210 protein-coding genes, 1 tRNA gene and 1 pseudogene (2 of these 212 cut by a window edge) are annotated in these 230,686 nt (G+C 57.0%); 101 read left to right on the top strand and 111 right to left on the bottom strand.

Features of this window, described 5'->3' with window-relative positions; translation table 11 throughout:
* The 4 genes in view from SHIM_RS17245 to SHIM_RS17230 are tightly spaced (at most 10 nt apart) and all read right to left on the bottom strand, a layout consistent with a single transcriptional unit that may run on beyond the window.
* Positions 1-164, bottom strand: the start of a protein-coding gene (locus SHIM_RS17245) for a metal ABC transporter permease (RefSeq protein WP_054003899.1). 763 nt of this gene lie to the left of the window's left edge; the window shows 164 of its 927 coding nt (coding positions 1-164); the start codon lies at positions 162-164; the stop codon falls past the left edge of the window.
* Positions 161-1,366, bottom strand: coding sequence for a metal ABC transporter permease (locus tag SHIM_RS17240; protein WP_054003898.1), 1,206 nt, complete (start codon positions 1,364-1,366; stop codon positions 161-163). The genes SHIM_RS17245 and SHIM_RS17240 overlap by 4 nt, the downstream gene beginning before the upstream one ends.
* A 3-nt stretch (positions 1,367-1,369) precedes the next feature.
* Positions 1,370-2,176, bottom strand: coding sequence for a metal ABC transporter ATP-binding protein (locus tag SHIM_RS17235; RefSeq protein WP_054003987.1), 807 nt, complete (start codon positions 2,174-2,176; stop codon positions 1,370-1,372).
* Between the two features lie 10 nt (positions 2,177-2,186).
* Entirely contained in the window at positions 2,187-3,122 is a 936-nt protein-coding gene (locus SHIM_RS17230) for a metal ABC transporter solute-binding protein, Zn/Mn family (protein WP_054003897.1), read from the bottom strand.
* 224 nt (positions 3,123-3,346) lie between these two features.
* Here SHIM_RS17230 and deoC point away from each other — a divergent pair, with 224 nt between their 5' ends.
* Together deoC and SHIM_RS17220 are read left to right on the top strand one after the other, a co-directional pair.
* Entirely contained in the window at positions 3,347-4,339 is a 993-nt protein-coding gene (gene deoC, locus SHIM_RS17225) for a deoxyribose-phosphate aldolase (protein WP_054003896.1), read from the top strand.
* A gap of 13 nt (positions 4,340-4,352) precedes the next feature.
* Positions 4,353-6,698, top strand: coding sequence for an aldehyde dehydrogenase family protein (locus SHIM_RS17220; protein ID WP_054003895.1), 2,346 nt, complete (start codon positions 4,353-4,355; stop codon positions 6,696-6,698).
* A 114-nt stretch (positions 6,699-6,812) separates the two neighbouring features.
* Here the strand turns inward: SHIM_RS17220 and SHIM_RS17215 are convergent, their stop codons facing one another.
* From SHIM_RS17215 to SHIM_RS17185, 7 genes are all read right to left on the bottom strand, one after another.
* Positions 6,813-8,111 carry a M16 family metallopeptidase gene (locus SHIM_RS17215; RefSeq protein ID WP_054003894.1) on the bottom strand — a complete coding sequence of 433 codons (1,299 nt, stop codon included), beginning with the start codon at positions 8,109-8,111 and terminating at the stop codon, positions 6,813-6,815.
* The gene (locus tag SHIM_RS17210) at positions 8,108-9,442 is read right to left on the bottom strand and encodes a M16 family metallopeptidase (protein ID WP_054003893.1); all 1,335 of its coding nucleotides are present in this window, start codon (positions 9,440-9,442) and stop codon (positions 8,108-8,110) included. The genes SHIM_RS17215 and SHIM_RS17210 overlap by 4 nt, the downstream gene beginning before the upstream one ends.
* Before the next feature lie 118 nt (positions 9,443-9,560).
* Entirely contained in the window at positions 9,561-10,076 is a 516-nt protein-coding gene (locus SHIM_RS17205) for a DUF3035 domain-containing protein (RefSeq protein ID WP_054003892.1), read from the bottom strand.
* 52 nt (positions 10,077-10,128) lie between these two features.
* A complete protein-coding gene (gene lspA / locus SHIM_RS17200) occupies positions 10,129-10,599 on the bottom strand; it encodes a signal peptidase II (protein ID WP_054003891.1) in 471 nt (156 codons plus the stop codon).
* A gap of 203 nt (positions 10,600-10,802) precedes the next feature.
* Positions 10,803-12,392, bottom strand: coding sequence for a bifunctional phosphoribosylaminoimidazolecarboxamide formyltransferase/IMP cyclohydrolase (gene purH, locus SHIM_RS17195; RefSeq protein ID WP_054003890.1), 1,590 nt, complete (start codon positions 12,390-12,392; stop codon positions 10,803-10,805).
* A gap of 26 nt (positions 12,393-12,418) precedes the next feature.
* Positions 12,419-14,113, bottom strand: a complete 1,695-nt coding sequence (locus tag SHIM_RS17190; RefSeq protein WP_152926585.1) for a heparinase II/III family protein — start codon at positions 14,111-14,113, stop codon at positions 12,419-12,421.
* Between the two features lie 197 nt (positions 14,114-14,310).
* On the bottom strand, positions 14,311-15,579 hold the full coding sequence (locus SHIM_RS17185; RefSeq protein WP_054003888.1) for an RsmB/NOP family class I SAM-dependent RNA methyltransferase: 1,269 nt from the start codon (positions 15,577-15,579) through the stop codon (positions 14,311-14,313).
* A 116-nt stretch (positions 15,580-15,695) separates the two neighbouring features.
* On the opposite strand from SHIM_RS17185, the gene SHIM_RS17180 reads away from it, so the two are divergent.
* The gene (locus SHIM_RS17180) at positions 15,696-15,875 is read left to right on the top strand and encodes a DUF1674 domain-containing protein (protein ID WP_082358457.1); all 180 of its coding nucleotides are present in this window, start codon (positions 15,696-15,698) and stop codon (positions 15,873-15,875) included.
* A 124-nt stretch (positions 15,876-15,999) separates the two neighbouring features.
* Here the strand turns inward: SHIM_RS17180 and SHIM_RS17175 are convergent, their stop codons facing one another.
* From SHIM_RS17175 to dapB, 4 genes are all read right to left on the bottom strand, one after another.
* Positions 16,000-18,066, bottom strand: coding sequence for an ABC transporter permease (locus SHIM_RS17175; RefSeq protein ID WP_054003887.1), 2,067 nt, complete (start codon positions 18,064-18,066; stop codon positions 16,000-16,002).
* Complete coding sequence (locus SHIM_RS17170) at positions 18,063-19,133, bottom strand: quaternary amine ABC transporter ATP-binding protein (RefSeq protein WP_054003886.1); 1,071 nt, start codon at positions 19,131-19,133, stop codon at positions 18,063-18,065. The genes SHIM_RS17175 and SHIM_RS17170 overlap by 4 nt, the downstream gene beginning before the upstream one ends.
* Positions 19,134-19,139: 6 nt before the next feature.
* Positions 19,140-20,102 carry an ABC transporter substrate-binding protein gene (locus tag SHIM_RS17165; protein WP_446740610.1) on the bottom strand — a complete coding sequence of 321 codons (963 nt, stop codon included), beginning with the start codon at positions 20,100-20,102 and terminating at the stop codon, positions 19,140-19,142.
* Positions 20,103-20,289: 187 nt separating this feature from the next.
* Positions 20,290-21,099 (bottom strand): 4-hydroxy-tetrahydrodipicolinate reductase, encoded by an 810-nt coding sequence (gene dapB, locus SHIM_RS17160; RefSeq protein WP_054003984.1) that lies wholly within the window; start codon positions 21,097-21,099, stop codon positions 20,290-20,292.
* An 83-nt stretch (positions 21,100-21,182) separates the two neighbouring features.
* Between dapB and rbfA the strand changes: the two genes are divergently transcribed.
* The 7 genes from rbfA (at position 21,183) to SHIM_RS17125 (ending at position 26,029) form a co-directional block, all read left to right on the top strand.
* A complete protein-coding gene (rbfA, locus tag SHIM_RS17155) occupies positions 21,183-21,605 on the top strand; it encodes a 30S ribosome-binding factor RbfA (RefSeq protein ID WP_054003885.1) in 423 nt (140 codons plus the stop codon).
* On the top strand, positions 21,605-22,327 hold the full coding sequence (locus tag SHIM_RS17150; RefSeq protein ID WP_054003884.1) for a phosphodiester glycosidase family protein: 723 nt from the start codon (positions 21,605-21,607) through the stop codon (positions 22,325-22,327). The genes rbfA and SHIM_RS17150 overlap by 1 nt, the downstream gene beginning before the upstream one ends.
* A gap of 76 nt (positions 22,328-22,403) precedes the next feature.
* Complete coding sequence (gene truB / locus SHIM_RS17145) at positions 22,404-23,318, top strand: tRNA pseudouridine(55) synthase TruB (RefSeq protein ID WP_054003883.1); 915 nt, start codon at positions 22,404-22,406, stop codon at positions 23,316-23,318.
* Positions 23,315-23,824, top strand: coding sequence for a DUF1643 domain-containing protein (locus SHIM_RS17140; protein ID WP_054003882.1), 510 nt, complete (start codon positions 23,315-23,317; stop codon positions 23,822-23,824). Before truB ends, SHIM_RS17140 begins: the two co-directional genes overlap by 4 nt.
* Positions 23,825-23,937: 113 nt before the next feature.
* On the top strand, positions 23,938-24,924 hold the full coding sequence (locus SHIM_RS17135) for a calcium-binding protein (protein WP_054003881.1): 987 nt from the start codon (positions 23,938-23,940) through the stop codon (positions 24,922-24,924).
* Between the two features lie 139 nt (positions 24,925-25,063).
* Positions 25,064-25,333, top strand: a complete 270-nt coding sequence (gene rpsO, locus SHIM_RS17130) for a 30S ribosomal protein S15 (protein WP_054003880.1) — start codon at positions 25,064-25,066, stop codon at positions 25,331-25,333.
* 105 nt (positions 25,334-25,438) lie between these two features.
* Positions 25,439-26,029: a LysE family translocator gene (locus tag SHIM_RS17125; protein ID WP_054003879.1), complete on the top strand. Its 591-nt coding sequence runs from the start codon at positions 25,439-25,441 to the stop codon at positions 26,027-26,029.
* A 19-nt stretch (positions 26,030-26,048) separates the two neighbouring features.
* On the opposite strand, the gene SHIM_RS17120 is transcribed toward SHIM_RS17125, so the two are convergent.
* Positions 26,049-26,846 carry an SGNH/GDSL hydrolase family protein gene (locus SHIM_RS17120; protein WP_241488914.1) on the bottom strand — a complete coding sequence of 266 codons (798 nt, stop codon included), beginning with the start codon at positions 26,844-26,846 and terminating at the stop codon, positions 26,049-26,051.
* A gap of 358 nt (positions 26,847-27,204) precedes the next feature.
* On the opposite strand from SHIM_RS17120, the gene pnp reads away from it, so the two are divergent.
* A complete protein-coding gene (gene pnp, locus SHIM_RS17115; RefSeq protein WP_054003878.1) occupies positions 27,205-29,337 on the top strand; it encodes a polyribonucleotide nucleotidyltransferase in 2,133 nt (710 codons plus the stop codon).
* A gap of 342 nt (positions 29,338-29,679) precedes the next feature.
* Here pnp and SHIM_RS17110 read toward each other — a convergent pair whose 3' ends face one another.
* The 4 genes from SHIM_RS17110 to SHIM_RS17095 form a co-directional block, all read right to left on the bottom strand.
* Complete coding sequence (locus tag SHIM_RS17110) at positions 29,680-32,025, bottom strand: PAS domain-containing hybrid sensor histidine kinase/response regulator (protein ID WP_082358444.1); 2,346 nt, start codon at positions 32,023-32,025, stop codon at positions 29,680-29,682.
* A 465-nt stretch (positions 32,026-32,490) separates the two neighbouring features.
* Positions 32,491-33,858: a methyl-accepting chemotaxis protein gene (locus tag SHIM_RS17105; protein ID WP_193749951.1), complete on the bottom strand. Its 1,368-nt coding sequence runs from the start codon at positions 33,856-33,858 to the stop codon at positions 32,491-32,493.
* A gap of 197 nt (positions 33,859-34,055) precedes the next feature.
* Positions 34,056-34,367: a hypothetical protein gene (locus SHIM_RS20230; RefSeq protein WP_054003875.1), complete on the bottom strand. Its 312-nt coding sequence runs from the start codon at positions 34,365-34,367 to the stop codon at positions 34,056-34,058.
* 139 nt (positions 34,368-34,506) lie between these two features.
* Positions 34,507-35,154, bottom strand: coding sequence for a peroxiredoxin (locus SHIM_RS17095; protein WP_054003982.1), 648 nt, complete (start codon positions 35,152-35,154; stop codon positions 34,507-34,509).
* Positions 35,155-35,409: 255 nt separating this feature from the next.
* Here SHIM_RS17095 and SHIM_RS17090 point away from each other — a divergent pair, with 255 nt between their 5' ends.
* A complete protein-coding gene (locus SHIM_RS17090; protein WP_054003874.1) occupies positions 35,410-36,837 on the top strand; it encodes an aldehyde dehydrogenase family protein in 1,428 nt (475 codons plus the stop codon).
* Positions 36,838-37,097: 260 nt separating this feature from the next.
* On the opposite strand, the gene SHIM_RS17085 is transcribed toward SHIM_RS17090, so the two are convergent.
* The 4 genes from SHIM_RS17085 to SHIM_RS17070 all read right to left on the bottom strand — a co-directional run bounded on the left by SHIM_RS17085 (position 37,098) and on the right by SHIM_RS17070 (position 40,905).
* A complete protein-coding gene (locus SHIM_RS17085) occupies positions 37,098-37,475 on the bottom strand; it encodes a hypothetical protein (protein WP_054003873.1) in 378 nt (125 codons plus the stop codon).
* A gap of 165 nt (positions 37,476-37,640) precedes the next feature.
* Positions 37,641-38,978, bottom strand: coding sequence for an ABC transporter permease (locus tag SHIM_RS17080; protein WP_082358442.1), 1,338 nt, complete (start codon positions 38,976-38,978; stop codon positions 37,641-37,643).
* A 1-nt stretch (position 38,979) separates the two neighbouring features.
* Entirely contained in the window at positions 38,980-39,786 is an 807-nt protein-coding gene (locus SHIM_RS17075) for a taurine ABC transporter ATP-binding protein (RefSeq protein ID WP_054003980.1), read from the bottom strand.
* 123 nt (positions 39,787-39,909) lie between these two features.
* Complete coding sequence (locus SHIM_RS17070) at positions 39,910-40,905, bottom strand: taurine ABC transporter substrate-binding protein (RefSeq protein ID WP_054003872.1); 996 nt, start codon at positions 40,903-40,905, stop codon at positions 39,910-39,912.
* A gap of 405 nt (positions 40,906-41,310) precedes the next feature.
* Between SHIM_RS17070 and SHIM_RS17060 the strand changes: the two genes are divergently transcribed.
* The 5 genes from SHIM_RS17060 to pta all read left to right on the top strand — a co-directional run bounded on the left by SHIM_RS17060 (position 41,311) and on the right by pta (position 47,856).
* Positions 41,311-42,711 (top strand): aminotransferase family protein, encoded by a 1,401-nt coding sequence (locus SHIM_RS17060; protein WP_054003870.1) that lies wholly within the window; start codon positions 41,311-41,313, stop codon positions 42,709-42,711.
* A gap of 98 nt (positions 42,712-42,809) precedes the next feature.
* Positions 42,810-43,382, top strand: a complete 573-nt coding sequence (locus tag SHIM_RS17055; RefSeq protein WP_054003869.1) for a GNAT family N-acetyltransferase — start codon at positions 42,810-42,812, stop codon at positions 43,380-43,382.
* 67 nt (positions 43,383-43,449) lie between these two features.
* Positions 43,450-44,910 carry a MocR-like pyridoxine biosynthesis transcription factor PdxR gene (gene pdxR / locus SHIM_RS17050; RefSeq protein ID WP_054003868.1) on the top strand — a complete coding sequence of 487 codons (1,461 nt, stop codon included), beginning with the start codon at positions 43,450-43,452 and terminating at the stop codon, positions 44,908-44,910.
* A 113-nt stretch (positions 44,911-45,023) separates the two neighbouring features.
* On the top strand, positions 45,024-46,805 hold the full coding sequence (gene xsc, locus SHIM_RS17045; protein WP_054003867.1) for a sulfoacetaldehyde acetyltransferase: 1,782 nt from the start codon (positions 45,024-45,026) through the stop codon (positions 46,803-46,805).
* Between the two features lie 4 nt (positions 46,806-46,809).
* The gene (pta, locus tag SHIM_RS17040) at positions 46,810-47,856 is read left to right on the top strand and encodes a phosphate acetyltransferase (protein ID WP_054003866.1); all 1,047 of its coding nucleotides are present in this window, start codon (positions 46,810-46,812) and stop codon (positions 47,854-47,856) included.
* A gap of 14 nt (positions 47,857-47,870) precedes the next feature.
* Here the strand turns inward: pta and SHIM_RS17035 are convergent, their stop codons facing one another.
* Positions 47,871-48,722 carry a phosphate acyltransferase gene (locus SHIM_RS17035; RefSeq protein WP_054003979.1) on the bottom strand — a complete coding sequence of 284 codons (852 nt, stop codon included), beginning with the start codon at positions 48,720-48,722 and terminating at the stop codon, positions 47,871-47,873.
* Positions 48,723-48,754: 32 nt separating this feature from the next.
* Between SHIM_RS17035 and SHIM_RS17030 the strand changes: the two genes are divergently transcribed.
* The 3 genes from SHIM_RS17030 (at position 48,755) to SHIM_RS17020 (ending at position 53,708) form a co-directional block, all read left to right on the top strand.
* Entirely contained in the window at positions 48,755-49,888 is a 1,134-nt protein-coding gene (locus SHIM_RS17030; RefSeq protein WP_054003865.1) for a citrate/2-methylcitrate synthase, read from the top strand.
* Positions 49,889-49,969: 81 nt separating this feature from the next.
* On the top strand, positions 49,970-52,795 hold the full coding sequence (locus SHIM_RS17025) for a molybdopterin oxidoreductase family protein (RefSeq protein ID WP_054003864.1): 2,826 nt from the start codon (positions 49,970-49,972) through the stop codon (positions 52,793-52,795).
* A 151-nt stretch (positions 52,796-52,946) separates the two neighbouring features.
* A complete protein-coding gene (locus tag SHIM_RS17020; protein ID WP_054003863.1) occupies positions 52,947-53,708 on the top strand; it encodes a 4Fe-4S dicluster domain-containing protein in 762 nt (253 codons plus the stop codon).
* Here the strand turns inward: SHIM_RS17020 and SHIM_RS20740 are convergent.
* Positions 53,659-53,925 carry a hypothetical protein gene (locus tag SHIM_RS20740; protein ID WP_446740609.1) on the bottom strand — a complete coding sequence of 89 codons (267 nt, stop codon included), beginning with the start codon at positions 53,923-53,925 and terminating at the stop codon, positions 53,659-53,661. The two genes, SHIM_RS17020 and SHIM_RS20740, sit on opposite strands and share 50 nt — an antisense overlap.
* On the opposite strand from SHIM_RS20740, the gene SHIM_RS17015 reads away from it, so the two are divergent.
* The gene (locus SHIM_RS17015; protein ID WP_446740608.1) at positions 53,807-54,580 is read left to right on the top strand and encodes a dimethyl sulfoxide reductase anchor subunit family protein; all 774 of its coding nucleotides are present in this window, start codon (positions 53,807-53,809) and stop codon (positions 54,578-54,580) included. The two genes, SHIM_RS20740 and SHIM_RS17015, sit on opposite strands and share 119 nt — an antisense overlap.
* Here SHIM_RS17015 and SHIM_RS17010 read toward each other — a convergent pair whose 3' ends face one another.
* The 9 genes from SHIM_RS17010 to SHIM_RS16960 all read right to left on the bottom strand — a co-directional run bounded on the left by SHIM_RS17010 (position 54,581) and on the right by SHIM_RS16960 (position 62,931).
* Entirely contained in the window at positions 54,581-55,231 is a 651-nt protein-coding gene (locus SHIM_RS17010) for a DUF1523 family protein (protein WP_054003861.1), read from the bottom strand.
* A 13-nt stretch (positions 55,232-55,244) separates the two neighbouring features.
* Positions 55,245-55,511 carry a hypothetical protein gene (locus SHIM_RS17005; RefSeq protein ID WP_054003860.1) on the bottom strand — a complete coding sequence of 89 codons (267 nt, stop codon included), beginning with the start codon at positions 55,509-55,511 and terminating at the stop codon, positions 55,245-55,247.
* A 2-nt stretch (positions 55,512-55,513) separates the two neighbouring features.
* Positions 55,514-56,863, bottom strand: coding sequence for a DUF6638 family protein (locus tag SHIM_RS17000; RefSeq protein WP_054003859.1), 1,350 nt, complete (start codon positions 56,861-56,863; stop codon positions 55,514-55,516).
* Positions 56,856-57,137 carry a hypothetical protein gene (locus tag SHIM_RS16995; protein WP_054003858.1) on the bottom strand — a complete coding sequence of 94 codons (282 nt, stop codon included), beginning with the start codon at positions 57,135-57,137 and terminating at the stop codon, positions 56,856-56,858. The genes SHIM_RS17000 and SHIM_RS16995 overlap by 8 nt, the downstream gene beginning before the upstream one ends.
* A 234-nt stretch (positions 57,138-57,371) precedes the next feature.
* Positions 57,372-57,746 (bottom strand): hypothetical protein, encoded by a 375-nt coding sequence (locus SHIM_RS16985; protein WP_152926582.1) that lies wholly within the window; start codon positions 57,744-57,746, stop codon positions 57,372-57,374.
* Between the two features lie 6 nt (positions 57,747-57,752).
* A complete protein-coding gene (locus tag SHIM_RS16980) occupies positions 57,753-59,690 on the bottom strand; it encodes an AAA family ATPase (protein ID WP_054003855.1) in 1,938 nt (645 codons plus the stop codon).
* A gap of 83 nt (positions 59,691-59,773) precedes the next feature.
* Positions 59,774-60,895, bottom strand: a complete 1,122-nt coding sequence (locus SHIM_RS16975; RefSeq protein ID WP_054003854.1) for a hypothetical protein — start codon at positions 60,893-60,895, stop codon at positions 59,774-59,776.
* A 358-nt stretch (positions 60,896-61,253) separates the two neighbouring features.
* Positions 61,254-62,330, bottom strand: coding sequence for a hypothetical protein (locus SHIM_RS16965; protein WP_054003852.1), 1,077 nt, complete (start codon positions 62,328-62,330; stop codon positions 61,254-61,256).
* A gap of 148 nt (positions 62,331-62,478) precedes the next feature.
* Positions 62,479-62,931 carry a MarR family winged helix-turn-helix transcriptional regulator gene (locus SHIM_RS16960; RefSeq protein ID WP_054003851.1) on the bottom strand — a complete coding sequence of 151 codons (453 nt, stop codon included), beginning with the start codon at positions 62,929-62,931 and terminating at the stop codon, positions 62,479-62,481.
* Positions 62,932-63,052: 121 nt separating this feature from the next.
* On the opposite strand from SHIM_RS16960, the gene SHIM_RS16955 reads away from it, so the two are divergent.
* Positions 63,053-63,478: an organic hydroperoxide resistance protein gene (locus SHIM_RS16955; RefSeq protein WP_054003978.1), complete on the top strand. Its 426-nt coding sequence runs from the start codon at positions 63,053-63,055 to the stop codon at positions 63,476-63,478.
* Positions 63,479-63,559: 81 nt separating this feature from the next.
* Entirely contained in the window at positions 63,560-64,531 is a 972-nt protein-coding gene (locus tag SHIM_RS16950; protein WP_054003850.1) for a P1 family peptidase, read from the top strand.
* Between the two features lie 12 nt (positions 64,532-64,543).
* Here the strand turns inward: SHIM_RS16950 and SHIM_RS16945 are convergent, their stop codons facing one another.
* Complete coding sequence (locus SHIM_RS16945; protein ID WP_054003849.1) at positions 64,544-65,326, bottom strand: alpha/beta hydrolase; 783 nt, start codon at positions 65,324-65,326, stop codon at positions 64,544-64,546.
* 187 nt (positions 65,327-65,513) lie between these two features.
* Between SHIM_RS16945 and SHIM_RS16940 the strand changes: the two genes are divergently transcribed.
* Positions 65,514-67,703 carry an esterase-like activity of phytase family protein gene (locus tag SHIM_RS16940; RefSeq protein ID WP_054003848.1) on the top strand — a complete coding sequence of 730 codons (2,190 nt, stop codon included), beginning with the start codon at positions 65,514-65,516 and terminating at the stop codon, positions 67,701-67,703.
* A gap of 51 nt (positions 67,704-67,754) precedes the next feature.
* On the opposite strand, the gene SHIM_RS16935 is transcribed toward SHIM_RS16940, so the two are convergent.
* From SHIM_RS16935 to SHIM_RS16905, 7 genes are all read right to left on the bottom strand, one after another.
* On the bottom strand, positions 67,755-68,966 hold the full coding sequence (locus tag SHIM_RS16935) for an MFS transporter (protein ID WP_193749950.1): 1,212 nt from the start codon (positions 68,964-68,966) through the stop codon (positions 67,755-67,757).
* Between the two features lie 141 nt (positions 68,967-69,107).
* Positions 69,108-69,581, bottom strand: a complete 474-nt coding sequence (locus SHIM_RS16930) for an Hsp20 family protein (RefSeq protein WP_054003846.1) — start codon at positions 69,579-69,581, stop codon at positions 69,108-69,110.
* Between the two features lie 120 nt (positions 69,582-69,701).
* Entirely contained in the window at positions 69,702-70,532 is an 831-nt protein-coding gene (locus tag SHIM_RS16925; protein WP_152926581.1) for a trypsin-like serine peptidase, read from the bottom strand.
* Positions 70,533-70,596: 64 nt separating this feature from the next.
* Complete coding sequence (glcF, locus tag SHIM_RS16920) at positions 70,597-71,919, bottom strand: glycolate oxidase subunit GlcF (RefSeq protein ID WP_054003845.1); 1,323 nt, start codon at positions 71,917-71,919, stop codon at positions 70,597-70,599.
* A gap of 2 nt (positions 71,920-71,921) precedes the next feature.
* On the bottom strand, positions 71,922-72,161 hold the full coding sequence (locus tag SHIM_RS20735; protein ID WP_054003844.1) for a CPCC family cysteine-rich protein: 240 nt from the start codon (positions 72,159-72,161) through the stop codon (positions 71,922-71,924).
* Complete coding sequence (gene glcE, locus SHIM_RS16910; RefSeq protein WP_054003976.1) at positions 72,158-73,264, bottom strand: glycolate oxidase subunit GlcE; 1,107 nt, start codon at positions 73,262-73,264, stop codon at positions 72,158-72,160. Before glcE ends, SHIM_RS20735 begins: the two co-directional genes overlap by 4 nt.
* An 81-nt stretch (positions 73,265-73,345) precedes the next feature.
* The gene (locus tag SHIM_RS16905) at positions 73,346-74,785 is read right to left on the bottom strand and encodes an FAD-linked oxidase C-terminal domain-containing protein (RefSeq protein WP_054003843.1); all 1,440 of its coding nucleotides are present in this window, start codon (positions 74,783-74,785) and stop codon (positions 73,346-73,348) included.
* Between the two features lie 85 nt (positions 74,786-74,870).
* Here SHIM_RS16905 and SHIM_RS16900 point away from each other — a divergent pair, with 85 nt between their 5' ends.
* Positions 74,871-75,569, top strand: coding sequence for a DUF599 domain-containing protein (locus SHIM_RS16900; protein WP_054003842.1), 699 nt, complete (start codon positions 74,871-74,873; stop codon positions 75,567-75,569).
* Between the two features lie 97 nt (positions 75,570-75,666).
* Here SHIM_RS16900 and rlmH read toward each other — a convergent pair whose 3' ends face one another.
* From rlmH to SHIM_RS16885, 3 genes are all read right to left on the bottom strand, one after another.
* Positions 75,667-76,143, bottom strand: coding sequence for a 23S rRNA (pseudouridine(1915)-N(3))-methyltransferase RlmH (rlmH, locus tag SHIM_RS16895; protein WP_054003841.1), 477 nt, complete (start codon positions 76,141-76,143; stop codon positions 75,667-75,669).
* Positions 76,144-76,188: 45 nt separating this feature from the next.
* Entirely contained in the window at positions 76,189-76,572 is a 384-nt protein-coding gene (rsfS, locus tag SHIM_RS16890) for a ribosome silencing factor (protein ID WP_241488913.1), read from the bottom strand.
* A 132-nt stretch (positions 76,573-76,704) separates the two neighbouring features.
* Positions 76,705-78,114: a mechanosensitive ion channel family protein gene (locus SHIM_RS16885; protein ID WP_446740607.1), complete on the bottom strand. Its 1,410-nt coding sequence runs from the start codon at positions 78,112-78,114 to the stop codon at positions 76,705-76,707.
* Positions 78,115-78,376: 262 nt separating this feature from the next.
* Between SHIM_RS16885 and leuC the strand changes: the two genes are divergently transcribed.
* From leuC to SHIM_RS16870, 3 genes are all read left to right on the top strand, one after another.
* On the top strand, positions 78,377-79,783 hold the full coding sequence (gene leuC, locus SHIM_RS16880) for a 3-isopropylmalate dehydratase large subunit (RefSeq protein ID WP_054003840.1): 1,407 nt from the start codon (positions 78,377-78,379) through the stop codon (positions 79,781-79,783).
* Entirely contained in the window at positions 79,783-80,388 is a 606-nt protein-coding gene (leuD, locus tag SHIM_RS16875) for a 3-isopropylmalate dehydratase small subunit (RefSeq protein ID WP_054003839.1), read from the top strand. Before leuC ends, leuD begins: the two co-directional genes overlap by 1 nt.
* A 106-nt stretch (positions 80,389-80,494) precedes the next feature.
* Positions 80,495-80,875 (top strand): GNAT family N-acetyltransferase, encoded by a 381-nt coding sequence (locus SHIM_RS16870; RefSeq protein ID WP_082358440.1) that lies wholly within the window; start codon positions 80,495-80,497, stop codon positions 80,873-80,875.
* Positions 80,876-81,033: 158 nt separating this feature from the next.
* Here SHIM_RS16870 and SHIM_RS16865 read toward each other — a convergent pair whose 3' ends face one another.
* Positions 81,034-82,245, bottom strand: coding sequence for a TsoY family (seleno)protein (locus tag SHIM_RS16865; protein WP_054003837.1), 1,212 nt, complete (start codon positions 82,243-82,245; stop codon positions 81,034-81,036).
* A 427-nt stretch (positions 82,246-82,672) separates the two neighbouring features.
* Between SHIM_RS16865 and SHIM_RS20585 the strand changes: the two genes are divergently transcribed.
* Positions 82,673-83,506 (top strand): hypothetical protein, encoded by an 834-nt coding sequence (locus SHIM_RS20585; RefSeq protein ID WP_054003836.1) that lies wholly within the window; start codon positions 82,673-82,675, stop codon positions 83,504-83,506.
* 80 nt (positions 83,507-83,586) lie between these two features.
* Positions 83,587-84,537: an endonuclease/exonuclease/phosphatase family protein gene (locus tag SHIM_RS16855; RefSeq protein WP_241488918.1), complete on the top strand. Its 951-nt coding sequence runs from the start codon at positions 83,587-83,589 to the stop codon at positions 84,535-84,537.
* On the opposite strand, the gene SHIM_RS16850 is transcribed toward SHIM_RS16855, so the two are convergent.
* Entirely contained in the window at positions 84,504-85,415 is a 912-nt protein-coding gene (locus tag SHIM_RS16850; RefSeq protein WP_054003835.1) for an epimerase, read from the bottom strand. The two genes, SHIM_RS16855 and SHIM_RS16850, sit on opposite strands and share 34 nt — an antisense overlap.
* An 88-nt stretch (positions 85,416-85,503) precedes the next feature.
* On the opposite strand from SHIM_RS16850, the gene SHIM_RS16845 reads away from it, so the two are divergent.
* From SHIM_RS16845 to SHIM_RS16835, 3 genes are all read left to right on the top strand, one after another.
* Positions 85,504-86,400 carry a LysR family transcriptional regulator gene (locus tag SHIM_RS16845; RefSeq protein ID WP_054003834.1) on the top strand — a complete coding sequence of 299 codons (897 nt, stop codon included), beginning with the start codon at positions 85,504-85,506 and terminating at the stop codon, positions 86,398-86,400.
* 58 nt (positions 86,401-86,458) lie between these two features.
* Positions 86,459-87,562, top strand: coding sequence for a 3-isopropylmalate dehydrogenase (gene leuB, locus SHIM_RS16840; RefSeq protein WP_054003833.1), 1,104 nt, complete (start codon positions 86,459-86,461; stop codon positions 87,560-87,562).
* A gap of 121 nt (positions 87,563-87,683) precedes the next feature.
* On the top strand, positions 87,684-88,628 hold the full coding sequence (locus SHIM_RS16835; RefSeq protein WP_054003832.1) for a DMT family transporter: 945 nt from the start codon (positions 87,684-87,686) through the stop codon (positions 88,626-88,628).
* Between the two features lie 52 nt (positions 88,629-88,680).
* Here SHIM_RS16835 and SHIM_RS16830 read toward each other — a convergent pair whose 3' ends face one another.
* The 7 genes from SHIM_RS16830 to SHIM_RS16800 all read right to left on the bottom strand — a co-directional run bounded on the left by SHIM_RS16830 (position 88,681) and on the right by SHIM_RS16800 (position 98,171).
* On the bottom strand, positions 88,681-89,343 hold the full coding sequence (locus SHIM_RS16830) for an ABC-type transport auxiliary lipoprotein family protein (RefSeq protein WP_054003831.1): 663 nt from the start codon (positions 89,341-89,343) through the stop codon (positions 88,681-88,683).
* Complete coding sequence (locus SHIM_RS16825) at positions 89,340-91,454, bottom strand: MCE family protein (RefSeq protein WP_054003830.1); 2,115 nt, start codon at positions 91,452-91,454, stop codon at positions 89,340-89,342. Before SHIM_RS16825 ends, SHIM_RS16830 begins: the two co-directional genes overlap by 4 nt.
* A gap of 3 nt (positions 91,455-91,457) precedes the next feature.
* Positions 91,458-92,267, bottom strand: coding sequence for an ABC transporter ATP-binding protein (locus tag SHIM_RS16820; protein WP_054003829.1), 810 nt, complete (start codon positions 92,265-92,267; stop codon positions 91,458-91,460).
* Between the two features lie 2 nt (positions 92,268-92,269).
* Complete coding sequence (locus tag SHIM_RS16815) at positions 92,270-93,403, bottom strand: MlaE family ABC transporter permease (RefSeq protein WP_446740612.1); 1,134 nt, start codon at positions 93,401-93,403, stop codon at positions 92,270-92,272.
* 177 nt (positions 93,404-93,580) lie between these two features.
* Positions 93,581-96,637 (bottom strand): efflux RND transporter permease subunit, encoded by a 3,057-nt coding sequence (locus SHIM_RS16810; protein ID WP_054003828.1) that lies wholly within the window; start codon positions 96,635-96,637, stop codon positions 93,581-93,583.
* Between the two features lie 11 nt (positions 96,638-96,648).
* Positions 96,649-97,689 carry an efflux RND transporter periplasmic adaptor subunit gene (locus SHIM_RS16805; RefSeq protein ID WP_054003827.1) on the bottom strand — a complete coding sequence of 347 codons (1,041 nt, stop codon included), beginning with the start codon at positions 97,687-97,689 and terminating at the stop codon, positions 96,649-96,651.
* A complete protein-coding gene (locus tag SHIM_RS16800) occupies positions 97,686-98,171 on the bottom strand; it encodes a MarR family winged helix-turn-helix transcriptional regulator (protein ID WP_054003826.1) in 486 nt (161 codons plus the stop codon). The genes SHIM_RS16805 and SHIM_RS16800 overlap by 4 nt, the downstream gene beginning before the upstream one ends.
* 267 nt (positions 98,172-98,438) lie before the next feature.
* On the opposite strand from SHIM_RS16800, the gene SHIM_RS16795 reads away from it, so the two are divergent.
* The 7 genes from SHIM_RS16795 (at position 98,439) to SHIM_RS16765 (ending at position 105,610) form a co-directional block, all read left to right on the top strand.
* On the top strand, positions 98,439-100,526 hold the full coding sequence (locus SHIM_RS16795) for a DEAD/DEAH box helicase (RefSeq protein ID WP_054003825.1): 2,088 nt from the start codon (positions 98,439-98,441) through the stop codon (positions 100,524-100,526).
* 393 nt (positions 100,527-100,919) lie between these two features.
* Positions 100,920-102,077, top strand: a complete 1,158-nt coding sequence (locus SHIM_RS16790; RefSeq protein ID WP_054003824.1) for a site-specific integrase — start codon at positions 100,920-100,922, stop codon at positions 102,075-102,077.
* A gap of 50 nt (positions 102,078-102,127) precedes the next feature.
* A complete protein-coding gene (locus SHIM_RS16785; RefSeq protein WP_054003823.1) occupies positions 102,128-102,847 on the top strand; it encodes a hypothetical protein in 720 nt (239 codons plus the stop codon).
* A gap of 92 nt (positions 102,848-102,939) precedes the next feature.
* A complete protein-coding gene (locus tag SHIM_RS16780; RefSeq protein ID WP_054003822.1) occupies positions 102,940-103,152 on the top strand; it encodes a helix-turn-helix transcriptional regulator in 213 nt (70 codons plus the stop codon).
* Between the two features lie 138 nt (positions 103,153-103,290).
* Positions 103,291-103,524 carry a hypothetical protein gene (locus SHIM_RS16775; RefSeq protein WP_054003821.1) on the top strand — a complete coding sequence of 78 codons (234 nt, stop codon included), beginning with the start codon at positions 103,291-103,293 and terminating at the stop codon, positions 103,522-103,524.
* A gap of 73 nt (positions 103,525-103,597) precedes the next feature.
* Positions 103,598-104,809 carry a hypothetical protein gene (locus SHIM_RS16770; protein WP_152926580.1) on the top strand — a complete coding sequence of 404 codons (1,212 nt, stop codon included), beginning with the start codon at positions 103,598-103,600 and terminating at the stop codon, positions 104,807-104,809.
* A gap of 279 nt (positions 104,810-105,088) precedes the next feature.
* Entirely contained in the window at positions 105,089-105,610 is a 522-nt protein-coding gene (locus SHIM_RS16765) for an HNH endonuclease (protein WP_054003819.1), read from the top strand.
* A 209-nt stretch (positions 105,611-105,819) separates the two neighbouring features.
* Here SHIM_RS16765 and rpsU (SHIM_RS16760) read toward each other — a convergent pair whose 3' ends face one another.
* Complete coding sequence (gene rpsU, locus SHIM_RS16760) at positions 105,820-106,026, bottom strand: 30S ribosomal protein S21 (RefSeq protein ID WP_054003771.1); 207 nt, start codon at positions 106,024-106,026, stop codon at positions 105,820-105,822.
* Positions 106,027-106,384: 358 nt separating this feature from the next.
* On the opposite strand from rpsU (SHIM_RS16760), the gene SHIM_RS20730 reads away from it, so the two are divergent.
* From SHIM_RS20730 to SHIM_RS20580, 3 genes and pseudogenes are all read left to right on the top strand, one after another.
* Complete coding sequence (locus SHIM_RS20730) at positions 106,385-106,915, top strand: SH3 domain-containing protein (protein WP_193749947.1); 531 nt, start codon at positions 106,385-106,387, stop codon at positions 106,913-106,915.
* A 473-nt stretch (positions 106,916-107,388) separates the two neighbouring features.
* A complete protein-coding gene (locus SHIM_RS16755; protein ID WP_152926579.1) occupies positions 107,389-107,793 on the top strand; it encodes a Rap1a/Tai family immunity protein in 405 nt (134 codons plus the stop codon).
* Positions 107,794-108,218: 425 nt separating this feature from the next.
* Positions 108,219-108,400: pseudogene (locus SHIM_RS20580) on the top strand (IS5/IS1182 family transposase); the annotation flags it as partial.
* Positions 108,401-108,598: 198 nt separating this feature from the next.
* Here the strand turns inward: SHIM_RS20580 and SHIM_RS16750 are convergent.
* Positions 108,599-108,802, bottom strand: coding sequence for a hypothetical protein (locus tag SHIM_RS16750; RefSeq protein ID WP_054003817.1), 204 nt, complete (start codon positions 108,800-108,802; stop codon positions 108,599-108,601).
* A 55-nt stretch (positions 108,803-108,857) separates the two neighbouring features.
* On the opposite strand from SHIM_RS16750, the gene SHIM_RS16745 reads away from it, so the two are divergent.
* Positions 108,858-109,304, top strand: a complete 447-nt coding sequence (locus SHIM_RS16745) for a hypothetical protein (protein ID WP_152926578.1) — start codon at positions 108,858-108,860, stop codon at positions 109,302-109,304.
* Positions 109,305-109,583: 279 nt separating this feature from the next.
* On the opposite strand, the gene SHIM_RS16740 is transcribed toward SHIM_RS16745, so the two are convergent.
* Positions 109,584-109,659: transfer RNA gene (locus SHIM_RS16740), tRNA-Lys, on the bottom strand.
* 99 nt (positions 109,660-109,758) lie between these two features.
* Between SHIM_RS16740 and dapF the strand changes: the two genes are divergently transcribed.
* The 5 genes from dapF to SHIM_RS16715 all read left to right on the top strand — a co-directional run bounded on the left by dapF (position 109,759) and on the right by SHIM_RS16715 (position 114,005).
* A complete protein-coding gene (gene dapF / locus SHIM_RS16735) occupies positions 109,759-110,604 on the top strand; it encodes a diaminopimelate epimerase (protein ID WP_054003815.1) in 846 nt (281 codons plus the stop codon).
* Complete coding sequence (gene mtaB / locus SHIM_RS16730; RefSeq protein WP_054003814.1) at positions 110,601-111,863, top strand: tRNA (N(6)-L-threonylcarbamoyladenosine(37)-C(2))-methylthiotransferase MtaB; 1,263 nt, start codon at positions 110,601-110,603, stop codon at positions 111,861-111,863. The genes dapF and mtaB overlap by 4 nt, the downstream gene beginning before the upstream one ends.
* A 107-nt stretch (positions 111,864-111,970) precedes the next feature.
* Entirely contained in the window at positions 111,971-112,630 is a 660-nt protein-coding gene (locus SHIM_RS16725; protein WP_054003813.1) for a glutathione S-transferase, read from the top strand.
* Between the two features lie 121 nt (positions 112,631-112,751).
* A complete protein-coding gene (locus tag SHIM_RS16720) occupies positions 112,752-113,387 on the top strand; it encodes an FMN-binding negative transcriptional regulator (RefSeq protein WP_054003812.1) in 636 nt (211 codons plus the stop codon).
* 12 nt (positions 113,388-113,399) lie between these two features.
* Positions 113,400-114,005, top strand: a complete 606-nt coding sequence (locus tag SHIM_RS16715) for a glutathione S-transferase (protein WP_054003971.1) — start codon at positions 113,400-113,402, stop codon at positions 114,003-114,005.
* A 204-nt stretch (positions 114,006-114,209) separates the two neighbouring features.
* Here SHIM_RS16715 and fdhF read toward each other — a convergent pair whose 3' ends face one another.
* The 3 genes from fdhF to SHIM_RS16700 all read right to left on the bottom strand — a co-directional run bounded on the left by fdhF (position 114,210) and on the right by SHIM_RS16700 (position 119,697).
* Positions 114,210-116,993 carry a formate dehydrogenase subunit alpha gene (gene fdhF / locus SHIM_RS16710; RefSeq protein WP_054003811.1) on the bottom strand — a complete coding sequence of 928 codons (2,784 nt, stop codon included), beginning with the start codon at positions 116,991-116,993 and terminating at the stop codon, positions 114,210-114,212.
* Between the two features lies 1 nt (position 116,994).
* Positions 116,995-118,686 (bottom strand): NAD(P)H-dependent oxidoreductase subunit E, encoded by a 1,692-nt coding sequence (locus tag SHIM_RS16705; protein WP_054003810.1) that lies wholly within the window; start codon positions 118,684-118,686, stop codon positions 116,995-116,997.
* A gap of 87 nt (positions 118,687-118,773) precedes the next feature.
* Complete coding sequence (locus tag SHIM_RS16700; protein WP_241488910.1) at positions 118,774-119,697, bottom strand: LysR family transcriptional regulator; 924 nt, start codon at positions 119,695-119,697, stop codon at positions 118,774-118,776.
* Positions 119,698-120,126: 429 nt separating this feature from the next.
* Between SHIM_RS16700 and petA the strand changes: the two genes are divergently transcribed.
* From petA to SHIM_RS16685, 3 genes are read left to right on the top strand one after another with little or no spacing between them, the layout of a single operon-like run.
* Positions 120,127-120,687, top strand: a complete 561-nt coding sequence (gene petA, locus SHIM_RS16695; protein WP_054003809.1) for a ubiquinol-cytochrome c reductase iron-sulfur subunit — start codon at positions 120,127-120,129, stop codon at positions 120,685-120,687.
* An 11-nt stretch (positions 120,688-120,698) separates the two neighbouring features.
* The gene (petB, locus tag SHIM_RS16690; protein ID WP_054003808.1) at positions 120,699-122,021 is read left to right on the top strand and encodes a cytochrome b; all 1,323 of its coding nucleotides are present in this window, start codon (positions 120,699-120,701) and stop codon (positions 122,019-122,021) included.
* 14 nt (positions 122,022-122,035) lie between these two features.
* The gene (locus SHIM_RS16685; protein WP_054003807.1) at positions 122,036-122,827 is read left to right on the top strand and encodes a cytochrome c1; all 792 of its coding nucleotides are present in this window, start codon (positions 122,036-122,038) and stop codon (positions 122,825-122,827) included.
* Between the two features lie 89 nt (positions 122,828-122,916).
* Here the strand turns inward: SHIM_RS16685 and SHIM_RS16680 are convergent, their stop codons facing one another.
* From SHIM_RS16680 to SHIM_RS16670, 3 genes are all read right to left on the bottom strand, one after another.
* On the bottom strand, positions 122,917-123,414 hold the full coding sequence (locus SHIM_RS16680) for a DinB family protein (protein WP_054003806.1): 498 nt from the start codon (positions 123,412-123,414) through the stop codon (positions 122,917-122,919).
* A gap of 190 nt (positions 123,415-123,604) precedes the next feature.
* A complete protein-coding gene (gene pbpC, locus SHIM_RS16675) occupies positions 123,605-125,647 on the bottom strand; it encodes a penicillin-binding protein 1C (protein WP_054003805.1) in 2,043 nt (680 codons plus the stop codon).
* Complete coding sequence (locus SHIM_RS16670) at positions 125,647-131,088, bottom strand: alpha-2-macroglobulin family protein (protein WP_054003804.1); 5,442 nt, start codon at positions 131,086-131,088, stop codon at positions 125,647-125,649. Before SHIM_RS16670 ends, pbpC begins: the two co-directional genes overlap by 1 nt.
* Before the next feature lie 146 nt (positions 131,089-131,234).
* Here SHIM_RS16670 and SHIM_RS16665 point away from each other — a divergent pair, with 146 nt between their 5' ends.
* Positions 131,235-133,430: a response regulator gene (locus SHIM_RS16665; protein ID WP_054003803.1), complete on the top strand. Its 2,196-nt coding sequence runs from the start codon at positions 131,235-131,237 to the stop codon at positions 133,428-133,430.
* On the opposite strand, the gene yaaA is transcribed toward SHIM_RS16665, so the two are convergent.
* From yaaA to SHIM_RS16650, 3 genes are all read right to left on the bottom strand, one after another.
* Positions 133,415-134,188 (bottom strand): peroxide stress protein YaaA, encoded by a 774-nt coding sequence (gene yaaA, locus SHIM_RS16660; protein ID WP_054003802.1) that lies wholly within the window; start codon positions 134,186-134,188, stop codon positions 133,415-133,417. The genes SHIM_RS16665 and yaaA overlap by 16 nt on opposite strands.
* Before the next feature lie 24 nt (positions 134,189-134,212).
* The gene (gene recQ, locus SHIM_RS16655; RefSeq protein WP_054003801.1) at positions 134,213-136,252 is read right to left on the bottom strand and encodes a DNA helicase RecQ; all 2,040 of its coding nucleotides are present in this window, start codon (positions 136,250-136,252) and stop codon (positions 134,213-134,215) included.
* A gap of 77 nt (positions 136,253-136,329) precedes the next feature.
* Positions 136,330-136,611 (bottom strand): YggT family protein, encoded by a 282-nt coding sequence (locus tag SHIM_RS16650; protein WP_054003800.1) that lies wholly within the window; start codon positions 136,609-136,611, stop codon positions 136,330-136,332.
* A 140-nt stretch (positions 136,612-136,751) separates the two neighbouring features.
* On the opposite strand from SHIM_RS16650, the gene SHIM_RS16645 reads away from it, so the two are divergent.
* The 8 genes from SHIM_RS16645 (at position 136,752) to SHIM_RS16610 (ending at position 144,220) form a co-directional block, all read left to right on the top strand.
* Positions 136,752-137,288: an acyl-CoA thioesterase gene (locus tag SHIM_RS16645; RefSeq protein WP_054003799.1), complete on the top strand. Its 537-nt coding sequence runs from the start codon at positions 136,752-136,754 to the stop codon at positions 137,286-137,288.
* A gap of 56 nt (positions 137,289-137,344) precedes the next feature.
* The gene (locus SHIM_RS16640; RefSeq protein WP_054003798.1) at positions 137,345-138,697 is read left to right on the top strand and encodes an MFS transporter; all 1,353 of its coding nucleotides are present in this window, start codon (positions 137,345-137,347) and stop codon (positions 138,695-138,697) included.
* 89 nt (positions 138,698-138,786) lie between these two features.
* The gene (mepA, locus tag SHIM_RS16635; RefSeq protein WP_446740611.1) at positions 138,787-139,593 is read left to right on the top strand and encodes a penicillin-insensitive murein endopeptidase; all 807 of its coding nucleotides are present in this window, start codon (positions 138,787-138,789) and stop codon (positions 139,591-139,593) included.
* On the top strand, positions 139,566-140,480 hold the full coding sequence (locus SHIM_RS16630; RefSeq protein ID WP_054003796.1) for an esterase-like activity of phytase family protein: 915 nt from the start codon (positions 139,566-139,568) through the stop codon (positions 140,478-140,480). The genes mepA and SHIM_RS16630 overlap by 28 nt, the downstream gene beginning before the upstream one ends.
* Positions 140,481-140,569: 89 nt before the next feature.
* Entirely contained in the window at positions 140,570-141,205 is a 636-nt protein-coding gene (locus SHIM_RS16625) for a queuosine precursor transporter (RefSeq protein WP_054003795.1), read from the top strand.
* Positions 141,206-141,516: 311 nt separating this feature from the next.
* Entirely contained in the window at positions 141,517-141,939 is a 423-nt protein-coding gene (arfB, locus tag SHIM_RS16620) for an alternative ribosome rescue aminoacyl-tRNA hydrolase ArfB (RefSeq protein ID WP_054003969.1), read from the top strand.
* A 62-nt stretch (positions 141,940-142,001) separates the two neighbouring features.
* Positions 142,002-143,267, top strand: a complete 1,266-nt coding sequence (locus SHIM_RS16615; RefSeq protein ID WP_241488909.1) for an aspartate aminotransferase family protein — start codon at positions 142,002-142,004, stop codon at positions 143,265-143,267.
* Positions 143,264-144,220 carry a phosphotransferase enzyme family protein gene (locus SHIM_RS16610; RefSeq protein WP_054003794.1) on the top strand — a complete coding sequence of 319 codons (957 nt, stop codon included), beginning with the start codon at positions 143,264-143,266 and terminating at the stop codon, positions 144,218-144,220. Before SHIM_RS16615 ends, SHIM_RS16610 begins: the two co-directional genes overlap by 4 nt.
* Here the strand turns inward: SHIM_RS16610 and SHIM_RS16605 are convergent.
* Positions 144,217-144,675 carry a winged helix-turn-helix transcriptional regulator gene (locus SHIM_RS16605; protein WP_241488908.1) on the bottom strand — a complete coding sequence of 153 codons (459 nt, stop codon included), beginning with the start codon at positions 144,673-144,675 and terminating at the stop codon, positions 144,217-144,219. The genes SHIM_RS16610 and SHIM_RS16605 overlap by 4 nt on opposite strands.
* Positions 144,676-144,746: 71 nt before the next feature.
* On the opposite strand from SHIM_RS16605, the gene SHIM_RS16600 reads away from it, so the two are divergent.
* A complete protein-coding gene (locus SHIM_RS16600) occupies positions 144,747-145,640 on the top strand; it encodes an alpha/beta hydrolase (RefSeq protein ID WP_054003792.1) in 894 nt (297 codons plus the stop codon).
* Between the two features lie 3 nt (positions 145,641-145,643).
* Here SHIM_RS16600 and pncB read toward each other — a convergent pair whose 3' ends face one another.
* From pncB to pncA, 3 genes are all read right to left on the bottom strand, one after another.
* Positions 145,644-146,936 (bottom strand): nicotinate phosphoribosyltransferase, encoded by a 1,293-nt coding sequence (gene pncB, locus SHIM_RS16595; RefSeq protein ID WP_054003791.1) that lies wholly within the window; start codon positions 146,934-146,936, stop codon positions 145,644-145,646.
* A 67-nt stretch (positions 146,937-147,003) separates the two neighbouring features.
* Positions 147,004-149,259 (bottom strand): PAS domain-containing hybrid sensor histidine kinase/response regulator, encoded by a 2,256-nt coding sequence (locus SHIM_RS16590; protein WP_054003790.1) that lies wholly within the window; start codon positions 149,257-149,259, stop codon positions 147,004-147,006.
* An 81-nt stretch (positions 149,260-149,340) separates the two neighbouring features.
* Positions 149,341-149,937 carry a bifunctional nicotinamidase/pyrazinamidase gene (gene pncA / locus SHIM_RS16585; RefSeq protein ID WP_082358453.1) on the bottom strand — a complete coding sequence of 199 codons (597 nt, stop codon included), beginning with the start codon at positions 149,935-149,937 and terminating at the stop codon, positions 149,341-149,343.
* Between the two features lie 155 nt (positions 149,938-150,092).
* On the opposite strand from pncA, the gene SHIM_RS16580 reads away from it, so the two are divergent.
* Complete coding sequence (locus tag SHIM_RS16580; protein WP_054003788.1) at positions 150,093-150,986, top strand: YegS/Rv2252/BmrU family lipid kinase; 894 nt, start codon at positions 150,093-150,095, stop codon at positions 150,984-150,986.
* Here the strand turns inward: SHIM_RS16580 and SHIM_RS16575 are convergent, their stop codons facing one another.
* The 5 genes from SHIM_RS16575 to SHIM_RS16555 form a co-directional block, all read right to left on the bottom strand.
* Complete coding sequence (locus SHIM_RS16575; RefSeq protein WP_054003787.1) at positions 150,987-153,080, bottom strand: molybdopterin oxidoreductase family protein; 2,094 nt, start codon at positions 153,078-153,080, stop codon at positions 150,987-150,989.
* A gap of 142 nt (positions 153,081-153,222) precedes the next feature.
* Positions 153,223-153,954: an amino acid ABC transporter ATP-binding protein gene (locus SHIM_RS16570; protein WP_054003786.1), complete on the bottom strand. Its 732-nt coding sequence runs from the start codon at positions 153,952-153,954 to the stop codon at positions 153,223-153,225.
* The gene (locus tag SHIM_RS16565) at positions 153,954-154,790 is read right to left on the bottom strand and encodes an amino acid ABC transporter permease (RefSeq protein ID WP_054003785.1); all 837 of its coding nucleotides are present in this window, start codon (positions 154,788-154,790) and stop codon (positions 153,954-153,956) included. The genes SHIM_RS16570 and SHIM_RS16565 overlap by 1 nt, the downstream gene beginning before the upstream one ends.
* A gap of 1 nt (position 154,791) precedes the next feature.
* Complete coding sequence (locus SHIM_RS16560; protein WP_054003784.1) at positions 154,792-155,607, bottom strand: ABC transporter substrate-binding protein; 816 nt, start codon at positions 155,605-155,607, stop codon at positions 154,792-154,794.
* A gap of 118 nt (positions 155,608-155,725) precedes the next feature.
* The gene (locus SHIM_RS16555) at positions 155,726-156,766 is read right to left on the bottom strand and encodes a LacI family DNA-binding transcriptional regulator (protein ID WP_054003783.1); all 1,041 of its coding nucleotides are present in this window, start codon (positions 156,764-156,766) and stop codon (positions 155,726-155,728) included.
* A gap of 169 nt (positions 156,767-156,935) precedes the next feature.
* Here SHIM_RS16555 and SHIM_RS16550 point away from each other — a divergent pair, with 169 nt between their 5' ends.
* The 8 genes from SHIM_RS16550 (at position 156,936) to SHIM_RS16515 (ending at position 165,319) form a co-directional block, all read left to right on the top strand.
* Positions 156,936-158,165 carry an ABC transporter substrate-binding protein gene (locus tag SHIM_RS16550; RefSeq protein ID WP_054003782.1) on the top strand — a complete coding sequence of 410 codons (1,230 nt, stop codon included), beginning with the start codon at positions 156,936-156,938 and terminating at the stop codon, positions 158,163-158,165.
* Positions 158,166-158,378: 213 nt separating this feature from the next.
* Entirely contained in the window at positions 158,379-159,209 is an 831-nt protein-coding gene (locus SHIM_RS16545) for a carbohydrate ABC transporter permease (RefSeq protein WP_241488907.1), read from the top strand.
* Positions 159,210-159,261: 52 nt separating this feature from the next.
* A complete protein-coding gene (locus SHIM_RS16540) occupies positions 159,262-160,143 on the top strand; it encodes a carbohydrate ABC transporter permease (protein WP_082358452.1) in 882 nt (293 codons plus the stop codon).
* A 3-nt stretch (positions 160,144-160,146) separates the two neighbouring features.
* Positions 160,147-161,232 (top strand): ABC transporter ATP-binding protein, encoded by a 1,086-nt coding sequence (locus SHIM_RS16535; protein ID WP_054003779.1) that lies wholly within the window; start codon positions 160,147-160,149, stop codon positions 161,230-161,232.
* Positions 161,233-161,256: 24 nt separating this feature from the next.
* Complete coding sequence (locus SHIM_RS16530; protein WP_054003778.1) at positions 161,257-162,003, top strand: sugar phosphate isomerase/epimerase family protein; 747 nt, start codon at positions 161,257-161,259, stop codon at positions 162,001-162,003.
* Between the two features lie 3 nt (positions 162,004-162,006).
* The gene (locus SHIM_RS16525; RefSeq protein WP_054003777.1) at positions 162,007-163,137 is read left to right on the top strand and encodes a Gfo/Idh/MocA family protein; all 1,131 of its coding nucleotides are present in this window, start codon (positions 162,007-162,009) and stop codon (positions 163,135-163,137) included.
* Positions 163,137-164,195, top strand: coding sequence for a sugar phosphate isomerase/epimerase family protein (locus tag SHIM_RS16520; protein ID WP_054003776.1), 1,059 nt, complete (start codon positions 163,137-163,139; stop codon positions 164,193-164,195). Before SHIM_RS16525 ends, SHIM_RS16520 begins: the two co-directional genes overlap by 1 nt.
* A complete protein-coding gene (locus SHIM_RS16515) occupies positions 164,195-165,319 on the top strand; it encodes a Gfo/Idh/MocA family protein (protein ID WP_054003775.1) in 1,125 nt (374 codons plus the stop codon). Before SHIM_RS16520 ends, SHIM_RS16515 begins: the two co-directional genes overlap by 1 nt.
* Positions 165,320-165,373: 54 nt before the next feature.
* Here the strand turns inward: SHIM_RS16515 and SHIM_RS16510 are convergent, their stop codons facing one another.
* On the bottom strand, positions 165,374-166,549 hold the full coding sequence (locus SHIM_RS16510; RefSeq protein ID WP_054003774.1) for an acetyl-CoA C-acyltransferase family protein: 1,176 nt from the start codon (positions 166,547-166,549) through the stop codon (positions 165,374-165,376).
* A gap of 135 nt (positions 166,550-166,684) precedes the next feature.
* On the opposite strand from SHIM_RS16510, the gene SHIM_RS16505 reads away from it, so the two are divergent.
* The 3 genes from SHIM_RS16505 to tdh all read left to right on the top strand — a co-directional run bounded on the left by SHIM_RS16505 (position 166,685) and on the right by tdh (position 169,661).
* Complete coding sequence (locus tag SHIM_RS16505; RefSeq protein WP_054003773.1) at positions 166,685-167,242, top strand: helix-turn-helix domain-containing protein; 558 nt, start codon at positions 166,685-166,687, stop codon at positions 167,240-167,242.
* Positions 167,243-167,424: 182 nt separating this feature from the next.
* Positions 167,425-168,612: a glycine C-acetyltransferase gene (locus tag SHIM_RS16500; protein ID WP_054003772.1), complete on the top strand. Its 1,188-nt coding sequence runs from the start codon at positions 167,425-167,427 to the stop codon at positions 168,610-168,612.
* A 14-nt stretch (positions 168,613-168,626) separates the two neighbouring features.
* Positions 168,627-169,661 (top strand): L-threonine 3-dehydrogenase, encoded by a 1,035-nt coding sequence (gene tdh, locus SHIM_RS16495; RefSeq protein WP_054003967.1) that lies wholly within the window; start codon positions 168,627-168,629, stop codon positions 169,659-169,661.
* Between the two features lie 330 nt (positions 169,662-169,991).
* Here the strand turns inward: tdh and rpsU (SHIM_RS16490) are convergent, their stop codons facing one another.
* The 4 genes from rpsU (SHIM_RS16490) to SHIM_RS16470 form a co-directional block, all read right to left on the bottom strand.
* Positions 169,992-170,198: a 30S ribosomal protein S21 gene (gene rpsU / locus SHIM_RS16490; RefSeq protein WP_054003771.1), complete on the bottom strand. Its 207-nt coding sequence runs from the start codon at positions 170,196-170,198 to the stop codon at positions 169,992-169,994.
* Positions 170,199-170,619: 421 nt separating this feature from the next.
* Positions 170,620-172,638 (bottom strand): P-loop NTPase fold protein, encoded by a 2,019-nt coding sequence (locus SHIM_RS16485; RefSeq protein ID WP_152926577.1) that lies wholly within the window; start codon positions 172,636-172,638, stop codon positions 170,620-170,622.
* A 78-nt stretch (positions 172,639-172,716) separates the two neighbouring features.
* A complete protein-coding gene (locus SHIM_RS16480; RefSeq protein ID WP_054003769.1) occupies positions 172,717-173,160 on the bottom strand; it encodes a hypothetical protein in 444 nt (147 codons plus the stop codon).
* A 597-nt stretch (positions 173,161-173,757) separates the two neighbouring features.
* Positions 173,758-174,990 (bottom strand): L-lactate MFS transporter, encoded by a 1,233-nt coding sequence (locus SHIM_RS16470; RefSeq protein WP_054003767.1) that lies wholly within the window; start codon positions 174,988-174,990, stop codon positions 173,758-173,760.
* Positions 174,991-175,299: 309 nt separating this feature from the next.
* Here SHIM_RS16470 and SHIM_RS16465 point away from each other — a divergent pair, with 309 nt between their 5' ends.
* On the top strand, positions 175,300-176,256 hold the full coding sequence (locus tag SHIM_RS16465; RefSeq protein WP_054003766.1) for a PLP-dependent cysteine synthase family protein: 957 nt from the start codon (positions 175,300-175,302) through the stop codon (positions 176,254-176,256).
* Between the two features lie 18 nt (positions 176,257-176,274).
* Here the strand turns inward: SHIM_RS16465 and SHIM_RS16460 are convergent, their stop codons facing one another.
* The gene (locus SHIM_RS16460; RefSeq protein ID WP_054003765.1) at positions 176,275-177,219 is read right to left on the bottom strand and encodes an SDR family oxidoreductase; all 945 of its coding nucleotides are present in this window, start codon (positions 177,217-177,219) and stop codon (positions 176,275-176,277) included.
* 161 nt (positions 177,220-177,380) lie between these two features.
* Here SHIM_RS16460 and SHIM_RS16455 point away from each other — a divergent pair, with 161 nt between their 5' ends.
* Together SHIM_RS16455 and SHIM_RS16450 are read left to right on the top strand one after the other, a co-directional pair.
* Positions 177,381-177,812 (top strand): helix-turn-helix domain-containing protein, encoded by a 432-nt coding sequence (locus SHIM_RS16455; RefSeq protein WP_082358438.1) that lies wholly within the window; start codon positions 177,381-177,383, stop codon positions 177,810-177,812.
* 123 nt (positions 177,813-177,935) lie between these two features.
* The gene (locus tag SHIM_RS16450; RefSeq protein ID WP_054003764.1) at positions 177,936-178,493 is read left to right on the top strand and encodes a TetR/AcrR family transcriptional regulator; all 558 of its coding nucleotides are present in this window, start codon (positions 177,936-177,938) and stop codon (positions 178,491-178,493) included.
* Here SHIM_RS16450 and SHIM_RS16445 read toward each other — a convergent pair.
* Positions 178,487-181,861: a translocation/assembly module TamB domain-containing protein gene (locus SHIM_RS16445; protein WP_193749946.1), complete on the bottom strand. Its 3,375-nt coding sequence runs from the start codon at positions 181,859-181,861 to the stop codon at positions 178,487-178,489. The two genes, SHIM_RS16450 and SHIM_RS16445, sit on opposite strands and share 7 nt — an antisense overlap.
* 32 nt (positions 181,862-181,893) lie before the next feature.
* Positions 181,894-183,672, bottom strand: a complete 1,779-nt coding sequence (locus tag SHIM_RS16440) for an autotransporter assembly complex protein TamA (RefSeq protein WP_193749945.1) — start codon at positions 183,670-183,672, stop codon at positions 181,894-181,896.
* Positions 183,673-183,916: 244 nt separating this feature from the next.
* Between SHIM_RS16440 and SHIM_RS16435 the strand changes: the two genes are divergently transcribed.
* The 6 genes from SHIM_RS16435 to SHIM_RS16410 all read left to right on the top strand — a co-directional run bounded on the left by SHIM_RS16435 (position 183,917) and on the right by SHIM_RS16410 (position 190,575).
* A complete protein-coding gene (locus tag SHIM_RS16435; protein WP_082358437.1) occupies positions 183,917-184,660 on the top strand; it encodes a lysophospholipid acyltransferase family protein in 744 nt (247 codons plus the stop codon).
* 84 nt (positions 184,661-184,744) lie between these two features.
* Complete coding sequence (locus SHIM_RS16430) at positions 184,745-185,563, top strand: flagellar motor protein MotB (RefSeq protein WP_054003760.1); 819 nt, start codon at positions 184,745-184,747, stop codon at positions 185,561-185,563.
* 93 nt (positions 185,564-185,656) lie between these two features.
* Positions 185,657-186,964: a flagellar hook protein FlgE gene (locus tag SHIM_RS16425; RefSeq protein WP_054003759.1), complete on the top strand. Its 1,308-nt coding sequence runs from the start codon at positions 185,657-185,659 to the stop codon at positions 186,962-186,964.
* A gap of 39 nt (positions 186,965-187,003) precedes the next feature.
* Positions 187,004-188,452, top strand: a complete 1,449-nt coding sequence (gene flgK, locus SHIM_RS16420; RefSeq protein WP_082358436.1) for a flagellar hook-associated protein FlgK — start codon at positions 187,004-187,006, stop codon at positions 188,450-188,452.
* A 3-nt stretch (positions 188,453-188,455) separates the two neighbouring features.
* Positions 188,456-189,463 (top strand): flagellin, encoded by a 1,008-nt coding sequence (locus SHIM_RS16415; RefSeq protein WP_054003757.1) that lies wholly within the window; start codon positions 188,456-188,458, stop codon positions 189,461-189,463.
* On the top strand, positions 189,463-190,575 hold the full coding sequence (locus SHIM_RS16410; protein WP_193749944.1) for a flagellar basal body P-ring protein FlgI: 1,113 nt from the start codon (positions 189,463-189,465) through the stop codon (positions 190,573-190,575). The genes SHIM_RS16415 and SHIM_RS16410 overlap by 1 nt, the downstream gene beginning before the upstream one ends.
* A gap of 275 nt (positions 190,576-190,850) precedes the next feature.
* Here the strand turns inward: SHIM_RS16410 and fliP are convergent, their stop codons facing one another.
* Genes fliP through fliF form a run of 4 tightly spaced genes read right to left on the bottom strand, consistent with a single transcriptional unit; the run spans position 190,851 to position 194,143 of the window.
* A complete protein-coding gene (fliP, locus tag SHIM_RS16400; RefSeq protein WP_054003755.1) occupies positions 190,851-191,588 on the bottom strand; it encodes a flagellar type III secretion system pore protein FliP in 738 nt (245 codons plus the stop codon).
* Positions 191,585-191,866 (bottom strand): FliM/FliN family flagellar motor switch protein, encoded by a 282-nt coding sequence (locus SHIM_RS16395; protein ID WP_054003754.1) that lies wholly within the window; start codon positions 191,864-191,866, stop codon positions 191,585-191,587. Before SHIM_RS16395 ends, fliP begins: the two co-directional genes overlap by 4 nt.
* A complete protein-coding gene (locus SHIM_RS16390; RefSeq protein ID WP_054003753.1) occupies positions 191,859-192,455 on the bottom strand; it encodes a hypothetical protein in 597 nt (198 codons plus the stop codon). The genes SHIM_RS16395 and SHIM_RS16390 overlap by 8 nt, the downstream gene beginning before the upstream one ends.
* The gene (gene fliF / locus SHIM_RS16385) at positions 192,452-194,143 is read right to left on the bottom strand and encodes a flagellar basal-body MS-ring/collar protein FliF (protein ID WP_152926576.1); all 1,692 of its coding nucleotides are present in this window, start codon (positions 194,141-194,143) and stop codon (positions 192,452-192,454) included. Before fliF ends, SHIM_RS16390 begins: the two co-directional genes overlap by 4 nt.
* Before the next feature lie 74 nt (positions 194,144-194,217).
* Here fliF and SHIM_RS16380 point away from each other — a divergent pair, with 74 nt between their 5' ends.
* The 10 genes from SHIM_RS16380 to SHIM_RS16335 all read left to right on the top strand — a co-directional run bounded on the left by SHIM_RS16380 (position 194,218) and on the right by SHIM_RS16335 (position 204,396).
* Positions 194,218-194,712 carry a flagellar basal body-associated FliL family protein gene (locus tag SHIM_RS16380; protein ID WP_054003752.1) on the top strand — a complete coding sequence of 165 codons (495 nt, stop codon included), beginning with the start codon at positions 194,218-194,220 and terminating at the stop codon, positions 194,710-194,712.
* A 14-nt stretch (positions 194,713-194,726) separates the two neighbouring features.
* Positions 194,727-195,278, top strand: a complete 552-nt coding sequence (locus SHIM_RS20725; protein WP_446740606.1) for a hypothetical protein — start codon at positions 194,727-194,729, stop codon at positions 195,276-195,278.
* Between the two features lie 29 nt (positions 195,279-195,307).
* Positions 195,308-195,952, top strand: coding sequence for a MotE family protein (locus SHIM_RS16370; protein ID WP_082358435.1), 645 nt, complete (start codon positions 195,308-195,310; stop codon positions 195,950-195,952).
* A gap of 56 nt (positions 195,953-196,008) precedes the next feature.
* Positions 196,009-196,878, top strand: a complete 870-nt coding sequence (gene motA / locus SHIM_RS16365; protein WP_054003751.1) for a flagellar motor stator protein MotA — start codon at positions 196,009-196,011, stop codon at positions 196,876-196,878.
* The gene (locus tag SHIM_RS16360; RefSeq protein ID WP_054003750.1) at positions 196,875-199,160 is read left to right on the top strand and encodes a hypothetical protein; all 2,286 of its coding nucleotides are present in this window, start codon (positions 196,875-196,877) and stop codon (positions 199,158-199,160) included. The genes motA and SHIM_RS16360 overlap by 4 nt, the downstream gene beginning before the upstream one ends.
* A gap of 292 nt (positions 199,161-199,452) precedes the next feature.
* Positions 199,453-200,031: a transglycosylase SLT domain-containing protein gene (locus tag SHIM_RS16355; RefSeq protein WP_241488906.1), complete on the top strand. Its 579-nt coding sequence runs from the start codon at positions 199,453-199,455 to the stop codon at positions 200,029-200,031.
* Positions 200,032-200,049: 18 nt separating this feature from the next.
* Positions 200,050-202,122, top strand: a complete 2,073-nt coding sequence (gene flhA, locus SHIM_RS16350; RefSeq protein ID WP_446271273.1) for a flagellar biosynthesis protein FlhA — start codon at positions 200,050-200,052, stop codon at positions 202,120-202,122.
* A complete protein-coding gene (locus tag SHIM_RS16345) occupies positions 202,119-202,892 on the top strand; it encodes a flagellar biosynthetic protein FliR (protein ID WP_054003748.1) in 774 nt (257 codons plus the stop codon). Before flhA ends, SHIM_RS16345 begins: the two co-directional genes overlap by 4 nt.
* Positions 202,889-203,977 (top strand): EscU/YscU/HrcU family type III secretion system export apparatus switch protein, encoded by a 1,089-nt coding sequence (locus SHIM_RS16340; protein ID WP_054003747.1) that lies wholly within the window; start codon positions 202,889-202,891, stop codon positions 203,975-203,977. Before SHIM_RS16345 ends, SHIM_RS16340 begins: the two co-directional genes overlap by 4 nt.
* Positions 203,974-204,396, top strand: coding sequence for a hypothetical protein (locus SHIM_RS16335; RefSeq protein WP_054003746.1), 423 nt, complete (start codon positions 203,974-203,976; stop codon positions 204,394-204,396). Before SHIM_RS16340 ends, SHIM_RS16335 begins: the two co-directional genes overlap by 4 nt.
* A 75-nt stretch (positions 204,397-204,471) precedes the next feature.
* On the opposite strand, the gene SHIM_RS16330 is transcribed toward SHIM_RS16335, so the two are convergent.
* From SHIM_RS16330 to SHIM_RS16290, 9 genes are read right to left on the bottom strand one after another with little or no spacing between them, the layout of a single operon-like run.
* A complete protein-coding gene (locus SHIM_RS16330; protein ID WP_054003745.1) occupies positions 204,472-204,981 on the bottom strand; it encodes a hypothetical protein in 510 nt (169 codons plus the stop codon).
* A 12-nt stretch (positions 204,982-204,993) separates the two neighbouring features.
* A complete protein-coding gene (gene flgH / locus SHIM_RS16325) occupies positions 204,994-205,701 on the bottom strand; it encodes a flagellar basal body L-ring protein FlgH (protein WP_193749943.1) in 708 nt (235 codons plus the stop codon).
* A gap of 36 nt (positions 205,702-205,737) precedes the next feature.
* Entirely contained in the window at positions 205,738-206,160 is a 423-nt protein-coding gene (gene flgA, locus SHIM_RS16320; RefSeq protein ID WP_054003743.1) for a flagellar basal body P-ring formation chaperone FlgA, read from the bottom strand.
* Positions 206,161-206,946: a flagellar basal-body rod protein FlgG gene (flgG, locus tag SHIM_RS16315; RefSeq protein WP_054003742.1), complete on the bottom strand. Its 786-nt coding sequence runs from the start codon at positions 206,944-206,946 to the stop codon at positions 206,161-206,163. It lies immediately after the preceding gene.
* A 12-nt stretch (positions 206,947-206,958) separates the two neighbouring features.
* A complete protein-coding gene (locus SHIM_RS16310) occupies positions 206,959-207,675 on the bottom strand; it encodes a flagellar hook-basal body complex protein (RefSeq protein ID WP_054003741.1) in 717 nt (238 codons plus the stop codon).
* A gap of 1 nt (position 207,676) precedes the next feature.
* A complete protein-coding gene (locus tag SHIM_RS16305) occupies positions 207,677-207,946 on the bottom strand; it encodes a flagellar biosynthetic protein FliQ (protein ID WP_054003740.1) in 270 nt (89 codons plus the stop codon).
* Positions 207,946-208,239, bottom strand: coding sequence for a flagellar hook-basal body complex protein FliE (fliE, locus tag SHIM_RS16300; protein ID WP_054003739.1), 294 nt, complete (start codon positions 208,237-208,239; stop codon positions 207,946-207,948). Before fliE ends, SHIM_RS16305 begins: the two co-directional genes overlap by 1 nt.
* Before the next feature lie 12 nt (positions 208,240-208,251).
* Positions 208,252-208,638, bottom strand: coding sequence for a flagellar basal body rod protein FlgC (flgC, locus tag SHIM_RS16295; RefSeq protein ID WP_054003738.1), 387 nt, complete (start codon positions 208,636-208,638; stop codon positions 208,252-208,254).
* 27 nt (positions 208,639-208,665) lie between these two features.
* Positions 208,666-209,049 carry a FlgB family protein gene (locus SHIM_RS16290; RefSeq protein ID WP_054003737.1) on the bottom strand — a complete coding sequence of 128 codons (384 nt, stop codon included), beginning with the start codon at positions 209,047-209,049 and terminating at the stop codon, positions 208,666-208,668.
* 86 nt (positions 209,050-209,135) lie between these two features.
* Between SHIM_RS16290 and SHIM_RS16285 the strand changes: the two genes are divergently transcribed.
* Complete coding sequence (locus SHIM_RS16285) at positions 209,136-210,470, top strand: FliI/YscN family ATPase (RefSeq protein ID WP_082358433.1); 1,335 nt, start codon at positions 209,136-209,138, stop codon at positions 210,468-210,470.
* A gap of 69 nt (positions 210,471-210,539) precedes the next feature.
* Here SHIM_RS16285 and SHIM_RS16280 read toward each other — a convergent pair whose 3' ends face one another.
* The 6 genes from SHIM_RS16280 to SHIM_RS16255 all read right to left on the bottom strand — a co-directional run bounded on the left by SHIM_RS16280 (position 210,540) and on the right by SHIM_RS16255 (position 214,269).
* Entirely contained in the window at positions 210,540-211,265 is a 726-nt protein-coding gene (locus tag SHIM_RS16280) for a DUF1217 domain-containing protein (protein ID WP_241488903.1), read from the bottom strand.
* A gap of 59 nt (positions 211,266-211,324) precedes the next feature.
* Positions 211,325-211,726 carry a flagellar biosynthesis repressor FlbT gene (flbT, locus tag SHIM_RS16275; protein ID WP_054003736.1) on the bottom strand — a complete coding sequence of 134 codons (402 nt, stop codon included), beginning with the start codon at positions 211,724-211,726 and terminating at the stop codon, positions 211,325-211,327.
* Positions 211,723-212,097 carry a flagellar biosynthesis regulator FlaF gene (flaF, locus tag SHIM_RS16270; protein WP_054003735.1) on the bottom strand — a complete coding sequence of 125 codons (375 nt, stop codon included), beginning with the start codon at positions 212,095-212,097 and terminating at the stop codon, positions 211,723-211,725. Before flaF ends, flbT begins: the two co-directional genes overlap by 4 nt.
* A gap of 102 nt (positions 212,098-212,199) precedes the next feature.
* Positions 212,200-213,408: a flagellin gene (locus tag SHIM_RS16265; RefSeq protein ID WP_054003734.1), complete on the bottom strand. Its 1,209-nt coding sequence runs from the start codon at positions 213,406-213,408 to the stop codon at positions 212,200-212,202.
* A gap of 209 nt (positions 213,409-213,617) precedes the next feature.
* The gene (gene flgN / locus SHIM_RS16260) at positions 213,618-213,977 is read right to left on the bottom strand and encodes a flagellar export chaperone FlgN (protein WP_054003733.1); all 360 of its coding nucleotides are present in this window, start codon (positions 213,975-213,977) and stop codon (positions 213,618-213,620) included.
* Complete coding sequence (locus tag SHIM_RS16255; protein ID WP_082358432.1) at positions 213,964-214,269, bottom strand: rod-binding protein; 306 nt, start codon at positions 214,267-214,269, stop codon at positions 213,964-213,966. Before SHIM_RS16255 ends, flgN begins: the two co-directional genes overlap by 14 nt.
* A 113-nt stretch (positions 214,270-214,382) precedes the next feature.
* Here SHIM_RS16255 and SHIM_RS16250 point away from each other — a divergent pair, with 113 nt between their 5' ends.
* From SHIM_RS16250 to SHIM_RS16240, 3 genes are all read left to right on the top strand, one after another.
* Positions 214,383-215,765 carry a flagellar hook-length control protein FliK gene (locus SHIM_RS16250; RefSeq protein ID WP_054003732.1) on the top strand — a complete coding sequence of 461 codons (1,383 nt, stop codon included), beginning with the start codon at positions 214,383-214,385 and terminating at the stop codon, positions 215,763-215,765.
* Between the two features lie 8 nt (positions 215,766-215,773).
* On the top strand, positions 215,774-216,466 hold the full coding sequence (locus SHIM_RS16245; RefSeq protein WP_054003731.1) for a flagellar hook capping FlgD N-terminal domain-containing protein: 693 nt from the start codon (positions 215,774-215,776) through the stop codon (positions 216,464-216,466).
* A 131-nt stretch (positions 216,467-216,597) separates the two neighbouring features.
* Entirely contained in the window at positions 216,598-217,401 is an 804-nt protein-coding gene (locus tag SHIM_RS16240) for a phosphotransferase (protein ID WP_193749942.1), read from the top strand.
* Here SHIM_RS16240 and SHIM_RS16235 read toward each other — a convergent pair.
* The 5 genes from SHIM_RS16235 to SHIM_RS16215 form a co-directional block, all read right to left on the bottom strand.
* On the bottom strand, positions 217,371-218,696 hold the full coding sequence (locus SHIM_RS16235) for an NAD(P)/FAD-dependent oxidoreductase (RefSeq protein ID WP_054003730.1): 1,326 nt from the start codon (positions 218,694-218,696) through the stop codon (positions 217,371-217,373). The two genes, SHIM_RS16240 and SHIM_RS16235, sit on opposite strands and share 31 nt — an antisense overlap.
* Positions 218,693-219,511 (bottom strand): ABC transporter permease, encoded by an 819-nt coding sequence (locus SHIM_RS16230; RefSeq protein WP_054003729.1) that lies wholly within the window; start codon positions 219,509-219,511, stop codon positions 218,693-218,695. Before SHIM_RS16230 ends, SHIM_RS16235 begins: the two co-directional genes overlap by 4 nt.
* Positions 219,508-220,398, bottom strand: a complete 891-nt coding sequence (locus tag SHIM_RS16225; RefSeq protein WP_054003728.1) for an ABC transporter permease subunit — start codon at positions 220,396-220,398, stop codon at positions 219,508-219,510. Before SHIM_RS16225 ends, SHIM_RS16230 begins: the two co-directional genes overlap by 4 nt.
* Positions 220,399-220,401: 3 nt before the next feature.
* Positions 220,402-221,526 carry an ABC transporter ATP-binding protein gene (locus SHIM_RS16220; RefSeq protein ID WP_054003727.1) on the bottom strand — a complete coding sequence of 375 codons (1,125 nt, stop codon included), beginning with the start codon at positions 221,524-221,526 and terminating at the stop codon, positions 220,402-220,404.
* A gap of 83 nt (positions 221,527-221,609) precedes the next feature.
* Positions 221,610-222,695 (bottom strand): polyamine ABC transporter substrate-binding protein, encoded by a 1,086-nt coding sequence (locus SHIM_RS16215; RefSeq protein WP_054003958.1) that lies wholly within the window; start codon positions 222,693-222,695, stop codon positions 221,610-221,612.
* Positions 222,696-222,796: 101 nt separating this feature from the next.
* Here SHIM_RS16215 and SHIM_RS16210 point away from each other — a divergent pair, with 101 nt between their 5' ends.
* The 3 genes from SHIM_RS16210 (at position 222,797) to SHIM_RS16200 (ending at position 225,786) form a co-directional block, all read left to right on the top strand.
* Entirely contained in the window at positions 222,797-223,558 is a 762-nt protein-coding gene (locus tag SHIM_RS16210) for a GntR family transcriptional regulator (protein WP_241488902.1), read from the top strand.
* A gap of 77 nt (positions 223,559-223,635) precedes the next feature.
* Entirely contained in the window at positions 223,636-225,024 is a 1,389-nt protein-coding gene (locus SHIM_RS16205; RefSeq protein WP_054003726.1) for an aspartate aminotransferase family protein, read from the top strand.
* Between the two features lie 180 nt (positions 225,025-225,204).
* On the top strand, positions 225,205-225,786 hold the full coding sequence (locus SHIM_RS16200) for a L,D-transpeptidase (protein ID WP_054003725.1): 582 nt from the start codon (positions 225,205-225,207) through the stop codon (positions 225,784-225,786).
* On the opposite strand, the gene SHIM_RS16195 is transcribed toward SHIM_RS16200, so the two are convergent.
* Positions 225,787-227,124: a lytic murein transglycosylase gene (locus tag SHIM_RS16195; RefSeq protein WP_054003724.1), complete on the bottom strand. Its 1,338-nt coding sequence runs from the start codon at positions 227,122-227,124 to the stop codon at positions 225,787-225,789.
* A gap of 89 nt (positions 227,125-227,213) precedes the next feature.
* Positions 227,214-227,918, bottom strand: a complete 705-nt coding sequence (locus SHIM_RS16190; protein ID WP_054003723.1) for a helix-turn-helix transcriptional regulator — start codon at positions 227,916-227,918, stop codon at positions 227,214-227,216.
* Positions 227,919-228,001: 83 nt separating this feature from the next.
* Between SHIM_RS16190 and SHIM_RS16185 the strand changes: the two genes are divergently transcribed.
* The gene (locus SHIM_RS16185; RefSeq protein WP_054003722.1) at positions 228,002-228,742 is read left to right on the top strand and encodes a glutathione S-transferase family protein; all 741 of its coding nucleotides are present in this window, start codon (positions 228,002-228,004) and stop codon (positions 228,740-228,742) included.
* A gap of 35 nt (positions 228,743-228,777) precedes the next feature.
* Here the strand turns inward: SHIM_RS16185 and rnr are convergent, their stop codons facing one another.
* On the bottom strand, positions 228,778-230,686 hold the 3' portion of the coding sequence (gene rnr, locus SHIM_RS16180) for a ribonuclease R (protein ID WP_054003721.1). 356 nt of this gene lie beyond the right edge of the window; 1,909 of the gene's 2,265 nt are visible here — the last part of the coding sequence; its start codon lies off the right edge, out of view — the gene reads right to left on this strand; the stop codon is at positions 228,778-228,780.

The following is a 230,686-nucleotide window of genomic DNA, read 5'->3' as shown; positions in this document are numbered from 1 at the left end:
AAGGCGACAACGATGCCCGGAAGAACCACATGACTTATGGCGTCACCAATCAGCGCTTGCCGTCGCAGCACCAGAAAATTTCCGGGCAACGCACAGGCAACAGCCGAGAAAATGCCAATTAGCAAAGGCGTCAACGACAGCGGAACAAACTCGGTACCACTCATGTTGCGACGCCCTTTGGGTTGCCGATACGCCGGTCAATTTCATCGATCTGGTCATTGGTCAACACGGTCTCGATGTCGCGCAAGCCATCATATAGCGCCGCCGCGCTTTCAAACGCCTGATCCGCGCGCACAACCTGCCAACGCGTCTCGTCACGCAACGCCTTTGCAGCCCGCGCTTTGCCATCTTCGGTTGCCACACCATCCGCATGCGCCAATCCGGCGCGACGCAACAATGTCAGTGTGAATCGTTCAAAAATGGGCTGGCCTTGAGCGAGCGCCAGCAACCCCTGCCGCATATGGACCCGTCGCTGAAACCGCCGATGGCGCATTCCAACCGCCAACAGACCTCGGTTGGGCGCCAGCAACAGCGACAGAAGAAACAGCGCGAAGCTGGTCAAAACAATAATTGGGCCTGTCGGCAAGGAAGGCGCCGTGGCGGATATCGCCGCCCCGATCCAAGCAGCAGCGCCGCCGCAAGCCCCTGAAATAACGGCCATCTTGTCGGTGCGATCGGTCCAAAACCGCGCAGTCACCGGCGGAATGATCAACATCGCCACGATCAGCACCAGCCCCACAACCTTGAGGCCCACAACGGTGACCGCCAAAGCCAGCCCCATGATCGCCAAATCAATACGGCGCACATTGACGCCGCTCGCCGCCGCAAATTCTGGATCAAATGCCACCAAGCCCATCGGCCTGCGCAGCGCCACAACAAGTGCCAGTGTTACCGCGCCGCCAACAGCGATCACCACCGCATCATTGAACAACATCCCTGCAGTGGACCCCAGCAAGAACCCTTCAAGCCCCGCCGCGCGCCCTGCAGTCATAGTCTGAATGACCGTCAAAAGCACGATGCCAAAGCCGAAGAAAACCGAAAGAACAGCACCGATTGCTGCGTCCTCCGCCAGTCGCGTACGTGCCGTAAGCCAATTGACACACAGCAACCCAATCCAGCTCGACACCGCAGCACCCAAAAGCAAGCCGGGCAAGCTGCGGCCGTCCGCGCCCAACGCCACCATGACGATGAACGCCAACGCCACCCCAGGCAGGGTTGCATGGCTGATCGCGTCGCTTACCAGCGCGCGTTTTCGAAGATAGAGAAAGGTGCCTGTCACGCCGGCCGATACACCCAACAGAGCGGCACCGATGGTGACCAAAGTCGCATTATATCCCAACTGGAGCGTCAGCGCGTCCCAAAGCATGGCTTAGACCGCAACCAGATCCAGCTGATCGATCTGCCCTGTCGCCAGACGCCCGCCGTAGGTCCGGTCAAGGTTTTCCGGCGTAAAGGCCTCCGCCACAGTGCCCTCGGCAATTTTGCGGGTGTTGATCAGGAACACGCGGTCAAAATAGTCGGCGACAGTGGCCAGATCGTGATGCACAGCGACAATGGTTTTACCGTCTTGTTTCAACGATTTGAGCACATCGATAATGGCTTTTTCCGTGGCTGCATCAACACCGGCAAACGGCTCATCCAGAAGATACAAATCCGCCTCCTGAGCCAACGCGCGTGCAAGGAAAACCCGTTGTTGCTGACCACCCGAAAGCTGCCCGATCTGGCGATCTGCAAAATCCACCATGCCAACGCGTTCCAAGCAGGCCATCGCCTTGGCGCGATGTTGGCCGCGAATACGGCGCAACAAGCCCAACTCGCGGTAAAGCCCCATTAGGACAACATCGATCACCCTTGTCGGAAAATCCCAGTCCACGCTGGCGCGCTGCGGCACATAGGCAATCCGGTGACGTTCCGACGCCAACGGTCTACCAAACACCGAAACCTGCCCCGCCAGCGGCGTCACAATGCCCAGCGCGGCCTTCAACAATGTAGATTTACCCGCGCCGTTCGGCCCGATGATCGCTGTCATCGCGCCTTCGGTCACGGTCATATCGACGGAAAATACCACAGGCGTCTGCCCATAGCTTACGGTCATGCCGCGCAGGGCCAGCGGGCTTTGCGCAAGCGCGTGTTCTGTCGGGATCACGCCGTCATTTGCTGCAAGTTCCAAGCTCATTGCTTCTTCCTCAAGACCCTGCCGACAAGCGGCCATTCAACCCACGCGCCGGTGCTTCACCGCCAAGCGCGCTCGCGATCACAGTCACATTGTGATCCAACATACCCACATAGGTGCCTTCATAAGTGCCTTCCGCGCCCATCGCGTCGGAAAACAACTCCCCGCCGATTTTTACGTCATGGCCTTTGGCTGCCGCGCCTTCGATAACGGCGCGCATCGATCGATCCGACACCGAGCTTTCGACAAACACAGCACCGATTTTGCGCGTCACCAACATGTCCACCAACACACTGATCCGGTTCAAACCCGCCTCGGAATTCGTAGAAATGCCCTGAATGCCCAGAACTTCGAAGTCATAGGCGCTGCCGAAATAGCCAAATGCGTCGTGCGCTGTCAGCAGCACACGGGACTCAGCGTTAACCGTTGCCAAAGTGCGATCGGCATAGGCTGCCAAAAGGCGCAGATCTTTTACAAACTCGGCTGCATTGGCCTCAAACATTTCACGGCCTTCGGGACGCTTTGCGATCAACGCATCGCGCACCCGATCAGCAATCAAAACCCACAGATTAGGGTCCATCCACACATGCGGATCAAATTTGTCGTCATAATCGTCATGACCGCGCAACAGTTCGTGCGGCAATTGATCGGTAACCGCGACAACCGATCCGCGCTTTCCCAGCTTGTGAAAGAAATCTTCCATCTGCGCTTCAAGATAAAGGCCATGCCAGAACACAATGTCGGCACGGGTCATCGCCACGATATCCGTGCGCGTTTGACGATAGCCATGCGGGTCCACGCCGGGGCCCATCAGGCCAAGCACCTCAACCGCATCGCCACCAATCCGACGCACGGTATCTGCAATCATTCCGGTTGTTGTCACAACATTCAGCTTATCAGCGGCAAAGGCGCTTTGTGGCACCAATGCAGGCGCCGCCAAACCGGCCAATGTACCTAAAACGAACTGTCTGCGAGAGAATCGCACGTATCACCTTTGAGTTGCTTGAGATTGAATATGAGAACCATTCTCAAGAGTGTCAACGCAATTGCGACTTATTCTCATCTTTTTTCTGACCATTGGGTAAAAAATCCGCAATTCATCTCTTCTGTTGCCTTGCAATGTCTACGTAACATGAGGCATTTTAGACCTGTTTCCCGCAACAGGATGAACCGATGCAGACGCCCACCATATCCGCCGAAGGGCACCAATTGCCGACGGCGATTGAACCGCGTAACCCCGGCATGGCACTGGACCTTGATTGGGTCCGGACCGCACAGGCCAATACCTCGGCCATCGAACGCCGCGCCAAAACCCTTCCTGGCCGCCGCTCGGTCAAGAAAGACTATCAGGCCGCGTGGCTGTGCAAGGCGATCTCGCTGATCGACCTGACAACCTTGTCCGGTGACGACAGCGAAGGCCGCGTTGAACGTCTCTGCGCCAAGGCCGCTCAGCCGGTGCGCGCTGACATCTTGGACGCGCTCGACATGACCGGCCTGACCACCGGCGCTGTCTGTGTTTATCACGACATGATCGAAACGGCCGTTTCCGCTCTCAAAGGCACAGGCATTCCCGTGGCCGCCGTCTCCACTGGGTTTCCAGCGGGCCTCTCGCCCTACCACCTGCGCATCGCCGAAATTGGCGAGAGCGTCAAAGCAGGCGCCGAGGAAATCGACATCGTCATCACCCGCCGTCACGTGCTGCAAGGCAACTGGCAGGCGCTTTATGACGAGATGGCCGAGATGCGCGCCGCCTGTGGTGACGCCCACATCAAAGCCATTCTCGCCACGGGCGAACTTGGCACGCTGCGCAACGTCGCGCGCGCCTCTCTGGTGTGCATGATGGCTGGCGCTGATTTCATCAAGACATCGACCGGCAAGGAAAGCGTCAACGCCACCCTGCCCGTGTCCCTCGTGATGATCCGCGCCATCCGCGATTACTATGACCGCACCGGATACCGCGTCGGCTACAAACCCGCGGGCGGTATTTCCAAAGCCAAGGACTCGTTGGTCTATTTGTCTCTAATCAAAGACGAACTGGGCGACCGCTGGTTGCAGCCCGACCTCTTCCGCTTTGGCGCTTCGTCCCTTTTGGGCGACATCGAACGCCAACTTGAGCACCACGTCACCGGCCACTACTCGGCCAGCTACCGCCACGCGATGGCGTAAGGGGACTATCACAATGACCGTAAAAGAGATTTTCGAGACCATGAACTACGGCCCCGCCCCCGAAAGCGCTGGCGATGCACTGGCATGGATCGTCGACCAAGGCGCCGCGTTTGGCCAGTTCATCGACGGTGACTGGACAGAACCGCGCAAAGACTTTCAATCCAAGAACCCCGCCAACGGCGAAACCTTGGCCGATCTGACCCAAGCCTCACAGGATGAGATCAACGCTGCAGTTGCTGCAGCCCGCAAGGCGCAGTCTAAATGGGAAGGCCTCGGCGGTCACGGTCGTGCCAAATACCTCTACGCCATCGCGCGCCTGCTGCAAAAACACAGCCGCTTGTTTGCTGTGCTGGAAACGCTCGACAACGGCAAGCCGATCCGTGAAAGCCGCGACATCGACATCCCACTTGTTCAGCGCCACTTCTATTATCACGCTGGCATGGCCCAGTTGATGGAGTCTGAGCTGCCCGACGCGCAAGCGCTGGGTGTCTGCGGCCAGATCATCCCATGGAACTTTCCACTTCTGATGCTTGCGTGGAAAGTCGCGCCAGCGCTGGCAATGGGCAACACGGTGGTACTGAAACCGGCCGAATACACGTCGTTGACCGCGCTGCTCTTTGCCGACATCTGTCAACAAGCTGGCCTGCCTGCGGGTGTGGTAAACATCGTCACCGGCGACGGCGCCGTGGGCGAAATGATCACCGCGCATGAAGACGTCAACAAGGTCGCCTTCACCGGTTCCACAGACGTCGGCAAACGCATCCGCCATTCCACCGCTGGCTCCGGTAAATCGCTAACGCTCGAATTGGGGGGCAAATCGCCCTACATCGTGTTTGACGACGCCGACATCGACAGCGCCATCGAAGGTCTGGTTGACGCGATCTGGTTCAACCAAGGACAGGTCTGCTGCGCAGGCTCGCGCCTCTTGGTGCAAGAAGGCATTGCTGACACGTTCCACCGCAAGCTCAAGGCACGCATGGACGGCCTGCGCATCGGCAACCCGCTTGATAAATGCATCGACGTCGGCGCAATTGTCGATCCGGTTCAGCTGAAAACAATCTCCGATTTGGTGGATGGCAATAGCGAAGGTGAAACTTATCAACCTGCCCTCGATATGCCGACCGAAGGTTGCTTCTATCCACCCACTCTGATCACCGGCCTCGCACCATCTTCTAAGCTGATGCAGGAAGAAATCTTTGGCCCAGTGTTGGTGTCGACAACGTTCCGCACCCCTTCCGAGGTCGTCGCACTCGCCAACAACACGCGTTACGGCCTAGCTGCCACGCTCTGGACCGAAAACGTGAACCTCGCGCTTGATATCGCACCCAAGTTGGTTGCGGGTGTGGTCTGGATCAACGCGACCAATCTGTTTGACGCCGCTGCCGGTTTTGGCGGCGTGCGCGAAAGCGGTTATGGCCGCGAGGGCGGTTGGGAAGGCCTGTCGGCCTACACCAAACCCAAAGGCAGCGCCAAGGCGATCAAGCCTGTCGAGGCCTTCAGCGGCGACAAAGGTCCGCTTGATCCGCTGGATCGGACGCCCAAGCTGTATATCGGCGGCAAACAGGCGCGGCCTGACAGCGGTTACAGCCAAAGCATCTTTGGTAAGAACGGCGCACTCTTGGGTCAGGTCCCGATTGCCAACCGCAAAGATGTGCGCAACGCGGTTGAGGCTGCGCACGCGGCCAAAGGCTGGTCCGGCACCACCGGCCACCTGCGCGCGCAAATCCTTTACTTCATCGCAGAAAACCTCTCTGCCCGCCGTGAGGAATTTGCAAACCGCATCAACACGCTTAAGGGCGGCAAAACGGGCGACAAAGAGGTCGACACCTCAATTCGCCGCCTGTTCACCTACGCAGCGTGGGCCGACAAATACGACGGTCAGGCACATGGCGTGCCGATCCGCGGCGTGGCGCTGGCGATGAAGGAACCGGTCGGCGTGATCGGCGCCCTTTGCCCCGACGACCTACCACTTCTGGGGCTGATCTCGGCGATGGCGCCTGCGATTGCCATGGGCAACCGCGTTGTTCTCGCGGCCTCGCAAACCTTTCCGCTGGCCGCGACCGATTTCTATCAGGTGCTCGAAACCTCTGACCTGCCCGGCGGCGTGGTGAACATTCTCACCGGCAGCCATGCCGAGCTTGCCAAGCCGCTCGCGGGTCACATGGACGTTGACGCGGTTTGGTCATTCTCTGGCGCCGACGTCTCCGCTGAGATTGAGCGCGAAAGCGCCGGCAACCTGAAACGCACGTGGGTCAACAACGGCATGGCCCGCGACTGGATGGGGGCCGAAGGCGAAGGCCGGACCTTCTTGCAAGCCGCCACCGAAGTCAAAAACATCTGGGTGCCCTACGGCGAATAAGCCACAGGTGCCAAGCAGACATCAGAAAGGGCGGCCCCAATCGGACCGCCCTTTCTCTTTCTATCCAAAAAACCCTGAGGTGACGCCAGTTTGCTGGCGCAGGGGGGGCGCCCTTCAGACGCCGTCCGGTTTCCCGACAACAACAAAAGTCAGCAGCTCGGGATCCAGAAGCTCTTTCGCCACCCGGTTAACATCCTCAACGGTCACTGCATTCACAAGATCGTTGCGGTTCACGATGTAATCAATTGGCATACCGTCCATCTGCATGCCCACCATAATTCTGGCAATCGACCCGTTGCCGTCAAACCGCAGCGGATACGCGCCGGTCAACAAGGCTTTGGCTTTCTCAACCTCATCCGATGTGGCGCCAGTATCGGCCATCTTCGCCCATTCCTCGCGGATCACGTCTATGGCCTCCGCCACCCGATCATTCGCGCTGGACACAGAGCCCATGTACACGTTCGCCTGATCGCGCAGGACCAGATAGGAATAGACGCCGTAGGTCAGGCCGCGTTTCTGGCGCACCTCGGTCATCAAACGGCTTTCAAAGCCGCCACCACCAAGCACCACGTTCAACACATAAGCCGGGAAAAAGTCTTCGTCGTTGCGGTGAATTCCGGGCTGCGCAAACACCGCCACTGATTGCGGCGTGTCAAAATCCACCACGTCGATGCCTCCGGCAAACACCACATCAGCTTCACCCGGCAAAGTCGCCCCCGTTTCCGGCAATGCACCCAACAGCTGATCCAACATCGGGCCCAATTCTTCGGCGGTGATGTCGCCCACCACGCCTACATACAGGCGGTCTTTGGTCAAAGCACCTTGGTGCGCGGCCACGATGTCATCGCGCGTCAACGCCGTTACGCTGTCAATCGTGCCTTCTCCAGCTGTGGCATAGGGATGCGCCCCATATGTTAGCTCGCTCATCCGTTTTCCGGCGATTTTGTCGGGGTCTTTCAGACTGCTGCGCAATCCCGACAACACCTGTCCCCGCACACGCTCAACCGCGACTTCGGAAAAAGATGGCTCCACCAGAGACCGGCGCAACAACGCCAACGCCTCGTCACGGTTCTCTGTCAAAAACCGTGCCGAAATCGACACCGCATCCGCATGACTGTCATAGCCGAACTGCGCCGCCAACTCTTCGCTTTCCCGCGCAAATCCTTGCGCATCCAGATCACCTGCGCCTTCCTCAAGCAGCCCCACCATCAAGTTGGTGGCCCCGCGTTTGCCTTGCGCATCCAACGACGTGCCGCCGCGAAACCGCAGTTCCACAGCAACAAAGGGAATGGAGGGCTCTTCCACCAACCATGCCTTGATGCCTCCGGGCGAAGTGACCTCCTTGACGTTGATTTCAGCCCAGGCCGGAAAGGCCAAAACCACGGAAACAAATGCAATCACATACCGGATCATTGCGTGACCTCCTCTTGACCCATCAGCCAGCCGGTCACCGACCGGCGATCGTCAAAAACCTGTTTAGCCGCGGCGATAATGTCGTCTTCGGTGACGGCCTGCAAAATATCGGACCAAGCCTGAATGTCGGCAATCGTGAGACCAGCGGTCAGCGAGCGGCCATAGCGATTGGCCAGACTGCTGACGTTGTCCCGTTCGTAGATTTCGGACGCGCGAAGCTGCATCTTGATGCGGGCCAACTGCTCCGCATCAACACCGGTTTCGATGAACTCGACCACCACCGCATCCATAGCGTCCTCAGCCTCTTGCAAAGACACACCGGGCACCGGCACCACCACAAAGTCAAACGTGGTCGCGTCCAGCGATGTGCCATTGTACCAGCTTGCGGCATAGACCACTTTTTTCTGCTCAAACTGCAACTTCTGGCTCAGCACAGAGGTCTGACCACCGCCAAGGATTTCCGCCAGCAAGGTCAACGCCGCCGCTGTTTCCTGATCCCCCGGATTGCGCTCAGGCGCGAGATAAGACCGGGTCACATAAGGCTGTGCCACACGCGGATCCTTATACGTCATTCGGCGCGGGCTGATCTGTGGCGGCTCCTGCGGTCGTACACGCTCTGGTAAGTCCGGATTGGCAGGCAACACCCCGTAATACTGTTCGGCCAATGCCTTTACGGCCAGTGGATCTACATCACCGGCCACCAACAAAATCGCGTTGTTCGGCGCGTAAAACGTGTCGTAGAACGACCGCGCATCTTGCAGCGACAGCGCTTCCATTTCATGACGCCAACCGATGACAGGCACGCCATAGCGGTGGTTCTGATACTGCGCTGCGCTTAACTGTTCGCGAAACAGCGCACCGGGGTTGTTTTCAACACGTTGGTTGCGCTCTTCAATGATCACTTCACGCTCGGTGGCCACCTCATGCTCCTGCAATCGCAGGTTCACCATCCGGTCGCTTTCCATGCGCATCATGAGCTCTAGCCGGTCGGCTGCCACACGTTGGTGATAAGCGGTCATATCGTAGCTGGTGAACGCATTATCGCGCCCGCCATTGGCGGCTACGGTGGCGGAAAACTCTCCCGACTCCATGTTGTCCGTGCTTTTGAACAACAGATGTTCCAGAAAATGCGCCACACCGGACACCCCCGGCTGCTCATCGGCAGATCCGGCTTTGTACCACACCATATGCATGACCACTGGTGCGCGATGATCTTCCACCACCACGACCTGCATGCCATTGTCCAAAGTGTAGTCAGTGACAAGATCGTTGGCCCGCACCGGAAGGGCAAAAGATGCCACGCCGAGAGCCAATACTAAGAGTCGCACCATGTGAGAAAACTCCGTTTAAAAAACGCTTGGGTAAATAGATACGCGCCACTGCTGCAGCTTCAAGAGATCAAACGTGATTGTGACAGGCTTTCAGTGCGAAATGCGCACCGCGATGCTGTTAGGGAGTCTTCGGAGCCGCCGGTGTTCGTGCGCCGGCCCGCCGCCAGCGCCACCATTCGTCGAATTCTTCAAGGTCCTGCGAGTCATAGACCTTTTCATAGATGTCGTGTTTCACAAGACGAATGCGCGTCAGGCGGCCACGTTTCTTGCGAAATGCTTCATCTTCGACCCGTGCGGTTTGGCGAATGTCGGCACTACGGCCATTGCGCGACGCATAATTTACAAGCGCCCCATCGCTCGACCCAATTGTCGGCGTGTTCGTCAGCGGTTCCGGACGGCCACCCAGCGCGGCAACCGCATCGCCGATAGGGTTAAGATCCGTACGGTTCACGCCATTTGGCACCGGAGCAGGCAAGGAGGAATACTCGGTCGGTTGGGTCAATTCCTTGCCCGGCAGTATGCTGAATTCGTCAGGCCCGTTGGAGTCCGTACCCATAGTGCGCAACGGCTTATTGCTGCCGCAAGCCGCAAGGCTGACAACCAAACCCAAAATGATCAGACGCGACACGTGCATCGCATACCTCCAACAATAATGCGCCAAGGTTTAGCGCATTCATTCTCCAACGTCACGCCTCTCTTTTGGCGCCGCCGAAAATCACCAAACCGATCGCGCCTGCGAATATCCAGACATCCGCGAGATTAAATGCAAACGGGTTGTCTATGCCGCAACAAGACATGTTCAAAAAGTCCGCCACAGCGCCATAAATAAGGCGGTCGACCACATTGCCAATCGCGCCGCCGATCAACAAGCCAGCGCTTATCAGGCCCCACTTCCCAGGCGGCTCCCGCCTGACCCAGACCAGAACGAAGATGGAAATCGCCGCCGCCACAGCGATCAAAATCCAGCGGGCGGCTTCGGGGCTGCCGGAAAAAAGGCCAAAATTGATGCCGTCGTTCCAAGCCATGTGAAACCGCAACAGTGGCGGAAGAACGTCAATGGCCATCACTTCTCGCAGGTTCAGCATATGCACAACGGCATATTTGCTCGCCTGATCGGTGATAAAGGCCCAAAAGCCTGCCCAAAATACCAGACGCATGCCGCGTCTCCTTCGTCTGCCTGTCTGCCTCAGTGCCGCGCTTCTTCGTGTTCGTGTTTATCGCGGTCATTGTTGGCGCCATCGTACGCCTATCTGCGCTTTACAACAAGGAAATTGGCCATTCCGGCCGGCTCTCCCTATCTGCGGCAGATTTCGATCCCGGCCACTCGCGGTGCGCGGACGGAACCATATTTCTTTTGGCGTCAGTGGCGGAAGTGGCGCATGCCTGTAAAGACCATAGCCAAACCAGCGTCATCCGCTGCCTTGATGACCTCTTCGTCGCGCATCGAACCACCAGGCTGGATCACACATGTGCCACCCGCCGCCGCTGCTTCCAAAAGGCCGTCCGCGAAGGGGAAGAACGCGTCAGACGCCACAGCCGACCCTTTTGCTGGGCTTTCGTCCAGTTCCAGTGCATCCGCCATGCGTTGCGACTTGGACGCGGCCACATTGGCACTGTCCAAACGGCTCATCTGGCCCGCTCCGACGCCCACAGTCGCGCCGCCTTTTACATAAACAATCGCGTTGGACTTCACGTGCTTCGCAACCTTCCAGGCAAACAACAGATCGGCCATCTGCGCGTCTGTCGGCGCAACTTTGGTCACAACCTTAAGCTCATCCATCGCCACGGAGCCAACGTCTTTGTCCTGCACCAGCAAACCACCGGCCACCTGCTTATAGGCCGTGATCGGCGCGCGGGGATCTGGCAAACCATCGGTCAACAGAAGGCGTAGGTTTTTCTTGCCAGAAAAGATTTCCTTGGCGTCCTCAGACGCACCCGGCGCAATGACAACCTCGGTGAAGATCTCGACGATCTTGCTGGCGGTTTCCGCGTCCAGTGGTTGGTTCAGCGCCACAATACCGCCAAAGGCAGAGGTGCGGTCGCAATCAAATGCTTTCTGATACGCCTCCACCAACGTCGCGCCCACAGCCACACCGCAAGGGTTGGCGTGTTTGATGATCGCCACGGCAGGGCCGTTGGCAGGATCAAATTCGCTGACCAGTTCAAACGCCGCATCTGTGTCGTTGATGTTGTTGTAAGACAGCTCTTTGCCTTGAAGTTGCGTCGCCGTGGCCACACCCGCGCGGCCGGAACCATCGGTGTAGAACGCCGCTTTCTGGTGGCTGTTTTCGCCGTACCGCAATGTCTGCTTCAACCCGCCGGCAAAGGCACGACGCTTGGGCGCCTCCAGTTCAAGCTGCTCAGCCATCCATGTGGATACAGCCGCGTCATAAGCCGCTGTACGGGCATAGGCCTTTTGGCTCAGCTTGCGGCGAAATTTCGGACAAGTCGCGCCGTCGTGCTGCTCCATGTCGGCCAACAGTGTGTCGTAATCTTCCACGTCGACGACTACATTCACGAACGCCGCGTTCTTGGACGCCGCTCGGATCATCGCAGGACCGCCAATGTCGATGTTCTCGATGCAAGTGTCATAATCGGCGCCCGCCGCCACTGTCGCCTCAAACGGATACAGGTTCACCACCAGCAAATCGATGCCAGCAATGTCATGTTCATTCATCGCCGCCACGTGGTCCGCATTGTCGCGCAGCGCCAGCAAACCACCGTGCACCTTGGGGTGAAGCGTCTTGACGCGGCCGTCCATCATTTCCGGAAAGCCGGTGACTTCAGAGACGTCTTTGACCTCAAGACCCGCGTCGCGCATCGCTTTTGCACTCCCCCCGGTCGACAGAAGTTCGACGCCACGCGCGCTCAACGCTTTGGCAAGGTCGATCAATCCAGTCTTGTCAGATACAGAAATCAGGGCGCGGCGAATGGGGTGCAGATCGGTCATGGGGCGCAGGAGTCCTCGGGCTTAGGTTACAAATCCATCTCATCCCGGTTCAGGTCCCTGATCGCCACACCAGTCTCATGCGCTTTGCTCAAAGACCACCGGATGCGCGTCCCATACTGCATTGCGACGCCAGATAGAACGATCTGTTTTGTCGCGCGCGGCTTTATGCGACCTTTTTCCAGAAAAACACTGGCTACAAGCTCCATTTTAGCGGCGCCATCGTGCCGGAACACCCAGACTTCACCACTTTTGAGCGCGATCGACACAGCCGCGCCGCCCATATCAAGCGACGCATCCGCCTCCGGATGCAGATGAAAGGCGATGTCATAGGGTATTCCCTGCAGCGCCTTCTGATCCATCATCTTGTCAAACTTGCGCTTGTCGCTGTCCTCCAGCGCGACCACCAGGTCCTCACCTGCCATGCCGCGCCCGTCAAACGTCAACTCAAGAGTGCGCGCATGCGTCAATCCATGTGTCTCACGATACCCGTCGTGGCCGCCCTGAAACTTGATCCCGTCAGGCACTTGCGTCACCTCGATGGGAACATCTTTGGGGCCTTCGACCAATTGCTCTTCTCGCCAGCCTTTGCCCAGCTTGCCCAAACGCGAACTCGACAATTCGTCCAACGTCAGGGCCGAATGAGACGGTGTCGCGCGGCCAAACCGTCGCCAATCTTCGCCAAGGCTGGACCCCGATCCGCAATTCACAACGACCGGCCGCCGCCCGCTGGTTAACTCAAACGCCAATGTGGACGCGTGGGCATTGATTGAACTTTCTCCAGCGGGTGGCAAACTGGCATCCACCACAACGCTGGTACGCCCGGCGCTCAGCCGTGCATATCCCATGGCCAATCCGTCCGCCTGACGTGTCTTTACCCGACTTTCGGCCAACGCGTGATCCAATCGCCCGTCGATACCGCGACCCCCGCCGTGAAACCGTGCCAATCCGCCGTCAGCATGACGCAATGTGCGCAAAGTGGGTGCAACGCGTTCAATCGCCCCGACATGCGCATCCGAAGGCGCGTGGCCGGCCTCGGTCAACGCAGTTGCCGCCCATGTGAGCAGGGTAAAAACTTCCAACAATTCTTCAGGGTTGCGCGTGGAAATGCCGCCCTGCGTGTCCACTTGGTTGCGGCATTCCTTGTCCAATGCTTTGACTGCTGGCGCCACGTGCTGTGACATCCCTTCCAGAGCCAGCCCCGCATAGATCAGACCGGTCAGGGCCTCAAACCGCTCCAACCCCGGCAGGCTTTTGCGCCAACGGCGACTGAGGAAAATGGTCTGTTGTGCCAACGACTGAAAGAACGCTTCGGACTGCGCAGCGTCCCGCGCGCGCAAAAGAAACAACGCGTGACTGATCCACCTGATCAACCTGCGCCCGGTCAGGTCCGGCGTCCAACCAGGACCTCGTCCGCGGCCGGACTGTTCGATCCACCCCCAAACCCAATCCTGTGCCTCGTCCCGTGCCACCCCGTCACCAACAGCAGCCAGATCATCCAACCAGGCAAAGCCGTGCAACTCTTGCGCAAACACGTCGTCAGGGGGACGCAGATCCCACATCGATGTATTGGGCGCCGTTAACAAATGCCCAGCAAACAAAAAATTGCCAGCCACAAGCTGTTTGCCACGGGCATATTGCCCAATGGTGCGGGGTTCCGGCATAGATGTGAAACCGGTGGCCGGACTGGCCATCGTACTGATCCGCGCATGAACGCGGTGCATCAGCCGCGTATAACGCGCCGGTATTCCATTAGGGTTGGACATCCACTCTCTGCCTCTACGCTCTTTGGCGTTTGCGCAGAGTGTAACGGGGTTATCCGCGCGAGTCACCGATTCAAATAGGGTGACCCGAGTGTACCCTAGTTTGGGTTAATGGAACGGTCTGATCCGGAAACATGCAAGCCGCACATTGCGCGGCTTTATGCCTTGCGCAACAGCGCCATATAAAACCCGTCCATACCGCCGCGATCTGCCCAAAAATCTGGCCGCAGCCGCAAGCCGCCTTCTTCAGTCACCCAAGCCGGATCAACGCCGTCAACCAAGACGGCCTCCCGATCCACGTGTACACCAGCCCAGCGCGTCACAGCCTCTTCCACTTGCACTTCGCCCTCATCAGGCAACAACGAGCAGGTGCAAAAAACCAACCGCCCGCCGGGTTTCAAAAGCCCCAAGGCGTGATCCAGAAACACCTCCTGCAACCCGATCAAATCGCCAAACTCGCTGCCGTCTTTGGCAAACGGCAAATCGGGATGACGCCGCATCGTACCAGTCGCAGAACACGGTGCATCCAGCAAAATGGCGTCATATTCGCCTTCCTGCGCCATTGCATCGCCGACCACCAACGTCGCGCTAAGGCCGGTCCTCTTGAGATTCTCTTCAACCCGCGCCATCCGCGACGGGTTGTCATCCACTGCCGTCACGTTCGCGCCAGCCGCCGCCATCTGCATGGTCTTGCCGCCGGGTGCCGCGCACAGATCCAGCACTTTTTCTCCTGGCTGCACGTCGAGGATTTTCGCAGGTAAGGCCGCCGCCGCATCCTGCACCCACCAATCGCCCGCCGCATACCCCGGCAACGCTGACACTTGCTGACCGGATGGCACACGTACCGACCCGGTTGGCAAAAGCGCGCCATCGACCGCCGTCGCCAAAGCCGCAGCATCCGCCTTTGGGGTCAAATCCAACGGTGCTCCGGCATAATGTGCAGCCTCGATTCCCAGCATAACCTCGCTGTCATAGGCTTGCGTCAAAGGCTTGCGCAGCCACTTTGGCAAACGCGGAATGCGCAACTTGTCCCACTCGGCTTGCCCGCTGGCATCCACCTTGCGCAACACCGCGTTCACAAGCCCCTTCATGCCCGCCGTGTGTTTGTTTTTCGCAACGATCTCAACCGCGTCGTTCACAACACCATGCGCCGCGCCGCCCTGACACAACTCAATCGTTCCCACGCGCAGCACGTTGTGCACCGTAAGGGCGGGTGTTTTCTTCAGGTGCTTTTGCAAGACCCGGTCGGCCCGCTCCAGCCCGCGCAATGTGTCCACCGCCAGCCGCTGCGCCCGCGCGCGATCTGCCGGCTCCAGCCGCTCCAGCGCTCCGGACCCGATCACTTCGGACAACAGCCGCCCCTCGCCCAACACTTGGTCAAGCAGGTAAACGGCGCTGCGGCGAGTCTGCATTCCGGACTTGGACATAAAGCACCTTTCCTGTGGAGTTCAGGCTATGCGAGAGCGCGACACCTTGTCGTTCCCGAAGCCGGGCGTATAACAAGGCCATATCGCAAATGAAAGCCCACGCAGCAGGAGCCGCCATGAGCAGCGAAGAGATCAAAGAAATTCCCGAGGCCGCGAAACGCGCGTTGGCCGAGGCCGAAGAACGCCGCGCCAAAGCAAAGGCAGCAGACCTCCCCACGGAACTTGGCGGCCGGGATGGCCCCGAACCGGTGCGCTACGGCGATTGGGAGAAAAAAGGCATTGCGATCGATTTTTGACAAAAGATGGTCTCCCGTCCCTTTGAGGCCCGCTAACGCGGGCCACAAAGCGTTGGGCCACGCCCAAAATCTGCAGGTCTTCTGCAAGAAGTTCGAAGATGGCGGGAGCCCCAACGCCTGTCTTTTACAAACCAAGCGCCTTACGCCGCTTATCAGCAAAACCTTGCACAAGCCGGTCAGCGACCAGTGCCAGTATCGCCATAGCGGCCCCAGCGGTGACCCCAAGGCCCACATCCGCCTGGCCAAGCGCCAGATAAATCGACTGACCCAATCCCGTTGTTCCGATCAAAGCCGCGATCACCAACATCGCGAACGCATAAAGAATCGTCTGGTTCAGACCCAACAGGATTGTCGGCGCCGCATAAGGCGCGCGTACTTCAATCATCGTCTGCCACTTGCCAGCGCCGCTCGCTGTCGCTGCCTCGATCATATCTTCCGGCGTCGAAATCAGCCCCTGTCGCGTGTAGCGGATCATCGGCACCACGGCATACATGCAGATCGCCAGAAAGGCCGAGAATTCCCCGATTTGAAAGAACATCAGAACCGGAATCAGAAAGACGAACATCGGAATTGTCTGCAACATGTCGCAGAACGGGCGCACAACCGCCCAGACCCGTGTGCTCGTCGCGCTGAGGAACCCAAGGGCGCCGCCCACTACGGCACAGGCTGCCACTGAGGCACCGCTAAGGTAAAGCGACAACAAGGCGCGCTCCCACAAACCGGACAAGAGGATCAGCCCCAACAGGATCACCACCAGCCGCACCAAAGACCAACCCCGTGACACCCAACCCAACGCGGCCGCGCCGATCACCACCAGCGGCCAGGGAGCTTGGGCCACGCCGATCTCCAAAAACAACGCCGCAATCGCGACAACTGCTCCGGCAGTCACCTGCCCGCGCAGCGCCAAAACGCCGCTGATAACGGCAACGATTGCAAAGAAACCCATGCTGTGTGCGGCGGTCCACTTGAAACCCCAGGTGAACGGCAACACCGCGTCCGCCAACCCGATCCGCAGCGGCAGTAACCCGTAAAACATCGAGGTGTTTTTGACCGCGTCAAGCGCCGCACCATTGTTGGCCGTAAACGTTCCGACACCGGTGTCGACGGTTTCCGCCAGACCATCCAACATGGCAACGCCACTCGGATTCCAATTCGCAAGCACTGACCACAAGGCCACAGCAGCGCCAACGGCAAATATCGCAAGCGCCACGCGTTTGCTCTGTGCCACCCTCTGTTCGGCCAAAGCTGCCGACAGACGGTCGATCACCACAGCAAAGACCACGATTACGGATCCTGCCAAAAATGCCGGACCAAACTGCGCCTTGCGCATGGTCAACAGCACTTCCCAGCCGATGTCTTCAAATCCGCCAATCACGGCAGCAATGATCACCATCGACAAAGCCGCCATCAGGCATTGGTTGAAACCCACCATGATCTGTTGGCTGGCCGCAGGAATCTCTATCAAAAACAACTGCTGGCGGCGTGTGCCACCCGACATCACCGCCGCCTCGCGGATTTCTTCGTCCACCCGCTCCAGCCCCAACAGGACGTTGCGCGCCATTGGTGGCGCGGCATAAATCGCGGATGCGATCAAACCCACCACTGGGCCAAATCCAAAGAGCACGATCAACGGCGTCAAATACGCAAAGGCCGGCACCGTTTGCATGACGTCCAAAAGGCCGTTTACCGCCCCCTTCAGGCGCGGCACCTCAAAGGCCAGAATACCGATGGCCATACCCAGAAAAACAGCCAAAGGAACAGACACTGTGACCAGCGCCAAGGTGTTCATGCCTTCGATCCAATAGCCAGATATGACCACAAATCCGAGGCCAATAAACCCCAGTGCCGCAAGCCGAAACCCGCCGATAAGCCAACCAATCGCCGTCACGGCGCCCACCACCAATGGCCAGGGTGCACTCCGCAACGCGGCGCCCACCCATTCCATCGGGTAACTCAGCAACTGAGAAAACGCCCGCGCCATCGGCTTGAAAACACTCAAGAACCAGCCCACAGCAGCGCCAACCCAGTCGGTCATCGGCACGGTCAGCGCATCGGGCCACCCCACCAGCCAGTCAAACTGCGCGCCCAACAGGCGACAAGTGATGCCCACGGCCAGAACCAGTAACGCGGCCTTGGCGCCACGGCTAAACGCACGCGCCGGCCCGGTCTCTTCATGCTGCAAAGCCGTCATTCGCCGTCCGTTCCGGTACCATCGTCCACGTGTAACGCCGCTGCCAGCTCGGCCGGATGCACCGCACCCACCATATTGCCCGCCGCGTCCCAAACCGGCACCGGCTCATAAAGGTCCATGCATTTCTCAAGCGCCGTGCTCAGCGTCATACCAACGCGCAACTTGGGATCATCCGGCATCGCCTCCGGCACCTGATCCAGCATCACGGATTCCACACAGGCATGGCGCCCTTTGGGCACATCGCGGGTAAATTCACGCACGTAGTCGTCTACCGGACGCAAAACGATATCTTCAGGTGTACCGATCTGCACAACCTCGCCATCGCGCATAATCGCAATGCGGTCCGCCAGCTTCAGCGCCTCTTGGATGTCGTGCGTAATGAACACGATCGATTTTTTCAAAGTTGCCTGAATGTTTAGGAATTCATCCTGCAACTGGCGACGGATTAGCGGATCAAGCGCCGAAAACGGCTCGTCCAAAAACCAAATATCGGGGTTAACAGCAAGCGAACGGGCGATCCCGACCCGTTGACGCTGACCGCCAGACAGGTTGCGGGGATAGGCGTCTTCACGCCCTGTCAGTCCGACAAGGTCCAAGACCTCAAACGCGCGCTTGCGCCGTTCCGCCTTGCCAGCGCCTTGCATTTTCAAGGGAAAGCCAACGTTGTCGGCCACAGTCATATGCGGGAACAGGCCAAAGTGCTGAAACACCATGCCCAATTTGTTGCGGCGCAGGTCAATCAGGCGCTTTTCGCTCGCCTTCAGAATATCTTCGCCATCAATATGCACCGACCCGGCCGTCGGCTCAATCAGCCGCGAAATGCAGCGGATCAAAGTCGATTTACCTGATCCCGAAAGACCCATGATCACAAAGAGCTCACCGGATTTCACCTCAAAATTCGCGGCCCTTACGGCAGGAATGAGGTTCTTTCCTTTGAGTGTCTCTGCGACGGCGTGATCGTCTCCGGCCTCGCGTGCGTCACGCAAGACAGAGGCGGCGTTTTCGCCGAAGACCTGCCAGAGGTCTTCGACGGCTATCGCCGGAGCGGTGCTATTTTTCTTGGTCATGCAGACTTACTTGGTTGCGGCGTCGACAACCGACTTCCACTTGGCCTCATTGGCGCCCATCCATGCGGACACAACGTCTTCAACCGCTTCGCCGCTTACATCCACGGCACCCATCATTGGCTGCTGGTCTTCGACCGCCAAAGTGTAGTTCACAAGGATTTCGTGCGCGGCTGGCCATTTGTCTTTCAGACCGGGCCAACCTGCTTTGAAAATGCGGCTCGCAGCAAAGTCACAGTCGTTGATCGCATTTGGGTTCGGGCCCCAAGCCGGATCGGTGAAACACGCATCTTCGCCCGCAGGCAGATCGACAAATTTCACGTCATAGGCTGACATTGCCCAATGCGGCTGCCAGAACGTGATCAACAGCGGCGATTTCTTTTCGGTAGACGCGCGCAATTCGGCGATCAAAGCGCCCTCAGAACCCGCCGGAACGGCTTTGAATGGCAAATCCAAACCGGTCATACGGTCGGCACCCGGTGTGCCCCAATCCGCAGGGTAATCCACAAGACGACCCATTGGTAGGGTTTCAGCGGTCGCAAAGTTCATCGCACACTCTTGCAGCGCTTCCCAAGCAGGCAGGCCTGGGCACAGATCTGCGACGTGCGCAGGATAGGCAATGCCTTCACGCGCGTTCAGACCCAGATCAGACAGCTCTTCCAGCTGGCCTGCATCCTTCAACACGGCGTATTGGTCGGACACGTTAGAAGACCAGATTTCCAGCGTCGCGTGGATGTCGCCATCCGCGATCGCCTGAAATTGGTTCATCATGCCTGCGGTGACGTATTCCACTTCATAGCCGGCAGCCTTCAGCATTTCGCCTGCGACACGGGTGGTCACATGCTGTCCAGTCCATTCGTTCAGCGCCAACTTGATCGGCTCGTCTGTCGCGCCCAGATCCGCCGCAAATGCGCCGCTTGCCATTGCTGTCAGCGCCAGCGCCGACAGACCGGATTTCATCAAAGTTTTCATTGTCATCTCCCTGTTTATGTTTTTGATCTATTCATTTTCTTGAATGATCATTTCATTTTTTGACTGGCCGCATAAAACCACAAGTCCGGCGACCTGCCAACAAAAACGTTTCTCAACGCAAAGAACCCCTGACGCAGCAGGCCTAAACGCCTATTTTCAAACCATTTCCCGTCAGGTCAGGCTGTTTTCACAACCCCAATACATCCAGCATATCGTATTCGCCCGGCTTCTGATCCTGCCCCCAAAGTGCCGCCTTCAAGGCGCCTTTGGCAAACAGGCTGCGGTCCGTGGCCTTGTGGCGCAGAACAATCTGCTCGCCATCCGCCGCAAACATAACGTCGTGCTCACCGATAATATCGCCGCCGCGAATGGCGGTGAAACCAATGTCACCACGTTTACGCGCGCCAGTGATGCCGTCACGCCCACGATCTGACACTTCCGCCAAGGACACACCGCGCCCCTCGGCCGCCGCTTCGCCCAACATCAGCGCGGTGCCGCTTGGCGCGTCCACCTTATGGTGGTGGTGCGCCTCAATGATTTCGATGTCAAAATCCGCGTCCAACGCTGCGGCGACCTTCCTGGTCAGAACCGTCAACAGATTGACTCCAAGGCTCATGTTTCCCGCCCTCACGATCACTGCGTGGCGTGCACAAGGGCCCAGCCGCGCGATGTCTTCTTCCGTCATTCCGGTTGTGCCAATCACATGCACTGCACGGGCTTGTGCCGCCAGTTTGGCAAACTGCACAGTTGCCGCAGGAGCCGTGAAATCAATCACCGCCTGCGCCTTGGCAAAAGCGTCCAGCGGCTGATCCGTCACGGTCACGCCCAACGCAACACCGCCCATCGCCTCACCAACATCTCGGCCGACCCAGTCATGACCTTCGCGCTCTACGACACCAACCAAACGGGCTTTGTCGCTGCCGATCACGGTTTTGATCAACATCTGCCCCATCCGGCCAGAGGCCCCAGTGATCACGATTCCCGGCAAGTCTTGCATATTGGTCTCCATAGGTTTGCGCCTCTGCATAACGAACGCCTGCCCGCTTGGCAAAGCCCTGCAAAGCGCCTAAGTGGGGAGACATGGCAAAACACAGAGATTCCGAGGGCCGTGGCCCCTCCCAGCGGATGCTGCGCGTCGGCGAACTTATTCGCCGCACCCTGTCCGAAGTCCTGATGAAGGGCGACATTCATGATCCGGACCTGAACCGTCTGTCGATCACCGTGGGCGAGGTGCGCGTTAGCCCTGATTTAACCATCGCGACCGCCTATGTGCTGCCGCTTGGTGGCGGCCAACAAGAAGAGGCCATCGCCTATCTTGCCCGCAACAAAGGTGAGCTGCGCCGTGTGATTGGTAGAAAAGCCGGGTTGAAACACGCGCCCGACCTGCGGTTCCGTATCGACAAAACCTATGACCAGATGGAAGCCACCCGCGCCATGCTTGATGACGAGCGGGTGCGCCACGACATCGAAAAACCAGACAGCACAGAGACCGACAACACGTGATGCGCGTCCTCCTAACCCTGGTACTGCTTGCGCTGCCCGGGCTGGCGACGGCAGTCACCTGTGAGGACACCTCGTATGAGGCCAACCGCTATACCGTATGCACCGTTGATGTCGCCACCGAAGACTTGCGCCTCTTTTTGCGCGACGATCAGGGTGCCATTCTGGGTCAATTCCGCGATGTGGAAAGCACTTTGAGCGACGGCAAAGCCCTGACCTTCGCCATGAACGCAGGCATGTATCATTCAGACCGCAGCCCCGTCGGCCACTATGTTGAAAACGGCGTCGAGGAAATGCGCCTCCTGACCGGCGCGTCCAACGGCAACTTTGGCCTGCTGCCCAACGGCGTCTTTTGCATCAACGACGCCCGCGCGGACGTGATCGAAACGCTGGCATTTGCCCGCACCAGCCCAAGCTGTAACCACGCCACGCAATCCGGCCCGATGCTGGTAATCGACGGCGCATTGCACCCACGCTTTCTAGTGGACAGCACATCCAGATTTCGCCGCAACGGCGTTGGTACCTCAACCGATGGTCAAACAGCCTATTTCGTCATTTCGCGCAACGCGGTGTCGTTTCATGAATTTGGCCGCTATTTCCGTGACGTGCTGCAAACGCCAAACGCGCTCTATTTTGACGGCAAGATCAGCCGGCTCTATGCGCCGCAAATCAACCGCAATGACCCCGGATTTCTGTTAGGCCCGATTGTCGGCGTGGTTCAATGATCCCGCCGAGTCAAATTGACAGCCCGTAATCAATCCGCTACCCCGCCGCCCTTACCTGAATTCAAAGGCACTGATCATGGCACGCAAACGCAAAGGCCGCGACATTTCCGGGTGGCTCGTCGTCGACAAGCCCGCCGGCATGACCTCGACCTCGGTCGTCAACAAAGTTCGCTGGGCGTTTGACGCCAAAAAGGCGGGCCATGCGGGCACACTGGACCCCGACGCAACCGGCGTTCTGGCCATTGCCTTGGGCGAAGCCACCAAGACCGTGCCCTTCATCACCGACGCGCTCAAAGCCTACACATTCACCGTGCGCCTTGGTCAGGCCACCAACACCGACGACGCCGAAGGCGAGGTCATCGCCCAATCGGACCAGCGCCCAGACGACGACTCTATCAAAGACGCGCTGGGTCAGTTTGTTGGTGACATCATGCAGGTGCCGCCCAAATTCTCGGCTGTGAAAATCGACGGCCAACGCGCCTACAAACTGGCGCGTGACGGCGAAGACGTCGAAATTGCCGCCCGTCCGCTTTGGGTCGAAGAACTGCTGATGACCGACCGCGAAGACGCCGATCACGTGACGCTGGAAATGACCTGCGGCAAGGGCGGTTATGTTCGCTCCATCGCCCGTGATCTCGGGGCAGCCCTAGGTTGCTACGGCCATGTGCGCGAATTGCGCCGCATCTGGTCTGGCCCGTTTGATGCCAGCGACGGCCTGACGCTCGCGCAAATCGAAGACATGGCCAAACAGCCCGAACTTGACCAATATTTGCGCCCACTCGAAGAAGGCCTCGCCGACTTGCCCGAGGTCAAAGCCACATCCGAAGGCACCACCCGCTTGCGCAACGGCAATCCCGGCATGGTGATCGCCTCTGATGTCGAATACGGCGAAGAGTGCTGGGCCAGCTTTGACGGCGAAGCCGTCGCTGTGGGTATCTTCAAAGCAGGTGAGTTGCACCCCAGTCGGGTCTTTGTGCGCCCGCAAACATGATCACCCGCGACTTTCAGAAGGACGACGCGGCCTCCTCCGCAATCTATTCTGACTGCGAAACCTATCGCTATGCCCTCACCCGTGTCTGGGACGATGACCGCAAGCGGGTTCTGTTCATCATGCTTAACCCGTCCAAGGCCACCGAGCGGCAAAATGACCCGACAATCGAGCGCTGCGAACGGCGCGCGCGTACGCTCGGTTTTGGTGGCTTTCGTGCGGTGAACATTTTTGGCTTGCGCGAAACCGACCCTAAACTGCTGCGCAAACACCCCGAACCGGCCGGCCCAGACAACGACGCCGTTGTCGCACAAAGCTGTGATTGGGCGGATGTGATCATCGCCGCATGGGGCGCGCATGGCGACCATCTGGACCGGGGATTTCAAATGCGCGACGTGCTAAGCGAGACCGCCCGTCCGATCCACCACTTGGGTCTGACCAAACACGGCCACCCGCGCCACCCTCTGTATATAGCCTATGCCTGCCAGCCTGAACGTTGGGATATCTGACGAGAACGGCATGCCAAACTGGCAAAAACCACAGATTAACCACCTCTCCAATCCGCGTTTTGAAAACCGCCCGATGTATGGCCTAATGGCTACGGGGTGAGTGGAGTTGTGTGATGCTCATGTTTGCGAGTTTGCTGGCTGCAATAGCCGGCGCTGCTGTGTTTGTTGGAATTGACGACAGTGACGACGCCAGTCTCGACACCGAAGCAGATGATCTGGAAGAAGAAACGCCTGTCACTTCGGATATACCGGGGGACGATTCAACGGACACGCCGGAACCGCCCGATGTGTCCGAACCAAACGTCATCATTGGCAGCGGTGATTATGACATTCTGTCGGGCACGCCTGGTCAGGACATCATCACCGGGGGCGGTGGCGACGATCAGATCAACGGCTATGCAGGCGATGACACTCTCTCAGGTGGCGAAGGCGCCGATATACTGCATGGTGCCGACGGTGATGATGCGCTGTCAGGCGGCGCGGATAATGACATCTTGCATGGTGAACATGGCGACGACAGCCTGACCGGAGGGGACGGCAACGACACGCTGTTTGGCCACGGTGACAACGACCATTTATCCGGCGACGATGGATCAGATTCCTTGGTGGGTGGCTTTGGCGATGACACGCTGCTTGGTGGCGCGGGCGACGATGCGCTGCATGGCGGCTATGAAGACGATCAGCTTGACGGCGGTGCTGGTGCGGACACGCTGCTTGGTGGCGCGGGCGATGACTTGGTGGTTGGCAACACCAGCCCCGCTGATCCCGACGTCGACTACCTCAACGGCGGCGGCGGGGACGACACGCTGATCGGTGGCAAAGGCGATATTCTGACCGGCGGAGCGGATGCCGACACTTTCATGCTGGACGGCACCGCCGAGGCTCCAATCACGGTCATGGATTTCGATCAGGCCGAGGACAATCTCGTTCTGCTCTATCCCAATCAAGCCGATACACCGGACGTGGAAATTCGCCCCATCGCCAGCGATCCTGATATGATCGAGGTCATCGTCGACGGAGAAGCGCTCGCGATCGTGCACGGCGGCGCCTCGTTGGAGGTCAGCGACATCACCCTGATTGCACAAACGGCCACTGGCTAAACGACACAAACCCCTTTTCTTTCTGACAAAACCGGCCTATATCGCCTGTCTGCACAGGGAATCTCTGTGTGGACCTCCATGGACCTTGCTGGACGACATCCCGGCTTGCGCCCTCAACCCTTTAGATTAGGAGACCCCGATGTCGATCACAGTTGAAGAAAAAAACCGCTTGATGAAAGAATTCGCAACCAAAGAAGGCGACACTGGTTCGCCCGAAGTACAGGTTGCTATCCTCACCTCGCGTATCAACACCCTGACCGAGCACTTCAAGACCCACAAAAAAGACAACCACGGTCGCCGTGGCCTTTTGAAAATGGTTGCTCAGCGTCGTAAGCTGCTGGACTACACCAAGGTCAAAGACGAAGCACGCTATCAGGACCTGATCAAACGTCTCGGCATCCGCCGCTAAGACGCTCCGATCATTCAGATTACGGAAAACGCCTGCTCCCTGGAGCGGGCGTTTTTTATTGTCGGATTGCCTTTACCAGATCCAGAACGCATCTAAACTGCACACATGCTAACCTTTGCTGCCGCCGTCTTTTTCCTGATCATCACGCCCGGTCCCGGAGTTTTATCGACGGCTGGCGTTGGTGCCGCGTTTGGCAGGCAAGCAGGCTTGCGTTACGTGACAGGCCTCTTCATTGGCACCAATCTGGTACTTGCCGCAGTGATCACCGGCCTAACCGCGGCTTTGCTGGCTGACGAGCGGTTCAGAGTGATCCTTTTCGGCGCGTCCGTCTGTTATCTCGGATATCTCGCGCTGCGGATTGCTTTTGCCGGAAGCAAAGTCGCGTTTATCGAACGACAGGCACCACCGGGAATTTTAGGTGGCGTTGCTCTTCAGGCAATTAATCCCAAAGCATATGCCGTAAACACGGCGCTCATGTCCGGCTTCGGGTTCATGCCCCAAAATCTGCCAGTGGAAATAGCTCTGAAGCTGGTGATCATGAACGCCATATGGATCCCGATTCACCTCGCATGGTTGTGGCTCGGCATCACGCTTAAACGCATGAATTTGCCCCAACGTACCCAACGCGCGATCAATATCGCGATGGCAACCTCAATGATGATCGTGGTCGCCCTCGCGGCATTTTCGCAGTCCTGAAGCGTGCCCAACGCAAGCCTTATTGCGTCCAAATCACATCGTTCGCCTTAATCACCGCCGCAACCCGCTGACCAATCTCGCGACTTGCTTTCAGCGACGGGTGGATCATGTCCGCGCCGTGATAGCTGCGGTCGCCATACGGCACCAGATCGTCAAGCGACACAAAATGCATCTCGGGCATGATCTCTGCCAGCTTGGCAATACGTGCCTCCAAGCGATCTCCGGCGGGTTTGCACCCCTCGACCGGCGACCACGCGCCCGGGCTGCGCAAATAACCAACGTAGACGATCTTGGCACCTGTGCCGCGCAGGTTATCGACCATATGCGGGATCGCACCCTTGCGGCCATCCTCGGAAATCATCTTGTTCATGCGGTTCTCACAAGCGCCACAGCCGCAGCCCATCCACAGATCGTTGCCACCACCGTTCAGCACCACCCAATCCCAATCGCCTTTGCGATATTGGTTGGAAATACGCATGCCCATCGCTCCGGTCATTGGCAGCTTATAGATGATGCGCGCACCGCTGATGGAATGGTTCGCCACCGGTTCATTCAATGTCTTGCCAACGTGATGCGCAATCGAGCGGCCAGACACGTTGTGCCACGCCATCAGGCTGTCGCCCATCGCAAGAATACGCGGTGATGCATTGCGGCTCACCTCCGGCTCAACGACTGGCTTTGAGACCGCGTTCGCCACAGGAATGTCTTCAATTGTGTTGCGTGTCACAGGCTCAGAACACCCTGCGATAAACAAAAATGCGCCCATCAAAAGCGCAAGAATCAATGTGCCGGGAATACGGACAGCGGGAACTTTCATAATAAAACTCGCAGCATAGCGCCATTTTGGCGCACTAAAATCTCCGTGTAGCCAGCCCCCACCGCCACACGATCACCGCCACACATTCGCCTCTTTTGCGCCCCAAATCTACCTCTGATTGGGAAACAATGTGTTCCCCAGCAGGAATCAGCCGCCAAAATTCGCCACTGCTCCCGTCATTCGTCAAGAAATTTGGTTTCCAAACGCCTTGTTTTCCGGTATGGGCGCTCCATCTGAGACGTTGCGTCCTGACCCCGGCGCTGCAAATCAAGGATAGAGGGGTCGGCGGCAATGGGGCCGCCATTTCAAACGGGAGACCCGGGATACGCCTGGGAGTGCTCCCAGCTAGGAATCGTAAATGTTCGACGTATCGACCAAATCCATGCAGTGGGGCGAAGAAACGCTCACACTGGAAACGGGCAAAATTGCCCGTCAGGCTGACGGCTGTGTCATCGCCACTCTGGGCGAAACATCCGTCATGGCTGCTGTGACCTTTGCAAAGGCACCAAAACCCGGTCAGGACTTCTTTCCTCTGACCGTTCACTACCAAGAAAAATACTATGCCGCCGGTAAAGTACCTGGTGGCTTCTTCAAACGCGAAGCACGTCCCACTGAAAAAGAGACGCTGACAGCACGTTTGATTGACCGCCCAATTCGCCCCTTGTTCGTCCCCGGCTTCAAACACGAAGTCCTGGTGATGTGCACCGTGCTGAGCCACGATCTGGTTAACGACCCCGACATGGTTGCGATGATCGCAGCTTCTGCGGCTCTGACCATTTCCGGCGCTCCATTCATGGGCCCAGTGGCTGCAGCACGTGTTGGCTTTGAAGATGGCGAATACATCTTGAACCCAACCGTTGACGACATGCAGGACCTGCGCAACAACCCAGACCAGCGTCTGGACCTCGTTGTCGCCGGCACCAAAGACGCTGTCATGATGGTTGAATCCGAAGCATACGAACTGGACGAAGCAGAAATGCTCGGTGCGGTTAAGTTTGCTCACGACGCCATCCAGCCTGTCATCGACCTGATCATTGATCTGGCCGAAGACGCAGCCAAAGAGCCGTTTAACTTCCAGGCGCCTGACTATGCCGACCTCTACGAGGCCGTCAAAGCTGCCGGTGAAGAGCAGATGCGCGCTGCATTTGCGCTAACAGACAAGCAAGAGCGCACCGCAGCTGTTTCCGCAGCCCGCGACGCGATCAAAGCAGCCCTCACCGAAGAGCAGCTTGCAGATGCGAACCTTGGTTCGGCTCTCAAGAAACTCGAAGGCGGCATCCTGCGCGGTGACGTTGTCAAAACCGGTAAGCGTATCGACGGTCGTAAGACTGACGAGATCCGTGACATCGTATGCCAGACTGGCCTGCTGCCACGGACCCACGGTTCGGCTCTGTTCACCCGCGGTGAAACACAGGGTCTGGTTGTCACCACTTTGGGCACCGGCGATGATGAGCAATTCATCGACGCGCTGCACGGCAACTTCAAATCCAACTTCCTGCTGCACTACAACTTCCCTCCCTACTCGGTTGGCGAAGCTGGTCGCGTGGGCCCTCCCGGCCGTCGCGAAATCGGTCACGGTAAACTCGCATGGCGCGCCCTTCAGGCCGTTCTGCCAGCTGCCACCGATTTCCCTTACACAGTGCGCATCGTTTCCGAGATCACCGAATCCAACGGCTCGTCCTCCATGGCGTCCGTATGTGGTGGCTCTCTGTCGATGATGGACGCAGGTGTGCCTCTGAAGAACGCCGTAGCCGGTGTTGCCATGGGCTTGATCCTCGAAGACGACGGCTCCTACGCGATCCTGTCCGACATCTTGGGTGACGAAGACCACCTCGGCGATATGGACTTCAAAGTGGCAGGTACCGAAAACGGCATCACGTCGCTGCAGATGGACATCAAAGTCGCAGGTATCACACCTGAAATCATGGAAAAGGCGCTTGCACAGGCCAAAGACGGCCGCATGCACATCCTTGGTGAGATGAACAAATCGATCACTGGTGCGGCTGAATTCTCGGTTCACGCACCACGCATCGAGACCATGAACATCCCAACCGACAAAATCCGTGAAGTCATCGGTTCCGGCGGCAAGGTCATCCGTGAAATCGTTGAAGTGTCCGGCGCCAAAGTCGACATCAACGACGAAGGCGTGATCAAGATTGCATCGCCAAACGGCGAAGCCATCAAAAAGGCTTACGACATGATCCACTCGATCGTGGCAGAGCCTGAAGAAGGCGCAGTTTACACCGGTAAAGTTGTCAAAATCGTCGACTTCGGTGCCTTCGTGAACTTCTTCGGCAAACGCGACGGTCTGGTGCACGTCTCCCAGATCGAGAACCGCCGCCTGAACCATCCTTCGGACGTTCTGAAAGAAGGCCAGGAAGTGAAAGTCAAACTCTTGGGCTTTGACGATCGCGGCAAGGTGCGCCTGTCGATGAAAGTTGTTGATCAGGAAACCGGCGAAGAAGTCGTTGCTGAGAAAAAAGAAGACTAAACTCTTCTGACATCGAATTCAGAAAGCCCCGGTGGAAACGCCGGGGCTTTTTGCTGTCCGGGGTTGGTGCGCGCATAAAGCCACCTCACATGCCACATGTTTATGGACTGTCAGGTTCGGGGGAACGGAACGGGCGTTACTTATTTAGGTACTGATGACCGCTGTCAGCCCTTCCAAGTCATTCGTGCAGAGCGCAGCATTGGCTCAACTTTGTCTAGGCCGGTGGAAACCGGACTTTCTTCGCGGGTGCGAAACAGTTACGCTGCAACAATCAAATCCGCCAAGGGAATTTGGATGCTCTCGCATGGGCGGCACCACTTTTTTGCTTCGAATAGGTCCGACTTAGCACAGGTCTAGAATTTTTGGCAGTAGAGTATTGCCTCGTACAGGCTTTGCCACATGACCATCGCATCCAGCTGACAACGCCTGATCAACGTGTTCTCGCATCGCGTTTGCGGTAAGCATGACAATCGGAGTTCGGGGAAGCCCACCCTCTTCCTCAAGTCGCCGTATCTCTTTTGTGGCTTCAATCCCGTCCAGCACCGGCATCATCATATCCATAAGAACAACATCAGGTTTGTATGTCGCAACCGCATCAATGGCGACTTGACCATTTTCCGCGAACTGAATGTCGCACCGAGTCTTCCGCAAAAGCAAGGAAACAACTTTTTGGTTGGTTAAGTTGTCTTCAACAACCAAAATCTTTCTTCCGGCCAAGCATCCATTTAAGTCTACCTGATCTACGCTTGCGCCGACTTCTCCGCCTCCTTCATTGGCCCCTGTCCGCGCCTTTGGCAGGATCAGTTCCAAAGTAAACTTTGAGCCACGCCCAGGTTCAGATTCAGCGCGGAGCCGCCCACCCATTTGTTTTGCTATGGATGAGCTGATCGCAAGTCCAAGGCCTGTGCCGGAGAACTCGGTTGATGCATCACGTCCTTGTTGATCAAAACGCCCAAAACTCTCGGTTTGGATCGATGTTGGGTACCCGACGCCAGTGTCTTCAATTGTGAACCGAAGACAAACATCCTCCTCTTCGGCGAAGCACTCGATCTCTGCCGTGATTTTTCCATTGTTGGTGAACTTGACGGCATTCGAAGCCAAATTTGAGATGATTTGCCGAACGCGCATGCTATCGCCCACGACCTGACAGGCGGAGACTTCTTTAAAGTTTGTCAAGAATTCCAAACCTTTTTCACGGGCCGCCGTCGAATGCGCATCCAACGCACTTTTGATGGCTTCGACCGCCGAAAATGGCTCGTTTTGGAACGATAGTTTTCCAGTCTCCAACTTGGAGAAGTCCAAAATGTCTGTGAGCTGATGCTCGAGCGAATGCCCTGCATCAAGGATCAGTTTCAGAAGGTTCAAGTTTGCTGGAGAAAGCGAGGCGTCGCCCGTCATGACATCTGCGACACCAATAATTGCGTTTAAAGGTGTACGAATTTCATGGCTCATATTGGCAAGAAACGCTGACTTGGAATTGCTCGCCTCATCCGCAGCCAATTTCGCACTCTTCAAGGCGTCGCGTCGTTCAACTTCTATCGTGATGTCGTGCCCCGAAACAAACATAAGGGAATCAACGAGCTTGGTCATCCATTCCATGTGCCGAAGATCGCCTGAACGCGTGACAATTCTGAAACGGAACGGAAATGTCGTGCGGCACCTCAAACTGGTTTCCCATTGTTTTTGTGCCTTCGCAAAATCTTCAGGGGCAACGAACTCAGAGGCATGTGTTCCTAAAAGGTCTTCCTCTTTACCTCCAACAAGGTCACAAAACGCTTTGTTGGCCCTCTGCAATCTCCCTCGATGGTCCAATAGACAGTGCGGCGCGAGGGACAAATCAAAGAAGTTTGTCACAAGGTTAGAAGCTTCAATACGTTCTGTGATGTCGAATCGAATGGACAAATAGTGTTGCGGCACCCCTCGCTCATCCAAGACCGGGTAAATTAAGGTGTCGACCCAGTAAAGTTCGCCACTTTTCTTCCTATTACAGATTTCGCCGCGCCAAACTTCACCACGCGATATCGTCGCCCAGAGTTTCTCAAAGAAGCTAGTGTCATGATACCCAGAATTCAAAATACGATGGTTCTGGCCGATGAGTTCTTCTCGGCTGTATCCGGATATAGAAACCAATTGGTCGTTAACTTCCGTGATCAGACCTTTGCGATCCGCTCGGGTAACGATTGCCGCTTCGTCCAATGCATCGGTGACTTGACTAAGCTGGGTGATCGCGCGTTCCTTTTGGAGAAGTAGCTTTTTGGTAGCAGCTTCTCGCGACTTTGCTTCGGTGATGTCTCGAAACGATCCGGCAAGGCCAACAATTTGGCTCTCGGACAAGACAGGTTCGCCAATTGCCCGTACCCACTTACGGACACCATGAGACGTGATAATCTGCAATTCCGCGTCCCAACCTTTGCCGGATTGCACCGCTTCGCCGACCCAGCCAGAGACAAGATCGCGGTCTTCGGGCGCATAGAAATTGATTGCAGTGTCTAGGTCCGGGATGAAATCATCTGGAACTTCGTGGATTTCCTTGGTTTTGGGGCTCCACTCGAGATGCTCATTCACCAGATCCAGATTCCAAAATCCGGCCCCTGTCGCCCTTTCCAACGCTTCCATTTGCACCGCTTGGGTATTGAACCCTACGGGCACTGAAGAAGTGTTAGGTCGTTCCTTGTCAGTAAACTTCATTATTGACCCATTCGCGCGAAATCAAATCGATCCACAATGCTGCCAACAAGGTTAAATTAGCGTAAATCGCGCTTGAAGGCTTATGAAGGCAATGCCCGCTTTGTTCGCACAGCCGCCTCCAATGGCTCGACGTTCCGTTCAAGCGAGTCAGTCGGCTGCTTTGACGGGTGCTGCGCAATCTATCGATGCCCGCTTTAGGGAAATTGGAACGCGGCGTCAGATCAGTTTGTGAACGACAGCGATGCACCGATCCCGAAACTTTGCAATGCCTCCTTCCTGCGCATTGCCGCCGTTTGAACGTGCTGCTGCGCCTGTCACCTGGGGCTCAAAGGAGCCAAGCAACAGCACTCTTCTACCAAAAAAACGCCGCCGAAGTTTCCTCCGGCAGCGCCAATTTCTCAATTTCGGAACGCGAGATCACGTCACGCCGCGATCACTAATTCCAGCAACAACCACCGAAACCGTTCACGCAGCGCGTGTTGTCCGGAAACCGGATTTTGCTGGCTGCGCACCGCCTTTTTCAACGACAAACCCGCGCAAACTGTCCACCAGCTTCTCAACTGAGGCATCCAAGCTGGCCGTAGACGCCGAGGCCTCTTCAGACCGCGCTGCATTGCCTTGGGTTTCTAAACCGAGGGTCTGCATCGAACCGCGGATGTCCTGAACCGAGTCGGCCTGCTGTCCCGATACCTCGGCAATCTCATTGATATAGGCGTTGACCTCGTTCACTTCGCTCAGGATGGTCTCCAGCGTGGTGCCAACCTCGCGCACCAGCGAAACGCCAACGCCCACATGTTCGTTGCTCTTGGAGATCAACAGGTTGATGTTCTGCGCGGCCTCAGCAGACCGGTGCGCTAGCGCACGCACCTCGGAAGCGACAATGGCAAACCCAGCTCCCGCTTCACCTGCACGCGCCGCTTCAACACCGGCGTTCAACGCCAACAAGTTCGTTTGGAAGGCGATGTCTTCGATCAATGCAACAACGTGGTCGATCTGGCTGGACGATTGCTCGATCTCATCCATCGTTTCCACCGCGCGCCGGACCACATCCGTGCCGGTCTCAGTCACACCGCGGGTGCTGTCAAAGCGGACTTGCATTTGCTCCGCTTTGCCGACGGCCACCTGCATACCATCGGCAATCTGCTCTACCGACTCAGTTACCCTGCTCAGGGCATCCGCCTGTTTTTCGGTACTGGTGGCTACGCTTGCCGACACTTCTGCCAATTCTGTGGAATCGATCCCGATCTGGTTAGACACAGTGGTCACCGAACTGATGATGCCGCTCAGCGATTGGATGGCCGCATTAAAGCTCACCCGCAAATCTTCGTATTCGTCGGCAAATGGCTCATCGATATTCGCAACCAAATTGCCTTTCGCAACCTTAGACAGGCCAACATGCAGCCGCTCCACCACCTCGTTTGCAGCTTTTTCTTTGGACTCAATGATCACCTTTTCGTCGGACAATGTTGCCATGACTTCCGAAAGTCGCTCTTGCTCTTTGCTGAGGTCTTCCATCCGCATCACATTGCGTTTGACCCCGATATAAAGCGCGCCAGTTTCCGCGATCACTACGACCCCGTGAAACAACGATCGCAGTATGTTCTCAACCAAATCCAGTGAAGGATACACCATGACGGGCATAAAGAACGTCAGCCCGAGGTGATGGACCAACGCGACCACCGCAGCCGTAAAGATCGAAATCGGGCACAACATTGCCGCAGTAATCGGGATATAGGCAAAAAAGATCATGTGCGCATCAATCTGCCAAGGATGGCCGGCAAATGCAGCCACGATCAACGTCACTTGCCCCGCGCCGGCCACAGTTGCCGTCATTCTGTGGTGCAACCCAGATCCATCTCTGTTCGCCCAAAACCCCAGAGCCAAAAAGACAACCGAAAGGGCTGCAAAAGGCATCACACTTTTTGCAAGGAGGGCTGCCACCGATACGGCTACGAGTCCCAAAATTAGATTCGCCACCAACAAAAGGGTCACGCCCTTTTTGCGAATACTGGTGAGGTCGTTCTTTTCGTTCATGTCTTTACTCCACAGAGCTCTGCGATTGTGCGGCCATCCCATACAGCCCACGCTCCGTTTGCTCTCAGGTTTTCGGCAAACTTGGGGTCATCCGAATACCCCAAAGCTCCCAAGGGTGCGTTTTCCAATCCGATGACCGCGCCACCGGACTTCTCTATTATCTGAATAAGGTCCACTCCCGGACCCGCCACGACGACGACCGGTTCCGACACATCGACTGGGCCGGTTGCGACGGCAAGAACCGGCGCCAAAACAATGCAAAGCGCCAGTGCCAAAACAGTCGGGAGATATGCCAATACTCGTTTCATTGATCCGACACATGGCAGAGAGTCCTTGCCAGCAGATTAACGCCTTCTCTTCCCAAAAACCGCGCTGCAGGCATAAAAAAACGCGCCAAATTTGACGCGTTCTCTAGATTTCACCTGATCGAGTCAGACTGATCGTAGTCTACAGCTTTGTGGTGCGCAGATACGGGAAATGTGTGGTGAAGCTGCCGTATTTCGCCGTCGCATCCGCGTCGCTGACGGCCACAGGAATCACCACATCGCCGCCGGGTGTCCAGTTGGCTGGCGTGGCCACGTTTTCTTTGGTGGCGGTCTGCAACCCGTCCAGCGCGCGCATCACTTCTGCAAAGTTGCGACCCACATTCATCGGATAAGTCATCGACAACTTGAGCTTTTTGTCTGGCCCGATGATGAACACCGCCCGCACAGTGGCGCTATCGGCTGGGGTGCGTCCATCCGGCATATAAGCCTCTGCAGGCAACATGTCGAAAGCTTTGGACACAGCCAGACCTTCATCCGCGATGATCGGGAACCCTGCTTCGGTGCCAGCAAAGCTTTCGATGTCCTTTTTCCAACCTTTGTGCTCCTCGACGCCGTCTACAGACACGCCGATCACCTTGGTGTTGCGCGCAGCCCATTCGTCAGTCAGCTGTGCCACAGCGCCAAATTCAGTGGTGCAGACCGGCGTGAAATCCTTGGGGTGCGAAAACAGGATAGCCCAGCTGTCGCCAATCCAATCATGAAAGCTGATTGTCCCCTGATCGGTTTCCGCGGTGAAATTCGGCACTGTGTCATTGATTCGAAGACCCATATCTCGCTCTCTTTTTGATCGGGGAACCCGCCCTGCATGGTAAAAGGCGAAATTTTCAAACAAGCGGATTCCGGAAAAAACAAATCTTTTGGCCGCCATGCGACCTATCACAGACTACATTCGTCGTTTTTGAATGCCAGCCCCCTTAGCGCGACAAATACGGCAAATATTCACGTGTGACCGCGCGTCTCTTTCCCTTGCGGGCCTCGATAAGCGCGGGCAAGGTGCCTGCAAAGATCGATAAGGAGAGACCCCATGATCGAGAAACGCGAATTCTATATCAACGGCCAATGGGTCGCCCCGGCGACCGCTAACGACATGACCGTCATCGACCCTGCCACCGAAGACGCCTGTGCGGTGATTTCTATCGGTGATCAGGCCGACACTGACGCCGCGGTCGCCGCAGCGCGCGCTGCCTTCCCTGCTTGGGCCGCAACCCCGCTGGACGACCGCGTCGCGCTTGTCAAGAAACTGCGCGAGGTCTACATGGCCCGCCGTGCTGATATGGCCGAAGCCATGCGCGCCGAAATGGGTGCGCCGATTGATCTGGCAATGTCTGGCCAATGGGGCTCTGGCACCTGGCACCTGGATGGCTTCCTTGAGGCGCTGGAAGGTTTTGAGTTTGAATACGCAATGGGCGCGGACCGTATGCGCAAAGAACCCATTGGTGTTTGTGCGATGATCACCCCTTGGAACTGGCCGATGAATCAGGTCTTCCTCAAGGCGATCCCGGCGCTTTTGGTGGGCTGCACCATGGTGCTCAAGCCCTCCGAAATCGCGCCGCTGTCCTCCATCGTCTTCACCGAAATGATGGACGAAGCAGGCTTCCCCGCTGGCGTCTTCAACATGGTCAACGGCGATGGTGTTGGCGTGGGTTCGCAGCTGTCAGCGCATCCTGACGTGGACATGGTGTCCTTCACCGGTTCCACTCGCGCAGGCATCGCAATTTCCAAAGCGGCGGCCGACTCGCTCAAACGTGTCAGCCTCGAACTTGGCGGCAAAGGCGCGAACCTGATCTTTGCTGATGCGGACGAAAAGGCCGTAAAACGCGGCGTGATCCACTGCATGCAGAACTCCGGCCAATCCTGCAACGCCCCTACCCGTATGATGGTCGAAAGCGACCGCTATGCCGACGCCGTGGATCAAGCCAAAGCCACTGCTGAGGCCACTCAGGTCGGCGCGACAACCGAATCCGGCCGCCACATCGGCCCTGTAGTCAGCGAACTGCAATTCAACAAAATTCAGGGCCTTATCGAAACCGGCATCAAAGAAGGCGCCACGCTTGTCGCCGGTGGACTCGGCCGCCCAGAAGGCATGAACAAAGGCTTCTACGTGCGCCCGACTGTGTTTGCGGATGTGACGCCCGACATGACCATCTACCGCGAAGAAATCTTCGGCCCCGTGCTGGCGATCACCCCGTTTGAAACCGAAGATCAGGCCGTCGAGATGGCCAACGATACCGTCTACGGCCTGACCAACTATGTGCAAACGCAAGACGACGAGAAACGCCTGCGCGTCGCCCGTCAGCTGCGCTCCGGCATGGTGGAAACCAACGGCGTCAGCCGCGTGAACGGCTCGCCGTTTGGCGGCTACGGCCAATCCGGCAACGGCCGCGAAGGCGGCACTTGGGGTCTGGACGAATTCTGCGAAGTCAAATCGATCTCCGGCGTGCCGATGGGCTGACGCCACAGGCTTTGAAACCCGAACAACATCGGGGGAATATCCCCAATCGTCCCCTAAATTTGTGCCTCCGATAGTTGTTCGGAGGCACTTTCTCGTTGCGGCAATTAGCAGCTACAAAAACTTGACGACGCTGCAACGAAATGCACTTCCTGGGACCGCATTAAGCGGCGAAACAACTGTCCGCGATGCGGACGGAAAAGCCCGCTTCACAGGCAGCTTGGCGGACTTTGTTGCCATTCAAATTTGAGCGAAAATTCGAACTAGTCCTCGTCAAAGCTTTCCAAGCCAAATGCCGATAAGTCTGTCCAAGACAATTTTTTCCGCGCCATTTCATCAATCTCTCGGAATTGCTTTTCTGTAATCAAAAGCGACGATTTGGCAAAGAATTCATAGGTCAGATCACCGTCTTCTCTCAGCGAGACATGGAGGAGTGGCCCTAAACCGCTTTCGGTCACCTCAAGAACAGAAGTGCTCCCTTCAGGCGGATACAGCACCTGAAATCGAAGCTCTCCAACTATGTGATCTACGTTTCTCAGGGTTTCGACTCTTCGGAATGATCTAGTCTGACAATCGACCTGATCATTGCGCTCAAAGTTCGCGATGGTCAATAAGGGCTCAAAGCGGACTTTCGCCGCCATGCCAACAAAACCCTCGCTATAAAAACAAACAGTGTCAGACAGATACCTGCCTGACACTGCTTAGAAATCTGGCGCATGTTCGCCGGCGGTTTACCGCTTTGTCACACGTAAAGTGAATGGCTGCGGCAATCCCCCGGCGTTTTTTTCCCCGATACCCATGCGGCCTTAGCTTTTGCCTTTCCAAGGCACCAGATACTTCTCGACCCAGCGCATCAGCATGTCGATGCCAAAGCCGATGATGCCGATCAGGATGATCCCCATCAAAACAATATCCGTGTCCTGAAACTTGGATGCGGCCACGATCATCTTACCGACACCCTTTTCAGCGGCCACAAGTTCGGCGGCCACAACGGTGCCCCAACAGACGCCCATCGCCACCCGCGCAGCAGTGAATATCTCAGGCAACGAGTTCGGAATAATCACATGGCGCAGGATCTGCCGCTTGCTGGCGCCCAAGGAATAGGCCGCATGCACCTTGGTGATGTTCACGCCCGACACACCGGATCGCGCGCCAATCGCCATAATCCACAAGGCCGCAAGGAACAGCAGGATGATCTTACCCTGCTCGCCGATGCCGGCCCAGATAATCACCAGCGGGATCAACGCCAAAGGTGGTACAGGCCGCATGAACTCAACGATCGGATCAAACCAACCGCGGGCCCAATCGCTCAGCCCCATGGCATAGCCCAAAGGAATGCCCACCATCGCACCCAGCGCGAAACCGATGATCACCCGAAACAGAGAAAAGCTCAGGTGCTCGGACAGCTTCACATTCTGATAGCCTTCGCGGCTTACAGAAATCAGGCGTCGCCACACGCTTTCCGGTGCCGGCAGCCAGATATCTTCCATCTGCATTCCGGTCGCTGGCGCAAAGTTCAATGTGCCTTTGTCGGTCAGCGCAACAGAACCAAAGCCAACGTCAACTTTTGCCTCTCGGGTAAGCGGCTTCCCTTCCACAGCAATAACTTTGGCCCCTTCGCTACGGGTCGCCTCGTCATTGCTGTCCCACCGCAACAACTTGCTGCGATAGGCCTGCACAACGATCACGTCGTCTTTGGCCAAACCCTCTCCGGGCGCAATTTCCGGCGTGTCCGGCTTTTGCCCGGCCTCATGCACAACAACGCTGACAGTTGCATCGTCCGTCGCGCCGTCCTCGGTTTCCAGCGTATAGGTAAAGCTTGCCTCGCCGACAAACGGCCCTGGCGCATGCAGAAAACGCGGCAACCATTCCGATCCGGTAAAACTGCCCCAGAACACAAAGATAAGCACAATAGAAATCACCGAAGCGGCCTTGTTGGAAACAACGGCGCTCTCATCACCAAACGTCACCGTCTTGAGCGATGTGTAGTCATGCACCGGCGTCAACCGGCGTTTGATCAGATGAAAAATGAAAAAGGCACCCAGAATGACGCCGATATAGATCGCCAGAAACGGCAAAGCCGAAATCACCGCGATCACCAGAGTGAGCAACTCACCCCCAAGATCTGCAAAAGTCTGTCCCATCTTATGCGGTCTCCTCGGTGCGGCCCATGATCTCTTCTTCCATGTTCCAGATCATATTGAGGATCTCTTCGCGGGTCGGCGCATAATCGGGGTGTTTCTTCACCTCCCGCAAATCCGCGCCCACGCCCAGATCGGCAAATGGCAAACGGTATTCCTTGTGGATACGCCCCGGACGTGGCGCCATCACGATCAACCGCTCACCCAGCAACAACGCTTCTTCGACCGAGTGCGTGATCAGAATGATCGTCTTGCCGGTCTCTTTCCAAAGCTTCAGAACAAGGCTCTGCATCTTTTCCCGCGTCAACGCATCCAGCGCCCCCAGCGGCTCATCCATCAAAATCACGTCAGGATCATTTGCCAAACAGCGGGCCAAAGCCACGCGCTGTTGCATCCCGCCTGACAGTTCGTAAACCATCTTTTCTTTGAAGTCCTGCAAACCCACCACATCCAGCAGGTGATCCACGATCTCTGCACTCTCGGACTTGGGCATGCCCTTCATATCGGGACCGAAACTCACGTTCTCTCGCACGCTCATCCATTCAAACAGCGCCCCTTGCTGGAACACCATGCCGCGTTCGGCATCCGGTCCCTGCACCGTATGACCGTTCATTTCAATCTGGCCTTCGGTGGGCGCAAGAAATCCCGCAACAATATTAAGCAGCGTCGTCTTACCGCAGCCCGATGGCCCCAGCACACTTAGCAACTCACCCTGTTTCAAATCGAGGCTCACATCCTTGAGCGCTTGAACATGCCCGCCACCGGGCAAATCAAATCGCATGGACAGGCTTTCTATGGTTAATCCGGTCATGGTCCCTATCGGTCTTTCCGCCCAATTCTGCGGGCGCGACGGTTTGCCCGCCTGTTCTTCTGGATTGATTTCAAAAAAGGCCGGGCACGTCGAACGCGCCCGGCCCAACTCTCATCGCAGCACTTACATGCCTTTTGCAGATTCCAGCGGACCTGTGTTCACAGCACCGTCATAGCTGTCCAGCGCGCTCGGGATCGAACCCGCGCCTACAAATACGCCAGCTACACCGCCCATGAACTCTTGTGCTGTGCCGCCAAACCAGGCGCCGCTCAGCTGTTCGTCAATGGTCGGGAACTTAAAGGTCGCCAGCGTTGCAGCTGTGCCTTCTTCGTCCATGCCTGCGTCCTTGGCGATCACTGGCAGCATTTTCGCGTGGTTGGCTTCATCTGCCCACATCGCGTTGGCATCCGCAGTCACCTTCAGGAACTTCGCCAGCATGTCGCCTTCTTCAGCGATGAACGACGCAGGGGCGGTTGTGGCGTCAAACACCAGAATGCCCAACTCTTCTTTTTCCGCACCGGTCAAAAGGATGTTGCCGTGCTCCGTCATGCGACGCAGCGCGCCACCCCAGCCACAAGCCATGTCCAGCGAACCCTGTGCCAGCGCTGCTGCGCCTTCTGCCGGGGCCATGTCCACAACTTCCATGCTCGCGACGTCCACACCAAAGTGGTTCATCTGGCTCAGAAAACCATAGTGCGCCGCAGTGCCCAGCGGCACAGCAACTTTCTTACCGGCCAACTCGCCAGCACTCATTTTGTCGATCTCAAGACCGGATGCGACAACACAGTTGTCGTTGTCGGAGTAGCTCACAGCCACGTCGACGATCTGGATGTCCTGGCCTGCGGACGCTGCAACCACGAACGGTGGCACACCTTGGCTCACTGAAATGTGTACGTCACCCGACGCCATTGCCGCGCTCATTGCGGTTCCAGTGTCAAAGCTGACCCAGTTGATCTTGGTGCCGAGGGCTTCTTCATATGTGCCCATCTGCTTGGCGTATTGGAATGGCATTGGCCACTCGAGGAAATAGGCCACTGTGATATCCGCATGCGCCGCTTGAGCGCCGGCCATCATTGCCGCTGCTGCAACAGCACCAGTCAGAGTCTGTTTCAAAGTCATGTTTCAATTCTCCCGTTGTCATTTTGGTGTCGTCTGGAACTGGCTGTCTGGGTCGTTTTGCCCAGTTCAATCAGTCCGTCCCAACGCGCCGCCTTTAATCCGAGCGGAAATCGCACCACCGATCAATGTTTTTTTGTAGCTTTGTCACAGTTATTTTACTGCCCAAAGTCGCAGCAACCTTGCCCTATGCTAACATTTTTTATTTTTTAATCAATTGGTTAGAAACAATTGTGATGGGCATCCTGACATCGAAACCTCTTTTTTGGACTTACACTGCCAAAACAACTGGCCCTATAAACCTGCGCGAAAATCTCGCGAGGATAAACGGCAACTAATGTTCGGACTTCGCTTGCGCTGTCCGATACTTCCAACGTCTCCGCAAATAAGAATAAAGGGAGGTCCGCCATGGACGGCACATTGAAAGAAAACGACCTGAGCCACGTGGTGAGCGCCGACAAGGCCCACGTTTGGCACCACCTGGTGCAGCACAAATCCTTCGAATCTAGTGATCCCCGCATCATTATCGAAGGCAAAGGCATGCGTGTCTGGGATCAAAACGGCAAAGAATACATCGACGCGGTGTCTGGCGCAGTCTGGACCGTAAACGTCGGCTATGGCCGCGAACGTATCGCCAACGCCGTGCGTGACCAACTGATCCAGATGCCTTATTTCGCACAGGCTGCTGGCTCTATTCCCGGTGCGCTTTATGCCGAAAAACTGATCGAAAAGATGCCCGGCATGAGCCGTGTATATTACACGAATTCGGGATCTGAGGCGAACGAGAAGGCCTTCAAAATGGTGCGCCAGATCGCGCACAAAAAATATGACGGCAAGAAAACCAAGATCCTTTACCGCGACCGCGATTATCACGGCTCAACTCTTGCCGCGATGTCTGCGGGCGGTCAGGACGAGCGCAACATGCAATACGGCCCCTTCGCGCCGGACTTTGTTCGCGTGCCGCATTGTATGGAATACCGCAAAGACGAGCTTGGCCTTGGGCACCTGTCCGGCCGCGACTTCGGCATTGCGGCCGCCAACCAGATCGAAGACGTGATTCTGCGCGAAGGCCCCGAGACCGTTGGCAGCCTGTGCCTTGAACCGGTCACCGCCGGCGGCGGCGTTATCACCCCGCCCGAAGGCTATTGGGAACGCGTTCAGGAAATCTGCACCCAATATAACATTCTGCTGCACATCGACGAAGTCGTCTGCGGCGTTGGCCGTACCGGCACTGAATGGTTTGGCTACCAACACTACGGCATCAAACCCGACTTTGTGACCATGGCCAAAGGTGTGGCCTCTGGTTACGCCGCGATTGCCTGCATGGTCACCACCGAAGAGGTCTTTGACCTGTTCAAAGCCAATGCGTCAGACAAGCTCGACCATTTCCGCGACATCTCCACGTTCGGCGGCTGCACCGCAGGTCCGACAGCAGCGCTGGAAAACATGGCGATCATCGAAGAAGAAGGGTTGCTTGAAAACTGCACCGCCATGGGCGCGCGCATGATGGACAATCTCAATGCCCTTATGGAAAAACATGACGTCATCGGCGACGTGCGCGGCAAAGGTCTGTTTATTGGCTGCGAACTGGTCAAAGATCGCACCACCAAAGAACCGGTGGACGAAGCCGACATTGGCGCCGTGGTTGCAGATTGTGGCGCTCAGGGTGTGATCATCGGCGCGGCCAACCGCTCCGTTCCCGGTCGCAACAACGTGATTGCCTTTTCTCCCGCATTGATTGTCACCGCAGCCGATATCGACGCTATCACCACTGCGGTCGACAATGCCTTGACCAAAGTCTTCGGGTAACACCGGCAGAAGCGGACGGAGATGGGCGAAGCCCCTCTCCCGAAGCGCCCGCCCCCTCCGCGGGGGCGGGCGCTTCGCGCGGTTTGAAAGGAAATTTCATGTGGCCAGAACCCACAACCCTGACAGGCCCCCACGCCAGCCTTGTTCCGCTCTCGCAGGATCACGCGACTGACCTTTCCGAGGCCTCTGACGACGGCAATCTACAGGCACTTTGGTACACGATGGTGCCCCGCCCCGAAGACATCGTGGCCAACATTGACGCGCGCAACGCAACCCTTGGCATGACTCCTTTTGCCGTGCTGGATCCAACAGGCAAAGCCGTGGGTATGACCACGTTTATGAACGCCGACCAAACAAACCGACGCGTCGAAATCGGCTCCACCTGGTATCGAAAATCCGTGCAACGCGGCCCACTTAACACGCAATGTAAACTGCTGATGCTGGCCCACGCGTTCGAAACACTGGACTGCATCGCCGTTGAATTTCGCACTCACTTCATGAACCACAAATCCCGCGCCGCCATTGAACGGCTGGGCGCAAAATTCGACGGTGTTCTGCGCAATCATATGATCATGGCAAACGGCACCTTGCGTGACACCGCCGTCTATTCGATCTGCCAGCACGAATGGCCCGCCGTGCGCGCGAACCTGACACACAAGCTGACGTCATAAGGCCCTAAACGAGGACTCTCAAAAGTCCAGTTTGCGCTCGCGATAAGTCCAGTATACGGTTTTGATCATGGCGATTTCAGTTCAAACCTTCTTTCTGTCTCCGGACTCTCAGGGCACCCTGCAAGCCCAAATTCAACAACTCATTGCCGAAGGCATTCTTTCCGGTCGCTTCAGACGTGGCGAGAAACTGCCCTCCTCACGCAAGCTCGCAACCCACCTCAACGTCAGCCGCATTACCGTGACGCTCGCCTACACAGAACTCCTTGCGAACGATTACCTCACTTCGCGCGGCCGCTCCGGCTACTACGTCTCTGACAATGCTCCTGTACCGCCCCGATTCTCCCCGCCCAAACACCGCGAGGACAGCATCGACTGGACCCGTGCACTTGGCCGCCGTTTCACTGGCGGCGACACACCGGAAAAGCCTCAAGATTGGGCGTCCTATCGCTTCCCTTTTGTTTACGGCCAAACTGACCCATCGCTGTTTGACCACGCCAACTGGCGCTTGTGCGCGCTTCAGGCATTGGGACAAAAAGATTTCACCGCTCTGACCTCGGACTACTACGACCAGGACGACCCGCGTCTGGTGGAATTCATCGCGCGCAATACGTTGCCCCGCCGTGGCATAATCGCCCGCCCCGAAGAAATCCTGATCACGCTAGGCGCTCAGAACGCGCTCTGGATAGCCGCCCAGATCCTGCTGACTCAGCGGCGCACCGCCACTATTGAAAACCCCTGCTACCACGCTCTACGCGACATTCTGAACCAGTCCCGGTGTCACGTAGAACCCGTAAACGTTGATGACGGCGGCCTTGATCCGGCAAACATACCGGCTGAAACCGACGTGATTTTTACCACCCCCAGCCACCAGTGTCCGACCACTTCCACTATGCCGATTGCGCGTCGCAAGTTGTTACTCGCGCGCGCCCGTGACATTGACGCGCTCATTGTCGAGGACGACTACGAGTTCGAGATGTCCTTCGCCGACTCCCCCTCTCCAGCCCTCAAATCCCTCGACACCGAAGGCCGCGTGATCTACGTCGGCAGCTTTTCCAAGTCCCTCTTTCCGGGCCTGCGGCTCGGCTATCTGGTCGGATCAGAAGCCTTCATCCGCGAAGCCCGCGCCCTGCGCGCCTCCGTGCTGCGCCACCCCCCGGGTCACATCCAACGCACCGCCGCCTATTTTCTGTCACTTGGCCACTACGACGCTTTGATCCGGCGGCTTCGCAAAACTCTCAAACACCGGCGTTCGGTGATGAAACAAGCCATTCAGGATCACGGCCTGACCATCGCAGGCGCCGACGCTTTCGGCGGCTCGTCTTTCTGGATGCAATCAAATCGGAACCTAGACTCACACGAGCTCGCCTCAAGATTGCAAAACGAAAGCGTATTGATCGAACCTGGTCAGTCATTCTTCGCCACGGCCAACCCACCGCGGAATTTCTACCGCCTTGGGTATTCCTCCATTCCGGCCGAGCGCATCCCCGAAGGCATCGCTCGTATAGCCAAAATTGAAAAATCCCTCTGAACTGGCATTAAGCGGCCGGAATATTTGGCCCTAACGCCTTTAACGTATGACCCGTAATTTCGCGTCAACCCCGCGCGCGCGACGTGCGCTTTTGGCGACTCAGGAGATTCCCGATGAAAATGACCACCGAAGAGGCGTTCGTAAAAGTACTGCAACGCCAAGGCATCGAACACGCCTTTGGCATTATTGGCTCCGCCATGATGCCTATCTCTGACCTCTTCCCCAAAGCGGGCGTCATGTTCTGGGACTGCGCCCACGAGGGGTCTGCCGGCATGATGAGCGACGGCTACACCCGCGCCACCGGCAAAATGTCGATGATGATCGCGCAAAACGGCCCCGGCATCACAAACTTTGTGACCGCCGTCAAAACAGCCTACTGGAACCACACACCGCTTTTGCTGGTGACACCGCAAGCTGCCAACAAAACCATCGGTCAGGGCGGCTTTCAGGAAGTCGAACAGATGGCCCTGTTTCAAGACATGGTTGCCTATCAGGAAGAGGTCCGCGACCCCTCCCGCGTCGCCGAAGTCCTCACTCGCGTGATCTCCCAAGCCAAGCGCCTCTGCGGCCCGGCCCAAATCAACATCCCACGCGATTTCTGGACTCAAGTCGTCGACATCGAGATCCCCGACCCCATCGAATTTGAGGCTTCCTCCGGTGGCACCTCCTCTGTGGCCGACGCTGCGGCGCTTTTGTCAGCGGCCAAAAACCCTGTCATCCTGAACGGCGCGGGCACGGTCTTGTCCGAGGGCGGCATTCCCGCCTCCATCGCACTTGCAGAACGCCTCGATGCGCCTGTGTGCGTTGGCTATCAGCACAACGATGCGTTCCCCGGAAACCACCCGCTATTTGCCGGACCTTTGGGTTACAACGGCTCCAAAGCAGGCATGGAATTGATCAAAAATGCCGACGTCGTTTTGGCACTTGGCACGCGCCTCAACCCATTCTCCACCCTGCCGGGCTATGGCATGGACTACTGGCCCGCGGATGCGAAAATCATTCAAGTCGACATCAACCCGAACCGCATCGGCCTGACCAAGAAGGTAGAAGTTGGCATCGTTGGTGACGCCGCCAAAGTTGCCACTGGCATCCTTGACCAACTCAGTGACGACGCGGGTGACGCCGGGCGCGCCGACCGCAAAGCCAACATCTCGAAAACCAAATCTGCATGGGCACAGCAACTGTCGTCAATGGACCACGAAGACGACGATCCCGGCACCAGCTGGAACGAACGCGCCCGCTCTGACAAACCCGATTGGATGAGCCCCCGCATGGCGTGGCGCGCCATTCAATCCGCCCTGCCGCGCGATGCAATCATCAGCTCCGACATCGGCAACAACTGCGCCATCGGCAACGCCTACCCGTCGTTCGAAGAGGGCCGCAAGTACCTCGCACCGGGCCTATTTGGCCCCTGCGGATATGGCTTGCCTGCCATCGTCGGCGCCAAGATCGGCCAACCGGACGTGCCGGTCTGCGGCTTTGCAGGCGACGGTGCGTTCGGCATCGCGGTGAACGAGCTGACCGCCATTGGTCGCGGCGAATGGCCAGCGGTCACGCAGATCGTCTTCCGCAATTACCAATGGGGCGCCGAAAAACGGAACTCCACGCTCTGGTTTGACGACAACTTCGTTGGCACGGAACTGGACACCTCTGTGTCTTACGCTGGCATCGCCCAAGCCTGTGGTCTGCAAGGCATAGTCGCGCGCACCATGGAAGAGTTGACCGCGGCGCTGAACAAAGCGATCGACGATCAGATGAACCACGGCAAAACCACCTTGATTGAGGCGATGATCAATCAGGAACTGGGCGAGCCGTTCCGCCGTGACGCGATGAAAAAACCGGTGGCTGTCGCGGGTATCGATCCTGCCGACATGGTCCCGCAGACCGGAAGCTGACGGATTGCAGCCGCTCCGCCAAATACTTGGTGCCGCCAGCGGCTCTGACAAAATCATCGCCCTCGCCGAGGGCGATGATCCCCGCAATGTCGAGGCCGCGCTGATGATCCGCGACGAATCTGTGGCCCGTGTCATACTTGTGGGGAATCCGGAGATCATCACAACGCATATGGCCGCGCACGGCACCTCCCCCATTGACCTCACCGGACAAATCGACATTCACGACCCCGCCAACAGCCCTCTGTTGGACGAATTTCGCGACACACTTGTCGACTTACGCGCCCACAAAGGCATGACGCCGGAACAGGCCACCACTCAGGTGCGCCAACGGCTGACATTTGCTGCGCTGCTTGTGCAGACCGGCCGCGCCGACGGCACTGTGGGCGGCTCGGTTGAAACCACATCCGACACCGTGCGAACCGCCCTTCAGATTATCGGCAAGGCGCCTGGCGCAGCGATGGTTTCGTCTTTCTTTTTCATGCTCTATTGCAAGGAGCACCACACCGTAAAAGGTGCGCATATTTTTGCGGATTGCGGCCTTGTGGTGGACCCTGACGCCCGCGAATTGGCCGAAATCGCCCGCGCCTCCGCCGCCTCCTACAGCGCCCTGACCGGCGACACCGCCCGCGTTGCCATGCTGTCTTTTTCCACCGCCGGAAGTGCCGACCATCCGAAAGTGTCCAAAGTGGTCGAAGCTACGCAACGCGCCAAAGCGGCCGATCCGGACTTGATTATCGATGGCGAATTGCAATTTGACGCGGCCTTCGTGCCAGAAGTCGCTGCCTCCAAGGCCAGCGAGTCATCTCTCGGCGGCGCAGCCAATGTCTTTGTCTTTCCAAGTCTGAACGCTGGAAATCTAGGTTACAAAATCGCGCAACGCGTCGGTGGTGCAACCGCCATCGGTCCCGTTCTGCAAGGTCTCGCGAAACCGGCCAATGACCTGTCTCGCGGTTGCACCGCCGAGGATATCTTGCACATGGCTGCCGTCACTGTGGCCCAATCCGACGCGCTTGATCGAACCCGCATGGCGGGTTTAGGGGTCACGACATGACCCCTGTGCCGACGTCAATCCAACGCCAGTGTAACCACCGTGGCCGCGACAATATCCTGTGCGCTGGCCCCGCGACTCAAATCGCATACCGGCCTGCGAAACCCCTGCAAAATCGGCCCCAACGCCTGTGCGCCGCCCAAAGCGACTGCCAACTTGTAGGCGATGTTGCCCGCGTCCAGATTAGGAAAGATCAACACATTGGCATTCCCCGCACCCGCGTCCTTGCGGGCCGCGACCTCAGGGATCAGCGCCGCGTCACCCTGTATCGGACCGGCAAAGCCACTGATTTCGGCGGCTTCACGCACCTTGTCCACGCTCGCTCCCGCGCCGCTGGTGCCAGTAGAAAACGACAGCAACGCCACCCGCGCATCCCCCAGCAAAGCGTCTCCGCTGCGCGCCGATGCCCGCGCAATCGCCGCCAGCGTTTCGGCGTCCGGATCAACAGTCAATCCGCAGTCGGCAAAGATCAGAGACCGGTCATCGGCAAAATTCATCAGGAAAAAACTCGACGGAATACTGACACCCTCTGCCAGACCAATCGCCATGGACGCCGCCTCAATGACCCGTCGCGTGGGCGCCACTGCTCCGGCCACCATCGCGTCCGCTTCACCCGCAGCAACCATCGCCGCAGCCCGGTAAAGTGGCTTGCCAATCAACCTGCGGGCAATACCTTCTTTCATGCCGCGCGTTTCAATCAGCGCCTGCACATATCTGTCGGTGCTATCCCCAAGGGTCATCGGCCGACACAAACCGTCCCGATCCAGCGCCCGCATGGCCTCCGCCGTGCGCGGTTCCTTGTGCTCGGGAAACACAACACGTGCGTTCTTCGTCGCCACCTTGGCCGACAGCGCATTCATAAACTTCATGTATACCTCCGTATACGCAACAGGAGCCATCCGTGACCGAAAACGTCAAGATCAACCGCGGCCTTAAGGGCATTTATTTCGAACGTTCCGGCGTCAGCCACATCGACGGAGCCAAAGGTGAGCTGTCCTACCGTGGCTATTCGATCCACGATCTCGCAACCAAATCGACCTTCGAAGAGGTCTGTTTTCTGCTTATCCACGGCGACTTGCCAACAGAAGACGAACTCGCCGCTTTTGACGCAACGCTCAAAGCCGCACGTGAATTGCCCGATCAGGTCTATGACATCATCAGCGCCACCAAAGACGGCCACCCGATGGACGTGCTGCGCACCGCGGTCTCCGCCCTCGCAGCGCTTGAGACCGACAGCCAGAACACCGGCCAAGACGCTTTCCTCGCCAACGGTCTGCGTCTGACCTCACAAGTGCCGATGATCATCGCGGCGCATGAACACATCCGCAATGGCCGCGATCCGGTACTTGCCGACAAAACGCTCAGCCACGCCGCCAACTGGCTCTGGATGCTCAAAGGCGAAAAACCCTCCGAAGACGCCGCGCGCCTTGCCGACGTCGATTTCATCCTGCACGCCGAACACGGCGCCAACGCATCCTCTTTTGCCGCCCGCGTCACCATCGGAACCGACACCAACCTGCACGGCGGCATTGTGACGGCCCTGTCGACACTCGCAGGTCCGGCGCATGGCGGCGCCGCCGAGGACGTCATGAAAATGGTTACCGAAATCGGCACGCCCGACAACGCAGCCGCTTATGTCAAAGCCAAGCGTAAGAACCGCGAGGCGGTGACCGGCTTTGGCCACCGCGTCTACCGCGCCGAAGATCCCCGCGCCCGCCACATGCGCGACGGCGTCAAGAAACTCGGCGACGAAATGGGTGCGCCGGAGTGGTACGAAATCCTGCAAGGCGTCGTCGCAGCGATGCAGCCCTACGCCCGTCATGGCCTGAACGTGAACGTCGATTTCTATTCCGGCGTGATCTATCAACTCCACGGCATTCCGATGGATCTCTATGTGCCGATCTTTGCCATTGGCCGCATGCCCGGCTGGATCATCCAATGCATGGACCAACAAGACAGTAACATCCTGATCCGCCCGCTGACCCTCTACAACGGCCCCGACATGCGCCCCTACACAGCGCTGCACGACCGATAACATCCCGCGAATTTCCTTTGCTCTGGAACACAATTCCCGCAAAGGTATCAGTTCCGGAACACTCTGACCGAAAGACCCCGCATGACCTTTCAGCAGCCCAAGCTCGACACCTCGCCCAAAGTCTCTGACGAGGTGCGCCAGACCACCTGCTATATGTGCGCCTGCCGATGCGGCATCAACGTGCACATGAAGGACGGTCCCGACGGCAAGAAAGAGGTCGCCTATATCGAGGGCAACCGAGATCATCCGGTCAACAAAGGTGTGCTTTGCGCCAAAGGCTCAGCAGGCATCATGCAGGTCAACGCGCCCTCTCGCCTGAAAAAGCCTCTCAAACGCGTCGGCCCGCGCGGCTCTGGCGAGTATGTGGAAATCGAGTGGGAGGAAGCCCTGTCAACGGCCGTTGGCTGGCTGACAGAACTGCACGAAACCGCACCGCATAAACTCGCCTTCTTCACCGGACGCGACCAGTCGCAGTCCTTCACATCTTTCTGGGCGCAACACTTTGGCACCCCTAACTACGCAGCCCACGGCGGCTTTTGCTCGGTGAACATGGCGGCGGCGGGCATATATACTATGGGCGGCGCATTCTGGGAGTTTGGTCAGCCCGACTGGGATCACACCAAACTCTTTATGATTTTTGGCGTCGCCGAGGATCACGACAGCAACCCCATCAAAGCGGGCATCGGCAAGATCAAAGCGCGCGGTGCCAAGGTCATTGGTGTGAACCCCGTACGATCTGGCTACAACGCCGTGGCGGATGAATGGGTCGGCATCACACCGGGCACCGATGGGTTGTTTGTGCTCGCGCTGGTGCATGAATTGATGAAGGCCGGCAAAATCGACCTGCACTATCTCGCACAATACACCAACGCGCCCGTGCTAATAGACGGCGAAACCGGCTTGCTGATGCGCGACGACGACGGCAAACAACTGGTCATCGACCGCACCACCGGCAAGCTCACACCGTTTGACCAGAAAGGCGTGCAGCCCGACCTCTCCGCGCAATATCGCCACGCAGGCGTGACCCACAAAACCGTCATGCACCTGATGGCCGAGAAATACCTCGACCCGCAATATGCACCCGAAAACGTCGCCGAGCGCACTGGCATCTCCGCCCAGAAAATCAAAACCATCGCAGCTGAACTTGCGCGCGTCGCCTTTGACGAAGCCTTCGAGCTTGATCAGGAATGGACCGATTTCCGCGGCGAGACCCACAAAACCATGACCGGCCGCCCCGTCAGCTTTCACGCCATGCGTGGCATCTCGGCCCACTCCAACGGCTTTCAGACCTGCCGCGCACTGCATGTGCTGCAAATCCTGCTGGGCACCGTCGAGGTCCCCGGCGGCTTCCGCTTCAAACCGCCTTATCCCAAACCGGTAGAGGCCCACCCAACCCCGCATGGCGTTGGCCGCCCCGGCAAACCGCTGGCCGGTCCCCACCTCGGCTTCCCGCGTGGTCCCGAAGACCTGCAAATCAATGACGACGGCACAGCGTGCCGCATCGACAAGGCCTTCACCTGGGAAAACCCCATGTCCGTGCACGGCCTCATGCATATGGTGATCTCCAACGCCCACGCCGGTGATCCTTATCCGATCGACACCCTATTCATGTACATGGCCAACATGTCGTGGAACTCGTCCATGAACACCTCGGGCGTGATCAAGATGTTGACCGACCGCAACGAGGATGGCCGCTACAAGATCCCGCGCATCATCTATTCGGATGCCTATAGCTCCGAGATGGTCGCCTACGCCGACCTGATCCTGCCAGACACCACCTATCTGGAACGCCACGATTGTATCTCGCTGCTAGACCGCCCCATCTGCGAGGCCGACGGTGCCGCCGATGCAATCCGCTGGCCCGTGGTGGAACCCGACCGCGACGTGCGCGGCTTCCAATCTGTGCTGGTTGAATTGGGCGCGCGCATCGGCCTGCCGGGTTTCCTCAATGAGGACGGCACGCCCAAATGGAAAGACTACGCCGACTACATCGTGAACCACGAACGCCGCCCTGGTGTGGGCCCTCTGGCCGGTTTCCGCGGCGAGGACGGTGACCAGTTCGGACGTGGCGAGGTCAACCCGGGTCAGTTGGACCGCTACATCGAAAATGGCGGTTTCGCGATCCAACATGTGCCAGACGCCGCCCGCTACATGAAACCGTGGAACATGGACTATCAGGACTGGGCAGTAAAAATCGGCCTGTTTGATGCGCCGCAACCCTTCCTGTTCCAACTCTACGTGGAACCAATGCGCAAATTTCAACGGGCCGCCGAAGGCCACGGGGATCGCCAACCACCCGAACACCTGCGCGATCGCCTCAAGGAGGTCATGGACCCCTTGCCGATCTGGTATCCGCCACTAGAGGACGCCAGCATCGACCCCGAAGAATTCGACGTGCACGCCTTAACGCAACGCCCGATGGCGATGTATCACAGCTGGGGCACCCAAAACGCATGGCTGCGTCAGTTGCACGGCGAAAACCCCCTCTATCTGCCCACCAAGCTCTGGCAGAAACACGGCTTTGCCGAAGGCGACTGGGCCCGCGTGACCTCCGTGCATGGTGAAATCACCGTGCCGGTCGCGCATCAGGCGGCTCTCAACGAAAACACCGTCTGGACATGGAACGCCATCGGCAAACGCAAAGGCACCTGGGCCCTCTCCGAGGACGCACCAGAATCCAACAAAGGCTTTCTGCTCAATCACCTGATCCACGAGCTGCTGCCTCCCAAAGGCGACGGACTACGTTGGGCCAACTCCGATCCCATAACGGGCCAAGCCGCATGGTTCGACCTGCGCGTGAAACTCGAAAAAGTGGTCGCGCCTTCCGAAAGCCAACCGACCTTTGACCCGATCCAATCTCCGGTCGCCCAAGGACCGTCAGATCTCAAATGGAAGGTGGGCAAATGACACACACTTTCCTCTTGCCCAAAATATCCCGGGGAGGCCGCAGCTGTGCTGCGGCAAGGGGCAGCGCCCCCATGCCAGGACCCAAAAACCGCGCAGTCGCGATACCGACGCGATACCAACGCGATACAGCCCCCCATCTGGAGGCCCACTCATGACCACGCTTCCCACCTCCACCGACCGCAAACTCGGCCTTGTGATCGACCTTGATACCTGTGTCGGCTGCCACGCCTGCGTGATCTCCTGCAAAGGCTGGAACACCGAAAACTACGGCGCGCCCCTGTCGGACCAACGCCCCTATGGCACCGAACCCATGGGCACCTTCCTCAACCGCGTGCACAGCTACGAAGTGCAACCCGAAGCAGGCTCCGCCCAAACCGTGCACTTCCCCAAATCCTGCCTGCACTGCGAGGACGCCCCTTGCGTCACCGTCTGCCCCACCGGCGCCAGCTACAAGCGGGTCGAGGATGGCATTGTCTTGGTCAATGAGGACAGCTGCATCGGCTGCGGCCTCTGCGCATGGGCCTGTCCCTACGGTGCGCGTGAGATGGATCAAGCCGAAGGCGTGATGAAGAAATGCACCCTTTGCGTCGATCGCATCTACAACGAAAACCTGCCCGAAGAAGATCAGATCCCCTCTTGCGTACGCACCTGTCCCGCAGGTGCCCGGCACTTTGGCGACCTGGGTGATCCCAACTCAGACGTCAGCCAACTGGTTGAATCCAGAGGCGGTTTTGACCTGATGCCGGAAATGGGCACCAAGCCGGTGAACAAATACCTTCCGCCGCGCCTCAAGGATTCATGGGATGATCAATCCCTTCTGGCGCCGATGCTGGCCCCCGTCGCCGACGAACCGCGCGGCTTCCTCAGCTGGCTCGACAAAACGCTGGACAAAATTCCCGGAGGGTCCGCCTGATGCATCCCGCCCCGTCAGTTATCATCTTTTCGACCCTCTCAGGCCTCGGCTTTGGGCTGCTCTTTTGGCTCGGCATTGACCCAACGCCGCCAACAGGCATGACCGGATTCATCTTCTTTGCCATTGCCTTTGCCCTCGCGGTCGGGGGCCTCTTGTCTTCCACATTCCACCTTGGCCATCCCGAACGCGCCTGGCGCGCCTTCAGCCAATGGCGCACAAGTTGGCTATCGCGCGAAGGTGTCTGCGCCGTCGGCGCGCTTTGCATCCTTGGCCTCTACGCCGCCGCCCTCATCTTTTTGAACATCCACATCGCCATTCTGGGCTGGATCGGCGCGGCGTTATCGGTGGCAACTGTCTTCACCACATCGATGATCTATGGCCAACTCGCCACTGTGCCGCGCTGGAAAACCCCTTTGACTCCAGCACTTTACCTAACATTTTCCATCGCTGGTGGTGCCCTTTTGTCAGGTCGCACGACAATTGCAATCGCGCTCCTGTTCTTTGCCGCCGCCGTACAACTGGCGTGGTGGCAACGCGGAGACAAGGCGTTCGCAAACAGCGGAACAGACCTTGGAACAGCCACGGGTTTGGGCGAGAGAGGCACGGTCCGGTCCATGGCGCATCCACACACATCGCCCAACTATCTGATGAAAGAATTCGTCTATGTGATCGGCCGCAAACACGCGATGAAATTGCGCGTTATTGCCTTTGGCCTAACCTTCGCGCTGCCGCTGATCCTGCTGCTTCTGCCCTTTAGCCACATCTTCGCGGCCTTGGCGGTGCTCAGCCATATCGCAGGCGTCGCAACCTCGCGCTGGCTGTTTTTCGCAGAGGCCGAACACGTGGTCGGCCTCTACTACGGCATGCGCTGATTACCGCGCCTGGCCTCTGAACGTATCAAGCCAAGCGCGGAACCGTCCGCGCTTTTCGGCGATGTTGTCACCGGCCGCCTCAAAACTGTCGCCCATGTCCTCAAGAACCGGATCAATACGGGCTTCGCGGAACCGCCTCCATCGCACCCAAATGGCCCAGACAAATGCAAAAAACACAATCAGGATGGCGATATTGAGCCACGGTATGAACGTCACATCCGGGCTGTCCACAGCTTTAACGCCAACCGCATTGGGATAAATCGACAAGAACTCGTTGCGCCAGCCATAATGCTTGATGGCGACCCATTGCGGTGCATCGGCGCTGGATTTCAGATCCGCGGCCTCGGCCTGCAGGTTCGACGTATCGAACTTAAAATAGGGCGGCCAACCCGCCGACGTGTCTTCATTGCGATAGACCATTACCTTGTCGTTCGGAAACTTGGTCTGAATGAAAAATATGTCGCGGTTCACAGTCGTTTCCGCATTACCTGCATCCGACTTGGCCCAAAAAATCGAGTTCTCGCCAAAATCGATCCGCTTTTCATAGGTATCCGTGACACGCACAATGTCATTCTGCGGCAATGTATAGTGAAAGAACGCCGCCACCAGCAGCCAGAACAGCCCCCAGAAACCCCATTTTACATAGACCATCTCTCGGGTCCCCCTAGTGGAAATTCATAAAGTAGATCAGCGTGATAACCGCTGTCACCGGAATGATATAGACACCCCAGATCAACTTGCGACGCAAGCTGCCGTCATAATCGCGCAAACCTTCGTCGACAAAGGCTTCACGATCTCCCGTCATGCCTTCTTCGTCCCACTCAGCTTCCAGCTTGTCACGCCGCACACCGCGCGAATACCACGACAAACAAAAGTAGATGATGGTCAGAACCACAAAGCCGACAACGGCCAATCTTCCCAGTGCAAACATCGCTATCTCCTCACCGCGCCCCAAGGTCCCACGCGGTCGATCATATCGTCACTTGCCCTCCGGCGCACCCGTGGCATTTCCAAAGGTGCATCATGGCCGAACAACGCCGCCCGCGCTCCCGCCTTATCCACTTGGTATTCCCGCTCAAGGAAATCCGCAACAAAGCTCTTTTTGGTGTCAGTCCAGCCCTGATAGAGGCGGTAAAACACCTCCTTGTGGCAAATGAACAACTGCCGGATGTCTTTGGGCGCCAGTTCCGCCAACAGCATATTCACCAAATCCGCCTGATCCGTGTCTGTGGCGCGCAGCGTATAGAAATATGCCGGATGGTCGCTGGAAATCCGAGGCCATTTGCCTTCGTTTTCCGCCCAATCCACCATCTCGCGCAGCCCGTGATATTCCGGTGGCAAATGATCCGCGTGATTTCGCGCCAACCGGCGGATATCCCGCCGAGTTGCCCCCGTCAGGTCAACACCCGCATTCTGCGCTGCATCGACCACAATGAAATCCATCTTCTGCCGCAGGATCGCACTCGCATCGATGCCCCGTGCCTTCACAATCGGCTCCACCAGATCGTTGTAGTCAAAGAACTTCGCAATCTGGTTTCTGTCTTTAAAATCAAACGTGTATTTGATCGGCAGCTTGCCCAAATCGCCCTTGATCCCACTGGTGATCGCCGCCGGATGCCCAACGCCGCGAAAGAAATAAACCCCACCAAAATGCGCCGTCCAGAAATCCTCCTGATCAAACGCCATATGGCGCAAAGTCACCGGATTACGCGTCACATCCCCCGTGCGTTTCGCCAGCGTGATCATGTCGGCAATCAGCACGTCGTCAAACCATCCATCCTCATCCTGTTTGAACCGTTCCGCCAGTGCCCCCAACTTCTCCGCATCGCGCAGCGTGCCCTCAGTCGTGTCGGCCTCAACCGTGACCTTGCGAATATCAAATAACCGCACTGGATCGCTCACGGAAAACACCGAATTCACCAACTCACCGGCCACAGAATCACGCGCGGTTAAGGCAAATAGCTGCGGCTCGTTCTCTTCAATGAAATGGCGCAAAATATCGCGGCTGTTAGAGAACTTCGCATTCAGCAGCGGCGCGGTTTTCTGATCCGTGGTCAACAAGATGAACTGCCGGTTACAGCCCCCTTGGTTGAGGTACAGATGATCCCCCAGCGCATCGCCCACCTCGGGGGAATAGCCCGAAACATCGATGTGAAAATCGGTGAGGTCGGTGGTTTTGCCCGTCAGGTGTTTCAGCGCACGATTATAGCGCTCGACCAGAATGGGCGAGGCCACCTCGATCAGGTTGCCAAACATCAGGCCACGTTGGATCAGTCTATGCATCCGCCCCTCCCTGAGATGTCGTCAAGGCTACGACAAGCATCCCGATCAAATACACGAAAGGCCAGAGGTATAAGCCAAACACCTCAACCCATTGCGCGAGCGGCTCCGTATTCGGTGCCGCCGCACCTGCGAAAATCAGAAAGGCCACGACAAGCAAGTTATAAACAATATAGAGCGCGAACAGCACCGCGAGCGGAATCAATAATTTGGGCCATGAAAATGGCCGCAGCATTCGCACACTGAGATAAACTCCGGCAACAGCGGCAACGGCCATTAGGCCCCCAACCGCCAAGGTCGCGTACTCAAAGTATGAAAGCGCCATGTTGATCTCCAAGACTTCCAGTTTTCTTCCGCCCGGACTTTAGCCGGGCCGCGCCCGACCTCCCCCCGGAGGGCGCGTTTGCACCGTCAATCACACACACCAACACCTGCGCTCCTTGCACCAAATCGCCAATTCCAAAGCAATCCAAAGCGCCCACCAGGTCGGGCGCGACCCTCATCGCTGTCATCACTGCCCCTCCTGCGCCATTTCCTGCCCGCGCCGCGCTTCCACGCCCTGCGCTTGGCCAAACCAGACCAATCCCAAGATCGGCGCCCAGACAATCGCCGCCATCAAAGACAGCCGTGAATGCATCCAAAGTGCTGTTCCAAGCTCCGGCCTCGACCCAAGCGTCATAGCGTGCACACCGCGTGCGTTGGTCAAAACCACGGAGATCCCGTAGCCGACGCCAAACAGGATCACCGCCGACACAGCAATCCCCAGCATCACTTTGTGATGGGACCGCGTCTCGTGATCCACCACAAAACGCGGGATCAGCATCGCAAGCACGCCAAGCACAATCAACGGTAACCCCGTGTTCACAAACCCAATGCTGTCGAGCACAAACACTTACGCCTTCCCCTCCAGATACCGCCGCTTCGCCGCCTCGCTCCGCTGCATATCGCGGACCATATTCTCAATCGCCACCTCATCCGACTTATCGGCATAGCGGAACTCAGAATCCGCATAACGGTTGATCTCCTGCACCACCATCTCGGTGGTGATCGGCACCCGAAGCTCACCAATCATGTCTTTTTTGGTGTCGTAATCCTTCGTCAAAAACAGCTCTGGCTGCGCCATCCATGCGTCCGGCAATTCAAAGTCCATCGCCCGCACCTTCACGGCATCCGTGATGTTCTTGATCGCCCGCCCCGTGAACCGGGGATCAGCCTCCTGAATGGCCTTCAGGTACGTACCCATCTTGGCAATGGTGTCCAGATCCCCGACCTGTCCATGCACGCGATCAAACACGTTGAGCAACCCCTCCTCATGCGGCTTGTTGTGGCTTTCAAACGAGGCCGCCACGGCCTTCTGGATCATCTGCGCTTCAAACAGCTCATGCGCCCCCAGCGCGATGTCGTGGTTCTTGCCCATCAACAGCGCAAGGATGTCGATATAATCCTCCCGCGTCTGCGGCCCATCCACCAAGAACCGCGCCCCGGCCCGCTGGCGCAGCGCGTCGTCCACGTTCTCGGGATAGTTGGAAAACATCCCGAACGTACAGTTGCCGCGCACCACCGTGTTGGCGCCCGCAAAAGCCTCCATAAAGACCGCCGTAACCTCCTGTTGACCCGCGCTCGATTGCCGATCCCCGCGCTTGCCTGCGATCTGGTCGATGTCATCAATTGTGCCAAAACCGATCACCTGCGGATCCAGAACATTCTGCACAAAAGCCTTGGCATTCTGCCCTGATTTACCTTGATAGCTGTCGATATTGTCGACGCCAAAGTTCTGATACCGGAACGGATAACCCGCCACCTGACAGTAGTCATTCACCAAGCCCGCCATCATCTGAATAAGCGTGGTTTTCCCCGTCCCCGGCGCGCCATCCCCCATGAAGGTAAAGATGAACCCACCCAACTCGGCAAACGGGTTGAGCCGCCGATCAAAGTCATAGGCCATCAGCATCTTGGCGAGCTTCATCGCCTGATATTTGGCGATGTGATTGCCCACAACCTCGTTGGGTTTCTTGAAGGTCATCGTCAGCTTGCTGCCCTTCGCCGCCCGCGCCGGCGTAAAACCATTGATCGTCAGATCATCCGCCTGAACCTTCCAACTCGCGCCCACAAATGCCGCCAACTGCGGCGCATTCTGCGCCCGCAAAGCCACCTTCTCCATCAACTGCTCGGCAAAGGCACAAACGCAAGCCACAAGCCGATCCTCGTCCGTCACCAACGCGGCGATGTCCTGATCCAACTCCCAAAGCGCGCCATGCAACGCAAGCTGCGCATTGTCCGTCAAGACTTCCTCGACTTCGCCAACCTCAACCTGTGTCTCGCCCAACAAAGGCGCCAACAGAAACGACGTGGCATTGGCAAAGACATAGCTCACAGCCAAAGCCTCAGCCGCCAACAGCTCGGAAAACGCCGCCTTTTTATCCGCGCCCAGCGCGCCCGCCAGATTGTCCCGCTTCAACGCGGCCAATCCCGACGCCTCGGCGAAATTCTCACCCACCGCCAGCGCAATCGCCAGCGACCGCCGCAACCCATGCTGCACGTTGGCCTGCGTGGGCGACACCAAGGGATCTTCTCCGCCCGCGCCCTCAATGCGCTCCACCAGATGCACGCCTTCAGGCCGCGCAGTCGAGCGTGTCACCAAACCCGGCGTGGTAGACCGAAACCGCCTCCGCGTGCCAATCCCGCTGGACCGTCCCGGCGCCGCGGCGACCTCTCGCCCTTTCGCAATCCGAGGCGTATGATCAAAGCCGTCGAGCATCCCAACAGCCGCCTCATAATGCTTGCGAATATCCTCTTCGCGCAGCTCCATCAAATCACCGGTCACGCTCATCTATTCCACACCCTCAATTTTCCTCTTGCCTCAGATATCCGCGCCGCAGGCTTGGCCCAGGGGGCCGATCACTTGCAGCCGACTTAATACCTCAACACCCGCCCCTGCGGGCTCACCACATATTTCGTCACGCTGCCAAACCCCGGCGGGTTCAATTCTTCCAACGCCTGAAACGGTCGCTGCGGCAGGATCAGGGATCGCTCCATGCTGGTTGCCCCCAAATCCGCGCCCCGCCCCGAGAATGGATCAAGCGCAAACACCTGCCGCTCCACGGTACCAAACCAGCCGGACCGCTCGTCCTTAACCTGCTCGGAGTGCAAATCCTCGGTGGTCCAGGCCAGCGCCCAGTCTTCACCTTCAGGCGACCGCGCGGCCTCCAACACCTCGCGGATCGGCCCCGTCTGACGAGTGAAAGCGCTTGAATACATCGGCCCTACATGAATTCGCCGCAGCCGCTTGGGATGCAGATCGTCAAAACTCTCGTCAAATCCCTTGGCAATGGTCACAAGCTTCAGCCCGCCTACTGCCTGTGCCATGAGGTGCGCCTGCACCTCAGGCCAGCGTCGCTCATCCTTGGGCAAGGCCCGCCGTCCGGTGTCCTCCACATCCATCAGATAGATCGTCGGCAGGTTGTTCTGGCTGTCATAAACCGCCCAATGGATCAAATATTGCCGCCGCCGCTCTGACAGACTGCCCTGCCATTGCACCTCAGGATGGTTCTGCGCCCAGAACAAATGCCCCTTCAGCAATTCTTCGTAATAAAGCCGCTGGCTAAGCGCGAATTGCAGCCTTGTAGGGATCTCCTGTTCGCCCACGATCACCCGCAGCATCTCATCTTTGAGCGTTTCTGTGTCCGGCATATTGCGCAAATGGCTCTCGGCCTGCTGCGCGTCATTCGCCATGACCAGCAACTCATTGAACACTGGAAAGCCGCTCTCCACCGCATCCATCGCCAGACTGCCGAAAAAATGCCCCGTCTCGCGGCCCACCAGCAGGTACTTCATGCTCAGGGCTTTGAAGGTATAGCCAATCGCCAACAGATAGCGGGTCAGAACCTTAACCTCAGCCTCCCCGATCGCACCCTCGGCCGCCCGCGCCGCCGCGACCTGCGTCAGATGCTCGGTGATGCGCTCAAACTTCTGGAAATACCGCCGCGACGCGCGGGTCTCCATCAAAGCGGTGTGGTCTTTGGTTGACGTCGTCATACTGAGCTACTCCGATCAACAGGATTGGGCTCGAATTGACGGGCAAAAAACACAGAATCAAAGTCACTGATTTCCACTATGTGAATAAAGTTATTCCGCAGCCACTTCGTGCAAACGGTGTATGGTCGCCCCTCAAACAGAGATTCCTTCGGAAGATCGCTACGCCCGTAGCCCCACGGACGACCGTCCACACCAAAAAAACTAATTACTCCTGAGGTTTCCTTTCCGATGGCTTGGGCATAGCTCAACACGCCCGCCCGTCTGTCAGGTTCCTGAAACCGCAAAATGGCTCCCCTCGCCAGATAGGCCGGGGGTGCCCTGAACAACGGCAGCCAGTCCTTTCTGAGGTGTTCCAAAGCTACGCCCCATACAAGTTCTTATCGTGCTTCTCGACGATCTTGGCAAAACGCCGTGCAAAACGCTCATCCGCCTTGGCCTTCGCCTCCAGTACATCGCGCGCAAACACCATGTGCTCCTCATGGGCTTCCATCATGTCCGCCATCTTCTGGTTCGTCGCCGTGCCAATCGCCGCCATCGACGCTTGCGCTTCCTTATCCGTCTCCACACCAATCTCGTTGATCCGGTGCGCGATGTCCTGTTGCTGCGCGGTTTTCAAAGATTTCGTCAGCGCATCATAAAGCACCACACGCTGTTTGGTGTCTGTCTGCAGCTTGTTGATCAGCACCATCTGCGTCGCCGCCTGGTTCTGCAGTGAATCGACCCAGGTCTTACCCTTCTCGATATAGCGCTCCAGCGTTTGCGACTTCGCCAGTTTGACCTGCTCCTGCTGCACCAACTCATTGTAGGCCTTGTTCAGGTCCGCCAACTCGGTCTCAAGCTTGGTACGCGCTGCTGCGTCCTGTTCTACCGCAATCTTGTTCTCGACCGCTATAATATTGGGGTCCATAGCCAAAATCTCAGCCCGCAAGGTTTCCAGTTCCCCCACCGTAAATTCCCGCTCATCCAGCGTCTCAGTCAGGTTGGTCTCAACCTTGACTTTCTGCTCTTCCAATACCGAAAGTTGACCCTGCAAGAGCTGGGTGATCACGTCCGACTTCGCAATCAGATCCTGTAATTTGTCGTCGATATTGGCGGTCTTAATGCGCTCCGCCCGAAGGCTTTCTGATTTGCCACGGCTAAAGATGCCGACAAAGCTTTCCCAGCCCGTCTTGTCCCGCATCTGATCAAAATCTTTTGAAAACGCAGCCGTCACATCATCAAGCCCCATAATCAGCTCGGCAATATTGGCGTTCATCACCTCTGTATGCGCGTGCACATCGTCCAAAGTCGCGTTTTCAATGTCGATGGCGACATCTTCGCCCGTCTTCATCTTACTGCGCGCCGCATCGATCCGGCCTGTCAGTTCGGCAATCTTTGCCTGTGTTTCCTCAACCTGTGCCTGAGATTCCCGCACCTGCGCGTCAAAATTCGCCATGAAACACTCCCTCTTTTCAAATCCTTGAGGCTGATATGGGTAATGTTACGCACATTTACATCACGCCTCGCTTCTATTTGGGCGAAGTGTTGCAAATGCGCACGGCAAATGAAAGTCCGCAGGCGAATTCATCGCAAAGATGAGTGGATTATTCGGCTGCCAAATTGTGCGTCGCCAATCCGTTGCGCAGCTTGCGCAACTCCAACAACAACGCTTTCAATTCAGCTCCAGGCATACCGGTCGCGTCCGCGACGCAGGTGCCGATGCCCTTGGCTTCATGACGCAACGCGTCGCCTGTCTCGGTTAAAGACACCCGCACGCGGCGTTCATCCTCGGCGTCGCGCTGCCGCCGAACAAATCCGGACTTTTCCATCCGCTTCAAGAGTGGCGTCAATGTGCTGCTCTCCAGCCCCAACTGCCCTCCAATGCCATTCACCGTCTGATCGTCATTTTCCCACAACAGGATCATCACCAGAAACTGCGGATAGGTCAGCCCCAAGGGCGCCAGCAGTGTTTTGTACAACCGCGAAAAAGCGTGTTCGGTGCTGTAGACCTCGAAACACAGCATCTGGTCGAGGATAGACTTTGACATCTCAGACATGGGCGACTCCTTCCGGTCAAATTAAATCGCCCGCGATTAAATCGCAAGCCCTTGACGAATCGCGGCGCATCAATTTATATCGCTCTCAATTAAATCGTACACGATACAAATGGAGACAGCCATGCTCAAATCCACACTTTACACCACATCCGCCACCGCAACCGGGGGCCGCGAAGGCCGCGCTATCAGCGACGATGGTAACCTCGAAGTCTCCCTCGCTACACCCACGGCTCTTGGCGGCGCAGGCGGCGACGGCACCAACCCCGAACAACTGTTTGCCGCCGGCTATGCTGCCTGTTTCCTGTCGGCAATGAAATTCATCGCCATGCAGCAAAAGGTCGCCCTGCCCCAAGACGCAGCCGTCACCGCGACCGTCGGGATTGGACCGCGCGAAGACATCGGGTTTGGCCTTGAGGTTGGCTTGAAAATCGACTTGCCCGGCGTCGAGACCGCCGTGGCACAAAAGTTGATGGAAACTGCCCATCTGACTTGCCCCTACAGCCATGCTACCAAAGGTACACTGAGCATCACACCAGAGCTGGCATAAACCAATCAAGGCCGCCTCAAACGGGCGGCCTTGTTCCTTTGGATCAAGGCGTTACTCTGGACCCAACCAAAGGAGATCCCCATGCAGACCGGCCCCAAGAACCTGATCACCGATGTTGCGGGCCTGCGGGTCGGAAATGCGCAAGACAGCCACATCAAAACCGGCTCCACCGTGTTGGTCGCGGACAAGCCCTTTACTTGCGGCGTTTCGGTCATGGGCGGCGCGCCCGGCACACGCGAAACCGATCTCCTGGCGCCGGACAAATCGGTGCAACAGGTCGACGCGCTGACGCTGTCGGGCGGTTCGGCCTTTGGCCTTGATGCGTCTTCCGGCGTGGCGGACCTTCTGCGCCAAATGGGGCGTGGTTTTGCGGTTGGCGACCAGAATGTGCCAATTGTTCCCGGCGCGATCCTGTTTGATCTGCTCAATGGCGGCGACAAAGCCTGGAGTGAAAACCCATACAAAGCCTTAGGCGCCGCCGCACTGCAATCGGCCGCCGAGAATTTCACCCTAGGTTCTGTGGGCGCTGGCACCGGAGCCACGCTCGCCAGCCACAAAGGCGGGCTGGGCTCAGCCTCTGTTGTGCTGCCTTCCGGTCACACGGTTGGCGCTCTCGTTGCTGTAAACGCCTTAGGTGACGCCAGCCCGGACGGCACCCATTTCTGGGCCGCCCCTTGGGAAATCGACTCCGAATTCGGCGATCGCGGTCTTATGACCCACGCGCCCAGAGGATGGCCAAAAACCAAACTCAGCAGCCACAACACCACCATTGCAATCGTTGCGACCGACGCAGATGTCCCGCAAGCCGTTTGCACACGCATTGCCACCGCAGCGCACGACGGTATGGCCCGCGCTCTGGTGCCGTCTCACACGCCGATGGACGGTGATCTGATCTTCGCGGCATCAACCAATGCAAAACCGCTGACAGATCCCGCAACCGACGCCTTGATGCTCGGGCACGCCGCCGCAACCTGTCTGGCCCGCGCAATTGCTCGGGGCGTCTGGGCCGCCACTCCGGCCGACGGCGACACACTCCCCTGCTTCAACGCCTAACCGCGCTCTTGCTTAGCCAGCGAACAGCATTCGGCACAGATCGCTGTCGGCATCCGCCAACGCATCAATCACATCAAAGTGGTGTTTGTCGCCCACAACAATCCGGTCACAGCCCCAAGCTTCGCTTAGCCACTGGGCCTGATCGAGAAAAACAGGCCGCTCAGCCGACCCAACCACAACCGTGACCTCCACATCATCGCGCGGCGACAATAGCGCCGGACTCTCGGCAAGACATTCTGCCTCGTCCAACTGTAGGTCGGTATTCATCGAAGTCTTCAATAACGGGCGTAGATCAGACACAGGGGAAATGGGCACAGATCGCACCACCCGCGCCGCCACATTCTCCGGCAAGACACCCGAACAAACAGCCCGCGCAACAAGATGCCCGCCTGCAGAATGCCCCGCCAGAACGATCGGTCCCGCAACCTCGCCCGCCGCATGTGTGATGGCCCCGGCAATTTGCTGCGTGATCTCTGAAATCCGCACGTCTGGTGCCAGATCATATGATGGCATCGCCACCGCCCAGCCACGCGCGCGTGCGCCCTTTGCGAACGCGCTCCAGAAAGACTTGTCAAACCGCAGCCAATAGCCGCCATGCACAAAAACCAGCAGACCCTTTGGTGTGCCTTCGGGCAGCATCAGATCATAGACTTCCCGCGCACCGGTGCCATAGGCCACATCAACCCGCGCCGCCGACTCGTTGCGATAGGTTGCGGCCTCTTTGGCCCAACGATCCGGATAGGCATCTGCGCCTTCAATATAGGCCGCGTTGGCATAGGCGTCGTCCCAATCCATTTGTCTCTCCCCATCTCTCATTTGTTGCGCAGAATGCTGCACTGGGACGGAGATAACAAACCCTTCTTTGGCCCTCTCCGGCCGGACAATCCGGACGCGATTTTCACAAATTTGTCACCGACGCGATACCGACGTTTTGCAGACGCGATGTAGCACCGTCAAAGACAATCCCAAAAGGAGAACTTTGATGTCGCTTCGTACCCTTTGCCTGACTTCGGTCGTGGCGTTGGTTGCCTCTCAGGCCGCCGCCGAGATGACCTTCAACCGCATCGCGTCTTTTCCCGTGGTCAAAAACATGGCCGCTGGCGAAGACACCAACCGCGAAACTTCGCCCGAAATCATCGCCGCCACCGCAGACGGCATGACGCTGGTCTACACAGATAGCCCGCTGGGTGCCTTGGGTCGTATCGACATCACCGATCCCGCCAACCCAAAGCCGTTGGGCAACATTGCCCTAACTGGTGAGCCGACATCCGTGGGCATCGTGGGTGACCTCGCCATCGTCGGCGTCAACACCTCCGAAAGCTATACCGCGCCGTCTGGCATGTTGCAGTCGATCAACATCGCCGACGGCACCGTCACCAACAGCTGTGATCTTGGCGGCCAACCGGATTCGGTTGCCGTGGCACCCGACGCCAGCTTTGTGTCTGTAGCGATCGAAAACGAACGTGACGAAGACCTTAACGACGGGATTATTCCACAAGGCCCCGCCGGCTTTCTGGCGATGATCGAGCTGACCAAAGACGGGCAGTTGGACTGCGATACATTGGCCAAAGTTGATCTTACCGGCCTCGCTGACATCGCTCCATCTGATCCCGAGCCCGAATTTGTGTCGATCAACACGTTGGGTGAAACTATTGTTACCATTCAGGAAAACAACCACCTTGTGGTTGTTGCCACAGACGGCACTGTGCAAAATCACTTCTCGGCCGGTGCGGTTGATCTGGAAGGCATTGACGCGACTGATGAGCGCGGCGCGTTGCTCTTCACCGAAAGCCAAGAGGGCCGCAAACGCGAACCTGATGCGGTGACTTGGATCGACGATGCCCACTTCGCCACGGCAAACGAAGGCGACTACGAAGGTGGTTCGCGCGGCTGGACGATCTTTAACAAGGACGGCTCCGTTGTGTACGAAAACGGCACCGAGTTTGAAAAAGCCATCATCGAAATCGGCCACTACCCTGACAAACGCTCCGACAGCAAAGGCGTTGAGCCTGAAAGCGTGACATTCGCCAAATTCGGCGACACACCTTACCTTTTTGTCGGTGCTGAACGTGCCTCGATTGTGGGTGTTTATGACGTCACTGACCCCGCTGCTCCGGTGCTGAAACAGCTGCTGCCGTCGGGTGTCGGCCCTGAGGGCTACGTCGCAATCCCCGAGCGCAATCTCTTGATTTCCGCGAACGAAAAAGACCTGATCGAAGACAACGGCGCGCGTGCGCACGTCATGTTGTTTGAATATCAGACCGCGCCGGCCTCTTACCCGCACCTCACATCCGCAGGCGCAGACGAACTGATCGGCTGGGGCGCATTGTCTGGTCTTGTGGCTGACAAGGACGGCATCCTCTGGGCGGTCAACGACAGCTTTTACGGCTTCCAGCCATCTATCTTCAAGATCGACACCAACCACACTCCTGCGCGCATCGTGGACGTAATCCGCATTCATCGTCAGGACGGCCACCCAGCGCAGAAACTGGATCTCGAAGGCATCACGCTTGACGGCCAGGGGGGCTTTTACGTCTCTTCCGAAGGCCGCACCGACCGGGTGATCCCACATGCGATCTATCACGTGTCTGCCAAAGGTATGATCAAGGACCGCAAGGGCGAGATCGGCCTGCCAGCAGAATTGATGGCGGTCGAGAAACGCTTTGGATTCGAAGGCATCACCAAGATCGGCGACACCCTTTGGATGGCCGTTCAACGGGAATGGAAAGACGATCCAAGGCACCACGTCAAACTGGTGTCCTACAACCTTGAAACCAAAGAATGGGGTGCGGTGCATTATCCCAAAGCGGAACCAGCCACGGGTTGGGTTGGCCTCTCGGAAATCGTCGCACACGGTGATTGGGTCTATATCGTTGAGCGTGACAACCAGCACGATTTCCGCGCAGTGACCAAGAAAATCTACCGCGTGCCGGCTTCCGAGATGGTGCCTGCACCTTTGGGTGGTGACTTGCCAGTTGTCAGCAAATCTCTGGTACGTGATCTGTTGCCTGACCTGACCTCTACCGGCGGCTATGTCTTGGACAAAGTCGAAGGTTTGGCCATCTCCGAAGACGGGACCGCCTTCATGGTCACCGACAACGACGGTGTGGACGATCACTCTGGCGAGACGATCTTCCTCAACCTTGGCAACATCGAACCCGCTGCCAACTAATAGTTGGGTTGTACTCGCAAGATGGCCCCGACGTTCACGCGTCGGGGCTTTTTACTGGGCAATCCGCCGAATGTGCATGAACATTAGATAGCCGCCCACAAGTGTCGTGGAGGACGCGCCAGTGATGATCAGCGCCGACTGAAGCCCAATCGCATCTGCCAAAACCCCCATCATTCCCGCACCCAACGCCGACCCGCCTGCCGCAATCACAGCCCACAGGCTCATGACCCGACCACGCATGTCATCCTCAAGATCAAGCTGAATGGCAGTCTGCGTCGAGATCGCAGTGACGGTTGTGACAAACGACATCGCCGCCGCCACCACCAACGCGCTTTCCCAAGTTGGGGCGAACCCAAGACAGACGACCAACGCAAGCCCCAAAACGATTGCCAATCGCGTCGACAAAGGCAGGCGTCCGGGCTCTTGCGGAGGCAACAACGCTTGCGAAAACCCGCCCAGGATGGCCCCGACACCCGTGACGCTCATTAGAATACCAAGGCCGCTGGCGCCTTTGTTAAAGACTCCGTCCGCCAAAGGTGGCAAGACCTCCAGCGCGCCACGCGCCACAAGCGCCAGAATTCCGGCAACAAACATCGCCTCGCGCACCGAAATCGTGCGCCAGACATACCGCAAACCCGCTGCCAAAGCCTGAAAAAACGGCTCCTGTGCGCTGCCTGTGTCGCGCCGGGGGCGCAGGGAAAGGCGTGTTAGAACAAAGATATAAGGAAGAAACAAAAGCCACTGAACAAGCAGCGTATGCGCGACGCCTATAAGCGCAATCAAGACGCCACCTACGGCGGGGCCAATCATACGTGCTATGTTGAAATTGATCGCCACAATGGTGACCACGGACCCGACATATTCCCGCCGAACCAGTCGCGGCGTCAATGACATCCGCACCGGATGATTGGCCGCCATCACCACCCCGAACAAAAGCGAAAACAGCACCAAAAGATACGGGGACACGGTGCCCGATGCCACTGTGGCCCAAAGCGCCGCAGACAGACCCGCGTTCAGGATTTGAACCGCCAAGACCGCGCGTTTAACGTTCATCCGGTCGACCCAGACACCAAAGAGCGGCGACAACACAATCGACGGCGCAAACAGGAAAAAAGCCACCGCGCCCACCAGTGTGGCTGACTCCGTCATCTCCCACGCCAGCCAGCCCACCGTGATCCGCTGCATCCAGATAGCCATCAGACCAAAGGCCGAGCCAAACACATAAGCGCGGAAATTATTGGATTTCAAAGCGCCGAGGTTCACGCGCGGCTCCTGTTTCAAGTGAGGCGCGACAGTGGCCCGTGATCGCGCGAACCGCAACACCACAAACCAAAAACGCGCGCCCCAATGTTGGGACACGCGCCTGACTGCAAGGGGAGGTTTGCTATGTCAGTTTCCTTTTGACTAGTTGACGGCCTTAGTCTCAACCACGTCTTGCTCGACGGCTGTCGACGCGCCATTGGCGATCTCGATCCGCCGTGGTTTCAGCGCTTCGGGAATTTCGCGTTGAAGGTCGATGTGCAGCATGCCGTCGGTGTGGCTTGCGCCCGTTACACGTACGTGGTCGGCCAGATGGAAGCGACGCTCAAACGCGCGGGTGGCGATGCCACGGTGGAGAAAAGTCTTGTCAGTGCCTTCCGCGCCTTTGCTCGCGGTCACCAACAGAGCGTTTTCCTTGACCTCGATGCTCAGGTCGTCAGACGAAAAACCGGCGACAGCCAACGAGATCCGATAGGCGTCATCAGCGGTTTTTTCGATGTTGTAGGGGGGGTAGCTTGGCTGTGAAACGTCGTTGGTCAGAACCCGATCCATCAGGTTTGCAATTTGGTCAAAGCCAACTGACGAACGGTACAGCGGTGCAAAATCATACGTGCGCATAGGGTTATCCTTTACATAAGCGACAACAGATATGTGCCTTCCAAAACGGACAGGCAATTCGTTACGGGACCCATCATTGGCGTCCCGATACAGTGTCATTTGGGAAAGGATTTCCGGGTTTCAACCCCCGTTGGGCCGCACAAATTTCGCGCCGGTGCTATTTCGATGCTCATGCGAGGTCTTGGACCGTTCAACCACAACGGGCTCTTGCGCCATAACCGCTTGCAACTCAGACAGAGCGAAATCCAACGCCGTACCCAAGGCAACCTTTTCACCGTTGAACTCTGCTTTGGCTGCCACAACCGACGCGATACGGGTTTGCCCGTTTTCGGTCACAAAAACCGGAGCGCCGCTGCTGCCGAAATCAATGTCACACGACAAAACATAGACACCCTGATGGCGCCCTAGCACGCGACAGGTTTCCTGAAACGATGGCGCGGCGTCACGACCCACAGCATAAGAAACCACGCCGATTTTGGAACCTTTTCGCAACCGGCCAGCGGTCTCAAATGGCATAATCTGGGTGTTGCGGATGGGGTGGTACAATTCCAGCAAGGCAATGTCGCTTTGTGCTCGGGTCAACAGCTCGTCCTGACCAAAAACATAGTCTGGATGCACAGCAGCACGCCGCACTTTGCGATAGGCCTCCGCGCGTCCGTTGCGCCAACCAGCGCGGAATTCCACCGCACTCAGATCACGTGCCTCGCCGGTGTCGCGATCAAACAGGCAATGCGCTGCAGTCAACACCTTGTCCGGTGCAATCAAAGCGCCTGTGCAAAAGCCGCGCCCGTCAAATTCCAACCGACCAACCGCGCCCCAGCCTTTGCTGGCTTCGCCTGTGTCCAGACGGCGCAGACCCGAGTCTTCTGCCAAAACAGAAGACGCCAAAAACAAGATCAGTAAAGATGCAAAAAGCCGGGCCACCGCGCGCTCCTGTTTGAACTGTCCCATGGGACTACCGCCACCTCTTGGCCGAAATGAGGCAGCACCTTGTCGCGCATGGCACTTTGTCAAACTAGCGCAGTATCGGGATATCCGGCACTCTTTTCCCCGGTTCCGTAAGTGCTCTTGGTTGCGGCCCACCTGTTGCCCAATCCAAAAGCTCAACAGTGTGCACTATTGGCACGTCCGTCCCCGATCCGATCTGCATCATACAACCTATGTTGCCAGCAGCGATGATGTTCGGGTTTTTCGCCTCCAGTGTTTGCACTTTGCGATCTTTGAGCTGACCTGAAATCTCCGGCTGCATCAGGTTATATGTCCCCGCTGAGCCGCAACAAAGATGGCTGTCGGCGGGCTCCACCACCGTGAACCCCGCACGTTTCAGCAAATCCTTGGGAAACGTCTTGATCTGTTGTCCATGCTGCAGCGAACAAGCCGCATGATAGGCCACCACCGTGTCCTTGCTTGCGCCTTCTGGCAGATCAAGCTGCATCAACACCTCCGACACATCCATCGCGATCTCACTGACTCGCGCGGCATCTGCTGCCAGCGCCTCATTGCGGAACATATGCCCATAATCCTTGACCGTTGTGCCGCAGCCCGAGGTGTTTATGACAATCGCATCCAGCCCATCGCCATCAATTTCTGCACACCAGGCGGCAATGTTTTTTGCCGCCGCTGCGTGGCTTTCGTTCACCTTACCCATATGATGGGTCAATGCTCCGCAGCACCCCGCACCTTCGGCCACCACGACCTCGCACCCCAGCCGTGTCAGAAGCCGAATGGTGGCGTCATTGATGTCGGTGTTTAGCGCCTTTTGCGCACACCCCGTCATCAAAGCGACCCTCTTTTTGCGCACGCCGTCGGGGGCAAAGCTTTGCGGATCATCGTTGCGACTGACGGGTGGAATGGATTTTGGCGCCATGTCCAACATCGCGCGCAACCGCGCGTCCGGCATCAAAAACCGGAAAGGCCGCCCGATTTTGGCGCCAATCAACGCCCAGCGAAACCGCATCGGATACGGCAAAATTCGCGCCAACAACCAGCGTAACATCCGATCAGTAAACGGCCGCTTGTATGTGGCTTCTATGTACTCCCGCGCGTGATCCACCAGATGCATGTAATGCACCCCACTCGGGCAGGTCGTCATACAGGCCAAACAACTGAGGCAACGGTCTATGTGCATAACCGTTTTGGCATCCGGCACACGCTCGTTCTCAAGCATATCCTTGATCTGATAGATCCGCCCGCGCGGGCTATCAAGCTCATCACCCAACACCTGATACGTCGGACAGGTCGCCGTGCAAAATCCGCAATGTACGCAGGCGCGCAAGATCTCGTTGGCGCGTTGAATGCCGGGATCTTCAAGCTGCTTTTCCGTGAATGTCGTCTGCATATCTATGGCAACCTTCTTGGGTCCAGGGGGCGAGAAGTGGGATCACTTGCTCCAAGCACAATGTAGGTCTGACGCGCCTGGTTCAGAGAAAGCCCGTTGGCGCCACCTTTCATGCCGGGATCGCGCAACTGGACAGGATCATTTTGCCAGTTGCACATTTCGCAAATTTCAAAACAGCCGGGCTCTTTGAATTCGTCAATCTCACCGCAACACGGACAATCGAACCGGTCTTGTGCACTCATCCCATCTTTCCCGGATTAAGAATGCCGCGCGGGTCAAACTTTGCCCGCAGTCCTCTGGAAATCGCGGCCAATGCTGCCGGTTCCGGAGGAAACACCGGCACATGTCTGCGCACATCCTCAGAGGCTTTGACCAACGTGGCATGCCCTCCAACCGCTGACAAAATCGCGCGTAAATCCAGGTCTTCAGGCACAGCCACCCAGATCAACCCGCCACCCCAGTCGCAAACCGCGTCCGGTTCGCCCAGTTTCTCCAACACCGCGGGCGCATCCGTGGGTTTGACCGACAGCCGCCAGATTGCGCCAACTGCGTCAGCCAAAGCACGCACATCGCGCACATCATGCCACAGGCTGGCACTTTTTACGCCTTCGGCAATGGACCATCCAGCACAAGCCCCATCCTGCAATTGCTTTACCCGGTATTGCACGGAACTGTGCAACCCCTCCAGGCGAACCAACGCCTTGCCTTCTTTGCTGACATAGGCCGCACCGCTTACGTCATACGGTGACCCCAACGCAGCGGACAAGGCTGCGATGGCCTCCGCCGAAGTCAGGCCCTCGGCCACAAGTGTCGCCTCCGCCTCAGGTATCGCCTGCACTTTCAGGCTCACTTCGGTCAGAACTCCCAAAGTGCCCCAACTGCCCGCCATCAGTTTGACAAGATCATAACCGGTGACATTTTTCATCACCCGCCCGCCGTTCTTCAGAACGCGCCCGGCGCCATCCACAAAACGCACCCCCAAAAGGCTGTCACGACAGGCTCCGACTTGAATGCGCCGGGGTCCGCTGACATTTGCGGCCACCACGCCACCAATCGTCGATGTCCCATTAGTTCCCAGTAGCCCGCGATGATCCATCGGTTCAAACGCCAACCGCTGACCCTCCGCAGCCAACGCAGCCTCAACGTCCCGCAATGGCGTCCCAGCCTGCGCCACCAAGGTCAGAGCCCCCGGCTCATAAAGTGTCACACCACCAAGATCGGAAGTCCGCAAAACGTCACCCTCGACCGGCGCGCCGATGTCCCGCGTGCCGCCGCCCTGAATGCGCAAAGCGCCTTTGGCGCCAGCCACTAAACCGGCCAGCTCAGCCTCATTTGTCGGAGTCATCATCTTGTTCTTGGTCCTAAATTCATCAGCAGGCTCGCGGCAGTTCTTGGGGATCAAAACAGGTCCCGGCCCACATATCCATTACTCGGCCGCCATCCGTCGGGCCTCACTACTGCGCAGCGGAAACACCTTTGCAGGGTTCAAAAGCCATTTCGGATCAAACACATCCTTGACGGCCATCTGAATTTCCAGATCTTCCGGCGCGTATTGATCCACCATCAAATCGCGTTTCTCGATGCCGACACCATGTTCACCTGTCAAACAGCCGCCAACCTCAACGCAGAGTCGCAAAATATCAGCGCCAAAGGCTTCACATTTTTCCAAATCCCCCGGCTTGTTGGCATCAAACAGAATAAGCGGATGCATGTTGCCGTCTCCTGCATGAAACACGTTGCCTACGTCCAGCCCATACTCTTTGGACAGTTCGCCAATCCGGCGTAGAACGTGCGGCAGCTGGCTAACAGGAATGGTGCCGTCCAGACACATGTAGTCGTTGATCTGCCCCATGGCTCCAAAGGCGGACTTACGTCCCAACCAGATCCGTGCACTTTCCTCGGCGCTTGTGCTTTCCCGCAACTCCACCGGATTGTGCCGTCGCGCAATTGCCAAAATCCGCTCCAGTTGCGCGTCGATTTCGGCATCTGATCCTTCAACTTCTACAATCAGCAAGGCTTCACAATCCGGATATCCAGCGCCGGCAAAGGCTTCAGTTGCACGAATGCAGGGACGATCCATGAACTCGATTGCCACCGGCAGGATGCCGGATTTAATGATGTCGCTGACGCATTGGCCTGCCACCTCATTGCTGTCAAAACCCATCAACACAGGACGCGCGCCCTCAGGCTTGTGCAAAATACGCAAAGTCGCTTCGGTCACGACACCCAATTGCCCTTCGGAGCCGCAGATCACGCCGAGCAGATCAAGCCCGCCCGCGTCCAGATGCGCCCCGCCGATTTCGACAATTTCCCCATCCATCATGACCATCGTAACGCCCATCAGATTGTTGGTGGTCACCCCGTACTTCAGACAATGCGCACCGCCGGAATTCATCGCGATGTTGCCCGCGATGGCGCAGGCCAGTTGGCTTGAAGGATCCGGCGCGTAAAAGAAACCGTCTTCCTCAACAGCCCCCGACACGCTCAGATTTGTGCGCCCTGTCTGCACCCGAATGAAGCGGTTGTCATAGTCGGTTTCCAGCACGTCGTTCATCCGCGCCACGCCAAGAATGACTGAATCGGCTGTTGGCATTGCTCCGCCGGCCAGTGATGTTCCGGCACCGCGCGGCACAACGGGCACACCTTCGGCGTGACAAACCTTAAGTATTTCCGACACTTCCTGAGTTGTGGTGGGCAGGGCAACCGCCAAAGGTGGACATCTATACGCCGTCAGCGCATCGCACTCATAAGCACGAGTCTCAACTTCGTCGGAAATGACCGCATGCTCAGGCAACACCTGACGCAGCCGAGCAACAATCCTATCCTTGCGCGCCAGAATGGCGCGATCCGGGTCTGGCATCTGCATGACGGAACCTCCCAATAATTGGTAAATAAATATAACCAATTTTCCCGACTGGCAAGACCTTTGCGTTGCCGCTACTGTGCCATTCATGTTGTGGACGCACTTGAATTCCCATTTTGACACGCTGGATACTCTGGCTCTGGCGATGCTCGTGTTCGGCTGGCTCGGCGTTGGGTACATCATTGAAAACCCACCTAAAAACCGCCCTTCTGTGTCCAAGATGATGTCGTTTTACCGGCGGGAATGGATGCTGCACTTGGTGGACCGCAACACGCGCGTTTTTGACGCGCAGATCGTGTCCAACTTACGTCAAAGCACAGCGTTTTTCTCGTCCACATCGATGATCGCCATTGGTGGTTTGCTGGCCCTGATGGGCAACCCCGAACGCGTGGCGGGCATTGCGCGGGACCTCGCCCAAACACCAGAATCACAGGTGGAGATCGAGATTAAGCTGGCGGTAATCCTGATTTTTCTGGCCAACGCTTTCCTGAAATTTGTCTGGTCACACAGGCTGTTTGGCTATTGCGCAATCCTGATGGCGGCCGTGCCAAATGATGCGTCAAATCCCACAGCTCTGCCACGTGCCGAAAAGGCGGCGACGGTCAATATCACCGCTTCGCGCAGCTTCAACCGCGGGCTTAGGGCCGTCTATTTTGCGATGGCCTGCCTGACTTGGCTGTTTGGCGCACAGGCGCTCATTGTTGCCTCTGTGGTCACGGTTATTGTGCTCGCACGCCGGGAATTTGCCTCTCAAAGCCGCGCCGCTTTGCTGCAAGAACCACGTTAAAAATTGCAGTCTGTATCGCGTCGGTATCACGTCGGTATTGCGACAGTGTCATTTTCAGCTGTGATTCCGACGGCCTGCGCGGCACAGCCCCCTGTCGTTACACCCGATGATACGGCGCGCCCGCCAGAATGCTGGCGGCACGATAAAGCTGTTCGCCCAGCATCACCCGGGCCAACATGTGTGGCCAAACCATTTTACCGAAACTCAGCTTGGCATCCGCCTGCGCGCGCAGGCTTGGGTCGATCCCATCCGCGCCGCCAATCACAAATGCCACGTCCCCACGCCCGTCATCACGCCATCCGCCCAGCATATTTGCGAACTCGGGAGAACTCATCAACTTGCCGCGCTCATCTAGGGCGCAGATCACCGCACCGCGCGGGATCACTCCCTCCAACAAGGGAGCTTCCATCGACATGCCGCCGCCTTTGCGATCTTCCACTTCATGCACCGCCACCGGACCGAGGCCCAGCGCACGGCCCGTGCGGTCAAATCGAGTCAGATAATCGTCAAGAAGGTCACGCTCGGCACCAGACCGCAGCCGACCTACGGCGCAGATATGCACCTTGAGTGCCATTCACGTTCTCCTCGGCCGCCTCGCGGCGGCCAGCCAGTCAGTCGATCACGCGGCGCCAGCAGGCAGCCACATTTTCTCAAGCTGATAGAACTCTCGAACTTCGGGACGGAAGACATGCACGATCACATCGCCGGTGTCGATCAACACCCAGTCGCCGGTTTCTTTGCCTTCGACCTTGGCAAAGCGGCCAAACTCGGATTTCAGGCGTTCCACCAGTTTCTCGGCAAGCGCGATCACCTGACGCGATGAGCGCCCGGAACAGATCACCATGTAATCACCGATCGACGTTTTACCGCGCAGATCAATCTGCACGATCTCTTCGGCTTTGTCTTCGTCGAGAGAGGAGAGGATGCGGGTCAGCAGTGCATCGCTGGTCGCACCCGTATGGTCCAAAGCAGGTGTTGGACGGGGTTCAGCGGCCTTGGCCACGTCTGTGTTCAAAGACAGAATTCTGCCCTCCTGGTTTGCGCACCGCAGTGCCCCGGTGCCGGGCGTAAATTCAGAATAGCACCCCCTGACCGCATTCTCAACGAAAGGCAAGGGGAGTCGGCAAGAAATTGATCACATTTCAGCCGATGGTGCATCATCCGTGAGCAGACGCACCTCGCGCTGCGGGAACGGCACCGAAATGCCGTGTGCCTTGAAAGCATCCCAAAGCGCCAAATAGACATTGCCGCGAATATTGGTCAGCCCACCGGTCGGATCCTCGATCCAGAATCGCAAGATATAGTCCACGCTGCTGTCGCCAAAGCCGGTGATGTGACAGACGGGGGTTTTGGGGTAGGACAGCACCCGGCCCACAGATTGCGCGGCCTCAACCGCAATTTTGCGCACCAGATGCGGGTCGTCGCCGTATGCCGTGCCAAAAAAGATGTCGAGTCGCACGTATTTGTCGGAGTGCGACCAGTTCACCACCTGATTGGTGATCAGGTCTTCGTTCGGGATCAGAAACTCCTTGCCGTCACGCGTGACCACACTGACGTACCGCGCGCCCAGCGCGTTGATCCAGCCAAAGGTTTCGCCCAGTGAAATCACGTCGCCGGGCTTGATGGATTTGTCCATCAGGATGATCACGCCGGAGACAAGGTTGGACACGACTTTTTGCAAACCAAAGCCAAGGCCCACACCGATAAAGCCGGACATAAAGGCCAACCCCGTAAGGTCAAAGCCGATGATGCGCAGGCCAATGAAAAAGGCCGCGCCGTAAAGCACCACTTGGAGAACCTTGATGAACAGGACTTGCATCGATGGCGAGATATCCTCGCTGCGTCGGATGCGGCGGGAGGATTGGCTTGAGAAGAAACGGGCGAACGCAAAGGTCAGGCCGAGCATCACCAACGCTTGTAATATCATCCAAAGCGAGATGCGGGTTTCGCCGAATTCCAGCGCGAGGCTGTCCATCAACTGCACTGCTTCTTCGTTCAGACCGGTCAACACCAGAGTGATCCAAATCCACGCACCAATACGCAGGACCGCGCGCAGGGTTTGGTTGTGCACAAGCCGCAGCACAATCACCACCACCAACCATGCCAGAGAGATATTGGCTATGATCACCAACAGATAAGATCGGCTTGGCCATGTGACCTCGCGCAGGATCCAGACGGTGATCCAGATCAACGCAACAAACACAATCAGGCTCATGCGGCGGTGCACCGTCATAGCATAGCGATAGCGCCATTTTGGCCAGCCCTCGCGGGTCTTGAGCCAGTCGTAAACCCGCGGTTTCAAAAGATGTGCAATGCCAAAGGCCAACAACAGAAGAAGCAGCGCTGTGGCGACCTGATAAGCCGCCCATGGGCGCATCAGGCCTTCGAGAAACCGCTGCACTTGATCCCAGATCGTCAGAGCAATCTCTGTCGTTTCCCCGACTGTCTCTTGGGACTGTACGTGCGGCTCGGCGCCCGCTATGCGGTCCAGCTCCGAGGTCTGAACGCCGTCGGTTTCTATTGCGTCTTCTTCCATTGGTGTCATCTTGGCACGCCAAAGGTGTTTTCGGCAACTTACCTCCAATTCAAAATGCAGAAATGCGGGATGCGCTTGAAGGAATCTGCGCAGCCGTGTAGGGGAGAAGCATGAAACGCATCTACGATATTGCTGACCACGCCTTTTTGCCTTGGCGATTCTTTGGTCAATCCAAGTCAATAATCGCCGCGCTATGAGCTTGGGGCGCAGCAAAGCTGTGCCTTTCTGAAAGCCATACTTTCTAGCTACCCCAACAGAATGGAGAGGACCTATGTCCCCCAAGACGCTCTATGACAAAATCTGGGATGCCCATGTCGCCCACGAAGCCGACGATGGCACCTGCCTGCTTTATATCGACCGCCACTTGGTGCACGAAGTGACCAGCCCGCAAGCCTTTGAAGGTTTGCGTATGGCAGGTCGCAAGGTGCGCGCGCCGGAAAAAACCATCGCCGTGCCGGACCATAACGTGCCGACCACGGCAGGTCGCGATGATCCCAGTCAGATGACCGAAGAGAGCCGCATTCAGGTTGAAGCCCTCGACAAAAATGCCCGCGAATTTGGCGTGCATTACTATCCCGTCTCTGACGTGCGTCAGGGCATCGTGCACATCGTTGGCCCCGAACAGGGCTGGACCCTGCCCGGCATGACCGTTGTGTGCGGCGACAGCCACACTGCGACGCACGGTGCTTTTGGTGCGCTGGCGCATGGCATCGGCACATCCGAGGTTGAACATGTTCTGGCGACGCAAACGCTGATCCAGAAGAAATCCAAAAACATGAAGGTCGAGATCACCGGCAAGCTGATGCCCGGTGTGACCGCCAAAGACATCACGCTGGCCGTGATTGGTGAGACCGGAACAGCCGGCGGCACCGGCTATGTCATCGAGTATTGCGGCGAAGCAATCCGCGATCTGTCGATGGAAGGCCGTATGACTGTATGCAACATGGCCATCGAGGGCGGCGCACGCGCTGGCCTGATCGCGCCGGACGAGACCACTTTCAACTATGTCAAAGGCCGTCCTCATGCGCCCAAAGCTGGCGCGTTTGAGCAGGCTCTGGAATACTGGAAAACGCTTTTCACCGACGAAGGCGCGCATTTCGACAAGGTTGTGACGCTCAAGGGTGAAGACATCCAGCCGGTTGTGACTTGGGGCACGTCGCCCGAAGACGTTCTGCCAATCACCGGCGTTGTGCCGCACCCCGAAGATTTCGAAGGCGGCAAAGTCGACGCGGCGCGTCGGTCGATTGACTACATGGGTCTCACACCCGGTCAGAAACTGACCGACATTGAAATCGACACCGTGTTCATCGGCTCTTGCACCAATGGCCGTATCGAAGATTTCCGCGCTGTGGCCGACGTGGTCAAAGGCAAGAAGATCAAAGACGGCATGCGGGCCATGATCGTTCCGGGCTCTGGCCTTGTGCGGGCACAAGCCGAAGAAGAAGGTCTGGCGGACATCTTCCGCGAGGCGGGCTTTGAATGGCGTCTGGCAGGTTGCTCGATGTGTCTGGCGATGAACCCGGATCAGCTGAGCGAAGGCGAGCGTTGCGCGGCAACGTCAAACCGGAACTTCGAAGGGCGTCAGGGCTACAAAGGCCGCACCCACCTTGTGTCGCCTGCGATGGCTGCCGCTGCTGCACTGACTGGCAAGCTGACTGACATTCGGGAGATGATGTAATGGAAAAATTCGAAACCCTCTCCGGCATTGCGGCGCCTATGCCACTGGTGAATATCGACACCGACATGATCATCCCCAAGGTGTTCTTGAAGTCGATCAAGCGCACCGGCTTTGGTGCGAACCTGTTTGACGAGATGCGGTTCAACCGCGACGGCACCGAGATCGCAGACTTTGTGCTGAACAAACCGCAGTATCGCGAGGCGCAAATCCTTGTGGCGGGTGATAACTTTGGCTGTGGCTCTTCGCGCGAGCACGCGCCTTGGGCGATTGCGGATTTCGGCATCAAATGCGTGATCTCCACGTCATTCGCCGACATCTTCTTCAACAACTGCTTCAAGAACGGCATCCTGCCGATTGTCTTGCCGCAGGAACAGGTCGACCTGTTGATGAAAGACGCTGAAAAAGGCGCCAACGCGCGGATGACCGTTGATCTGGAAGCGCAGGAAATCACGTCATCGGATGGCGATGTGATCCCGTTTGAAGTTGATGCTTTCAAAAAGCAGTGCTTGATCAATGGTCTGGATGACATCGGCCTAACCATGGAAAAGGTCACCTCCATCGACGCGTTTGAAGCCAAAGCAGGCGCCGCGCGCCCTTGGGTTTAAAAGCCTTCTAAATCGAATCACATGGCCCCTTTTTTGGGGCCGTGCCGCAACTGTTCAGGAGATGCAGATGGATCAATAAGCGGCATCTTTTGAAACTAAGCGTCTTTTGATCAGATGTTGTCAGCGTGGTGACGCCGAAGCCTTGACTTCGCTCATGACGCCCGAGATCAGCGCTTGGGTTGCCGTTTGGCCAACCCCCCTGACCCTGCAAGACACGCAACAGATACTGTCTGACGCCATCGCGGCGACCCAGGCCGGCACTGCGTTTGCCGCCACGGTCATTGGGCGCGACTGCGGCGATGTGATCGGATGGTGCAAGCTGAACATCGACGGCACGGAAGCGGAACTGGGCTATTGGATCGGCGAAAACCACCAACGCAAAGGTTATGCTTTGAGCTGTCTCTCGGGGCGATTGCATTTGCTTTTGAAACCCTGGACCTACGTACCGTCAAAGCCGGAGCACAGGTTACAAATACGGCATCGCTAGGACTCATCAGAAAGCTGGGAATGTCGCGAGGTGGTGTCGAGCCTGTGTGGGCGCCCGCCCGACAACAGTTCGAAGATTGCGAGTTCTGGAGACTGGATCGAGAGGACTAGTCGCAGGTGTGGGCCAGCGTGATGCAGATGCACGCTGACCCGAATTGTTTACTCCGCAGGCACCGCAACATGGGAGTCGTCGCGGCCCATATGCTTGGCGTTGAGCTTCAGCACCAGCCAGATCATCGCGACCTGCAACCCAATCGCCACCGCAGAAATCGCCAGATAAGTCAGCGAGAACTTGTCGACCAGACCGGACGCAACCAGACCTTTGTTGAGCCAGAAGTGCAGCATCACCGAGAGTGCCACACCGGGGCAGACCAGCGCGTATGATCCGGCAGATTTGGCGTCACCCGTGATGTAGGTGCCGACATAGCCGAAGCCGCGCAGAACGGTCAGACCCAAAGCCAGCACCGCAAGCTGTACCATCAGCAGGGTTGTCAGCATCGAGAAGGTCGCGCCCGCGCCGCCGTGCACGTCAAAATGCACGTGCATGCCGTGGCTCTGCCGCAGCCAGGCGATGGTGATCACGGTGATCAGTGGCACAATCACCAGAAGCGTTGGCGCGCTTTCGGCTGTGGCACCGTGCTCCATCATCGAGCGTAGACCAAGGATCACGTTGGCAAAGGCCAACAGGATCGCGACAACGATAAAGAAGCTCGACAGGATAAAGGACAGGCCGACAACCACAGGCAGGCTGCTCATTGCGGCGGGGGCGGCAAGACCCACGCCCACCATGGCAAAGGCAAAAGCCGGAAGCACCTGTGCAAAGCTGTTGTTTTTGGCGCAATCAAACCCGCCTTTGACCATCACGCGGCCGAAAAAGTCGCGCATAATCATGAGGCCATAAGCGCCGATGGCGATGAATGCGATCATTGCGAGCGGGAACAGCAATTCAACGACACCCCAAAGGCCGGGTACAAACACCAAACCAATAATGAAACCACCGTTCACCACCATTGCCAGCGCCAGCGGAATGGCCATCAGCTGTGTTTCCGCGTTGGATGTGCGCAGGGCTGTGTAGGCGTCGGTCCTGCGGAACTGCGACAAGCGCGACAGGTTCCAGATCAGGCTGCGGATCATCAGAAACGCCAAACCCGCAATGCCTGTGACCGCAACAATGATGGCGGCCTTTAGCGGGATACCTCCGGTTTGAAAGGCCGCAAGAATGTCTTCAAAAATCGGAACCGGCTGGCCCGGGTGGGGCACCCAGAACATCAGATACATGAAAAACGTGACCATCAGGCCACCGGCGCCGAGCGTGGCAAGAAAGTAGAGCGGCGAATAAGGCGCGCGCGGTGTGTTGGGGTGATGTGACATGGCAAAGCTCCTATACATATTCTAAATACAGAATATGTTTTTCGGCTTTTGAGAACCTTGATTCACATCAAATAAAGCGACGGCTCTGAATTAAGGCAAGAATATGGCAACGCTAAAGCAAGCCCTTGCCACGACGCGCGTCATACTTGTGGAGCTCACGCCTTTGGCCACCAGATTTAGTATCCTTCTGAGAAATCACCGTTTTTTGGGGCGATGAATTGATGCAAACGCGCACCAGTCCCGAATCCGTCAGCAAAAAATTTACCAACTCGGAAACAAATCCTTGAGCAGCAACACGAACGAATGCCACAATAAGGCGAGAATGAGGCACCCCGCCGCAATGTTGGCGGGATCAAGTTGGAAAAAGATCGTGGGCCATAAACCAAGGCCATAGAATCGCGGCGTCCAGTTTGAAGGGAAACGAGCAGTGTTTGGCAAATTTATCAGCGCGTTGACGCGGGCACTCTTGGTGGCATTGCTGTTTGCATTGCCGGCCATTCTGATGCCGACAATCAGCGCGGATGCGGTTCACATCATGTTGCTGTTCGCGCTGTTCGCCGGGATGCTGGTGTTCATCGAGTATGTCTCTACGTATCCTTCGATCATCGAATTCCGCTACGCGCCACCGTTCAACCGGTTGCGCTTTTTGGCGGTGTTCTTGACCGTGTTTACCCTGTCAGTCATTGCGCGCGGCGACGCAGCGCCCAACGCGTTCACCTCCTTCTTGCACGCTTTGGGCTACATCGTCGGTGACGCGATCGACTTCCCTTATTCACCCGTGCGTCTGATGGTGATCATGTTGCCCAACAACGTCTCGGCCGAGCTTTTGTCCGAAGTGCGCACGGCGTCCGGCATGGCTTATTTGATTTCGCTTTGTACGCTGGCGATCTTCTACTTCTTTGTACGTATTCTGGGCTGGCCCGCCCGCAACGGCGCGTTCAATGTCTGGGTCAACCTGCCGCTGTTTGACCCCACCGCAGGTGGCGATGTGCTGCCGCGCCTGCAACGGGACGGACGTCTTAACATTGCGTTAGGATTTCTGATGCCATTCTTAATCCCGGCGGTTGTGCAGATGATGTCTGACCTGATTGATCCTATTCATTTGGATGATCCGCTGACATTGATTTGGACAATTACGGCATGGGCCTTTATTCCGGCCAGCATGATCATGCGAGGCATGTCGATGCTGCGCGTCGCAACAATGATCAACGAAAACCGCCGCCGCGCCTATGCGGCAGCGCGGGGCGTGCAGCCAGCGTAATCTGCGCAGCGCTTGTCGCGCTGTGCTTTGCCTCCATCACCTTTGCTGACACCATTCGGATTGCCACTTATGACGTTGAGATGTCCCGCCGAGGGCCGGGCACGTTGTTGCGCGATCTTTTGCGCGGCGATGATCAGGCGCGCGCCGTCGCGCAAATAGTGGCCCACGTTGCGCCGGACATTCTGGTATTACAGGGCGTTGACTACGATGCGGACCTGCGCGCTCTGAGCGTCCTGCGGGACGTGATGTCCGAGGCGGGTCAGAGGTACGATCACGTCCTTGCTTTGGCACCCAACACTGGGATGCAGACAGGATTGGACCTGAATGGCGACGAGCGATTGGGTGGGCCAGAAGATGCGCAAGGCTATGGCCGGTTTCGCGGGGCTGATGGCATGGCCGTTCTGTCGCGCTGGCCAATCCTGACAGAGAACGTACAAGATTTTTCGCATCTTTTGTGGCGTGATCTGCCTGGGGCAAAGATGCCGAAAGTCGATGGCGCTCCCTTTCCCAGTGATGCGGCGCAATCCGTTCAACGCTTGTCCAGTGTCGGGCATTGGGCCGTGCCTATAGCGCATCCTTTGCGCCAAATGACCATACTGACGTTTGCAGCGGGGCCACCAGTGTTTGACGGACCTGAGGATCGCAACGGATTGCGCAATGCCGACGAGATCCGCTTCTGGCGTCTGTTCCTTGACGGCGCAATTGGTGAGGCACCAACAAGTCGATATGTAATCGCGGCCAATGCCAACTTGGACCCAACCGCAGGCGAGGGACGGCGCGAGGCCATTGCTGATCTGATTTCGGACCCGCGCCTGCAAGACCCCTTGCGCCAAACGGGCCCCACAGTGGACTGGACAGACCCAAAACCCGGAGATCTGCGGGTGAGCTATGTGCTGCCTTCGATCGACTGGGCGGTTTTGGACGCGGACGTGTTTTGGCCCGACGCAGGTGCACCGGACCATGGCTTGCTTGCGATAAAAGACGTCGCCGCCAGCCGTCACAGGCTGGTTTGGGTCGACATCAGTTTTTGATCCAACGGGTGCATCAAAGCGGCAGATGGCACCGAGCGGGCAAGTGCGGCCTCAACTGGCGTGTGCACAAAATTCGGCAACAATGCCTCAAGGCGTGCACCGCTGAGCCGATGTGGCATATTCCAGAGATAGCGCATCTCAAGAATATATGGCGCGGGTTTCCAGAACGGGCGGGCGATACGGATAGGCAGCCAGTTCATCATTTTCAGCGTCACACTCCGCCCAGTGGCGGCCTCAAGCCGATCCGCCATTTGCGCGCCGGTCAGCGTGTAGCCAGGAAACGGCACATCCTCAAACCGGTTCAATGTGTCGCGCTTCTCCGCCAGCATCACAGCCGCGCGGCATAGGTCCGGCAAAAACGCCCATGCGTGGTCAACATCGGTTGCACCGGGATAAACAAACCTGCCCTTGGCCATCTTCGGCGCCATGATCATGTCAAACCAGTTGCCCGACGCCTCGGTATCTAAGAAATCTCCGGCCCGCAGAATGATCGTCTGCACTCCGCTATCGCGGTAGGCGGCCTCCATGTTGCGGCGGACTTGGCCCAGCTTGTTCGTTGCGCGATGTGGCGTGGTAACGTCCCACGTGCCACCGTGCCCCTCGCCATAAACATAGACATTGCCGGGTACGATGACGGTGGCATCCACGGTCTTGGCGGCGGCGATAACTTCGGCATGCAAGCCCGGTACTTGCTGTTCCCAGTCATAATACTCGGGGTTCCATGCGTTCACGATGACCTGCACGCCATGCACCGCCTGACGGAGGGTATCTGATTTGCGATCAAAATTGCGCACAACCCAGCCCGCACGGTCAAATTGCTCTGCAGCGTTGCGGCCAAATCGGCCAGACGCGCCAAGGATCAAAACTGTCTTGCTCATATTCGTTCTCCTATCTCTGCACCCAAGATAAGACATTCGTTTTCAATTGATCATTGGCAAAAATCAAAGCTGTGATATTCATTTGTGAATGGACACACCCCTCTCAAACCTCGACTGGTCGTTGGTTCAGTCTTTCGTTGCCGTAGCCGAAACCGGTTCTTTGTCCGCTGCTGCGCGACATCTAAACGCGTCGCAGCCGACTCTAGGGCGCCATATTCGAACACTTGAAGATCAATTGGGGCTCGAGTTGTTTCACCGTCAGGCGCGCGGGTTTGAATTGACCGACAAAGGACAGGAACTGCTGTCCCCTGCCCGAGCCGTGGCGCGGGCAATGGCGGACTTGTCGCTTCAGGCGGCGGGGCACGAAAACAAGCTCGAAGGTGACGTGCGTATCGCGTGTTCAGTGTTTATGGCGCATCACGTGATGCCCGACATCATCGCCAAAATCCGCCAGACAGAACCCAACATCAGGATCGACCTTTTGCCGTCCGACCAATCCGAAAATCTGCTGTTCCGCGAGGCTGATATTGCCGTGCGCATGTACCGCCCTGAACAGCTTGATATGGTCACCCGCCATCTTGGCGACATCACGCTGGGTATGTTTGCGACGCGCGGCTATCTGGACCGCAAAGGGGTGCCGCAGAACGCCGATGATCTTCGCCACCATGACATGGTAGGGTACGACGCCAACGACGATATCATCCGCGAGATGCGCGGCATGGGCATCCCCGCCACGCGGGATTGGTTCGGGGTGCGGTGCGACAATCAAACCGCCTATTGGCAGCTCGTTCAGGCGGGCTGTGGCCTTGGATTTTGCCAAGCAATTATCGCCCGCAATACGCCCGGCATCCAAGAGGTGCCGCTCGACTTCCCCCTTCCTACCTTGCCGGTTTGGTTGACGGCCCATGAGGCGTTGCGTCACACGCCGCGCATTTCCCGCATTTGGGATCTATTGGCGGGCGCATTGAAGCCCTTCGTTTCTTGATCTTTGCGACCTCAACCGCTAGTCCATTGCCGACCCATATGATCAAGGACGACACCCCATGAGCAATCCCTCGCTTCTCATCCTCGCTGGCGACGGCATCGGCCCCGAAGTCATGAGCCAAGTGCAGCGCGTTATCGGCTGGTTTGGCGACAATCGCGGCCTGAACTTTGACGTAAGCGAAGACCTCGTGGGCGGTGCTGCCTATGACAAACACGGCGTTCCGCTGCATGACGACACCATGGCCAAAGCCCAAGAAGTGGACGCGGTTCTGCTTGGCGCCGTGGGCGGTCCGAAATACGACGATCTGGATTTCTCGGTGAAACCCGAACGCGGCCTGTTGCGTTTGCGCAAAGAAATGGACCTCTTTGCCAACCTGCGCCCAGCGCAATGTTTTGACGCGCTGTCGGATTTTTCGTCGCTGAAAACCGAACTGGTTGCCGGTCTGGACATCATGATCGTGCGCGAACTGACCTCTGGTGTGTACTTCGGTGAGCCGCGCGGCATCTTTGAAGAGGGCAACGAGCGGGTTGGCATCAACACGCAGCGCTATACCGAGAGCGAAATCGAACGCGGCGCACGGGCAGCCTTCGATCTGGCCATGAAGCGCGACAAACGTCTGTGCTCGATGGAAAAAGCCAACGTCATGGAAAGCGGCATCCTGTGGCGCCAAGTTGTGACCGAAGTGTCCAAAGACTACCCCGAAGTCGAGCTGTCGCACATGTATGCCGACAACGGCGCGATGCAGCTGGTGCGTGCGCCAAAACAGTTTGACGTGATCTACACCGACAACCTGTTTGGCGATATCCTTTCGGATTGCGCTGCCATGCTGACCGGCTCGCTGGGCATGTTGCCCTCCGCGTCACTGGGTGCGCCAATGGACAACGGCCGCCCCAAAGCGCTTTACGAACCCGTACATGGCTCCGCACCTGATATTGCCGGCCAAGGCAAAGCCAACCCCTGCGCATGCGTGCTGAGCTTTGCTATGGCGTTGCGCTATTCCTTCGGCGAAGGCGGCGAGGCGGACCGTTTGGAAGCGGCCGTGGAAAAGGTTCTGGCGGACGGCGTGCGCACCGGCGATCTGATGCAAGCTGATGGTGGCACACCCGTATCGACCACAGAAATGGGCGATGCCCTTTTGGCGGCGCTGGACGCCAGCCTGTAATAGATCGGCCAATCGCGGTCTCAAAGGCGCCTTAGGGCGCCTTTTTCTTTTGCAGCGCTCCTACCACGCGCACCTAGATTGCGCTAACATCCCGAAATTCAGCACCCGTCGGGAGACCCTCATGAACCTCAAAGCCGTTTTGGCCGCGCTTTTGGCGTTTGCGATCTTTTCGACGCACGATGTGATCGTGAAATTCCTCGGCGCAACGTTTTCGCCGTTTCAGATCGTGTTCTTCTCCGGATTGTTCAGCTTTCCACTAATCACTTTGATGCTGGTACGTGACCCCAGTCAGGGCAATCTGCGACCGGTTCATCCGTGGTGGGTGGCTCTGCGATCCGTGTGCGTTGTGACCTCACCCACGGCGGCGTTCTTTGCCTTCACAGTGCTGCCATTGGCGCAGGTCTATGCGCTGTTGTTTGCGGCCCCGTTGCTGATCACTGTTTTGGCCATTCCGATCCTAGGAGAGAGAGTCGGAATCTGGCGGATGCTAGCGGTTCTGATGGGGCTTTGCGGCGTCATCATCGTTGTTCGACCCGGTGTGACCGAACTTCAGATGGGTCATTTTGCGGCCCTTTTGGCGGCATTTGCGGTGGCTCTGCAATCGGTGGTGCTGCGCAAGATCGGCCGCGAAGAACGGCGTGTGGTGCTGATGCTGTATCCGCTTTTGATCAACGTCGGCGTCATGGGCGTGGCGATGACATTTGTCTACCAACCGGTTGGATTGGCAGATCTGGGCGGCATGGCCACTGTGGCCTTGTTCAGCTTTGTCGCTTCATTGTTGCTGGTCTATTCCTACACAAACGCCGAGGCGGCTTTGGTGGCCCCGATGCAATACTCACAGATCGTCTGGGCGGCCATCTTTGGGATATTGGTATTTAACGAAACGCCGGACAGCATGACCCTTTTGGGCGCCAGTGTAATTGTTGCCAGCGGCCTGTTCATCATCGCGCGCGAGGCCCGTGGCGGGACATCGCAGCAAACCCCCGTACTGCGCACACGTTCCCGCGGCATTTCCCCAGGAAGCTTCCGCGTCAGCCAAGCCATGCGGCGGTCCGACACCGAATAACCCGACGGCTGGCCGCTGGTTTTCACAGCGTTACCGACTTGGGCTGTTTTGCCTATTGCAGTGTTGGTCGCGGGTTGGCCTGTGCATGCGCGTGGATTTTGCGCACGCTCCACTCCACCGATTTGCGCATCGCTCGGCCCAGCGCCGTGTCAAAAGCGGCGGCAACATCGATCATCTCATCGCTTTGCGCCACCACCTGCTCGCCAAAGGAGTTTGACCCGATGATGTGGTCGCTAAAGCTGTCGATTATTTTCAGGTTCAACCGCACGTGAATTTCCAACGGCGCGTCCTCAACGTCTGCCGCTGGCAGGTTGGCCTGAAACTCGCGCACATCCGTGACGATTGTATAGTCCGGACGCAACCCGACGGTTGAGCGCCCAACAGCAGCCACCTTACCACTGTTTTCAAAGCTCTCAATCATAAGCGCTTGCACAATCAGCGGCGCACGATCCACCCAGCGCACGCGGGGCAAGTATTCTACCTGCAGGGGCGTTGGATGCACTGCGATCTGGTCGGTGTCCACCGCAGCGGTCGCCGTGGGTTCCTCGATCACAATCTGTTGCCGCAACCGAGGCAAGTTAGACGCAAAAGTGCTTTTGGGTGTGAGAGTAAACAGATCCGTCGGCGTTGCGGCGCGGTTGATTGTGCCAAGTCCGGCACAGCCGCTCAGCCCCACTGCCGCCAACGCTGCGATTACAGGCAAAAGTCTGTTCATCGGTTGAACTCCGATCCTTGAGTGCCAAGCAGGAAGCGTGCTGGATCACGTTCGATGCGGTCAACCAACCGATCCAGATTGCCCACCAAATAGCGGCTTTCTTCGATAAATCGCAAAAGATGCGGCAGCCCGACCCGCAAAAAATCCGACACTTGCCGTTCGTTGTCCTGCACAATGGAATCAACCGTACCAACAAGCTGCGCCGCGGACTGCGAGACGTTCAACACTTCGGCACCGGCCAGCTCAATGTCGTCAGATACGTTCACAACCATATCGGAGAACGCCGAGACCGCGCCCCGCACGTCAGCAATAATAGCGTCCACATCGCCCTCAAGGATTTCGTTGGCAGCGACAAACGTCTGATCCGCAGTGGTCAAAGTGGTTTCTGCCGCGTCCATCGCGGCGCTAATCGCGGTCAGCGTTTCGTTGGCATTGCCAAAGGCCACCGTGGCCGCATCCAGCGTGGCGCGACCGTCTGCAGACAACCCATCCAGCAGATCCCCCAGATCCGTCAACTCCGTACCTGCGGCGGCGATCACCTCGTTTGCGCCTTTGGCGGCGGCGCGTACATCGGCCATTACGCCAGGCAGCTCTTCGTCCACTGACTGATTGATGGTTTCCAACGCCTCGCGCGCGGCCTCGGCGGCGGCGCTGGCATCAACAAGAAACGTGGTCGCGTCGCCTTCAACCAAGGTGGTCACGCTTTCTGCCGTGGTGGTCAGCGAGGTCAGCATTTTGTCGGAACTTTCCAAAGCTGACTTGAAACCCGACAGCGTTTCTTGTGCCTCGCTCAGGCGGGCGGTTGCGACCACGATCATTTCGCTCGCCGAGTTGCCCACTTCCGCGGCCTCGCGCTCGATGGTGACCAAAGTGCTGTTGGCTGTTTCGATCAAACCCGGCAGTCGATCCTGCGCCAAAACCCGTGTTTCGGCCAGCGCGGCTGTGGCTTCCTGCGCCAAAACGGCGACGTCTTCCTGCATCAGTTGTGTTGCAGTGTCCGCAGTGTCGCGCACGGCCGTCAACGTGTCTTTGGCCGTATCTGTTGCGGTACGCAAAGCTGCGATGGCCCCTTCGGATTCGTTGACCCGCGCCTGCACAGCTTCGCCGACCGCCTCATATCGATCCATCAAGGAGGTCGCAGATCCACTGACCGAGGCCACTTCTGTTTCCAGGGTTTGCGCCGTGCTTTCGATCTGGTCGACCAGCCCCGGCAACCGCTCAGAGATCAGCCCCTGCGCCGCGTCAAAGGCGGCGATGGCCGACGGCTCCACTGTTTCCAGTATTGTGTCCAACGCCGCAGCAGCGTCCGCGCCGCGCGTGATCAGCTCTTTCAGTTCTCCGGTCACCAACTCGTTGGCCGTGTCAAACGCTGTCTGCGCGCTTTCCAATGTGCCTTGCGTGCGGTCCGCCGCGCCGCGAATGGACACCAGCGTGTCCGTGGCTTCGGTCAACGTCACCTCGGCTGTGTCAGACAGATCTTCCAGCGTATCGGTGAAGTCTGCAATCTCACGGGCTGCGGCGCCAAGGTCGGCGGACAATCCTTCGAAATCTTCCAACGTGCGGTCCAGCTTGCCGGAGGCCGAGGCCAAATTGCCAAGCAGGTCCGACACCGCAGCCTTGTTTTCGTCGCTCACCACGGACCGGATGTCTTCGAGCAGCGACACAGCCTCTTCCAGCAATTCCGGCGCGCCTTCCAGCAATGTTTGAATGGTGCTGCGCTCTGACGGGATTTCGCCCCCCGAAGCCAAAAGCGCTGCATCGGGCGAGCCACCGGAGAGCGCCACAAAGCTGACCCCGGTCACGCCCATCGAGTTGAGTTGCGCAACAGTGTCGGTTTTAACCGGCGTTTCTGCGTCAACCTCCAGCCGTACCCGCACCAGCGAGGGGTCAACTTCGTCAAACTTCAGGTCAACCACTTGGCCAACCGGCAACCCGTTGTAGCGTACATCCCCCGCCATACCGAGGCCGGACACGCTGTCGAAAGTCACTTCATAGTAGGCAAACCGCTGATCCACATCGATCTTGGCCAACCACAAAAGAAAGGCAAAAGACCCGATCAGGCCTATCATGGCAAACAGCCCGATCAGCACATAATTGGCACGCGTTTCCATGCTTTATGTCGTCCCCGCTCGTTGGCCTTCGCTTTGACCTTTGCCTTGCGCCGCGCGCGCACGCGGACCGGTGAAGTATTCTTTGACCCACGGATGATCCACCTCGGTCATCCCCTCAATGGGACCATCCACCAATACCCGCTTTTCAGCAAGCACCGCGATACGGTCACAAATCGCATAAAGGCTGTCCAGATCGTGGGTGACCATGAAAACCGTCAGCCCCAGCGCGCGCTGCAACTCTCCGATCAGATCGTCATAGGCGGCGGCCCCAATGGGATCGAGCCCCGCCGTTGGTTCATCCAGAAACACGATCTGCGGGTCCAGTGCCAAGGCGCGGGCCAGCGCCGCACGTTTGCGCATGCCGCCCGAAAGCTCTGACGGCAGCTTGCTACACGCCAGCGGGGGCAGGCCCACCAACGAGATTTTCAACTCCCCCAACGCGCGCATCAACGCGGGACTGAGGTTCAGATGCTCGCGCATCGGCGCCATGACGTTGTTGAGCACCGTCAAAGACGAAAACAAGGCCCCGTCCTGAAACGCGACACCCCAGCGGGTTTCGACTTCCCGCCGTTCCGCGACGGGCGCGTTCAACACGTCGACACCCAGCACCTCGATGCTGCCCGCCGCCGGTTTGTTCAATCCAACGATGGTGCGCAACAGAACGGATTTGCCTGTGCCCGATCCGCCAACGATGCCCAACACTTCGCCGCGCCAGACATCCAGATCCAGATTGTCATGCACCACCTGAGGGCCAAATTGATTGCGCAATCCGCGCACCTTGATCACCGCCTCGCGCGCTGAATTCCGGGTCATGCTCAAATCCCCAACTGCGCAAAAAAGATCGAGAACAGCGCATCCAGCACGATCACCAGAAAGATCCCCTGCACCACCGATGCAGTGGTGCGCTGCCCGACACTCGTCGAAGACCCGCGCACTTGAAACGCCTGCCAGCAGGCAACCACACCGATCACGACCGCAAAGAACGGCGCCTTGATCATGCCAACCGCCAGATGCCAAACACCGGTGTTTTCATAAAGCCGTGTCAGGAACATGCCGGGGCTGACGCCAAGGTCGATCCAGCTCATCAATGCGCCACCAAACAGGCCGCAAAGGTTGGCCACAAACCCGAGGATCGGCAATACCAGCACCAACGCCAGAACGCGCGGCACCACCAGCACTTCCATGGGATCAAGACCCAACGTGCGCATGGCGTCGATTTCCTCCTGCACCTTCATTGACCCGACCGACGCGGTGAAGGCCGATCCGGACCGACCTGCCACAATAATCGCGGTCAACAGAATGCCCAACTCGCGCAATACCGAGATCGAGATCAGTTCGACCACAAACACCTCGGCGCCAAAGCGCTGCAATTGCGACGCACCCTGAAAAGCCAGAACGATACCGATCAGAAATCCCATCAGGGCGACAATTGGCACAGCGTTTAATCCGGCATCTTGCATGTGGGTCACCAAAGACGCCCAACGCAGCCGCCAAGGCCGCAATGCCAGCCTGAAAATACACACCAACGTTTCGCCGAGAAAGCCGTTGAACGAGATCACCGCATCCCAGGCGGCGGCCACTTGGCGCCCAAACCTGTCCAGCATGCCAGTGATGCTTCGCGCTTGCTTGACCTCTTCGTCACGCTCGGGCGTGGCTGCTTCGACGTTTGCCAAAAGCGCGACATAAGCTGGCAGTGCCTGGGTGACCTCGACCTCGGTTCCGGCCTGTGACAGTCGGGATTTCAACGTCGCAATCATCCACGCACCGCCAGTGTCAAACGCGGTCAACGCCCCCAGATTCAGCGTCACCTTGCCTTCGCGCCACGGCAGAGCGTCAAAATCGGCCTCAATGCTGGAAAGCGTCGCCGTGACCAAAGCGCCGCCAACGTGCACCTCGGCGTCCTCATCACGCAGAAAGGGCGGGGTCACACCCGTCATGCGACCGCGCATCCGCATCGATGCCTCTTTGAGAAAGGCTGATTTGTCGTGCTGAATGCTGACAAATGGGCCCCCAAATAACACAGCAACTGACACCGGATTTTCCGGTCATTCGCCGCAGCTTAGCAAAGCGCGAAGATTGGGGAAAGGTTGCGCTGCCCCAACTTGTGAAGTTGGGGCAGCGGTAGATCAAGCAGCCACAGATTTGGCCGCTGCGCGGATCCGGCGGTCTTCGCGATCAAAAAAGATCATGTACAAAACCGGTGCCGCGATCAGCGTCAGAATGGTGGCAAAAGCCAACCCGCCCATAATGGTGACGGCCATTGACTTAAAGAATGCATCCGACAACAGCGGCAGCATCCCCAAAATCGTGGTCACCGCCGCCAGCATCACCGGCCGCAAACGCGACACGCTGGCCTTGATGATCGACTCGCGCAACGGGCCGCCTTCTTCTCGCACAAAGTCGATCTCTTCGACCAAGACGATGCCGTTCTTGATCAACATGCCCGACAGGCTCAGCAAACCAAGAAGCGCGGTGAACGAAAACGGCAGGCCTGTGCCCAACAGCCCGATCACCACACCGTTCACAGACATCGGCACCAAAAGCCAGATGATGATCGGCTCACGAACGGCGTTGAACAGCAGCACCGAAATCAGCACCATCACCAGAATGGTCACCGGCAACTGCCCTCCAAGGCTTTCTTGCGCCTTGGCGGAGTTCTCTTTTTCGCCACCCCATTCCATGCGGTACCCCACCGGCAGTTCCATCGCCTCGATCGCTGCGGTCACTTCGGCCTGAACTTGCACAGCGTTTAGTCCCGGCGCGATGTCGGCCCCTACCGTGATTGTCGGCACCCGGTCGCGACGGTGAAACAGCGTGTTCTGGGTGTCATAGGCAAACCCGTCCACCATTTGCTCAAGCGGCAAAAAGCTTTTGGTGTTGGCGGAATAGACCACCTGATCCAAAAGCCCAAAGCCCTGATCGCTGGACCGGCGGATGACAATTGGCAACAACCGGTCTTTCTCGCGGAACCAGCCCCCGCTGATGCCATCAGTCGAGAAGTTCAGCATGTCCGCCACATCGTCCCGGTTCACGCCTGCGGTCTGGGCACGCTCTGTGGCATAAAGCGGCTTGATCACCAGCTCCTGTTCGCGCCAATCGGTGCGCACTTCGCGGATGTTTTCGGACGTGGTTTCCAACACCTCCGCTGCCTGCGAGGCCAACTGTCGTAACACCACCGGATCGGAGCCCGAGAAGCGGACCTGAATAGGATCGCCCCCGCCCGGCCCGAACACCAGCCGTTTGGTTCGGAATTCTCCGCCGGGAAACGCTTCGGCCCCAAAGGCATTCAGATCCGCCCTAAGCGCGGTGATGTCCTGCATCTGTGCCGTTCGCACAATGATGTGGCCATAGCTCGGGTTTGGCTTTTCTGATTCATACGTCAGCATGAACCGCGTCGCGCCCTGACCCACAAACGTGGAATAGCTGACAACATCGTCGCGTGCGTCGAGCCATGCTTCCATGCGGGCCATGTCTTTGGATGTTGTGGCAATCGGCGTGCCCTGCGGCAGCTTGTAATGCACAAAGAACAGCGGTGTGTTGCTTTCAGGGAAGAATTGCTGATCCACGCGGGCAAAGCCTGCATAGCACAGCGCGGTTACGCCGATCAGGCCAACAACCACCAACCAGCGCAGCTTAAGCGCCAGTCCAAGGCTCCAGCCATACATCCGGAAAATCCAACCACCATAAGCGTCGCCGTCGTCCTCTTTGCCCACTTTGAACAAGTGGTGTCCCAACATCGGCGTCACCGTCAGGGCCAGCAGCCAGCTCAGCAACAGCGAGATACCAATCACCGCAAACAGCGAGAACAGAAATTCGCCGGTGTCATCCGGGCTAAGACCAATACCGGCAAACGCCATGATGCCAATGACGGTCGCACCCAACAGCGGGATCTGCGTCTTGCCCGCCGCCTCGTCCGCACCCTCGCGGGAGGACTTGCCGCGCAGCATAGCCATCTGCATCCCCTCGGCGACAACGATGGCGTTATCAACCAACATCCCCATCGCAATGATCAGCGCACCAAGCGAGATCCGCTCCATTTCGATGGAAAACAGCGACATGAACAGGAAGGTGCCAATCACTGTCAAAAACAGCGTCACACCCACAACCACCGCGGCGCGCCAGCCCATAAACACAGCCAAAACAGCGACAACAATGGCCACCGACATCGCAAGGTTCACAAGAAAGTCGGTGGACGCTTTGTCCACAACTTCGTGCTGCTGGTACACCTGATGCAACTCGACACCCGCCGGAAAATTGTCCTGCAATGCAGCCAACTGAGCGTCAACGCGCTGTCCGACTTCAACGATGTTTTCCGTGCTCAATCCGGCCACGCCCAGCGTGAATGCCTCAACGCCGTTATGGCGAATGATCTGGCCCGGATTGGGCTTGCGGGCGCGGTACACGTTGCTGGTGTCGACCAGATTGACAACTTTGCCGTCCGTGCCGACCGACAGGCCCTGAATGGCGTCGACCGTGTCCGATCCATCCGGCGTCATGATCCGCGTGCGCGCACTCTCGGTGGTCAACGTGCCTGCGGGCGTTACGCTGTCTGAGGTGGCAATCGCGTTGGCAATCGCGGCGATCGACACATTCTGATTCACCGACAACGCCAGGTTCGGCTCGATATAGATTGTCTCCTCCGGCAAACCCTTGACCTCAACATCTGCCACGCCCTCAACCGTGCGCAACTCACGCCGCAGAAAGGTCGCCAGCTCGTGTTTCTCCGCATCCGTGAAACCTTCGGCAGTGATCGCATAAAACAGCCCGAACACATCGCCAAAGCTGTCATTCACATAGGGCTGCCCAACGCCTTGTGGCAACGCGCGGGCCGCATCGCGCATTCTTGCGCGCAAGCGGGTCCAGATTTCCTGAAGCTCATCCCCGTTCACCGTGGGCTTGATGTGTACCTCGATCATCGACTGGCCCGGGCTGTTGATCGACGTGATCCGATCCACTTCACCCATCTTCTGGATGGCGCTCTCCAGCGGTTCACTGACCTCGGTCGCGACCTGCTCCGCGGTGGCGCCGGGATAAGATGTGGTCACCACCGCCTGTTTGATCGTAAAGGCCGGGTCTTCGAGGCGGCCAAGGTTGAGAAACCCGATGATACCACCACCGAGAAACACAAGAATGATCAGCCAAGTGTAAATCGGCTTTTCAATCGACATACGTGCAATGTTCATGTCACGCGACCTCAGTTGCCAAAGCCGACAAAGCGACGCACTTCTTGGCCTTCGCCAAGTGCGCTGCCTCCGGCGACAACGATTTCCTCACCGTCCGCCAGCCCCGACAGCACCCGCACCTGACCGGTTTCAGAGGGCTCTACGTCCACAACCGCGAACCGCACATGGCCTGTTTCGCCGCCTTTGGGGTCAAACTTCATAACCCCGGTTTCGCCTTTGTCGTTTGTGACAACGGCGGACATCGGCACCTCGATCACGCGCGATTCTTCGATTGCGCGCACCGTCACTGTGACGGACGACCCCGGCAGGATCACACGTTCCTTGGGCGGCTCAAGACCAAAGGTGATGCGGAATGTCTGACCAACGTCAGAGGTTTCCGCGTCATATTCACGGATGTCCAATGGATAGCTGCCGTCCAACCCCGGAAAACGTGCTGTGATCTCAACGTTGTCGCCGGTGTCGCCGGTATTTTGAAACAGGATCTCTGGCACATCCACCTCGATGCGCAATTCGCTCAGATCGTGGATACGCACCACGGGTGTGCCTGCGGCGACGGTGGAATACAGCTCGACATTGCGGCTGGAAACCAGAGCATCAAACGGCGCGCGCAATGTGGCATGGCGCAAAGACCATTCGGCGTTGCTGACCGAAATTTTTGACAATCCCGCCTGTGTTTGCGCATCATCAATTGTCACTTGGCTGACAGTGTTGCCCTTCAGTTTCTCAAGCCGCGCAACGGTCCGGTCGGCTTGACCCTTTTGCAACCGCGCCTGATCAAGCTGCAACTCAAACGGCTCCTGATCGAGTCTGGCAATCAACGCACCTTTGGGGATGCGGAACCCCTCGGTCACCGGGAAATCAATGATCTGCCCACCCACTTGAAACGCAAGATCCACCGACTGGCGGGCTTTGACTTGTCCAAAGAACTGCCGCACTAGCGCGGCTTGATCAGATGATATCTCCATCAACTTGACCGGTTTCAGCGGCGTTTCGGCAACGGCCGGAAACGCCAAAAGCGATGTGGCCAACGCCACTATGTTCCAAAGTTTCATGTGTCCCTCTCCATGGCTATTCCAGCCAATACCGACAGGGGAAACGCCTTGGTGGCCAGCTTCCCGAATGTCTCGATTTCCTCCGGTGTCATCCCGGATATGTCACGGAACTGTTCCGCGACTTTGGTCATAGTTTCTTCGCGTGCGGCTTTGCCCGTTGCCGTCAGCGCCAACTGCCAGGCACGTCCATCGTTTGGATCACGCTCCCGCACAACCAAACCACGCTCTTGCAAAGCATCCGCCATCGCGGTCACGCTGGACGGCAAAGCGCCCATGATCTGCGCCATCACCCCCATGCGACGCGGCGGATCCAGAAACAGCACCATCCGGCGCTCCTGTTTGGTCAGATCCGTATCAAAGGCGGCGTCGTCCAGACGCGTCTCCATCTGTCGCACCAGCGCAAACGCCCCGATCGCTGCTGTCATCTCCGGCGGCAAATCCGGTGGCAAAAGCAACTGCGTGTCTTCGGTGTTCCCTGTCATCCGTCCCCACTTGCTTCAGAAATTGAAATAATTAGTTAAGAGCCTCAAATGGTCCTTACAAGTCCAAAATGAACTGACCAGTTCATTTTTTTCGAAACCTGTCGCCCCAAGCCGGACCGACAAAAGCGGTTGAGCCCTATACATCTGCGCAAGGATGGTCTAAGCGGGCCGCTTCTTGTTCTTTATCGCGCATGAGAGGCCCACATACTGGTGGCGCCAAGGGATGCCTGCCAAAGGACATCACTCCAGAGATAAAGAAGAGTCATTGTGAAAACTGCCCTGCAAGACGCGCTCGATGAGCGCGGATATGAAACCCTGACACCTGTTCAGACCGCTGTTCTGAACCCCGACCTGACGGGCCGCGACCTTTTGGTTTCCGCGCAAACCGGGTCCGGCAAGACGTTGGGATTTGGCCTCGCCATTGCCCCCACTATTCTGCAAGACGCCGAAAAATTCGAAGCCGCAGCCGCCCCGATGGCGCTGGTGATCGCGCCAACACGTGAACTTGCGCTGCAGGTGAAACGCGAACTCGCATGGCTTTATGCCAAAGCAGGCGCCGTGATGGCCTCCTGTGTGGGTGGCATGGACATGCGCGATGAACGCCGCGCGCTGGCACGTGGTGCGCACATTGTTGTGGCCACTCCGGGCCGCTTGCGCGACCACATTTCACGCGGCTCCATCGATCTTTCGGTGCTGCGCGCTGTGGTGCTCGATGAAGCTGACGAAATGCTTGATCTGGGTTTCCGCGAAGACCTCGAATTTATCCTTGGCGAAGCGCCCGATGATCGCCAGACATTGCTGTTTTCAGCCACCGTGCCCAACGCAATCCTTGGCCTCGCCAAAAGCTACCAGCGTGACGCAGAGCGTGTGATTGCCAAATCCGAAAACGGCCAGCACGCCGACATCGAATATCGTGCCATGACCGTCGCCGACCGTGACGTCGACAACGCCGTGATCAACACGCTGCGCTTTTATGAGGCGCCCAACGCGATTGTGTTTGCCAACACCCGCGCCATGGTGAACCGCCTGACCACCCGCCTGTCCAATCGGGGCTTCAACGTTGTGGCCTTGTCCGGCGAGCTGTCACAGTCTGAACGCACGCACGCGCTGCAAGCGATGCGGGATGGCCGCGCCCAAGTTTGTGTGGCCACCGACGTTGCCGCGCGCGGCATCGATCTGCCCAACCTTGATCTGGTGGTGCATGCCGAATTGCCCAACAACCACGAGACCCTGTTGCACCGTTCTGGCCGTACCGGCCGCGCCGGACGCAAAGGTGTCAGCGCGCTGATCATCAACCGCAAGTCCAACAAGAAAGCCAGCCGCATTCTTGGCATGGCCAAATTGCAGGCCGAATGGGGCGGCGCACCAACCGCAGACGAGGTCAAGAAACGCGACCAAGAGCGCCTGTTTGCAGATCCCGCCTGGCTGGAGCCCGTGCCGGAAAGCGATCAGGAAACCGTCGCCTCGATCATGGACGCCTTCACGCCGGAACAGATCGCTGCAGGCTTCTTGCGACTCATGAGCACAATGCGCACCGCGCCCGAAGAATTGAGCGATGTCGACACCAAACCCGCCCCACGCGAGGATTTTGGCGTTTCGGTCTGGTTCTCCGTGTCCGGTGGCCGCGCAACCGGCGCAGAACCGCGCCGCATCCTGCCGATGCTTTGTGACGTTGGCGGCATCAACAAAAACGACATTGGCGCGATCCGCGTTCAAGAAAACGAATCCTTTGTGCAAATCAAAGAAGGCAGCGTCGCGGGATTCCTTGCGAAGGTCGGCCCCGAAGGCAAACTGGAGCGTGGCGCAACGCTGACACAGCTGGCCGAGGCGCCCAAGCTGGAACGCATGAAAAGCGGCGGAGGTCCACGCGGCGGATCCAAGTTCGGCGGCAAAGGCAAGCCGTCGTATGACAAACCGAAGTCCGACAAGCCATGGGGCGACAAACCGAAATCCGATCGACCTTATTCGGAGCGCCCCAAATTCGACAAACCAAAATCGGACAAGCCAAAGTTTGACAAACCCAAGTTTGACAAGCCGAAGGGCAAACCTGCGGCAAAATCCAACGCGCCGATTGACTGGAATGACGATCCAACCCCACGCGCGAAGAAACCAAAGCCCGCATCAAAAGGTGGCAAACCCGCTGCGGCAAAATCAAAGCCATACCGGTCTTCTGACGGCCCCAAAGGCAAAGGTGGCGACACCGCCCCCCGCCGGCGTCCTGGCGCCCATCAAGAAGCGCGCCCGACCGAAGACCGCAAAGGCCCTCCACCCCCGGCGGGCAAGTCGAACAGCAAGAAAAACAAAGCCCGTGCCGCTGCAGCCAAGGCCGCCAAAGGCAAGGGAAGTCGCAGCTAAAGCCGCGCAGTAACCTGTGAAAACCCAACGCCGTGCAGAGACATCTGCGCGGCGTTTTTTTGTTATCGCCCACTCTCTGGCATACCTGCAGTTCATCGAAAGCGCGGAAAAGCGCCAACACCAACAGCCATCATCAGGCTGTTTTGGCGAATCTAGGGGGGAGAAAGTGGTGAGCCGTGATGGGTTCGAACCATCGACCTACTGATTAAAAGAAAACCCAAGCGTGTTTCTCTAGCTTTCTCCAAATTTCGCTCAACTCACAAAAATGAATTAAAATCATAAACTTACGTTGACGGACGCTACGCTGTTGACTCATCAATACCGCTAGAATCCGCCGCACCTTGCTTCCGTATAGCTTCCGGAAGCATCGGCCAATCAAGAGGTGTTCTGGAAATGTTCAAACTGACAAAGCGGGCCGTAGACGGCCTGAAAAGCAGAACCAAGGATTACCTTGTGTGGGACAGCGACATGCGCGGTTTTGGTCTTCGCGTCTACCCAACCGGGAAAAAGACGTACTTGGTTCAATACCGGATCGCCCGTCGCACGCGGCGCGTGACAATTGGACAGCATGGCGTGCTGACAGCCGATGAAGCCAGAAAGCGGGCGCGTCAACTGTTGGGCGATGTAGCGCACGGTGGCGACCCGTCCGGAGAGAAACAAGACCGACGCCGTGCACCAACCGTTGCAGGCCTGTGTGACCGCTTTTTAGAAGAATATGTCGACCAACACTGCAAACCTACGACTGCTCGGGACTATCGAAGTATCATAGGGCGATTGATCCGCCCGCAACTTGGCCCCCTGCAAATCGCCGAAATTACCCGTGCCGATGTTGTTGCGTTCCATCACGGGCTTCGAAACACCCCCTATCAAGCAAATCGAGCGGCAGCGATGCTCTCCAAGCTGTTCAATCTGGCCGAGGATTGGGGCTTGCGACAGTCGGGGTCAAATCCAGCCCGACGGATCAAGAAGTTTCGGGAAGAAGAAAAGAAACGCTATCTTTCAGACGCAGAGCAAAATCGTTTAGGCAGTTCGCTTATGGATGCCTTGGAGGATGGTTCCGAGACCATTCACATTGTCTCAGCTATCCTCTTGTTGATTTACACCGGTTGCCGCCTGAACGAAATTCTGACGCTGCAATGGTCTTATGTCACGACGCACCATTTAGAGTTGCCAGACAGCAAGACTGGCCGAAGACGCATTCCACTACCCAGAGAAGCCTACGACGTCCTGATGGCGATACCCCGGCAACCCGACAATCCATACGTCATTCTCGGCGCATCGGACACTGGCCCTCTTGTGAACTTGCAAAAGCCTTGGAGCCGCATTCGAAAGAAAGCAGGGATTGAAAACGTTCGTATCCACGACCTGCGACACACCTATGCATCCGTAGCAATGAAGGGTGGAATTGATCCTTTCACGTTGAAAGAAATCATGGGTCACAAAAACCTTTCGACAACTTTGAGGTATGCCCATTTGGCCGACGATGCGGTTCAGAGTGCCGCTGGTCAAATCGCAAATCGCCTTGCAAGTGTTTTGGGAAATGTGGCGTAATTGGCCTTGAGCGTTTGAATAATTTCTTTGTGACACGAAAGGTCCATAAAGTGACGCGAACACCACTAGCCCGCCTAAATGAAGCCGACTGGCCAAGTGAAGGCGTGGAAGAGTTACAAGCTAAGTTTACACCCGCTCTTGTACAGGAAGTTTGCGATCGATTTGGCTTGACTGGGAACGATCGAGACATCAGCTTCGAACTCACCAAAGTCCTAATTAGATATCAATCTGCAGCGCGGAAAGCTCTAAAGCCCGATCCGAGTCCACAATCTAAAGAACTGGAACGGCTAAAAAAGGCGATTGCTCGAACCCTAACAATTTTTGAAACTCTATCTGAGGAAAACAAGTCCGCGATTGACGGCGAGATAATGTACCGCGACCCTTTCAATTCAAAGTTCTTTTTCAAAGAACAATTAGATTTCTGGAGAAAGAACGAATACTCCACAAAAACAGCAATGCTCAAACTTACGCAAATTTCTCATGCCATCACATTACTCAAAAACGCTCGTGAAGCAGAAGCTTACATTCCAAGGAAAACGGTTAACAGACCTCTAGATCACTTGATCCAAGATCTAACTCTGAGCTTCGAGCGAGGAACTGATCGAAAAGCAAAAAAATGCAATTACTACGATGACCCCTGCGGCAACTACGTCGGTCAATTCTTTGAATTCATAGTGTTTATTTTGGATCTCTTCGCGCCAAGCAGCTATCACAGCCATGTCGCGCTTGGTAAGCGAATTGAGCGCGTACTTGGTAAGATGGCCATGTAAAGGACACCCAATTCCCGAACGTGATTTCAACTGTCCTTTGAAATACGATCACCAACGCTGCAATTTCCTATTGGCACACCAAGGAGAACATCATGCAGCAGGTCGAAACTAAATCCCAACTCGTCGACGAACGCGAAGCCGCGTCCATCCTTTGCTACAGCGTGCGCGCTTTGCAGAACTGGCGTCATCGTGGTGGCGGGCCGCGCTTTGTCAAAGTGTCGTCACGATCTGTGCGTTACCGCCGTTCCGAACTGGAAAAGTGGATCGAAGAACGCACGATCTCGAACACATCACAGGCCATCTAACACATCAGTTTTGCCCCTGAAGGGTTGGTAGCGTTTCAGGGGTTTTGGGGCCGGACGGCTCTCTTCAGGGCGTGGGGTAAACGCACCTCACGCCCTTTCTATGTCCAACACATCCCGACAATTGGAAAGGAAACCCACATGTCAAATCAACCCGCCTACAAGGTCAAACTGGGCCTAATCACCGCAACAGTCTGGAAGAATGAAAGCTTCTATTCCGTTGATATTGCTCGTTCCTACAAGAGCGGCACAGGCGACTGGCAATCCACGTCCAGTTATTCGCATTCCGACCTTTTGAATGTCGCCAAATGCGCGGAACGCGCGGAAATCTGGATCAGCCGTCAGCTGAATGGAGCCAATCAAAATGCAAATTGACCCCACACTCCGGCCCCAAAACCCCGGCTACCCCGCCGGAGGCTCTGACAACAACCCGCAAGGGCAAAGGGGGGTGATAATAGCATCCCCCTGTAGAAATACAGAACACCCAGAACCCTATCAGGTCCTGCACACCGGCTTTGACACCATCGTTCTGGCAATCAAAACGATCCTACCGCCCGAGTTCCACGCCCATCTTGAGGCGCAAAAGGCCGTCGCCGAAGCAGAACAGCGTGAAGTCCAGATTGATTACAACGGCGTTAAGCTGCTTCTCGGGCACTATGGCGGTGGCGGGTACAGTTATGTTGCCAATGGCGGTGAGTTTGGCGCTCGCTGGGCCTTTAAGAAACCAAACGCCAAAGACCCTTGGGGCGTCCGTGTCACCATCGGCTCAACCTTCCTCGCAACCCTTGGTTTGGGCGCGGCACGTGCCCATGTGGACGGCGTTCTGGAAAAGCTGGGCATGCGGTTTCAGGCGGATGATATCAGCCTGTCGCGTGTCGACATCTGTACCGATATTCTTGCGCCTGATTTCGTGCTGGATCAGGAGGTTTTTGTCATGCACCAAAGGGCCAATCGCAGGGGCCACTTTTCCGACGCGGAAATGTCTGTGAACGGAAGGTCAAGCCGCACGACCTCTGTCACCATTGGCAAAAGCAACCGGCGGCAAGTCATTATCTATGACAAGCGCCTTGAGGTGATCGAGAAACGCAAAGCCCATTGGTGGGCAATCTGGAACCAGACCCGCCGCCTTCAGGGGTTTCCGCCCCTAGACCCCAAAAACCGAAACGAACGCATCTGGCGAATCGAGTTTCGAGCCGGAAAATCCTTGCTCAAAGACACTTGGAACATTCGCACTTGGGCTGACCTCTTTGCACGTTTTGGCGACCTTTGCGCCCAAACTGGAAGCGTCGTTCGCTACACCGATCCCGCCCCAAATGACGGCAACCGTGCCCGTTGGCCCAATCACCCGATTTGGGACATCGCGTGCGCGGAAATTGCCGCCGACCTCTCGGAAATGCGCGAAGGGACCGATCCGAACCCGGTCAAAGCCGTAATCCGTGAACAGCACATTTCCACACTCACCAAGAACATCCGGGGCAGCACTCTGACACTGGCCGCTTTGCACGGCGTTGGGTTTTCTGACCTATCAGAATTTTTCGACAAAACCGCCAAATTGTTTGAAGATGACTTACACTCTCAATCCGAGCACATGCGCAAATTGTTCACGAATGCTCAGGAAAGATACCAATTTATCACGGAAAGACATGGAAAAGCACAGTAATATTCAGAAATTGTCGGAAAATTTGGGGCACAAAAGCACCAGAAAGATACAAATGGTCAGGGGTGATTTTGCGGGAAATTGTACGTAATTGGCGCAAATTTGTAGGGTTTTCGGCCCATAGCTGACTTCGGCCAAGCCTTGCGATTCTGCGACGCAGTTTCCCTAAACCAGACATCCATGAATTTTCAGGAATATTGATGATGAAATACACACTTTGAACAAGTATGGGTATCGGCGGGACATCCTTGTTTCATTTACACCTCGAAGGTTTGAAAAAAAATGGCGCGATCAAAATCAGACATTTCTAATTCTGCCATACGTATCTTTCTTCAAGACGTTGGGACATTTTATGATCAAGAAAGAGGGTTCGATCCTTTCAGGCCAACAGTAATGCAGAAAGACCAATTGTTAGAATACTTTGGATGCCAATGCTGCTTTTGCAATGTTGAAATCGACCGGAAAACTCTTTCCCAAGACCACCTAATTCCTATGAATAAAACTCATCTAGGACTTCATGCTTGGGGCAACGTTGTCCCCTGTTGCCAACGCTGCAATAATGAAAAGCAACAAAAACCTTGGCAAGTCTTTATAGAAGAAAAAGCCCATATCGATGATGTAGAGCGGCGCAAAAGTCTAATCAACTCGTTCGTCGGTGATATGCGTTATGACCCTGCACTCAGTTTGCACAAATATGCGGACAGCCTTTATGAAGATGTGGGAGCTGTTGCCACGACTTTGATAAATTTGCGCTACAAGCAAGCTGAGGAAGCAATAAAGCTGCTCATGACTTCGAATTTGTAGCCAAGTAATTAAATTTGTCGTCAGGTAGATTACCAAATCCGAATGTTGTCATCTATGGCCCGAAGCGGTCATTGGCTTCGGAATGCAGTGAATGGCCCGTTTGGCGGGGCTGACATTTTGGGTTTCCCAATGACGGAAAACTCATTTGATACGAAAAACCCCGTTGCCATCGGACAACGGGGTTCTGTTTTCAAAGAGCTAAGAAACGATTACATCGCTCCCTCGCGCTCCAATTTTTTGCGTGCGAGCTTACGGGCACGTCGGATAGCTTCAGCTTTCTGGCGCGCGTTTTTTTCAGACGGTTTCTCGAAATGCTGCTTGAGCTTCATTTCACGAAAAACGCCTTCTTTCTGGAGCTTCTTTTTTAGCACCCGAAGAGCTTGATCGACATTGTTGTCACGAACACTTACCTGCATGTGGTTTTCACCACCTTTCTAGGATAAAGTTGCAATAATTTGCAGGAACCTGCGGCTTATCAAGGTGAAATTGCTTTGTCGAGTTTGCTGTGAACTCGGACAGTAGCAGCCTTGGGCACTTCAGCTCGCTGGTGCGTCACGTTGTGGACGGCTCCTACCCAGCAAATTCACACTTCCAGCCCTTAGCGGACATTCTGCAATACGCCGCGTGCTGCGCTGTGGTTTCGCGGAAGCAGCCGTTCGTGCTGAATTTGAACAAGTATGTTAATCGCCTACCCTCGAAAAATATGTCCCAAAGACTTGACGCTACAAAATCGTCAACCCACGGTAGCGCCACAGCACGATAAGGTATTTTTAGATGAGCCTCCGTAGATGGGCTATTGTTTTGGGAATTGCTCTGGTCGGCTTGGCCAACATAGACACAGACGAAACGGACGGAACAAAATCAAAGCCTGCTGCACCCTCTAAGGTTGCCGCCCCGAAGCCCAAGAAACACCTAACCCTGTATGTGACGGGCTCGGTTGTGAATGTCCGCAGCGGACCTAGCACCGCCTATGAGAAACTGTTCCAGTTACACAAGGGGCACGCCGTCAAAGAGCTCGAGACACGCGATGGCTGGACAAAACTGTCCTCTAGAAATCGCTCGGGATGGATGTCAAAAAAATATCTGAGCCCCAACAAGCCCCCATCCACGGCTGCTAATTCAGCTAAAAAACGTGCATCTCAGTGCCACCCCAATTACTCAGGTGCATGTGTGCCCATCGCAAGCGATGTAGACTGTGCTGGTGGCAGTGGGAACGGCCCCGCATACGTGCAAGGCCCTGTTCATGTCACTGGTAGAGACGTATATCGTTTGGATCGCGACAAGGACGGGATAGGTTGCGAATGAAACAAAGAAAAGGTCGCGTTTTCACTTAAGTTTCAACTCTGGCAACGTCATTCGGCCCTTTTGAGACTTTCATTGCATTGCGGCATTAGGCAACTTCCAAGCATTCACGATAGACACTTGCGGCCCCGAGCTGACGATGGCTCAAAACTCGTCTAATGGCGGCTCCCAGCCCTTCTACGACATTCGTGCCGGGTGCAGCATGACGAGGCATATGGTGCAATAAGGGCGGATTGCAGACCTTCGCTGCGTGATGCACGATGTAGGTTCAGCGGAATAAGCTGCTATTCCTGATGTCTTCGAACATCAGCGCAATTTACTGAGTGCCGACGCATTGCGAAATTGAAACGATGGCAGTTCTAGGTAGAACGTACTGGGTGGACAGCAAAACCGACGCTTCCCAGAAAACCGGCTTGTTTTTTGCACAGCTACGACCCTACATATCCTCAAGATACTTGCCATGTGAGGATTTCCGGATGAAACCAGTGACAAAGAGCACTTCTATTCTTTCTGTTGCCTTCATTATTGTTGCCTTCTCTTCGGATCGCAGTGCTGCAGAGGTAGGATATAAAACGATTGGCGCTTTGAGGGCAAACTGCCAGTTGGTAAACCAAAAATGGGAAGAACTAGACGAACAGGAACGGATACAGGTCACCGACTGTCGTAGTTACCTAAAAGGTGTATCTGAATTGATGATGACCCTATGTCTGTCTGATGCAGGGAGTGTTCCGCCAATGCTTAAGGCGGACTCAGGCCATTCCATGAGAGCGATAGCTCAAGGCTTCCTTAATTGGGCTGATGACAATCCTAGTCGCTGGTCCGATGCACGCAGGATTGGGGTACACGAAGCAATAAGTTCACAATTTCCATGCGAGAATTAACTGGACTTCAATCTGCCATGTTCATCTTTTGAGCGTCTTGATTGGGCTCGACCAGACCTTCACTGCGCTTTCTCCCAAGGTCTGCATTGGGCCGTTCGCGTCTCGTTGGAACTTCCGGAAAACCCAACTTTGCAAAGCTCACTACCTGCGCATTGCCGCCATTGCCACCTGTCGAAGTAGTTTGTCTGGCGCTCATGAGAATCGGAATTGGTGCCTAAAGGTCGGCTCTCAGCCCCTTCTACGACATTCGCGCCGGGTGCAGCATGACGCATGCTTATGGGGCAGTAAGGGCGGATTCGCTAGGCCAGTCATTCAAGGGCCTAGAATTTCCACCAATTTTCTGAGATTTTATCAGTTTAACCCACAATGTATGCGAAGACGTGTCTCTAGTTGAGGTGTTAACATATTGGTTTACATCGGTGTGATCCCCAAAGGAGTTTGGTTCACCCAAGACGCCTTTTGGTTGTTGTAAGCGGTGGAGCGATATCTGGGTGTTTGCCCGAATTTCGGAGGCCTTGCCGCTGAAGCACTTGACCACAAAACGATTTCACCTGACGCAACGTACCTCAAGGCCCACCGGACAGCTTCCAGCTTGTCGGTCAAAAAGGAGGATTACCTTGAAATGTGATTTTGTGGATATGCAAAATTGCAATCTGGCGCAGCGCTCAGCCTCCTTCCGTGTTCTTGAAGATCCACAACATGTACAGTGGGGCTGGCGGAGGTCACTGACTAATTCAACGGTAACGGTTTCTTTTTTACGTAAGCCCGCTCCCGTTCCGCGAAGAACGGAGGCGGATTAAGTAAGTTAGTGCACTGTGAGCGATGCCTTCACGGACATCAGAAACTCCGCGTCGTTCGCACATCGCGTCATGTCAAAGAACAGCATCAAACTTGGTTCATGATTGTTCAGGTCGGCTTCTTCAAGAAGCCGTTTGGTCCATCGCCGGAAGTCTAGACCCAAAACGACAATCATGTCGTCGTACAATTCGTTTTTTGGAATATTCCTCATAATGTGGGTACTCCTAACTCTGCAACGCCGTTGCAGGTTTACTGGTTACAAATACATGCTTCAGTTTCAGTTTTTCTTTGATAAGTTTAGTGCCGCTCGAATAAAACAACCCTACATAGTTATGGTTAATCTAGCCTTAACCGCCCGATCAGAGTTCAATTTGGCTGAACTACCGGGGAGAGCAGTATCACACGCCGCACCGACACTCGGCCTACTCAAATTCACTGAAGACAAGCAGTTGCCCCATCCCGGGTTTGTAGTTCTTGATTCACCATTGTTGGCATACGAGAAGCCTGAGGATGATGCTGACGATCTGTCTGAGACGGATGTTAATCTACGATTTCTTCAATCACTGACGACCTGGACATCGACCCAGACCATTATCTTAGAAATCAGGAAATCAGTCCCTTCGGAGTTTTCAGAAAGTGAGGGAATTACTAGGTTCACCAAATCGACCACACAGGGGCGCAATGGCTTCTTCCTTGCAGAAGAGTTCCAGTAAACTTCAAGGACCGCTTCGGCGGTTTAAAACAACACCCTTTGCACTTGCAGAGAATGTCTGGTTTCCGCCCGTTCTACCAAAATTACCAGTTCCCAGTTCAAGAAACTCGGAATTGCGTCTCAAAGCGATCTCTCGCAAGGCACCGTGCGGCTTTCCTGTCACACCGATTCACTCAAGAAATGTGTGTTACGTTGCTTCCGTATTGCTTCCGGAAAGCAGAAAGGTACGCATTACCCGCAAGGGGCCGTCACGTAACATATTGATATAAAACGGAAAAAGTGGTGAGCCGTGATGGGTTCGAACCATCGACCTACTGATTAAAAGTCAGTTGCTCTACCAACTGAGCTAACGGCCCACTCTCTGTGGCGCGGTACTATGCTGACTGCGCAGGGCGGTCAAGACGATTCTCAAGAAAAAATGCACGCCTCTGGAAACCGCCTTCCATCAAGCGTATATGCGCGCAATGATCACACGCGCAGATACCCCTTTGGCATTCATGAAAATGCACGGCCTTGGCAACGACTTTGTCGTTGTAGACGCGCGCCTACACGCCTTTGAACTGACCGAAGGCCAGATCACCGCCATCGCAGATCGCCACAAAGGCATTGGATTTGATCAGCTTGCAGTGATCGAAACCCGCAACGATGCGGATGCGCATCTGGTGTTTTACAATGCTGATGGATCGACCTCGGCGGCCTGCGGAAATGCGACGCGCTGCATTGCCCGTTATTTGATGGACGAGTCGGGCGCTGGCACGCTGACGCTGACCACGGACCGTGGCACGCTGCACGCCCGCGACGCGGGGAACGGGCTGACCTCGGTGAATATGGGGCAGCCACAGCTTCTGTGGTCCGAAGTGCCACTCTCCCGCGAAATGGACACGCTCGCCCTGCCAATTGACGGTGCGCCAACGGCAACCGGCATGGGCAATCCGCATTGCACCTTCTTTGTTGATGATGCCGAGGCCGTGGATATCGACTCCTTTGGTGCGGCGCACGAGCATCACCCATTGTATCCCGCGCGCACCAATGTGCAGGTCGCGCAGATCATCGGCACCGACCACATCCGTATGCGCGTCTGGGAGCGCGGTGTGGGCACAACTTTGGCCTCAGGCTCCTCAAGCTGCGCCACCGCCGTTGCCGCGCATCGTCGTGGCCTGACAGGCCGCTCTGTGCAGATAGAGCTTGATGGCGGCAGCATCTGGATCGACTGGCGCGACGATGGCGTCTGGATGACGGGCGCCACCGAACATGTGATGAGCGGCGAATTCACCGCTGCTTTTCTGGCGGGCGCAAAATGACCGACGCCCCACCCAAATTCGCCACACTCGGATGCCGTCTGAATTCTTATGAATCCGAAGCGATGAAAGACATGGCGCAAACCGCCGGTCTGGAAAACGCCGTGATCGTCAACACCTGCGCCGTGACGGCCGAAGCCGTGCGCAAATCGCGGCAGGAAATCCGCCGCCTGCGACGTGAAAACCCTGATGCCAACATCATCGTGACCGGCTGTGCCGCGCAGACCGAACCGGCAACCTTTGCCGCCATGGGCGAGGTCGACAAGGTCATCGGCAACAATGAGAAAATGAACCCCGCCACATGGCAGGGCATGGCCGCGGATTTTATTGGCGACACCGAAAAAGTCATGGTGGACGACATCATGTCGGTCACCGAGACCGCCGGACACCTGATCGACGGGTTTGGCACCCGGTCTCGTGCCTATGTGCAGGTCCAAAACGGCTGTGACCACCGCTGCACTTTCTGCATCATCCCGTACGGCCGCGGCAATTCGCGGTCTGTGCCCGCGGGTGTTGTGGTCGATCAGATCAAACGGCTGGTGGACAAGGGTTTCAACGAGGTTGTGTTGACCGGTGTCGACCTGACCAGCTGGGGCGCGGACCTGCCCGCTGCGCCAAAACTCGGCGATCTGGTGATGCGCATTCTGAAACTGGTGCCGGACCTGCCTCGCCTGCGGATCAGTTCGATTGACAGCATCGAGGTCGATGAAAACCTGATGATGGCGATTGCGACCGAGTCGCGCCTGATGCCGCATTTGCATTTGTCGCTGCAACACGGCGACGACCTGATCCTGAAACGCATGAAACGCCGGCATTTGCGCGATGACGCAATCCGGTTTTGTGAAGAGGCCAAAAAACTCCGTCCTGACATGACCTATGGCGCAGACATCATCGCGGGCTTCCCTACGGAAACTGAGGCACATTTTGAGAACTCTATGAAACTGGTGGATGACTGCGACCTGACTTGGCTGCATGTGTTTCCTTATTCCAAACGCGAAGGTACGCCAGCGGCAAAAATTCCGACGCAAGTGAACGGCGCCATTATCAAAGAACGAGCAGCCCGCCTGCGCGAAGCCGGGCAGGCGCAAGTCGCGCGGCATTTGCAGGGCCAACTTGGCAAAACCCATCACATCCTGATGGAAAACCCGCACATGGGACGTACGGAACAATTCACCGAAGTCGCATTTGACGCCGCCCAAACCGAAGGGGCGATCGTGACCGCACCGATTTTGGACCTGCGTGGATCGCAACTGGTGGCATGAGGTGTAGGCGTGGTGCTCCCGCCATCTCCGACACCCTGCGGGTGCCGCAAGATGTTGGGCCACGCCGCGCTGCGCGCGGTTTAGGTATTTAGGGAACAAAAAAAGCTATGATGCCGATCCTGTACAGCTTTCGTCGCTGCCCATATGCGATACGGGCACGTTTGGCCTTGGCTGTGTCAGCGGTCGAGGTCGAATTGCGCGAGATTGTGTTGCGCGACAAAGCGCCTGCGTTTCTGGCCGTGTCGCCCAGCGCAACGGTGCCTTGTCTGGACCATGCAGGTTCGGTGATCGATGAAAGCCTCGACATTATGATTTGGGCCCTGGGGCAAAACGACCCGATGGGGTGGTTGCACATGCCCGACCAAGGGCACGCGCTGATTGCTGAGGCCGACGGGCCATTCAAAGCCGCATTGGATCACACCAAGTACCACACCCGCTATCCAGAGCTTGATCCGCAAGCCAGCCGCGCCGCGGCGATGGCCTTTCTGACCAACCTCGAGACCCAGCTTGGTGACGGGTTTCTTTTTGGCACCGCGCCAAGCCTTGCCGACATGGCAATCTTACCGTTTGTGCGCCAGTTTGCATTTATCGACAAATCCCGATTTGACGCGGACGCAGGTCCGAATATGTCGCGTTGGCTGGAAACCTTCCTGACAAGCGATCTTTTCGCAACCATCATGCCCAAACTGCCCAAATGGGGCGAAGGCGATGCCCCGACGGTCTTTGCGGGCACGATCACGCCGCCACAGGTTGCTCCGCAGGCGTAGCCTGCCAAGCCGCAAGGCACTCCTTTAGATCACGTACTCTTTGCCCTCACATCACGATTTGGCGGTTGCCATACATCCGCGCGCGCGGCACCATCACCGCGACTTAAGAACGAGCCGAACAATGCACCCAAATCCCACCTTCCGCGACGCAGACGCCGCCCAGAACCTTGCCTTTGCACGCGACCGCGGCTTTGGCGTTCTGACGCTCTCAACTGATGGCGCTCCCTTGCTGTCCCACGTGCCGTTTTTGGTGAGCGGAGACGGCAGTTGTGTGGATCTGCACCTGGTGCGGTCCAACCCAATGGCGCGCGCGTTACGGGACCCAAAAACAGCATGTCTCGCGGTCAGTGGGCCAGACAGCTATGTCAGCCCGGACTGGTACGACATGGATGATCAGGTGCCAACATGGAACTATGTTGCTGTGCACCTGACCGGCACGCTCGCGCCGCTGCCACAAAGCGACCTGCCTGACTTGCTGGATCGCCTTTCAGACCATTTTGAGGCGCAACTTCTGCCCAAACCACCCTGGAGCAGCGACAAGATGGATAGCGAGGCCTACACACGTATGCTGCGCATGATCCAGCCGTTCCGGCTGCAGATCGCTGATGTTCAGGGCACTTGGAAACTGGGCCAGAACAAACCCACAGAGGCGCGCCACGCAGCCGCCCGACAGATGGCCGCGCAATCGGTTGGCTCGCACACACGCGAGTTGGCCGCCATGATGCAATCGCCCGTTTCAGACCCCAAAAAGGATTAACCCATGTCCCGCCTGCAATTGATCCACTCCCCCGCCTCGCCTTTCGTGCGCAAGGTACGGGTGACGCTGGCCGAAACGAACCAGACCGGCGATGTCGATCTGGTGCGCGTACAGACAACGGCGCTGTCCACCGCCGACGAGGCCGCCGCAGCCAACCCGCTGGGCAAAATCCCGGCGTTGGTCCGGCCCGATGGTCCGGCAATCTATGACAGTCGCGTGATCTGCCGCTACTTTGTGGCCCGCGCCGGGGCTGACCTCTATCCCGAGGATCGGCTGTGGGACGTGCTGACGCTGGAAGCCACCGCAGACGGGATCCTCGAATCCGCAGTTTCGATGGTCTACGAGAAACGCCTGCGCCCCGCCGAAATCGTTTTTGACGACTGGCTCGAAGCACAATGGGGCAAAGTCGCGGGCGCGCTGGATGCGCTCGATGATCGCTGGATGAGCCACCTGCACGGCCCGCTGGATATGGGACAGATCGGTGTTGGCTGCGCACTTGGCTATCTGGATTTTCGTCATGGCGATCGTGACTGGCGTCAAGGACGGGACAATCTGGCCTCATGGTACGAGACATTTGGCGTGCGAGACAGCATGGTCGCCACCGCCCCAAGCGACTGACGACACACGGCCGAACCGCAGCTACATTTAATTCGCGACTCAAACAAAATACTTTATCTGGGCGCTGAAATCGGCTACCGATTTGCTGTCGGCACGCCTTTTAATAGGTCAGCCGGCGGCCTTGCTGCTGTCTAAGGGGTTTAACAGTGGCGAGGGGGACTCCGGTGGCGAAGCGCCGCAATCGCCTCACCACCGGAGTTCATTTCATTCCGCCGCGACGGGTGTTTCCGCTTTTTCCACACGCACCGCCGAGAATTTAAACTCGGGGATTTTGCCGTATGGGTCCAGCGCCGCATTGGTCAGGATGTTGGCCGCCGCTTCGACATAGGCAAACGGCAGGAACACGTTGTCCGGCGCCACAGCCCGATCCGCACGCGCCATCACGGTCACGGTGCCACGCCGCGTTGACAGCGCAATATAGCCACCCGCCTCGACACCCAGTTTGCGCAATGTCGACGGATGCAACGAACAGTTGGCTTCCGGCTCCAGCGCATCCAGCGTGCTGGCGCGCCGCGTCATCGAGCCTGTGTGCCAATGCTCCAGCTGACGACCCGTGATCAACACAAACGGATACTCCGCGTCCGGCACTTCATCCGGCGGAATCACCGATGCGGGCGTGAACCGCGCACGGTTGTTGTCGCGTGGGAACCCATCGCCAAACACAATCGCCTGACCTGGGTCTTCGGGGCTGAGCGACGGATAAGTCACCGCCTCACCCTCAAGCCGCTCCCACGTGATGTTGTCGAGCGAACCCATATTGAGCTTCATCTCGGCAAACACCTCTTTGGGGTGCGTATAATCCCAATTCAGACCCAACCGTTTGGCCAGTTCGACCTCGATCCACCAGTCTTCTTTTGCCTCACCCGGAGGCGACGTCACAGGCCGCCCCATCTGCACCTGACGGTTGGTGTTGGTCACAGTGCCGGATTTTTCATACCACGCCGACGACGGCAGGATCACATCCGCATAGTTCGCCGTTTCCGTAAGGAAGATGTCCTGCACCACCAGATGGTCCAGCTTGGCCAAAGCCGCGCGGGCGTGGTCCACATCAGGGTCAGACATCGCAGGGTTTTCACCCAGAATATACATGCCCTTGATGTCGCCATCATGGATTGCATGCATGATTTCGACCACAGTCAGACCCTTCTCACTCGAGAAATCCTCCGACTGCCAGACGTCGGTAAACGCCGAGCGCACGCCGTCGTCCGTAACCGACTGATAATCCGGCAAGAACATCGGGATCAGACCCGCGTCCGACGCGCCCTGCACGTTGTTCTGCCCCCGCAGCGGGTGCAGCCCAGCGCCGGGTTTGCCAACGTTGCCGGTCATCAACGCCAGCGAGATCAGACAGCGCGCATTATCGGTGCCGTGGATGTGTTGGCTGACGCCCATCCCCCAGAAAATCATGCCTGCTTTGCCAGCCGCAAACGTCCGCGCAGCATCCCGCAACAACGCGGGATCAAGACCACAGATCGGCTCCATCGCTTCAGGAGAGAACCCCTTCAGATGCGCTTTCATCTCTTCCCAGTTCTCGGTGAACTGGGCGATGTAGTCTGCGTCATAAAGCTCTTCTTCGACGATCACATGCATGATCGCATTCAGCATCGACACATCCGCACCGGGTTTGAACTGCAACTTGTGGCTTGCATGCCGCCCAAGACCCACACCGCGCGGGTCACAGACAATCAACTTGCCGCCACGCTTGGCGAACTGTTTGAAATACGTCGCCGCCACAGGGTGGTTCTCGATCGGGTTACAGCCGATCGCAATCGCCACATCGGCGTTCTCGATCTCGTTAAAGGTCGCCGTCACCGCGCCCGAACCCACGTTTTCCAGCAACGCCGACACGGACGAGGCATGACACAGCCGCGTACAGTGATCGACGTTGTTGTGGCCAAAACCCTGACGGATCAGTTTCTGGAACAGGTAAGCTTCTTCGTTGGAGCATTTCGCAGAGCCAAAGCCCGCAATATTTGTGCCTTTCTCCGCCCGCAGACGCTTCATGCCACCGGCAGCGAAATCCAACGCTTCATCCCACGTCGCTTCGCGGAAATGCGTCAACAGATTTCCGGGGTCGACGTTCAATCCTTTGGCTGGCGCGTCATCACGACGAATAAGCGGCTTGGTCAAACGGTGCGGGTGGTCGATATAATCAAACCCAAAACGGCCTTTGACGCACAGCCGGTTTTCATTGGCTGGCCCATCAATGCCTTCGACATATTTGATCTTATCGTCTTTGACCTTGAAGCTGATCTGACACCCCACACCGCAATAGGGGCAGATGCTTTTGACTTCGTGATCATAATCCGCGCTGTCACCGGCGCCGTCCTCGTCCAGCACAGCCGCAGGCATCAACGCCCCTGTTGGGCACGCCTGCACACATTCACCACAAGCCACACAGCTTGACGCACCCATGTCGTCGCCCTGATCGAACACAATCTGCGCGGTGTTGTTGCGCCCAGACATGCCGATCACGTCGTTGACCTGCACTTCGCGGCACGCCCGCACACACAGATTGCAATGGATACAGGCGTCCAGATTGACGCTCATCGCCACGTGGCTGGCATCCAACAGCGGCACGCGCTCGGCTTCCTTGGCAGGAAAGCGGCTCTCGTCTACACCAACCTGCGCCGCCATATCCCAGAAATGGCTCGACGCGTCGTGTTTGACGTCTGGCTGATCCGCAACCAGCAACTCCATCACCACCTCGCGCGCCTTGGTGGCACGCGCGCTTTCGGAATGCACAATCATGCCCTCTGCGGCTTCGCGAATACAGGATGCCACCAACGTGCGTTCGCCTTCGACCTCAACCATGCAGGCGCGGCAGTTGCCATCGGGTCGATAGCCTTTGGCCGGCTTGTGGCACAGGTGCGGGATTACAAAGCCCTGCCCGTTCGCCGCGTCCCAAATAGATGTGCCTGCGGGAACGGTCACGTCTTTGCCGTTCAAGGAAAAGGTCACCATGTCGATCTGTGCGCCATCAGCCATCTCAGATCTCCTCCGCGAAATGTTTCATCGTCAACCGGATCGGGTTTGGCGCCGCCTGCCCCAGACCACAGATCGAGGCATCGCCCATCACCTGACACAACTCTTCTAACAACGACTGATCCCAGCTGTCCGCCTGCATCAGCTTCACTGCTTTCTCACAGCCCGCCCGACATGGTGTGCACTGCCCACAGCTTTCATCCTCAAAGAACTTCAGCATATTAACCGCCGCGTCCCGCGCGCTGTCCTGATCGGACAGAACCACCACGGCGGCAGAGCCAATAAAGGTCCCATGCGGCTGCAAGGTGTCAAAATCCAGCGGGACATCATTTAGCGTCGCTGGCAACAATCCCGACGACGGCCCACCTGGTTGGTACGCCTTGAACACGTGCCCGTCGGCCATACCGCCCGCCGCTTCGATCACGTCGTCAATCGTCGACCCAGCAGGCAGCAAGTACACGCTTGGATTTTTCACCCGCCCCGACACCGAATAGTTTCGCAGCCCGGTGCGCCCGTTCTTCTCAACCGAATTCAACACCTCAGGACCAAACCGCGCGATCCGTGCGACCCAATAAAGCGTCTCGACATTGTGCACGAGCGTTGGCTGCCCAAAAATACCGACCTGCGCCACAAAAGGCGGGCGGTGACGTGGCAGGCCACGCTTGCCTTCGATGGATTCAATCATGGCGCTCTCTTCGCCACAGATATAGGCCCCCGCGCCGCGTCGGACCTCAATAAAGCCCGCCTCGACGATACCATCGTCGACCAACCGCCCGATTTCGCGGTTCAGGATGTGGATCACACCTGGATTTTCGTCGCGCATGTAGATGTAGCAAGTCACGGCCTCGACCGCCCAAGCCGCAATCAACATACCCTCAAGGAACATATGCGGATTGCGCTCAAGGTGATGGCGATCCTTGAATGTGCCCGGCTCGCCTTCGTCGCCGTTCACCGCGAGATAGCGCGGACCGGGATTGGCACGTACAAAGCCCCATTTGGTGCCTGCGGGAAAACCCGCGCCGCCCAAACCTCGCAGACCGGCCTCGCCGATCTTGGCTTGTACCTCTTCCCAATCGCCGTTTTCACGCAGCTCGCGCAGCTTTCGGTATCCGCCGTCTGCCTTGTACTCCGTCAGACCTTGGTAATCGATCACCGCCGGATGCACCTGTCCGGCCTCCATCGCGGCCAAAACCTTGTTCTCAGTGGCATAGGTGATGTGGTTATGGCCCAGCTCGACAACAGGCGCGGTGTCGCACCGCCCCATGCAAGGCGCGCGCAACACACGCACAGCCGCCGGGTCCACACCGTCGCGCAGGGCCTGTGCCAATTGATCGGCACCGGCCAACTCACAAGAGAGCGATTCGCACACGCGGATGGTCAAGGCAGGCGGCGGCGCCTCTCCATCACCCACCAAATCAAAGTGCGCATAGAAGGTAGCAACCTCATAAATCTCAGCCTGAGCAAGGCGCATCTCTTCGGCCAGCGCGCGGATATGGGCTGCGGACAGATGGCCATAAGTATCTTGAATCAGATGCAGAAACTCGATCAGCAGATCACGTCGGCGCGGTGTATCGCCCAACAGCGTCTGCACTTCGCTCAGCGCGACATCATCAACTTGACGCCCCTTTGGGGTGCGCCGCGATTTGCCGGTGCCCTTTTTCTTCCAGACGCCTTTTTGATCGTCGAGTGGTGCCATCTTAGCCTCCCTGCCAGAGGGAAAGCCTCGCATCACACAATTTGATAATCAATCAACAATAATTTAATTCGCCATAACTATTGGTTATCACGCAAAGTCCGATAAATCCAATGTGCGGCGCAAAGCTTCGACTGTGGAAAGACCTGGATGACGATGGGCGGAAACCAGACTCACGTCTTTCTCAACCACCGGCGCCTCCAACTCCAAAGCCACCAACCCAGCATTCTTGCCAAACGCCTCTGCCAGCCCTTCGGGCACAACCGTTGCCGCCATACCATTGGCCGCCATCACCATAGCCGAGGTGAACTCGCCGGTTTCGGCGATCACGTCCGGTACCATGCCAACTTCGCGAAACACCAGATCAAGGATACGCCGGTTCTGCATCCCCGGCTCCAACAACGCCAGCGGCAGCTCAGCCGCCTCTGCCCAGGTTGCTTTGCCATTGGCCCTTGGTGCCAGAGCGGCTGGCGCAAGCAGCAAATACCGCTCATCATAAAGGTGCTCGACTCGCATCAAATCCGGCGAAACGCCTTCGCCGTAGGTTATGCCCGCATCATAAAGCCCGTTTTCCAAACCTTGCTGGATCGCCAGAGAGCTCGCGGCCTGCAGTCGCACGGTGATACCGGGATTGCCATGACGCAGGCGCTGCACCACACCGGCCGCATAGGCCACCGCCGTTGGCACAACCCCAAGCGCCAACTGTCCGGTGACGTCACCGCCAGCTGAACGAAACTCTTCTTCAAGCAGTTTCATGTTGTCCATAATTTTGCGACCGTGGCGCAGCAAAGCCTCGCCGGCAGGCGTAAAGCCCTGAAAGCGGTTGCCACGTTTGACGATGGCGGAATCCAGACGCTCCTCGAGCTTGCGGATCCGCATCGAGAACGCCGGCTGCGACACCCCGCAGTCTTCGGCCGCGCGTGCAAAATGGCGATGACGCGCCAAAGACGACAGGAATTCCAGATCCTTGAGGCTGATCACTGACGCTGCTCCATTGATGCGAGTATGATGCATCTCTCTAGCGCAATGTGCGTCAGCGAACCAGAAGCAGCGTATTGCCGCCCTCTGATTCGCCCTGCGAAAACCGCGACAGCTGTTATCCAGAGGGGGCCAGCCCCCACCGCGCATCCGCGCGGCTCCCCCGAGGTATTTGACGAACAAAAAGCCAAGGGGGCCGACGAAACCTTGTGCACGACCGCCCAATCCGCACGCAGTGCACAGCCTGTGCGCCGCAGGCGCTCCTTTGGATCACGCCCGCAAACCTGTTTCGTCGCTCAATTTGTCAAGACTTCAAGCGCGACAGAGGGACGCTGTGGGACGTATCTGGCGAATGTTCGCTGGACGGGTGCGATCCCCTTCGTTAAATAGCGGCGGGGAGAGGCTGCGGGACACCGCGGCCCGGAGCTTATTGGCCGGATTCGGCTGAAGAATGGAGAGAACCTCGTGTCCCACGCAGAAGACCACGAAGGCACCCGGAGAGACTTTCTCTACTACGCCACGGCTGGCGCCGGTGCCGTAACCGCAGGCGCCGCAGTTTGGCCCCTCGTCAACCAGATGAACCCTTCCGCCGATGTACGTGCGCTGTCGTCAATTCGCGTCGACACATCCGGCATCGAGCAAGGCACCCAGCTGACCGTCAAATGGTTGGGCAAGCCGGTGTTCATCCGTCGCCGCACGCAAGCGGAAATCGACGATGCCCGTGCCGTCACAATGGATGATTTGTCGATCGACCAAGGCAGCCAGAACGCCAACAAACCCGACACCGACGCAGCGGATGAAAACCGCAGCATGGATGAAGCTGGCGAATGGCTGGTGATGATGGGTGTGTGTACGCACCTTGGCTGTGTGCCTCTGGGCGACGGCGCTGGTGACTTCGGTGGCTGGTTCTGCCCGTGCCACGGGTCTCACTACGACACATCCGGCCGCATCCGCAAAGGTCCGGCGCCTGAAAACCTCCACGTTCCGATTGCCTCGTTTGAGGGCAGCGAACTGGTCCTCGGATAAGGAACGCGCTTATGTCCGGAATTCCTCACGATCATTACGAGCCCAAGTCAAAGGGCGCAAAATGGGTCGAAACCCGCCTGCCGGTGATTGGCCTGATCTATGACACGCTCATGATCCCCACTCCGAAGAACCTGAACTGGATGTGGATCTGGGGCATTGTCCTCGCATTCTGTCTGGCGCTGCAAATTGTGACCGGCATCGTGCTCGCGATGCACTTCACGCCGCATGTCGACATGGCATTTGCCTCGATCGAACACATCATGCGTGACGTGAACGGTGGTGCGATGCTGCGCTATCTGCATATGAACGGCGCCTCGCTGTTCTTCTTTGCCGTCTACCTCCACATTTTCCGCGGTCTCTATTACGGGTCTTACAAAGCCCCGCGTGAGATCACATGGATCGTCGGCATGATCATCTACCTCCTGATGATGGCAACCGGCTTTATGGGCTACGTTTTGCCTTGGGGTCAGATGTCCTTCTGGGGCGCAACCGTGATCACCGGCCTGTTCGGCGCCATCCCGTTTGTGGGCGACGCTCTGCAGACCTTCCTGCTTGGCGGCCCTGCGGTGGACAACGCCACCCTGAACCGTTTCTTCTCGCTGCACTACCTGCTGCCATTTGTGATTGCCGCTCTGGTGATCGTGCACATCTGGGCGTTCCACACCACGGGCAACAACAACCCCACAGGTGTTGACGTGCGTCGCGACTCCAAAGACGAAGCCAAGAAAGACACCCTGCCGTTCTGGCCATACTTTGTGATCAAGGACCTCTTCGCGCTGTCTCTGATCCTGGTGATCTTCTTTGCTGTTGTCGGCTTCATGCCGAACTATCTGGGTCACCCGGACAACTACATCGAAGCCAACGCACTGGCGACACCTGCACACATTGTGCCCGAATGGTACTTCCTGCCGTTCTACGCGATCCTGCGTGCCTTTACGTCTGAGGTCTGGGTTGTGATGTTCGCAAGCTGGATCACCGGTGGCATCATCGACGCCAAATTCTTTGGCGTGCTGGCAATGTTTGCAGCGATCATCGTTATGGCTTTGGTGCCTTGGCTCGACACATCGCGTGTTCGCTCCGGTCGCTATCGCCCGATGTTCAAGTGGTGGTTCGCCCTGCTGTGCGTCGACTTCGTTGCGCTGATGTGGCTCGGTGCCATGCCTGCGGAAGAACCCTATGCAACCTTCTCGCTGATCGCATCGGCCTACTGGTTTGCATACTTCCTGGTGATCTTGCCCCTCTTGGGTGTGATCGAAAAGCCGACGGCTCCGCCGGCGACCATCGAGGAAGACTTCGAAGCTCACTACGGCAAACCTGCCGAACCTGCTGAATAAGAAGGACAACAGACATGCTTAAGAAGCTTAGCATTATCGCTCTCGCGGCCCTGTCCCTCTCCGCAGGTGGCGCTCTCGCGGCGGGTGGCGCAGGCCACATTCACGACACGCAGTTCTCGTTCGAAGGCCCGTTTGGCAAATTCGACCAGAACCAATTGCAACGCGGCCTTCAGGTTTACACCGAAGTCTGTTCAGCCTGTCACGGGCTGCGCTATGTGCCGCTGCGCACATTGGCAGACGAAGGTGGTCCACACCTGCCAGAAGATCAGGTGCGCGCCTATTCGGCACAGTTCGACATCTTTGATGCCGAGCTGGACGAAGATCGCGCGCGCACACCCACCGACTTCTTTCCAATGAGTGGGCTTGCCGAAGCGCCTGACCTGTCGCTGATGGCCAAAGCCCGCGCTGGCTTCCACGGTCCTTACGGCACTGGTATCAACCAGCTGTTCAAAGGCATGGGTGGTCCGGAATACATCGTGGCGCTGCTCGATGGGTACACCGGCAAAGAAAAAGAAGAGGCCGGCACAACCTTCTATGAAAACACCGCCTTCCCGGGTGGCTGGATCGCTATGGCTCCACCACTTTATGGTGAGGATGTGGATTATGCTGATGGACACTCCAACTCTCTGCACCACGAAGCAGAAGACGTTGCAGCCTTCCTGATGTGGGCCGCAGAACCCAAGATGATGGCCCGCAAGCAGGCCGGATTTGTGGGCGTGTTGTTCCTGTCGATCCTGACAGTGCTTTTGTATCTGACCAACAAAAAGCTCTGGGCGCCGATCAAAGGCAAAAAGCTCGACATCTGATCAGCCCGCTGATCTGAGACATTGAAAGCCCCGCGGATCACTCCGGCGGGGCTTTTTCTTGGCCCATATATACCCTGACAGACACCGGTTCAGGGCAGAGCGGTCATGTCAGTGGGCGCAGGACAGGCACCAGCAGCGGTCAGCATGGCATGTATCTGTCCGCGATGATGGGTCTGGTGATTGAACAACTGAACGACACACAACGCTTTTGACATCTCCACGCGTTTGGACCCATCCGGCGGAAACCACCCGATGTTGCCCGTCAGATCCCCGTCGCTCAAGCCGCTGGCCCAATCCCCGATCTCGCGGTCCCGATCTTCGCGCAGAATTTTGAAGTCCCGCCACTCCGACGGCGAGGTCAACGAATGAAAAATCACATCCTGTGGCCGTTCATTGCCCCTGAGGCGTTCCAGCATCAAGGCATCCGCCCAGTAAAGGTGGTTGAAAGTTGCGGCCACCGACCCGAAAAACGCACCGCGATCCTGCCAGCGCTGTGCATGGGTCAGCGTGTCGGCGGCGGACACAAGTGATGTGGTTTGCCAGGTGCTGTAGCGGGCAAAGACTCGGCAATAATCGACAGAAATCATGATCTGGTCCTCCGGAGATAATTGGGATTTGGAAAGCGCGCTGACCGGAAAATTCGGGTCTTCTGCGCAAACAGACGGGCCGGCTAATAGGGATGCCCGATACCGCCATCCTACGATGGTTTTGCGGTCTCAACACCTGAAAACGGCACCGTCGCGAAACAGCCGCGATACCGACGCGATACCGATAGGTTCAATCGAGCCAGATCGTCACCCGATCAGATCGCCCTTCGGCGTCAATCACGGTCAGCGTCGAGGCCCCTTTGCCAACCATCGGGAGGGCAACTTCCTGCCGCCTCAGGCGGGTTGCCACCGGCAACCCATTGGCCAAAACAGTAAACGGGCGCGTGCCGTGTTTGAACTTAATCGTGACACCCTCGTTACCCGCAGCGAGACGCGCGCCGTCAGGAGGAAATACAAGTTTCAAACCATCGCTAGGGGCCTCAAAAACAGCATTCCGACCGCGAAATTTCCTAAGAGGTTCAGGTAGTTGCGCGTTGGCTGACAGGATGGTTTCGGGCGGCGGTGGCCCAAGCGGGTCAAGCTCCGGTTTGATGTATTGGAACACATCAAACAGCACGGGAGCAGCCACGTCGGCCCCAAAAGCCCCCGGCACCGGCGTCCCATCCGGCCGACCGATCCAGACACCCGCGACGTGACGCCCATCAAAGCCAATCGCCCACGTGTCACGATGCCCGTAGCTGGTGCCGGTTTTATAGGCCAACCGGTTCCGCGGCGCTCCGGGCGGAGGGGCGATATCAGACAGGATGTGACCCAGATGCCAAGCCGCTGATCGGCTTATAACAGTTTGATTTCGTGCATCCTTTTGGTCTAAAGCCCAGCGCAGATCAATTGTGTCGCCCCCCCGTGCAAGCACCGCATAAAGCTGGACGAGTTCCTCAAGTGACACCCCCACTCCGCCCAACGCGACGGCCAATCCGGCCTTTCCGCCCGGCAATTTCGGATCCATCCCCGCTCGCCGCAAAGCTGCCATCAGATTGGCCGGACCCAACGCCTCTGTCAGCATCACCACCGGTATATTGAGGGATTGCGACAACGCTTCGGACACCCGCACGTCGCCTCTGAATTCGCCGTCAAAATTCCGCGGCGCATAGGTGCCAAACCGCACCGGCGCATCGCGGATCATAGTTTCGGGATGTGCCAGTCCCTGATCAAAGGAAAGTCCATAAATCAATGGCTTAAGCGTCGATCCCGGCGACCGTTTCGCGCGGGTCATATCGATAAACCCCTGCCGCTGGTCCGCGCCGGAATACCGTGCCGATCCAACCGACGCAAGGATTTCGCCAGTGCCATGGTCCGCGACAATCATCGCAATCGACAGCTTGTGCCCCAGCCCCGCCACTGTCTGTTGCGCCAAACCTCCCAAGCTTTCTTGCAGCGCCGCATCAACGGTCAGGTCATGTTTACGGGCGTCGGGACGTGCGGCCAAAGCCCTATCCGCCAGATGAGGAGAAAGGCTTGGAAATACACGCTTTTTCTTTGGCAAAGGTTCGCTCAACGCGGCCTCTACATCCCCCTCCGTCAACACCCCCACAGCCAAAGCTCGCTGCAAAACCCGCTCTCGTGCCTTTGATGCGGCCTCGGAAAACCGATCCGGCCGACGCGTGTTCGGGCTTTGCGGCAAAGCCACCAAAAGAGCGCTCTGCGCGGGGGTTAACCTGTTGGGTTCTTTATCAAACCACGCAATTGATGCGGAACGAAGACCTTCGATATTGCCGCCATAAGGCGCGTGCACGAGGTAAAGGTTCAGGATTTCCCGCTTGCTCAGACGCCGTTCCAATGCCAACGCGAGCCGCATCTGGCGCAGCTTGCCGTGCCAGGCGCCAGTGCCGGAATTTTCCAACAACCGCGCAACTTGCATTGTCAAAGTTGAGGCGCCAGAGACGATCTCGCCGCGCCAAATCGCCTGCGCACCAGCACGTATCAGCGCGCGCGCATCAACGCCTGAATGTTGAAAGAACCGTTTGTCTTCATAGGCTAAGAGAACATCGATAAAACCGCCGTCCACCTGATCCACGCTTACGCCAAGCCGCCACAGTCCGTCCTCGACCGTATAGGCCCGCAACAACGACCCGTGCCTGTCGCGCATCTCAATGGAGGTGTCTGTGATGAGACTGGGCACCGTCGTGCGGTCAATCCATCGGTCCACCCCATCCCGCGCAGCAGCCCCCCCTAGGAGCAGCGCGACGAGAAGAAAGGGCCAACTGCGGCGCATTACTCAAGCACGACAAGTTGCTGTGCGTCGGTATTGGCACGGTATTGCGGGCGATACATGTCTTCGACCGAGGCCGCAGGGTGGTGGTATGTCCCGGGCGAAACCGCACGCACGATATAGGCCAGCCGGAACATCATGTCCGAGCGCCAGTCGACCGCCGCCAAAAACCGGTCAGACCGGAATTCACTGGATTCCGAATACACAGTTTCAAGCCAGTCCAACTCCCGCACATCGCCGCTTTCCAGCAAGTTGGGATTGTCGATTTCAAAGCCGGCAGGCAAAGGGTCATTGACCATCAGCCGCGCACCGCCGTCCTCGAACGGTTCAACGGTCAAGACCGCCACAAAACGATTGCCCGTGCGCACGTTACCAGGGTCCAGCGGCGTGCCATCCATCGCAAAGTATTCCCGATCGATCGCGTAGCCATAGCCGCCTGCGGTCACTGGATAATCTGGCACACCAATCGCAGTGACTGTCACGCTCTGGGGGACATCGCCATCGTTACGTATTGCCATTGGTGTGGTCGCAATGTCGCCGGCAAACCGGCGCAGCAGAGGGCCGGTCAATGGCGTGCCATCAACACTCAACCCGCTAGCGCTGTCATCTTCGAGCAGCGCGTGCGCCGCCATCAAAGACCAGACACTTTCTTGGGTCGACAGGTTCTGACCAGATGCAGCGATACGGTGTGCGAAGGCGTCAGCATCAATCGCGTTGCTGCCGGCCTCCATAGCCAAAGTCAACACACCGGCCGCGTCGCGCAGGTGAGTGCCATAGTCCGCTCGCCACAACTGCGCATCTTCAGCCGCGCTTTGCCCTTCGATGAGGCGCGCCGCCTGACGGAACATAACGTCCGCGCGGGTTTGGTCGCCGTAGTACGCCAAGGCCGCGCCAATCTGGGCGGCTGCCAAGGGGGTGGCAAAAGCCTCGGATTTCACATCCGCGTAGTATCGCAGATCACCCATTGCAGCGGCACCCTCGCGGGCCAGCACCAATATAGCATACGCGATATCTTCGCCGCCTTCGTCAAAGTCCGGAGCGTAGTTCACCCGACTGCGCAGGTTGTCCATGGCCTGCCGGAATGCGTGGTCGGGCACAGCATACCCTTTGGATCGCGCCCGCGACAGGAAGTCACTGACATAGGCATCCAGCCAAAAGTCCCCGCTTTCAGCCCGCCATAGCCCGAAGGCGCCGTTGCTGGCCTGACGGGTCAGGACCTTTGCCACGGCTTGATCCACCCGCTCTTGAACATTGTCCCTTTGAGTCAAACCAAGGGCCGTGCTGACGCTTTCGAAGTACAGCAACGGCAAGGCCTGTGACGTGACCTGCTCCGTGCAGCCATAAGGGTAGCGATCCAGCGCCTGAAGCAAGCCGGGTGCATCGAACTTTGCCAGCGCACCAGATGAAATCACGGCTGATCCTGTCCCTTCTCGCAACTCGGCAAAGATATCCGCGCCAAGGGTCAATGTTTCACCCGCCGCCAAGGTGATTTGTTGGGTATCGCTGATCTCTGGATCGTTGGCCCGCACGGGAATTGTCAAAGATTTCACGAGCTGTTTTCCGTCAGGCGTAGTCAGGGAAACACGGATTTCATGATCCCCGACGTCTTGCGCCGTGACCGGCACGCTCAACTTTGCGGTGCCCTTATCGACAAGCACCACGTCGCTTGGCACGGCCCCAGCGATAGTTACACCATCCGCATCTACGTTCAGCAACATGCGGCCAGCAGACCCTTCGGCATGCACGATTTCCAAAAGCAGTCGGGACTGATCGCCCGGCGCCAGGAAACGCGGCAGCGAAGCGGTCACCACAACCGGATCTCGAACAATCACGTCGTGATCCGCTTGCCCCACACTGGTCGCGGTCCAAGCCACGGCCATCAGGCGCACGGTGCCGTTGAACTCCGGCAGATCAAAGCTGATCTGCGCATTGCCATCAGCGCCAACTTCGACAGGTCCGCTGAAATAGGCGACCAGCTCTTCCGTGGGCGGTGGCGACTCAAATCCGCCCCCCGCGTTGGCGTCCCCACCAGACCGCAGTGCGCCCATATTTCCACTCATACCGTCGATCAACCGACCATATAGGTCACGAATTTCCATCCCCAAGCGACGTTGCCCGAAATAGTGCTCGGACGGGTCCGGACTGGCAAAACGTGTGAGGTTCAGAATGCCCACATCCACCGCGGCAACGGTGACATAAGCGGTTTCGCCTGCAGCAACACCATCAACGCGAACCGCGACATCAAGCGGGCCGCGCGGGTTGGCCTTGGCGACTGTGTCAATTGACACCGCAAGCTGCTTCGCGCCCGGATCTATTTTTGCATAAGACAGCCCCATAGACCTTGCAGGGTTTTGATTTGCTGGCCCATCCGCTGGTCGAATAACCGAGGCCGTTACATAAGCACCCGCCCCCCATTCGTCGGTGACCTCAAGCGGGATCAAATTCTCGCCTTCGCGCACCTCAACAGCTTTCATCGCGATGAGACGATTGGACATCACCGAAATCAACGCAGTGCCTGCATAGCGCGGCACGATGCGAAGGTTGGCGGTATCGCCACTGCGATACCCTTCTTTGTCTAATGACAATTCCAAAGTGTCCGGTGTGTCGGTGGCGTCAGCGGGAGCGTACCAACCGGCATAAAAATCAGTGGAAGTGGCGACAGAATCGCCACCAATCTGCTCGACCACCACTTCGTATTGGCCCCATTCAACCGGAGCCTCGATCGTGACCGGCCCGCCGGTAAGATCGAGTTCGCCGCCAGCGATACGGGTGCGGCGGGTGGTCGGCTCCCACTGCCAATCGCCATACAGCTGATACCATTGATAAGTGGTGCGCACGCGGTTCACACTCCACTGCACCTTCATTTTCGTGGGCGCGAGGTCAGCGTTTAAAGCCACCACTTGGAAGCTGGCCGATGTGCCTTCGGCCACCACGCGATCGAACCCCGGCTTGAGGCCGATCATAGCTCCCGCAGCAGCGACAGGATGCGTAAGACTGCGTTCCACCGGGCGACCGGATCCCTCAAGGACGCGCACTTTGATGTCGGCCTGAAGCGGCAGCCCTTCGGCGGTTTGATCCGGCAGCGGCAAGAACACGTCGGCATTGCCTTGTGCATCCGTGACGTCCCCACTGAAGTATTCGGTATTTGAATAGAATGGCGCATCATGGCGACCAAACGTATACCCTGCGAAACCTGCCACATCGGGGCGCGGGGTCAGGCGCAATTCGCCTTCTATTTCAAGATCCGCGCCTGGCGCACCGAAGAGATAGCGGGCCGCAACTTTGAGAGGCGGCATGTTGGCGGAATCCAAAGGTGCATCAGGAAGCGCGAGATCAAAATCAATGCGTTCAGGCAGGAAATCTTCGACAAGCACTTTTTGCGTTGCCAAGGCCGGTGCGTCCAGATCGGTCTTGAAGCTTATCCGCCAGGCGCCGCGCGGCACGGTCGTGCCCAAATGCAAGCTGAAGACATGGCCACCGGCCGCGTCATTTGTGGACACATGGCGTGCGTATTCCACGCCGTCGGGGCGGGTCAAGATTGCTGTGACTGGCATGCCGGGAAGCGCTTCGGCCACGTCGCCGCGCGCCAGAGCCGTGACGTGGATGGTCTCCCCTGCGCGATAAGCACCCCGGTCGGTGGTAACAAAGAGGTCAATCGGAGGCGCCGGTAGGCGCCCTTCGACGCCGCGATCGGACAGATCAAATGCTGGATCAGTAAGCGATAGAAAAGAAAAGTCCTCGCCCGCTTCGATCATTACGAGCGCGGGTGCTGCACCACCCGTGCCCCGGGTTAGGCCCGCCGCGAAGGTTGCATAGCCTTCGGCACTGCTTTGGGTGGTACCGAGTACTCTATTAGACCGCGACAACAACGTTACCTTAGCATTGCTCCATGCGCTTGCGTCGTTGAGATGCCGCACAAAGACGTGCAAGCCATCCACTCCGCTCAGGCTGGTCATGCCGATGTCAGACAGAATGAACCACTGCGTCGTGGAGGTTTCGTCATAGATGTCGGCGCCGGGCAGATCCGCGGTTAGTGCATAAACGCCAGCCGGTTGGTCTTTCAGAGCGTCACCAATAGGCAGGCGAGTGCTCATCGTTTGGTTCAGGGTGTTTTGCACCTCACCGGAGCCAGTCCAGATCGTCTCGGCCACATCGCGGCCGAAGTCTTCGATCTGCCAATAGCTCATCGGCTTGCCAAAATAGCTGTCCTGAATGGCCCGCAAAAGGTTACGGTCGCTCACGCGTTGGAGGGTCAGGTCCACAAGATCCAGATTGACCGTTTCAATTGGAAGGCCAGCGTCTGCGGTGCGGGGCAGCACATAGGCGCGGCCGGTGAAGCCAACACTGGGGCTGCGATCACGCACGTAGGTGGTGATTTCGATGTCTTTGATCAAGGTCTCGCCACTTTCCGCAGGCAAACCTGCCCGGAACGTCGCAGTGATGCGTTGACCATGGCTCAGGCCTTCGACGCAGAGCTTGCTGCCCTCGGTCTGTACCGCCAAACGGGCATCCGGCAGTTTGACATAGGTCGCGTAGTCCACGCCCGTTTTCACCAAAGGCTCGTTGAATTCAACACAAAGGCGAGGGTCCGCCAGATCGCTTTCGACAGAATGTTCCGTAATCCGGAACCCGTATTTTGCAATTGCCTTGTCGAGCGCGGCGACCACATCATCACGTGGCGCGATCGTTTCTGCCAACCGAAGAGTTTGCACCATGTTGCGCCCTCGATTGCGCTGTTCCAGCCTGTCCGCCAACACCAAAAGCGCCGAGACGCGCGCGCCGTCACGATCAGCGCGAAGATAGCCATTGATCGCCGCAAAGAAAGCACGGTCGCGGTAACGGCGGGTCTCTGACGACTTTTTACCTTCAACAACTGCATTCAGCCGGGCGTACTCCAACCAAAGGTCGCTGCTGTCTTTTTTGCTGAGGGCGCCGCCCGTCCACCGCATAGCACTCAGAAGTTCATTGGCCGTGCGCCGCTCGGCGGCCGCACTCAGCATGTCTGCGACCTCCCAAGGTCCAGCGGCGTGGATGCGGCCAATATCCTGAGCCACATCTCGGGCGCGACGCAAATCCGAGACGCCGAGGAACCCAATTTCAGCTGCCCGTGTTTGTCCTAAGCTTTGCGCACCAGGAGCAGTGGTTAGTACCTCCGCTGACAATGCCCCCTCATACGGTTGTTTGTCGGAGACAGCGCTTTTGGGAAAACAGGAATTGGACCGCGAATTAAAGGTAAAGGCAGCGCAATTCGAATCTGAAAGGCATGCGGAGACACAAGCCTCATAAGTTGTATCAAATAAATTTGTTAGGTCAGAGCCGTAGAAATCCAGATCGCGGCTGACGACGACCCGCCGTTCCGGCACGTAACTTTGCTGTGCAGACGCGGTTTGCGCCACTAACATTACGGAAATAAAAGAAAAAACAAAACGTGCGAGCCGCTGCATGGGTCTCTCCTGCTGAAACTGAGACGAGGGTGCCATGCCTGCGCGGAGTATTGCAACGATTCCACCTTTAACGATTGGCTTAAGTTGATGTTCATTTCCGACCCTCAGTATGTGTGTATCCAAGTCTTGAGTCTGGGGACGCCTACATGTCGTTGGCCGAAAAAATTGCAAACGAACGACGCGCTCGCCTTGCGGCAGAGCAATTGCTTGCAATCAAGCAAGCTGAATTGTCGACGCTACAGCTTCGGTTGGGTGCCAAAACTCAGAAACTGACAACTGAGATCCAGGAAGTCCGTTCAGATCACAGACTGGTATTGCGCGAGAAAAGCCAAATGCAGTCTGAGGTTGCGGCGGCGACCCATCGTGCGGATCAGGCAGAGCAGCGGCTCTGGAGTTCTATCGGCGCCGTGCGTGACGGCTTTGCGTTCTTTGATGAGAAGGGGGCGATGCTGGCCGCAAACCCGGCTTACCTGGCCACCTTTAATCATTCTGATGTGGTCAAGCCCGGCGTCAGCCTAACCGATATCTTGGACTATGCCTTTGATAACGGCGTCATCGATTTTCAGGGGCTAGATCCGGAAGCGTTGCGCGCGGCCCTACTGCAAGGGTTGCAAGACGACAGCGTTGAGCCATTCACATTGAAACTGTCAAATGGCCGTTTTGTCCAACCCCTCCTGAAAACAGGAGAAAGCGGCGACCGTGTAAGCCTGATCATGGATGTGACAGATGCCGTCGCGTACGAGGCCACATTGCAAACGGCGTTGGAGGCGGCTGAGGCGGCCAAACACGCAAAATCCGCGTTCCTGGCGAACATGAGCCATGAAATCCGCACGCCGATGAACGGCCTTGTCGGCATGGCCGACCTGTTGATGGAATCCGAGCTTTCCGAAGAACAACATCTCTTCGCCTCCACCATCAAGAGTTCAGGCGAGGCATTGATGTCTGTCATCAATGACGTGCTCGACTATTCCAAAATTGGGGCGGGAAATATGGCACTGCGTCAGGAGGCCTTTGATCTTGAGCGGTGCATTCACGAAGTCATCGCGATGTTGCAAATCCCCGCGCGCGAACGGGGTTTGGAATTGTTGGTCGACTATGACCTGTTCCTTCCTACCGAATTTGTCGGAGACCCGGCCCGCGTCCGCCAAGTTCTGACCAAGCTGATTGAGAACGCAATCAAGTTCACGCGCGAAGGCCACGTCCTTGTACGTGTCGTCGGGGTGATCGTCAAAGACGGCGCTGAAACGGTTCTGCATGTTAACGTTCAGGATACGGGAATAGGCATCGCGGAAGACCGACTGGAGCATATTTTTGGCGAATTCACACAAGCTGACGAAGCCCAGAACCGCGAGTTTGAGGGCGCCGGTTTGGGGTTGGCAATTACACGACAGTTGATTCAGCGTATGGGCGGTGAAATCTGGGTCGACAGTATTCAGGGCGAAGGCACATCCTTTGGCTTCCGCTTGGCGCTGCCCGTTCACGAAAACTGCGAAAAAATACCGACGCCTCTGCCGCAAAATGTGGAGCACATTGTTGTGGCCTCAGATATTTCGATCAATTGCGACCTGCTCAAGAAGCAGTTGGAGCAATTGGGCGCGCGAGTAACCATATGCGGCGACAAAAGTCGCGCACTGATGTTTGCACCGCAGGCCGATTTGGTGGTGATCGACCACGGTCCCGGACATTTGGACGCTTTGGATCTGGCGGGTGAACTACAGCGGATGGCCCTAGGGGCCCCCGTCATCATGATGACCAGCGACGAAAACATTCGCGCCAAGGCGTCCGACATCCCAATTGTTGCGGCTGTGGTGCGCAAACCGATTTCGCGCAATGCGCTATGCCGCTGCATCGAAACCTCCGCTGGCAGCGCTCTTCCTGCAAAGCTTGCGCCAAACGGCTTACAAAAAAGGCGGATGCGGGTGCTTTCGGCGGAAGACAACAAGACAAACCGGCTCGTTTTGACCAAATTGTTGCGACCACTCGATCTCGATCTCGTGTTTGCCCACAACGGCGAAGAGGCCGTCGAGATGTATAAAGCCAACACCCCCGACTTGATCTTGATGGACATCTCCATGCCCAAGATGGACGGAAAAGAGGCCACACGCCACATTCGCGTTCTCGAAGAATTGACAGGAAAGCGCACTCCTATCGTGGCGCTGACTGCGCTGGCGGGCTCAAACGACGCTGACGACATCCTTGCTGCAGGGCTTGATGTTTATCTCACCAAACCCGTGCGCAAAGCCGAAGTGTTCAACGTGATTTCAAAGTCGCTCCCCAAAGATGTCAGCAACCCGTTTAATGGCGACGGCACACCGGACCTAACCTCTCAGCTTTCAGGATAATCCCGCAGGAACACCCATCGGTCTCCGTCAGACATCTCGGGTTGGAACGCATAGCCGCCAAAATCGAACTCCTTGGCCGCTTCGGCGTTTACAATCCGGTTCTGAGTTACAAACCGCGCCATCGATCCGCGGGCCTTTTTGGCAAAGAACGACACGATCTTTGTCTGACCGTTGCGCTCCTCCATGAACACCGGCGTCACCACCCGTAGTTTCAGCGCCTTGAGATCTACGGCACCAAAGTATTCCTGGCTGGCACAGTTAAGCAACGTGTCGGTGTCCACGGCCTCGGCTTGCAACCGAAGGGCTTTGGCAGGGCCATCGCGCCAATAGTCATACAGCGAATTACCCCGGCGGGTTTTAAGGCGGCTGCCCATTTCAAGACGATAAGGCTGAATCGCATCCAGTGGGCGCAGTACGCCATACAAACCAGACAGAATGCGCAAATGATCCTGCGCAAAACGCATCTCATCAGGCTCAAGGCTGTTTGCATCAAGGCCAATATAGGTGTCGCCTGCAAAAGCATGCACAGCGGGGCGAACGGTTTCAGACGATGGCGCATCTGCAAAGGCTTTGAACCGATCACGGTTGAGACGGGCAAGCTCCGGACTCAGATCCATCAACTTACGCAGGTCGGTCAGTGTCAGATTGCGCATTGTCTTGGTTAGGCGAATGGCGTCGTCCTGGAAAGCTGGCTCCGTCATGGGACCGTCCACCGCATCCCAATTCAGGCGCTTGGCCGGAGAAATCACTGTCAGCATATCTGGTTTCCTTCGCTCGTTAACTTAGTCCGCATCGCGTAGCACATCCAAAAACGCGTTGCCGAAACGCTCTGCGCGGCGATCCCCCAAAAGGCGCACCATGTTGTCTGCATCGCGCGGACGGGCGCTGGCTACCTTGGCCAAAAGCGAGGCAGAACAGCTCATGGGTTTGTCGATGCCCTCAGGCCCGCGCAGCAGTTGGGATTGCGCTTCTAACAGCTGATCATAGAGCGTGGCATCCCCGCGACCTGCGATTTTGCGGCGACTGGGATGCATCTCCTGGACGTCGCCGTTGATGACCTCAAGAAAGGCGTCGCCATATGTGCTCAGCTTTTTGGCGCCGACCCCACCCACTCTTGCCATTTCGTCAAGGTTGGCGGGGCGGGATTCGGCCATTTCCGCCAGGGTTTTGTCGTTGAATATAATGTAGGCTGGCACTTTGGCCGCTTCGGCCAGGGCGCGACGCTTGGCTTTCAGAGCAGACATCAACGGCGCGTGTTCCTCGCTAACCAGCGTTTTGACAGCGGGGCGGCGGCTCGCGGATTTGATCGTGTCGCGGCGCAATCGGACAGATTGCTCACCTCTGAGTACCGGCAGCGCATTGTCCGTCATTGTCAATGCACCGTGGCGTTCGGGATTGGGGCGCACCAGATCGTGACCCATCATCTGACGAAAAACAGCCTGCCATTGGCGTTTGTCGTATTCGCGCCCAACGCCATAGGTCGGCAACACGTCGTGGCCACGTTCGCGAATGCGATCCGTTTCATTGCCCAGCAAAATGTCGATTAGATGGCCAGAGCCGAACCATTCTTCCGTGCGCAGAATCGCCGACAAGGCTTTGCGCACCGCCTCGGTGCCGTCAAACACATCGGCAGGTGCGTCGCACAGGTCACACTTGCCGCAGCTGACCTCTGTTTCGCCAAAATAGGCCAACAGGTTTTCCCGACGACATTCCAACGCTTCGGCCAATCCCAACAGCGCGTTGAGGCGAGCATGATCGGCGGCACGGCGCTCTGGCGGGGCGAGGCCTTCGTCAATTTGCGACCGCCGCAGTCGGATGTCGTCGGGTCCAAACAATGTCAGGGTTTCCGCGGGTGCGCCGTCCCGTCCTGCGCGGCCGATTTCCTGATAATAGGCCTCAATGGATTTTGGCAGATCCGCGTGCGCGACCCAAAGAATATCGGGCTTGTCCACGCCCATGCCGAACGCCACTGTCGCAACCACAATCAGCCCGTCTTCGCGTTGAAAGCTGACCTCAGTGTTTCGCCTTTCGGCTGGGTCCATGCCACCGTGATAATGCAGCGCAGAATGCCCATCCTCACGCAGCGCCTTTGCCAGCGTTTCGGTCTTGGCCCGCGTGCCGCAATAAACGATGCCGGATTGACCTTTTCGTGCTGCCGCAAATTGCAAGATTTGCCGCCGCGGATTGTCTTTGGAGGCAAACGCCAGATGGATATTTGGACGGTCAAACCCGTGCAAAAAGGTCTGCGGAGCGAGCCCGCCAAACAGCCGTTGAACAATTTCAGCGCGGGTTTCAGCGTCTGCAGTGGCGGTGAACGCGGCAATCGGCACATCAAGCGCGCGTTGCAACTCTCCGATGCGCAAATAATCGGGACGAAAGTCGTGCCCCCATTGGCTGACGCAGTGGGCTTCGTCCACGGCGATCAACGACACGTTGATGTCACGCAGCATGCCCATCGCTGCGTGGGATCCGAGCCGTTCCGGAGCGATATAAAGCAGCTTTAGACGGCCCGCCCCAAGCGCATCCCAAACCTGTGCAGTTTCCTCATCGGTGTTACCCGAAGTAAGCGCGCCAGCCTCGACGCCGGACTCGCGCAACGCGCGCACTTGGTCTCGCATTAAGGCAATCAAAGGCGAAATCACAACGGTCACGCCTTCGCGCAACAGCGCAGGCAATTGGAAACACAGGGATTTGCCACCGCCGGTGGGCATGATCGCCAGAACATTGTCGCCACGCGTCACCGCGTCGACGATCTCTTCCTGGCCAGGGCGGAAGTTTTCAAAGCCGAATACGTCGCTGAGAACCGTGGCAGCGGCTGGCATATGGGACCTGTTTCTTGGGGCAGTCTGCTCTTTGGCGGACTGTCCCACAGCCACAGGTCAGGAGCAAGAGGCCAAGATCAGATGGGGATCAATGGTATGATCGAGCTACGGACCCAAATCACACCAATAAAAATAACCAAAGGTGCCAAATCCAACGGACGTGTGTCCGGCAGAACCTGCCGAATAGGATCGTATATCGGGTTCAACAGTCGATTCAGTCCATGCCAAATCTGGGCGACAATGGGCTGCCCCATATTCAAGACCTGAAAGTTAATCAGCCAACTCATGATGATGTGCGCAATCATGAAAAAGAAAAGCACACTGAGGACAAGGTCCAGAAGGGTTGCGATGGGGGGCATTGCTTGGCCTTTGCATTGGTTTCGGCCAACAATTAAGCACCAAATCCCTAAATCACAAGGCCAAGGCGAGAACACGGTTGACGATCCCTTGCTAGAGGCGTTGAACGCGTGCATCCGACTCCACCTGAGGACATGTCTCGATGTACCCCATCATGCGAATGATCAAGGAACTGGTGAAATTCCGAAATGCAGACTCACTTCCCCTAACTGGCACGCATATCTCAACGCACCGTTGCTGGCCGTCTGACATCGATCTGTGGATGGAACTCAACAACGGGCGCACGCTGACGCTGTTTGATCTGGGTCGTATTCCGCTGGCGCGGCGCAATGGGCTGATCAACACTTTGCGCAAAAACCAATGGGGCATGACGATGGCTGGCGCGTCAGTCCGGTATCGCCGTCGCATCCGCACGTTTGAAAAGATCACGATGTGCAGCCGCGCGGTCTTTTGGGACGACCGGTTTGTCTATCTCGAACAATCCATGTGGAAGCAGGATGGAGAGTGCGCGAATCAAGCCCTTTACCGGGCGGCGATAACTGGACGAGACGGAATTATACCTCCGCAAACGGTCATAGCAGCAATGCAGCAAGCCACGCCCACGCCGGAGGCTCCGGAATGGGTTCAAAACTGGATCGACGCCGACGCAACGCGACCTTGGCCACCTCAAAAGGATTAACTTGCTATTAGTCCGACCACCCTGTCTAAGTATGGAAAAACAGACCGGGGATGGGGATGTCTGAGGTTTCAGCGCGCAAGCGCATCTGGGGATGGTTCTTTTTCGATTGGGCCAGTCAACCGTACAATACGCTTTTGATCACGTTCATCTTTGCGCCCTACATCAAGGATCTGATTGGTGACGGCGCCCAAGCCCAAGCAGCTTGGGGATTTGGCATCGCGGCGGCCGGCATAATCATTGCGATCATGGCACCCGTTTTGGGTGCTATGGCCGACACATTTGGCAACCGTTTACGCTGGATCTGGCTGTTTTCAATAATGTATGTCGCCGGGTCTTTCGGATTGTGGTGGGCCGCACCGGACAATTTCAATCTAATTTGGACGCTAACGCTCTTTGCGATCGGTATGATCGGGATGGAGTTTGCAACGATTTTCACCAATTCGATGTTGCCGGATCTTGGCACGAAAGAAGAGATCGGGCGCATTTCCGGAAATGGCTGGGCCTTCGGCTATGTGGGTGGATTGTTCGCGCTTGTTATCATGCTGACGCTTTTTGCGGAAAACGCAGAGACGGGAAAAACACTAATCGGCATCGATCCGCTCTTTGGTTTGGACGCCTCCCAACGCGAAGGCACGCGCTCGGTCGGTCCTTTGACGGCGGTATGGTACGCAGTCTTTATGATCCCCTTCTTTCTGTGGGTCCGCGATCCCAAACGGGCCAAGCCCCCCAAAGGCGCTACCCGAAAGGCGCTGAGCGACGTAGCGGGCACGATCCGTAACTTGCCCCAAACGCCGTCTCTTCTGGCTTACCTCGGCAGCTCGATGTTCTATCGGGACGCGCTCAACGGCATGTATACATTTGGCGGAATTTACGCGGCGGGTGTGCTGGAATGGTCGGTTATCGACGTTGGCATCTTTGGTATTCTTGCGATCATCTCGGGCGCAGTGTTTGCATGGCTGGGCGGCCGGGCTGACACAAGGTTTGGCCCGAAACCCGTAATCACAGTCTGCATCTGGGTCCTGTGTGGTGTGGCGATTTCTATCGTGTTCATTTCGCGCGAAAGCGTGTTTGGCATCGCTGTGGGACCTGAATCGACCCTACCTGATCGGGCGTTCTACGTTATGGGTGTGCTGATTGGCGCCGCCGGCGGCGTGATCCAATCTGCGAGCCGCTCTATGATGGTGCGTCAGGCTATCCCTGATCGCACGGCTGAGTCGTTTGGCCTTTATGCTCTGGCGGGCAAGGCCACGTCCTTTATTGCACCATTCCTGATCGGGGTGATGACGGCCGTGTCTGGCAGCCAACAAATCGGAGTAACACCGTTGATCGTCCTTTTCCTGTTGGGCTTGATCCTGCTACGCTGGGTCAACCCTGCAGGAGATCAAACAAAATGGGACGCAGCTTCCTGATCCTTCCCCTGCTGGTGGCGCTGGCCGCCTGCAAAACGCAAACTGTGGAAAGTCCGACGGTTTCAACCCGTCAGGCCGTTCCGACGGCAATGCAGGGCGTCCAAGCCAAACAACTTTTTGGTGCCAAACCTGACGGCAGCGGGCAATCACCTGCTCCGTTTGGCAGCTATTCCAAAGGCTGTGTCGCGGGCGGCGAGCAGTTAGCGGAGACAGGTCCGACATGGCAAGCGATGCGGCTATCGCGCAATCGCAACTGGGGACATCCCGAAACCATTTCCTATATCAAAGAGCTGTCAGCGAAGGCCGCCCGGCAACCCGGATGGCAAGGGCTCTATGTCGGCGACATCAGCCAGCCCCGCGGTGGTCCAATGTTGTCGGGACACCGAAGCCATCAACTGGGACTGGATGTTGACATATGGATGTTGCCGCCAGATCGATTGACCCTAAGCGCTTCTGAGCGCGAGAGCATTTCGTCAATCTCCATGCGGCGGGAACGTGGGGCTTTTGTAAATGGTAGCTGGACGAAACAGCATCATGAGGTTCTGAAAGCCGCAGCAAGCGATCCACGTGTGGCCCGGATATTTGTGTTCCCAGGTGCCAAAGTGCAGATGTGCAACGATGAAAAGGGCGACCGCAAGTGGCTGCGAAAAATTCGGCCATGGTGGGGGCACCATTATCATTTCCATGTACGTTTGACTTGCCCAAAAGGCGCGCAGGGTTGTGTGAACCAAGACCCACCACCAGCCGGAGATGGCTGCGACGACGCGGAAAAATGGGTGCAGGACATCTTGTTCCCCCCCCCACCTGATCCGAATGCCCCCAAACCCAAGCCACGACGTGAACTAACAATGATGGATCTGCCTGGCCAATGCGTCGACGTTTTGCAATCGCCCTGAAAACCACGCTTTTTTTGTGTCTTGGCATTCTGGCTTCGCCACTCATTTATGCAGAAACAGAGGTCCAGGATGCGCGGTTTTCCGGTGCGTATCGGTGGCACCTGACCGAAACGTGGTTCGGTGGAATTTCTGCGATTGATCTGTCCAAAGATGGGAAAGAGATGCTTGCGGTCACAGATCGCGGGTACTTTGTGGAGGCACTTCTTCAGCGTGAAGCAGGCGTGATTGTTGGCGTAGATGTTCTGCGCAAAAGCCGCGTTTTGCGTCCTGAAGGGCATTTTGCCAAACGCACGGGCTGGCGCGATTCCGAGGGGCTGGCACGATTGGCCGATGGCAGTCTTGTTGTTGCCTTCGAGGGTGAGCACAGGTTGGAGCGGTTTGCCAAACCGGGCGATTTGCCAATTCAAATGCCATGGCACACCGACTTTGACAGCATGCCGCTAAACGGTGGTTTTGAAGCTTTGGCTGTGGACAGTCGCGGCATTATCTATGCCATGCCAGAGGTCGCCATTGGTCCGGACAGCAAGATTCAGGTTTTCCAGTTAAAGAACAGCGCGTGGTCGGCGGCTTTTACTTTGTCCCGCGATAAGCAGTTTCAGCCTGTGGGCGCGGATTTCGGTCCAGACAATCGCCTTTATGTGTTGGAACGCGGTTTCAACGGCATTGGATTTCGCACTCGCGTGCGTAGTTTTGACATAACCAACGGCGTCGCCGAAGACGAAAAGATCATCTTTTCCAGGGCGATAGGCAAACACGATAACCTGGAGGGGATCAGCGTTTGGCGCGATGACGCCGGAGACATTCGCGTAACGGCAATTTCAGACGACAACTTCCGCTTTCTACAAAGAACCGAGATCGTCGAATATACGTTGCCGGTTTCTCCTTGATCCGCTGAAGACATAGAGTTAAACGCCGTCCGTCCCGCGACGAGCGCGGGGCCAAGTCGCCGCTACCTTGTCAAAACGGGCTAATAGACATGAAAAAAATCCATCTTCCCGGCATTCTTGCCATGGCCGCCATTGTTGTGGCCTCAAATATACTTGTGCAGTTCTTGTTCGGCCAATGGCTGACGTGGGGTGCCTTTACCTATCCTCTCGCATTTCTCGTGACCGACGTGATGAATCGCGTTTATGGCGTTGCCGCAGCGCGTCGCGTTGTTTTCGCTGGCTTTGTTGTTGGCGTGATTTGCTCGTTCATCGGCACCAAGATCATGCTGCAGGGCGATGGGTTTACTTATCCTGCTGTGACTCTTCGCATTGCAATCGGGTCCGGCCTCGCGTTTCTGACAGCCCAACTGTTGGACGTGGCCATTTTTGATCGCTTGCGCGACGGGACTTGGTGGCGGGCGCCGCTGGCGTCGACGTTGGTCGGCTCGCTGTTGGATACCGCGATTTTCTTTACCATCGCGTTTTCCGGCGCTTTGTCCTTCATCGAGCCTCTGAACGACGTAACCTGGGCCGGTGAAATGTTGCCATTGCTCGGTGTAGGTCCAACCCTGCCACTTTGGGTCAGCCTTGGCGTCGCCGATTGGTTGGTCAAACTTACGCTCGCTTTGGTGGCACTTGTGCCATTCCGCATCATCGTGGGGTATCTATCCAAGCGCACCACATGATTTTGTTTGACATATCCCCATCCTGTGGCAGGCTGAGGATAGCGAAACAATCGAAAGGAGGTGCCCATTGTCTAGAGAAGCTATGGAGAACGTTGTCGGAACAGTTCGGAGGGAGACCAGCTGAGGCAGCCCTTGGCTGATTTTTATTCCGAATTGGTGCTGTCCTAACCGCTGCACCTCCAATCATCTCGAAGGGCTGTCTTCTACGCGGAAGACAGCCCTTTTCAATTGCAGTCAGAGCACAAAAAGCGTTGTCTGCAATGCGTCTGTATTTCGTCGGCAATGCGTCGGCGCTGGAATCACAAGAAACCATGCTGGTTGTTGCCGAAGAAATCACCATTCAGGACTGGGAGCTGACGGAGCAATTCGTGCGCGCCAGTGGTCCGGGCGGACAAAACGTCAACAAAGTATCCACCGCTGTCGAGTTGCGGTTTGAGGCTGAACGCTCGCCCTCAATCCCGCCACAGGTGAAAGCACGGCTTAAACGGTTGGCCGGACGACGCTGGACCAAAGACGGCGCGCTGATCATTCAATGTGATGAGACCCGTAGCCAAGCCCGCAACCGTGACATCGCGCGGGACCGGTTGGTGGACTTGATCCGCAAAGCCATGGTCACCCCCAAACGTCGCATAAAGACCAAGCCGACCTATGGCAGCCAGCAGCGCCGCCTGAAGGCCAAGAAAGTGCGTGGCGAAGTTAAGTCAATGCGCGGCAAGATCAGCGGCGAGGATTGACAGGGCTTGCATCACCCCCGACGCGGGCGCAGAACTTGGCCTGCAAATAGGGGGGTGTTCAAGTGAACGATCTGCAGGCGCGCCGCGCGCGGCTTTTGGGGCCGCATATGACAACATTTTACCGCGAGCCGGTGCATGTCGCACGTGGCGAAGGGGTTTGGTTGTGGGACACCGACGGCCGGCAGTATCTGGATTGTTACAATAACGTGCCGCATGTCGGTCATTGCCATCCCCGCGTGGTAGAGGCGATCGCCAAGCAGGCAGCGACGCTGAACACCCACACGCGGTACGTGCACGATGCGATCCTTGATTATGGCGAGGCGCTGACCGCCAAATTTGACCACGACCTCGACAGCTTGGTGATGGTGTGTTCCGGCTCTGAGGCCAACGATGTGGCGCTGCGGATGGCGCAGGCGGTGACCGGCAAGACCGGCATCATTGGCACCGACAACACCTATCACGGCAATACAACAGCGGTGAGCCAGCTGAACTCGTCGAAAGTACCGGTTGGCGGTTACCTTGATCACGTTCGGCAAGTGCCTGCACCGGACAACATGCAACCTATTGGCGGTACGCGCGCCGGTCAAGCGGAGGCGTTCGCAAGGGGAGTCGAGCAGGCTATTGCCGAGCTTGACCAGAGTGGCCACGGGGTGTCCGCGCTGATTGTCTGTCCGTATTTTGCAAACGAGGGTTTCCCGACGCTGGAGCGTGGGTTTTTGGATCGCGCAATTGCTGCGGTGCGCAAGGCGGGCGGCATCATCATTGCAGATGAGGTGCAGCCGGGCTTTGGCCGGATCGGCAGCGATTGGTGGGGGCATCAAAAGCTGGGCTTTGCGCCAGATATCGTCACGCTGGGCAAACCGATGGGCAACGGCCATCCCGTTGCGGCAGTGGTGACGCGGCCAGACATCCTGACGGCGTTTCAGGAGCAGTTCAAATACTTCAACACCTTTGGCGGAAATCCCGTGAGCGCGGCCGCGGCAATGGCGGTTCTGCAGGTCATTGAAGATGAGGAACTGGTGGCGAACGCAGCCGAGGTGGGCGCCTATGCGGTGGATCTGTTGCGGCAGGTGCAAGTGCAGCACGACGTGATTGCAGATGTGCGTGGATCGGGGCTGTTTTTGGGCGCCGAGCTTTGGCAAGACGACGCGCCCGCGACGGCGCTTTGTGCCGAGATGGTGGATGCGATGCGTGAACGCGGCGTGTTGCTGCATTCAGTGGGGCGACGCGAGAACACCCTGAAAGTGCGCCCGCCGTGTGTCTTTAGCCGCGCCAATGCAGATCAGTTGGCCGAGACACTGGATGCCGCGTTGAGGGCAGTGACGTGAACGATCAGGACGCGTTAACGGCAGCGCAAGAAGCCTTGAAGGCGTGGGGCGTAAACGCCCAGCCGCGACTGGTCAAAAACCGAGAGAACATTGTGTTCGAAGCGAAGGATTCTGAGGGCGGTCGCGCAGCACTTCGGCTGCACCGGCCCGGGTATCAAAGCGATAACGCGATCCGGTCCGAGCTTTGGTGGTCAGAAGCGTTGGTGGCAGCTGGAATGGTCGTGCCACAGGCCATTCGCACGACGGCTGGCGATGTTTTGGCGACCGGCGGCGCGCGCGTGGCGTCGTTGCTGACGTGGTTGGAAGGCGCGCCTTTGGGCGAAGGCGACGTGCCATTGGCGATGGACCCGGGCCGGCAAGAGACACTGCATGAAGCTTTGGGAGCGGAGCTTGCGCGGCTGCATGTTGCCAGTGATGCGATGACCAAGCCGGAAGATTTTACGCGCAGCGTTCTGGATGCGGATGCGTTGTTGGGAGAGACACCAAGTTGGGGGCGGTTTTGGGAAAACCCAAGCCTGAAAGCGGAAGAAGCCAAACTGTTGCTGTCGGCCCGAATGGCTCTGCACGAGGTGATCGGCAACCGTACCGACGAGGGTGATTTTGGCCTGATCCACGGCGACGCGTTGCGCGAAAATGTGTTGGTGGATGGCAATGCTGTGCGGTTAATCGACTTTGACGACGGCGTGTTCGGGTTTCGCATGTATGAACTGGGCGTGGCGATGTCGCAAAACTGGGACCAACCCAACCGCGAAGACCTGGCGACGGCGTTGCTGCGTGGCTATGGCACGGTGCGGCCGTTGCCCTCGGGTGCGGCAGCCTTGCTTGAGGCGTTTACTCTGATGCGGGGGCTGGCGTCCTGTGGTTGGGTGATCGGTCGGTACACCGACGATCATCCTGCCGTGCGGCGGTACGCGGAACGGGCGATAGAAATGGCGCGCCGCTGGTTGGCTTAGTCGTTTTCTTCGACCCAGATCGTCTTTGACGTGATCTCTGTGCCGGTGTTGGCGTCGATGACTTTTGGCGCGATAGGTTCGCGCGTGTCGCGCATCAGCGTTTTGTAGGGCGAGGGCTTGTTCACCGCGAGATGATCATTGGCCCAGCCGATCATGACCTGCATCACCGGAATGAAATCTTTCGCAGCTTGAGTGGGCACGTACTCGTGGCGCACCGGTCGCTCCTGATAGGGGCGGCGGTCCAGCAGGCCAGCAGTTTCGAGTTTTTTCAAGCGCTCGGCGAGCACGTGGCGCGTGATGCCCAGGCGACGTTGAATGTCGTCAAAACGGCGAAAGCCAAACAGGCAATCCCGCAGGATCAATAGGGTCCATCGATCGCCGATCACCGACATGGCACGGGCGACGGGGCAAGCTTCTTCTGAGAGGTCGTTCCATTTCATAGGGGTTCTTAGCATGTCTTGACTCAGTTCCAAATAGGAACTTATAGTCGAGTCAGTTCAATTATGGAACTGACTCGGAGGATGACATGACAAAGGCTGCTCAAAAACTGCGGCAATTGGCGACGCTGGCGGCGCTAGGAGTACAGATGGCGACGTTGTCGCGTGTTGCGCCGACCCGTGCCGCTCGGCTTTTAGCACGGCTGTTTGCCAGTCCGCAGCGCAAAGCCCAGAGACCGTCGAAGCGGTTTGTCGCGCCTGCATTTGACGTGCAGTGGCGCAAGTCAGCAGAGGGAGCCGCGTTTCCGGTTTATGTAGGTCGGATTAATCCAAACGCGCCGACCATTTGCCTTGTGCACGGCCATGGCGGCACGGCAGATCAAATGGCCGGATTTGTCGGCCCGCTGACGGACGCCGGATTTCACGTGCTGTCCTTAGACATGCCAGGACATGGCGCAGCGGAGGACAGTCGTGCGGCTATTCCGGAATTTTTGCGCGTTTTACAGCAGGTTGAGGCAGAGTTCGGTCCCTTTGCAGGCACCATCGCGCATTCTTTGGGTACAGTGGCCGTGGCTGCAGCGGCCTATCGCGGCAGTCCGCTGGGACGTTTGGCGCTGATCGCGCCGCCGAATTACGCTGGTGATTTTCTGGCCCAAATGGGGCGGGCTTTATGGGCCACGGACCGGGTTTTGGGTCGCGCTCAAGCGATGATCGAAGCGCGCCATGGCGAAACGTTTGAGGACCTGCATGTGGCGGCGATGGCGCCATTTATGACAGCACCGGCGCTGATCTTTCAGGACCGCGAAGACAAGCGTGTGACCTTGGAAAGTGTTGAGCGCATCGCGGACGCTTGGCCTGAAGCAGAGCTTTGCGTGACCGAAGGGTTAGGACACGTGCGGATTTTACGGGATAACGCCGTGATCTCATCGATTGTCGGATTCGTTACGGACACAGACCATCCGCTGGCAACAGCAGCGGAATAGCGGTCACACTATCACGTCCATCTTTTCCTGTTGTCCGACGCCAAAAACACGCTTGTATCGCTCGATCTCGGACGCTGGACCCATAGCCTTGTTCGGGTTGTCCGACAGCTTGACCGTAGGTTTGCCATTGGCACTCACGGCCTTGCAAACCATCGAGAATGGCGCGAGGCCGTCGTCTGGCGATAGGCCACGGAAATCATTGGTCAACAGCGTGCCCCACCCAAACGAGATGCGCGCGCGACCCGCAAATTGCGTGTGCAATTCGGCGATTTTATCTGTGTCCAATCCATCCGAAAAGATGATGAGCTTTTTGGTTGGGTCTTCGCCACGATCTTTCCACCAGCGGATGGCCGTTTCGGCGCCACCAGCCGGATCGCCGCTGTCGATGCGGATACCGGTCCAGCCAGCCAGCCAATCCGGCGCGCCGTCAAGAAACCCTTTGGTTCCGTAAGTGTCAGGCAGGATGATACGCAGGTTGCCTTCGTGCTCTTCGTGCCAGTCGGCCAGAACCTGATAGGGCGCCTGCAAAAGCGCATCGTCATCTTTGGCAAGGGCTGAGAACACCATCGGCAGTTCATGCGCATTGGTGCCGATGGCCTCAAGGTCGCGTTTCATTGCAATCAGACAGTTGGAGGTGCCAACAAACTTGTCACCCAAGCCTTCGACCATCGCCTGCACACACCAGTCCTGCCAGAGATAGGAGTGGCGGCGGCGCGTACCGAAATCGGCAATGCGCAGGTCTGGAAGCTTATTCAGAACGTCAACTTTTTCCCAAATCTTGGTCATCGCGCGCGCATAAAGAACCTGCAGCTCAAACTTGCGCATGTCGTGCAAGACGGCACGCCCGCGCAGTTCCATCAACACCGCAAGCGCCGGGATTTCCCAAAGCATAACCTCGTGCCATTTGCCTTCAAATGTCAGCTCATACTGGCCGTCACGTTTCTCAAGGTGATAGTCCGGCAGACGCATATTTTCGAACCACTCCATAAAGTCGGAGCGGAACATCTGACGCTTGCCATAAAACGTGTTGCCGCGCAGAAATGTACTTTCACCACGGGTTAGAGACAGTGATTTGATGTGGTCTAACTGTTCGCGCAACTCGCCTTCGTCGATCAAGTCAGCAAGGTGAATATGTTGGGAGCGATTGATCAGGCTGAAGGTGACATGGGCATCCGGGCGATTGCGGAAAATCGACTGACACATCAGCAGCTTATAGAAGTCATTATCGATCAGCGAGCGGACGATCGGGTCGATCTTCCATTTGTGATTCCAGACGCGTGTTGCGATGTCAGACATGTCTCAAAGGGCCTTTAAATCGAAGTTCGGACGTTGATACCCAGTATTGGCGAGCGCTCCAACCCTTTTAACCAGCTTTGATGTCCTCCGGATCATGTGAGGAGGCCAGAGCTTTGGCCCGCGTCAGTTCTCGCAACAATTGGTTGCGGCGGACCGGCTTGCTGAGGAACCCGTTCATGCCAGCATCCAGGCAGGTTTCCCGATCAGAGGCAAAAGCGTTTGCTGTCAGCGCAATGATCACCGGCTGCGGACCGGAGCCAGCGCGAATGACGCGGGTGGCTTCTAGGCCGTCCATGACGGGCATAGACATGTCCATCAGAACGATGTCGGGCGTATTTTGGGCCAAGTGGTCTACGGCCTCCTGTCCATTGTTGACGATGGTCAGATCCACACGTGTATCTTGCATGAATTTTTCGATCACCAGCTGGTTGGTACGGTTATCTTCTGCCAACAGAATGTGAACGCCTTCGAGTGTCGAAAAATCGGAGGCGTTTGCGGCATCCGTCGCGCTGACAACACCGGAAGATGCGATGCCAAGGCCAATCGTAATGCGGAATGTCGCTCCGTGTCCACGTTCGCTGTGCACCGTGATATCGCCGCTCATCAACCGAGCAAGACGGCGGGAAATTGACAAACCGAGACCCGTTCCGCCAAACCGGCGTGTATTGGCGGTGTCGGCTTGGGCGAAGCGTTCAAAGATATGTTCCAACTGATCCGGTGGGATGCCAATGCCGGAATCCTGCACGTCAAGCGTGAGGCAAAGTGCGCGCCCGTCAACGCGGCCAGCAACGCGCACGGCAACGGATCCATGATCCGTAAATTTGATAGCGTTTCCAACCACATTGATCAGCACTTGCCGCAAACGACCGTCGTCACCGACTACGGCGGGTGGCAAATCAGGATCCATGTCCAACGTTAGATCCAGACTCTTGGCTTTGGCCTGTGGTCGCATCAGGTTCATCACCTCGTCCAAACAAGGCTGCAGCGCAAAAGTGATAGGCTTGATCGTCAAATGGCCATCGTTGAGTTTAGAAAAATCCAGAATGTCGTTGATGATCGTCAACAGAGCTTCGCCCGAGTTGCGGATCGTATCTGCATAGAGCCGGTCATTTGGGGACAACGCCGACTTGGTCAGCAAGTCAGACATGCCGATAATACCATTCATAGGCGTGCGGATTTCATGGCTCATCGTGGCCAGGAAAGAAGACTTGGCATGTTCGCCTTGCTCGGCGAGCAAGCGCGCCTCGTCCAGCTCGGTTTCACGACGAATTGTGTCTGTCATATCCCGGTCGATGACGAACATCAGTTCCAGGTTTCCACTTTCGTCGAAGACGGGTCCGTAGCTGGTTTCCAGCCATTTTTCCGATCCGTCCTGAGCAATAAAGCTGTTCACGATTTGACCAGTGGCACCTTCGGAAATTGCCTGATTGAGGACCTGTGTCGACTCGCTTTCGGCGCCGGATTTACCGAAAAGCTCGCTTGAGATTCGCCCAAGGGCTTGAGACATGGAATAGCCAGTCAGGGTCGCGAAAGCCTCATTGGCCCAAACCACCCTGCCCTTGGTGTCGACAAGGCAAATCGCGTCAAACGCCCGCTGCGCCACAAGCGCCAGCCGGCGGGTTTCTTTTTGTTTGGCAAAAAGCGATTCATTTGCTTTCGCAAGGGCGAGGCTTTGCACCAACACACGGCGTTGTCTGGTGTCTTCTTTGCCGCGCTCCCGTTTGACGTGAGCCACAAACGGCAAAATGAGATAGCACAGCATCACCGCGCCAAAATAATTGAGGTACATATAGTCCGGGAAATCGGCGTAGCGGACGTATTCCAGAAAGGTCAGGACGCAGATGGCCACAGCAAAAATCGACATGCGCATAATGGCGATCGCACGATTGAGCGACATCGCAGCAATTGCGTTCACCGTACTGCCACCGATCAAGGACAAACATAAAATAACGGCAGATTCTCGCGGGACGTTTTTCCACGTAATGTAGATGAAGATAACGAGGCAAAGCGTCTGAATAACGGAGGCGTAAAACGCCAGATCGGCCGCGCGCTGCACGGTCATACCGCCCTTGATCAGGCGCGGCACCTTTCTGAGAAACAGGCTTTCTATTCCGTCACCCGCTGCGTAGATCAGGAGCGCATACAGACCAATAATGGGATCAACAAAAACGGCCAGCATCACTGCGCCAATCGCGAGCAGGGCCGCCCGCGCATAAAAGCGTTTCAGCCTTTCGCCTCGAAAGCGCATCAGCTTGCCTTCCGGCGTGTGCCGGAAGTCAAACTCTGCGAGAGCTTTTTCTAAATCCTGAATTGCGGAAGCCATTGGCGGGAGATCTCCGAAGGTGTTTCTAACTCAATGCCAAAAAAGACTTAAAAAACCGCCAATGCGTTAACGAATTCTGGATCAAGCCAGCGTGACACCGGCGGCGCGCATGCCGGCGCGCGCGGCGTCTAGTGAGCCTTCCAAATCAATGGCGCGGCAAAGGGCCTGCTTCACGGTCACGTCAAAACCAAGCTTTGCCGCGTCAACTGCCGAGAAATTCACGCAAAAATCGGTGGCTAGCCCCACCAACGTCACGTCGGTAACGCCTCGTGTGCGCAGGTAACCTTCGAGCCCTGTCGGAGTGGTTTGATCATTCTCAAAGAAGGCAGAATAGCTGTCGATGGCCGGATTCATACCCTTGCGGATCACCAGATCAGGCCGGGTCACATTGAGGTCTTTGTGAAACGCGGACCCTGTGCTGCCTTGCACGCAGTGGTCAGGCCAGAGAACCTGAGGACCGTAGGGCATATCAATCATGTCATAAGGCGCTTTGCCGTCATGGCTGGAGGCAAAAGAAGAGTGGCCGGCGGGGTGCCAATCCTGCGTAAGAACCACCACGTCAAAGCCCGCCATCAGGGCGTTGATGCCGGGTACAATCAGGTCACCTTCTGGCACGGCAAGTGCGCCAGCGGGGCAGAAATCATTTTGGACATCTATGACAATCAGGGCGTTGGACATGGGGGACTCCTTGGACTTTGCGTCACGCATATCAGTGCTGGCAAGGCGCGTAAATGAGAGGTCGGCATCGCGACTGTATCACGTCGGTATTGCGTAGGTGCGCCTGTGGCGCGCATGCTGGCGTCGTATTCCGCCCCAAAAATGGATTTGAACCGATGTGTGCGAAGCCTCTGCTGTTGTTAAACCGAAAATCTGCTGTGCGATCCGACATCCGCACCATTGTGAAGAAGCTACAATTGGAACTCGAACTTGATGTCTGGGTGCCGTGGTCCGGCAAGCAGACCCGCAAACTGATCAAACAGGCCATCAAACGCGGCACAACACGGGTAATCGGCGCAGGCGGTGATGGCACGGTGAACGCCGTCGCCAACGCAATCCTGCGGATGGACCTTGGCGATACTGTCGACATGGGGCTTGTTCCGCTTGGCACAGCGAATGACTTTGCCCGCGCTTTTGGCGACGATGGCAGCGATCCGGAGGCAGCGTTGCGCCGCGCGGTCACGGGGGAAAGCAAATCAATCGACCTGGGCCGCATCAACGGAGACGTTTTTGTGAATGTCGCGAGCGGTGGATATGGCGCGATGATCACGGCCACAACAGATGTGGAAATCAAACGGCGGCTGGGTGGGATTGCCTATACGCTGGCAGGGGTAGCGCGGTTGGGAGAGTTGGCCCCGACCAAGGCGAGAGTCACATTGGACGGCGGCGAGACCCGCGAAGTCGACCTGACGATCATGGCCATCGGCAACAGCCGGTTTGCAGGCGGTGGATTTGACGTGACGCCTTTGGCGGACGTTTCAGATGGAAAGCTTGATTTCGCGATGCTCGCTGCGCCGGGTGCGGTTGAGAGACGGCCCGATTTACGGTCGCTCTTTGAGCAGGATGACCTGACAGAGGCATTTATGTACCGCGCACAATTTGAAAAGGCGGTGATCGAAACCGAGGCGCCCTATCACATCAATCTGGATGGTGAACCTATGGTCAACACCCGGTTTGAGGTGGATGTGCTGCCCGGCGCGCTGCGGTTGGTGCCGCCGGGCAAAGGGTGATCAACCTGCGAGACGCAGAGACACCGGCACGCCGTTGAAGGCCGCATTGCCACTAATCGGATCAATCCGGCTGTCGTCGGTAAGATCGTTGATCGACACAGTTTGCGTCTTGGTTGCGGCGTTGATGTTGCCGTGACGCTGCCCCCAACCTTGCGGAATGGACACCACACCGGGTGCCATGTCTTCGGTGACTTCGACAGGCATGGTGACCTCGCCGACGCGGCTTTGGACCACCGCATCTGCGGCGTCCGTTAACCCCAGACGCGCGGCGTCAGTCGGGTGGATTTGAACAGTGCAGCGATTGCGGCCTTTGACAAGGCGCGGGCTGTTTTGGGTCCAGCTGTTGTGGCTGCGCACCTGACGACGACCGATCATCACCATCGGGAAGTCTTCTGAAGTTGGCGTTGCGAAATCAGCAAGACGTGGCAGATCGTCAAGGAAGACCTGCGGGGCGAGATGGATTTTACCATCGGGAGTTTCAAGTCGGTCGGTGACGTTCGGCACCAGAGGGCCAAGGTCGATGGAGCCGCCCGCATTCAGCATGGCGTCCACGGTCACGGTTTCGGCGTGGTGGCCTTGGGGCAGCATCATACCCAACACCTGTTCCGGCGATGGGCCGATCTTGTTGGCGCCGGTTAACTTGGCGGCCAGAGTCGCGATGACCTCCCACTCCTGCGGGTTGCCGTTAGGCGTGTCATAGATGGGACGCGCGTAGGCCGCGGTGTTGTGCACTGCAAAGCTGTGGAAGACCATGTCGTAGACGACTTCTTCGAGCGCAACGGTAGCAGGCAAGATCAGATCGGCATGGCGCGTGGTGTCGTTGATGTGGATGTCGATCGACATCATAAAGTCGAGCTTCTCCATCGCGCGGTCGATGCGTTGGCCGTTGGGCGCGGTCAGTACAGGATTGCCAGCGACCGTGACCATGGCGCGAATTTGACCCTCGCCTGCGGTTTCCATTTCCTCGGCCATGACCGAAATCGGGAACTCGCCGTTGTAAAGAGGCTGGCCGGATACGCGGGAGCGTTTTTCAGGGTAGCTGCGGTTTTTGCCTTTGCGGGAGGTCATGCCGACGTAATCGAGCGCGGGCGTGGTGAACATCGCGCCGCCCTCGGCGTCAAAATTTCCGGTGATGATGTTGAGCGCGTTGGTGGCCCATTGGCAAAGCGAGCCAAACGCCTGCGTGCTGGCCCCCATGCGGGAGTAAATCGCACCAGTGTTAGACGTCGCGAAATCGCGTGCGAGGCCACGGATCGTGTCCGCATCAATGCCGGTCATTTCGGCGGCTTTGTCGGCTGTGAATGGCGCCACGGCATGGCGCGTGGTGTCGAGGCCGGTCACCACGCCGGCAAGCGTGTCGAGCGTGACAAGATCGGCGGCGAAAATCTCGTTAATCATCGCCATCAACAAATAGGCGTCGGTCTCGGGTTTGATGAAATGATGCTCGCTCGCTTTGACGGCGGTTTCGGTGCGGCGCGGATCGATCACGATGACACGGCCACCACGGGCCTTGAGTTCATCCATACGTTTGCCAAAGCCCGGCGCGGTCATCATGGAGCCATTGGACACCAGAGGATTGCCGCCAACGATCATCAGAAAATCGGTGCGGGCAATATCCGCAACCGGGATCAACATCGGGTGGCCAAGCATATGGATCGAGGCGACGTGGTGCGGAATCTGGTCGGCGGTGGCGGAGGAATAGCGGTTCTGTGTGCCCAGCGCGCGCACCAGTGTTGGAAGGTTCAGCAGATTGCCAAATTTGTGCGCGTTGGGATTGCCGAGGTAGACGCCCACCGCGTCTTTGCCGTGCGCCTCTTGCACCAGCTGCAGACGGTCGACGGCAAAGTCATAAGCCTCGTCCCAGCTGATTGGCACAAATTCCCCGTCGACCTTTTTCAAAGGCGTCGTGATGCGGTCAGGATCGGTGCGGAAATCCTGAAGGCCGGTCGCCTTCGGGCAGATATGACCACGCGACAACGGGTCAGCCGGATCAGCTTTGATGGACAAAACGTCGGTGTCATCATGGGTGATGACAAGCCCGCACATGGCTTCGCAAATGTTGCAGGTACGATAATGGGTTTTTGCGGTGCTCACGGGCGGCCTCCTCTGGCGGGCGCCGCCAATTTTTGAGGCGGGCCGCTGGCTAGATTTTGCGCGAGCTTAGGCGAGGTGATGCATATTTCGCAGGAAAAATGCGCGGGCGCCGATTTGGCGACACTGCGTCACTTTGGTTAGGCTACTTGATCGCGCGGGCCAGAAAGGCTTGCGTTTCAGGCTGTTGCGGGGTTTCAAACAGTGCCTTTGCCGGACCCTCTTCGATGATTTCGCCGTTGCTGAGAAAGCAGACCTTATCGGCAGCTTCGCGGGCAAACCCCATTTCGTGGGTGGCCAGAACCATGGTCATGCCGCTGTCCTTGAGCAGGCGCAACACATCCAGCACTTCCCCGACAAGCTGTGGATCGAGCGCCGACGTGATCTCGTCAAAGAGCATAACCTCGGGCTTCATCGCCAGCGCGCGGACGATGGCGACGCGTTGTTGTTGCCCGCCGGACAGCTGGTCAGGGTAATGGTTCATGTGATCGGCAAGACCGAAGCGTATGAACAGATCGGTGATCTCCGCTCGCAGGTCATTGCGACTGCGTTTATAGACGCGACGGGGGGCAAGCATGACATTTTCGGCGGCGGTCATATGAGGGAACAGGTTGAAACTTTGGAACACCATACCGATGCGGCGGCGCACGGGTTGCGGGTCAAGTCCGGGGATGGAGATGTCGGTGTCGTCCAGAAAGATTTCACCGTCCTCGATGTTTTCCAAAAGGTTGATGCAGCGCAGAAGCGTGGATTTGCCACCGCCCGAAGCGCCGATCAGGCAGACCATCTGGCCCTCTTCAACGTCCAGCGAGATGCCGTTGCAGACGGTTTTTTCGCCAAAACGTTTGACCACGTTTTTCAGGGATAGTTTTGGCATCAGCTGCGCTCGCGGTTTTGTTTGGCCAAGAGGTAGTCGGCATAGCGCGTGGCGGGGATGGTCACAGCAAGGAAGATCAGCGCGGCACCGACGTAGGGCGTGAAATTTGCCAGCAGCGATTTGAAGACGCCCGCTTGGCGGAAGATTTCGACGGGGCCAATGAAGCTGAGCAAAGCCACGTCTTTTTGCAGGGCAATGAACATGTTCATCTGCGAGGGGATCACGCGCCGGATAGCTTGTGGCAGGATCACAAAGCGCATCGAGTCAGCGTCAGAAAGCCCGAGCGATTGCGCGGCGGAGCGTTGGCTGGCGTGCACACTTTCGATGCCAGAGCGAAAGATTTCCGCGACATAGGCCGCATAGGTCAGGATCAGCGCGAGTGAGCCCCAGATGTAGGGGGAATTCAACGGCCGTGGCAGGCCTAGACCTGGGATGCCGAAACCGATCAGATAGACGGTTAGCACCACAGGCACACCACGGAAGATGTCCGTGTAGGCGGCGCCGAGAATGCGTAGAGGAAAGAGCGCGGGGCTGCGCACATCGCGGGCGAGTGCGACCAGAAGGCCGAGGATTACGATTGCGGGCGCGGACCAAAGAAAGATCATCACGTCGAGTTTGAAAGCCTCGAGCAACTTGGGGAAGGTTTTGACGAAAACGTCCCAATTGAAAAAGCTGGCTTTGACCCTGTCCCAACCGGGCGACATCGGCACAAGGATGATCACCGCCAAAAACACCGCGAGCGTTGAGCTTGCGGCGATGAGCATGGAACGGCGGCGGAGACGGTCTTCGTAAAGCTGGCGACGGGTCTTGCCCGCCGCCGAGGGTTTGTCAGTCATGTTATTTTATCAGTGGAACGCCTGTGGTCTGTTGCAGCCATTCTGCCTCGATCGCGGAGAGTTTGCCGCTGGCTTTGAGCGCTGTCAGAGCAAGGTCCACACAAGCCTTGAGCGGGCTTCCCTCTTCCATCAGCATGCCGAATTGATCGGGGTTTTCGCTGCGGTCGGCGGCGAATTGGCCAATCACGGACGAGCCTTCGACCACAACTGCGGAGAGATAAAGCGCGGTTGGCAAATCAAACAGAGCGGCGTCAATTTGATTGGCGACCATCGCGGCCGTGACGTCGGCGTTGTCTCCGTAAAGCAGCGGATCTTTGTTAGGGCCGATTGCGTCCATCAACATCGGTACCGCGGTGGTGCCGCCCATTGCGCCCCAAAGCAGCCCCTTAAGAGACCCAACCTCGGCTGGTGTGTCGGCCACGTTGCCGGAGACCAGCACGGCCATTGGTGCGGCGTAATACGGCATGGAAAAATCGACAACTTTCTCGCGTTCTTCAGTGATGGAGAATTGCTGAAGATTGACGTCGAAGTTTTTCGGCCCCGGCTGGATTGCCTGATCAAAGGATGACCGCACCCATGTGACGGCATCGGCGCCAAAACCCATTTCTTCGGCAACGGCAAAAGCAACAGCGGCCTCAAAGCCCTTACCGCTTTCGGGCGCGTCATCCATGACCCAGGGATAATAAGCCGGGTTGCCGGTGGCGACGGTTAACGTGCCCTCGGTCATGGTTTTGCCATCGGCACAATGGCCACTGGCGAAAGCCGTGGTGGCGGTGAGCGCAAGCGCGGCGGCGGTCAGTGTCAGTGTTTTGGTCATGGAAGTCCCCTCAGTCACAGTGGCATGCGCAACCCTAGGGAGGCAAAGCGCGGCTTGTCCAGCTTTGGGCGCGATTTCCTGACGTTTTGGTCAGGATTTCGTGCGGATGCGACGTTAGTCAGCACGGCACGGGGCCCGTGCTGTCGCGATCCACCAGATGGACCGGAAGGATGTGGACCCGCGCATCGCTTTTCTGCCCGCGGATCAGTTCAAGCATCGTGCGGGCGGCGCTGTGGCCCATCTGGTTGCGCGATTGGTGGATGGTGGTCAGTGGCGGATTGAAGACTTCGGCCATTTCGATGTTGTCAAAACCGGTGACGGACATGTCCGTGGGCACATTGAAACCAGCGCGTGTCAAACCGGAGATCAGGCCAAAGGCAATCTGGTCAGAGGCACAAATCCACGCCGTGGGCGTGTCGCGCATGACGCCGATTTGATCAGCAGCAGCGCGCCCCGCGGCAATGGAGAAATCGCCCGCAAGGATCCAGTTCTGGCGGGTTTCTCCGCCGAGCTCCTGCACGCGGGACATAAAGGCGTCCCGGCGCACTTGGGCCAACACATTGGACGCAGGACCCATCACGTGACCGAATCGCCTATGGCCGTTTTCCCAGAGATGATCGACCAGTTTTTGCACGCCGCCGACGTTGTCGGCCCGAACTGACGGGCATTTTACGTCCTCGACCCATTCACACGCGAAGACAACAGGGCAGGACGGATTGTCGGCCTGTACGGTGGCAAAATCGGATCGCGAGATGCTGCCATCCAGCACAATCAAACCGTCAGCCTGACCCGCCGAAATCAAGCGATCCATCTGGTCTGATGTAAGCAGCGCGTCGCCACTGTCGGTGACAAGCAAGCTGTAGTCCTCGGCATTCAATTCGCGCTCAAGGCCGGACAAGATGTTGGAAAAGAACGGGTTAGACAGGTTGGGAACCAACGCAAGAATTGAACGGGAACTGTTCGTGCGCAGGTTGCGGGCGGCGCGATTGACGCGATACCCCGTTTCCTTGACCGCCGCGAGAACTGCGTCTCTTGTTGTTTGAGACACTTTTTCCGGATCATTCAGAACGCGGCTGACCGTGGCCGTGGACACCCCTGCAATTCGGGCGACATCGACGACTTTCGGTGTGGTGCGCGGTGATTTCTGTTTTTCTGCCATTTAATTCTTGACTCAAATTAAGAGAGATGTACCATTTTGTAATCGATTACACATTGTTTGATCTAACTCCATGTGCTCGGAGGAGCGGGGGCGTTGGAGTGAAACAGTAGTTTGGGAGAACATGTAATCGATTACAAGGGGCGATTGGGCCCCATTTTGGGAGGAAGATATGAATCTTATGAAAGCCACCACCGCTGGCATCGCGTTTTGCGCAGCTGGTGCCGTATCAGCGGCTGAGTTGGAAGTCACACACTGGTGGACATCCGGCGGCGAAGCTGCAGCGGTTGCAGAATTTGCCAAGGCGCTTGACGCCACTGGCCACACGTGGGTCGACGGCGCGATCGCCGGATCCGGCGGCACAGCGCGCCCGATCATCATCAGCCGTATCATCGGTGGTGATCCGATGCACGCCACGCAGCTGAACCACGGCCGTCAGGCAGAAGAGCTGATCGAGGCGGGTCTGCTTTTGGACATTACCGCCGTTGCTGAAGCCGGTGGCTGGAAGGACATTATCAACCCTTCGTCGCTGCTTGATAGCTGCACGGTTGACGGCAAGATTTATTGCGCACCTGTGAACATTCACAGCTGGCAGTGGATCTGGCTGAGCCACAAAGCCTATGAAGATGCCGGTGTGCCAGTCCCATCCAACTGGGATGAATATGTGGCTTCTGCCGGTGCTCTCGAAGCGGCTGGCAAAATTCCGTTGGCCATGGGCCAGCAAGCTTGGCAGTCGTCCGGCGCGTTTGGTGTAATCAACGTTGCCGTGGGTGGTGTTGAGCTTTGGAACAAGATCAACGTTCAGAAAGATGCCGAAGCGGCCGGTGGCCCCGAGATGGCAAAAGTGTTTGAAGCCGCAGCCGCAGCGCGTGCCATGGCAGCAAACAGCAACGTTCAGGATTGGAACCAGGCGACCAACCTTGTGATCACCGGTCAGGCCGGCGGTCAGATCATGGGCGACTGGGCACAGGGTGAATTCCAGGTGGCCGAACAGGTTGCGGGCGAAGATTACACCTGTCTGCCGGGTCTGGGCGTAAACGAAGTCATTTCGACTGGTGGCGACGCGTTCTATTTCCCCAAGCAAGATGATGCAGACATCGAAGCGGCCCAGAAAGAGCTGGCAGCGCTGCTGGTGAGCCCTGAAGTTCAGGTCAGCTTTAACCTGAAAAAAGGCTCTCTTCCGGTGCGCGGCGATATCGATCTGTCGTCTGCCAACGATTGTATGAAGAAGGGTCTGGAAATCCTTGCAGCGGGTAACATCCTGTTGTCGGGCGATCAGGTTCTGTCTGCAGACACATCCGGTCAGATCGAAGACCTGATGGTCGAGTTCTGGAACGATGCGTCTTACTCGGCTGCGGATGCGCAAGCTAAGTACGCCGAAATCATCGGCGACGCTGACTGATAGCCAAGTCGCAGAGCCCGGCCTGTCCGGGCTCTGCGCACTTCGTTCTACACCTTACACAGATTTGAACTTGGCCCGTCAGACTACGGGATCAAGTGGGGGACCCTGACGATGGCTGTGACCGACGGCACGGGGACGGAGTCTGCAAAGACGTCCGCCAGAAGACCCAACCGCCTATTTAAGAACTTGACGGCGAAAACCGCCTCTATTCCGATGATTTTCACCGCGTTGGTGGTCTTTATCGGCTGCACGGGTTGGACCATCTATCACTCGTTCACCAAGTCGCGGCTGCTTCCGGCGCCGGACAAGTGGGTCGGGCTGGATCAATACGAGCGCCTGTGGAGCACAAGACGTTGGCTTGTGAGCATCGAGAACCTTGCCATCTATGGCATTTGCTCTCTGATCCTGAGCCTTGTTATCGGCTTCACTTTGGCCGCATTGCTTGATCGCAAGATCCGCGGCGAAGGCATCTTTCGCACAATTTTTCTATATCCGTTTGCGTTGTCGTTCATCGTGACCGGGCTTGTTTGGCAGTGGGTCCTAAACCCGCAATTCGGTATCCAAAGTGTTGTCCAACGTTGGGGTTGGGAGAGCTTTACGTTTGACCCGCTCAACAATGCGGACATCGTGATTTACGGCATTCTGATCGCCGGTATCTGGCAGGGGTCTGGGTTCATCATGGTGATCATGCTCGCCGGTCTGCGCGGCATCGACGAGGACATCTGGAAGGCCACGCGCGTCGAAGGCATCCCTACATGGAAAACCTATATCGTTGTCATCATCCCCATGATGCGGCCCGTGTTTGTCACGGCGCTCGTATTGATCGCAGCGGGGATCATCAAGGTCTACGATCTTGTGGTGGCGCAAACCTCGGGGGGGCCGGGCATCGCGTCTGAAGTGCCCGCCAAATACGTGATCGAAAAGATGTTCCAATCCCAGAACCTTGGTCAGGGCTTTGCGGCCTCAACCATGATGCTGGTGAGTGTACTCGTGGTGCTGATCCCATGGGCTTATCTTGAATTCGGAGGCAAGCGCCGTGACTGATGTAACCACAAATACCCGCACCACGCCGCGCGGCACGAAACCCCGCCGTCGGATGTCACCCAGCAACATCATGCTGTACGGAACATTGTTTGTGGCCTCGGTTTACTACTTGCTGCCGCTCTATGTGATGATCGTAACGTCCCTTAAAGGCATGCCGGAAATCCGCCTTGGCAACGTGTTTTCACCTCCGGTCGAGGTGACCTTTGAGCCTTGGGTGAAAGCCTGGGCCGAAGCCTGTACCGGCATCAACTGTGACGGCCTCAGTCGTGGCTTTTGGAACTCTGTGCAGATTCTCGTGCCATCGGTCGCCTTGTCGATCGCGATTGCCTCGGTGAACGGTTACGCGCTGTCGCTTTGGAAATTCAAAGGCTCGGAGGTGTTCTTTACCATCCTGATCTTTGGCGCGTTCATTCCTTATCAGGTGATGATCTATCCCATGGTGATCTTGCTGCGCGAAGCCGGAGAGGGTCTGTCGTTCATCACAGGCACGCGCATCCGGTTGATGGGCAGCGTTTGGGGCCTTGTGATTGTGCATACGATCTTTGGGATGCCCATTCTGACGCTGTTGTTCCGCAACTACTTTGCGTCCGTACCGGAGGAGCTTTTCAAGGCCGCCCGCGTCGATGGCGCAGGGTTCTGGGGCATCTACTTCCGGATCATGCTGCCGATGGCTTTGCCAATTTTTGTGGTGGCGATGATCCTGCAGGTAACAGGTATCTGGAACGACTTTTTGTTTGGCGTGATCTTCACCAAACCGGACACCTATCCGATGACCGTGCAGCTGAACAACATCGTCAATTCGGTGCAGGGCGTGAAGGAATATAACGTCAACATGGCGGCCACTTTGCTGACCGGCCTTGTTCCACTCATCATCTACTTTGCCTCTGGCAAACTCTTCGTGCGCGGCATCGCCGCCGGCGCGGTAAAGGGCTGAACTATGACCAATGTAACTGTCAAAGACCTTACGCTTGAATTTGGCGCAATCCGCGTTCTGGACAAGCTGAACCTTCAAATCGAGGAGGGCGAGTTTCTTGTCCTTCTTGGGGCGTCCGGCTGTGGCAAGTCCACGCTGCTTAACTGCATCGCAGGATTGCTCGATATCACGGACGGCGAAATCCACATCGGCGGGCGCAATGTGACTTGGGAAGAGCCCAGCGAGCGCGGCATCGGCATGGTGTTCCAATCCTACGCGCTTTATCCACAGATGACGGTTGAGGGGAACCTGTCGTTCGGTCTGAAAAACGCCAAAGTGCCAAAGGCGGAGATCGCTGAACGTGTGGCACGCGCCGCAGAGATCCTGCAAATCGAGCCGCTTTTGAAGCGCAAACCGGCGGCCTTGTCCGGTGGTCAGCGCCAGCGGGTGGCGATTGGCCGGGCGTTGGTGCGGGATGTTGATGTTTTCCTGTTTGACGAACCGCTGTCCAACCTCGACGCCAAGTTGCGGGCCGATCTGCGGGTGGAGCTGAAGCTGCTGCACCAGAAACTTGACAACACGATGATTTATGTGACCCACGATCAGGTCGAGGCGATGACGCTGGCGGACCGGATCGCGATCATGCGCGGAGGTTTGGTGCAACAGATTGCCAGCCCCGCCGAGGTCTATAACCGACCGTCCAACAAATATGTGGCCGGTTTCATCGGGTCACCGACAATCAACTTTTTCGAAGGCTCGATCACGGATGGCACGGCGCCTGAGTTCCTGACGGCAGACACCAAGATGGCGCTTTCTGGCTATGAAGCATCCCAAGGCGCGTTGTCGCCACGTCCGGCATGGTTGGGCATTCGACCGGAATCGGTGATCACCGGCACGGATGTGGATGCACAGCCGTACACCGCAGAAATCACCGTGGAACTGTTTGAGGCCATGGGCGCGGACACGCTGGTTTACACAACTTTGGCCGGCGCGCCGTTTAGGTTCCGCATGAGCGGACAGGCGCGTGTGACGGCCGGTGACACGCTGCGCATCGGGTTTGACCCGGCGCAGGGCTCTCTTTTTGACAAATCAACCGAGGAGCGTCTGTGACGCCCTGAATTTTCGGAGACTGAAATGGGTTTTTCTTTTCAACTTTATAGCTCGCGCGACGTGGCGAGCCAGGAAGCCTTTTTGGCGCGTCTGGCTGAGCTTGGGTATACGTCCGTCGAAGGGTATGGCGGTGTTTATGGTGACGCCGACAATTTTGCAGAGGCAATGCGTGCCAATGGCTTGACCATGCCGAGTGGGCATTTCGGCATCGACGATTTGCGCAACAATTTTGATGGCATGATGGCGTTGGCTGATACGCTTGGGATCACCCATGTAATTGTGCCCTATCTGGCCGCCGAAGTGCGCCCGACAGACAAGGCGGGCTGGCAGGCGTTTGCACATGAGTTGGCGGCAGTAGGCGAAAAGGTCAGAGCAGCGGGCAAGGTATTCAGCTGGCACAACCACGACTTTGAATTTGAGGCGCTGCCGGATGGCGCCTTTCCAATGGAAGTGATGCTTGAGGCGGCGCCTTCGATTGGCTGGGAGGCGGATCTTGGCTGGGTGGCGCGGGCAGGCCTGGACCCGGCACCGTTCATCGAGAAATGGGCGGATCGACTGGTCGCGGTGCACGTCAAAGACATCGCCAAAGACGGCGAAGGTTTGGACGAAGACGGCTGGTCCGACATCGGTGAAGGTGTCGTGAATTGGGGTGGATTGCTCAAACTGATCCGCGCCGAGGCGCCTGATGCGATCTTGGTGGCCGAGCAAGACAAACCAAACGACGCAGACAGGTTTGCCGCCGTGTCGATGAAAAACCTGAAGGGCATGTAAGTCATGAGCAACACTGTGAACGTCGGCATCATCGGATGCGGCAACATTTCCGCCACCTATATGCGCATGGGTCAATTTTTCCGCGACTACAAAGTTGTGGCCTGTGCCGATCTGAACATGGAAGCCGCCCAAGCGCGGGCCGCCGAGTTTGACTTGCGCGCGTTGAGCATTGACGCGTTGCTGGCCGACCCTGAGATCGAGATTGTTGTAAACCTGACAATCCCGAACGCGCATTTTGAGGTGTCGAGCGCGATCCTGAAGGCAGGCAAACATGTCTATTCAGAGAAACCTTTTGTGCTGACGGCACATGAGGGCGCTGCGCTGAAGGCGCTGGCCGAGGAAAAAGGGCTGCGGATCGGATCGGCGCCGGACACCTTTATGGGTGGCAGCCACCAGAAAGCGCGCGAGATGATCGACGCGAATGAGGTTGGCAAGATCACGTCAGGCACCATCCACGTCATGAGCGGTGGTATGGAGCATTGGCATCCGAACCCCGATTTTTTCTTTGAACCGGGAGCGGGGCCGATTTTCGATCTGGCGCCTTACTACCTTTCCAACCTCGTGCAGTTGCTGGGGCCAGTGTCGCGCGTGGTTGCCATGAGCAGCACGCCAAACAGCCACCGCACAATTGGCTGCGGGCCGCGCAATGGCGAGAAAATTCCGGTCACGACTCCAACAACGGTGCATTCGATCCTGCAGTTCGCCAATGGCGCAGTGATCAGTTACGGCACCAGTTGGGACGTGAAGGATCACGGACATTCCAACATGGAGCTTTATGGCCAGGAAGGCACGTTGTACGTGCCGGACCCCAATTTCTTTGGCGGCCCGTTGCGGCTGGCCAAGGGAGACGGTTCAGAGGCGATCATTTCGACAGGTCACCCGTTCAGCCAGCCTAATGACGGCGATCAGGCGAATTATCGCGGGGCCGGCCTTGCCGATATGGCGGCTGCCATCCGCGAGGGACGGGCGCATCGGTGCAACAACGAGCTGGCCGGTCACGTGGTCGAGGTTATGGGGGCCATTCTTGAGGCAGGTGATACCGGTCAGGCGGTCACGATCCAGACCACCTGTGAACGCCCTGCCCCGTTTAGCGCGGATGACGCCTTTGCCATTATGGAACTGGAGGCAACCTGATGCCAAAAAACATGAAGGGACCCGCGCTGTTTCTGGCGCAGTTCGCTGATGACACGGCGCCTTTCAATTCGCTGGACACAATTGCGGATTGGGCCGCTGGTCTGGGCTATAAAGGGCTACAAATTCCATCAGGCGACGCCCGCCTGATGGATTTGGACAAAGCCGCCGATAGCCAGACCTATTGCGACGACTTGCGCGGTATGCTGGGCGAGCGCGGCATCGAAATCACCGAATTGTCGACCCACATTCAAGGGCAACTTCTGGCGGTGCACCCAGCGTATGACAAGCAGTTTGACGGGTTTGCGCCTGCGGCTGTGCATGGCAACCCAAAAGCCCGCACTGCCTGGGCCCATGATCAGTTGATCAAGACCGCACAAGCCTCGCGCAAGTTGGGGTTGGACGTCACAGTGTCTTTTTCGGGCTCGCTGGCGTTTCCTTATCTTTATCCGTGGCCACAGCGGCCAGCGGGGTTGATTGAGGAAGCTTTTGACGAGTTGGCGCGGCGGTGGAAGCCGGTCATGGATGCCTATGACGATCTTGGCGTGGACATCGCGTTTGAACTGCACCCAGGTGAGGACCTGTTTGACGGGGCCACGTTTGAAATGTTGCTTGAGCGGCTGGACAATCATCCGCGCTGCACGATCAACTATGATCCGAGCCATTTCCTTTTGCAGCAACTGGATTATCTGGCGTTCATCGACATCTATCACGAGCGCATCAAGGCGTTTCACGTCAAAGATGCCGAGTTCCGCCCCGATGGGCGGCAGGGTGTTTATTCCGGCTATCAGCCGTGGGTCGATCGGGCTGGACGGTTCCGCTCGCTTGGCGACGGTCAGGTCGATTTCCGCGCGATTTTCTCGAAACTGGCGCAATACGGCTATGAAAGCTGGGCGGTGCTGGAATGGGAATGCTGCCTGAAAGACAGTGCGACAGGTGCGGCCGAAGGCGCGCCGTTCATCATGGATCACATCATCGACGTCACCGAAAAAGCGTTTGATGATTTTGCCGACAGCGGGCTGAGCAAGCAGGAAACCCGCGAACTGTTGGGGTTGTCGTAATGCGACGCTTGAAACTTGGCATGGTTGGCGGTGGTGAGGGCGCGTTTATTGGCGGCGTGCACCGCATGGCTGCGCGGCTGGATGACCGGTGGGAGCTGGTTGCCGGCAATCTGTCGTCTACGCCTGACAAAGCGGCACGATCTGCCGAAGCCATCGGTTTGGCGCGAAGCTATGGGTCGTACACCGAAATGGCAGTGGCCGAGGCAGCGCGGGAGGACGGGATTGATGCGGTGTCGATTGTGACGCCAAACCATATGCATATTCCGGTTGCGCGGGCCTTTCTTGAAGCTGGCATCAATGTGATCTGCGACAAGCCGCTGACCACGGATCTGGCCACGGCGCAGGCGTTCGCCGCGGATTGCGAAGGCTATGTTGCGCAGTTTTTCCTGACGCATAACTACACCGGCAGTCCGATGGTGCGCCAAGCACGGCAAATGGTGCGCGAAGGCATGTTAGGCAACATCCGGTTGATCCATGCGGAGTACTTGCAGGATTGGCTGAGCCGCCCTGCAGACCCCGACAACGTGCAAGCCGCGTGGCGCACCGATCCGGCGCGCACGGGTGGTGCAGGTGCGATTGGCGACATCGGCACGCATGCCTATAATCTTGCGTGCTTTGTGGCAGGCGAAACCGCCAGCCATTTGGCGGCGGATTTGCAGAGTTTCGTCGACGGGCGCGAAGTGGACGACAACGCCAATATCCTGCTGCGGTTTGGCTCTGGCGCGCGGGGGTCGATCTTTGCCAGCCAAGTGGCCACGGGAACCGAAAACGGCCTCAAATTGCGCATTCATGGCGACAAAGGCGGGCTGTTTTGGGCGCAGGAGAATCCCAACGAGCTGATCTATACCCCGATGGGTGAAGCCGAGCGTCGGCTGACACGTGGCGGGGCTGGTGCGATGTCGGCAGCTGAGGATGTGTCGCGCATTCCGGCGGGCCATCCCGAAGGCTATTTGGAAGCGTTTGGCACGCTGTATCGCGAAGTGGCGGACCACCTATTGGACGGCAAAACCGCTGTATCAGAGACTGTTCCGGGGATTGCCGAGGCAGTGGCGGGCATGGCGTTTATTGATGCTTGCCAGCGGTCCAGAAAAGAGAATGCCGCGTGGTGTGATCTGACCTCCTGAGGTCGCGACACGCGGGCAGAAACGGCGCGGAGGGGCTCCGCGCCGTTTTGCGTTTTAGATACGTTCAATCGCGATGGCGATGCCCTGACCGCCACCGATGCACATGGTGATGAGGCCCTTGGAGCCGCCTGTGCGGTCCAGTTCATACATCGCTTTTACGGTGATGATGGCGCCGGTTGCGCCCACCGGGTGGCCCAAGGCAATCGCGCCTCCGTTCGGGTTCACTTTGGCAGGATCAAGGCCGAGGCCTTTGTTCACGGCAATCGCTTGCGCAGCGAAGGCTTCGTTGGATTCGATCACGTCAAAATCGGTGATCGACAGACCGGTTTTGGCGAGCAGGTTTTCAACGGCAGGCACAGGACCGATGCCCATGACCTCGGGACGCACGCCTGCGTGGGCGTAACCCAGAACGCGGAACTTTGGTGTCAGGCCCGCCTTTTCGGCAGCTTCAGCACGCGCCAGAACGATGGCGCCCGCGCCGTCATTGATGCCGGATGCGTTGCCAGCAGTAACGCGGCCGTCTTTCTTGAAGACCGCCCGCAGTTTGCCCAAGGATTCCATAGTCGAAGCCGTTGGGTGCTCGTCGCGTGCAAAAGGCACCATGTCGCGGCGCACTTTGACGTCGATTGGCACGATCTGGTCATCGAAATAACCCGCTTCAATCGCTGCGGCAGCACGTTCTTGGCTGGCAAGCGCGAAGGCGTCCATATCGGCGCGGGTCACGTCGTGCTCATCCGCAACGTTTTCTGCCGTCACACCCATGTGGCCTGTGCCAAACGGGCAGTTCAACGCGCCAAGCATCATGTCGAGCGTTTTGACATCGCCCATTTTCTGACCCCAGCGCTGGGACTGCATGATGTAGGGCGAGCGGGACATGTTTTCGGCGCCACCAGCCAGAGCGAAATCCGCGTCGCCCAGCATCAGGGATTGCGTGGCGGACACGATGGCTTGCGCGCCGGATCCGCAGAGGCGGTTCACGTTCATCGCGGGCGTCGTGTCGGGGATGCCGGCCTGCATCGCGGCGACGCGTGAGAGGTACATGTCGCGGGGTTCGGTATTGATGACGTGACCATAGACCACCTGACCGATCTGGCCGCCTTCAACGCCTGCGCTTTCCATCGCGGCTTTGGCGACAGTTGCGCCAAGATCGATGGGGGCTGTGTTGGCAAGTGCGCCGCCGAATGTGCCGATGGCGGTGCGTGCGCCGCCCAGAATGACGATGTCTGACATGGGGTGTCCTCCTATGAAACCGTGTTGGCGGCACTATGCAGGTGCAGCATCACGGAGTCAGCAGAAACGGCGCGTCACGGTATTCTTACGGGCGCACGATTGACAAAGGGGTCGCGTTCAAAGCATTTCAGAGAGATGGATAACGACTTGCCGATACTTGATCTTTTGCCCGCGCGATTGCGCGAGGCGCGCCGCAGTCAGGGGTTGTCGCTTGATGCGGTGGCCAAGCTGTCCGGTGTCAGCAAATCAATGGTCAGCCAGATTGAGCGCGGCGAAAGCAGTCCGACAATTGCGACGCTGTGGAACCTGACGCGGGCGTTGCAGGTGGATTTTGCAGGGCTGCTGGATGCGGATGCGGGCGACAAGGTCGACGTTCTGCGCGCCAGCGATGTGCCGAGTTTTGACAATATGGGTCAGGGCTGTTTGATCCGGATTTTGTCGCCGCCCGAAGAGGCTGGCGGGCATGAGGTCTACGACATTTCCTTTGAAGCGGGCGGCAGTTTGAAAAGCCAGCCACATGCGCGTGGGGCGACGGAACAGCTGACCGTGCTTGAAGGGGACGTGCGTGTCACAAGTGGGTCGGCATGCAATGATTTGGCGCAGGGTGACACAGCGCGATATGCGGCGGATGTGGCGCATGCAATCGAGGCGACAAAGCCCGCGCGGGTGTTTTTGATTGTGAAGAACGCCTGAGAAGACATCCATTGGGCTGCGCCTGCGCGGACTGTCGTCTGTGACGATTCCCGATTTAGTTTGTGGTACGCTGCTGGTCAGCCATTTCGCAATTACGGATTTTTGTCCGCTATCTTGAATTTCCCTCTTCACGGATGTAAATCCGTTATGATAGACATCATTCCATCATTATGGAGACTCCCATGTCAGACGCTTTCTTGAACGACATTCGTGACACGCTGAAAACCATCGAAGCCGAAGGGCTGATGAAACGTGAGCGAATGATCACCTCGCCTCAGGGCGGCGAGATTCAGGTGGGCGACGCGGATGTCATCAACCTTTGTGCCAACAACTATCTTGGGCTGGCGGACAATCCGGCACTGATCGAGGCCGCCAAAGGCGCGATGGATCCGCGTGGGTTCGGTATGGCGTCGGTGCGGTTCATTTGCGGCACGCAGGACATCCACCGCGAGCTGGAACAAAAGCTGGCGAATTTTTTAGGCAAAGACGACTCGATCCTGTTTGCCGCCTGTTTTGACGCCAACGGCGGGCTGTTTGAACCGCTGCTGGGGCCGGAAGATGCAATTGTGTCCGACAGCCTGAACCACGCGTCGATTATTGACGGCATTCGGCTCTGCAAAGCCAAACGCTATCGCTATGCCAACAACGACATGAATGATCTGGAAGAGATGCTGAAACATGCGCGCAACGAAGGCGCACGGCATATCATGATCGCGACCGACGGCGTGTTCAGCATGGACGGCTATCTTGCCAATCTGCCCGAGATCACGCGGTTGGCGAAGCAATACGGTGCGGTGGTCATGGTGGATGACTGTCACGCGACGGGCTTCATGGGGCCAAACGGCGCGGGCACGCCAGATCATTTCGACGTTGATGTGGACATCCTGACGGGAACATTGGGCAAAGCACTTGGAGGAGCCATCGGCGGTTATATCGCGGGGCCGCAGCCAGTGATTGATTTGTTGCGGCAGCGGGCGCGGCCCTATTTGTTCTCCAACTCGCTGCCGCCAAGCATTGTGGCCGCCGGTATCGAGGCGATCCGGTTGGTTGAAAACGGGGCTGAAGACCGCGCGCAGTTGCGAGAAAATGCGCGGTATTGGCGGTCCGGTTTGGAAACGCTGGGCTTTGACATTTTACCCGGTGAGCATCCGATCATTCCGGTGATGTTGGGCGAAGCGCAGTTGGCGCAGGACATGGCGTCCAAGCTGTTTGACGAAGGCGTTTATGTGAGCGGTTTCTTCTTTCCGGTGGTGCCGCGCGGAAAAGCCCGCATTCGCACCCAGATGAACGCGGCGTTGACCAAGGACGAGTTGGATCGCGCACTGGCTGCCTTTGGCAAGGTGGGCAAAGAGTTGGGAATCATCCAATGAATAAACCAAACACAATGACCGCGCTGGAAAAGTCCAAACCCGAAGAAGGGCTTTGGATGGTGCAGGCACCGGTGCCCGAAATCGGACCGGATGAGGTGCTTATCAAGATCAACAAGACCGGCATTTGTGGCACGGATATTCACATCTGGAACTGGGACGATTGGGCCAGCGCAACGGTGCCGGTACCGATGATCACCGGCCACGAGTTTGCTGGAGAGATTGTTGAAATGGGCCGCAATGTCGACGGGTTGTCGATTGGCCAGCGGTGCAGCGGCGAAGGCCATGTGATTGGTCACGAAAGCCGTCAGTCGCGCGCAGGCAAGTTTCACCTTGATCCCGGCACGCGCGGCATTGGCGTGAATATTCAGGGGGCATTTGCGCAATACCTGCGCCTGCCGGCGTTCAACGTGGTGCCCCTGCCCGACGACATTCCTGATGAGATCGGCGCCATTCTGGACCCGCTGGGCAACGCGGTGCACACCGCGCTTAGCTTTGACTTGTTGGGCGAAGATGTGTTGATCACAGGTGCGGGGCCAATTGGCATTATGGCAGCTGCCATCGCCAAACACGCAGGCGCACGGCATGTGGTGATCACGGACATCAACCCGGATCGATTGGCGCTGAGCCGTCATGTGGTGCCGAATGCGCGCACGGTGAATGTAGCGCAAGAAGACCTGAACGATGTGATGCACGAGCTGGATTTGAAGCAAGGCTTTGACGTCGGGCTTGAGATGAGCGGCAGCCAGCAAGCCCTGGACCAGATGGTCGACGCGCTGGTGATGGGCGGAAAGATCGCTTTGCTGGGCATTCCGCCGGGAAAATCGCCCGTGGATTGGTCGCGCATCGTGTTCAAGGCAATCACCATCAAAGGCGTCTATGGCCGCGAGATGTTTGAGACCTGGTACAAGATGATCGCCATGCTGCAGAACGGATTGGACGTGAGCCGTGTCATCACCCACCAGTTGGCTCTGGGCGATTTCAAAGCAGGTTTTGCTGCTATGAAATCAGGAAAATCGGGCAAAGTGGTGCTGGACTGGACCGGGATCTGAGGTACGGAGCCAATGGGTGATCGCGACTTTGGCCCGCGCCAAGCGTTGATGTTGTCGCTTTTTGGCAGACGAATTGGGACTGTCCCGCACAGTCGAGCCCACAACCGTTTGCAGAATCTCAGGGACAAAGCCTGTCCAGAGCGGTCAATGCACAAACCGTGTCTAACGACCGCTGTCAGCCCGAAGCGGTCATTGGCTTCGGAATGCAGTGAATGGCCCGTTTGGCGGGGCTGACATTTTGGGTTTCCCAATGACGGCAAACTCATTTGATACGAAAAACCCCGTTGCCATCGGACAACGGGGTTCTGTTTTCAAAGAGCTAAGAAACGATTACATCGCTCCCTCGCGCTCCAATTTTTTGCGTGCGAGCTTACGGGCACGTCGGATAGCTTCAGCTTTCTGGCGCGCGTTTTTTTCAGACGGTTTCTCGAAATGCTGCTTGAGCTTCATTTCACGAAAAACGCCTTCTTTCTGGAGCTTCTTTTTTAGCACCCGAAGAGCTTGATCGACATTGTTGTCACGAACACTTACCTGCATGTGGTTTTCACCACCTTTCTAGGATAAAGTTGCAATAATTTGCAGGAACCTGCGGCTTATCAAGGTGAAATTGCTTTGTCGAGTTTGCTGTGAACTCGGACAGTAGCAGCCTTGGGCACTTCAGCTCGCTGGTGCGTCACGTTGTGGACGGCTCCTACCCAGCAAATTCACACTTCCAGCCCAGAGCTGACCTTGCCAAACTACACGCTTACGTGAAAAAGCGACTTTCGCTGCAGTTCGGCTGAAGGTCTGCCCGGCGGAAAGTTGCCCTTCGCCGCACAAGCGACCTGGGCGCCCAGAGGTGGTCATTGTGCTATGAAAAGTGGGCGCAAGGGGGGATATTGGGCCGCAACAGCGATCCTAAGGCAACCCGCTCCATACGGATTGATGTAATGGGCCAGATCCCCCCCCTAAAAAACTTCTAGGCACGACGCGCAAGCGACTTTGCTACCTTTTGAAAAGTATCGTCACACTGTTTGCAGAGGTTTCTCCAATTAAAGTAAGATGTTGAGAGGTCAGATACATCCCACACCTCGGTTAAGTATTCCCTAAGAAGAAGCGCGCGCTCATGGCGATCCCGTAGAGAGTGCGACCGAATCTTGTTGGCTATTCTTTGACGAAAGCCTCCATCAGTAATTGGTGTATCTACACACATAGCATCAAGGTAAGAAAACGACGCCATCCAATATCTCAAGTGATAAGCGCCTAGTGTAGTAATTCGAAACGAAGATCGTTTCTCGCCAAGAACCTCGTCCTGATCTTCTTCGAAGGTGACACGTTCGGGAGGCTCGATCAGCTTCTTATTCGTCAAATTCCTCAGGGACTCCCAGATGGCACCCTCGTTGAACCCCTTTAGTCGAAGCTCTTCTAGGATACTATCTGTCAGCACCTCGCCCTCCTTCGAGCGATGCGTGCCAGAGTCATTCAAATACCCTAAGATCATTGGGCATATAAAGTGATTCGAGGCCTGATTGGACTTCAAATCAAAAACATTCATCGCTATTACACGCTCTGGATCGAAGTATTGCGAGTCACCTTTTAAGGCCACTTTCCAAAGCTCGTGAATGGGTAAATAGAAATCCTCTCCATGCTGTAGCACTTCAACAATTTGCTGCAAGTCCACGTTCGGATTCCCAAAAAAACCTGCCATAAATTGGATCAGATCTCGAATATTTCCGCCTGTAATGTTCTCAAGAAAAAGCTGGATGTCGGTGTTCCGGTTTACTGCATCTTGCATGACCGAGAACAATGAGGCGATTCCACTCAGTTGGACATTAATCGCTTGCAACCGCGGGAGTGACACTTTTCCTTCAGCAATTCGAATAGCAAACTTAAGACGTTTTGATACCACCTCATCTACGCGAGGTGGACTAATAGTGAAAACTCTGTGCGGGTACGCCGACAGAGCACCTGATCTTCGAGAGTAATAGAATGTCTTTGGTCTGACTGAAATGAAGACGGTGGCCTCCCACTCGGATGCCAAGTTTTGAGCAATAATAAATGCCTCTTGTTGAACCTCCAGGGTCCTTTGGTCCGCGTTGTCTATTGCAATGATCACTTGCCGCTTGAGGTCCTTAGTAATAACTTGGAGGGACTTTTTGATGTGTTCAGATTTGTTTGACTGAAGTTCCTCAATTCTCTCAAACAGCTTGTCCTGATATTTTTCAAAGTTTGTTTTCTTTTTCTGACCCCAAATTGAGTCGTCAAATCGTACAATTTCGGATTTATACACTCTCATTACGAAATCAGAATTAAAAATATCAATTTTGTGATGGTCGTTCAATGCGGTTTCTATTGCATCTAGGACCATTTTCTTCGGATCCTCGTAGAAAACACCTTTTCTTCCAAGATCAATGTAGACGTATATAGCTTTTTGAAACTCCCTATATGCGCTCACATACATCAAATGTTTTAGGAAGGAAGTCTTGCCAACTCCGACATCACCAACCAAGGCAATAGGCCTATTCGAGACCGACTCTGTGAGTATTTCTGGGGTGAGCCTATTTGGGTTTTTTCTCCCGGCGACCGGGTGCGCCTCTACCTCGCCATCCGCATCAGGAAATAGTGACGAATATCTTGAAAGAAGCATGTGTTTTGTAATTAGGGAGTGCTGATTAAGGACGCCGCTCTCACAATAACAACTTTCCAAAAACTCTCTCTCGACCTCACTCTGGTCATCAATGTTTAGCAACAGAAGTTCGGATACATCCAACATTGATCGATGCATGTCTGATGGCATGCGCGGTTGAGGGTATTGTGGAATTTGAATCGATAGTTTTTCCGGTGCCTCAATTTGGGAGTAGCCATCCAGTTTAGTCAACAAGCTTCTCTCCACAAGCGCAGGGTGAGAGAGCATTTGCCAAGCTTCAATAAAGTTGGCCTGTAAGTGTTGGAGGGATTCAAAAACTAAACACACGCTGTTGTTAGTTTGTGATGGCATTCTAGTGGCGCGGAGAGCTATGAGCTGAGCGCCATTTGACACAATTGCAATCTCACACGCCCGATTTATTGAGTAATTTCATGCCTGATTGATGGCCTTCTCACATTCAACGCTGGCCGCCGCGATGTCCTTAACCGGTCGATATAGAGACGGCCGTTTTGATACTGGTATACTGAACGTCAGACCGACCTTTTTGGCTTCTAGAATAGCTATTGGAGGTGATTGGAGCTCATAGTCCGTGTATTCTTGCCCCTGAGATTTTTCGCGCTCTGCCTCTTCTTTTGACCACGCAAGGCAATCATACAGCAGACGATCCAGTATTTTGAAACGGGTGTTGGCTTCATTCGAGCTATCAGGCAGGCTTTTGGCCTCACGGCAAAGGGCCTCAAAATTAGCCTGCGGTTCTGCAAATTCCGTCACATATTTCTCCAAAGTTCTGGCATATATGAGCCAGAAATCTAGCCTAACTCTTGCCTCAGTTGCCTCAGTTGCCTCTGTCACGAGGTATTTCAGATAACTCAACCGTAGTGCAACATGTTTCAACCACAACCTTTAGTTAGGTCTTGTGTGTAAACTCTGCGCATCGTCGAACCAGGTGCCCGGACAGCGCCCTGTACAGATGCTACAGCCCGTCGGAATGACTCGAAAGAACTCTGGCTGATGCGCTGCGCTAGCGGCGGGCCGCTCCAAGGCAATGACTGCTGAGGGCTTGAACGGATGCTCGTTGCAGTGGAAGCAAACGTGCCGTTTAGAGGCGCTCGCTAGGCTTTGCAAACGTCGCTAACTGCGCACAGCAGCCGTCTGGGCAGCGCAACGAATGATCATTCTCCGCCTTTTTGGTGATTGTACGCCATGCTTGCAGTGAGCCTAGAACAGCGACCAAGCATGTGCATCGTCACGACGGCTTTGGGCCACATCTGCCTTTTGATATCGGTCCTGTATCGCGAAGGAGATTGCCGATCTTTTGCGGGCACTTTTGCGGCACCACTCCAAAGGGCAATCCACGACAAGACGCCGGGCGTACTGCTGGGCCAGACGGCCTTTCATCAAGGTGGTTTGCAAACAAAAAGCCCCGCCCGATCGCGTGGATCAGGCAGGGCTTGATTTTTTACAGATGGCTCAAGCCGCGGGAGAGATCGCTTTGGTCTCAGCGACGACGCTGGAACGGACTGGGGGTTTGGTCATGAAGGCGATCAAGGCGGCAGCGGCAAGCATGGCCGCGCTGATCATATAGGCCGACGTGAAGTTGCCAGCGCTGTCAAAGCTGCGCGAGGCGATCACTGGACCCAATGCGCCCGACAAACCCCAGCCAAGGTACACGAGGCCGTAGTTGGCGCCGTAGCCTTTGAGGCCGAAATAGTCCGCGGTCAGCGAGGGGAAGACGCTGAGCAGGGTGCCGTAGAACATCGCGCCCATGATGGCGCCTGCAATCAGCATGGCCTCGGTTGAGACGCCCATAAACAGCCACATGTTTGCGGCTTGCAGTACGAAGACAACGATCAGCGTGTTCACGCGACCAAGTTTATCCGACACCATGCCGCCGATCACACGACCAGCAGCGTTGGCGATGGCCAACAGGCTGACCAGATAGACCGCGCCTTCGAGACCTACCTGAAGGGAGGCGATCTGTGTGATGTTGCCGATCAGCATGACGCCAGCGCTGGAGGCGAGAGCGAACATGACAAACAGGAAGTAGAACTGGCGGGTCTTAAGCATTTCGCGCCAAGTCATTTCAACACCGGTGTCTGTGACTTTCGGGGCCCAGTCTTTGGGGCCTTCCGCCACATAGCCTTCGGGCGGGTTGACCACGGTCATGCCGAGGCTGACAGAAACAACCGTGATACCGGCGCCGAGGATCACAAAGGCGGTCTGCACACCGTAGGCATCCAGCAGTATGTTGGTCAGCGGAGCGACATAGACCGCACCAAAGCCGAAGCCACCCACGATCAGACCGCTGACGAGGCCTTTCTTGGAGGGGTGCCACCACTTCATCGCGGCAGGTGTCACGCAGGCATAGGCGAACCCGATACCGGAGCCGACAACCACACCGAAAGTGATGACCACTGCGACAGGGTTGGTTAGCAGGCCAGTGAGCATCATGCCCGCGCCAACAAGGGCGCCGCCGACCATAATGATACGTCTAGGGCCAATTTTGTCTTGCATCACGCCAGCTGCAAGCGTGGCGATGGAAAACACAATGATGGCGACACTGTAAGGCGTGGTTGCCTGTGTAGCGGTCCAGCCAAGGTCGTTTATGAGGGCGTCTTTGAAGACGCTCCAGGCGTAGAGGACGCCAATAGAAAGGTTGATACCGATCCCTGCAAGCAGGATCGTCAAAGGTCTTCTCGGCATGATACCGCTCCAATGTTTGAGGTGTGACGCGGCTCTAGATCGGCATTTCTGAAGGGTAAAGCGGCGTCCAACACCGCACGGCTGGCTGCGCGACGAATGGCTCATGCGGTCAATTCCATAGGCCAAGAGTGGCCTAGAGCCGGTTGAGTTGACTTCGGGAATCGGCGAAATTTGGCCAATCGGTCAAATTTTGCAAACACGTGGCCCACGTGATTGGCCGCGACCAAAGACACCACGCTGTTTGTCCCTCTTGGCCTTTGACAGATTCGCCGCCAATGTGGTCCTCGTTTACAATCTGGGGAGAGCGACATGGCAGCTGAGAGCTTGTTAGACGTGATTGGCGACACGCCGTCAGTGTGGTTGGACCGGTTGGTGGCGGCGCGTGGGCTGGAAGGCCGAATTCTGGCAAAGCTGGACTACTTGAACCCCGGCTTTTCCAAAAAGGACCGCGCGGCCAAGGGCATCATTGAAATGGCAGAGGCCAGCGGGGATCTGCGGCCCGGTCAAACTGTCGTGGAACTGACAAGCGGCAACATGGGCACTGGATTGGCAATTGTGTGCGGTCTGAAAGGCTATCCGTTTGTTGCCGTCATGAGTCGAGGCAATTCAGTGGAGCGGGCGCGGATGATGGAAGCGTTGGGGGCTGAGGTTGTGTTGGTGGATCAACTGCCCGGCTCGGTGACAGGACAGGTTTCGGGCGGCGATCTCGAAGAAGTCGATAAAGTGGCGCGCCGGATCGTTACACAGCGGGCTGCGTTTCGGGCGGACCAGTTTCACCACGCGGGCAATGCGCGCGCGCATTTTGAAACCACGGGGCCGGAGATCTGGCGCGACAGTGACGAGACCCTGATGGCGTTTGTGGATTTTGCGGGCTCTGGCGGCACCTACGGCGGCACCATCTCGGCGCTGAAAGGATTAGACGCGAATGTGCGTGGATATGTTGTGGAGCCTGAAGGCGCGGCCGCTTTGGCAGGCGCGGCGGTCAGGACGCCTGATCATCCGATACAGGGCGGCGGTTATGCCATGGCGGATTTGGAGTTCTTGCGTGCCGCGCCGGTAGATGGCTACGTGACTGTCTCCGGTGCCAAGGCCCGCGACACAACGCGGGCCTTGGCCAAAGAAGAAGGCATTTTCGGCGGGTTTTCCGCCGGAGCCAACGTCGCGGCCGCACTTGAGTTGTTGGCAGGACCAGAGAAGGGCGGCGTCATTGGCGTTGTGATCTGTGACAGCGGGTTGAAATACCTGTCGACGGATTTATGGGCGTAAGGCCGCAGAAGCCAGCCTTTATGGTTCCCAGCTTAGGGACGTTTTTTCCTCAGACAGCGCCCAGAGCTTTGCCGCCGTTTCTCTATTCAGGGCGCAGTCATCCAAGGGGCAGGCGTCGATTGGGCCAACCGTCTGTGATCGCTTGGTCGGACCATAGAGCGTTTCCAACTCAAGGCTGCCTTCTGTCGCGCACATAACTTCGGGGCAAGCGCCCTTTTCAGCGGATTGTGCGACGATGCGGGAGAGGATGGCCCACAAAACTTTGTTGAAACGGCTGGCCGTGTCTTTGAGCAAATTGGTGCGCGACGCGCCGAGATGGCAGACCTGAACCTGAACCGATTTGCCTGCGGCTTGAACCCGGCGCTGCAATTCATAGGCAAACATCATCTGTGCCAACTTGCTTTGGGCATAGGAGTTCCACGCGGTGTATTTCGTGTCGAAATTCAGGTCATCAAACTGAATTTTCTTCAGTCCCATTTTGTAGGCATTGCTGCCAACAACCACGACACGCCCTGAGGACTCCTCGATGCGATCAAAGAGCAGTCCGCACAAAAGGAAATGACCAAAGTGGTTCACCCCAAGTTGACTTTCAAAGCCGTCCACAGTGATTTCTTGATTGGCGACCTGCGCGATAGCCGCATTGCATATGAGCGCGTCGATCTGGGCCACCTGCCCTAACAGCTCCGCTGCGGCTTCTCGTACGGACGCCAACACCGCGAGGTCCATTTGCACGAATGTCACATCAGCGCCCGTGCCGAATTCCTGTTTCAGGGTGGCGATTGCGGCGTTTGACTTGTTGGCGCTCCGGTTCAGCATCACAACCCGCGCGCCTTTGGACAGGAGTGTCCGCGTTGCCTCAAATCCGGCACCGGCATTGGCGCCGGTGATGACATATGTCTTGCCCGTCAAAGACCCGATCCGGTCGGGAGTCCAGCCTTTTGGTCCAAATTTTTTGTGTGTCATCTTGTGTCTCCTGCTAGCGGCAATGCGTTGCTGCGCTGGGTGATGCTTCAAATTCGAATACTAAGATAAATCTCACAATCACTCAAAAATAGGTGATATAATCGCAAATTCATGCCTATTCGTATCAACTCAATTGAAAGCTGCAATTGGGGGACAGCCCCATGGATACGGCTGTGCTCGGCGACAGTCGGCTTCGGGAGCTATATTACGCCGTGCTAAAGGGGGCCGCAGGAGATTCGGCGCGGCGCGCCTTTGGGGCGGGCAACGAAATCTCGCGGGCGATAGAACATCTGTCATCTTGTTTGGACAAGCCCGTTACCATTGATGAACTGGCGGCTCAGGTCGGGATGAGCCGCGCAGTATTTCATCGCAAATTCAAGCAGGCGACGACAATGTCGCCCATCAAATTTGTCAAATCCATGCGCCTGAACAACGCCGCGATGAAAATCGCAGGCGGGATGAATGTCAGCGAGGCAGCGCTGGATGTGGGGTATGTGAGTTCTTCTCAATTCAGCCGGGAGTTCAAACGCATGTACGGGCAATCTCCTTGGCAATGGAGCCATGCCGCACAATTGCCCATGGGTATGGCGTGAGTCTCCCCTGTCTTTGTCACCTAAATTGCGCCTTTCAGCGCACTTGTTCGAGAGGGCGCTGCGCATTAGTGTCGTTCAATGAACACCTGTTCAATGGTGTGACGCACAGGGATAATTGGCAGGATGCGCGACAAGATTCTTGAGGCCACGGCGGCGATGCTGGTGGAACACGGCACGCAGGCCTCTATGGCGCGAATAGCCAGCCGTGCAGGGGTGGCAACGGGGTCGCTATATAACCACTTTGAAAACAAGGACGTTCTGATCCGCGCGGTGTACGACAATCTTGCACGGGTGGTCGAAGAGAACCTCGTGGTTGGAGATGATCCCGAGACGGATGCGCCGGACAGACTGGCGCGCTACATCGACAATCAGATCAGCTTTTTCTGGGCTCGGCCGGAGCAAGCCAGTCTGTTTGAATACCTGTCCAACGTGCCGCTTTTGCCAGCCGAAGAAGTGTTGAGCAGCTTTGAACGTACGTCGCAGTTTATCCGCGACCTGCTTATCGAGTTGCAAGCCGAAGGGTGGTTGATTGATGGCGACGTCAGCATCATGGGTGGTTTTATCGGCGGCGCGATCCGCAACACGCTGAAATGGCAGCGCACATTGGGCGCGGAATTGACCGACGAAAAACGCACCCAACTGCGTGAGATGTGCCTGCAGGCGTTGCGCCGCACTCAGTAATCGCGCTGATAGAAGATACCAACGCCGGTTTCGCTATCGGAATTCACCCGACCCTTAATGGTGATTTTTTCGTTGAGGTCGATGTTGAGATCAATGCTACTTTTGCCTTGGCTATCGACGCCGATCTCTGTGTAGAGGTTTTCGCTCAGGTAACCACCTGTCGTCAGCCCCGCGCCGCCGTTGTCGACACTGAGGCTGAAAAGACCACCACGACCGCCACCTCCGGACATTGAGGCCACAGCGCGGGCCAGTTGAATCGCCTGAATCGGAGAAATGTTGGCGATGTCGCGGCCGAACAAAAGCTGCGACAAAACTTCGTCCTCCGGCAGTTCCGGATCTGAGGTCAGCTCAATTTCGGGATCTTCCAGAAAACCATCAACGATCAGGCGGATTGTGGCTTCGGACTGTTCCGATATCGCGACGATGCGAACGGTGGGCACAAACCCCCCGGCCAAGGAGACGCGACCTTCCTCCAGTTCGAGCGTTTTGCCGACAAAGTTCATCCGGCCACGGATCAATTCCAACCCGCCCTCGGGCACGATGTTGGCGGTCGTGCCGCCAATGGTCAAACCACCCTCAAAATCAGCATTCAGACCCAGCCCTGATACGTTGATCCGCTCGCCCGTGCGCACATTGATGCCAAGGCCAAAGGGCCTGCTCCCGCCGCTGCGTTGTTTGTCTTCCTTGATCACTCCGGCGCGGGTTCGCGTCGTCAGAGAGCCGCCGGGTTCGCCAACATGCACGATATTGGGAATGGAGCCCACGCCGCCCAGCGCGCCGGCGCTTATGCGGATATCGGTTTGGCCCACCACCAAATCGCCGGAAATTTGGCCGCCGCCCGTCAAGGGGCCGGATAGGGCGATAGTGCCATCAACCGAAGTTTCCAGAAGCCGGCCCTCTTGGTGAGATATGTTGATGAGCCGGACCGGCAGGTTGGCGTTAAACGGCGCGGTCAGGCCGACGGTGCCATTCACCGCAATTTGACCACCTCCGGAATATGTCGTGGTAAAGTCCACCGCCGCCGTGGACTCGCGCAGGGTGACGGTGCCGCCGATGTCGTTGAAAGCCATACGCAATTCAGGCATCGCCATACGCGCGCCGCCAATTGAGACTGTGCCGGCAAGGTTTTTCGGGTCAAGCGCGCCGTTCAGGGCCATGTCGAGTTGCGCAGTACCTTGAATGGAATTGGGCGACAGCGCGCGGTTGGCGACGGCCAGCGGTAAGGAGCCCGTCAGCTTCACGGCATTTCCGCTGCCCTGAAGATCAACCGTGCCAGCACCATTCAAAGTGGAGTCAAACGGTCCGGCGGCATCAAGCGCGACTTGCCAAAGGGGTCCATCCTGCTCCGCCGACCCGGAAACGCGGGCGCGGCCCGGTAAGGTGGGAAGAAAGGTTTCAACTCGCGCGATTTCGAGATCGAAGTCCGCCTTGCCGCCGCCGCTTTGAGGCAGAGTGGCCAGAATGGTCACCGATGTGTCCGCGGGGCCGGTTGCGGCGGCATCAATGCTCCAATCGCCGTCCACCATCTGCGCACGACCGCGCAGCGATGCGGGCCCGGCGATATCCGGCACCACCAAGGCGACGTCCGTGAGTTTGGCAAAAAAGCTGAGGTCCCCGGCCGTGCTGGACAGAGCGCCCTTTGCGCCCGCATCGACAGCGTCGCTCTTGGCCGTAAATTCGCGCAGGGTCAGCCCGTCAAAGTCGCGCGCGGCGGAAACGGTGACCGTGGCTTCGCCTTTGATTAGGGCATCAATCTGCGGCTCGCCGACGGCGAGATCGCGGCTGCGCACAAAGGCTTGACCGTCAAACGCGCGGTCCAACGTGGCGAATTTGCCTGACACTTCAGCCAACACTTCGCCGGACACATCACGACCAGACAGCGCGGCAAAACGGGTTGCGTCAGGCACCAGTAGGCGGGCCTTTCCGTCGATGGCGAGGGATTGCGACAAGCCGCTGAGGGTTGCGTTGCCCCACGCCACGAGACCGCCGGACAGCACCTCAAAGGCCGACACTTCGAGATCCGCGCCTTCGTTCCAAAGCAGGTTGGCCGACAGAGTGCCATCGGAGCCGATGGCATCGGCAAGGCCCGCGTCTTCCATGCGCAGTCCGGCCATGTTCAGCAGCAGATCAGCGGAAACTTTGAGCGGAGAGGTTGGGTTGATCAGACCACGGCCTGAGATGCCAAGAGTTTCCAGACCGATGGCAGGCGTGTCCAAACCGGTAACGGTGCCGTCCAAAGTCCAGCGATCACCTCTGTCTGCGTCAAAGCTGGCTGTCAGGTTCGCTTGGTTCAATCGGATCGGATCGCCGGCCACGGGCAGCAGCATGGGCGTGCCATCAGGATCGCGCATCCGCAGGTTCAGGCCGAACTGGCTGGGCATGCCCGTGGCAGCCAAATCCAGATCGCCGGTCAGGTTCAATGCCGCTGTCCAAAGCGAAAGGTTTTCGAGTGTCACTCGGCCATCCGGGAACAGACGGGCAAAAGTGGTCAGGCCGATGTCACTGCCGAAGAAACGGCGGAATTCATCATCAAAAAGCGGCGCGATGTCACCGCGCAGGTCGGCCTGCACTGTGCGCACCAAAGCCTCGGTGTCGATCTGGTCCGGTTCAGCAGACAGAATGACCTGTCCCTTCAATCGATCCTGACCATCGCTGGCAAGGCGAATGTCTGCGGTGAAATCGTCAATCGGGCCTGCGCCAAGTGTGGACAATTCGATCGCAGGCGCTCCGGGGATGCCTGCGAGCGTGGTTACAATCCCGCCAGATGCCTCGGAGGCGTTCAAATCCAGCCGCAGGTCACGCGTGGTGTTGGAATAGGCCGCATCAATCAAGAAATGTCCGGACGCGCCATCAAGCCGCGTGGCATTCAACAGCACCTCTCCATCCCCACCCGCAAGGATCAGACGCGCTTGAAGCGAGAGCGCCAGCGCCTCGCCCAACACAGCCTCACCAAGTTCGATCCGTGTCGCAGTGAGATCGGCGATGTTGATGCTGACCGGCAGTTCAGGCAGGGCAAACGGCGTGGCTTCGGCCTTGGGTGCTTCGGGGTCAGCGGTGGTTGTTGGAATACGGGTCAGGACGATCTTATCGGCTTTGAGCTGATTGACGTCGAAGTTGCCCGCCAAAACCGCAAGCCGGTTCCAGTTGAGCGTGACTCCCGACAACGTCAACCAGATGCCGGTGTCGTCAGAAATGCGCAACTCTTGGAGCGTGGCTTGTGAACTGAGCGCACCACGCAGGCCAATGACCTCGACCTCGCGCCCAGCGCCGGACAGTTGGTCTTCGATAAAGGTCGCAAGCCGGCCTTTGTCTTCTTCGCTGGCTTCAGGCGTTTGCGTGGCGGTTTGCGCCATAAGCGAAACAGGCATTAAGGTCAGAAGGAGGAGAACAAGCCAGCGCATCAGAATGCATGCCCTATGCCGATATAGAGTTGCGGACCGCCGGAAGTGCCCCCTGAAACCGGCAAGCCAAGATCAACGCGTAGCGGCCCAAATCCGGTGTTGTAGCGCGCGCCAAGACCGGCGCCCGCATGCCAATTTCCGGCGCCGGTGACGTTGGAGGTCTCTCCAATAAAGCCAGCATCATAAAACGCCACGGCGGAGATTTTTTCGCTCACACGGACGCGCATCTCTCCGGACAAGCCAAGGAAAGACAAACCCCCACTGTCGATGCCGCCAACCGAGACAAAGTTGGACTGATAAGGTTGCCCGCGGACGGTTCCGCCGCCGCCGGAAAAGAACAGCAGATCGGGCGGGGTTTCACGGATGGTTGGGCCTATGATTGACCCGACTTGTAAACGACCCGCAAAAATCACCTGATTGTCAGAGCCCACGCCGCGATAGCCGCGCAGGTCACCCGTCAGCATCAAGCCGTTGGTGGCATCCGAATAGCCGAGGTATGGAAAGGCTGTGGCGCTGAGGAAGTAGCCACGTGTCGGGTCAGCGATATCGTCACGAGCGTCGTATTTCATCCGAACCGGCAGGCCGTAGATTGAGAAATGGCGATTGCCGAAATTGTCGTCGACCTCCGAGATGGCAAAGGCCAGACCAATCTCGGTCTCGAACCGCTCGGAATGGACGCGGCGCAAAGACACCGCGGAACCTACCTGACGCAGGAAATAAAGCGGTTCATCTTCTTGTTTGATTTCGAACCCAATCGTCAATTCAGTGTTGGGATCAAGCGTGGCGGGGCGAGAATACAGCGTACCGATGCGAAAATCCGTACCACCACTTTGTGCACCAATGCCTTCGATGGCTGCGTCAAAGCGCAAATTTTCGGCGCCGCCAAACAGGTTGCGGTGCATCCAGAACGCCGACAGGCTAAGGCCATCGCGGCTTTCGAGTTCGGCGCCGAACCCGATGCGACGCTTTTTGTCATCCACCAGTGTCAGGTGCATGTCCAAGGATCCATCCGGATTTGGCGTCTCGCCCTCGCGAAGATCAACCGCTCGGAATGTGCCAGTGCGGCGAAGACGGGTGGCCACGCGGCGGGCCTCTGCGGGGCTAAACTTCTCGCCGGTTGGCAAATCGGCAATCCGGCGCACGCGTTCGTCGCGCACATCAGAACCGCCTTCGTAGATTAGCGTGCCAAAGCTAAGTTCCGGCCCCGGTTCGACGTCGACTTGAGCGTCAAGCTCCGCGGCGCGGTGGTTTGCGGTGATAGATTGATCCACAATCTGCGCCTTGGCGTGGCCTTGATCCCGCCACCCATCCACCGCGGACCGGGCAGCGTTTTCGATTGCCGAAACCGATGCAGGTCGGCCACGTTGGAACGCCTCCGGCAACTGCGTCTCTGCGGCGAGCGGCACAACTTGCGCTGTGCCAAAGAGAAATTGTGGACCGGTGGCGATGTTCAGTTCGACCTGTTGGACCGTGGTGATTTCGGCAAATGGCGAAATCTCGGCGGCCTCTCGGCCATCAACACGGATACGGATTGTCGGGCCGAAATAGCCGGCTTCATATAGAATACCGATCAGCCGCCGATAGTCGGCCTGCGCCGCCGCGACGATATCTTGACCGTCGGTCATATTTTCGGACTGCGCCTGAAAAACCAGGGATCCGGCCGATAAGCTGTCTTTAAGGGGAATGTCTTCGGCAATGCCTGTCAGTTTGACGTCAAACGCCCAAACCTGCCCAGCCGCGAATGTCGTGGCGCATGCGATGGCCCACCAAAAAGACAAGACTGGGTGCCGACGGCGTGCGCGCAAAGAGATTCGGTTCTCACCTGCCCGTCCTGTCATCCGCCAAAAACCTTCACGCTGCGCTCTGATTGATCGTGCCACGCAGCCAGCGCAAATGCCATCGAAATTCGCTCTAGCCGTTGCGCTTGTGATTGATCATAACAAAGGCAACGGGCCTTTGTGCCGCGCCCACAGATGCGGAGCGCCGAAAGGTGCAGAGATCCCGCGCAGAAAAGGAGTGTGAATGACCCCGGAAGCACCTCTGCCTCCTGCGGCGCGTTTTATAGACTACGTGCGGACGGCAGTGTTTTACGGCGTCTCGTTTGCGCTGGCCCTGCCGTTTTTGCTGGTTTTTCCGCTAATAGTTCTGCCCGAACGCGCAGTGTTTCGCGTTTGCATGGTGTACTTGAAAATTCAGGGCGTCGCATTGCGATATATTTGCGGCATAACCTATCGTGTCAGCGGGCTGGAAAACCTGCCGAAGGGGGCGGTTTTGATCGCGTCTCAGCATGAAAGCACATGGGAGACTTTGCACTTTCAATACCTGCTGAACCGACCTGTGATGTACGCAAAAGAAGAGATCTTTTCATTCCCGGTCTTTGGGCCGCTGACCCGCAAATTGGGTCACATTCCAGTGGCACGCGTCGGTGGCGGTGACGGCATGCGCGAAGGGTTCCGCAACGGGGCCGAAACGGTGGCGGCCGGGCGTAACTTGTTGATTTTTCCAACTGGCACCCGCCGTGCGGAAGGGGCGGACACACTGCAATCGGGTGTTGGTGTTTTGTACCAATTGGCCAAAGCGCCCTTGGTGCCGGTGCGAGTTGCGTCCGGCCATTGCTGGCCTTCTGACACTGCATTGAAATTTCCAGGGACAATCACAGTGGATGTGCTGCCGCCCATCCCTGCGGGGCTACCTCGCACAGAAGTCATGCAGCAGTTGCGCCGGGCCTTGGCACATTCTTCGGAGCCCGCTGAGAAAGAAGGTTAATCACTCACGAAATATGACTCTCATTAAGGCTGGGGTAATGCCTCGACTCTAAATGTGATCCTGCATGTGCAAGCAGGTAGACAGATGGCAGACAATTCCAACAGGCCAATCATCATCAAACGCAAGAAGGTTATCGCCGCTGGCGGGCACCATGGCGGCGCCTGGAAGATCGCTTATGCGGATTTTGTGACCGCAATGATGGCGTTTTTCCTGTTGATGTGGCTGATCAACGCTACATCGGAAGAGCAACGCCTTGGGCTCGCGGAATTCTTTAGCCCCACGATTCCTCTGAACCGAATCTCTGGTGGCGGCAGCCACATGTTTGGCGGTAAAAATATCTCCGAAGAGCAGATTCTGTCCCGCTCGGGGCGCGGCGGATTGCCAACCCAGCTCACTGGCACCCCTGGCACGGAACCGTCCGAGGACCTTGCGTTTCGGCTCCAGGAAAAACTCGCCGAGGTTGAAGATTATCTCATGGGCGGCGGCGGCGAGAGCTTCTTAACAGACAACACAAAAAAACACGTGGTGACACGTTTGACGGACGAGGGTTTGGTGATCGAGCTTTTTGCCGCAGAAGACCAGCCGCTGTTTGTGGACGGCACCGCGATACCCATGCCGATTATGGAGGATCTCGTTGAAATCATTGCGAGAGCTTCAGAAATGGTCGCTAGCGACATCGCGATCGAAGGCCATGTGCGTTCCGAGCCGATCATTCAACGAGAAACCAAAGTATGGGACATGTCGGCCGGCCGCGCGCAGGCTGTGCGCGGCATGCTGCAGAGCGATGGCGTCAACCCACGACGGCTGCGTCGGGTTGTTGGACATGCCGACCGTGAGCTGATTTCAAACAAACCCCGAGACGTGCGCAACAACCGGATTGAGATCATTCTGTTGCGCGAGTGACGAGTTTAATCCGGTAAGATTTTATCCGTTAGCAGGCTGTTAATCGCGTTCGTTCTATCACCGATCTAAACGGTTACAGCAGAAAGGCGTATCATGTCACTTTCATCCTCGCTCAATGCGGGCGTCGCAGGCCTCGCGGCGAACTCAACAAAACTTAGCGCGATTTCCGACAACATTTCCAACTCGGGTACCTATGGGTATCGCCGCGCTTCGACTGATTTTCACTCGATGGTGACAGGGAACGGCGGCGGAGCCTATTCCGCAGGCGGTGTGAAAGCGACGACCAACCGCCTGATCACCGAAGGTGGCTCCCTGGTGTCGACCTCCAGCGCGACAGATCTGGCGCTGAACGGTCGCGGATTTCTGCCAGTGGCGTCTTCGACCGAAATCAACGCCAATGTGACCAATCCGACCATGATGCTGACCAGCACCGGGTCTTTCCTTCCTGATGCGCAGGGATATCTTGTGTCGGACACGGGTCTGACATTGTTGGGCTGGCCCGCGAATTCCGATGGCTCGATACCGAATTATCCGCGAACCTCCTCTGATTCGCTGGAACCAGTCCGCTTGTCGTCCACGTCTCTGGTGGGCTCTCCGACAACAAGTCTGCAACTGGGAATTAACCTGCCAGCAATTGACACTGAGGAAGGTGCAGCCGGCACGCCACACTCAATGAGTGTTGAATACTTCGGCAACCTTGGATTCTCTGAAACCTTGGATATCTCGTTCACGCCGGTAGTCGCCGCCGCCGGTGCCCCGGCGACGAACCAATGGACCATGGTTGTCACCGACAGCGCCTCCGGTGGCGCGGTTGTGGGGGAATTCAACCTGACTTTTGATGACAGCCGAACGTCTGGTGGTTCACTTGCTGCTGTGACCACGGTGACTGGTGGTGCATATGATCCTCTCACTGGCAATTCGATTTTGACTGTGGCTGGTGGCCCTCTGGAGTTGAACATCGGGGAAATTGGCGGCACAGGCGGTTTGACGCAACTTGGATATGATTTTGCACCGCTTACGATCGAAAACGACGGCTCACCCGTCGGCACTATGACGTCAGTCGAAGTTGATGCGAACGGTATGGTGCACGCCTATTACAGCACGGGCATCACCAAAACGATTGCTCAGGTTCCGCTGGTGGATATGGCCAACCCGAACGGCATGACCTCGTTGAACTACGGCACCTATGTACCCACCAACGAAAGTGGCTCTTTCTATCTGTGGGACGCGGGCACTGGTCCGACCGGTGAAGTTGTCTCTTATGCGCGCGAATCGTCTGCCACGGATGTCGCCCAAGAGCTAACGGATCTGATCCAGACCCAGCGGGCCTATAGCTCAAACGCGAAGATCATTCAGACAGTGGACGAGATGTTGCAGGAAACCACCAACATCAAACGCTGATAACAACAAACGCGGCTGAATTTACTGCAGGAGGCAATCATGAGTCTTTCAGGAGCCCTGACAAACGCTATGTCCGGCCTTTCGGCCGCGTCCAGAAATGCGCACGTCACATCCCACAATATCGCCAACGCAATGACGCAAGGGTATTCCGTGCGCAGTTTGTCGGTGGCAAGCAACGGCTACACTGGCGGCGTTTTGACAAACGGGGTCATCCGTCATTCCGATCCAGTTTTGCTGGCGGAACGGCGGACTGCAGATGCAGATGCCGGTCAGGCCGGCGTTACTAACGCGTTTTATACACGCCTCGAATCGCTGGTCGGTACACCCGATCAAAGCTCCAGTCTGTCCGGCACATTTTCGGCATTCGAAGCGGCGCTTATTTCTGCGACAGGCGGGCCCGAAAGCGACGTGCGCTTACAGAGCGTGGCAGATCGCGCCTCCATGTTGGCGCAGTCAATTAATACATCCGCCAATGGCATAAAAGACATGCGCGAGCAGGCCGATTCCGAAATTGGAAAGATGGTCGATGGATTGAACGGACTGCTGTCACAGACCGAAACCCTGAACAAAAAGATTTCGCAGGCTGCCGTGCAAGGCAAAGACACTGCAACCTTGATGGACCAGCGCCAACAGGTGATCGACCAGATCAACGAGATCGTGCCTGTACGCACTATGGAACGCGACAACGGAGGATTGGCGCTTTATTCCTCAAACGGTGCAACACTTTTGGACGGCAAAGCCTACGAAATCGAGTTCTCACCGACGCCGACGATCATGCCTCATATGACACAGGGCAATGGACTTTTGTCTGGCCTGAGCATCAACGGCCAGGCTCTCAGCACCGATTCGGATCGGGGCCCATTGGCTGGCGGAAAACTGGCGGCTCAATTCCAAGTGCGTGACGAACATACCGTGACCGCGCAGGCCGAGTTGGATGCCATCGCACGCGACCTTGTGGATCGTTTTCAGAACAGTGGCGCAGACCCGACACTTGCCGCCGGTGATCCTGGCCTCTTTACTGATGGTGGGGCAGCCTTTGATCCTGCCAACGAAGTAGGCCTGGCCGGGCGACTGGATATCAATGGTTTGGTGTCACCAGACGGCGCGGAAGAGTATTGGCGTCTGCGCGACGGGCTGGGCGCGGCAGCACCGGGTGATGTGGGTGACAACAGCGTGCTGACCAATCTGGTGGATGTTGTTCAAACATCAACCGTGCCGGGATCTGGCGCATTGGGTTCCAAGGCCGTCAGCATGTCCGAAATGTTTGGCAACCTGCATTCGTCCTACACCACAAACCGTGTCACCAGCGACTCGGAACTGACATTTGCGGCTGCGCAACAAGACACTCTTGTGTCCATGGAGTTGGCACAAGGCGTCGACACAGATACCGAAATGCAAAACCTTATGCTCATCGAGCAGGCCTATACCGCGAATGCAAAAATTATTCAGGCCGTGGACGAAATGATGGCCACGATATTGGGGATCTAAACCATGGCAGTTGCAGGACTTGGAACGTTGGCACGGCATCTGGCGATGCAAAACCAAATGACGTCGGTCAAAAGTGATTTCAATCGGCTTGGGCAAGAGCTGGCGTCCGGGCTGAAATCGGACATTGGGGCATCGGTTGGCGGCGACTTTCGCGCACTAAATGACATCGAGCGCCAATTGACCGTGCTGGACAGCTATGACCAATCAACTCTGGACGCCAAGCTTTTCACAGGCGCGATGCAGGCCAATCTGGACCGCTTGCATTCCATGTCGGCCAATCTGGCCAACTCGTTGATTACCACGGTCAGCAGCGGGACCGCCGGAGCCGCCACGACTGCCAGCGATATGGCGATGCAGGACTTTGAGTCGATGGTCGACACCCTGAACGGTCGTTCGGCTGACAAGTCGTTGTTTGCCGGGGCTGCAACCGACGGAGCGGCCACTATCCCTGCGAGCGAAATGATGACCCATCTGTCCGCTGCCGTGGCCGGATCAGTCACTATGACCGACGTCATCACCGCGATCGACGACTGGTTCATGGCGCCGGGTGGGGGATTCGAAACAGTGGGTTACCTTGGGTCGGCCAATCAAATTTCTCCGTTCCAGCTGAGCGAAACCGAAAGCACTTCGGTTCAGATCAAGGCCGACAACGAAGAGATCCGTCAACTGTTGCGTGACACGGCCATTGCAGCCATCGCCAACGATCCTGGTCTTGCCTTGAACAGCACCGACAAACTGGCGTTGCTGGACACGTCTGGCAAAGCGATGCTGACCAATCAGGACGCTATCATTCAGTCACGCGCCAATCTTGGGTACTCCGAGGAACGGATCGAAATTGCGGCCACCGGAAACGCCGCCTCTCGCGCCAGTTTCTCGATCGCCAGGAACGATATTGCGACGGTCGACGCCACCGAAGTTGCCGCCGAATTCCAAGCTGTGCAGCTGCAATTGGAAATGGTTTATACCATCACAGCGCGGCTCAACAGCATGTCCTTTATGGATTATATGTAATGAAACTTCTGCTAAAAGTCGCTCAAGTATTGAGCGCGCTGATCCTTTTGCCTTCACTGGTTATGGCGAACGAAATTCGCATAAAGGATCTGGTCAACTTCGACGGTGTGCGCGGCAACGATCTTGTCGGCTACGGTCTAATTGTGGGCCTAAACGGCACGGGCGACAGTCTGCGCAACGCGCCATACACCGAAGAAATCATGTCCAACATTCTGGAACGGCTTGGCGTGAACGTGACCGGCGAACAGCTGCGGCCCAAAAACGTGGCTGCGGTTTTTGTAACCGCCACGCTTCCGCCGTTTTCACGGGCTGGTGGGCAGATCGACGTGACTGTGTCCGCAATTGGTGACGCCAAGAGCCTGTTGGGCGGCACACTGGTGATGACGCCCCTGAACGCTGCTGACGGTGAAATCTACGCTGTGGCACAGGGCACAATTATTGCTGGCGGCATTGCTGCACAGGGTGATGGCGGCGGTGTGGTGCAAGGTGTTCCAACCGCTGGCGTTATTCCGTCGGGTGCGCGCGTCGAGCGCGAGATCGAGTTTGATTTCACCTCGCTGACCAGCATGCGTTTGGCCCTACGCGAACCGGATTTTACCACTGCCGGTCGGATCGAAAACGCGATCAACCAAAATTTTGGCCGCCAAGTCGCGTTGATGACAGATGCGGGCACGGTAGAGGTCGATATTCAACGCACAGGCCAGCCGACAGCGGCGCATGCGCTTGGACAAATTGAAAACATTCTGGTTGCGCCGGAACGCAAGGCACGAGTGGTGGTAGATCAACGGTCGGGCACCATTGTTATGGGCGAGGACGTACGGATTTCACGGGTCGCGGTGTCGCAAGGCAACTTGACCCTGCGCATTCAGGAACAGCCCTTGGTCGTGCAACCCAACCCTTTTGCGAACGGTCAAACCATTGTGGTGCCGCGCACTGATGCCGAGATCGACAAAGGCGAAGGCACGGGCCTCGCGGAAGTGGCCGGCGGCACGTCGTTGTCTGAGGTGATTGCCGGACTAAACGCGCTTGGCGTTGCGCCGCATGACATGATCGACATCCTCAAGTCCATAAAAGCGGCCGGTGCTCTGCATGCGGAGTTCGTCGTGCGCTAACTTCGCACTTTATCTGATGTCTGGAGAGTTTTCAGATGGGCGGTGCCAGAGATGGCGCCGCCCTTTTTGATTGTCAGATGGCCAGATATAGATCGGGCGTTGGTCAAGAATGCGTCGCGACACAGGGACAGGGTTGCCAGACTGCAAACCGGCGTCTGCGAGGCGTTTCCATCGCATCAAGGCGGGCTGTCGCATGAAATGCTGCTGAGGGTATATTCATAGAAAAAGCGGCCCCGCGGAGCCGCTTTAGTAGACGGTACACAATGGATCCGTCTTCACATGTAACTGCGTACCAGCGCGCCCGCGATCAGGCTCCAGCCGTCTGCCAGCACGAAGAAGCTGAGCTTGAACGGCAGGGACACAATTGCAGGCGGAACCATCATCATACCCATCGACATCAGAACCGCAGCAACAACGAGGTCGATAATCAGGAACGGGAGGAAAACCAAAAAGCCGATTTGAAACGCGCGGGCCATCTCCGACAGCATGAAACTTGGAACCAGCACCGACAAAGGCGCATCCGGCCCCGGCAGGGTCGCGGCCGCATCAGGGCGCAAAGCCGCCAGCGCAAGGTAGGTGTCCGGATCCATACGGTTGGACATGAACATGCGAAACGGCCCGACCGTACGCTCAAAAGCGACTTCCGCACTGATTTCTTCGGCCAACAAGGGCGTCACGCCTTCGGTCCACGCCGCAACAAAAACAGGTTCCATCACAAAATACGTGAGGAACATAGCCAGCGACACCAGCAACATGTTGGGCGGCGAAGCTTGTAGCCCGAGGCCCTGGCGCAGGATAGAAAGCACCGTGATAAGAAAAGGGAAGCAGGTCACCATGATCGCGATGCCCGGCGCCAAAGACAGCACCGTGAGCAACAGGAAAAGCTGAATGCTGCGCGTCGTCAGAGAGCCCTCAAGACTGGACGCAAGCGAGGTGTCCTGGGCCATCGCCGGATCGGCCGCAAAGCCGAGAAACAAGATTGTGGCGACGGCCAGTATGACCGCCCGTCTCATCCCAGACCGGCCTGCATGTCTGCGAGTTCGGTCAGGCGTACGGCCAATTGACCATCCGGCGCGCCCTCGACCTCTTCAAGCTGACCGCGACCGATCATCTTGTCACCAATGTACAGTTCGACCGGGTCATCCACGCGGCGATCCAGTTGCAAAACCGAGTTCTGGCCGAGTTTCAACAAGTCAGAAATTGCAGGGCGGGCTTTGCCCACGGAGATGGTGATTTCCACCGGTACCGATGTAAACGGGTTGCTTGCATCGGGTTTCATTGCGTCAGCCATTCTGGGCCTCCTTGCGGGTTTCATGCGTGAACGCAGAAAACGCCTGCTCGACGGCGCCAAGCACCTCCGACAGGTCGACTTCGCGCTCACGCGTGTCAAATTCAAATTGAGCCTGGCCAGAAGCCAAGTCGGGATCTGTTGTCATCACCACCGGGAATTGCAGATCCTCCGGCAACATCGCGGCGACCGTTTCGTGATCGTCTGGCGAAGTCACAAGATTGACCTGCGTGGCACCGTGCGTTTGGATGATCTGGCGCAGTTCCTCGACCACAACGGCGCCAACGGATTTACGGGCGATCTCCGGCAAAACGGTCATGATCGCCTTTTCCACCATCGGCGCGATCTCGCTGAGCACAGAACTGTGGGCTTCGTGATAGGTGAAGGACAAATCCTGAAGGTTAGCAGCCAGAGTTTCACTGATTGAACTATGCGCATCGTCACGCGCTTTGGTGGCGTCTTCCCACCCCGCTTTGTAGCCAGTTTCATAACTATCCAGCAGCGATTCCTCGCTCGCAGTCACAGGCGCAGCAGATGTAGTTGCAATCTCTGCACTTCGGCCGAAATCCTCTAACAGGTGTGAAATACTCATCTGGATTTTTCCTGCCGACCGTCTTCAAGCCAACTGCGCAAGATTTCTACGGTTTCTTCTTGGCGATCGCTGATAAGAGAGCGCAACCTCTCTACCGCATCACCTTCGGGCGAATCCGCACCGCCGATCGCAGGCAAACCACCCAAGTCGCCACCGTCAAATGCGGGCGCCATTGGAAATCCGACATCGCCCATGGCCGGCAAATCTCCGCCCAGCCCAGGCAAAGCAGCAAAGTCGCCGCCGCCTTCAAGAGCGGGCAACATGGCCGGTGAGCCGTCCAGCGCCGAGCCACCTGCATCGCCACCCTGAGATGCAAGCAATGGCCGCACCACAAACAAACCGAGACCCAAAGCCACGACACCCAAAATCACCATTTGAATTATCGACATAACATCAAGCTGCATGCCGCTGAGCATCGAGCTTTCGGCGGCTGTCCCCATTGGGTTGATCGGTTGGAAGTTCATAGATTTCAGAGTGATCACGTCGCCCCGTGCCTCGTCGAAACCGACAGCAGAGGCCACAAGTTCACGCATGCCGTCGAGCTCGGTGTCCGGTCGCGGCACAATTACCTGATTTCCGGCCTCATCAAGCTGCGGCGTTCCATTGATCAAAACAGCCACAGTCAGGCGTCGAATGCTTCCCGGTTGGCGCACCACTTCGCGTTGCGTCTCGGATACTTCGTAATTCACCCGTTCACGGGTCTCACGGTTCTGGTTTGAGGAACCGGACGCGTCATTGGCGTCGCCGTCCGGCAAATTGGAAGCAACAGTGACCTGCCCTTCGGAGTTTTGGGAATCAGTGCTGCGTTCTTCTGTTTCTGTGCTGATTGCGACCCGGCTGGAGGGATCAAAAGTGCGCTCTACGATGGATTCCGTCTCGGTCACCGTATCAAGGCTGACTTCTACCACGGCATTGCCCGCTCCCACGCGCGCTTCGAGCAAGCGCTGCACGGAGGCGCGCATCGAATCCGCGCGGTCTTCGCCGTTTGAACTTTTGGTTTCTTCAAGCGCGCCGATCAGGCCACCATTGCCATCGATCACTGCTACATTTTCGGGAGACAGCCCAGCAACCGCCGAGGCAACAAGGAACCGTAAGGCCTGCGCATGTTTCTGCGGAAGTGTACCGCCGTTTGCCGTGACCGTCACGCTTGCCGTTGACTTGACGGACCGTTGAAACGGATTTGAGCCGGCGTTGGCAATGTGCACGCGTGCTTTGCTGATCAACGGGCCGCCTACGATCGTGCGCGCCAATTCGCCTTCTTTTGCGCGCCAGTAAGCGGCGTCAAACATTTGGGACGTTGTTCCAAAGCCGGAAAGCGAATCGAGAAGTTCGTACCCCTGAGTCGTGTTTGCTGGCAGACCCTCGCTTGCCAGCGTCATCCGCAGCTCGTCCCGCTGCGCCCCTGGCACGAAAATTGAACCACCACGGATCTCAAAGGGGACGCCACGTTGCTCGAGAGAGCGCACAACATCCCCGGCGGCGCTGCTCTCTAATCCACTGTAAAGAAGAGTAAGTTTTGGATTGCTCGCGATTTTTGCCAACATCAGCACGGCCGCAAATACGGCCACAGTTGCACCGATTATGAAGGCCTTCCGGCGCATATCAAAACCCGACCAAGTTTTTAGAATTTGTGTCACGTTCACTCTCCGACGGGCCGGATCTTCTACCCAGCCGCTCAGAGACTTCATCACGCATCCGACTTAACAATCGGTTAGTGAGTGTATGATTAAAAACACGAGAACAAAGAATTTGGATTCTCGAAATGACCGACTCAAACGTCGAGACAGAAGAAACGCCTAAAAAGGCATCTAAACTTCCGCTGATCATAGGATTGGTGCTTGCGCTGGTTGGCGGTGGCGGTGGGTTTTTCGCTGTTTACTCCGGCATGCTATTTGGCTCGGAGCCCACCAAAACCACCGTATCCGAAACCGCCGAAACTTCTAAGAGTGCACTTCCTGACGTTGGATATGTGGCCTTGGCGCCTTTCATCGTTTCTTTAACGTCCGATGGCCCTGCCAACCTGCTGCGCTTCGCCGCGCAATTGGAGGTGCCAAACGAGCATCTGGAAGAAGTGGAGCGCGTGAAGCCGCGTATCATCGACGTGCTGAACGGATATTTGCGCGCGTTGAGTGCTGAGGATATCGAATCGCCTGACGCGCTAGTGAAATTGCGCGCTCAGATGTTGCGCCGTGTACAAATCGTGACCGGATCAGAACGCGTGAGCGACCTGTTGGTCATGGAATTTGTGCTGAGCTGAACGGGAGAACCCAGATGAGTATAATTGCAGACATCCTGATGGTAGCAGGCGCGCTTGGCGCCACTGTCTATTGCTACGTGCTGGCGCGTCGGCTGGCCAAGTTCAACGACCTGGAAGCCGGAGTTGGCGGTGCCGTTGCTGTCTTGTCGACTCAGGTCGATGACCTGACACGCACGCTGAAATCGGCGCAAGCAACCGCAGGAAATTCTTCTAAACAGCTGCAGGAATTGACCAAGCGGGCCGAAGGCGCATCCAAACGTATGGAGCTTTTGCTCGCGTCGATGCACGACCTTCCAGATCCCGAGGAACTGAAAGCGTTTCGCACGTCAAAACCAACAACGATGTTCGTTCGCCATTCAGATGACGAAGAGTTTGGCACTCCGGTAGAGGAACTTAAGAAAAGCGAGCCTGAGAAAGACGACTCGCAACAGGACGTCTCTGACGACGCAGAAGAAAAACCGCAGCCCAAACCCAAATCAAAGCGGCGCAAACAACGCAAACGGCGCGGTAAGAAAAGCGATTCCCAAACCGACGAACAGAAACCGGCGTTCAAACGCGCCAGTTGATCTGAGCAAAAAGAAAAGGAGACAGCACGATGTCGAAGAAAACCGCTGTCAAACAAAAATCTAAGCAGGGCGACAAACAAGCCCGCAAAAGATCTCAGGCGCAGACCCGACCGACGAGAGGCACCTTGTTTGTCGTGTCGTCGTTTCTGGTAGCGTCGGCCGTCTTGCGTGTCGGCATCGGCGCAAGCGAGGCAATTGCCCGCGAAGATTTTGGCGCCGCGTCTCCTTTGGGGGCGATGTCCACGCCCCAGATATGTCAACAATCTGAAGATCTGCGCCCGCTGATGGCCGCCTTTGATGAGCGCGAAGATCGAATCGCGAAACAGGAAGAGGAAATCCGAAACCGCATGCAGGCGCTGTCTGTCGCGGATGCAGAGGTGACCCGGAAACTGTCCGAACTTGAGGTCGCCGAAGACCGTCTGCGCAACGTTATTGCCATGGCAGAAACCGCCGCAGACGACGACGTGAGTCGGCTGACGCGGGTCTATGAGACCATGAAGCCGAAAAACGTCGCGGCCTTGTTTGAAGAAATGGACCCCGACTTTGCCGCCGGTTTTATCGCCCGCATGAACCCCAATTCGGCCGCCGGTGTCATGGCCGGGCTGAGCCCGCATGCCGCCTATACAATTAGCGTGGTTCTTGCCGGTCGAAACGCAAACGTGCCCACGGAATAATAAGTCTTAACCACTGTGTGGTTTGTGCGTGGATAAGAAATACAGGAGACACCAGCGTGCTTGGTATCATTGGCATCATTGTCGTATTTGTGATGATTTTCGGCGGCTTCCTTTTGGCAGGCGGCGATTTGGGAATCATCATGAAGGCACTTCCTCTGGAAATGATGATCATCGGCGGCTCCGCTGTTGGCGCTTTCTTGGTGTCCAACTCGGGCGCGGTGGTCAAACACACACTCAAGGACATGGCCAAGGTGTTTAAAGGCACCCATTGGAAGGAGGCAGATTATCAAGATTTGCTGTGTCTGATGTTCGAACTCATCAAATTGGCGCGAAAGAATCCGGTCGCAATCGAGGAGCACATCGAAGCGCCCGATACGTCAGATATCTTTTCCAAATACCCAAAAATCCTCGCCGACAAAGAGGCGATTGCCCTTATCGCGGACACATTGCGCTCGGCCTCTATGAACTACGATGATCCGATGCAGGTCGAAGAGGTTCTTGAAAAACGGATCGATGCGCATATTCACGATATGGCTCACTCGTCCCACGCGCTGCAGACCGTTGCGGATGCGTTACCCGCACTGGGGATTGTTGCGGCTGTTCTGGGTGTGATCAAGACCATGGCCTCTATCGATCAGCCGCCAGAAATTCTTGGCAAAATGATCGGCAGCGCGTTGGTCGGGACCTTTCTTGGCGTTTTCCTCGCCTATGGTCTCGTCGGTCCTTTTGCCACCAAAATCCAAAGTGTGGTTGAAGAGGATGCGCATTTTTACAAGCTCATTCGCGAGGTTTTGGTCGCAAATCTGCATCAACACTCTCCGAACATCTGTATCGAGGTGGGACGCCAGAACACCCCGGCCCATCACCGCCCCAGTTTTAGCGAACTTGAAGAAGCCATCAAGTCACTGAAGAAGGAGGCCGCATGACCCATCGCTGGCTTGCTATATCGGTTTTGGCTCTGGCGTCTTCAGTGTCAGCAGAGCCTGTGCTGTTTCAGTCAGGAGAGCACTCAGGGTTCACACGCCTCGTGGCCACCTTGCCTTCGGCGGACACGCAATGGCATGTAACTGGCTCGGGTCGCATTTATACGTTTAAAGTCGAAGGCGACGATTTCAGCTTTGACTTGGATGGCATTTTTGAGCGTATCCCGCGCACGCGGCTAAGCAACCTAGTAGCAAAGCCCGACTCGGGTGAAATCGAATTGCAGCTGGCCTGTGATTGCGAGGTTTCAAGCGCCTGGTACAACGACCGGCACGTGATCGTGGACATCCGCGATTCAACCAACGAAGAAGACGTCGCGCCCATTCCTGCTAATTTCCTGTTGCAGATGGAATCGGCCGACCAAAAAAAGCCATTTCGCTACACTTGGGCCGAAGCCACACCTGTGCCAACACCCGCTGTTCAAGCGCCGGTTGAAGAACCTGCAACCCAACTTTCTGATCCAACACAGAGTTTCGGTTCCTATGTAAGCGATCAGGACAAAATCAGCCGCGTCGCTCAACAAGTGATTGATCAAATCAACCGAGCAACAGAGCAAAATCTGCTTCAGGCGCAAGCGCCAGAAATCCTCGCTTTGGAAGAGGGTCCGGGTCCTTCGCAGGACCGGACAGCCATGCCACCGCCGCCGTATGCCAATAGCGATGCAGCCTGGCGATCACAGAACACTTTGAATGTCACCACGTACAACGCGTTGGACGTGGCCGTACAAGAAATCGCTGCCGTCCTCGCCGGCCAGTCCGGCGCATCCGAATGCATCGCTGACAGCCGTATCGATATCGAAAGCTGGGTTGGAGAAACCGACTTCTCAACCGAATTGGGCAAACTCCGGTCCGGTATGGTCGGTGAATTCGACATGACATCACCAGAGTCGATGACCAATCTGGCACAGTTTTACATTGCTCACACGTTTGGGGCTGAAGCCGAACAAATCCTGCGCGGTATCTCAAACACCGACAAGGACCCGGTACTTACAGCGATGGCGCAATTGGTGGAAACCGGTCAGGTGACCAAATTTAACCCGTTTTTCGACCAAGGCCACTGTGCCTCCGGTGTCGCGTTTTGGGCTGCGCTGTCCGGTCAACGTTTGGCTGGAGAATCGGCGGTGGACAGTGCGCTGGAGACGCTTTCTGGACTGCCAGTGAATTTACGGGAACATCTTGCACCAATCCTGAGTAACAGGTTCGTCGAGTTAGGCCATACAGAAGCCGCCAGCTATATTCTCAACTCGATCGAACGGACCAACACCGATCCGGGGCCTGAATTTGATATGGCTCAGGCAGCGTTGCACGCCGAGTTGGGCGAGACTGATGCTGCCGTTCAAAAACTGGAAAAGGTGGCCGCTCAAAACACGACATTGGCGCCGGCCGCTGTTGTGGATTTGATTGCTTCGCACGTCGCAAAGGGAACCATCGTACCAAGCGATACGGTTTCGCTCGTTAGTGCATTGGCCGTAGAACATAAGGTGGGCATGATGGGTCCGGCCTTGCGCAACGCGCACGCGCAGGCCCGCATGCTCGCGCAGGACTTCAATCCGGCTTTTGATGTTGTGGCCGAAATCGCAAAAATCGACGGCAAAGACGTCGCGGTAAAAATCCGCAGCGACGTCACAAACGCCTTGATCACTGAGGCCGAAGGTTTCGATATCATCAGCTACGCCATCGCGCGGAAGCTGATCGATCCTGACATGCTGGTGCCTGAAACGGCTGTAACGCTGGCGGAGAAGTTTTACTCATTGGGGTTTCACGATCAGACCAAACGCGTCCTGCAATCGCTCCCGATAGAACATGCGACATCCGAGGTGCATTTGCTGAAAGCCAAGATCGCTTTGGCTGACAAACTTCCACGCCGTGCCGAAGCTGAATTGATGAGCGTCACCGGACCTGCTGCTGACACATTGCGCGCTCAGGCGCGTTCCATGGCGGGGGATCATCACGCGGCAGCGGAAATCCTGCACGACATGGGCGAAGTCGAACGCGCCGCCTTTGAGGCCTGGTTGGGCGGCGACCTCAGCGGGTTGAGCGCGCTGGATCTCGAGGTCTATCAGCGCATTGAAGCTATGCTGCAATCTGCCGCCGCAGACACCACCGGCAGCGACGCGGAGACCCAGACTCTGACACACAATCGCGCGCTATTGAACGATAGCATGGACGCCCGTAGTGCCCTGTCCGAATTGCTGAATTTGCACCGGGTGACCGAGCCGTCCTCCTAGGAGAATTCCGGCCTGAAAAGGCCTAACATCGCTTACCAAATTTAAAGATTCTGCCTTTAGGTGTTTCGTGTACTGGCAGAAAGCTCACCGGATGAAAAAACAGAAGTTTTTCAACGTTTTGACGGCGGAAGTCCGTCTTGCGTTCAGACGAATCGCACCGCGTTTTGTCACCATTTCCTTGAGTCTTTGCAGTGCCCTTCTGATCCCAACATCGGCGCAAGCATCATATGGCGAAACTTGTGACCGCGTGGCGCGGATTGCGGCCGGGGAATCTGGTGTTCCGGTTGAAGTTATGATGGCAATCACCCGCACGGAAACCGGCCGCCGGGCAAACGGCGCTTTGGCACCTTGGCCGTGGACCGTGAACATGGAAGGCGTGGGCAAATGGTTCGACACCCGCGAAGAGGCGCTGACTTTTGCGGTTTCAGGTTTGAAGCAGGGCAAACGCAGTTTTGATGTGGGCTGTTTTCAGCTGAATTATCGCTGGCATGGCGAACATTTCAAAGACGTGCACCAAATGTTCGAGCCTTTGGAGAATGCCCGCTATGCAGCAGATTTTCTAGCGCGGCTTTATAGCGAAACCCAGTCTTGGGAGTCTGCTGCCGCCGCTTACCATTCGCGGACGCCGAAATATGCCGACAAATACAAAGCTCGCTACAAGCAAATCCTCGCAAACCTGCCTGATATACCTGCGCTCGGCGTCGCGACGCGCACTGCCGGCACCGTGACTGCTCCAACACAGAGAGTTGTGCGGCAGGCCAGCGTCAACGCGTTTCCACTGTTGCGCAAAGGCGTTGGCGTCTCCGGCATGGGGTCCCTGGTTCCTTTGGGCAACAGCGAGAACCGCCCCTTGTTTGACGGAGGGAGCTAGGCTGTGAATTCCAATTCAATGAAGGCGCTGTTCAGCCCGACAATCCTTTTGGCGCTCGCCTTGATGGCAATCATCGTCATGATGATCCTGCCAATGCCGTCCTTTGTGTTGGACGTAGGCCTTGCCGCGTCCTTTGCACTGGCGATCCTGATTTTCACAGTGACCTTGTTCATCGAGCGCCCGCTCGATTTTTCTGCGTTTCCGACGATTTTGCTGGCCTCCCTGATGCTGCGATTGTCGCTGAACGTGTCATCCACGAAACTGATCATTGGACAAGGCCACACCGGAACAGATGCCGCCGGAGATGTGATTCAGGGATTTGCGAATTTTGTTATGGGGGGCAGCGTTTTTCTGGGCCTCGTGGTGTTCGGCGTGTTGCTGATCGTAAACTTCATGGTGATCAACAAAGGCGCGACGCGTATGGCAGAAGTCGGCGCGCGTTTTGCTTTGGACGGGATGCCCGGCAAACAGCTGGCTATCGACAGCGACATGGCCGCCGGTGCGATTGACCACACCGAAGCCAAAGAACGCCGCGAGCGCGAGCAGCAGGAAACAACATTTTTTGGCTCCTTGGATGGCGCCTCCAAATTTGTCAAAGGCGACGCCGTCGCCGGCCTACTGATCACGCTTATGAATCTCGTCATGGGGCTGATCATGGGCGTGGCAGTGCATGGCATGCCGATGGGTCAGGCATTTGAAACCTATGCCATTTTAACTGTCGGTGACGGCCTTGTCACGCAGATCCCGGCGGTCATCATCTCAATCGCTGCCGCATTGCTGCTGGCGCGTGGTGGCAACAGAGGCTCCACCGACACAGCGCTGTCTGACCAGCTTGGGGCGCACCCCGCGGCCCTCGTCACGGTTGCGATTTTGATGGCGCTGTTTGCTCTGGTTCCCGGCCTGCCGTTCATTCCGTTCATCGCCGGTAGTATCGCTTTGGGAACGATTGCCTACTTCCGATTCAAGTCGATTGAAAAGGAAGAGGAAGATCTTGCCCAGCAAGACGATGCGCCGGTTGTCGCAAAAGACAAATCCATGGGCGACGTGCTGGATCTGGACGATATCCATGTCGAGTTTTCCACCGACCTGATCAACATGGTTCTCGATCCCGGCACCGGATTGGACGCCCGAATTTTCAACATGCGCACCCATGTGGCATCGACATTCGGTCTGATCCTGCCGGAAATTCGGCTTACGGACGAGCCGTCCCTGCCGAGTGGATACTATGTTATCCGCGTGCAGGGTGTCGAGCAGGTGCGTGCGCACCTGCAGCCAGAACGCGTTTTGGCGCTGGCGGGGAACAATCCTGCGGCGCTGCCAGCCGGCGAGGATGTATCCGAGCCAGTCTATGGGGCCCCTGCCCGCTGGATCGACACCTCTGTACAGGAAAAGATGGCGTTGTCGGGCGTCACCATTGTGACCCCAGGCGAAGTCATGGCGACCCATCTGCTAGAAACCATCAAAAACAACTTTGGCCGACTGCTCACGTTCAAGGCGCTGCGGCGTATCTTGGATGAGATGTCCAATCTGAGCGATGAGATGCGTGCTGCTGCGAACCGCAAGTTGTTGGACGAATACGTGCCAGACAAGGTGCCATTGGATTTGCTGCACCGGGTCATGCGGATGTTGCTGGACGAGCAAGTGTCAGTCCGCAACATGCCGCTGATCCTGGAAGCAATCGCCGAAGCACGCCATTCGCAAGCCTCGCCCGAATTGATTGCGGAACATGTGCGCCAAAGACTGGGCTTTCAGCTTGTGTCGGAGCTCAAACGCGACGACGGAACCATACCGTTGGTACAACTGGCGCCCGAGTGGGAAGACATGTTCTCGACCTATCAAGTGGATGGGGACAATGGCACCATGGATGTTGCCTTGCCGCCTGACATGTTTAACACGCTTGCCCAATCTGTTGCGGACCGCCTGAACGACGCAGGCAACAGCGGCACCTATGCCGCGCTTGTTACTTCCACCAGACGCCGCAGGTTTCTGCGTACCGTGCTGAGCGCCAAGGGGATCACCAATCCCGTGCTGTCGTTCGAGGAAATCGGCTTGGACGCGCGTCCGGCCCTGGTGGGAGTTGTGACCACGTGATCGAAGAGGCCTACGTCCTGTTAACCGCTTGGCAAGCTGCGCTTTGGCATGGCTTCTTGGTGTTCGTACGGGTCTCTACAGCGGTCTCTCTGGTGCCGGCTTTTGGGCAAAGTTTTGTGCCGCCGCGCATCAAGTTGGGTGTGGCGTTTGCCTTTACGATGATCGTGGCCCCCGCCATTCCCGCCTTTGATGCGCCAGAACCCACGCTGCCGTCAACGGCGTGGTTTTGCCTGACTGAGGCCTGTGCGGGGCTCATCATCGGAGTAAGCCTGCGCATGTTCATTCTGGCCTTGCAGACGGCAGGATCCATTGCAGCGCAATCGACGTCTCTGGCACAGCTTCTGGGCGGCGCAGGCGAACCGATGCCAGCGATTGGTCACCTATTAATGGTGTCTGCGATTGCGCTGGCGTTCACCATGGGGATGCATGTGCATTTGGCCGGTATGTTCATCGGGTCCTACATGTTGTTTCCCGCCGGGGTATTCCCTGTGGCGGAGGTTCTGGCCGAATGGGGCGTGTCGCACATCGCGTCCGCATTTGCGCTGGCGTTCAAACTGTCCGCGCCGTTTATTCTGGTCTCCGCCCTCTACAACCTCATGCTTGGCGTGATCAACCGCGCCATGCCCCAGCTGATGGTCGCCTTTGTTGGTGCCCCGCTGATCACCTTTGGTGGCTTGGCGATCCTGATGCTAACCGCGGGCACAATCATCACTGTGTGGTGGAGCCTGTTTGAGGCGTTCATGATCAATCCAGCGGAGGGCATGCTGTGAGTGGTCAGGACGACGATACCGACAAGACGTACGACGCAACGCCCAAAAAGCTGGAAGACGCCCGAAAGAAGGGTGAAATTGCCAAGTCACAAGATGTGTCGGTGGTCGCGGCTTACATGGGAATGCTGCTGGTTATGATCGGTTTGGGTGCGTCCACGATCAACGCCACAGGCGAATCTCTGATGGTCTTGTTGGACCAAGCTGAATCCCTTGCGCCGCTGTTTTTCGAAGGCAACCCTTCCGCACCCTACAGCGGCATCATGTGGCAAATGTCACTATCTGTCGCGCCACTGTTCATCGTCCCGATGGTCGCCGTGATCCTGAGCCTAGTACTGCAACGCGCATGGGTCTTCACGCCCTCCAAGCTCAAGCCAAAGGCCAGCCGTTTGAACCCGATCTCAAACGCCAAAAACAAATTTGGCCGCACCGGCCTTTTTGAGTTCGGAAAAAGTTTTGCCAAACTCGTTATTTACTCGATTTGCTTGGGCTTCTTCCTACGCGCACGCCTGCCGGAAATGGCCCACTCCATTCAGCTCGACCCGGCTATGGTGCCAGGGATGTTGGGTAAGGTTCTGGTGGAGTTTCTGACAATTGTAGCGGTGGTTGCCGGGCTGATTGCAGCGATTGACTACATGTATCAACACGCTGAATTCATGCGTAAAAACATGATGTCACGGAAAGAATTGACCGACGAGTCCAAAGAGGCTGAGGGCGACCCCTATATGAAGCAGAAGCGGCGCCAAAAAGGGCAGGAGATCGCCAGCAAACAGATGATTGCGGATGTGGAAACAGCGGATGTCGTCATCGTCAACCCAACGCATTATGCCGTCGCCTTGAAATGGAGCCGTTTGCCCACGGAAGCCCCGGTTTGTGTGGCCAAAGGGGTGGATGAAATCGCCGCCCGAATCCGTGAGAAAGCTAATGATTGCTCGGTGCCCATTCACAGTGACCCGCCAACGGCGCGAGCGCTGCACGCGATTGTCGAGATTGGACAGGAAATTCCGCCCGACAATTATCGTCAGGTCGCTGCGGCCATTCGATTTGCTGATGAAATTCGCCGCAAGGCTCGGGGTCGCGTGACATGAGCAACGACCTGCAAGATCTGCAAACCATAACGCAGGCCAATTATCAAAAAGCTCAGACCTCTATGCAGTCGGTTCAGCTAGAAGAATCCCGACTGCGTGCCTTGCTTGCCGAGTTGACGGACAAGGAAAATACGGGACGTGTAATGATGGCGAGTGACAGCGCACTGCAACGTACCGGAGCGGACGAAAATTGGATGCGCTGGATCGCGCGCAGCAGGCGCATCTTGAACATGCAGCTGGCCAACGTGTTGGTCCGCAAAGAGACCGCATTTCGCGAATTGCAGGCGCATTTTGGCAAGGCGGACGTGATGGAGAAGCTTTTGGAAGATCAAATCCAGACCCAACGTGCGCAGCGGCAAACCAGGTTGGTGACCTCGATTCTGGAGCTGGAGTTAAGCTGCGGAAGATCCGGCCGATAGATGGCACTAAAAGGCCCGCCGGATCAGAGTCCGGCGGCTGCACAAGTTTGGCGATCAACGCTATTTCGTATCGATCTAGGACAGATCCTGTCGGGTGATTTCCACGACAATCACATCAGTGATCTCGTCCCCGAAAATCGACTGGGCAACCTCAAAGAAGTTTCGGCGTAATTTCATCAATCGGCTGGAATTGGTGAAAGCACCATCGAAGCCACCGACATTGGCATAATCAAACATCACCTGCAGCAAAGCACCTCGCAGGCGAGGCTCATTTTCGATGATTTTTTCCTGGGCGCCGGGTTTCGTTTCCAGCGCGAGGCTGACCAACACCAAGGACTTCACCTTTCCGTCTTCGACAACCGGGACAATGAACTGGTCCGACAAGGTCAGATAGTCAACCGAGTCACTGATTTCGCCTGCAATTGGCGGCACCTCCGAGAGGTCATTCCCGGCATCCATTTCACCATCGGCCTCTGCCCCGATGGCAACAGGTGGCGCAGGTTCAGGCCGCAAGAAAACACCAGCGCCTAGGCCGGCACAGATGCCAACCACAGCTAGAAGAATGGGGAACAGTTTTTTTATCATTCCGGGCACCGATTAGAAGGGCAACACGATATCCAGCACTTGCTGGCCGAACCGCGGCTGCTGCATGTCAGTGATCTGACCGCGACCACCGTAAGACACGCGCGCCGATGCGATTTTTTCGATCGAGATCGAATTCTGGCGGGAAATATCCTCGGGGCGCACAAATCCGGCGACCAGAAGTTCACGTAATTCAAAGTTCACGCGCACTTCCTGAGATCCCTGAATAGACAGCACGCCATTGGGCAGCACGTCTACGATGGTCGCCGCAACTTGCAACGTCAGCTTTTCACTGCGTGTAACGGACCCGTCGCCGCTGCTGGAACTGGTCGAACCAAGTTCCACCGCATTGGACATCGACGCGCCTTCTGGCAATGCGCCATCAATCCGCTGAGGAATGCCGAACAACTGTGGCACGGACATGCTCTCAGACCCGGAACGGCTACGCTCCGATTGGTTGTCGATCGAAGCGTTTTCATCCATTTCAATCACCACCGTCAGAATGTCGCCGCGGCGTATCGCGCGGCGGTCCCCCAACAGTGACTTTCGGTTTCGGCTCCAAAGAGACGCGTCATCAGAATTGCGCGCCACATGCGAGGATTCCGGCAGTGGCGGCGTCATCATCGCGTATTGTTCCGGCGACTGCTTTACCGGGGTCAGCGTGGGCGGCTTGCCCAAGTGATCGCCTCGTCCACAACCAGACACCAGTAGTGCCAAGCCCATCAGAAATATTGTCAAATACCGCACGGTTTCTACCTTTTATTTTGACACACGGACTGTTCCGTCCGACATGACTGTTCCTGTCACTGTGGAGCGTGACCCCATGTTCATTACGCGAAGCTGCTCACCCACGCCGCCGCGATCCAGGGCGCGCCCCTCGGTTGCGATCTGAATGCCGCTGCCATCAAAAATCAGGGTCACGATCTGGTTTCGATCCACCAAAGCCGGCGGCCCCACGTCGCCCGCTTTGATCGGGCGACCCGGATACAGCGATTTGCGGGCCTCTTGTCCCAACACCTCAGCGGGATCATCATAGACACCTTGAGCTGTGCCACGTTTGACGCCGATAACGTCTGACGTGATGATGCTGTTTGCGCGAATGATCTGTGTCGCGACGATGATGTCGGCGGAAGCCGCAGAGGCGCCAAAGACCAAACTCAGGATGACAAGAAGCCGTTTCATTTACCGCACCTGGGTTGTGGCAGAAAGCATCTGGTCCACAGCGGTGATGACTTTGGCGTTCATTTCATAGCCGCGTTGGGCCTCGATCAATTCGGTGATTTCTCGCACGGAATCCACGGAGCTGCTTTCCAAGTAGCCTTGGTTGAGAGTACCCAAACCGTCCTCGCCGGGGTCCGCCACAAACGGAACTCCGGAGGCTTCAGTCTCGCGGAATAGGTTGCCGCCGATCGCCTCTAGGCCCATCGAGTTGGAAAACCCAACCAGCGTGAACTGGCCCAAAAGCTCAGCATCTACGCTGTCTGCGAAATAGGCATATACCTCGCCGTCCGCATTAATCGAGATGCTACGGGTGTCGTCTGGTATGGTGATTTCCGGCGCGACCGGGAAACCGTCGTTGGTCACGATCAGCCCGTCACCGCTGCGTTTGAAACCGCCGTCACGTGTGTATCCGGCGTCGCCTCCGGGCAAGGTAACTTCAAAGTAGCCGTTGCCCTCGATGGCGACATCCAGATCGCCGCCTGTCTCTTTCAGCGCACCTTGTTCGAGGTGCAGGGAAATCGCCGCCGCACGCACGCCAAGACCCACTTGAACACCCGTCGGCAAAACTGCTCCGTCGGCAGAGCTGACAGCGCCAGCTCGAGACACCTGTTGATAGTGCAAATCGGCGAATTCTGCGCGCCGGGCATTGTAGCCTGTCGTCGACATGTTCGCGAGGTTGTTGGAGATGGTTTGAACGCGCAACTGTTGGGCGCTCATCCCGGTTGCCGCGATTTTTAAAGCTTGCATGATGAGTTTCCCTTATTTGCCTACAAATGATTTCAGCGCTTCGCGGACCCGATTGTCTTCGGTTTCCAAAAAGCTTTGACCCATTTCGTAGGCGCGTTGCACCTGGATCATTCGAGTGATCTGATCGATTGGATTGACGTTTGAGTTTTCCAAAAACCCCTGAAGAACACGGGCACCCTCCACCAACTCTGAGCCCTCGGGTGATTCAAACAAAACACCGGACTCACGGTTCAGCATGTTGGGGTCCAAGGGTTCAAACACCCCGATCTGGCCCACCAACTGTCCATCGGCGCTGATGGTGCCATCCGCACCAACGTCTATCGACGCGGCATCCGGCGGGATGAAGATCGGCGCACCGCCAGAATCAAGAACAAGATGTCCGTCGAAGTTCACCAAATCGCCTTGGGCGTTGGGGGTAAAGTTACCTGCGCGGGTCAAACGTTCGCCGTCCGGGGTTTCCACCATAAAGAAGCCGTCGCCTTCAACCGCGAAATCAAAGGTGCCGCCAGTCTTGGTCATCGCGCCCTGCACCATCGAGGTGGTTTGCACGTTTGCCTTGGCCATCGACAGGCTTTCGTTGCCGGGGATGGCGTGTACAAACTCGGTGAACATCACACCTTCGGAGCGATATCCGGTTGTGGCCGCATTCGCGATGTTGTTGGCAATCACCGTCATCTCGCGGTTGAGACCGGATTGGCGGGTTAGTCCAGTGTATAATGCGTTGTCCAATCTACCCTCCTATGATCATTGGAATGATTTGGTTTTGGAAAAACGAAACCAGGGTCTGCGCCATGAAGCTCATCGACATCCAGAAGACGATCACGATGCACAACAGCTTCGGCACAAACGTCAGCGTCATTTCCTGAATCGAGGTCAGCGCCTGAAACAGGCCAACCGTGACACCGGAAACAAGCGCCACGCCAAGGATCGGCGTTGAAATGATCACCGCTACCCATAGCCCCTGACGCAGGGTGTCAAAAAAGATGGCTTCCTGTAGCATCAGACCGGCATATTCAGAATTTCTTTGTAGGCTTCGACAACCTTGTCACGCACGGTCACTGCGGTTTCGACCGCAAGTTCGGTTTGCGCCAGAGCCTGCACAAGTGTGTGCGAATCTGTCTGCCCGGTCATCGAGGCCATGGCCACGTTTTCACCTTCGCGCAGAGTGGCCGCAAATTCTTTCGCGAACCCAACAAACGCGTTCTGGGACGGATCCGCGCCACCTTCTGCGGGGCCTGTGGCCGGTTTGGAGGCGGTGTATTTTTGGGCCGCTAGGACGGTGCTGACTTCCATAATTTCGTCTCCTTATTTACGCAGCAGATCCATCAAACCGGCCTGCATTTGGCGGGTCTGATCGAACATTTTGAGGTTGGCTTCGTAACTGCGTTGCGCCTCGCGGGCGTCGGCAATTTCAATAATCAGGTCTACGTTTGACCCGGAATAATGCCCGGTTGCATCGGCAAGGGGGTGGCCGGGGTCATAGATCTGCGCGCGCTCTTTTTGGTCAAGGCGCACTGGCCCTACTTTCACGCGCATGCTGTCGTCAGACATCGTCGCTTCAAAACTGACTGTCTTGCGGCGATAGCCGGGCGTGTCAGCATTTGCGATGTTTTCGGACGTGTGACGCAGTCTCGCTGACTGCGCTCTCAACCCGCTTGTGGTCACGTCCAGTGCCGAGGAAAAATCACCCATTTCTTGGGCTCCCTTTATCGAAATTGCTTAGCGTCCCAGCGAAGTGCGGATAACGCCGAGCGAATGTTTATAAATGGCCAGCGCGCGATCGTGCTGACGTTTGGTATCGACAGATTTCAGCATCTCTTCTTCCAGAGAAACGCTGTTGCCGTTGGGAGAGGTCTCGAGTTTGGACTCAAAGGGAGACGACGCGCGCGCTTCGAGCGCACCGCCGTTGTGACCTTCACGGGTCACGCGCATTGCTGAATTGCTCTCTTGCGACCGGTACACCTCCTTGAAGGGAGCGATGTCGCGTGCCTGATACTTGGGCGTATCCGCGTTGGCCATGTTCTCGGCCACAACCGTTTGGCGGGTCGCAGCATGCGTCGCCATGGCATGTGATGCCCGGAATATTTCAAGTGTCTTAAACAACGGGGTTTCTCCCTCGGATTACTTAAACGCAGACTTAACCCTGATTCCTTTAGAAAGTGTTTGCGGCGACTGGATTGGAGAAACCAATGAGCGGTAATGGCGTTGAATGCCTGAGTGCAGAACTCGAAAGAGTCAGCAAAACCAAAGATATAGGTCGTGTGAGTGCGGTCGAAGGCAACCTGCTTCGAGTCAAGGGGCTTGGCACGATCTCTCGAATCGGAGACTTGCAGGAAGTGCACCTCCACGACGGAATGACCATCTCTGGAGAGGTCATTCAGCTACACGGCAGCGAAGTCACCATGATGCCGGATGTGGCGCCTGATGGTGTTGCAATTGGAGACCGTGTGGTGCTGCGCGACCAAATCGGGATTGCGCCCGCCGACAGTTGGATCGGACGCATCATTGACCCCTATGGTCGGCCACTGGACGGCAAGCCACTGATGCGTGGTGCCACGATGCGTAATTTGAAAAACGCACCACCGGCGCCGGCGGAGCGACGTGGAATGGGCGCACGCCTTGAAACCGGCATGTCGATTTTCAACACAGTATTGCCTTTGGTTCGGGGCCAAAGGATCGGCTTGTTTGCCGGATCCGGCGTCGGCAAATCAACATTGATGGGCCAATTCGCCAAATATATGGAAGCCGACGTCGCGGTCATCGCCCTCGTCGGCGAGCGGGGGCGCGAATTGCGGGAATTTGTGGAACATGTTCTTGGGCCAGAAGGGTTGGCGCGGTCTATTGTCATAGCCGCCACGTCAGATCAGTCTCCGCTGGTACGCCGCCGCTGCGCCATGGCCGCAATGAGCGTTGCTGAACATTTTCGCGATCAAGGACAGCATGTTGTCTACATGGCCGACTCGATCACCCGCTTTGCCGAAGCACACCGCGAAGTGGCCGTGTCCAGTGGCGAGATGCCCGCCCTACGAGGGTTTCCGCCATCGACGTCCCATATGATCATGTCGCTCTGTGAACGCGCCGGCCCCGGGCGGGACGGGCAAGGCGATATCACGGGCATTTTCAGCGTGCTTGTGGCTGGCTCAGATATGGAAGAACCGATTGCCGACATTCTGCGTGGTGTTCTGGACGGACACGTGGTTTTGGATCGCAAGATCGCCGAGCGCGGGCGTTTTCCTGCCGTGGATTTACTTCGGTCCGTATCACGCAGCCTGCCCGCCGCCGCGAGCGCGCCCGAAAATGCCTCGATCGGCGAAGTCCGACGCTTGTTAGGATCTTACGAACAATCCGCGACAATGATCCGGGCCGGGCTCTACAGTGAGGGGTCAGATCCAATTCTGGACGTCGCGATCAAGGCCTGGCCGGAACTTGACACATTCATGAGTGGCATGGACAGCCCGTCAATCCAGGATGCGTTCAATAGATTGAATCTGGTGCTGCGGCGATCCGGCGCCAAGATTGGCTAACAAAAAAGCGCGCCCGGAAGGGCGCGCATTGAACACTCTGTATCATGTCGGTTTGAAACTTGTGTCGCGTCAGTACTGCAACAGTGTCAACGCGATCTGGCCGGAGCTTTGCACGCCAAAACTCTGCATTTGCGACATCAGCAGAAAACGTTGATTCAGCTTCTCGAGGTTTTCAGGATCCGAAAATTGCGTGATTTCGCCATCGCCCATAAAGTTTTGGACCCGACTGCGCAGCTCTTCGACTTGTCTGTCGAGATCAAGGGAGGCAAAATTTTCGGGGAGACCAAGAGCCGTTTCAAACACCGTGCGCAGCGGCTCCGAACCCAGCACGGAAAACCACATTGTGTCGGGGCTGGCATCATTGTTGGCGATGATGGACAGTTCGCGCTCGAGGTTCAACGCCAGGCGCATGTTTGCGTCCTGCTGCCCTACCGAGATCTCGAACTGGCGTTCATTGTATTTCTCAATGATTTCGCCAGCAAAGGTCGATAGTTTTGTGGACGGCGTAGAGAAATCACCAAACCCAAAATCCGCAGACATTTCCTTGTATTTGGTGTCGGTCAATTTGTTGGCGAGCGCATCCGTCGTCAACGTTCCCTCGTCCAGAATTTTCTGGACGAAGAATTTGTTATAAACGTCGTCATCAAGGCCATAAGCGCCCAGCGCGACCTTGAGCAGTCGAAAGTCGTTGACCAGTTCTTCTGCAGAATCAATCTCACCAATATTGGCCGCGAAATACTCGGTATCGCTGACAATCTCAGGGGATTTCTCAAAAGCAGCTGTCTGGGTGTCCATTGTTTTTTTCAACAAGGACCAGGCAGACAAACCAGAGCCAACGACAATCGGTTGAAACATTATCTCGCTACCGCCATAAGGCGCTCCTCTCGCGGAAGAAGGACCCGCAGAGCCTTGAGACCCTGATAGTGGCGACCTTCGATCACGCATTCGGTTGCGATCGCCAGTTGTTTACGGCTGTCGACGTCCGTGAGCACTTGGCTCAAGTCTTCGATGTGACGCAACAACATACGCTCAACCTCACCGGCATCCGAATCGCCAGACAACACCAGTTGCAGCGAATAGCAGGCCCGCCGCACAGGCGTGTTGGCCTCTTCGGGGTGAATTGCATCGCGAAGACGCAGAATGTTGGCATCTGGTGTCATAATCGACAACCGGCTCCGGCGATCACCGTTTTCGATGACAGCACCGTTGACCAAAACCCGCTCTTTAGGGCTTAATTTCAGGACGAGTCCGCTCATGATGTTTGTCCACCGCGTAGACCGCGAAGAATCGCCATGTTCACTTCCAGCAAAGGCCGAACAGATGCGCCCTCTTTCAGGACTTTTGAACTGTGTAGGCGGGTGAATTCTGCAAGATAAAATATCTGTGCGCGAAGTTGTTGGGGCAGCTGGTTTTCGTCGTCGGCGACCGAAGCTGCCAAAAACGTCCAGAGTGTTCGATTGTCGTGTACAGCCTCAGCCAAGGCGCCAAAACCTAGCGTGCCCTTTTGCGCAGCAGCTTTTAGCCGGTGCGTTGTGCGGGCGACCACATCGTATTCAATACTGCGAGGTGTGCGCGTTTGCGCGACTGCCTGGCCGTAGCCTCGTTCTGCGAGGGCATTTACTGACATTTCAAGATCCTCCTGAAATGGCGCATTATGCGCGTGTGAAAATTGGCTTAGAATCAGTCGGCGGGATGGTGAGGGCGATGACCGCCCTCACCAATTTTACCATTAGCCGAACAGCGACAGGATCGACTGCGGTGCCGAGTTGGCCATAGACAGCGACTGGGTTGCCAGCTGCTGTTGGACCTGCAAGGCCTGCAGACGTGCCGAAGTTTCTTCCATGTTGGCATCAACCATACCACCGATACCGGAGGTCATGGCGTCAGACAAAGTGGAGATGTAATCGCTCTGGATTTCGAGACGGCTTTGAGCCGAACCGAAAGCAGACGCAGCGTCGATCGCGGTGTCGATCAAGCCATCGATGGTACCAAGTGCGGCAGCAGCACCAGTGGTTACATCGATGCCGTCAAGAGCACCCAGACCACCGGCGCCGGCGTTCGAGAACTGACCACTGATGGAAACTGCATTCGCTGGATCAGCGTTGGTGATAGCCAACTCGCCAGGGTTCGCAGTTGCGTAGTCAACCGTGACGTCCGCACCGGACTGTTCGATCATGTCTTTGACCTTGATCGCGATCACTTCGTTAGGGTTAGTGGCCGCGAGGTCTTCCGCCGAAGCGGTGTAAGTCATGGTCCGATCACCGATCTGCAATTCGATCGAGTCACCTGCTGCGAGAACAGTTGCGTCAAACTCGATAGTGCCGCCATCGCTGGTACCACCGGTGGCGTCCATCGAGAAGCCGAAGCTGTCACCGCTGTCGGCTGCAACACCGTCGGTGCCTGCGCCGAAGACAGCTGCTGCGGTGTAACCACCAGTGGACAGATCCTGACCAGCGATTGTGATAGAGTTGGCGTTAACTGCGCCAGTACTGTCACGATCGAGGGAGGCCAGAATGCTTGTTCCGCCGGAACCATCAACCAGGTTCAGACCGTTGAACTGTGCTGCACCCACAACAGACTCGATCTGGTCTTTCAGAGCGGTGATGTCTGTTTGGATTTTCGCAGTGTCAACGTTGTCGCCTTGCGCAGAAACGATCTTGTCCTTCATCTGAGTCAGAAGGTCAGTCACAGTTTCCGAAGCCTGACGAGCAACCGAAACAGTCGATTCACCCAAAGAGAGCGACTCGGAAATGGTTTTGAAGCCCTGAACGTCTGATTCCATCGTTTTTGAGATGGCCCAAACTGCTGCGTTGTCCTTGGCGTCGGCAACTTTTTTGCCGGTCGAAATCTGGCTTTGAGTATCGGCCAGGTTCGAGTTAACAGATTTCAGAGTTTGCAGCGCAACCATTGCGCTGTTGTTGGTCAGAATGCTGGACATGGCATTTTTCCTTTGTGTTGACGATTTTTCGTCGTGTCATGTTTTTGCGCCTCAAAATCGAGACGCTCTCTATGTCATTCTGACAGATACCGTCCGGCTTATTTCGGATCGGCGCCACTTACTGTGAGTGCTGGGGGATCATTGCCCCCCAAATACTAATGGAGTGCTAAGCGGCCTATTTGAGATACGCTGCATTTGACTCAATTCGCTTAAGCTCGCTTTTCCAGCTTTCGGCCAGCCGTCATTGGAACGGCATAGCGTTCACCTTGGTTGGTGTAGGTCTCAAGCGAGTTGCGCACGCGAGAAAGGTCTTTCATGCGATCCGCCACAGAGCGCACAGCACGCATCGACGCTTCTAAAAGCGGCTGATTGCGTTCGGATTTGACGCGCAACGCGGACAGGTTTTCTTCAGAGGCGTCCTCGAGATCCCTGAGTTGCTCAAACAAAGCCTCTTTGCGGTCCAGAAGATCCTGAAGACTGTTCAAAGCCCCGGCGGTCAAAAGGTCACGCTCTTCATCCAGAAGGGCGTCGATTTCGCCAACCAGGTCTTTTTCCTTACTTAGAAACATCCGTTCTCTCCTTCAGGGCGTTGAAAAATGCTTCGGCCAGGCCGATTCCACCTGCGTCCACCATGGCGCGCGCCTGCTCCATACGCAGGAAACTGGAAAACTGATCTTCGCCGGCACCGCCGCCAAAGGATTCGCTGGTTTCCCCTAAACCCGCAGAACTGAGCATTTCAGCCAGAAAGGTTGTCTCAAGCTCTTTTGCGGCTTCGCGCAATTTGTCTTCCACCGTGTTGGCGGAACCCGCAGAGGCATGCAGCCCCTGATTCGGCACATTGGGATTGAGGGGTGTTAACATTCAAACTCTCTTCAGTTTTCAGCGTGTTTTCTCTTTCTGACTCGGCACCGGTAAAGAAGTGGTAAGGAAATTCAGACTAGGTGAACGTGAGCGGAAGAACTCCCGGAGCTACCATGTTGAATTTGCCATTCGTTGCGACCGACGCGCCCTCTTCGGACAAATCGGCCACCCATAAACCCCAAACCCCCAAGGCATCTGATCGTCAGGACGAGCGTTCGGGGTTTAAGGACGTGTTTGAAGAGCGGGGGCGAGACGATGGTGCGCAACCTGTTGAACCTGTTGCAAAAAAAGAAGTCCGGACGCCCGTTGGTGAGGGTGGTTCCGAGGCGGAAAAACCTACAAAATCCCAAATTGAAGTCGAGCCTGAAACAACGGGTGCACTCAAAGATAAGACCGCTGACGCCGTCAAAGTTTCGGCGGAAAAATCCACTGTTGAGACAATTCGGACTCCGGTGGAAGAGGCCTCAGCCTTTGCCAAATCGATTCGCGACTTGGAAAAAGCCGCCGCTGATCCAGCCCTGCAATCCAAACCCGCAACAATCGCAGTGGCCGCGGACGCGAAACCGAAAAGTGCCGCCGCGCCGGTGATTCAAGCCGCCGCGCCAGAAACAAAAAGTGTTGAAAAACCTGCTCCGACAACTGCTGGGCCCGAGGTTGAAGTTGCCGATGATCTTGCCCCGATGCGGGTGCAAGCGCGCCGCACAACATCGTCGGGCGACGCCGCCGTACAAGCAAACTTGGCGCAACGCGCGCAGGCTGTGGCGGAAGCCGACACAGCCAAAGTGGCAGACAAGGACGTTAAGAGCAAAAAAGGCGACGACGTGCCTCTGACCCGGACGCGAACCACAGAGCAAGCGGCATCTGCACCTACGACAACCCTGCAATGGCGCGCTCAACCGAGCCCAGACGCGATCCAATCGCAGCCTCAGGCGGCTGGTAATACTGCTTTGCAAGCCGGCACGGCAGAGTCAGAGCTTGCCCCCACAACCGAAGCACTTATTGCCGCCAGAGAAGAGAGCGGAACACGTCTTGTCACCTCCGGTTTGGACATGGCGCAACAAGCGCGGTTCAGCCAAACAACTCACAACCCCGCGCATATCGTGCGCCAAGTGGCGGACGCGGTGAAAGCCTCTGACAAAGGGATCATCGAACTGACAATGGACCCGCCTGAACTCGGTCGCCTCCGCTTGGTGATGACCGAAGTATCGGGGGTCATGAATATCGCGATCTCGACGGAAAACCAGACAACCTCCGACCTCATGCGCAGGCACATCGAGCTGTTGCGCAAGGACTTTATGGAGATGGGCTACGACGACGTATCGTTCACTTTCGAACAAGGCGACACCAACGGGCAGCAGTCCTCAGAGCAACCACAGTGGGCCGGTGCCGCTGGCGGCGAGGAGCCGTCTCATTCTTCCGAGGTCGCGCATGCCACCCCGAAGACACCCCAACCAACTCCCGCCGCCGGCTCTGGCGGTCTGGACATAAGGCTATAGTATTTCCCATGGATTTTGTAACATCTCAAACAACTTCGACTGCGGCCACTTCGGTGGCGGCAGCCAATTCCGCAACCTCCTCTTCGCAGGGTGCAATCAGTTCGGACTTTGAGACATTTCTGAAAATGCTGACTGCCCAAATGCAGAACCAAGACCCGCTGGATCCGACCGATTCGACCGAATTTGCCTCACAGCTCGCGCAATTCTCGGCGGTGGAACAGCAAGTTCTGACCAATGAAACGCTAAGCCTTGTCAGCCAGCAATTGGCCGCAATGGGATCGTCGAACATGGCAAGCTGGATTGGCATGGAAGCCCGTGTTGCAGGGCTCGCGAATTTCGATGGCGACACGCCTGTCGAAATCTATCCGATGGCCAACAATCTTGCCGACGAGGCATATCTGATTGTCACCGACTCCGACGGAAATGAAATCGACCGCGTCACCATCGATCCATCGGCGGAAACCGTGACTTGGGATGGACTGGACGACAGCGGCAACCCTTTCCCCGAAGGCAATTACGTGTTCCAAACGCTTAGCAAGGCGGACGGCAACGAGCTCGATACAGTGCTCGCGGAATCCTATACGTTGATCAGCGAGGCCCAAGCCAGCACCGGCGGCATGGTCCTTATCGGAGTTGGCGGCGCCAAATATCTGTCAGCGGACATTGTTGGTCTGCGCCAGCCAGACGACGCAGCGACTTGATAAGCCGCGCATCCTAAACTAGCTTCGCGGCGCTTTGATCAAGGAGCGCCGCGCTGCCCACTCTTCCTAATTCCCCACCGCAATCGGTTGTCCAAGCAACCCGCAAGGCTTTGGCTTTGGCGGGCGAGGTCGTGTGGACGCCCTTGTTTGGCGGACGTACAAACGCAGCATGGCTGGGTCAGACATCTGCGGGCGACTTTGTCGCCAAGCTCTATAGTGGCGCCGCGCTAAACCCGTTGTTTCCAAACGATCCCAACGCCGAATCTATGTTACTGCACGCGTTGGCTGACACCGGGCACACACCTGTCTTTCGCGCTCAATTGACCACAGAGGCGGGCATCTGCAACCTGTATGACCATATCCCCGGACAGACTTGGCAGGACGGCGTCAGCGACGTTGCACGTCTGATGCGCACTCTGCACATGCTGCCCTGCCCCGATGGCCTAAGGACTGCGCCCGACGGTGCAGCGGCGTTGGCGTCGCAGACTTTGGGTATTCTTTCCAAATGCGACACACCCGGCGAACTTTTGTCTGTGCAACCCTCCAGCGGCCCAAGCGGCAGTGGCGCGCGGTGTCTCCTGCACAGCGACATTGTTCCTGGAAATTTGATTCGCAACGGCAACAGCCTGCACCTGATCGACTGGCAATGTCCGGCAGTCGGCGATCCCTGCGAGGATATCGCCATTTTCCTGTCACCTGCGATGCAGCACCTCTATCGGGGCAAGGTCTTGAGCAGGGCCGACGAAGCCTCGTTTTTTGAGGCTTATGCTGTGCCGGACATCCAGAAACGCTATCAAGCTTTGGCGCCGTTTTATCACTGGCGCATGGCGGCGTATTGCTTGTGGCAGATGCAAAACGGGCGGTCAGATTATGCCGAAGGATTGGCGATGGAACGCGCCGCACTTCAAAGATCAGAAAGCTCGAAACCCACATAGGCCGGATACATCAGCAAACGGCGGAATCGCCCGAGCGGAAAATGTCTCGGGGTGCGACGCATAATGTCGGGGTGCAACAAAGTTTTGCGGCCCAATATTTCTTCAGCCAGAAGCGCTCCGGCGTAACTGCCCATCGCCACGCCGTTTCCGTGGTATGCAAAGGCGGCGTAAAGCCCTCCATGCTCCGGCACGGCGCCCGCAAAAGGCGTCAGGTCGCGAGACAAGCAAACAAATCCAGTGTGAAACCACGGCGTTTCGACGTGTCGCCATTCAGGAAACAATCGATCAAAGTGGGCCCGAATCTTATGGCGGATGCGCTCATGCACGCCTTGGGTGGTTGTGATCCCGCCGCGCATGCCGAACAGAAACCGCCCATCCGGCATCAGGCGGAAATAATGCAGCAAATCGCGGCTGTCATACGCCATCTGCGCCGATGTCCAGCCCTGCGCCGCCAACTCGTCAGCCGTGAGTTTCCGTGTAACGATGATGCTGGATTGCGCTGGCAAATATCGCCCTGCCATCCACGGCGGCACCGTTTCACTGGAATACCCGTTGGTGGCAACGATCAGTTTTTTGGCGCGAACGTGCCCTTGAGGCGTCGTCAGAGACCAATACCCGTTTTCGTGGACCACATCTGTCACAGGCGAATCGCCGTATATTTCGGCCCCGGCGGCGGCGGCGTCATCTGCCAGCGCCGCCACATATTTGCGTGGGTTGAGGGCGAAACCGACTGGCAAGGTAACCGCGCCATGAAACTCGCCTCCAAGCCCGTGTTGTCGCAGTGAGTCTTTGTCGATCACCGTTGAGCTGGTGCCAAAATGCGAATCGACCTTTGCGGCTTCGGCAATGATGCTCGCCATCGCACCCGGTTTGTGGGCCAACAGGGTCTCACCATGGCTGTGACGATCAACCTCCCACCCTGCCTCAGTGACAAGGTCGTCCACAAAATCCACTGCAGCCCGTTCGCCCATGAGAAATTCGCGCGTCGCGTCTTGCCCAAAGGTCTTGCGCATCTTCGGTTCGCTCAACATGGCGCCGCCCAGACAGCAGAACCCTCCGTTGCGGCCCGATGCTCCCCAACCGACTTGATTGGCGTCCACCACGGCCACCGACACGCCGTTCTGCGCCAATCGAAGAGCCGCGTTCAAGCCGGTGAAACCCGCCCCAATGATCGCCACCTCTGCCGTTACGGTGCCTTCAAGTGAGTTTCGCGGCGCAATCTGCACCGTGTCGGCCCAAAAACTCTCGGAAACCGGACCGTCGCCATAGGCGAAAGGATCGCAGATGCGTGTCATAACTGGCGTTCGGCAGCCTGCTCTTCGCGTTTTTTGCGAACGGCCTGATGTTTGTTGATAAGCGACGCTGATATCACCCCAACGGTCACCAAGGCGATCATGATCGTGGACAATGCGTTGATTTCAGGGCTGACCCCTAAACGCACCGAGCTCCAGATCTTCATCGGCAATGTGGTCGCAGCAGGGCCAGAAGTGAACGACGCGATCACAAGATCATCCAGCGAAAGCGTAAATGCCAGCAACCAGCCGGATATCACCGCAGGAGCGATGATTGGCAAAGTCACAAGTCGGAACGCCTGAAACGGGCTGCATCCCAGATCCAGCGCGGCCTCTTCCAGCGACTGATCAAAGCTCACCAAACGCGAACTGACAACTACCGAGACGTAGCACATCGAAAATGTGGTGTGCGCCAAAACAATGGTCATCACACCACGGTCAACGTTCAACCCGATGAACAGCAGCAAAAGCGACAGGCCAGTGATGACTTCGGGCATGACCAGCGGCGCATAGATCATGCCAGAAAACAGCGTGCGACCATGAAACCGTCCGGCGCGCACAATTACATATGCCGCCATGGTGCCCAAAATCGTCGCAATCGACGAGCTGACAACCGCAACCTTGACCGTCACCCACGCCGCATCCAGCATCGACTGATTGGACAGCAATTCACCGTACCAATGAGTCGAGAACCCTGCCCAGACCGTGACCAATTTGGATTTGTTGAAGCTGTAGACGATCAGGATGATCATCGGCACATAAAGGAAAGCAAAGCCAAGCGTCAGGGACGTGGCATTGAACCAGGAAAACCGTCTCATCCATCCGCCTCCCGTTGCTTTTGCTCATTGCGCTGGAACAGGATGATCGGGATGATCAGGATCAACAGCAGGATCACGGCCACAGCGCTTGCCACGGGCCAGTCGCGATTTGAGAAAAACTCATCCCACAAAACTTTACCGATCATCAGGGTCTTAGAACCGCCCAACAGCGATGGGATCACAAATTCGCCAATTGTCGGGATGAAGACCAAAAAGCTACCTGCGATCACTCCCTGCTTGGACAGCGGCGCAGTGATCAGCCAAAAAGCCGAAAGGCGCGAACAGCCCAAATCTTCGGCCGCTTCCAGCAGGCTTTCATCCATACGCTCCAGCGATGCATAGATCGGCAGGATCATGAATGGCAGATAGGTGTAAACAATGCCGATATAGACGGCGAGATTGGTGTTCAGAATGATCAAAGGCTCGGAAATCAAACCTGTCCACAACAGAAACTGGTTGAGCACGCCCTCTTTGGCGAGAATGCCCATCCAAGCATAAACCCGGATCAGAAAGCTGGTCCAGAATGGCAGAATCACCAGCATCAGCAACATTGGCCGCCACTCTTCCGGCGCGCGGGCCATGCCGTAGGCAATCGGATACCCGACCAGCAAGGTCAACGCCGTGGAAATCAACGCGATCTTCAGGCTGGACAAATAGGCTTTCCAATAGAGCGCATCCTCGGTCAGCCAGACATAGTTCTCAAAGTCTAGCTCTCTAAAAAATGACACCAGTCCTGCCCAGCCCTCGGTCAGATCCAGGTTTGGCGTATATGGCGGAATCGCCATCGCCAGATCCGAGAGAGATATCTTGAACACGATGACAAACGGCACCAGAAATAGCGCTAGAAGCCAGAGGTACGGGACAAGGATCAGGCCAAGCCGACGCATCTCTCAGCGCTCCAAGAAAACGCCGGCGGTGTCGGTCCAGCTGAGCCAGACGTCGTCCTCCCACGTAAAGCTGCGGCGCGAAATACGGCGGTTGTTGGCGGTCTGCGCCTTGATGATCTGACCACCCGCGAGTTGTACGTGGTAAGTCGAAATATTACCGAGATAAGCGATATCAAGCACTTTTCCCGAAATCGCATTGGCGACTTCCTCAGGCTTCTGCGCCGATATTGCGACCTTCTCAGGCCGGATCGCAAAATGTACATTTTGATCTTTAGAAAATGTCTTGGACGACGAGCCTACAATCTCGGATTGGCCTTCGGCCCAAGTAAGGTGCAGTTTGTCTCCCTCGGCTTTTACTGTGCCGGTAATCAAATTCACATCACCAATAAAATCAGCAACATAAGTCGAATTCGGCGCCTCGTATATGGCATCGGGCGTCGCCACCTGGACGATTTTGCCTTCGTCCATTACCGCCACACGGCTTGCCACGGTCATTGCTTCTTCTTGATCGTGGGTGACGATTACAAAAGTGGTGCCTGTGCTTTCCTGAATGTCCATCAACTCAAACTGGGTTTCCTGACGCAGTTTTTTGTCCAACGCCCCAAGCGGTTCATCAAGCAGCAAAAGTTTTGGCGCCTTGGCCAACGACCGAGCCAGCGCCACGCGCTGCCGCTGACCACCGGAAATCTGATGTGGTTTGCGACGCCCGAACTTCTCCAGCCGCGTGAGTCGCAGCATTTCATCAACGCGCGCCGCAACTTCGTCTTTGGGCATGCGATCCCGCTTGAGTCCAAAGGCGATGTTGTCCCAGACGGACAGGTGCGGAAACAACGCATACGACTGAAACATCATGTTTACCGCACGTTGGTTCGGTGGCACCGGGGCGATGTCCTGTCCAGACAAAAGAATCGTGCCCTGCGAAGGCGTTTCAAAGCCGGCAAGCATGCGCATCATTGTCGTCTTGCCACAGCCCGACGGGCCCAGAAGCGCAAAGAATTCCTGTTCAAAGATATCCACCGTCAAGTCGTCGATAGCGGTGAAATCGCCAAAGCGTTTGGTGACGTTTTTGAACTGGATAAGCGGTTTCGCGTTGGGATCATCCCAAGGGGAAAACACGTCGAGCGCCATGGCATAGGCCTCCGGTGCGGGTCGGGAAAAGAGAATGAAACCCGCGACAGCTTAGCGCTGCGCGGGTTTCAGAGATCACAGGCTTAGATGCCGGATTTGATCTTGGTCCAGGTGCGGGTCACAACACGCTGTACCTTTGGCGGATAAGGCGTGGTCGTGTAGAGGTTGCCCAACGTCGCCTCGTCCGGGTAAATCGCCGGATCGCCAATCACGTCTTCCTCAAGCATCGGCTGAGACGCTTTGTTGCCGTTGGCGTAGTAGACGTAGTTTGACGCCGCTGCCATGTTGCCTGCATCCATGATGAAGTTCAGGAACGTATGCGCCGCATCCGCGTTGGGCGCGTCCACTGGAATGGCCATCTGGTCAAACCACATCATCGCCCCTTCGGAAGGTGCGTTATACGCCAGCTCCACACCGTTTTCGGCCTCCCACGCGCGGTCACGCGCTTGCAGGATGTCGCCGGACCAGCCGATGGCCACACAAATATCGCCGTTGGCTAAGCCGTTGATGTATTCCGAACTGTGGAATTTCTGGATATGCGGGGAAACCGCTGCCAGAACCTCTTCGGCTTTGGCGATGTCTTTGGTGTCGTGGCTGTCCGGGTTCAGGCCCAGATAGGCCAGCGCAGCCGGGATCATCTCGTCCGCAGCGTCAAGCATGTGAATGCCGCAAGCTGCCAGTTTCTCGGCATTCGCGGGGTCAAAAATCAAGGCAAGCGACGTAATAGGTGCGTCCTCACCCAAAATTTCGGTCACTTGGCCGGTGTTCACACCGATGCCGGTGGTGCCCCACATATAGTTGATCGAATACTCGTTGCCGGGGTCATACTTGGATGTGCGTGCTTCGATCACATCCCACATATTGGCGGCGTTCGGCAGTTTTGACTTGTCCAGCTTCTGGAATGCGCCAGCAGAGATCTGACGTTGCAGGAATGTGCCTGACGGCACAACAACGTCATAACCGGATTTGCCGGCCAGCATTTTTGTTTCCAGCACGTCATTGCTGTCAAACACGTCATAGATCAACTTGATGCCGGTCTCTTCTGTGAATTTGGTCAGCAGATCTTCGTCGATGTAGTCCGACCAGTTGTAGACGCGTACTTCTTCTGCGGCTGCGGCCATCGCGCTCATCGCAACACCAGCCGTGAGTGTCAGCAGGGTTTTTTTCATGGTGGTCTCCCGTTGGTCCGAGGTCCGAGCCCCGGTTGTGTTGTGCAAGATTAATTTGATCAAGTTTTTTTGATATGGCAACATAGATGTGCATATTGATCATGGTTTTTGGATTTATCTTTTTCAAAATGGAACAGGACGCACAAATGCAAGGCACCCTGCCTCAAGACGGCTCAGGACAACCAAACACAGAAAAACCAACACGCTTGCCGACACATCAGGTGGTCTATCAAAGGCTGCGCGAGGCGGTGTTGTTTGGGGAGCTGGCGCCGGGAGAGCCTGTTACGATTCAGGGGCTTATTGAACGCACCGGCGCAGGCATGACCCCCATCCGCGAGGCCATAAGGCGGCTCACCAGTGAAGGTGCACTTGAGTTTCGCGGCAACCGCCGGGTGTTGGTGCCAATGCCCACGCCAGACGCAATTGAGGAACTGATTTTTCTGCGAGAAACCCTTGAACCTCAACTGGCTGCGCGCGCGGCAGAAAAGGCGACAAAGGCCGACATCGCGGCGTTGGACCGAATTGATTCGGCACTTGATGACGCCATCACGCGCGGCGACGTCGTCGCTTACTTGCGCCAGAATCACGCGTTCCACATGAAGCTGAACGACATTGCGGACGCGCCGATACTCGCAGATGTGGCGGGCGGTGTTTGGCTGCGATTTGGTCCGGCGATGCGGGTGGTCTGCGGCCGCATGGGTACACAAAACCTGCCTGACAATCACAAGACGGCCATTCAAGCGCTGCGTGACGCGGACAGCAAAACCGCCGCGGAAGCCATCCGGCTGGACGTGGTTCAGGGTATGGAGCAATTGCTGCAAGCCCTGAAAGATGCCGAGGGTTTTAGAGAGGCGATTGACTAAAAATAATTTGATCATATTCTGATTGAAATCCGGAGCCGCGAGGCTCTACGTGCAATTTTTCAAAGGTGAGAAAGCCGATGAGCGTGATCACGAACCACATGCCGACCGAAGAACTTCAAGCTCTGGATGCGGCGCACCACATGCACCCGTTCACCACGCAGGACGAGCTGGCAGAACGCGGTGCGCGGGTTATCACCCGCGCAAATGGCGTCACCCTGACCGACAGTGAAGGTCACGAAATCCTGGATGGTATGGCTGGTCTGTGGTGCGTAAACATCGGATATGGCCGCGACGAGCTGGCAGATGCGGCGGCGCGCCAGATGCGCGAACTGCCTTATTACAATACGTTTTTCATGACGACACACGTGCCGGTCATCGCGCTGTCAGCCAAGCTTGCGCAGCTCGCGCCACCCAATCTGAACTCGATATTTTATGCCGGATCCGGGTCCGAGGCCAACGACACCAACATTCGTCTTGTGCGCCATTACTGGTCTGCGATGGGCAAGCCGGAGAAATCGATCATCATCTCGCGTCAAAATGCCTATCACGGCTCGACGCTTGGTGGCGCCAGCCTTGGTGGCATGGTTCCCATGCACCAACAGGGCGGCCTGCCTTTGCCGGACAAACACCATATTGGTCAGCCCGATTGGTGGTCCGAAGGCGGCGACATGAGCCCCGAAGAATTCGGCTTGATGCGGGCGCGGGAACTGGAAGAAACCATTGAGTTCTACGGCGAAGGGCGCATCGCCGCCTTTATCGGTGAACCCATTCAGGGCGCTGGCGGTGTTATCATCCCGCCATCCACCTATTGGCCGGAGATCCAGCGAATCTGTGACAAATACGGCATCCTGTTGATTGCCGATGAGGTGATCTGCGGGTTTGGTCGTACCGGCAACTGGTTCGGCTCGGAAACCGTCGGCATTCGACCCGATATTATGACGATAGCCAAAGGACTTAGCTCGGGTTACGCGCCGATTGGCGGATCGATTGTGTCCGATGATATTACCAAGGTTGTGAACGCCACAGAATTCAACCACGGCTATACATACTCCGGCCATCCAGTGTGTTCCGCAGTCGCGTTGGAAAATCTGCGGATCATGGAAGAAGAAAAGATTGTTGAGACCGTGCGCGACGTAACGGCGCCGTATCTCAAGAAAAAGTGGGAGGCGCTGGCCGACCATCCCTTGGTTGGCGAAGCCAAGATCGTCGGCATGATGGGCTCCATCGCGTTGACACCCAACAAAGAAAGCCGCGCGCCGTTTGCTGCCGAGAAGGGCACTGTTGGATACAAATGCCGCGAGCATTGCTTTGCCAATGGGCTGGTGATGCGGCATGTGGGCGACCGGATGGTCATCTCGCCGCCGTTGGTGATCAAACACGAAGAGATCGACATGCTGATTGCGCGGGCGACCAAAGCGCTGGATCAGACGTTTGATCAGTTAAAATCTGAGGGGCTCTATAAGTAGCCAAATCCCCTGTCTGCATTGCATCGGTATCCCGTCGGTATCGCGACGGTGCCGTTCTGAATTGCGGCTTGGCGGTCACAAATGAATGAATTTGGGCGCATGGAGAGCCTCCTGCGCCCAAATTTTTTGCCCGAAAGGTCAAGTCATGGCAGTCTTGCTCCGTGTAGTAGGAGACGAGTGATGCCCCGATCGATTAACCGACGGACCTTTTTGAGCACGGCTGCCGCAACCGGCGCCTCCCTGACAGCGCCAAACATTCTTCGCGCAGCGACTGGTGACCCGTTTACGCTGATGGATCATCTGAAACCACGTGAAGTGAAGATTGCCCGCAAGCACAAGTTTGAGCCCGGCCAAATCGTGGTCACTTTGCAAGCCTTCTATCTTTATCACATGCAGGATGAGCGCACCGCCATCCGGTATGGCGTGGCGGTCGGCAAAGAGGGGCTGAACTTTCGCGGGGATGCCAGCATCGACCGCAAGGTGGAATGGCCGAACTGGACCCCGACCCAAGAGATGATTGAACGCAATCCCGGCTACGCCCGTTGGGAAGACGGCATGCCAGGTGGCCCGAACAATCCGCTCGGAAGCCGTGCGCTGTATTTGTACCAGAATGGCAAAGACACGCTGTTCCGCATTCACGGCACCAATGTTCCGGGCTCTATCGGGACGCCGTCGTCAAACGGCTGCATCCGGATGTACAACCCGCATGTGGAACACCTTTACACCGTGCTGCCGATTGGCACGAAGGTCACCGTCTTCTGATCACCGCAAAGTCTGTAACAGACGCAATGAGGCATAGCCGTCCGGAGTCATACCGCGGGCCAATTGATAATCGCGCACCGCATTGATTGTCAGAGGCCCGATCTTGGCGTCGATCTTTTGGGTATCAAAACCGGCTTTGGTCAGACGCTCCTGCAGCTCAATTCGCTCATCATAGGTCAAGGCGCGGTCGCCACGCGGCCAAGCGCTTTGGATCTTGGATGCGCCCCCGATGCGATCGCTCAGGTGGCCGACACCAATCACATAGGCATCGGCTGTGTTGTAGGTTTCGATGGCATCGAAATTCTTGAAGATCATGAAGGCCGCGCCCTGCGCACCGGCGGGCAACAGAATTGACGCGTTGCCATGGTTGGGCACCTTGCGACCCGCCATATCGCGGATGCCGATGCGCGCCCACTCGCTTGGCATTTTCAAGGTTTCGCGGTTGGCCAGTGTATAGTCGAACCCGTCGGGAATGCGCACTTCGACGCCCCAAGGCTGGCCTTTGATCCAACCGGAATTCTTGAGATAAGCGGCTGTCGACGCCAGCGCGTCGGTTGGATCGTCCGACCAGATGTCGCGTTTGCCGTCGCCGGTGAAATCCACGGCATACGACAGAAATGAGGTCGGCATGAATTGGGTGTGACCCATCGCGCCCGCCCAACTTCCAGTCATGCTGGCCACGCGAACGTCGCCGTTCTGCAGGATCTTGAGCGCGGCGGTCAGTTGCTCTTCAAAGAACGCACCGCGCCGCCCGTCATAGGCCAACGTGGCGAGCGCGCCGATGATGGGTGTGCTGCCACGAAAGGTGCCATAGGCGCTCTCCAGCCCCCAAATCGCCACGACGACCTCTTTGTCGACGCCGTATTTGCGTTCGATCTGGGAGAGTTTGGTTTTGTGTTTTGCCAAGGCCGCCTTGCCGTTTTTGACACGCAGGTCGCTGGCGGCGCTGTCGAGATAGTCCCAGATCGTTTTGGTAAATTCGGATTGATTGCGATCGCGTTTGATGACGTCACTGTTATAGCGCACGTTGGCAAAAGCGCGGTCAAAGGTGCTGCCAGAAATACCCGCGCTGAACGCACGAGCGCGATAGGTCGAGATCCAGTCCTGTAGGCCAGCCGTGGTGGCAGCCTTTGCCGGAACGGGCGCAAACGCGGCAGCGTCGGGACGCAGGACCGGGCGTTTGGACGCCAGAGAACCCGCAGATGCGATCACGGCAACCGTTGGCGTCACGTTGGTCACGGTCAGCTCGGGACGCATCACAGGACGCGGCGAAGATATCGGGGCTTCGGCCACTGCTGTGGTTGCGGTTAATGTCAGTGCCAGAAGTGCTGCTCGCATGGCCTGTTTCCCTGCTCGTTTTGCCCAAATGGTAACGCGGGTCGCGATTCTGACAAAGCCCGCAAAAGATGTGCGCGGGGATTTGCCGATCAGGTCTGGGTATGACGGGGCGGTTCGGCGTCCAGCCGTTGTTTGAACTCTCGCAACATCGGAATGCGGCGGGGGCGGAACGATCGGTCAGTGACGGTGAAATCAACCATACGATCCAAGCGGAACACGCGATAATCCTGACGCAGATGACAGTAAGCCAACAAACAGTGGGTGCCATCCAGAAAGGTGATCGTCAGCGGATCAAGCTCGCGCAAGGTGCGGGCGCCTTTGACGTCGGCGTAATCGACGGCAATGGTGCGCTCCTCCCAAGCAGCCTGGCGAAGGGCGCTGGCATCGATGCTGATTTTGGGCGGCTTGTAGAAGCGTTTGGCGGTTAGCACCGCGTGTTTCAAACGATGCGCCTGAGCCGCGGGAAGGCGCGATTTCAGCTTTGTTAGAGCCGTTCTTGCCGCCTTGGCCAGCGCCGGGTCGCCGATTTGCGTGACCTCGGTCAAGCCCACAACCAGCGCTTCGATTTCCTCGGGGACAAAGCCGAGCGGTGGCAAGGTTGCGTCCTCAATCAGGGTGAAGCCAAAGCCGGCTTCGCCATCAATCACGGCGCCAAGGCCGCGCAGCGTGTCGATGTCGCGGTAAATGGTGCGCTCCGATACGCCGGTTTCCTGCGCCAAAGCCAGCGCCGTTGCGGGCGGGGACAAGTCACGCAGTGCTTGCATCAACTGAAAGAGGCGATCGGTGCGGGCCATAATGATGGATACTGTGTCATACTGACAGAAACTGGCAAGAGGCTTCGGTAGACCACTCCTATCATTTAACAAGGAGTGCACAGATGCATCTGATTATGTTCCCGGGCAATGACGCCCTGCCCAGCCATTCACCATTCTGCATGAAAGCCATTTGCCTGCTGGCAATGGCGGGCGCCGATTGGCAACCCGAGATTTCCGTCGACGTGTCGGAGCAGCCTTTGGGAAAACTGCCCGTTTTGCGTGTGGGCGACAGTTTGATTCCCGACAGTTCCAACATCGAAGATCATTTGACTTCGGAGGGTGCGGATTTTTATCCGACGCTGAGCGCGGAGGAAAAAGGCGTGGCCCATGCTCTGGTGAGCATGGTGGAGCACAACCTGACTCTTGGCATGGTCCATGATCGCTGGCTGGACGACCGCGTTTGGCCGGTGATGCGTGAAGAGTTCTTTGCGCAGGTGCCGCCTGAGGCCCGCGAAATGGTTGCAACCCAAGCGCAAGCGCCGGTGCGTGAAGGTCTGACATCGCAAGGCATTGCACGCTTCTCGCCGGAAGATCGAAAACGCCGTTTAGGCCGTGATTTGGCAACGTTAGAGTCTAAACTCGGCAACAAAGCCTTCTTGTTTGGCGACATGCCAACCGGTGCAGACGCGGCGATTGCCCCTGTTCTGGACATGATTTTGCGGCTTCCGGCCAAAACCGATCTGCGCGCGGCTGTTGAGAGCATTCAGACTTTCGCACCTTATGTGAACCGCGTGCGAGCCGCGATTTACCCAGGTGGGAATATGACAGGCTGCGCTGCGCCAAAGCAGGCTTTGGCGAGCTAATAACAGTCTCTAATAAGGCAGAAAGTGTCCCGTCGTCAGGTCCGGCGGCGGGACACTTTGCGTTTGACCTTGTCAGACTTGCGCTTGGCTTTGGTCGCTTTGCGACGAGCAGGTCCACCGCTTTTGCCGCGTCGCGATCCACCACCCTTGCGTTTAACGATTTCGCCATCCAGCGAAATCAGTTCGAGCGCGATGCCGCCAGTGACCGGCGCGGCCTCTTTCAATCGGGCGGTGACTCGCTGGCCTAGACCGATAACAATACCAGTGTCAGAGCCGATCAGCGTGGTGGTTTCCTGATCATAGTGGAAATACTCGCGCCCGAGTTCGCGCATCGGAATGAGACCGTCTGCGCCGGATTCGTCGAGTTTCACAAAGACACCAAATCGGGCAATGCCTGATATGCGCCCCGTGAATTCGTTGCCAATCCGCTCGGACATATAGGCTGCAAGGTAGCGATCCGTGGTGTCTCGTTCCGCCAGCATCGAGCGACGCTCGGTTTCGGAAATATGTGTGCCGGTGTTTTCCATCCGCTCGGCCATCTCGGGGGTCAGCCCATCGTCGCCCCAGCCGTGCGCGGTGATCAGCGCGCGGTGCACGATCAAGTCGGCATAGCGGCGGATTGGCGAGGTGAAATGCGCATAGGCGCGCAACGCGAGGCCGAAGTGACCGAAGTTCTGCGGCGTGTAGTAGGCCTGTGTCATCGACCGAAGCGTGGAGATGTTGATGAGTTCGGCGTCATCCGATCCGGCCGCTGCATCCAAAAGCTGATTGAGGTGGCGGGTTTGCAGCACTTGCCCTTTGGCCAGATTATAACCCGCGGTTTGGGCGGTTTCGCGCAGGGCATCTAATTTCTCGGGGCTGGGCTCTTCGTGAACCCGAAACAGCAGCGACGATTTCTTGGCAATCAGGGTTTCAGCAGCGCAGACATTGGCCAGCACCATGAACTCTTCGATCAGCTTGTGGGCATCAAAGCGGTCCCGGAAATTGACAGACGTGACTTCGCCCGCGTCATTCAGCTCGATCTTGCGCTCAGGCAGATCAAGCGCAAGCGGTTGGCGTTCATTGCGTGCCTTGGTGAGCGCATCATAGGCCGCATATAGCGGTGTGATCACATCATCCATCAGACCGGCACAGGTCTCATTCGGATGTCCGTCCTGCGCTTGCTGCACTTCTCCGTAGTTGAGCGAGGCAATCGAGCGGATCATGGCGCGACAGAACTGGTGGCCGATCTTCTTACCCTTGCTGTCGATCTGGACACGCAGCGCAATCACGGCACGCGGCACGCCCTCGTGCAGCGAGCAGAGATCACCGGAAAGCCGGTCAGGCAGCATCGGTACAACACGGTCCGGGAAATAGCTGGAGTTGCCGCGCTTGCGGGCCTCGGTGTCCAGCGCCGTGTCTGGCCGCACATATTGGCCAACGTCGGCAATTGCGACCCAAAGCACGTGACCATCCGCGTTTTTCGGATCGTCATCGGCATGTGCCCAACAGGCATCGTCATGATCGCGCGCATCAGCCGGATCGATTGTCACAAACGGCATGTCCCGCAAATCGTCGCGCTTGCCCAGAGGGGCGGGTTTTGTGGCGTCGGCCTCGGCAATTACCTTGTCAGGAAAGCGATCGGGAATGCCGTGTTGGTGAATCGCAATCAGCGACACAGCCTTGGGTGCCGACGGATCACCCAAACGCGCAACCACCTTGGCGCGCGGCAGGCCCATGCGTCCTTTGGGACCGGATTGCTCAGCCTCGACCAACTCACCGTCTTTGGCGCCGTTGACCTGCTCGGATATGACATGCCACTCCTTGCCGTCGCCCTTGTCGATTGGCAGGATGCGACCGCCCTCTGCGGTTTTTCGAAACACGCCGAGCACACGACGCGGGTTGGTGCCGATCCGACGGATCAGGCGGCCTTCATAGGCGTACTCTTCGTCCTGGATTTCGGTC

The organism is Shimia sp. SK013 (assembly GCF_001292625.1).
Lineage (GTDB): Bacteria > Pseudomonadota > Alphaproteobacteria > Rhodobacterales > Rhodobacteraceae > Shimia.
This window is presented reverse-complemented; position numbering and strand designations above follow the sequence as displayed.

What these genes read in the sequence shown, in the direction of transcription:
- SHIM_RS17060 (WP_054003870.1), top strand. Translation starts at nt 41,311, where the DNA reads ATGGACGGCACATTGAAAGAAAACGACCTGAGCCACGTGGTGAGCGCC.
- SHIM_RS16855 (WP_241488918.1), top strand. Translation starts at nt 83,587, where the DNA reads ATGTCCCGCCGAGGGCCGGGCACGTTGTTGCGCGATCTTTTGCGCGGC.
- SHIM_RS16745 (WP_152926578.1), top strand. Translation starts at nt 108,858, where the DNA reads ATGCTTCAGTTTCAGTTTTTCTTTGATAAGTTTAGTGCCGCTCGAATA.
- mtaB (WP_054003814.1), top strand. Translation starts at nt 110,601, where the DNA reads ATGACCGACGCCCCACCCAAATTCGCCACACTCGGATGCCGTCTGAAT.
- SHIM_RS16580 (WP_054003788.1), top strand. Translation starts at nt 150,093, where the DNA reads ATGTGTGCGAAGCCTCTGCTGTTGTTAAACCGAAAATCTGCTGTGCGA.
- SHIM_RS16600 (WP_054003792.1), top strand. Translation starts at nt 144,747, where the DNA reads ATGACAAAGGCTGCTCAAAAACTGCGGCAATTGGCGACGCTGGCGGCG.
- SHIM_RS16520 (WP_054003776.1), top strand. Translation starts at nt 163,137, where the DNA reads ATGCCAAAAAACATGAAGGGACCCGCGCTGTTTCTGGCGCAGTTCGCT.
- SHIM_RS17020 (WP_054003863.1), top strand. Translation starts at nt 52,947, where the DNA reads ATGACCACGCTTCCCACCTCCACCGACCGCAAACTCGGCCTTGTGATC.
- SHIM_RS17235 (WP_054003987.1), bottom strand. Translation starts at nt 2,176, where the DNA reads ATGAGCTTGGAACTTGCAGCAAATGACGGCGTGATCCCGACAGAACAC.
- SHIM_RS16865 (WP_054003837.1), bottom strand. Translation starts at nt 82,245, where the DNA reads ATGTCACATCACCCCAACACACCGCGCGCGCCTTATTCGCCGCTCTAC.
- SHIM_RS16200 (WP_054003725.1), top strand. Translation starts at nt 225,205, where the DNA reads ATGCCCCGATCGATTAACCGACGGACCTTTTTGAGCACGGCTGCCGCA.
- glcE (WP_054003976.1), bottom strand. Translation starts at nt 73,264, where the DNA reads ATGACTCCGACAAATGAGGCTGAGCTGGCCGGTTTAGTGGCTGGCGCC.
- SHIM_RS16705 (WP_054003810.1), bottom strand. Translation starts at nt 118,686, where the DNA reads ATGGCACCACTCGACGATCAAAAAGGCGTCTGGAAGAAAAAGGGCACC.
- SHIM_RS16255 (WP_082358432.1), bottom strand. Translation starts at nt 214,269, where the DNA reads ATGTTAACACCCCTCAATCCCAATGTGCCGAATCAGGGGCTGCATGCC.
- SHIM_RS17185 (WP_054003888.1), bottom strand. Translation starts at nt 15,579, where the DNA reads ATGTCCAAGTCCGGAATGCAGACTCGCCGCAGCGCCGTTTACCTGCTT.
- SHIM_RS17175 (WP_054003887.1), bottom strand. Translation starts at nt 18,066, where the DNA reads ATGACGGCTTTGCAGCATGAAGAGACCGGGCCGGCGCGTGCGTTTAGC.
- SHIM_RS17025 (WP_054003864.1), top strand. Translation starts at nt 49,970, where the DNA reads ATGACCTTTCAGCAGCCCAAGCTCGACACCTCGCCCAAAGTCTCTGAC.
- SHIM_RS16640 (WP_054003798.1), top strand. Translation starts at nt 137,345, where the DNA reads ATGTCTGAGGTTTCAGCGCGCAAGCGCATCTGGGGATGGTTCTTTTTC.
- SHIM_RS17205 (WP_054003892.1), bottom strand. Translation starts at nt 10,076, where the DNA reads ATGCACGTGTCGCGTCTGATCATTTTGGGTTTGGTTGTCAGCCTTGCG.
- SHIM_RS16965 (WP_054003852.1), bottom strand. Translation starts at nt 62,330, where the DNA reads ATGGCGAATTTTGACGCGCAGGTGCGGGAATCTCAGGCACAGGTTGAG.
- SHIM_RS16305 (WP_054003740.1), bottom strand. Translation starts at nt 207,946, where the DNA reads ATGCTACAGGAAGCCATCTTTTTTGACACCCTGCGTCAGGGGCTATGG.
- yaaA (WP_054003802.1), bottom strand. Translation starts at nt 134,188, where the DNA reads ATGCTGACAGTGATTTCTCCGGCCAAGCGCCTGAATTGGGATGCGGTG.
- SHIM_RS16230 (WP_054003729.1), bottom strand. Translation starts at nt 219,511, where the DNA reads ATGAGACGGTTTTCCTGGTTCAATGCCACGTCCCTGACGCTTGGCTTT.
- SHIM_RS16460 (WP_054003765.1), bottom strand. Translation starts at nt 177,219, where the DNA reads ATGACACACAAAAAATTTGGACCAAAAGGCTGGACTCCCGACCGGATC.
- SHIM_RS16250 (WP_054003732.1), top strand. Translation starts at nt 214,383, where the DNA reads ATGTTGAATTTGCCATTCGTTGCGACCGACGCGCCCTCTTCGGACAAA.
- SHIM_RS16830 (WP_054003831.1), bottom strand. Translation starts at nt 89,343, where the DNA reads ATGAACAGACTTTTGCCTGTAATCGCAGCGTTGGCGGCAGTGGGGCTG.
- SHIM_RS17010 (WP_054003861.1), bottom strand. Translation starts at nt 55,231, where the DNA reads ATGGTCTATGTAAAATGGGGTTTCTGGGGGCTGTTCTGGCTGCTGGTG.
- SHIM_RS16905 (WP_054003843.1), bottom strand. Translation starts at nt 74,785, where the DNA reads ATGCAGATGCCAGACCCGGATCGCGCCATTCTGGCGCGCAAGGATAGG.
- SHIM_RS16780 (WP_054003822.1), top strand. Translation starts at nt 102,940, where the DNA reads ATGCAGCAGGTCGAAACTAAATCCCAACTCGTCGACGAACGCGAAGCC.
- SHIM_RS20730 (WP_193749947.1), top strand. Translation starts at nt 106,385, where the DNA reads ATGAGCCTCCGTAGATGGGCTATTGTTTTGGGAATTGCTCTGGTCGGC.
- SHIM_RS16425 (WP_054003759.1), top strand. Translation starts at nt 185,657, where the DNA reads ATGTCACTTTCATCCTCGCTCAATGCGGGCGTCGCAGGCCTCGCGGCG.
- SHIM_RS16790 (WP_054003824.1), top strand. Translation starts at nt 100,920, where the DNA reads ATGTTCAAACTGACAAAGCGGGCCGTAGACGGCCTGAAAAGCAGAACC.
- fdhF (WP_054003811.1), bottom strand. Translation starts at nt 116,993, where the DNA reads ATGGCTGATGGCGCACAGATCGACATGGTGACCTTTTCCTTGAACGGC.
- fliF (WP_152926576.1), bottom strand. Translation starts at nt 194,143, where the DNA reads ATGAAGTCTCTGAGCGGCTGGGTAGAAGATCCGGCCCGTCGGAGAGTG.
- leuD (WP_054003839.1), top strand. Translation starts at nt 79,783, where the DNA reads ATGGAAAAATTCGAAACCCTCTCCGGCATTGCGGCGCCTATGCCACTG.
- flbT (WP_054003736.1), bottom strand. Translation starts at nt 211,726, where the DNA reads ATGAGCGGACTCGTCCTGAAATTAAGCCCTAAAGAGCGGGTTTTGGTC.
- SHIM_RS17075 (WP_054003980.1), bottom strand. Translation starts at nt 39,786, where the DNA reads ATGACCGGATTAACCATAGAAAGCCTGTCCATGCGATTTGATTTGCCC.
- fliE (WP_054003739.1), bottom strand. Translation starts at nt 208,239, where the DNA reads ATGGAAGTCAGCACCGTCCTAGCGGCCCAAAAATACACCGCCTCCAAA.
- SHIM_RS16235 (WP_054003730.1), bottom strand. Translation starts at nt 218,696, where the DNA reads ATGACACGCATCTGCGATCCTTTCGCCTATGGCGACGGTCCGGTTTCC.
- SHIM_RS16485 (WP_152926577.1), bottom strand. Translation starts at nt 172,638, where the DNA reads ATGCCATCACAAACTAACAACAGCGTGTGTTTAGTTTTTGAATCCCTC.
- rlmH (WP_054003841.1), bottom strand. Translation starts at nt 76,143, where the DNA reads ATGGCACTCAAGGTGCATATCTGCGCCGTAGGTCGGCTGCGGTCTGGT.
- SHIM_RS16750 (WP_054003817.1), bottom strand. Translation starts at nt 108,802, where the DNA reads ATGAGGAATATTCCAAAAAACGAATTGTACGACGACATGATTGTCGTT.
- SHIM_RS17070 (WP_054003872.1), bottom strand. Translation starts at nt 40,905, where the DNA reads ATGACTTTGAAACAGACTCTGACTGGTGCTGTTGCAGCAGCGGCAATG.
- SHIM_RS17180 (WP_082358457.1), top strand. Translation starts at nt 15,696, where the DNA reads ATGAGCAGCGAAGAGATCAAAGAAATTCCCGAGGCCGCGAAACGCGCG.
- SHIM_RS17215 (WP_054003894.1), bottom strand. Translation starts at nt 8,111, where the DNA reads ATGATCCGGTATGTGATTGCATTTGTTTCCGTGGTTTTGGCCTTTCCG.
- SHIM_RS16410 (WP_193749944.1), top strand. Translation starts at nt 189,463, where the DNA reads ATGAAACTTCTGCTAAAAGTCGCTCAAGTATTGAGCGCGCTGATCCTT.
- tdh (WP_054003967.1), top strand. Translation starts at nt 168,627, where the DNA reads ATGACCGCGCTGGAAAAGTCCAAACCCGAAGAAGGGCTTTGGATGGTG.
- SHIM_RS17120 (WP_241488914.1), bottom strand. Translation starts at nt 26,846, where the DNA reads ATGAAAGTTCCCGCTGTCCGTATTCCCGGCACATTGATTCTTGCGCTT.
- SHIM_RS16465 (WP_054003766.1), top strand. Translation starts at nt 175,300, where the DNA reads ATGGCAGCTGAGAGCTTGTTAGACGTGATTGGCGACACGCCGTCAGTG.
- SHIM_RS16670 (WP_054003804.1), bottom strand. Translation starts at nt 131,088, where the DNA reads ATGCAGCGGCTCGCACGTTTTGTTTTTTCTTTTATTTCCGTAATGTTA.
- SHIM_RS16470 (WP_054003767.1), bottom strand. Translation starts at nt 174,990, where the DNA reads ATGCCGAGAAGACCTTTGACGATCCTGCTTGCAGGGATCGGTATCAAC.
- petB (WP_054003808.1), top strand. Translation starts at nt 120,699, where the DNA reads ATGTCCGGAATTCCTCACGATCATTACGAGCCCAAGTCAAAGGGCGCA.
- SHIM_RS16680 (WP_054003806.1), bottom strand. Translation starts at nt 123,414, where the DNA reads ATGATTTCTGTCGATTATTGCCGAGTCTTTGCCCGCTACAGCACCTGG.
- SHIM_RS16815 (WP_446740612.1), bottom strand. Translation starts at nt 93,403, where the DNA reads ATGCGCGGTCGCATGACGGGTGTGACCCCGCCCTTTCTGCGTGATGAG.
- SHIM_RS16370 (WP_082358435.1), top strand. Translation starts at nt 195,308, where the DNA reads ATGTCGAAGAAAACCGCTGTCAAACAAAAATCTAAGCAGGGCGACAAA.
- SHIM_RS16530 (WP_054003778.1), top strand. Translation starts at nt 161,257, where the DNA reads ATGGGTTTTTCTTTTCAACTTTATAGCTCGCGCGACGTGGCGAGCCAG.
- SHIM_RS16725 (WP_054003813.1), top strand. Translation starts at nt 111,971, where the DNA reads ATGATGCCGATCCTGTACAGCTTTCGTCGCTGCCCATATGCGATACGG.
- SHIM_RS16225 (WP_054003728.1), bottom strand. Translation starts at nt 220,398, where the DNA reads ATGCGTCGGCTTGGCCTGATCCTTGTCCCGTACCTCTGGCTTCTAGCG.
- xsc (WP_054003867.1), top strand. Translation starts at nt 45,024, where the DNA reads ATGAAAATGACCACCGAAGAGGCGTTCGTAAAAGTACTGCAACGCCAA.
- flgA (WP_054003743.1), bottom strand. Translation starts at nt 206,160, where the DNA reads ATGAAACGGCTTCTTGTCATCCTGAGTTTGGTCTTTGGCGCCTCTGCG.
- pbpC (WP_054003805.1), bottom strand. Translation starts at nt 125,647, where the DNA reads ATGCGCCGCAGTTGGCCCTTTCTTCTCGTCGCGCTGCTCCTAGGGGGG.
- SHIM_RS16820 (WP_054003829.1), bottom strand. Translation starts at nt 92,267, where the DNA reads ATGACCCGGAATTCAGCGCGCGAGGCGGTGATCAAGGTGCGCGGATTG.
- SHIM_RS16775 (WP_054003821.1), top strand. Translation starts at nt 103,291, where the DNA reads ATGTCAAATCAACCCGCCTACAAGGTCAAACTGGGCCTAATCACCGCA.
- SHIM_RS16685 (WP_054003807.1), top strand. Translation starts at nt 122,036, where the DNA reads ATGCTTAAGAAGCTTAGCATTATCGCTCTCGCGGCCCTGTCCCTCTCC.
- SHIM_RS16500 (WP_054003772.1), top strand. Translation starts at nt 167,425, where the DNA reads ATGTCAGACGCTTTCTTGAACGACATTCGTGACACGCTGAAAACCATC.
- SHIM_RS16505 (WP_054003773.1), top strand. Translation starts at nt 166,685, where the DNA reads ATGGATAACGACTTGCCGATACTTGATCTTTTGCCCGCGCGATTGCGC.
- rbfA (WP_054003885.1), top strand. Translation starts at nt 21,183, where the DNA reads ATGGCAAAACACAGAGATTCCGAGGGCCGTGGCCCCTCCCAGCGGATG.
- flgC (WP_054003738.1), bottom strand. Translation starts at nt 208,638, where the DNA reads ATGGGTGATTTTTCCTCGGCACTGGACGTGACCACAAGCGGGTTGAGA.
- flgG (WP_054003742.1), bottom strand. Translation starts at nt 206,946, where the DNA reads ATGCAAGCTTTAAAAATCGCGGCAACCGGGATGAGCGCCCAACAGTTG.
- flhA (WP_446271273.1), top strand. Translation starts at nt 200,050, where the DNA reads ATGAAGGCGCTGTTCAGCCCGACAATCCTTTTGGCGCTCGCCTTGATG.
- SHIM_RS20725 (WP_446740606.1), top strand. Translation starts at nt 194,727, where the DNA reads ATGAGTATAATTGCAGACATCCTGATGGTAGCAGGCGCGCTTGGCGCC.
- SHIM_RS16945 (WP_054003849.1), bottom strand. Translation starts at nt 65,326, where the DNA reads ATGGATTGGGACGACGCCTATGCCAACGCGGCCTATATTGAAGGCGCA.
- SHIM_RS16900 (WP_054003842.1), top strand. Translation starts at nt 74,871, where the DNA reads ATGTTGTGGACGCACTTGAATTCCCATTTTGACACGCTGGATACTCTG.
- SHIM_RS16850 (WP_054003835.1), bottom strand. Translation starts at nt 85,415, where the DNA reads ATGAGCAAGACAGTTTTGATCCTTGGCGCGTCTGGCCGATTTGGCCGC.
- pnp (WP_054003878.1), top strand. Translation starts at nt 27,205, where the DNA reads ATGTTCGACGTATCGACCAAATCCATGCAGTGGGGCGAAGAAACGCTC.
- SHIM_RS17210 (WP_054003893.1), bottom strand. Translation starts at nt 9,442, where the DNA reads ATGGTGCGACTCTTAGTATTGGCTCTCGGCGTGGCATCTTTTGCCCTT.
- SHIM_RS16800 (WP_054003826.1), bottom strand. Translation starts at nt 98,171, where the DNA reads ATGACAGGGAACACCGAAGACACGCAGTTGCTTTTGCCACCGGATTTG.
- SHIM_RS16930 (WP_054003846.1), bottom strand. Translation starts at nt 69,581, where the DNA reads ATGCGCACGTATGATTTTGCACCGCTGTACCGTTCGTCAGTTGGCTTT.
- SHIM_RS16545 (WP_241488907.1), top strand. Translation starts at nt 158,379, where the DNA reads ATGATTTTCACCGCGTTGGTGGTCTTTATCGGCTGCACGGGTTGGACC.
- SHIM_RS16450 (WP_054003764.1), top strand. Translation starts at nt 177,936, where the DNA reads ATGCGCGACAAGATTCTTGAGGCCACGGCGGCGATGCTGGTGGAACAC.
- SHIM_RS16380 (WP_054003752.1), top strand. Translation starts at nt 194,218, where the DNA reads ATGACCGACTCAAACGTCGAGACAGAAGAAACGCCTAAAAAGGCATCT.
- SHIM_RS16550 (WP_054003782.1), top strand. Translation starts at nt 156,936, where the DNA reads ATGAATCTTATGAAAGCCACCACCGCTGGCATCGCGTTTTGCGCAGCT.
- SHIM_RS16765 (WP_054003819.1), top strand. Translation starts at nt 105,089, where the DNA reads ATGGCGCGATCAAAATCAGACATTTCTAATTCTGCCATACGTATCTTT.
- SHIM_RS20230 (WP_054003875.1), bottom strand. Translation starts at nt 34,367, where the DNA reads ATGAAACGAGTATTGGCATATCTCCCGACTGTTTTGGCACTGGCGCTT.
- SHIM_RS16835 (WP_054003832.1), top strand. Translation starts at nt 87,684, where the DNA reads ATGAACCTCAAAGCCGTTTTGGCCGCGCTTTTGGCGTTTGCGATCTTT.
- SHIM_RS17005 (WP_054003860.1), bottom strand. Translation starts at nt 55,511, where the DNA reads ATGTTTGCACTGGGAAGATTGGCCGTTGTCGGCTTTGTGGTTCTGACC.
- pdxR (WP_054003868.1), top strand. Translation starts at nt 43,450, where the DNA reads ATGGCGATTTCAGTTCAAACCTTCTTTCTGTCTCCGGACTCTCAGGGC.
- SHIM_RS16510 (WP_054003774.1), bottom strand. Translation starts at nt 166,549, where the DNA reads ATGTCAGACATCGTCATTCTGGGCGGCGCACGCACCGCCATCGGCACA.
- recQ (WP_054003801.1), bottom strand. Translation starts at nt 136,252, where the DNA reads ATGCCAGCCGCTGCCACGGTTCTCAGCGACGTATTCGGCTTTGAAAAC.
- SHIM_RS16570 (WP_054003786.1), bottom strand. Translation starts at nt 153,954, where the DNA reads ATGCCAAAACTATCCCTGAAAAACGTGGTCAAACGTTTTGGCGAAAAA.
- SHIM_RS17035 (WP_054003979.1), bottom strand. Translation starts at nt 48,722, where the DNA reads ATGAAGTTTATGAATGCGCTGTCGGCCAAGGTGGCGACGAAGAACGCA.
- SHIM_RS16975 (WP_054003854.1), bottom strand. Translation starts at nt 60,895, where the DNA reads ATGACGACGTCAACCAAAGACCACACCGCTTTGATGGAGACCCGCGCG.
- fliP (WP_054003755.1), bottom strand. Translation starts at nt 191,588, where the DNA reads ATGAGACGGGCGGTCATACTGGCCGTCGCCACAATCTTGTTTCTCGGC.
- SHIM_RS16445 (WP_193749946.1), bottom strand. Translation starts at nt 181,861, where the DNA reads ATGCCTGTTTCGCTTATGGCGCAAACCGCCACGCAAACGCCTGAAGCC.
- SHIM_RS16940 (WP_054003848.1), top strand. Translation starts at nt 65,514, where the DNA reads ATGTCGCTTCGTACCCTTTGCCTGACTTCGGTCGTGGCGTTGGTTGCC.
- SHIM_RS17220 (WP_054003895.1), top strand. Translation starts at nt 4,353, where the DNA reads ATGACCGTAAAAGAGATTTTCGAGACCATGAACTACGGCCCCGCCCCC.
- flgK (WP_082358436.1), top strand. Translation starts at nt 187,004, where the DNA reads ATGAGTCTTTCAGGAGCCCTGACAAACGCTATGTCCGGCCTTTCGGCC.
- SHIM_RS16885 (WP_446740607.1), bottom strand. Translation starts at nt 78,114, where the DNA reads ATGACACCAATGGAAGAAGACGCAATAGAAACCGACGGCGTTCAGACC.
- SHIM_RS16590 (WP_054003790.1), bottom strand. Translation starts at nt 149,259, where the DNA reads ATGGCTTCCGCAATTCAGGATTTAGAAAAAGCTCTCGCAGAGTTTGAC.
- SHIM_RS17150 (WP_054003884.1), top strand. Translation starts at nt 21,605, where the DNA reads ATGCGCGTCCTCCTAACCCTGGTACTGCTTGCGCTGCCCGGGCTGGCG.
- SHIM_RS16355 (WP_241488906.1), top strand. Translation starts at nt 199,453, where the DNA reads ATGATGGCAATCACCCGCACGGAAACCGGCCGCCGGGCAAACGGCGCT.
- SHIM_RS16720 (WP_054003812.1), top strand. Translation starts at nt 112,752, where the DNA reads ATGCACCCAAATCCCACCTTCCGCGACGCAGACGCCGCCCAGAACCTT.
- SHIM_RS16390 (WP_054003753.1), bottom strand. Translation starts at nt 192,455, where the DNA reads ATGAGTATTTCACACCTGTTAGAGGATTTCGGCCGAAGTGCAGAGATT.
- SHIM_RS16285 (WP_082358433.1), top strand. Translation starts at nt 209,136, where the DNA reads ATGAGCGGTAATGGCGTTGAATGCCTGAGTGCAGAACTCGAAAGAGTC.
- SHIM_RS16630 (WP_054003796.1), top strand. Translation starts at nt 139,566, where the DNA reads ATGCGTCGACGTTTTGCAATCGCCCTGAAAACCACGCTTTTTTTGTGT.
- SHIM_RS16195 (WP_054003724.1), bottom strand. Translation starts at nt 227,124, where the DNA reads ATGCGAGCAGCACTTCTGGCACTGACATTAACCGCAACCACAGCAGTG.
- SHIM_RS17015 (WP_446740608.1), top strand. Translation starts at nt 53,807, where the DNA reads ATGACCGGATTCATCTTCTTTGCCATTGCCTTTGCCCTCGCGGTCGGG.
- SHIM_RS17055 (WP_054003869.1), top strand. Translation starts at nt 42,810, where the DNA reads ATGTGGCCAGAACCCACAACCCTGACAGGCCCCCACGCCAGCCTTGTT.
- SHIM_RS16515 (WP_054003775.1), top strand. Translation starts at nt 164,195, where the DNA reads ATGCGACGCTTGAAACTTGGCATGGTTGGCGGTGGTGAGGGCGCGTTT.
- SHIM_RS16555 (WP_054003783.1), bottom strand. Translation starts at nt 156,766, where the DNA reads ATGGCAGAAAAACAGAAATCACCGCGCACCACACCGAAAGTCGTCGAT.
- dapF (WP_054003815.1), top strand. Translation starts at nt 109,759, where the DNA reads ATGCGCGCAATGATCACACGCGCAGATACCCCTTTGGCATTCATGAAA.
- SHIM_RS17165 (WP_446740610.1), bottom strand. Translation starts at nt 20,102, where the DNA reads ATGAAAACTTTGATGAAATCCGGTCTGTCGGCGCTGGCGCTGACAGCA.
- lspA (WP_054003891.1), bottom strand. Translation starts at nt 10,599, where the DNA reads ATGCGTCTGGTATTTTGGGCAGGCTTTTGGGCCTTTATCACCGATCAG.
- SHIM_RS16560 (WP_054003784.1), bottom strand. Translation starts at nt 155,607, where the DNA reads ATGACCAAAACACTGACACTGACCGCCGCCGCGCTTGCGCTCACCGCC.
- SHIM_RS16190 (WP_054003723.1), bottom strand. Translation starts at nt 227,918, where the DNA reads ATGGCCCGCACCGATCGCCTCTTTCAGTTGATGCAAGCACTGCGTGAC.
- SHIM_RS16810 (WP_054003828.1), bottom strand. Translation starts at nt 96,637, where the DNA reads ATGAACATTGCACGTATGTCGATTGAAAAGCCGATTTACACTTGGCTG.
- pncB (WP_054003791.1), bottom strand. Translation starts at nt 146,936, where the DNA reads ATGTCTGACATCGCAACACGCGTCTGGAATCACAAATGGAAGATCGAC.
- SHIM_RS17105 (WP_193749951.1), bottom strand. Translation starts at nt 33,858, where the DNA reads ATGACGGCAACTGTGGCCGGCGCGGGGCAAGTGACGTTGATCGTGGCT.
- SHIM_RS17170 (WP_054003886.1), bottom strand. Translation starts at nt 19,133, where the DNA reads ATGACCAAGAAAAATAGCACCGCTCCGGCGATAGCCGTCGAAGACCTC.
- arfB (WP_054003969.1), top strand. Translation starts at nt 141,517, where the DNA reads ATGCTGGTTGTTGCCGAAGAAATCACCATTCAGGACTGGGAGCTGACG.
- SHIM_RS16650 (WP_054003800.1), bottom strand. Translation starts at nt 136,611, where the DNA reads ATGCCCCCCATCGCAACCCTTCTGGACCTTGTCCTCAGTGTGCTTTTC.
- SHIM_RS16335 (WP_054003746.1), top strand. Translation starts at nt 203,974, where the DNA reads ATGAGCAACGACCTGCAAGATCTGCAAACCATAACGCAGGCCAATTAT.
- SHIM_RS16415 (WP_054003757.1), top strand. Translation starts at nt 188,456, where the DNA reads ATGGCAGTTGCAGGACTTGGAACGTTGGCACGGCATCTGGCGATGCAA.
- SHIM_RS17135 (WP_054003881.1), top strand. Translation starts at nt 23,938, where the DNA reads ATGCTCATGTTTGCGAGTTTGCTGGCTGCAATAGCCGGCGCTGCTGTG.
- SHIM_RS17085 (WP_054003873.1), bottom strand. Translation starts at nt 37,475, where the DNA reads ATGGCGGCGAAAGTCCGCTTTGAGCCCTTATTGACCATCGCGAACTTT.
- SHIM_RS16360 (WP_054003750.1), top strand. Translation starts at nt 196,875, where the DNA reads ATGACCCATCGCTGGCTTGCTATATCGGTTTTGGCTCTGGCGTCTTCA.
- SHIM_RS16215 (WP_054003958.1), bottom strand. Translation starts at nt 222,695, where the DNA reads ATGAAAAAAACCCTGCTGACACTCACGGCTGGTGTTGCGATGAGCGCG.
- rpsO (WP_054003880.1), top strand. Translation starts at nt 25,064, where the DNA reads ATGTCGATCACAGTTGAAGAAAAAAACCGCTTGATGAAAGAATTCGCA.
- SHIM_RS16430 (WP_054003760.1), top strand. Translation starts at nt 184,745, where the DNA reads ATGGCAGACAATTCCAACAGGCCAATCATCATCAAACGCAAGAAGGTT.
- SHIM_RS17095 (WP_054003982.1), bottom strand. Translation starts at nt 35,154, where the DNA reads ATGGGTCTTCGAATCAATGACACAGTGCCGAATTTCACCGCGGAAACC.
- SHIM_RS16980 (WP_054003855.1), bottom strand. Translation starts at nt 59,690, where the DNA reads ATGAGCGTGACCGGTGATTTGATGGAGCTGCGCGAAGAGGATATTCGC.
- SHIM_RS16665 (WP_054003803.1), top strand. Translation starts at nt 131,235, where the DNA reads ATGTCGTTGGCCGAAAAAATTGCAAACGAACGACGCGCTCGCCTTGCG.
- SHIM_RS16525 (WP_054003777.1), top strand. Translation starts at nt 162,007, where the DNA reads ATGAGCAACACTGTGAACGTCGGCATCATCGGATGCGGCAACATTTCC.
- SHIM_RS16185 (WP_054003722.1), top strand. Translation starts at nt 228,002, where the DNA reads ATGCATCTGATTATGTTCCCGGGCAATGACGCCCTGCCCAGCCATTCA.
- SHIM_RS16925 (WP_152926581.1), bottom strand. Translation starts at nt 70,532, where the DNA reads ATGGGACAGTTCAAACAGGAGCGCGCGGTGGCCCGGCTTTTTGCATCT.
- SHIM_RS16435 (WP_082358437.1), top strand. Translation starts at nt 183,917, where the DNA reads ATGACCCCGGAAGCACCTCTGCCTCCTGCGGCGCGTTTTATAGACTAC.
- SHIM_RS16645 (WP_054003799.1), top strand. Translation starts at nt 136,752, where the DNA reads ATGTACCCCATCATGCGAATGATCAAGGAACTGGTGAAATTCCGAAAT.
- SHIM_RS16955 (WP_054003978.1), top strand. Translation starts at nt 63,053, where the DNA reads ATGCTCAAATCCACACTTTACACCACATCCGCCACCGCAACCGGGGGC.
- rpsU (WP_054003771.1), bottom strand. Translation starts at nt 106,026, where the DNA reads ATGCAGGTAAGTGTTCGTGACAACAATGTCGATCAAGCTCTTCGGGTG.
- SHIM_RS16565 (WP_054003785.1), bottom strand. Translation starts at nt 154,790, where the DNA reads ATGACTGACAAACCCTCGGCGGCGGGCAAGACCCGTCGCCAGCTTTAC.
- SHIM_RS20735 (WP_054003844.1), bottom strand. Translation starts at nt 72,161, where the DNA reads ATGAGTGCACAAGACCGGTTCGATTGTCCGTGTTGCGGTGAGATTGAC.
- glcF (WP_054003845.1), bottom strand. Translation starts at nt 71,919, where the DNA reads ATGCAGACGACATTCACGGAAAAGCAGCTTGAAGATCCCGGCATTCAA.
- SHIM_RS17140 (WP_054003882.1), top strand. Translation starts at nt 23,315, where the DNA reads ATGATCACCCGCGACTTTCAGAAGGACGACGCGGCCTCCTCCGCAATC.
- SHIM_RS16950 (WP_054003850.1), top strand. Translation starts at nt 63,560, where the DNA reads ATGCAGACCGGCCCCAAGAACCTGATCACCGATGTTGCGGGCCTGCGG.
- dapB (WP_054003984.1), bottom strand. Translation starts at nt 21,099, where the DNA reads ATGCAAGACTTGCCGGGAATCGTGATCACTGGGGCCTCTGGCCGGATG.
- SHIM_RS16395 (WP_054003754.1), bottom strand. Translation starts at nt 191,866, where the DNA reads ATGGCTGACGCAATGAAACCCGATGCAAGCAACCCGTTTACATCGGTA.
- SHIM_RS16330 (WP_054003745.1), bottom strand. Translation starts at nt 204,981, where the DNA reads ATGATAAAAAAACTGTTCCCCATTCTTCTAGCTGTGGTTGGCATCTGT.
- rpsU (WP_054003771.1), bottom strand. Translation starts at nt 170,198, where the DNA reads ATGCAGGTAAGTGTTCGTGACAACAATGTCGATCAAGCTCTTCGGGTG.
- SHIM_RS16845 (WP_054003834.1), top strand. Translation starts at nt 85,504, where the DNA reads ATGGACACACCCCTCTCAAACCTCGACTGGTCGTTGGTTCAGTCTTTC.
- SHIM_RS16540 (WP_082358452.1), top strand. Translation starts at nt 159,262, where the DNA reads ATGTCACCCAGCAACATCATGCTGTACGGAACATTGTTTGTGGCCTCG.
- SHIM_RS16625 (WP_054003795.1), top strand. Translation starts at nt 140,570, where the DNA reads ATGAAAAAAATCCATCTTCCCGGCATTCTTGCCATGGCCGCCATTGTT.
- mepA (WP_446740611.1), top strand. Translation starts at nt 138,787, where the DNA reads ATGCAGGGCGTCCAAGCCAAACAACTTTTTGGTGCCAAACCTGACGGC.
- SHIM_RS16455 (WP_082358438.1), top strand. Translation starts at nt 177,381, where the DNA reads ATGGATACGGCTGTGCTCGGCGACAGTCGGCTTCGGGAGCTATATTAC.
- SHIM_RS17090 (WP_054003874.1), top strand. Translation starts at nt 35,410, where the DNA reads ATGATCGAGAAACGCGAATTCTATATCAACGGCCAATGGGTCGCCCCG.
- SHIM_RS17110 (WP_082358444.1), bottom strand. Translation starts at nt 32,025, where the DNA reads ATGAAGTTTACTGACAAGGAACGACCTAACACTTCTTCAGTGCCCGTA.
- SHIM_RS16700 (WP_241488910.1), bottom strand. Translation starts at nt 119,697, where the DNA reads ATGCATCATACTCGCATCAATGGAGCAGCGTCAGTGATCAGCCTCAAG.
- flaF (WP_054003735.1), bottom strand. Translation starts at nt 212,097, where the DNA reads ATGTCAGTAAATGCCCTCGCAGAACGAGGCTACGGCCAGGCAGTCGCG.
- SHIM_RS17000 (WP_054003859.1), bottom strand. Translation starts at nt 56,863, where the DNA reads ATGCATAGACTGATCCAACGTGGCCTGATGTTTGGCAACCTGATCGAG.
- truB (WP_054003883.1), top strand. Translation starts at nt 22,404, where the DNA reads ATGGCACGCAAACGCAAAGGCCGCGACATTTCCGGGTGGCTCGTCGTC.
- flgH (WP_193749943.1), bottom strand. Translation starts at nt 205,701, where the DNA reads ATGGGCTTGGCACTACTGGTGTCTGGTTGTGGACGAGGCGATCACTTG.
- deoC (WP_054003896.1), top strand. Translation starts at nt 3,347, where the DNA reads ATGCAGACGCCCACCATATCCGCCGAAGGGCACCAATTGCCGACGGCG.
- leuB (WP_054003833.1), top strand. Translation starts at nt 86,459, where the DNA reads ATGAGCAATCCCTCGCTTCTCATCCTCGCTGGCGACGGCATCGGCCCC.
- SHIM_RS17240 (WP_054003898.1), bottom strand. Translation starts at nt 1,366, where the DNA reads ATGCTTTGGGACGCGCTGACGCTCCAGTTGGGATATAATGCGACTTTG.
- SHIM_RS17125 (WP_054003879.1), top strand. Translation starts at nt 25,439, where the DNA reads ATGCTAACCTTTGCTGCCGCCGTCTTTTTCCTGATCATCACGCCCGGT.
- SHIM_RS16280 (WP_241488903.1), bottom strand. Translation starts at nt 211,265, where the DNA reads ATGGACACCCAGACAGCTGCTTTTGAGAAATCCCCTGAGATTGTCAGC.
- SHIM_RS16805 (WP_054003827.1), bottom strand. Translation starts at nt 97,689, where the DNA reads ATGAAACTTTGGAACATAGTGGCGTTGGCCACATCGCTTTTGGCGTTT.
- SHIM_RS16535 (WP_054003779.1), top strand. Translation starts at nt 160,147, where the DNA reads ATGACCAATGTAACTGTCAAAGACCTTACGCTTGAATTTGGCGCAATC.
- SHIM_RS16210 (WP_241488902.1), top strand. Translation starts at nt 222,797, where the DNA reads ATGGTTTTTGGATTTATCTTTTTCAAAATGGAACAGGACGCACAAATG.
- SHIM_RS16605 (WP_241488908.1), bottom strand. Translation starts at nt 144,675, where the DNA reads ATGCTAAGAACCCCTATGAAATGGAACGACCTCTCAGAAGAAGCTTGC.
- flgN (WP_054003733.1), bottom strand. Translation starts at nt 213,977, where the DNA reads ATGTTTCTAAGTAAGGAAAAAGACCTGGTTGGCGAAATCGACGCCCTT.
- SHIM_RS16960 (WP_054003851.1), bottom strand. Translation starts at nt 62,931, where the DNA reads ATGTCTGAGATGTCAAAGTCTATCCTCGACCAGATGCTGTGTTTCGAG.
- SHIM_RS16265 (WP_054003734.1), bottom strand. Translation starts at nt 213,408, where the DNA reads ATGTCCAGCATTCTGACCAACAACAGCGCAATGGTTGCGCTGCAAACT.
- SHIM_RS16205 (WP_054003726.1), top strand. Translation starts at nt 223,636, where the DNA reads ATGAGCGTGATCACGAACCACATGCCGACCGAAGAACTTCAAGCTCTG.
- purH (WP_054003890.1), bottom strand. Translation starts at nt 12,392, where the DNA reads ATGACCGATCTGCACCCCATTCGCCGCGCCCTGATTTCTGTATCTGAC.
- SHIM_RS17080 (WP_082358442.1), bottom strand. Translation starts at nt 38,978, where the DNA reads ATGGGACAGACTTTTGCAGATCTTGGGGGTGAGTTGCTCACTCTGGTG.
- SHIM_RS17190 (WP_152926585.1), bottom strand. Translation starts at nt 14,113, where the DNA reads ATGCACCGCGTTCATGCGCGGATCAGTACGATGGCCAGTCCGGCCACC.
- SHIM_RS16825 (WP_054003830.1), bottom strand. Translation starts at nt 91,454, where the DNA reads ATGGAAACGCGTGCCAATTATGTGCTGATCGGGCTGTTTGCCATGATA.
- SHIM_RS16245 (WP_054003731.1), top strand. Translation starts at nt 215,774, where the DNA reads ATGGATTTTGTAACATCTCAAACAACTTCGACTGCGGCCACTTCGGTG.
- leuC (WP_054003840.1), top strand. Translation starts at nt 78,377, where the DNA reads ATGTCCCCCAAGACGCTCTATGACAAAATCTGGGATGCCCATGTCGCC.
- pncA (WP_082358453.1), bottom strand. Translation starts at nt 149,937, where the DNA reads ATGTCCAACGCCCTGATTGTCATAGATGTCCAAAATGATTTCTGCCCC.
- SHIM_RS16220 (WP_054003727.1), bottom strand. Translation starts at nt 221,526, where the DNA reads ATGGCGCTCGACGTGTTTTCCCCTTGGGATGATCCCAACGCGAAACCG.
- SHIM_RS16755 (WP_152926579.1), top strand. Translation starts at nt 107,389, where the DNA reads ATGAAACCAGTGACAAAGAGCACTTCTATTCTTTCTGTTGCCTTCATT.
- SHIM_RS16995 (WP_054003858.1), bottom strand. Translation starts at nt 57,137, where the DNA reads ATGGCCGTTGCCGCTGTTGCCGGAGTTTATCTCAGTGTGCGAATGCTG.